The sequence below is a fragment of the Achromobacter sp. KK8 genome (genome assembly GCF_054188005.1).
This window is the reverse complement of the sequence record NZ_CM135178.1, coordinates 6006868-6230708: the sequence shown is the minus strand read 5'-3', so window position 1 is coordinate 6230708 and position 223841 is coordinate 6006868. Positions and strand designations below refer to the sequence as shown.

214 protein-coding genes, 5 tRNA genes and 2 pseudogenes (2 of these 221 only partly in view) are annotated in these 223841 nt (G+C 67.0%); 114 read left to right on the top strand and 107 right to left on the bottom strand.

Going from position 1 to position 223841, the window contains the following annotated elements; all coding sequences use genetic code 11:
• Positions 1–1257 carry the start of a DNA mismatch repair protein MutS gene (gene mutS / locus ACVN9Z_RS28630; protein WP_429927940.1) on the bottom strand. The gene continues 1416 nt to the left of window position 1, outside the view, so the window shows 1257 of its 2673 coding nt (coding positions 1–1257); its start codon is at positions 1255–1257; its stop codon lies beyond the left edge, outside the window.
• 169 nt (positions 1258–1426) lie between these two features.
• On the opposite strand from mutS, the gene ACVN9Z_RS28625 reads away from it, so the two are divergent.
• On the top strand, positions 1427–2716 hold the full coding sequence (locus ACVN9Z_RS28625; RefSeq protein ID WP_458212932.1) for a tyrosine-type recombinase/integrase: 1290 nt from the start codon (positions 1427–1429) through the stop codon (positions 2714–2716).
• On the opposite strand, the gene ACVN9Z_RS28620 is transcribed toward ACVN9Z_RS28625, so the two are convergent.
• Together ACVN9Z_RS28620 and ACVN9Z_RS28615 are read right to left on the bottom strand one after the other, a co-directional pair.
• A complete protein-coding gene (locus ACVN9Z_RS28620; RefSeq protein ID WP_082884045.1) occupies positions 2713–2961 on the bottom strand; it encodes a helix-turn-helix transcriptional regulator in 249 nt (82 codons plus the stop codon). The genes ACVN9Z_RS28625 and ACVN9Z_RS28620 overlap by 4 nt on opposite strands.
• A 182-nt stretch (positions 2962–3143) precedes the next feature.
• Positions 3144–5162, bottom strand: coding sequence for a DNA cytosine methyltransferase (locus ACVN9Z_RS28615; RefSeq protein ID WP_458212931.1), 2019 nt, complete (start codon positions 5160–5162; stop codon positions 3144–3146).
• 62 nt (positions 5163–5224) lie between these two features.
• On the opposite strand from ACVN9Z_RS28615, the gene ACVN9Z_RS28610 reads away from it, so the two are divergent.
• Positions 5225–5815: a hypothetical protein gene (locus tag ACVN9Z_RS28610; protein ID WP_458212930.1), complete on the top strand. Its 591-nt coding sequence runs from the start codon at positions 5225–5227 to the stop codon at positions 5813–5815.
• Positions 5816–5817: 2 nt separating this feature from the next.
• Here the strand turns inward: ACVN9Z_RS28610 and ACVN9Z_RS28605 are convergent, their stop codons facing one another.
• The 7 genes from ACVN9Z_RS28605 to ACVN9Z_RS28575 form a co-directional block, all read right to left on the bottom strand.
• Positions 5818–6039 (bottom strand): hypothetical protein, encoded by a 222-nt coding sequence (locus tag ACVN9Z_RS28605; protein ID WP_458212929.1) that lies wholly within the window; start codon positions 6037–6039, stop codon positions 5818–5820.
• Positions 6036–6827 (bottom strand): ParB/RepB/Spo0J family partition protein, encoded by a 792-nt coding sequence (locus tag ACVN9Z_RS28600; protein WP_458212928.1) that lies wholly within the window; start codon positions 6825–6827, stop codon positions 6036–6038. Before ACVN9Z_RS28600 ends, ACVN9Z_RS28605 begins: the two co-directional genes overlap by 4 nt.
• 36 nt (positions 6828–6863) lie before the next feature.
• On the bottom strand, positions 6864–7229 hold the full coding sequence (locus ACVN9Z_RS28595) for a hypothetical protein (RefSeq protein WP_458212927.1): 366 nt from the start codon (positions 7227–7229) through the stop codon (positions 6864–6866).
• Between the two features lie 82 nt (positions 7230–7311).
• Positions 7312–7626 (bottom strand): hypothetical protein, encoded by a 315-nt coding sequence (locus tag ACVN9Z_RS28590; protein ID WP_458212926.1) that lies wholly within the window; start codon positions 7624–7626, stop codon positions 7312–7314.
• Between the two features lie 16 nt (positions 7627–7642).
• Positions 7643–8542 (bottom strand): recombination-associated protein RdgC, encoded by a 900-nt coding sequence (locus ACVN9Z_RS28585; RefSeq protein ID WP_458212925.1) that lies wholly within the window; start codon positions 8540–8542, stop codon positions 7643–7645.
• 13 nt (positions 8543–8555) lie between these two features.
• A complete protein-coding gene (locus tag ACVN9Z_RS28580; protein ID WP_165596392.1) occupies positions 8556–8723 on the bottom strand; it encodes a hypothetical protein in 168 nt (55 codons plus the stop codon).
• A complete protein-coding gene (locus ACVN9Z_RS28575; protein WP_275301058.1) occupies positions 8720–8848 on the bottom strand; it encodes a hypothetical protein in 129 nt (42 codons plus the stop codon). Before ACVN9Z_RS28575 ends, ACVN9Z_RS28580 begins: the two co-directional genes overlap by 4 nt.
• Before the next feature lie 313 nt (positions 8849–9161).
• Between ACVN9Z_RS28575 and ACVN9Z_RS28570 the strand changes: the two genes are divergently transcribed.
• Positions 9162–9932, top strand: a complete 771-nt coding sequence (locus tag ACVN9Z_RS28570) for an AbiU2 domain-containing protein (RefSeq protein ID WP_238877099.1) — start codon at positions 9162–9164, stop codon at positions 9930–9932.
• 465 nt (positions 9933–10397) lie between these two features.
• Here the strand turns inward: ACVN9Z_RS28570 and ACVN9Z_RS28565 are convergent, their stop codons facing one another.
• Both ACVN9Z_RS28565 and ACVN9Z_RS28560 read right to left on the bottom strand, forming a co-directional pair.
• Positions 10398–11480, bottom strand: coding sequence for a LexA family transcriptional regulator (locus ACVN9Z_RS28565; RefSeq protein WP_238877100.1), 1083 nt, complete (start codon positions 11478–11480; stop codon positions 10398–10400).
• A gap of 447 nt (positions 11481–11927) precedes the next feature.
• Positions 11928–12251, bottom strand: coding sequence for a hypothetical protein (locus ACVN9Z_RS28560; protein ID WP_238877101.1), 324 nt, complete (start codon positions 12249–12251; stop codon positions 11928–11930).
• 47 nt (positions 12252–12298) lie between these two features.
• On the opposite strand from ACVN9Z_RS28560, the gene ACVN9Z_RS28555 reads away from it, so the two are divergent.
• From ACVN9Z_RS28555 to ACVN9Z_RS28395, 33 genes are all read left to right on the top strand, one after another.
• Positions 12299–12484 (top strand): NUDIX hydrolase, encoded by a 186-nt coding sequence (locus ACVN9Z_RS28555; protein WP_238877102.1) that lies wholly within the window; start codon positions 12299–12301, stop codon positions 12482–12484.
• Between the two features lie 80 nt (positions 12485–12564).
• Entirely contained in the window at positions 12565–13092 is a 528-nt protein-coding gene (locus tag ACVN9Z_RS28550) for a phage regulatory CII family protein (protein WP_060721558.1), read from the top strand.
• Complete coding sequence (locus tag ACVN9Z_RS28545; protein WP_238877103.1) at positions 13086–13391, top strand: hypothetical protein; 306 nt, start codon at positions 13086–13088, stop codon at positions 13389–13391. Before ACVN9Z_RS28550 ends, ACVN9Z_RS28545 begins: the two co-directional genes overlap by 7 nt.
• A complete protein-coding gene (locus tag ACVN9Z_RS28540; protein ID WP_068956669.1) occupies positions 13384–13689 on the top strand; it encodes a hypothetical protein in 306 nt (101 codons plus the stop codon). Before ACVN9Z_RS28545 ends, ACVN9Z_RS28540 begins: the two co-directional genes overlap by 8 nt.
• Before the next feature lie 89 nt (positions 13690–13778).
• The gene (locus ACVN9Z_RS28535) at positions 13779–14162 is read left to right on the top strand and encodes a nuclease domain-containing protein (RefSeq protein WP_458212924.1); all 384 of its coding nucleotides are present in this window, start codon (positions 13779–13781) and stop codon (positions 14160–14162) included.
• Positions 14159–15352 carry a replication protein gene (locus tag ACVN9Z_RS28530; RefSeq protein WP_458212923.1) on the top strand — a complete coding sequence of 398 codons (1194 nt, stop codon included), beginning with the start codon at positions 14159–14161 and terminating at the stop codon, positions 15350–15352. Before ACVN9Z_RS28535 ends, ACVN9Z_RS28530 begins: the two co-directional genes overlap by 4 nt.
• Positions 15349–16743, top strand: coding sequence for a replicative DNA helicase (dnaB, locus tag ACVN9Z_RS28525; protein ID WP_458212922.1), 1395 nt, complete (start codon positions 15349–15351; stop codon positions 16741–16743). The genes ACVN9Z_RS28530 and dnaB overlap by 4 nt, the downstream gene beginning before the upstream one ends.
• The gene (locus ACVN9Z_RS28520) at positions 16743–16934 is read left to right on the top strand and encodes a DUF7696 family protein (RefSeq protein ID WP_458212921.1); all 192 of its coding nucleotides are present in this window, start codon (positions 16743–16745) and stop codon (positions 16932–16934) included. Before dnaB ends, ACVN9Z_RS28520 begins: the two co-directional genes overlap by 1 nt.
• Complete coding sequence (locus tag ACVN9Z_RS28515; protein WP_458212920.1) at positions 16931–17371, top strand: VRR-NUC domain-containing protein; 441 nt, start codon at positions 16931–16933, stop codon at positions 17369–17371. Before ACVN9Z_RS28520 ends, ACVN9Z_RS28515 begins: the two co-directional genes overlap by 4 nt.
• A complete protein-coding gene (locus tag ACVN9Z_RS28510) occupies positions 17350–17946 on the top strand; it encodes a hypothetical protein (RefSeq protein WP_458212919.1) in 597 nt (198 codons plus the stop codon). The genes ACVN9Z_RS28515 and ACVN9Z_RS28510 overlap by 22 nt, the downstream gene beginning before the upstream one ends.
• 123 nt (positions 17947–18069) lie before the next feature.
• Positions 18070–18252, top strand: coding sequence for a hypothetical protein (locus ACVN9Z_RS28505; protein WP_458212918.1), 183 nt, complete (start codon positions 18070–18072; stop codon positions 18250–18252).
• Between the two features lie 88 nt (positions 18253–18340).
• Positions 18341–18415: transfer RNA gene (locus ACVN9Z_RS28500), tRNA-Gly, on the top strand.
• Positions 18416–18472: 57 nt separating this feature from the next.
• Entirely contained in the window at positions 18473–18859 is a 387-nt protein-coding gene (locus tag ACVN9Z_RS28495; protein ID WP_458212917.1) for an HNH endonuclease, read from the top strand.
• Between the two features lie 202 nt (positions 18860–19061).
• A complete protein-coding gene (locus ACVN9Z_RS28490) occupies positions 19062–19544 on the top strand; it encodes a phage terminase small subunit P27 family (protein ID WP_313036713.1) in 483 nt (160 codons plus the stop codon).
• Positions 19545–19547: 3 nt separating this feature from the next.
• Positions 19548–21272, top strand: coding sequence for a terminase large subunit (locus tag ACVN9Z_RS28485; protein WP_313036712.1), 1725 nt, complete (start codon positions 19548–19550; stop codon positions 21270–21272).
• 153 nt (positions 21273–21425) lie between these two features.
• Positions 21426–22643, top strand: a complete 1218-nt coding sequence (locus tag ACVN9Z_RS28480; RefSeq protein WP_241047409.1) for a phage portal protein — start codon at positions 21426–21428, stop codon at positions 22641–22643.
• A 9-nt stretch (positions 22644–22652) separates the two neighbouring features.
• Entirely contained in the window at positions 22653–23270 is a 618-nt protein-coding gene (locus tag ACVN9Z_RS28475; protein WP_060721547.1) for an HK97 family phage prohead protease, read from the top strand.
• Positions 23271–23282: 12 nt separating this feature from the next.
• On the top strand, positions 23283–24515 hold the full coding sequence (locus ACVN9Z_RS28470; protein ID WP_458212916.1) for a phage major capsid protein: 1233 nt from the start codon (positions 23283–23285) through the stop codon (positions 24513–24515).
• Positions 24516–24552: 37 nt separating this feature from the next.
• A complete protein-coding gene (locus ACVN9Z_RS28465; RefSeq protein ID WP_060721545.1) occupies positions 24553–24873 on the top strand; it encodes a head-tail connector protein in 321 nt (106 codons plus the stop codon).
• Positions 24874–24883: 10 nt separating this feature from the next.
• The gene (locus ACVN9Z_RS28460) at positions 24884–25222 is read left to right on the top strand and encodes a phage head closure protein (RefSeq protein ID WP_458212915.1); all 339 of its coding nucleotides are present in this window, start codon (positions 24884–24886) and stop codon (positions 25220–25222) included.
• The gene (locus ACVN9Z_RS28455) at positions 25219–25713 is read left to right on the top strand and encodes an HK97 gp10 family phage protein (RefSeq protein WP_458212914.1); all 495 of its coding nucleotides are present in this window, start codon (positions 25219–25221) and stop codon (positions 25711–25713) included. Before ACVN9Z_RS28460 ends, ACVN9Z_RS28455 begins: the two co-directional genes overlap by 4 nt.
• Positions 25706–26056, top strand: a complete 351-nt coding sequence (locus ACVN9Z_RS28450; RefSeq protein ID WP_458212913.1) for a DUF3168 domain-containing protein — start codon at positions 25706–25708, stop codon at positions 26054–26056. The genes ACVN9Z_RS28455 and ACVN9Z_RS28450 overlap by 8 nt, the downstream gene beginning before the upstream one ends.
• The gene (locus tag ACVN9Z_RS28445) at positions 26053–26490 is read left to right on the top strand and encodes a hypothetical protein (protein ID WP_458212912.1); all 438 of its coding nucleotides are present in this window, start codon (positions 26053–26055) and stop codon (positions 26488–26490) included. Before ACVN9Z_RS28450 ends, ACVN9Z_RS28445 begins: the two co-directional genes overlap by 4 nt.
• Positions 26491–26587: 97 nt before the next feature.
• Positions 26588–27235, top strand: coding sequence for a phage tail protein (locus ACVN9Z_RS28440; protein WP_054498345.1), 648 nt, complete (start codon positions 26588–26590; stop codon positions 27233–27235).
• Between the two features lie 90 nt (positions 27236–27325).
• Complete coding sequence (locus ACVN9Z_RS28435) at positions 27326–27643, top strand: phage tail assembly chaperone (RefSeq protein ID WP_241047417.1); 318 nt, start codon at positions 27326–27328, stop codon at positions 27641–27643.
• Entirely contained in the window at positions 27640–27951 is a 312-nt protein-coding gene (locus ACVN9Z_RS28430) for a DUF1799 domain-containing protein (protein ID WP_318658334.1), read from the top strand. The genes ACVN9Z_RS28435 and ACVN9Z_RS28430 overlap by 4 nt, the downstream gene beginning before the upstream one ends.
• Positions 27952–27986: 35 nt before the next feature.
• On the top strand, positions 27987–33590 hold the full coding sequence (locus ACVN9Z_RS28425) for a phage tail length tape measure family protein (RefSeq protein WP_458212911.1): 5604 nt from the start codon (positions 27987–27989) through the stop codon (positions 33588–33590).
• Entirely contained in the window at positions 33587–34477 is an 891-nt protein-coding gene (locus ACVN9Z_RS28420; RefSeq protein WP_458212910.1) for a hypothetical protein, read from the top strand. The genes ACVN9Z_RS28425 and ACVN9Z_RS28420 overlap by 4 nt, the downstream gene beginning before the upstream one ends.
• Before the next feature lies 1 nt (position 34478).
• Positions 34479–35912, top strand: coding sequence for a phage tail protein (locus tag ACVN9Z_RS28415; RefSeq protein WP_458212909.1), 1434 nt, complete (start codon positions 34479–34481; stop codon positions 35910–35912).
• 5 nt (positions 35913–35917) lie between these two features.
• A complete protein-coding gene (locus ACVN9Z_RS28410) occupies positions 35918–36331 on the top strand; it encodes a hypothetical protein (protein WP_458212908.1) in 414 nt (137 codons plus the stop codon).
• Positions 36332–36433: 102 nt separating this feature from the next.
• Positions 36434–36913, top strand: a complete 480-nt coding sequence (locus ACVN9Z_RS28405; RefSeq protein ID WP_458213529.1) for a hypothetical protein — start codon at positions 36434–36436, stop codon at positions 36911–36913.
• A 3-nt stretch (positions 36914–36916) separates the two neighbouring features.
• Positions 36917–37408 carry a hypothetical protein gene (locus tag ACVN9Z_RS28400; RefSeq protein ID WP_458212907.1) on the top strand — a complete coding sequence of 164 codons (492 nt, stop codon included), beginning with the start codon at positions 36917–36919 and terminating at the stop codon, positions 37406–37408.
• Between the two features lie 2 nt (positions 37409–37410).
• Positions 37411–37677, top strand: coding sequence for a hypothetical protein (locus tag ACVN9Z_RS28395; RefSeq protein ID WP_458212906.1), 267 nt, complete (start codon positions 37411–37413; stop codon positions 37675–37677).
• A 286-nt stretch (positions 37678–37963) separates the two neighbouring features.
• Here ACVN9Z_RS28395 and ACVN9Z_RS28390 read toward each other — a convergent pair whose 3' ends face one another.
• From ACVN9Z_RS28390 to ACVN9Z_RS28375, 4 genes are all read right to left on the bottom strand, one after another.
• Positions 37964–38539, bottom strand: a complete 576-nt coding sequence (locus ACVN9Z_RS28390; protein ID WP_458212905.1) for a hypothetical protein — start codon at positions 38537–38539, stop codon at positions 37964–37966.
• Positions 38536–39075 (bottom strand): type II toxin-antitoxin system HicB family antitoxin, encoded by a 540-nt coding sequence (locus tag ACVN9Z_RS28385; protein ID WP_458212904.1) that lies wholly within the window; start codon positions 39073–39075, stop codon positions 38536–38538. The genes ACVN9Z_RS28390 and ACVN9Z_RS28385 overlap by 4 nt, the downstream gene beginning before the upstream one ends.
• The gene (locus tag ACVN9Z_RS28380; protein ID WP_082884053.1) at positions 39072–39332 is read right to left on the bottom strand and encodes a type II toxin-antitoxin system HicA family toxin; all 261 of its coding nucleotides are present in this window, start codon (positions 39330–39332) and stop codon (positions 39072–39074) included. Before ACVN9Z_RS28380 ends, ACVN9Z_RS28385 begins: the two co-directional genes overlap by 4 nt.
• Before the next feature lie 276 nt (positions 39333–39608).
• Complete coding sequence (locus tag ACVN9Z_RS28375; protein WP_458212903.1) at positions 39609–39953, bottom strand: hypothetical protein; 345 nt, start codon at positions 39951–39953, stop codon at positions 39609–39611.
• A 64-nt stretch (positions 39954–40017) separates the two neighbouring features.
• On the opposite strand from ACVN9Z_RS28375, the gene ACVN9Z_RS28370 reads away from it, so the two are divergent.
• Positions 40018–40212 carry a hypothetical protein gene (locus ACVN9Z_RS28370; RefSeq protein WP_458212902.1) on the top strand — a complete coding sequence of 65 codons (195 nt, stop codon included), beginning with the start codon at positions 40018–40020 and terminating at the stop codon, positions 40210–40212.
• Here the strand turns inward: ACVN9Z_RS28370 and ACVN9Z_RS28365 are convergent.
• From ACVN9Z_RS28365 to ACVN9Z_RS28355, 3 genes are read right to left on the bottom strand one after another with little or no spacing between them, the layout of a single operon-like run.
• On the bottom strand, positions 40196–40888 hold the full coding sequence (locus ACVN9Z_RS28365; protein WP_458212901.1) for an SOS response-associated peptidase: 693 nt from the start codon (positions 40886–40888) through the stop codon (positions 40196–40198). The two genes, ACVN9Z_RS28370 and ACVN9Z_RS28365, sit on opposite strands and share 17 nt — an antisense overlap.
• 29 nt (positions 40889–40917) lie before the next feature.
• The gene (locus ACVN9Z_RS28360) at positions 40918–41481 is read right to left on the bottom strand and encodes a hypothetical protein (protein WP_458212900.1); all 564 of its coding nucleotides are present in this window, start codon (positions 41479–41481) and stop codon (positions 40918–40920) included.
• 2 nt (positions 41482–41483) lie between these two features.
• Complete coding sequence (locus ACVN9Z_RS28355) at positions 41484–42515, bottom strand: hypothetical protein (RefSeq protein WP_458212899.1); 1032 nt, start codon at positions 42513–42515, stop codon at positions 41484–41486.
• Positions 42516–43047: 532 nt separating this feature from the next.
• Between ACVN9Z_RS28355 and ACVN9Z_RS28350 the strand changes: the two genes are divergently transcribed.
• Positions 43048–44277 carry an FAD-dependent oxidoreductase gene (locus ACVN9Z_RS28350; protein WP_051429181.1) on the top strand — a complete coding sequence of 410 codons (1230 nt, stop codon included), beginning with the start codon at positions 43048–43050 and terminating at the stop codon, positions 44275–44277.
• Between the two features lie 70 nt (positions 44278–44347).
• Here ACVN9Z_RS28350 and ACVN9Z_RS28345 read toward each other — a convergent pair whose 3' ends face one another.
• The 4 genes from ACVN9Z_RS28345 to ACVN9Z_RS28330 all read right to left on the bottom strand — a co-directional run bounded on the left by ACVN9Z_RS28345 (position 44348) and on the right by ACVN9Z_RS28330 (position 46435).
• Positions 44348–44974, bottom strand: a complete 627-nt coding sequence (locus ACVN9Z_RS28345; protein WP_458212898.1) for a pyridoxamine 5'-phosphate oxidase family protein — start codon at positions 44972–44974, stop codon at positions 44348–44350.
• A 29-nt stretch (positions 44975–45003) separates the two neighbouring features.
• A complete protein-coding gene (locus ACVN9Z_RS28340; protein WP_020928919.1) occupies positions 45004–45525 on the bottom strand; it encodes a DUF4189 domain-containing protein in 522 nt (173 codons plus the stop codon).
• A gap of 107 nt (positions 45526–45632) precedes the next feature.
• Positions 45633–45929, bottom strand: coding sequence for a cupin domain-containing protein (locus ACVN9Z_RS28335; protein WP_458212897.1), 297 nt, complete (start codon positions 45927–45929; stop codon positions 45633–45635).
• 242 nt (positions 45930–46171) lie between these two features.
• Positions 46172–46435 carry a hypothetical protein gene (locus ACVN9Z_RS28330; protein ID WP_006386508.1) on the bottom strand — a complete coding sequence of 88 codons (264 nt, stop codon included), beginning with the start codon at positions 46433–46435 and terminating at the stop codon, positions 46172–46174.
• Positions 46436–46628: 193 nt separating this feature from the next.
• Between ACVN9Z_RS28330 and ACVN9Z_RS28325 the strand changes: the two genes are divergently transcribed.
• From ACVN9Z_RS28325 to ACVN9Z_RS28315, 3 genes are all read left to right on the top strand, one after another.
• A complete protein-coding gene (locus tag ACVN9Z_RS28325) occupies positions 46629–47537 on the top strand; it encodes an aldose epimerase family protein (protein WP_053497617.1) in 909 nt (302 codons plus the stop codon).
• A 77-nt stretch (positions 47538–47614) separates the two neighbouring features.
• Complete coding sequence (locus tag ACVN9Z_RS28320) at positions 47615–47971, top strand: hypothetical protein (protein ID WP_006386510.1); 357 nt, start codon at positions 47615–47617, stop codon at positions 47969–47971.
• A 133-nt stretch (positions 47972–48104) separates the two neighbouring features.
• On the top strand, positions 48105–48458 hold the full coding sequence (locus tag ACVN9Z_RS28315; RefSeq protein ID WP_006386511.1) for an antibiotic biosynthesis monooxygenase: 354 nt from the start codon (positions 48105–48107) through the stop codon (positions 48456–48458).
• Positions 48459–48474: 16 nt separating this feature from the next.
• On the opposite strand, the gene ACVN9Z_RS28310 is transcribed toward ACVN9Z_RS28315, so the two are convergent.
• From ACVN9Z_RS28310 to ACVN9Z_RS28300, 3 genes are all read right to left on the bottom strand, one after another.
• Positions 48475–48774, bottom strand: a complete 300-nt coding sequence (locus tag ACVN9Z_RS28310; RefSeq protein ID WP_223203218.1) for a hypothetical protein — start codon at positions 48772–48774, stop codon at positions 48475–48477.
• Between the two features lie 118 nt (positions 48775–48892).
• Positions 48893–49906 (bottom strand): zinc-binding alcohol dehydrogenase family protein, encoded by a 1014-nt coding sequence (locus ACVN9Z_RS28305; protein WP_024069881.1) that lies wholly within the window; start codon positions 49904–49906, stop codon positions 48893–48895.
• Positions 49907–49932: 26 nt separating this feature from the next.
• Entirely contained in the window at positions 49933–50727 is a 795-nt protein-coding gene (locus ACVN9Z_RS28300; RefSeq protein ID WP_238920645.1) for an SDR family NAD(P)-dependent oxidoreductase, read from the bottom strand.
• A 109-nt stretch (positions 50728–50836) separates the two neighbouring features.
• Here ACVN9Z_RS28300 and ACVN9Z_RS28295 point away from each other — a divergent pair, with 109 nt between their 5' ends.
• Positions 50837–51754: a LysR family transcriptional regulator gene (locus ACVN9Z_RS28295; protein WP_049053614.1), complete on the top strand. Its 918-nt coding sequence runs from the start codon at positions 50837–50839 to the stop codon at positions 51752–51754.
• 12 nt (positions 51755–51766) lie between these two features.
• Here ACVN9Z_RS28295 and ACVN9Z_RS28290 read toward each other — a convergent pair whose 3' ends face one another.
• Positions 51767–52270, bottom strand: a complete 504-nt coding sequence (locus ACVN9Z_RS28290; protein WP_038504164.1) for a DUF6496 domain-containing protein — start codon at positions 52268–52270, stop codon at positions 51767–51769.
• Between the two features lie 190 nt (positions 52271–52460).
• On the opposite strand from ACVN9Z_RS28290, the gene ACVN9Z_RS28285 reads away from it, so the two are divergent.
• The gene (locus ACVN9Z_RS28285) at positions 52461–52679 is read left to right on the top strand and encodes a dodecin (RefSeq protein WP_020928910.1); all 219 of its coding nucleotides are present in this window, start codon (positions 52461–52463) and stop codon (positions 52677–52679) included.
• 964 nt (positions 52680–53643) lie between these two features.
• On the opposite strand, the gene ACVN9Z_RS28280 is transcribed toward ACVN9Z_RS28285, so the two are convergent.
• Positions 53644–54198 (bottom strand): NADPH-dependent FMN reductase, encoded by a 555-nt coding sequence (locus ACVN9Z_RS28280; RefSeq protein WP_006386518.1) that lies wholly within the window; start codon positions 54196–54198, stop codon positions 53644–53646.
• Positions 54199–54333: 135 nt separating this feature from the next.
• Positions 54334–54711, bottom strand: coding sequence for an oxalurate catabolism protein HpxZ (gene hpxZ / locus ACVN9Z_RS28275; protein ID WP_054518014.1), 378 nt, complete (start codon positions 54709–54711; stop codon positions 54334–54336).
• Positions 54712–54919: 208 nt separating this feature from the next.
• Here hpxZ and ACVN9Z_RS28270 point away from each other — a divergent pair, with 208 nt between their 5' ends.
• Positions 54920–55465, top strand: a complete 546-nt coding sequence (locus ACVN9Z_RS28270) for an antibiotic biosynthesis monooxygenase (protein ID WP_024069877.1) — start codon at positions 54920–54922, stop codon at positions 55463–55465.
• Between the two features lie 26 nt (positions 55466–55491).
• Here ACVN9Z_RS28270 and ACVN9Z_RS28265 read toward each other — a convergent pair whose 3' ends face one another.
• From ACVN9Z_RS28265 to ACVN9Z_RS28240, 6 genes are all read right to left on the bottom strand, one after another.
• Positions 55492–56199, bottom strand: coding sequence for a GntR family transcriptional regulator (locus tag ACVN9Z_RS28265; protein WP_006386521.1), 708 nt, complete (start codon positions 56197–56199; stop codon positions 55492–55494).
• 20 nt (positions 56200–56219) lie between these two features.
• A complete protein-coding gene (locus tag ACVN9Z_RS28260; protein WP_458212896.1) occupies positions 56220–57608 on the bottom strand; it encodes an AtzE family amidohydrolase in 1389 nt (462 codons plus the stop codon).
• Positions 57605–57787, bottom strand: coding sequence for a DUF4089 domain-containing protein (locus ACVN9Z_RS28255; protein ID WP_006386524.1), 183 nt, complete (start codon positions 57785–57787; stop codon positions 57605–57607). Before ACVN9Z_RS28255 ends, ACVN9Z_RS28260 begins: the two co-directional genes overlap by 4 nt.
• A 28-nt stretch (positions 57788–57815) precedes the next feature.
• A complete protein-coding gene (locus ACVN9Z_RS28250) occupies positions 57816–58637 on the bottom strand; it encodes an ABC transporter ATP-binding protein (RefSeq protein WP_006386525.1) in 822 nt (273 codons plus the stop codon).
• Positions 58638–58639: 2 nt separating this feature from the next.
• Positions 58640–59431 carry an ABC transporter permease gene (locus ACVN9Z_RS28245; protein WP_026384433.1) on the bottom strand — a complete coding sequence of 264 codons (792 nt, stop codon included), beginning with the start codon at positions 59429–59431 and terminating at the stop codon, positions 58640–58642.
• A gap of 99 nt (positions 59432–59530) precedes the next feature.
• On the bottom strand, positions 59531–60538 hold the full coding sequence (locus ACVN9Z_RS28240; RefSeq protein ID WP_054441030.1) for an ABC transporter substrate-binding protein: 1008 nt from the start codon (positions 60536–60538) through the stop codon (positions 59531–59533).
• 280 nt (positions 60539–60818) lie between these two features.
• On the opposite strand from ACVN9Z_RS28240, the gene ACVN9Z_RS28235 reads away from it, so the two are divergent.
• The 8 genes from ACVN9Z_RS28235 to ACVN9Z_RS28200 all read left to right on the top strand — a co-directional run bounded on the left by ACVN9Z_RS28235 (position 60819) and on the right by ACVN9Z_RS28200 (position 70214).
• On the top strand, positions 60819–61730 hold the full coding sequence (locus ACVN9Z_RS28235) for a LysR family transcriptional regulator (RefSeq protein WP_035182522.1): 912 nt from the start codon (positions 60819–60821) through the stop codon (positions 61728–61730).
• 122 nt (positions 61731–61852) lie between these two features.
• Positions 61853–62521, top strand: coding sequence for a DUF4286 family protein (locus ACVN9Z_RS28230; RefSeq protein ID WP_006386529.1), 669 nt, complete (start codon positions 61853–61855; stop codon positions 62519–62521).
• 48 nt (positions 62522–62569) lie between these two features.
• On the top strand, positions 62570–63895 hold the full coding sequence (locus ACVN9Z_RS28225) for an MFS transporter (RefSeq protein ID WP_080969287.1): 1326 nt from the start codon (positions 62570–62572) through the stop codon (positions 63893–63895).
• A gap of 217 nt (positions 63896–64112) precedes the next feature.
• Complete coding sequence (locus ACVN9Z_RS28220; RefSeq protein ID WP_020928897.1) at positions 64113–65411, top strand: imelysin family protein; 1299 nt, start codon at positions 64113–64115, stop codon at positions 65409–65411.
• Positions 65408–66925 carry a di-heme oxidoreductase family protein gene (locus ACVN9Z_RS28215; RefSeq protein ID WP_458212895.1) on the top strand — a complete coding sequence of 506 codons (1518 nt, stop codon included), beginning with the start codon at positions 65408–65410 and terminating at the stop codon, positions 66923–66925. The genes ACVN9Z_RS28220 and ACVN9Z_RS28215 overlap by 4 nt, the downstream gene beginning before the upstream one ends.
• Positions 66925–68019 carry an imelysin family protein gene (locus ACVN9Z_RS28210; RefSeq protein WP_081004580.1) on the top strand — a complete coding sequence of 365 codons (1095 nt, stop codon included), beginning with the start codon at positions 66925–66927 and terminating at the stop codon, positions 68017–68019. The genes ACVN9Z_RS28215 and ACVN9Z_RS28210 overlap by 1 nt, the downstream gene beginning before the upstream one ends.
• Positions 68000–69220: a DUF1513 domain-containing protein gene (locus tag ACVN9Z_RS28205; protein WP_223308626.1), complete on the top strand. Its 1221-nt coding sequence runs from the start codon at positions 68000–68002 to the stop codon at positions 69218–69220. Before ACVN9Z_RS28210 ends, ACVN9Z_RS28205 begins: the two co-directional genes overlap by 20 nt.
• Before the next feature lie 145 nt (positions 69221–69365).
• Positions 69366–70214: a mechanosensitive ion channel family protein gene (locus tag ACVN9Z_RS28200; RefSeq protein ID WP_006386533.1), complete on the top strand. Its 849-nt coding sequence runs from the start codon at positions 69366–69368 to the stop codon at positions 70212–70214.
• 83 nt (positions 70215–70297) lie between these two features.
• Here ACVN9Z_RS28200 and ACVN9Z_RS28195 read toward each other — a convergent pair whose 3' ends face one another.
• Entirely contained in the window at positions 70298–71059 is a 762-nt protein-coding gene (locus ACVN9Z_RS28195; RefSeq protein ID WP_006386534.1) for an IclR family transcriptional regulator, read from the bottom strand.
• Positions 71060–71220: 161 nt separating this feature from the next.
• Here ACVN9Z_RS28195 and ACVN9Z_RS28190 point away from each other — a divergent pair, with 161 nt between their 5' ends.
• Complete coding sequence (locus ACVN9Z_RS28190) at positions 71221–72210, top strand: Bug family tripartite tricarboxylate transporter substrate binding protein (RefSeq protein WP_006386535.1); 990 nt, start codon at positions 71221–71223, stop codon at positions 72208–72210.
• Between the two features lie 69 nt (positions 72211–72279).
• On the opposite strand, the gene ACVN9Z_RS28185 is transcribed toward ACVN9Z_RS28190, so the two are convergent.
• Positions 72280–73071, bottom strand: coding sequence for an RNA methyltransferase (locus ACVN9Z_RS28185; protein WP_006386536.1), 792 nt, complete (start codon positions 73069–73071; stop codon positions 72280–72282).
• A gap of 119 nt (positions 73072–73190) precedes the next feature.
• On the opposite strand from ACVN9Z_RS28185, the gene ACVN9Z_RS28180 reads away from it, so the two are divergent.
• On the top strand, positions 73191–73976 hold the full coding sequence (locus ACVN9Z_RS28180) for an inositol monophosphatase family protein (RefSeq protein WP_006386537.1): 786 nt from the start codon (positions 73191–73193) through the stop codon (positions 73974–73976).
• A gap of 237 nt (positions 73977–74213) precedes the next feature.
• A complete protein-coding gene (locus ACVN9Z_RS28175; protein ID WP_232066930.1) occupies positions 74214–75380 on the top strand; it encodes a PDDEXK nuclease domain-containing protein in 1167 nt (388 codons plus the stop codon).
• 47 nt (positions 75381–75427) lie between these two features.
• Here ACVN9Z_RS28175 and ACVN9Z_RS28170 read toward each other — a convergent pair whose 3' ends face one another.
• From ACVN9Z_RS28170 to ACVN9Z_RS28140, 7 genes are read right to left on the bottom strand one after another with little or no spacing between them, the layout of a single operon-like run.
• A complete protein-coding gene (locus ACVN9Z_RS28170) occupies positions 75428–76438 on the bottom strand; it encodes an FAD:protein FMN transferase (RefSeq protein WP_458212894.1) in 1011 nt (336 codons plus the stop codon).
• A 36-nt stretch (positions 76439–76474) separates the two neighbouring features.
• The gene (locus ACVN9Z_RS28165) at positions 76475–76975 is read right to left on the bottom strand and encodes a nitrous oxide reductase accessory protein NosL (protein WP_006386540.1); all 501 of its coding nucleotides are present in this window, start codon (positions 76973–76975) and stop codon (positions 76475–76477) included.
• Entirely contained in the window at positions 76972–77802 is an 831-nt protein-coding gene (locus ACVN9Z_RS28160) for an ABC transporter permease (protein WP_020928889.1), read from the bottom strand. Before ACVN9Z_RS28160 ends, ACVN9Z_RS28165 begins: the two co-directional genes overlap by 4 nt.
• Positions 77799–78704, bottom strand: a complete 906-nt coding sequence (locus tag ACVN9Z_RS28155; RefSeq protein WP_054441043.1) for an ABC transporter ATP-binding protein — start codon at positions 78702–78704, stop codon at positions 77799–77801. The genes ACVN9Z_RS28160 and ACVN9Z_RS28155 overlap by 4 nt, the downstream gene beginning before the upstream one ends.
• Entirely contained in the window at positions 78701–80014 is a 1314-nt protein-coding gene (locus ACVN9Z_RS28150) for a nitrous oxide reductase family maturation protein NosD (protein WP_458212893.1), read from the bottom strand. The genes ACVN9Z_RS28155 and ACVN9Z_RS28150 overlap by 4 nt, the downstream gene beginning before the upstream one ends.
• A gap of 5 nt (positions 80015–80019) precedes the next feature.
• Entirely contained in the window at positions 80020–81936 is a 1917-nt protein-coding gene (nosZ, locus tag ACVN9Z_RS28145; protein WP_006386544.1) for a TAT-dependent nitrous-oxide reductase, read from the bottom strand.
• Positions 81937–81982: 46 nt separating this feature from the next.
• Positions 81983–84169: a 4Fe-4S binding protein gene (locus tag ACVN9Z_RS28140; RefSeq protein ID WP_458212892.1), complete on the bottom strand. Its 2187-nt coding sequence runs from the start codon at positions 84167–84169 to the stop codon at positions 81983–81985.
• Between the two features lie 418 nt (positions 84170–84587).
• On the opposite strand from ACVN9Z_RS28140, the gene azu reads away from it, so the two are divergent.
• The 3 genes from azu to ACVN9Z_RS28125 all read left to right on the top strand — a co-directional run bounded on the left by azu (position 84588) and on the right by ACVN9Z_RS28125 (position 87707).
• Positions 84588–85037: an azurin gene (azu, locus tag ACVN9Z_RS28135; protein WP_006386547.1), complete on the top strand. Its 450-nt coding sequence runs from the start codon at positions 84588–84590 to the stop codon at positions 85035–85037.
• A 189-nt stretch (positions 85038–85226) separates the two neighbouring features.
• Positions 85227–86810, top strand: a complete 1584-nt coding sequence (locus tag ACVN9Z_RS28130) for a TerC family protein (RefSeq protein WP_006386548.1) — start codon at positions 85227–85229, stop codon at positions 86808–86810.
• Positions 86811–86843: 33 nt separating this feature from the next.
• On the top strand, positions 86844–87707 hold the full coding sequence (locus ACVN9Z_RS28125) for an undecaprenyl-diphosphate phosphatase (RefSeq protein WP_006386549.1): 864 nt from the start codon (positions 86844–86846) through the stop codon (positions 87705–87707).
• Positions 87708–87817: 110 nt separating this feature from the next.
• Here ACVN9Z_RS28125 and ACVN9Z_RS28120 read toward each other — a convergent pair whose 3' ends face one another.
• From ACVN9Z_RS28120 to ACVN9Z_RS28110, 3 genes are all read right to left on the bottom strand, one after another.
• On the bottom strand, positions 87818–88591 hold the full coding sequence (locus ACVN9Z_RS28120; protein WP_006386550.1) for a UDP-2,3-diacylglucosamine diphosphatase: 774 nt from the start codon (positions 88589–88591) through the stop codon (positions 87818–87820).
• Positions 88584–89093 carry a peptidylprolyl isomerase gene (locus ACVN9Z_RS28115; protein WP_026382011.1) on the bottom strand — a complete coding sequence of 170 codons (510 nt, stop codon included), beginning with the start codon at positions 89091–89093 and terminating at the stop codon, positions 88584–88586. The genes ACVN9Z_RS28120 and ACVN9Z_RS28115 overlap by 8 nt, the downstream gene beginning before the upstream one ends.
• Positions 89094–89224: 131 nt before the next feature.
• The gene (locus ACVN9Z_RS28110; RefSeq protein WP_006386552.1) at positions 89225–89908 is read right to left on the bottom strand and encodes a tetratricopeptide repeat protein; all 684 of its coding nucleotides are present in this window, start codon (positions 89906–89908) and stop codon (positions 89225–89227) included.
• Positions 89909–90235: 327 nt separating this feature from the next.
• Here ACVN9Z_RS28110 and cysS point away from each other — a divergent pair, with 327 nt between their 5' ends.
• From cysS to ACVN9Z_RS28075, 7 genes and pseudogenes are all read left to right on the top strand, one after another.
• On the top strand, positions 90236–91747 hold the full coding sequence (gene cysS / locus ACVN9Z_RS28105; RefSeq protein WP_054444281.1) for a cysteine--tRNA ligase: 1512 nt from the start codon (positions 90236–90238) through the stop codon (positions 91745–91747).
• Positions 91748–91767: 20 nt separating this feature from the next.
• Entirely contained in the window at positions 91768–92412 is a 645-nt protein-coding gene (locus tag ACVN9Z_RS28100) for a DNA-3-methyladenine glycosylase family protein (RefSeq protein WP_269888767.1), read from the top strand.
• A gap of 36 nt (positions 92413–92448) precedes the next feature.
• Entirely contained in the window at positions 92449–93414 is a 966-nt protein-coding gene (locus ACVN9Z_RS28095; RefSeq protein ID WP_024069860.1) for an acetyl-CoA carboxylase carboxyltransferase subunit alpha, read from the top strand.
• A 145-nt stretch (positions 93415–93559) separates the two neighbouring features.
• Positions 93560–94558, top strand: coding sequence for a tRNA lysidine(34) synthetase TilS (tilS, locus tag ACVN9Z_RS28090; protein WP_371318265.1), 999 nt, complete (start codon positions 93560–93562; stop codon positions 94556–94558).
• A gap of 216 nt (positions 94559–94774) precedes the next feature.
• The gene (locus ACVN9Z_RS28085) at positions 94775–96040 is read left to right on the top strand and encodes an aspartate kinase (protein WP_006387677.1); all 1266 of its coding nucleotides are present in this window, start codon (positions 94775–94777) and stop codon (positions 96038–96040) included.
• A gap of 88 nt (positions 96041–96128) precedes the next feature.
• Positions 96129–96221: transfer RNA gene (locus ACVN9Z_RS28080), tRNA-Ser, on the top strand.
• 179 nt (positions 96222–96400) lie between these two features.
• Positions 96401–97117 (top strand): annotated as a pseudogene (locus ACVN9Z_RS28075) (phage portal protein); the annotation flags it as partial.
• An 81-nt stretch (positions 97118–97198) separates the two neighbouring features.
• On the opposite strand, the gene ACVN9Z_RS28070 reads toward ACVN9Z_RS28075, so the two are convergent.
• The 14 genes and pseudogenes from ACVN9Z_RS28070 to ACVN9Z_RS28005 form a co-directional block, all read right to left on the bottom strand.
• Complete coding sequence (locus ACVN9Z_RS28070; RefSeq protein ID WP_024069855.1) at positions 97199–97486, bottom strand: hypothetical protein; 288 nt, start codon at positions 97484–97486, stop codon at positions 97199–97201.
• 239 nt (positions 97487–97725) lie between these two features.
• On the bottom strand, positions 97726–99510 hold the full coding sequence (locus ACVN9Z_RS28065; RefSeq protein WP_054448782.1) for an NACHT domain-containing protein: 1785 nt from the start codon (positions 99508–99510) through the stop codon (positions 97726–97728).
• Between the two features lie 475 nt (positions 99511–99985).
• Entirely contained in the window at positions 99986–100219 is a 234-nt protein-coding gene (locus ACVN9Z_RS28060; RefSeq protein WP_054448781.1) for a hypothetical protein, read from the bottom strand.
• A gap of 22 nt (positions 100220–100241) precedes the next feature.
• A pseudogene (gene ccoG, locus ACVN9Z_RS28055) lies at positions 100242–101732 on the bottom strand (cytochrome c oxidase accessory protein CcoG).
• 10 nt (positions 101733–101742) lie between these two features.
• Positions 101743–102696 carry a cytochrome-c oxidase, cbb3-type subunit III gene (gene ccoP / locus ACVN9Z_RS28050; RefSeq protein ID WP_054473875.1) on the bottom strand — a complete coding sequence of 318 codons (954 nt, stop codon included), beginning with the start codon at positions 102694–102696 and terminating at the stop codon, positions 101743–101745.
• Positions 102693–102869, bottom strand: a complete 177-nt coding sequence (locus tag ACVN9Z_RS28045) for a cbb3-type cytochrome oxidase subunit 3 (protein ID WP_458213528.1) — start codon at positions 102867–102869, stop codon at positions 102693–102695. Before ACVN9Z_RS28045 ends, ccoP begins: the two co-directional genes overlap by 4 nt.
• Positions 102869–103594, bottom strand: coding sequence for a cytochrome-c oxidase, cbb3-type subunit II (gene ccoO, locus ACVN9Z_RS28040; RefSeq protein WP_054441695.1), 726 nt, complete (start codon positions 103592–103594; stop codon positions 102869–102871). The genes ACVN9Z_RS28045 and ccoO overlap by 1 nt, the downstream gene beginning before the upstream one ends.
• A 10-nt stretch (positions 103595–103604) precedes the next feature.
• A complete protein-coding gene (gene ccoN, locus ACVN9Z_RS28035) occupies positions 103605–105071 on the bottom strand; it encodes a cytochrome-c oxidase, cbb3-type subunit I (RefSeq protein WP_458212891.1) in 1467 nt (488 codons plus the stop codon).
• Between the two features lie 76 nt (positions 105072–105147).
• Complete coding sequence (gene ccoS / locus ACVN9Z_RS28030) at positions 105148–105309, bottom strand: cbb3-type cytochrome oxidase assembly protein CcoS (RefSeq protein WP_026382396.1); 162 nt, start codon at positions 105307–105309, stop codon at positions 105148–105150.
• Positions 105306–106280, bottom strand: coding sequence for a P-type ATPase (locus ACVN9Z_RS28025; protein WP_054518327.1), 975 nt, complete (start codon positions 106278–106280; stop codon positions 105306–105308). Before ACVN9Z_RS28025 ends, ccoS begins: the two co-directional genes overlap by 4 nt.
• Positions 106281–106333: 53 nt before the next feature.
• Positions 106334–107371 carry a c-type cytochrome gene (locus ACVN9Z_RS28020; protein ID WP_054516222.1) on the bottom strand — a complete coding sequence of 346 codons (1038 nt, stop codon included), beginning with the start codon at positions 107369–107371 and terminating at the stop codon, positions 106334–106336.
• Positions 107368–108093 carry a c-type cytochrome gene (locus tag ACVN9Z_RS28015; RefSeq protein ID WP_112957838.1) on the bottom strand — a complete coding sequence of 242 codons (726 nt, stop codon included), beginning with the start codon at positions 108091–108093 and terminating at the stop codon, positions 107368–107370. Before ACVN9Z_RS28015 ends, ACVN9Z_RS28020 begins: the two co-directional genes overlap by 4 nt.
• A 284-nt stretch (positions 108094–108377) precedes the next feature.
• Entirely contained in the window at positions 108378–108719 is a 342-nt protein-coding gene (locus ACVN9Z_RS28010; protein WP_024069848.1) for a hypothetical protein, read from the bottom strand.
• Positions 108720–108793: 74 nt separating this feature from the next.
• Positions 108794–109201 carry a hypothetical protein gene (locus ACVN9Z_RS28005; RefSeq protein ID WP_006387686.1) on the bottom strand — a complete coding sequence of 136 codons (408 nt, stop codon included), beginning with the start codon at positions 109199–109201 and terminating at the stop codon, positions 108794–108796.
• Between the two features lie 551 nt (positions 109202–109752).
• Here ACVN9Z_RS28005 and ACVN9Z_RS28000 point away from each other — a divergent pair.
• From ACVN9Z_RS28000 to ACVN9Z_RS27990, 3 genes are all read left to right on the top strand, one after another.
• Entirely contained in the window at positions 109753–112530 is a 2778-nt protein-coding gene (locus tag ACVN9Z_RS28000; RefSeq protein WP_458212890.1) for an ATP-binding protein, read from the top strand.
• Positions 112527–113801 carry an EAL domain-containing response regulator gene (locus tag ACVN9Z_RS27995; protein WP_458212889.1) on the top strand — a complete coding sequence of 425 codons (1275 nt, stop codon included), beginning with the start codon at positions 112527–112529 and terminating at the stop codon, positions 113799–113801. Before ACVN9Z_RS28000 ends, ACVN9Z_RS27995 begins: the two co-directional genes overlap by 4 nt.
• A 93-nt stretch (positions 113802–113894) precedes the next feature.
• Positions 113895–117131, top strand: a complete 3237-nt coding sequence (locus ACVN9Z_RS27990) for a hybrid sensor histidine kinase/response regulator (protein ID WP_233639680.1) — start codon at positions 113895–113897, stop codon at positions 117129–117131.
• A 22-nt stretch (positions 117132–117153) separates the two neighbouring features.
• On the opposite strand, the gene ACVN9Z_RS27985 is transcribed toward ACVN9Z_RS27990, so the two are convergent.
• The 4 genes from ACVN9Z_RS27985 to acpA form a co-directional block, all read right to left on the bottom strand.
• Positions 117154–120501: an autotransporter family protein gene (locus ACVN9Z_RS27985; protein ID WP_458212888.1), complete on the bottom strand. Its 3348-nt coding sequence runs from the start codon at positions 120499–120501 to the stop codon at positions 117154–117156.
• Between the two features lie 311 nt (positions 120502–120812).
• Positions 120813–121856 (bottom strand): tRNA 2-selenouridine(34) synthase MnmH, encoded by a 1044-nt coding sequence (mnmH, locus tag ACVN9Z_RS27980; protein WP_020928865.1) that lies wholly within the window; start codon positions 121854–121856, stop codon positions 120813–120815.
• 63 nt (positions 121857–121919) lie between these two features.
• Complete coding sequence (locus tag ACVN9Z_RS27975) at positions 121920–122537, bottom strand: NUDIX hydrolase (protein ID WP_006387693.1); 618 nt, start codon at positions 122535–122537, stop codon at positions 121920–121922.
• Between the two features lie 80 nt (positions 122538–122617).
• The gene (acpA, locus tag ACVN9Z_RS27970) at positions 122618–124360 is read right to left on the bottom strand and encodes an acid phosphatase (protein WP_035183231.1); all 1743 of its coding nucleotides are present in this window, start codon (positions 124358–124360) and stop codon (positions 122618–122620) included.
• Positions 124361–124567: 207 nt separating this feature from the next.
• On the opposite strand from acpA, the gene ACVN9Z_RS27965 reads away from it, so the two are divergent.
• Positions 124568–125200, top strand: a complete 633-nt coding sequence (locus ACVN9Z_RS27965) for a TetR/AcrR family transcriptional regulator (protein WP_026385058.1) — start codon at positions 124568–124570, stop codon at positions 125198–125200.
• Between the two features lie 25 nt (positions 125201–125225).
• On the opposite strand, the gene ACVN9Z_RS27960 is transcribed toward ACVN9Z_RS27965, so the two are convergent.
• Positions 125226–125915: an ABC transporter ATP-binding protein gene (locus ACVN9Z_RS27960; RefSeq protein WP_458212887.1), complete on the bottom strand. Its 690-nt coding sequence runs from the start codon at positions 125913–125915 to the stop codon at positions 125226–125228.
• 250 nt (positions 125916–126165) lie between these two features.
• Here ACVN9Z_RS27960 and ACVN9Z_RS27955 point away from each other — a divergent pair.
• Positions 126166–126242 (top strand) — tRNA-Arg (locus tag ACVN9Z_RS27955).
• A 105-nt stretch (positions 126243–126347) separates the two neighbouring features.
• Positions 126348–126424, top strand: a tRNA-Arg gene (locus tag ACVN9Z_RS27950).
• A 156-nt stretch (positions 126425–126580) separates the two neighbouring features.
• On the opposite strand, the gene ACVN9Z_RS27945 is transcribed toward ACVN9Z_RS27950, so the two are convergent.
• Positions 126581–126793, bottom strand: a complete 213-nt coding sequence (locus ACVN9Z_RS27945) for a DUF3079 domain-containing protein (RefSeq protein ID WP_006387697.1) — start codon at positions 126791–126793, stop codon at positions 126581–126583.
• Positions 126794–127103: 310 nt separating this feature from the next.
• On the opposite strand from ACVN9Z_RS27945, the gene ACVN9Z_RS27940 reads away from it, so the two are divergent.
• Positions 127104–127180: transfer RNA gene (locus ACVN9Z_RS27940), tRNA-Arg, on the top strand.
• Positions 127181–127456: 276 nt separating this feature from the next.
• On the opposite strand, the gene ACVN9Z_RS27935 is transcribed toward ACVN9Z_RS27940, so the two are convergent.
• Positions 127457–128053 carry a short chain dehydrogenase gene (locus tag ACVN9Z_RS27935; RefSeq protein WP_006387698.1) on the bottom strand — a complete coding sequence of 199 codons (597 nt, stop codon included), beginning with the start codon at positions 128051–128053 and terminating at the stop codon, positions 127457–127459.
• Positions 128054–128183: 130 nt separating this feature from the next.
• Between ACVN9Z_RS27935 and ACVN9Z_RS27930 the strand changes: the two genes are divergently transcribed.
• Complete coding sequence (locus tag ACVN9Z_RS27930; RefSeq protein WP_035183235.1) at positions 128184–129104, top strand: LysR family transcriptional regulator; 921 nt, start codon at positions 128184–128186, stop codon at positions 129102–129104.
• A gap of 36 nt (positions 129105–129140) precedes the next feature.
• Here ACVN9Z_RS27930 and ACVN9Z_RS27925 read toward each other — a convergent pair whose 3' ends face one another.
• Positions 129141–129368 carry a hypothetical protein gene (locus ACVN9Z_RS27925; protein WP_020928858.1) on the bottom strand — a complete coding sequence of 76 codons (228 nt, stop codon included), beginning with the start codon at positions 129366–129368 and terminating at the stop codon, positions 129141–129143.
• 111 nt (positions 129369–129479) lie between these two features.
• Complete coding sequence (locus ACVN9Z_RS27920; RefSeq protein WP_006387701.1) at positions 129480–130079, bottom strand: helix-turn-helix domain-containing protein; 600 nt, start codon at positions 130077–130079, stop codon at positions 129480–129482.
• A gap of 475 nt (positions 130080–130554) precedes the next feature.
• Between ACVN9Z_RS27920 and ACVN9Z_RS27915 the strand changes: the two genes are divergently transcribed.
• Positions 130555–130986, top strand: coding sequence for a hypothetical protein (locus tag ACVN9Z_RS27915; RefSeq protein ID WP_024069839.1), 432 nt, complete (start codon positions 130555–130557; stop codon positions 130984–130986).
• Between the two features lie 114 nt (positions 130987–131100).
• Here the strand turns inward: ACVN9Z_RS27915 and ACVN9Z_RS27910 are convergent, their stop codons facing one another.
• Positions 131101–131883 (bottom strand): SIR2 family NAD-dependent protein deacylase, encoded by a 783-nt coding sequence (locus ACVN9Z_RS27910; RefSeq protein WP_024069838.1) that lies wholly within the window; start codon positions 131881–131883, stop codon positions 131101–131103.
• A 197-nt stretch (positions 131884–132080) separates the two neighbouring features.
• On the opposite strand from ACVN9Z_RS27910, the gene ACVN9Z_RS27905 reads away from it, so the two are divergent.
• The 6 genes from ACVN9Z_RS27905 to ACVN9Z_RS27880 all read left to right on the top strand — a co-directional run bounded on the left by ACVN9Z_RS27905 (position 132081) and on the right by ACVN9Z_RS27880 (position 137219).
• Positions 132081–132707: a cysteine dioxygenase family protein gene (locus tag ACVN9Z_RS27905; protein ID WP_006387704.1), complete on the top strand. Its 627-nt coding sequence runs from the start codon at positions 132081–132083 to the stop codon at positions 132705–132707.
• 62 nt (positions 132708–132769) lie between these two features.
• Positions 132770–133534, top strand: coding sequence for an IclR family transcriptional regulator (locus tag ACVN9Z_RS27900; RefSeq protein ID WP_006387706.1), 765 nt, complete (start codon positions 132770–132772; stop codon positions 133532–133534).
• Between the two features lie 132 nt (positions 133535–133666).
• Positions 133667–134830: a CaiB/BaiF CoA transferase family protein gene (locus ACVN9Z_RS27895; RefSeq protein ID WP_458212886.1), complete on the top strand. Its 1164-nt coding sequence runs from the start codon at positions 133667–133669 to the stop codon at positions 134828–134830.
• Positions 134827–135549 carry an enoyl-CoA hydratase/isomerase family protein gene (locus ACVN9Z_RS27890; RefSeq protein ID WP_054507100.1) on the top strand — a complete coding sequence of 241 codons (723 nt, stop codon included), beginning with the start codon at positions 134827–134829 and terminating at the stop codon, positions 135547–135549. Before ACVN9Z_RS27895 ends, ACVN9Z_RS27890 begins: the two co-directional genes overlap by 4 nt.
• Before the next feature lie 52 nt (positions 135550–135601).
• Positions 135602–136456 (top strand): CoA transferase subunit A, encoded by an 855-nt coding sequence (locus ACVN9Z_RS27885; RefSeq protein ID WP_006387711.1) that lies wholly within the window; start codon positions 135602–135604, stop codon positions 136454–136456.
• On the top strand, positions 136449–137219 hold the full coding sequence (locus tag ACVN9Z_RS27880) for a CoA-transferase subunit beta (RefSeq protein ID WP_024069835.1): 771 nt from the start codon (positions 136449–136451) through the stop codon (positions 137217–137219). The genes ACVN9Z_RS27885 and ACVN9Z_RS27880 overlap by 8 nt, the downstream gene beginning before the upstream one ends.
• A 10-nt stretch (positions 137220–137229) precedes the next feature.
• Here ACVN9Z_RS27880 and ACVN9Z_RS27875 read toward each other — a convergent pair whose 3' ends face one another.
• The 6 genes from ACVN9Z_RS27875 to ACVN9Z_RS27850 form a co-directional block, all read right to left on the bottom strand.
• On the bottom strand, positions 137230–138123 hold the full coding sequence (locus tag ACVN9Z_RS27875; RefSeq protein WP_173010366.1) for a GntR family transcriptional regulator: 894 nt from the start codon (positions 138121–138123) through the stop codon (positions 137230–137232).
• 4 nt (positions 138124–138127) lie between these two features.
• Positions 138128–139180, bottom strand: a complete 1053-nt coding sequence (gene pdxA, locus ACVN9Z_RS27870) for a 4-hydroxythreonine-4-phosphate dehydrogenase PdxA (RefSeq protein ID WP_020928850.1) — start codon at positions 139178–139180, stop codon at positions 138128–138130.
• Positions 139177–140397 carry a D-threonate kinase gene (gene dtnK, locus ACVN9Z_RS27865; RefSeq protein WP_020928849.1) on the bottom strand — a complete coding sequence of 407 codons (1221 nt, stop codon included), beginning with the start codon at positions 140395–140397 and terminating at the stop codon, positions 139177–139179. Before dtnK ends, pdxA begins: the two co-directional genes overlap by 4 nt.
• Entirely contained in the window at positions 140394–141422 is a 1029-nt protein-coding gene (locus ACVN9Z_RS27860; protein ID WP_020928848.1) for a 2-keto-3-deoxygluconate permease, read from the bottom strand. Before ACVN9Z_RS27860 ends, dtnK begins: the two co-directional genes overlap by 4 nt.
• A gap of 150 nt (positions 141423–141572) precedes the next feature.
• A complete protein-coding gene (locus ACVN9Z_RS27855) occupies positions 141573–143426 on the bottom strand; it encodes an ABC transporter ATP-binding protein (RefSeq protein WP_006387714.1) in 1854 nt (617 codons plus the stop codon).
• A gap of 71 nt (positions 143427–143497) precedes the next feature.
• The gene (locus ACVN9Z_RS27850) at positions 143498–144013 is read right to left on the bottom strand and encodes a MarR family winged helix-turn-helix transcriptional regulator (protein ID WP_006387715.1); all 516 of its coding nucleotides are present in this window, start codon (positions 144011–144013) and stop codon (positions 143498–143500) included.
• A 141-nt stretch (positions 144014–144154) separates the two neighbouring features.
• Between ACVN9Z_RS27850 and ACVN9Z_RS27845 the strand changes: the two genes are divergently transcribed.
• Positions 144155–145117, top strand: coding sequence for a tripartite tricarboxylate transporter substrate-binding protein (locus ACVN9Z_RS27845; protein ID WP_371318090.1), 963 nt, complete (start codon positions 144155–144157; stop codon positions 145115–145117).
• 11 nt (positions 145118–145128) lie between these two features.
• Positions 145129–146697, top strand: a complete 1569-nt coding sequence (locus ACVN9Z_RS27840; protein ID WP_006387717.1) for a sulfatase-like hydrolase/transferase — start codon at positions 145129–145131, stop codon at positions 146695–146697.
• Between the two features lie 43 nt (positions 146698–146740).
• Here the strand turns inward: ACVN9Z_RS27840 and ACVN9Z_RS27835 are convergent, their stop codons facing one another.
• The 10 genes from ACVN9Z_RS27835 to ACVN9Z_RS27790 form a co-directional block, all read right to left on the bottom strand.
• Entirely contained in the window at positions 146741–148435 is a 1695-nt protein-coding gene (locus ACVN9Z_RS27835) for a long-chain-fatty-acid--CoA ligase (RefSeq protein ID WP_024069828.1), read from the bottom strand.
• A gap of 2 nt (positions 148436–148437) precedes the next feature.
• The gene (locus ACVN9Z_RS27830) at positions 148438–149034 is read right to left on the bottom strand and encodes a chalcone isomerase family protein (protein WP_026384905.1); all 597 of its coding nucleotides are present in this window, start codon (positions 149032–149034) and stop codon (positions 148438–148440) included.
• Positions 148995–149543, bottom strand: coding sequence for a DUF4442 domain-containing protein (locus ACVN9Z_RS27825; RefSeq protein WP_006387720.1), 549 nt, complete (start codon positions 149541–149543; stop codon positions 148995–148997). The genes ACVN9Z_RS27830 and ACVN9Z_RS27825 overlap by 40 nt, the downstream gene beginning before the upstream one ends.
• 18 nt (positions 149544–149561) lie before the next feature.
• Positions 149562–150761, bottom strand: a complete 1200-nt coding sequence (locus ACVN9Z_RS27820; RefSeq protein WP_006387721.1) for an acetyl-CoA C-acyltransferase — start codon at positions 150759–150761, stop codon at positions 149562–149564.
• A 136-nt stretch (positions 150762–150897) separates the two neighbouring features.
• Positions 150898–153288 carry a 3-hydroxyacyl-CoA dehydrogenase/enoyl-CoA hydratase family protein gene (locus ACVN9Z_RS27815; protein ID WP_024069826.1) on the bottom strand — a complete coding sequence of 797 codons (2391 nt, stop codon included), beginning with the start codon at positions 153286–153288 and terminating at the stop codon, positions 150898–150900.
• Positions 153289–153348: 60 nt separating this feature from the next.
• The gene (locus ACVN9Z_RS27810) at positions 153349–154659 is read right to left on the bottom strand and encodes an OmpP1/FadL family transporter (protein WP_024069825.1); all 1311 of its coding nucleotides are present in this window, start codon (positions 154657–154659) and stop codon (positions 153349–153351) included.
• Between the two features lie 98 nt (positions 154660–154757).
• Complete coding sequence (locus ACVN9Z_RS27805; RefSeq protein ID WP_054470576.1) at positions 154758–156692, bottom strand: 3-hydroxyacyl-CoA dehydrogenase NAD-binding domain-containing protein; 1935 nt, start codon at positions 156690–156692, stop codon at positions 154758–154760.
• Positions 156692–157981, bottom strand: a complete 1290-nt coding sequence (locus ACVN9Z_RS27800) for an acetyl-CoA C-acetyltransferase (protein ID WP_024069823.1) — start codon at positions 157979–157981, stop codon at positions 156692–156694. Before ACVN9Z_RS27800 ends, ACVN9Z_RS27805 begins: the two co-directional genes overlap by 1 nt.
• Positions 157982–158008: 27 nt before the next feature.
• A complete protein-coding gene (locus ACVN9Z_RS27795; protein ID WP_006387728.1) occupies positions 158009–160357 on the bottom strand; it encodes an acyl-CoA dehydrogenase in 2349 nt (782 codons plus the stop codon).
• 59 nt (positions 160358–160416) lie between these two features.
• The gene (locus ACVN9Z_RS27790) at positions 160417–161088 is read right to left on the bottom strand and encodes a TetR/AcrR family transcriptional regulator (protein WP_006387729.1); all 672 of its coding nucleotides are present in this window, start codon (positions 161086–161088) and stop codon (positions 160417–160419) included.
• A gap of 357 nt (positions 161089–161445) precedes the next feature.
• Between ACVN9Z_RS27790 and ACVN9Z_RS27785 the strand changes: the two genes are divergently transcribed.
• The 3 genes from ACVN9Z_RS27785 (at position 161446) to ACVN9Z_RS27775 (ending at position 165329) form a co-directional block, all read left to right on the top strand.
• Positions 161446–163047 carry a glucosamine inositolphosphorylceramide transferase family protein gene (locus ACVN9Z_RS27785; RefSeq protein WP_006387730.1) on the top strand — a complete coding sequence of 534 codons (1602 nt, stop codon included), beginning with the start codon at positions 161446–161448 and terminating at the stop codon, positions 163045–163047.
• A 564-nt stretch (positions 163048–163611) separates the two neighbouring features.
• Positions 163612–164358 (top strand): response regulator transcription factor, encoded by a 747-nt coding sequence (locus tag ACVN9Z_RS27780; RefSeq protein WP_026384896.1) that lies wholly within the window; start codon positions 163612–163614, stop codon positions 164356–164358.
• 308 nt (positions 164359–164666) lie between these two features.
• Positions 164667–165329, top strand: coding sequence for a response regulator transcription factor (locus tag ACVN9Z_RS27775; protein ID WP_020928834.1), 663 nt, complete (start codon positions 164667–164669; stop codon positions 165327–165329).
• Positions 165330–165341: 12 nt separating this feature from the next.
• Here the strand turns inward: ACVN9Z_RS27775 and ACVN9Z_RS27770 are convergent, their stop codons facing one another.
• The 13 genes from ACVN9Z_RS27770 to ACVN9Z_RS27710 all read right to left on the bottom strand — a co-directional run bounded on the left by ACVN9Z_RS27770 (position 165342) and on the right by ACVN9Z_RS27710 (position 178723).
• Positions 165342–166616, bottom strand: a complete 1275-nt coding sequence (locus ACVN9Z_RS27770) for a glycosyltransferase WbuB (protein ID WP_024069821.1) — start codon at positions 166614–166616, stop codon at positions 165342–165344.
• On the bottom strand, positions 166613–167173 hold the full coding sequence (locus tag ACVN9Z_RS27765) for a WcaF family extracellular polysaccharide biosynthesis acetyltransferase (RefSeq protein WP_458212885.1): 561 nt from the start codon (positions 167171–167173) through the stop codon (positions 166613–166615). Before ACVN9Z_RS27765 ends, ACVN9Z_RS27770 begins: the two co-directional genes overlap by 4 nt.
• Complete coding sequence (locus tag ACVN9Z_RS27760; protein WP_006387735.1) at positions 167170–168057, bottom strand: glycosyltransferase family 2 protein; 888 nt, start codon at positions 168055–168057, stop codon at positions 167170–167172. The genes ACVN9Z_RS27765 and ACVN9Z_RS27760 overlap by 4 nt, the downstream gene beginning before the upstream one ends.
• A 13-nt stretch (positions 168058–168070) precedes the next feature.
• Positions 168071–169201, bottom strand: a complete 1131-nt coding sequence (locus ACVN9Z_RS27755; protein ID WP_458212884.1) for a glycosyltransferase — start codon at positions 169199–169201, stop codon at positions 168071–168073.
• A complete protein-coding gene (locus ACVN9Z_RS27750; RefSeq protein ID WP_020928831.1) occupies positions 169194–170486 on the bottom strand; it encodes an O-antigen ligase family protein in 1293 nt (430 codons plus the stop codon). Before ACVN9Z_RS27750 ends, ACVN9Z_RS27755 begins: the two co-directional genes overlap by 8 nt.
• Positions 170487–170564: 78 nt before the next feature.
• Complete coding sequence (locus ACVN9Z_RS27745; protein ID WP_006387738.1) at positions 170565–171467, bottom strand: glycosyltransferase family 2 protein; 903 nt, start codon at positions 171465–171467, stop codon at positions 170565–170567.
• A gap of 20 nt (positions 171468–171487) precedes the next feature.
• On the bottom strand, positions 171488–172804 hold the full coding sequence (locus ACVN9Z_RS27740; RefSeq protein WP_006387739.1) for a lipopolysaccharide biosynthesis protein: 1317 nt from the start codon (positions 172802–172804) through the stop codon (positions 171488–171490).
• A 67-nt stretch (positions 172805–172871) separates the two neighbouring features.
• A complete protein-coding gene (locus ACVN9Z_RS27735; RefSeq protein WP_110135197.1) occupies positions 172872–173825 on the bottom strand; it encodes a GDP-L-fucose synthase family protein in 954 nt (317 codons plus the stop codon).
• Between the two features lie 6 nt (positions 173826–173831).
• Positions 173832–174941 carry a GDP-mannose 4,6-dehydratase gene (gmd, locus tag ACVN9Z_RS27730; RefSeq protein WP_006387741.1) on the bottom strand — a complete coding sequence of 370 codons (1110 nt, stop codon included), beginning with the start codon at positions 174939–174941 and terminating at the stop codon, positions 173832–173834.
• Positions 174942–174951: 10 nt separating this feature from the next.
• Positions 174952–175359 (bottom strand): VanZ family protein, encoded by a 408-nt coding sequence (locus ACVN9Z_RS27725; RefSeq protein ID WP_006387742.1) that lies wholly within the window; start codon positions 175357–175359, stop codon positions 174952–174954.
• Positions 175352–176782, bottom strand: a complete 1431-nt coding sequence (locus ACVN9Z_RS27720) for a mannose-1-phosphate guanylyltransferase/mannose-6-phosphate isomerase (RefSeq protein ID WP_024069820.1) — start codon at positions 176780–176782, stop codon at positions 175352–175354. The genes ACVN9Z_RS27725 and ACVN9Z_RS27720 overlap by 8 nt, the downstream gene beginning before the upstream one ends.
• Positions 176779–177240 (bottom strand): GDP-mannose mannosyl hydrolase, encoded by a 462-nt coding sequence (locus tag ACVN9Z_RS27715; RefSeq protein WP_197541492.1) that lies wholly within the window; start codon positions 177238–177240, stop codon positions 176779–176781. The genes ACVN9Z_RS27720 and ACVN9Z_RS27715 overlap by 4 nt, the downstream gene beginning before the upstream one ends.
• Positions 177241–177313: 73 nt before the next feature.
• Positions 177314–178723 carry an undecaprenyl-phosphate glucose phosphotransferase gene (locus ACVN9Z_RS27710; RefSeq protein WP_020928827.1) on the bottom strand — a complete coding sequence of 470 codons (1410 nt, stop codon included), beginning with the start codon at positions 178721–178723 and terminating at the stop codon, positions 177314–177316.
• Positions 178724–178970: 247 nt separating this feature from the next.
• Between ACVN9Z_RS27710 and ACVN9Z_RS27705 the strand changes: the two genes are divergently transcribed.
• The 7 genes from ACVN9Z_RS27705 (at position 178971) to ACVN9Z_RS27675 (ending at position 188698) form a co-directional block, all read left to right on the top strand.
• Positions 178971–180107 carry a polysaccharide biosynthesis/export family protein gene (locus ACVN9Z_RS27705; protein WP_006387746.1) on the top strand — a complete coding sequence of 379 codons (1137 nt, stop codon included), beginning with the start codon at positions 178971–178973 and terminating at the stop codon, positions 180105–180107.
• A gap of 105 nt (positions 180108–180212) precedes the next feature.
• On the top strand, positions 180213–182474 hold the full coding sequence (locus tag ACVN9Z_RS27700) for a GNVR domain-containing protein (protein WP_020928826.1): 2262 nt from the start codon (positions 180213–180215) through the stop codon (positions 182472–182474).
• 18 nt (positions 182475–182492) lie between these two features.
• Positions 182493–183896, top strand: a complete 1404-nt coding sequence (locus ACVN9Z_RS27695) for a phosphomannomutase/phosphoglucomutase (RefSeq protein ID WP_458212883.1) — start codon at positions 182493–182495, stop codon at positions 183894–183896.
• A gap of 13 nt (positions 183897–183909) precedes the next feature.
• A complete protein-coding gene (gene pgi / locus ACVN9Z_RS27690; RefSeq protein WP_054472781.1) occupies positions 183910–185583 on the top strand; it encodes a glucose-6-phosphate isomerase in 1674 nt (557 codons plus the stop codon).
• A gap of 12 nt (positions 185584–185595) precedes the next feature.
• On the top strand, positions 185596–186648 hold the full coding sequence (gene galE, locus ACVN9Z_RS27685; RefSeq protein ID WP_006387750.1) for a UDP-glucose 4-epimerase GalE: 1053 nt from the start codon (positions 185596–185598) through the stop codon (positions 186646–186648).
• A 183-nt stretch (positions 186649–186831) separates the two neighbouring features.
• Positions 186832–187779, top strand: a complete 948-nt coding sequence (epsC, locus tag ACVN9Z_RS27680) for a serine O-acetyltransferase EpsC (protein WP_006387751.1) — start codon at positions 186832–186834, stop codon at positions 187777–187779.
• A gap of 91 nt (positions 187780–187870) precedes the next feature.
• On the top strand, positions 187871–188698 hold the full coding sequence (locus ACVN9Z_RS27675) for an NAD-dependent protein deacetylase (protein ID WP_272559361.1): 828 nt from the start codon (positions 187871–187873) through the stop codon (positions 188696–188698).
• Positions 188699–188869: 171 nt separating this feature from the next.
• Here ACVN9Z_RS27675 and ACVN9Z_RS27670 read toward each other — a convergent pair whose 3' ends face one another.
• The 3 genes from ACVN9Z_RS27670 to gabT all read right to left on the bottom strand — a co-directional run bounded on the left by ACVN9Z_RS27670 (position 188870) and on the right by gabT (position 192778).
• Positions 188870–189724, bottom strand: coding sequence for an inositol monophosphatase family protein (locus ACVN9Z_RS27670; RefSeq protein WP_020928823.1), 855 nt, complete (start codon positions 189722–189724; stop codon positions 188870–188872).
• 198 nt (positions 189725–189922) lie between these two features.
• The gene (locus ACVN9Z_RS27665; RefSeq protein ID WP_006387754.1) at positions 189923–191392 is read right to left on the bottom strand and encodes an NAD-dependent succinate-semialdehyde dehydrogenase; all 1470 of its coding nucleotides are present in this window, start codon (positions 191390–191392) and stop codon (positions 189923–189925) included.
• Positions 191393–191515: 123 nt separating this feature from the next.
• Entirely contained in the window at positions 191516–192778 is a 1263-nt protein-coding gene (gabT, locus tag ACVN9Z_RS27660) for a 4-aminobutyrate--2-oxoglutarate transaminase (protein WP_458212882.1), read from the bottom strand.
• A gap of 95 nt (positions 192779–192873) precedes the next feature.
• Here gabT and pdxR point away from each other — a divergent pair, with 95 nt between their 5' ends.
• Entirely contained in the window at positions 192874–194403 is a 1530-nt protein-coding gene (pdxR, locus tag ACVN9Z_RS27655) for a MocR-like pyridoxine biosynthesis transcription factor PdxR (RefSeq protein WP_396027361.1), read from the top strand.
• Between the two features lie 102 nt (positions 194404–194505).
• Here pdxR and ACVN9Z_RS27650 read toward each other — a convergent pair whose 3' ends face one another.
• The gene (locus ACVN9Z_RS27650; RefSeq protein ID WP_054443831.1) at positions 194506–195417 is read right to left on the bottom strand and encodes a DUF72 domain-containing protein; all 912 of its coding nucleotides are present in this window, start codon (positions 195415–195417) and stop codon (positions 194506–194508) included.
• A 110-nt stretch (positions 195418–195527) separates the two neighbouring features.
• On the opposite strand from ACVN9Z_RS27650, the gene ACVN9Z_RS27645 reads away from it, so the two are divergent.
• From ACVN9Z_RS27645 to ACVN9Z_RS27615, 7 genes are all read left to right on the top strand, one after another.
• Positions 195528–197618: an ATP-dependent helicase gene (locus ACVN9Z_RS27645; RefSeq protein WP_458212881.1), complete on the top strand. Its 2091-nt coding sequence runs from the start codon at positions 195528–195530 to the stop codon at positions 197616–197618.
• A gap of 122 nt (positions 197619–197740) precedes the next feature.
• Complete coding sequence (locus tag ACVN9Z_RS27640) at positions 197741–198751, top strand: magnesium and cobalt transport protein CorA (RefSeq protein WP_006387759.1); 1011 nt, start codon at positions 197741–197743, stop codon at positions 198749–198751.
• Positions 198752–198853: 102 nt separating this feature from the next.
• Positions 198854–199519, top strand: a complete 666-nt coding sequence (locus ACVN9Z_RS27635) for a thermonuclease family protein (protein ID WP_155873781.1) — start codon at positions 198854–198856, stop codon at positions 199517–199519.
• A 139-nt stretch (positions 199520–199658) separates the two neighbouring features.
• On the top strand, positions 199659–201896 hold the full coding sequence (locus ACVN9Z_RS27630; RefSeq protein WP_155873779.1) for an ABC transporter substrate-binding protein: 2238 nt from the start codon (positions 199659–199661) through the stop codon (positions 201894–201896).
• Positions 201893–202870, top strand: a complete 978-nt coding sequence (locus tag ACVN9Z_RS27625) for an ABC transporter permease (protein WP_006387762.1) — start codon at positions 201893–201895, stop codon at positions 202868–202870. Before ACVN9Z_RS27630 ends, ACVN9Z_RS27625 begins: the two co-directional genes overlap by 4 nt.
• A gap of 5 nt (positions 202871–202875) precedes the next feature.
• Positions 202876–204384: an ABC transporter permease gene (locus ACVN9Z_RS27620; protein WP_024069812.1), complete on the top strand. Its 1509-nt coding sequence runs from the start codon at positions 202876–202878 to the stop codon at positions 204382–204384.
• On the top strand, positions 204381–206078 hold the full coding sequence (locus tag ACVN9Z_RS27615; RefSeq protein WP_458212880.1) for an ABC transporter ATP-binding protein: 1698 nt from the start codon (positions 204381–204383) through the stop codon (positions 206076–206078). Before ACVN9Z_RS27620 ends, ACVN9Z_RS27615 begins: the two co-directional genes overlap by 4 nt.
• A 55-nt stretch (positions 206079–206133) precedes the next feature.
• On the opposite strand, the gene ACVN9Z_RS27610 is transcribed toward ACVN9Z_RS27615, so the two are convergent.
• The 3 genes from ACVN9Z_RS27610 to ACVN9Z_RS27600 form a co-directional block, all read right to left on the bottom strand.
• Positions 206134–206673 (bottom strand): MarR family winged helix-turn-helix transcriptional regulator, encoded by a 540-nt coding sequence (locus ACVN9Z_RS27610; RefSeq protein ID WP_006387765.1) that lies wholly within the window; start codon positions 206671–206673, stop codon positions 206134–206136.
• Positions 206674–206701: 28 nt separating this feature from the next.
• On the bottom strand, positions 206702–208396 hold the full coding sequence (locus tag ACVN9Z_RS27605) for a collagen-like triple helix repeat-containing protein (RefSeq protein WP_054448474.1): 1695 nt from the start codon (positions 208394–208396) through the stop codon (positions 206702–206704).
• A 358-nt stretch (positions 208397–208754) separates the two neighbouring features.
• Positions 208755–210416, bottom strand: a complete 1662-nt coding sequence (locus ACVN9Z_RS27600; RefSeq protein WP_458213527.1) for a ShlB/FhaC/HecB family hemolysin secretion/activation protein — start codon at positions 210414–210416, stop codon at positions 208755–208757.
• A 541-nt stretch (positions 210417–210957) separates the two neighbouring features.
• On the opposite strand from ACVN9Z_RS27600, the gene ACVN9Z_RS27595 reads away from it, so the two are divergent.
• The 14 genes from ACVN9Z_RS27595 to ACVN9Z_RS27530 all read left to right on the top strand — a co-directional run.
• A complete protein-coding gene (locus ACVN9Z_RS27595) occupies positions 210958–211788 on the top strand; it encodes an MHYT domain-containing protein (RefSeq protein WP_054443947.1) in 831 nt (276 codons plus the stop codon).
• A gap of 145 nt (positions 211789–211933) precedes the next feature.
• Positions 211934–212110: a Flp family type IVb pilin gene (locus ACVN9Z_RS27590; RefSeq protein WP_006387769.1), complete on the top strand. Its 177-nt coding sequence runs from the start codon at positions 211934–211936 to the stop codon at positions 212108–212110.
• Positions 212111–212381: 271 nt separating this feature from the next.
• A complete protein-coding gene (locus ACVN9Z_RS27585; protein ID WP_233639206.1) occupies positions 212382–212849 on the top strand; it encodes an A24 family peptidase in 468 nt (155 codons plus the stop codon).
• Entirely contained in the window at positions 212816–213256 is a 441-nt protein-coding gene (locus ACVN9Z_RS27580) for a TadE/TadG family type IV pilus assembly protein (RefSeq protein WP_006387771.1), read from the top strand. The genes ACVN9Z_RS27585 and ACVN9Z_RS27580 overlap by 34 nt, the downstream gene beginning before the upstream one ends.
• 1 nt (position 213257) lies before the next feature.
• On the top strand, positions 213258–213749 hold the full coding sequence (locus ACVN9Z_RS27575; RefSeq protein ID WP_006387772.1) for a TadE/TadG family type IV pilus assembly protein: 492 nt from the start codon (positions 213258–213260) through the stop codon (positions 213747–213749).
• Positions 213746–214699 (top strand): Flp pilus assembly protein CpaB, encoded by a 954-nt coding sequence (gene cpaB / locus ACVN9Z_RS27570; RefSeq protein ID WP_054513884.1) that lies wholly within the window; start codon positions 213746–213748, stop codon positions 214697–214699. Before ACVN9Z_RS27575 ends, cpaB begins: the two co-directional genes overlap by 4 nt.
• Before the next feature lie 67 nt (positions 214700–214766).
• Positions 214767–216143 carry a type II and III secretion system protein family protein gene (locus tag ACVN9Z_RS27565; protein ID WP_020928805.1) on the top strand — a complete coding sequence of 459 codons (1377 nt, stop codon included), beginning with the start codon at positions 214767–214769 and terminating at the stop codon, positions 216141–216143.
• Positions 216140–217480 (top strand): MinD/ParA family protein, encoded by a 1341-nt coding sequence (locus ACVN9Z_RS27560; protein WP_026385120.1) that lies wholly within the window; start codon positions 216140–216142, stop codon positions 217478–217480. The genes ACVN9Z_RS27565 and ACVN9Z_RS27560 overlap by 4 nt, the downstream gene beginning before the upstream one ends.
• A gap of 20 nt (positions 217481–217500) precedes the next feature.
• Positions 217501–218856: a CpaF family protein gene (locus tag ACVN9Z_RS27555; RefSeq protein ID WP_006387776.1), complete on the top strand. Its 1356-nt coding sequence runs from the start codon at positions 217501–217503 to the stop codon at positions 218854–218856.
• Positions 218856–219785, top strand: a complete 930-nt coding sequence (locus ACVN9Z_RS27550) for a type II secretion system F family protein (RefSeq protein WP_020928803.1) — start codon at positions 218856–218858, stop codon at positions 219783–219785. The genes ACVN9Z_RS27555 and ACVN9Z_RS27550 overlap by 1 nt, the downstream gene beginning before the upstream one ends.
• Before the next feature lie 10 nt (positions 219786–219795).
• The gene (locus ACVN9Z_RS27545; protein ID WP_024069805.1) at positions 219796–220797 is read left to right on the top strand and encodes a type II secretion system F family protein; all 1002 of its coding nucleotides are present in this window, start codon (positions 219796–219798) and stop codon (positions 220795–220797) included.
• A gap of 11 nt (positions 220798–220808) precedes the next feature.
• Positions 220809–221687, top strand: a complete 879-nt coding sequence (locus ACVN9Z_RS27540) for a tetratricopeptide repeat protein (RefSeq protein WP_035183272.1) — start codon at positions 220809–220811, stop codon at positions 221685–221687.
• A gap of 22 nt (positions 221688–221709) precedes the next feature.
• Positions 221710–222159: a DUF3613 domain-containing protein gene (locus ACVN9Z_RS27535; RefSeq protein ID WP_020928800.1), complete on the top strand. Its 450-nt coding sequence runs from the start codon at positions 221710–221712 to the stop codon at positions 222157–222159.
• 32 nt (positions 222160–222191) lie between these two features.
• Positions 222192–223841, top strand: the 5' portion of a protein-coding gene (locus tag ACVN9Z_RS27530) for a pilus assembly protein TadG-related protein (RefSeq protein ID WP_458212879.1). It continues 450 nt past the right edge of the window; only the first 1650 of its 2100 coding nucleotides appear in the window; its start codon is at positions 222192–222194; the stop codon falls past the right edge of the window.

The window sequence follows — 223841 nt, the reverse complement described above, 5'->3', positions numbered from 1 at the left end:
GTCGTTCAGCCGCGGCGATGCGGCCATCGGCGCGACCAGGTCGCGCAGCGCCGGCAAGGCTTGCAGGGCGTCGCGCAGGCTGGCCAGTTCGCGCGGACGCACCGAGCGCAGCGCCAGCCGCGCGGCGATGCGTTCGATGTCGGGAAAGGCGTTGAGCGCGCCGCGCAGTGTCTCCAGCAGGCCGGCCGAGCCGAAGGTCTGTTCGACGTCCATGCGGCCGGCCAGCAGCGTCGAGATGGCCTGCTGGCGGGCCTGGGCCGGGGCGTTGTCGCGCAGCGGATGGTGCAGCCAGCGGCGCAGCAGGCGGCTGCCCATCGGCGTGCGGCAGCCGTCCAGCAGCGAGAACAGCGTGGGCGAATCCTCGCCCGACAGCGTCTGCGTCAGCTCCAGGTTGCGGCGCGTGACCGGATCGAGCAGCACGAACTGGCCGGGCCGCTCGGCCGACAGGCTCTGCACGTGCGCCAGCGCCTGCGACTGGGTGCGGGCGGCGTAGCGCAGCAGCGCGCCGGCGGCGCAGATGCCGGCCGGCATGTCTTCGATATCGAAGCCGGCCAGCGTGTCGGTCTTGAAATGCGCGAGCAGGTGCGCGCGGGCGCCGTCGCTTTCGAAGTGCCAGTCCGGCACGCGCGAACGGGCGCCTTCGAACGGAAAGTCGAATTCGGCGCTGTCGGCGCAGACGATTTCGGCCGGGGCGATGCGGTGCAGTTCGGATTCGAGCTGCGCCGGCGCGCATTCGGTGACGCGGAAGTCGCCGCTGGCCAGGTTCAGCCATGCGAGACCGGCGCGCGGCGCGCGCGCATTGCCGGTGACGAACACCGCGGCCAGCGCGCGGTCGGCCTTGGCCGGCAGCAGCGCGTCGTCGGTCAGCGTGCCGGGGGTGACGATGCGCACGATGCGGCGCTCGACCGGGCCCTTGGAGGCCGCGGGATCGCCGATCTGCTCGCAGATGGCGACGGACTCGCCCATCGCCACCAGCCGCGCCAGGTACTGCTCCATCGCGTGTACCGGCAACCCGGCCATGGGGATGGGCGTGCCGTTGGACGAGCCGCGCTTGGTCAGCGTCAGGTTGAGCAGGCGCGCGCCGCGTTCCGCGTCTTCATAGAACATTTCATAGAAGTCGCCCATGCGGTAGAACAGCAGCAATGGGCCGGCCTCCGCCTTCAGGCGGAGGTATTGCTGCATCATGGGGGTGTGGCCGGAAAGCTGATCGTCCATTTCAGCCTGTGATTTGGGCTTCTTGCCTTGTGCTACTTGCATTTCCACGGGGAAAGTTGGGTGAGTCGTGTTGCTTATATGGCCCAGCAACGCCCATCAAAACCTGCCAACACTTGCCGGTTTGGCGTAGGTTTTGGTTGGGTCGAATTGAGAAGTTACGCCGCTTGGGATAGGATTCTCGCAAAAGTTACGCCAGAGAATCCACTGCCCTATGCAATTCGACGCCCGCGCCGCCAAGCTGCTTGAACCAGGCCGACACCTTACCATTGATGGCTACCCCGGGCTGCGCCTGGAGGCTACCGCGACCACAAGAACCTGGATCTACCGATACAAGAGTCCGGTGAACGGCAAGATGCGCCAGAAGAAGCTGGGGCGCTGGCCAGCAATGTCAATTGCCGGTGCTGTGGTCGAGTGGGAAAAACTACGCCAGCAGCGCGAGGCAGGTGTCGACGTGGCGGTAGAAGCCAAGGAGCAGCGCCAGGCCGCCAAGGCGGCCGTCGTGGCGGCCCAGGAGAAGGCGAAGGGGGCGTTGACGGTGAAAGGCGCCTGCGACCTGTACCACGCCGGGCATATCAAGCAGCATCGGAGCCTGAAGGGGCAGGTTGAAATCGCGCGAACTTTCCGCACGATGTTGGGCCCGCTTGCCGACATGCCCGCTGAGTCCGTCACGCGGGCTGACGCTTTCGCTCTGATCGAATCGTTCGCCCACATCCCGGTGCAGGCTCAGATCCTGCGGCGTGAACTGGGAGCGGCCTGGGACTATTGCCACGACGCGGGCAAGCTGCCCGAGACTGTGCCGAACTGGTGGAGGGCGATCCTCCGGGGAAAGCTGAAATCGAAAGGGAAGGCGATCAACGGCAAGAAGAGTGGCGTCAAGAAGCGCGTGTTGTCGCCGACAGAGGCAGGGGAGTTGATCCCCTGGTTGCCTAACTTTTCGCGCGACGTGGAGGATTTCTTGACGCTATATCTCTGGACTTGCGCCAGAGGGGCCGAGATCGGAGCGATGGAGGCCGAGGAAATCTCGGAAGAAGCTGACGGTCTGTGGTGGACCGTGCCTAAAGAGAAAACGAAGAATGCGAAGCGCGCAGAGGCCACGGATTTCCGCGTCCCGCTGGTTGGCCGCGCCGAGCAGGTAGTCAGGCGTCGGAAAGCGGCTTACGGGAGCGGCTACCTGTTTCCGTCCTACGGAAAATCCGGCCGCTGGGAGCAAAAGTCGGTCCAGACGCGGGTTTACTACCACCAGCCCTATAGCGAAACGTCGCCGCACAGGAAGCGCGTCCGCTTGACGGTAACCCACTGGTCACCCCACGACTTGCGGCGCACGTCGCGCACGTTCCTGGCTTCGCTGGGGTGCCCGCGTGAGGTGGGCGAGGTGATATTGGGGCACATGCTGCCCGGCGTGGAAGGGGTATATAACCGGCACGCCTACGACAAGGAAAGGCGAGATTGGCTCGGCCGGCTGTCGACGTATCTGGAAGAGTTGGCTGCCGGTCGCGCCTAACTGGCTTCGACGGTCTTGGCCTTGCGGGCTCCGGTGTTCTTCGGGGGCAGCAGTTCGGAGCGAGGGCGGCTGAGCGCCCAGTCCATGATTTCTGAGTAAAGGTAGCCGACGCGCCGACCGGACAACTCACGGGGGGCGGGGAATTCTCCCTTGGTGACCATGCTTTGAATGGTCGATTCTGCGAGGGTGGTGATGGACGCCGCCGTGGGCAGGTCGACGTACACAGGCTCAATTCGAAGCTCCATGTTTCGTTTCTCCAACAGAGAACGGCGGCCGCTTTTCAGTGGACGCCGTTCATGTGGTCAGTAGATTGGGGTGAGCGGTTAGCGGTAGCCGCCGGGGCGCCTGGTGCGATGCGGAGACAGCACCAGGCCGGCGACGGCGCTGACAGCGAGCGCCGCCGCCAGGGCGAGTAGGTAAAGGGCGGTCATGCTGGAACCCTGTTCAGCTTGGCGTCTTGGCGGGACCAGGCGGCCATTTCGGGAAGGTTGGCGCGGACAAGGGCGGCCGCCAGCGGCGGGCACACGCTGTTTCCGCACATGCGCACCTGGGCATGCTTGGGCAGGCGCCGCCCGTTGATCACGGGTGCGATGACGTAGTTGGACGGGAAGCCTTGGGCCGCATAGAGTTCGTGCGGCTCAAGCATGCGCATACCAATGTCCGCGATCTGGTATTCCTGGCCTGCGACTGTGACCAAGCCCATGCGGTCCTTGGTGGGGATGGTGTGCATGGGCGCCTGAATGTTCTGATCCTGCCCGCCCTGACCGTAGTACTTCACCAGGAAGGCGCGGACCTCCCCAATGTGCGTGCCGCTGGCCGTGACCGTGGCGACGGGTTCGCCCGCGTCGCTGCCGGTGCATTCGCCGCGCATCTTGACCAGATTGGAGGTAACCACGCAGGTGTCAGCCTTGGCAGTGAGGGTCTGCGCCGGTTCCTCGATCCCGCGGGGGCGGCTTTGACCCGCTCGGCCGCCGCAGCCAACCAGTTGCGCCGTTACCAGGGCGTGGTGGTCCGCCGTCGTGACGGTGTGGCTGGGACCGTCCAGGGGCGCGCCTGCGCCGTCGTAGTGGCCGCCGTAGTGCTTCGCCATGAACGCACCGACAAGGGCGTGTTTGGTGCCCTGGGCCGTCACGGTGCCGAGGGGGCGGCCCAGGTCGAGCGATCGCGGCGCCTGGCCCGGGGCTTCGCCGTATCCCATCTGGACCAGTGTGGGCGCGACTACCGCGAAATGGCCGCCCTTGACCTCGGCGCACTGGGTGCGCAGCGGCTCGTCGGCCGGGAAGTTGCGCTGCGTCGAGCCGTTCGCGTGTTCCGTCAGGTAGGGCATCACCACATGGCTGTGGTTCTCGGTGGTAAGCGTGTTGAACGGGGACTCGACGGCCTTCGGCTTTGCCGAGTACTCGGGCCCACCGGCGCCGACCAAATAGGGGACCACCACGCCCATTGCGTTGCCGGTGCCGGGCCGTGCCTGCTGGCCGCCTGCGGTCACGGTGTGCAGCGGTTCGTTCAGCGTGGATCCGACAGCACCCGCGCGGAACTTCGTGACGTGGGGGACTGCAATGCCCGATCCGAGTTTGGCGGTCAGGGTGTGCATGGGCTCGGCGAGGTCTTGACCCCGGAAATCCTGCCCGCCGTGGTTGACCTTGACGATGAACGGATTGGCCGACTCCAGCACGTAGCGCCGAATGCCGCGCGCGATGCGCCGCAGCGTAGCTTCGGCAAGGGGCTTGGGGCGTTCGAAGATCGAGGGGCAGGGGATGGACCAGTCGATGCACTCGGCCGCCGTCTTCCAGGGCTTCAGGCGGCCGGCCTGGACCTCGGGCGAGTCCGGGGCGCCATGGGTCGGCGCCGGCCAGACGATGGGGTTTCCATCGCATCGGGCGATCATGAACAGGCGCTTTCGAATCGTTGGGGCGCCATAGTCGCAGGCCCGCAGCTCGCGCGTTTCGACGGCGTAGCCCTTCTCCTGCAGCTGATGCACGAAGGACCGGAACGTGGCGCCCTTGCGCTTCGGGCAGGGCTGTCCGTTGTCCAGCAGCGGGCCCCAGGTTTTGAACTCTTCGACGTTCTCCAGCATGATCACGCGGGGGCGCGCCCAGTGCGCCCAGCGCAGGACAACCCACGCCAGCCCCCGAATCCGCTTTTCACGGGGCTTGCCGCCCTTGGCCTTGCTGAAGTGCTTGCAGTCGGGCGAGAACCACGCCAAGCCCACGGGGCGGCTTTGGACAGCCTGGGCGGGGTGAACGTCCCACACAGACTCGCAGTAGTGCTTGGTCTGCGGGTGGTTCATCTGGTGGAGGGCGACCGCTTCAGGGTCGTGGTTGATGGCGATATCGACGCAGCGGCCGAGGGCCATTTCGATGCCAGTAGAGGCGCCACCGCCGCCGGCGAAGTTGTCGACGATGATTTCGTTGTTGATGTCCAGTACGAACTGGTCGCGGATCATGCGGGAACTCCTGGATGATGAGGTACGATCACCGTCGAAAAAAAAAGCGACGGAGGTGGGAAATGTTCAAGTTGGCGCTAGGGATGGTCAGCGCTGTATTCACGGGGCTGATGTGGGGAATCGTGATTGCTTCAGCCAACACTTCCGCGAAGTGGTGGGAGGCTGCCAGTGCTGTTGGTACGGTGGTAGCTGCCGTGGGAACGGCTGGCACACTGGGATTTTTGGTGTGGCAAAACTACCACCTTAGAAATGAACAAAAATTGCAGCGCCTAATGCAGGAATACGTCGACGCCGACAGCCTTATCCGCCACATGGTCCGATTGAGACGCATTGGAAATTGCGTAAATGGACCTGGTTTGGCCTCTCAATTGAGCGCCTTGGAAGAGCTTTGCGAGCAGATTGACTCTGCAAAATCGCGGGTCTCTGGACAGCCCGGCGCGGCGCTGTATTTGGATGGCCTTGAATGCGCTATCACAATGCGGGATGCGGCAAAACTAACAGAGAGGGATCTGACTTTGCCGAATTTGATTCACCACGTAGCCCATATTGATGCAGTAGCAAAAGAGCGCTGGTCACGCGCCGCTTCATGGAGAGGCGAAGTGAGCGCGAAAGTGCAAAAGCTGGGCGGTAGTATTCCTGGCGTGAACCTTTGAGCCTATAGAAGGCAAGAACCGTTATTCCGTCCTTTGCTCGCGGCTTCCACCGCGGCGTTGATTTCGCTGGCGTCCTGCTGCACCTCGTAGGTCTTGCCGTCGAAGGTGCGGACGTAAGAGCGGATGCCATGCCAGGCGCTGCTGGCGCCGGCCTGTTGAATGCTGGCGATGGCGTCGGCGGCCAGGTAGATAGCAGCGCCTCTGGAGTCGGTGACCTTGATCACGCTGCGGACTCTTCTTCTCCCAGAACCCAGCGCAGGGCGGCGGCATAGTCGCCCTGGGCCTGTTCCAGTGCGGCCTGGATCTGCTTCCGGGACTTCACGCGGGGGCGCTCGCCCATGACGGCTGCCTGCTGGCGGCTGCGTTGGTGAGGCGTGGCGCCTTTGCCCGCCGCCACCAGTTCGGCCACCTTGGCGCGTTGCTCTTCGGGGTTGAGCTTCGCCAGTGCCTTGGCGTGGGTCAGCGTTATCTGGCCGGTATCGGCCGCATCCTGAACGGCCTTGGTGCTGTCCAGCAGCGCCAGCGTGTTGCGCACGGTAATCTGGCTGCACGCGAAGATGGTGGCGAGTCGGGTTTCGCTGTATCCCCGGCCCACGAAGGCGGCCATCTTGCGAGCCTTGGTCATGGGTGGATCGTCGCGTCGAGCCTCGTTCATGGCGATCATCAGGTCGCTCATGGTTTCCAGCGTGCCGCGCTGTGCCACCCCGGGCACCAAGATGGGAGGCTCGCCGCGCTCGGCCAGTCGCCGGTTTGCCTCGATGGCGTGTCGCACCCGCTGGCGACCGTCGACCACCAGAACCTTGCCGGTTTCTGGATCCTTCCAGACCAAGACCGGCTCGCGGACCCCGAGAGCCATGATGTTCAGGACGATTGCCTCGTCCAGGGGCAGGTGGATGCGCTCGTCGTAGAGAGGATGGGCCGGATCGGTGATGATCGTGAGGGCGTCCGTCTCGAAGCTCAGGACGTTGGTTTTCCCGCTGGCGCCATAGGCTTCAACGCTGTTCTTTGCCATGTCGTTTCCGTAGTGGTCTGATGAAATTCGATTTCGCTATCGCGTATGGGGAACCCAGCCGATGATTTCGCGCTTGGTCGTTTTGCTGATCCGGGGCGCTCCGTGCTTATCCAGCACCGGGCCGCGACACATGACACGGAGGCGCGACGTACGCATGGTTTTGCTGGCGAGGCTGATGAAGTCCCGGGCGAACTGCGGGGCATCGAAGGGAGCGGACACCGCCACCGGCTTGCCTTTGGCAAGGAAATACTCCGCCTTGACTTTGATCCACTCGGCTTCGTCGGCCGGGGTCAGGCAGGCCCGGACCTCGGGGGCCATGCTTTCGAGGTATCTTTTCCAGGCCCGTTCAGCGGCTTTCTTCGCCAGCGGCTCGGTCATTCCGAAAACACAAAATGCACTCATGGGGAAATCTCCAGAAGTGAGGATGGGCCGGGCTGCCGGGCGGGGCGGCTGGCACCTTGGAAGGGTTGGATTAATGACCGCGCTAGATGTAGGCGCTGGCTGCTGCGCCCAGCCCAAGCAGCAGGGTCCACACGAACAGCTTCATGAGCGTCGTGCGGTACGGCGCGGGGTCTTCCTTGGGAGGGCGGTCTGGTAGGCCGGACATGGTTGCAACCACTATGCGCAACGCCACCATTTGGGCGACGGTCAAAGCAGGAAGGTCGAACAAGACCGGCATCGTCCAGGTCCAAACCTTGGCGGCGACAAAGGCGCTGTAGAAGAGAAGGACGAGAAAGCAACCGATGATGCCGACCAGATTCCACGCCGCGTCGCCGCGAGATTGAATGGGTGTGTTCATTACTGCTCCCTTCTTGTCAGATTTGCTTTTCGCCGCCGAGCGCGTCGACCAGTTCGGCCAGCAGCTTGGCGAGTTCGCCGGTCATGAGGGCCATGTCCGAATCGAATTTCTCATCGTCGTTGGTTACGACGGCGCCGCTACCTTCCTTCAGCACATCGAGCGGGGCGACATGCTTGATATCGAGGCTTTCGGTCAGGACGAACGAGATACGGTCAGCCCAGGTGAGGGCAAGCCGGGTGCATTGCTTGCCGGACTGGATATGTCGGCGGGCGTCGTCGGCGTCGATGGAGTGGCGCAGGTAGCGGACTGCTGCGCGGCTGGTGCCGGATGAGCGCAGTTCGGTGTCCTGGTCGATGCTGAAGTTCGACGGCGCCTCGTCCTCGGCCAGCCAGGTGGTCATGGCCGACGCGGGCGACTGGGCCACATACAGGTTTTCGAGCGGGAGCGGGTCCAGGCACTTGGCCAGCAGCCCGATCACCTCGTCAGCCTTGGACGCCGCCGCGGTGTCGATCACCAGCCAGCGGTTGAGCGGGTCAATCCATACGCGGGTGTCGCGGTACACGCTGAACGCCCGCGGCAGCAGTTCGTCAGTGACGCGCTCCTTGATTTCCTTCATCTGTTGGCGGCCCGGCTTGTAGCCCTGCTGGTCTTCGATTTCCTGGGCGCGGGCCTTGGCGACCTGGTTGATAACGCTGGTGGGCAGCAGCTTGCTTTCGGCGCGCAGGGTCAGCAGGATCTGGCCGCCGACGACATGGGCGAGGCGTCCATTCTCTCGGGGCGGAAACCAGCCGAGGGATTGCATTTCCAGGTTGTTGCCGGGCTTGAAGGCGTGGCGCTCCAGGGCGGCTTCCAGGTCATCGCCAAACAGCGACCAGGGGGCGGACAGGCGGTAAATCTTGAGGTTTCTAAACCACATGGGAAACTCCGGATTAGCCCTTGGCGGCGTAGGCGGTCTTGCCGTCGTCCTGGGCGGTTTGGGTGGATTCGTCGCGCTGCTGGCGTTCGCCGTAGCCCGAGACCAGCAAGGCGATGGCGATCAGGCAGAAAGCAGCATTAGTGAGCAGTTCGCGGTGCAGGCGCAGGAATTTGCGGGTCATTGCGGACTCCAGGGATCTGCCGCGACATAGCGGCGGATGAAGTAGTTGCAGATGGGGACCAGGGCCACCGCCACCAGGGCGAGCAGCGCCAAGCCCCACCAGAAGGCGGGGATAGTTGAGGTCATGGGGATTTGCGCGAATGCGCGGTGGTGAGGCTTCGGAGAGCAGGCCGGAAGGCCCGATCAGTTCACTTCCAGGATGAAAGTCACTTTTTGCGCCGGTGACGAAGCGGCGCCGGCCCGCTCTCCGAAGCCGCCCCGGCGTGCGGGGCATGGCTGGCGGTGCTACTTGCTAACGTCGCGACCGAAGTTGGCAACGTCGAGTAGTTCTTCCAGAAAGCGAATGAGGATGGCGAGCATAGGCGGGACTCTGTTAGGACGGAAGGGTTGCGGCGGCGACGAGCTATCATGCGTTCGACCTGACTCGTAGGCATCCGAAATGGACGATATCCAGCACCACATCGAACGGCTGAAAGAGATGGTGGACTTAGCTCGCCAGGAAATCGACCTAGCGGTGATGTTCCACGAGACGTGGCGCCCCTCGGCCTATGACGCCGATCTCCATGAGCGGATCGGTGAGTCATATGCAGGAAACGCGTTTCTCGTTATCCGGATGTCTCTGCGTCGCGAGCTACTACTCGCGCTCAATCGCATATGGGACACCAATAAAAAGTCGGTGAGAATGGGCTTGATTGCAGACCGTCTACGAGACAAGGGATTTTTCGAGGCTTTAGTCCAATACCGCACGCAGCGCCTCGGGCTTAGGTCCAGTTTTGCACCAGACGCGATCAGGGAAGCGCTCGCATCGAAGCGAGATAAGGTCTTGGCGTTGATCAACAAGTACAGCAAAGGAGGCGCGGCGACCCTGGTGCTGGAAAAACTGACGAGGGTGCGTCACGCGCATCTTGCTCATCGAGAATTGCCAACGGCACCCACCAGAGTTGACAAGATCAGTCGGCACGACGCAGAAAGTGAATCGGTTGAGTTGGCCACTGCCGAGGAAATTGAAGAGTTCTATCAAGATAGCCTTCAACTCATCAGCTTATTGCTGAGTTTGGTGCACGCGCACTCATACGACCTTTCGCAGGCTGCGAAGGTCTACCAGCATCATGCCAAGTTCTTCTGGGCTTCCGTGCGAGGTGAGCGAACGGAAGGGCATCCCGACTACCGCCCGCCAAGCCCCGCTGGTGACTACGCGCGCCAGTCTTAAGCATGAACGGCCCTGCGTTCAACGGAGGGGTATCTTTCGGCTTCGGTAAGCGCTGACTCGCAGCGCTTGCCGAAACCCGCTTTTCAGCGGACTCGGGTTGCCGGCATTCCATCCGGCGTGACCGTTGCTTGTCTTGGCCGTCTACGCCTCACCCTCTTGACCGTGGACCGCGCTATGGCGGGCTGGATACGGTGGGGACACCGCGCAGAGCTACGGCCATGCCCGTAGGTGCGATTGAGCCGGGGAACGCCCCACAGGCGGGGCGAGCAACATCGGCGGCGGATTGTTAAAGAGCGTTGCTTGCTGGCGTTGAGCCTATGACCGAAGTATTACCTAAATGGTAATAGTGGTCAAACCAAAAAGGTAACTTCTCCATTGAATTTTTTTACCAATTGGGTAAATTTGATAGAAATATGGACGAAAAAAAGCCGCCATATAGGCGGCGTGGGGGCGAAGACGGGGCTTCTACAGCAGACGTTCGTCTACACCGTTCCGGAGGTCATACGGTGACCAAAGGATGCGACCAACGATAGACACGTCTTGCCCATCATCCTTTTCCAGCGGGAAAGGTTCGTAGGCGGGGTTCAAGGACTTGGCCAGCAGCGTTCCGTCGCGCTCGCGCTGTATGCACTTCACGATCATCTTGCCGCCGTAGTTGATGGCGTAGACAGTGCGGGAGTCGATCAACCGAGTATCGGTGATCCGCTCTTCGTAGAACAGCATCGGGCCTTCATTCCGAATCACGGGCTCCATACTGTCTCCGTCCGCGTAAACGATCTTCATTCGCTCGATGGGCAGCCGGAATGATTCCAGAAATGACCGGCGCAGCAGGATTTGTCCTATCGCCGTTTCGTGATAGTTTTCAATGCCGAGTCGTCCGGCGGCCAGTCGTACATCAAGCTCGGGTACTGCGAGAAATTCTTGGTCGTTCGCCGAGTAGCCAGCGCGCGCCACATGACCGACATTCGCAATCCTGCTGATCCTTAGCCGCTGCTCTTCCCGCTCCGACTGGCGCGTGGTCTTTCCCCCCTCCCACGGCGCCGTGTCCATCCCCCCGATTCTCATACTAAACTCGTCCGGCACCTCGTCAAAGTCAACCAGCTTGCTCGGCGAGTGCATACGAGGCCGACCATTGACCGTTCTGCCTGGGGGCGGTTGTGCGACATCAATGCCCAGGCCCAACTGAGCGATCGCGAGAGCCAAAGCCCCTTCCAGCGCGTTGAGCTTGGCCGGGGGGAGTGCCCGGACGTCCGCTTCAGAAATCGAAGGGAAGGGCCACGCGGGGGCGTCGGCAACCCGCACAACTACCTCTCCCGGGTGCGCGTGGTCAGCATCCATCCAGTTGGCAGGATAGCCAAACGCTTCTTCCATCTTGCGGGCGGCGCGGTCGCCTATGTCCTTCTTGCCAGTCGCGTATCGGCTGACCAAGGAGGGCGTCGAGTATTCCAGGCGTGCCGCGGCATCGGTCTGATTGCCGCCGCATTTGTCCTCGATTGCGCGCGCAAAGTTCGCGCGCCGGATTTCTTTGATGGACTTCATGTAGGTCATTGGAACCGGGATTACCTTTTGGGTAAATAAACCGAATGGGTAATACAGGGCGTTGATCTATTACCAAAAAGGTAATAAGATCGCGGCTATGGACACCTCCGCCCCTCTGATTTCCTTCAAAGCCTTCTATCTCTCCCTGCCCGCAGGCGAGCGAGAAAGGTTTGCGAGACGCGCCGGCACTACCGTCGCCTACGTCGAAACGCATTTGCTCTATGCGCGCAAGGTTCCTCGCAAAGGGACGATGGACGGACTTTGGGGCGCCTGCCAAGAGTTCGGGGCGCCGTTCGGCCGAGGCGACTTGTTGGACTTCTTTTATGGCGGGTCGTGCACCCAACAGGAGCCACCCCATGCATAGCGCCAAACCTAATGCTCAATGCGCCGCTTTTGTCGCAGCGGTCGGGGTCGCGACGGTTCGTGTCGAAGCCGTAACCGCTGCGCTCAAGTCACTTACAGCTCTACGCCAAAGTCCCGCTCAATACATTCGCGAACGTCGGCAACAGCTTGGTTTCCCGGTGAGGGGCTGAACATGCTGTTGGCCATCGTTCGAATTGCCTCTTTCAGCTGCGGATCAAGGGCCACCTGGGTCGCAATCACCATGTTGATAGCCGCCAAGTTGGCGGAGTTCAGTTGGGTTTGCTCGCGCAGGTCATTAAGTGCTTGTGATGTGGCTTCCATGTACCGCAGCAATGCATCTTGCTCGGCGCTCAGGTCGCCGATGCCTTCTTCGTTCATGGCCGGTCCCTTTCGGAAATGGGTGATGTTGAGGAACACCAATCATATCCGGCTGGGGCTGGCCGCCCATTTTCAGGAGAGAGCACATGCATAGCTCCGATTTCTTGCCATTCGCATCGAGCCGCCAGTTCTCGGAGGCCGAAGTGGCGCGTGTGTTCGACGTACCGCTTCACTGGTTGGAGCCGCCGGCCAATTCGTTGCACGACCCGGAAGACACGACGACCCCGGCCGCGCCTGGCGCGATCCAGATAGGTCCGCTTGATGTGCCGTGATGTGTTCCATGTCGCACATCGTAGGGCGGGGGCATCTCCCCCGAAACCCTGATCGCACCTGGATTTCAAGGTAAGACCTGATGACCCATCGTTATACCCAGATTGACCCGCATGACGCGCTGTACATCAGCGTTCAGAAGACGCCCGGGGGCGTTGAAGAACTCGCCGCGTTCATGACGAACCGCCGCGGCGTGTCGATGCACGCGGAAACCCTGCGCCAGAAGCTGCGCAAGGTGAAGGGCCAATCCATGTCCCTGGACCTTTTCGAACTCGCCACCGAATGGATGCTGGAGAAGCAAGGCGGGGCGGACTATGCCCGGGATTGGCTGCTGGCCCTGGCGCTGCGTCACGGCGTGGCCGCCAACATCCTACCGCCGGCGCCGCATCACGCGAACGAGGTGGACGCTGCCCGCCAGAAGGTCATGGAAATGTCGCACCTCAACGGCGAGTTGTCGGCTGTGGCCATCGAGGCGTTGGCCGACGGTGCCATCTGCGCTGCTGACGCCTCGGCCATCGTGACCGAATGCCGCAAGATCGTGGAGAAAGCCCAGCGCCTGATGCGCAACGTCCAGCGGGCGGCAGACGACAAGGCGAGGGCGGGATGCTGACGCGTGGTGATTCGGGTCGCCCGGTGCGCGCAGTACGCGCGCCTGCGGCTGGCAAGGGGGCGGCGCTGTCTCGTGTTGCGGCCATGATGTGTGGCAACGCGAAATTCCAGCGGTGGGTTGTATCCCGCATCGGCGCCGCCCCGCAGGGCGTGAGCCCCAGCCAACATGCCGCCCAGTTTGTTCGGGATGTTTGCGGCATTACGAGCCGTGCCCAGCTGGATCACAGTGCCACGGCCGCCACCCTGTTTCATGAGGCGGTGCGCAAGCCGTTCATCGAGTGGAGCGGCCTCTATGCGTGACTGCCTGCACATGTTCAAGGGCTACCGCGTCCCGCCGGAGACGGTCGAGGCGGTGCGGCAGGCCATCATCGACACGCGGCGCCAGGTCGACGTGATCGCGTTGCGTGCCATGGTGGTGCCGGCGCTGGTAGCGGTAAGCCCGTGGCTGCGCGTCTCGCGCGAAGAAGCGGCTGTGGCCGCGGTGGAATCGTTCCTGTTCGACGCTGTGCGCGCGGGCCTGGTGAAACGCCATTCGAACGCCTGGACGTTTCCGCACTGGTGGCGCGTGAGGAAGCCGGAGGCGGCGGAATGTCGTTGAGCCGCAAGACGCCATTGCAGCAGAAGACGCCCATGAAGCGTGGTGCGCCCATGCGTAGGGGTTCGGCCTTGAAGTCGAGGGGAACGCGCATGCCCGCCCGTCGCAGCACGCCGCGTGCCACCAAGACCATGTATCGCAACCGGGCCCTGCTGGATCTGGCACGCGGCAAACCTTGCCTGCTCCAGATCCAGGACGTTTGCATCGGCGGCACGGAGACGACTGTGGCTTGCCATTCGAACCAGGCACGGCACGGCAAGGCCGGATGGCTGAAGGCACACGACTGGGCTGCAGCCTGGGGTTGCATCGCCTGCCACGCCTATATCGACCAGAACACCACTGGCGCGGCCTACGACGAGAAGGTGGCCTTGTGGGAAGCGGGGTTCGAGCGGACACGCCTGTCGCTGATCGTGTCGGGCCAGTGGCCCTTGGAGGCCGAGATTGGCTATCTCCAGGTTTACGGGGTGGCGGCATGAGCGCCGTGATACTGACCATGCCTACCGTCGTCACTCCAGCATCACCCCAGGTCGAGGACGGCTACACACGCATTTCCAACGAGTTGTTGGGGGCGCTGGTGCTTGCCGACCTGACCAAGCAGCAATGGGAAGTCCTTATGGCGGTGGTGCGCAAGACCTACGGGTTTAACAAGACCGAGGACGATATCGCGCTGTCGCAGCTTGCGGCGATGACGGCGGGCGACCGTAGCAACCTCAGCAAAGTGGTAATCAGCTTGGTGGATCGCCGCATCCTGATTCGTTCCAAGGGGCGCCACGGCCAGCTACTGGGCATCAACAAGGATTATGCACAGTGGGGGCTGAAGGCTGACCGTCTGGCCATCGTCCAGCAGCAATGGAAGCGGCCGGCCGGTTCGCCTGCTGTGGTAGCTCCTACCACAGCAGACACAGAAGGGTGTGGTAGCTCCTACCACAGAGGTGTGGTAAGTCCTACCACAGAGGTGTGGTACGGGTTACCACCACAAAAGACAACTCCAAAAGAAAACTCCAAAAGACAAAAAGATAAAACCCTCTGCGCTCCGCAAGCGGATCGCGGGGAGTCGGACGACGACGGCGCACGAGCAGACCAGCAAGGTCGGGCCGTGACTGCGCCGGAGGGCACGCGAGCAGGCCGCAATGGCCGGGCCGTGACCGTGCTGAACGCCGAGCAGCAGGAGCGGTTTGAGCGCTTCTACGCGGCCTATCCCCGCAAGCGTAGCCGCATCGCAGCGGAGAAGGCGTTTGCAAAGCTGAACCCTGATGACGCCTTGCTGGCTGAACTGCTGGCCGGTATCGAGCGCGCCAAGACGACGGAGCAGTGGCGCGACCCGACGAAGATCCCGCACCCCGCGTCCTGGCTGAACGCCGGGGCCTGGGAGGACGACATTGAGACCGCCTACGGCCCGCGTGAGCTTGAGGTAATCGATTCGTTCAACGAAACCCTGGGCGACTCCATGGGCCTTGTTGACCCAGCCGTCTACAGCGAGCGGCGGGCGGGCGCGATTCGAACGTTCCTGACCTTGTCCGAAAAACCCAGTTTCTGGACACGCTTTTTCCCATGGATCCGCGACAACTGCACGCTGCCCCCGTATGCCGGCTTCGAATGGCTGATGAAGCCCGAGACCGTGACCAGCCTGCGGGGCGGCCAATTCACGAAGGAGCAAGGGCGATGAGCGCCGAAACGGCTTTTCTCCCGCCGCACAACCTGAACGCCGAACAGGCGATCTTGGGCGGTCTGTTGCTGGACAACGACGCCTTCGACCGCTTGGGCGATCTGGAACCGGCGCATTTCTACCACCACGGCAACCGGACGATTTTCGAGGGGGCGCGCAGCCTGATCATGCGGGCACGTCCGGCCGATGTGGTCACGGTGCATGACTACCTGCTGACGATGGGGGCGGCCGAGACCATCGGGGGCCTGGAATACCTGAACAGCCTTGTCGAATCGACTCCGAGCCTTGCCAATGTCTCGCGCTACGCCGAAATAGTGCGGGAGGCCGCTTTGCTGCGGAAGCTGGCCGGCGCGGCTGATACGGTGCGGCAGATGGTCTTGGCACGGCAACAGCCGGCTGCCGAACTGCTGGACGCAGCGCAGGCGGAATTCAGCAAGCTTGCATCGGGGGCTGTACGCAATGAGCCGGTATCCATTTCCGACACCATGCTCGTTTTCCTGGACGACCTGGACGGGAGGGTGCAAGGTAAGGCGGCGCACCCCGGCATCCCGACTGGCATCAAGGATTTGGACGACAAGCTGAACGGCGGCCCCTGCCGTGGAGACGTTGTCGTGATCGGTGCGCGTCCTGGCATGGGCAAGTCGGCCTTTGCCGGGTCCATCGGTTGCAACAACGCCCAGGCGGGCTACTCGGTCATGTTCTGGTCTGGCGAAATGCCCGCCAAGCAGGTAACGGGGCGAGCGGTGGCGAACTGGGGGCGCGTGTCGGCCTCGAAGCTCAACGCTGTCAAGCCGCAACTGAGTACGGACGACTGGGGGCGCCTGACTCGTGCCGCACAGATCGCGGGTGATGCCAAGTTCTACGTGGACGACGAAGCCGGGTTGACGTTGCAATCCTTGGCGGCGAAGGTCCGCGCGGTCCATCGCAAGCATGGGCTGGACGTTCTGATCGTGGACTACATCCAGTTGATGGAAGGCAGCGAACAGAACCGCACGCTTCAGATCGAGGCGATTACCAAAGGGCTCAAGCGCCTGGCGAAGCAACTCAACATCGTGGTTTACGCGCTTTCGCAGTTCTCGCGGGATATCGAAAAGCGGGTCAACAAGCGCCCGATGCTCTCCGACCTTCGCGATGGTGGGTCTATCGAACAGGACGCCGATATTGCCATCGGTTTGTACCGGGAAGAACAGGACGACCCGGACACCGAATTCAAGGGCTATGCAGAGTTGTACGTCATGAAGCAGCGCAACGGGACGCTGGGCATGGTGCCGGCGGCATACCGTGGCGAGTACTTGAGATTCGAGGACTACACCGGCCCCAGTGTCACGAAGTCGGCTACACGAGGCAAGCGGGGGCGCCGCACCTTTGACGATGATCAGGAGCCATTCTGATGAGCAAGCGGATAGACACCAGCAGCGAAGAATGGCGCCGGCAGTGTGAGGCCCGCCATGTTCTTTCTCTGCCCTTCGATAAGAGGGTTCCTTATCTCAATTTCGTGGGGCGAAAGCGAGGCGTGCAAGCCCAACAGTACTTGGAAACAGAGGTCCGGCGTCAACACGCCAAAAGGAGAAAAGCAGCATGAGCAGATGGCCGCGCTACCAGCTGACGCAAGCCAAGGCAGGTGCCAAGGTGAGGCCGGCGATCAGCGAGGATGTTATCCAGGCCCAGGTCATCACATGGGCCAAACGACAAGTCAAGGTTTACCCCGAATTGGCGCGCCTGTTCCACGTTCCCAACGGAGGCCAGCGCCATGCGGCGGTCGCCGCGAAATTGCAGGGACAGGGCGTCAAACCTGGCGTGCCTGATCTGTGCCTGCCAGTGCCGCGCTTCGGTTGTCATGGGCTGTGGATTGAAATGAAGACACAGCATGGTCGGGTCAGCGCCCCGCAGAAGGACTGGATCGCGTTTCTTCGAAGTGCCGGCTACCGCGTCGAGGTCTGCCGCAGCTTTGACGAAGCGCGGGAAGTGCTGCTGGGCTACATAGATCCGAAAGTCACTTGTTCACCGGGGATCATCTGATGGGGTGGCTTCGATATTGGGAACGCGATGACCCGGCCAAGGTGCTGGAGCGAAAGCAGGATCAGCAGATCAGGCGCCGAGCCTGGGTGAACTGGAAAGAAATTCGAATCGACCCGTTCGGGGCGGTGTGGTTTGGCAAGGAGCAGGTTATGACGCGCGAAGAATCGGAACAAATCGAGGCGCTGGTGATGGTGTGGTTCAGGTGGACGAGGGCGTATCGGCCAAACCTGGGAGTCGGGAGCGTGTCGGTCTATGCCCGCGGTGTTTCGGAGCCGGTGACTACCGTTGACCCGGACGAAGTTGACGAAGTGCTAGATACTCGCCGCGCCGAACAGGTGGAGGTCTGCATTGACGCGCTGCGCTGGCAGTTACGTGCCGCTATCGGGGTCCATGCTGGCAATAAGGCGGCCGGCTCCCAGGTGTTTAGCAATCCCCGCCTGACGGCGGAACAGCAGCATGCCGCATATCAGGAGGCCAAGGCGGAGTTGTTGCCGGCGTTGCGTAAGCGCGGCCTGATTCGAGCCGAGCGGGGTGTCGCACAAAGGTCTTGCGGAATCACATCACCCGCTTTATAGTGCGGGTGTCGTGGAGTTTTGCGTCCACGAAAATAGAACCCGCCCTCGCGAAAGCCGGCGGGTTTTTTCATATTTGCAGGTTTCGGGCACAATCCCCATTCCACTGTCTTCGGAGTCATTGGAATGCCAAAAATTGTTCAGATTGCTGCGACAACAACTGACGGCGATAAGGTGCCGACGTTGTTTGCATTGGATGATGAGGGCCGCATGTGGCGTGCCCGAATTAATTCGCTGGGCAAACCCACCAAAGAATGGGTAGAGGTTCTGGGGCCAGATGTGGACCCCGGGGATAATTCCGACGATTAAGGTTTGCGCAGCCGTTGGGTGGCTTCGAATCTAAGGGCCACTTCAGATCACAATAGCCCCGCCGGGAAGCCGGCGGGGTTTTTCGTTTGCGGGCTTGGCCAAGCGGTCAGGCTGCGGTCTTCCAAGCCGCCTACGCGGGTTCGATCCCCCGTGGCCCGCTCCAGTATCGAATCGCCCCGCCTGGGATCCACGCGGGGCTTTGTCATTTTGAGGGCTCCGTGTGGCGAGGCGAACTCTACTTCCGTGCCGCCACCGCGGCTGTGCCGCGTTGATTCGCACACCTGGTTATTGCGAAAGGCACGCAGGCGAGGCGGTTGGCTGGAAGCCGGACCGCGAGCGAGGTAACCGGCATCAGCGCGGCTACGGCTCCGACTGGGACAGGCTTCGATTGCTGATCCTGAAGCGAGACCGCTACCTATGCCAGTGCGAGGAATGCAAGCGCACCGGCCGCGTGCTGCCGGCCACCGAAGTAGACCATCGAATACCGAAGGCCGAGGGCGGCACCGACGAGCCGCATAACCTGTGTGCGATCAATGTGGATTGCCACAAGCGCAAGACAGCCAAGGAAAGCGGCAGGGCGCGCGCAAGGGCGAAGCGGTGGCCCTGACTCTAGGGCGTTTCGGATCGTCGGCTGGCGGGCTGCTGCGGCGGTCTGTGGTACCGGCCGAGGCTCGATGGGAGGGGGGGGAGGGTCAATCTCTGGGCCGAAAGCCGCCAGTACCGCCCGTTCCGTCTTTTTTTTACGCCCGCGAAAAATGAAATTTAGCGGATAGCGCAATTTGCGCACTTTTTGACCAATGGAGTAGGCCATGCCAGGAGTTGCTGGGCGCTCCGGGCGCAAGCCGAAGCCGGCGGCAAAGAAGCTGGCGGCGGGCAATCCGGGAAAGCGTGCGATAAATAATGACGCGCCGTCATATGGCGAGATAACAAACATCTTCGCGCCTGAATGGTTGCAGGGACACGGGCGAGACCTGTGGGAACACCTGGCGCCGCTGTTGTGCCGGGAGAAAATTCTGCAGGCCACCGATATCCAGAACCTGGAAGCCTATTGCGCAGCCTATGGGCGGTTCCGCCGGGCTGAAGAGGACATCCAGAAGAATGGAATCGTGGTGGCCGGCTCGCAGGGCGGGCCGCTGAAGAACCCGGCGGCAACTGTTGCTAATGAAGCTTTGAAGCAGATGGCGACCTATGGCGCATTTCTCGGGCTCGACCCGTCCAGCCGGCAGCGCTTGCAGGGGCCGAAGAAGGCCGGCAAGGGGAATCCCTTCGCCGCGCTGCTGGGCGGAGGCTGATAGATGGCCGCGCCCCAGTATCCACGGGTGGCGCAGGCGCTGAAGTTCGCAAAGGACGTAGTGAAAGGCAAGGTTCCGGCCTGCCGCTACGTTGTCCTGGCGTGCCAGCGTCACCTTGATGACCTGGCCGCGAGCAAGTCGGCCAAGTATCCGTACCGATTCAATGCCGCAGAGGCAGAAAAAAAGCTCAATCTCATCGAACTGATGCCCCACACCAAGGGGGAATGGGCGTTCAAGCGGCAGCTTGTAACACTGGAGCCGTGGCAGAAGTTCGGCCTGGGCGTTACGTTCGGGTGGGTGAAGAAAAAAGGAGGTTTGCGCCGCTTTCGCGAGTCGTACTGGGAGGTGCCGCGCAAGAACGGTAAAAGCGTAATCGCCGCGGGTGTCGGAATCTCGATGTTCGTGGCCGATGACGAGTTCGGCGCCGAGGTGTACTCGGGCGCGACCACCGAAAAGCAGGCGTGGGAGGTTTTCCGGCCCGCTCGCTTGATGGTGCAGCGCTCGCCTATGCTCGTCGAGCATATGGGCATTGAGGTAAACGCCCAGGCGCTCGCAAGGCCGGAAGACGGCAGCCGATTTGAGCCAATCATCGGCAACCCGGGTGACGGCGCGTCGCCGTCCTGTTCAATCGTCGACGAATACCACGAACACGACAGCGCCGCCCTGTATGAAACCATGCTCACCGGCATGGGCGCCCGCCGCCACCCGCTGATGTTCATCATCACTACGGCCGGCGCGAACATCGAGGGCCCGTGCTACGACAAGCGCCGCGAAGTGATCGAGATGCTTGAGGGCCTGGTGCCCAACGATGAACTTTTCGGCTGGATCTGGACGCTGGATGAGGGGGACGACTGGACAGACCCCAAGGTCTTGGCGAAGGCGAACCCCAATATGGGGGTGTCGGTTTACGCTGATTACCTCATCAGCCAGCAGCAACGCGCGATCAAGCAGGCGCGGTTTACCAACACCTTCAAAACGAAGCACCTCAACCTCTGGGTGACCGCAAAGGCGGGCTATTTCAACCTTCAGCAATGGGAAGCATGCAAGGACGAAACCCTCACGCTGGAGCAATTCGAGGGGCAAAGCTGCTTTCTGGCGTTCGATCTGGCCCGCAAGTTGGATATGAACAGTATGGCGCGGGTTTTCTACCGCGATATTGATGGAAGGCGCCATTACTACTGTGTCGCGCCACGGTTCTGGGTGCCAGAGGACACGGTGAACGACACCGATAACAAGCGCATGGCGGAGCGCTTCCAGAAGTGGGTGAATACGGGGCATCTTCACACGTCCGAAGGGGCAGAAATCGACTATCGGGAGATTCTTGCCGAGGCCGAGGACGCCAACCGCCTAAACCCAGTTTTGGAATCTCCCATCGACCCGAGTGGGGCGACGAATCTGTCGCACCACTTGGATGACGAGGGCCTAACGCCCATTACGGTGGTGCAGAACTACACCAACATGAGCGATCCGATGAAGGAATTGGAGGCTGCAATTCAGTCGGGCCGATTCCATCACGACGGCAATCCGATCATGACCTGGTGCATCAGCAACGTCATCGGCAAGCACCTGCCGGGCAATGACGACGTGGTTCGACCCATCAAACAGGGCAACGATAACAAGATCGACGGCGCGGTGGCGCTGATCATGGCAATCGGCCGGGCAATGCTCGCTGAGCGTAATGGGTCCGTACTGGACCACTTGACCGACGACGACATTCTGGTGATGTGAAATGAAAAATCTGCTGATTGACGCAGCCGGCGTTGCTGGGCTGGGCTGTTTGGCGGCCGGGGTGTATGTCCAATATGGCACCGGGCCGTCGCTAATCGTGGGCGGCGCTTTGCTGCTGGCATTTGCTTTGCGGGCAGCGGCTGGGAGGCGCGGATGATCCTATCCTCACTATTTGAAGGCCGCAGCATCGAGAGCCCTTCTGTACCCTTGACGGGCCAGAACCTGCAAGAGTACCTGCACGGCGAGGGCAAGCGTATCTCGGTGACGCCCGAGGCCGCTTTGAGCCTGTCGGCGGTGTATGCCTGTCACTATGTGCTGTCGAGTAATGTGGCGCAGTTGCCGGCGGCTGTGCTGCGCAAGCAGGGTGAGAACATCAGTCTGGCCACGGACCATCCCGCATTCGACCTCATCCACGCCAAACCCAACGACTTTCAGACCAGCTACAAGTGGCGAGAGACCAAGCAACACCATGTGCTGGGCTGGGGCAACGGCTACACGCGCATCGTTCGTAGTCGATCAGGGGAATTGCGCAGCCTGGAGTTTTGTACGCCATGGACCACAACACTGATCAAGCCGGCCGGCCGCTGGATCTACAGCACGCAGGACGAAGACGGCACGCCCCTGGCCGTGCATCCGGACGATATGGTGCATGTCCGCGCCTTGGGCTCAACCGGGCGGCTGGGTAAGGGAATTATCCAGCAGCACGCGGAGATGCTGGGCCTTGGTCTGGCCGCACAGCGCTACGGCCGGGAGTTTTTCGAGGGAGGCGGCCGCCCAACTGGCATTTTGACGGTCAAGGGAGACCTGAAAACCGATTCCTGGAACCGGCTGCGGGACTTCTGGAGCAAGGCGGTTGCGCGCCTCATCCAGTCCGAGAACAAAACACTCCTGCTGCCTGCGGATCTGGACTACCGCGCGCTGACCATCCCCCCCGAGGCGGCCCAGTTCCTGGAGACGCGCAAGATGAACCGCACGGAAATTGCGGCCATCTACAACGTCCCCGCGGACATGATTAACGACCTGGAGCGCGCTACCAATTCGAACATTACCGAGCAGAGCATCCGCTTTGTGCGGTACTCGATGATGCCCTGGGCAGTGAACTGGGAGCAGGAACTTAACTGCAAGCTGTTCACCGCGGCAGAGCGGCGCGCCGGCTACTACGTGAAGCTCAACCTGGCGGGCCTGCTGCGCGGCACCCCCAAGGAACGGGCCGAGTTCTATCACTACGCCATCACCGATGGCTGGATGGACCGCAACGAAGTGCGCACCTTGGAAGACTTCAGCCCGCGTGACGGGTTGTCCGAAATGCTGGTCAGCGTCAACGCAAAGCCGGCGGCCGAAGTAGGCAAGGCGCCGGCCAATAGCCAATAGGGAAAAGCCATGAAAGACCTCGAAATGCGCACGCTGGGCAACCAGCCGTGCGAGCTGCGTATGTCCGCCGAAGGCGAGGTGGAGCGCCCGCAGATCACGGGCTACGCGGCTGTGTTCAACACCCGCAGCGCGTTGCTGTTCGGTTCCTTCGTCGAGGAAATCGCGCCGGGCGCGTTCGACGACGTGCTGGGCGACGACGTGCGAGCACTGTTCAACCACGATCCCAATTTCGTCCTCGGACGCACCCGCAGCAACACGCTGCGCCTTGAAATCGACTCGCGCGGCTTGGCCTACACGATCGACCCGCCCGATACGCAGACTGTCCGCGATCTGGTGTTGACCCCGCTCAAGCGTGGCGACGTGACGGGATCGAGTTTCGGGTTCCGCGTCGCGGCCGACGGTGACGAATGGCGCCGCGAGGGCGAAATCGTGGTGCGAACCATCCACAAGCTGGCCGAACTGCGCGACGTGTCGCCAGTGACGTATCCGGCTTATGGCGATAGCCATGCTGCCCAGCGCTCGCTGGATAGCTGGAAGAAGAAGGCCGAAGGCATCCAGGAACTGGCGGCCAAGGCTGTAAATGAGCGTCGCGCACGCGAACGCTTCCTCGAACTGATGTCAATCTGAACGGAGTCAACGATGACCCTTGCTGAACTGAAGAAAAAGCGTGCGCAAGTCGCCAGCGAAATGCGCACCTACCACGATGCCCAAGGCGAGAACGCCTGGGGCGACGAGCAGCGCACGAAGTGGGACGCCATGAAGGCCGACCTCAAGAAGCTGGACGAGCAGATCGGGCGCGAAGAGGAGCTGCGCGCCGACGAGCAGCGCTATGTCGACGACAACGCGTCCGCGCTGGCCGCTGCTGCCGCCACTGCCGCCGACAAGAAGAACCCCGAGGAACAGCGTTCCCAGGCGTTCGTGAAGTTCGTGCGTCATGGCGCCGGCGATCTGACGCCCGAAGAACGCAAGCTGCTGGCCGAAGTTCGCGCACAAGGCGTGTCCCCGGCCGAGAAGGGCGGCTATACCGTGCCGACGACCTTCTTGGCGAGGGTGGTCGAGTCGATGAAGCAGTACGGCGGCATCGCCAGTGTCGCGCAGATCCTGACCACGGACGGCGGCGGCCCGATCGAGTGGCCCACCAGCAATGGCACCGAGGACGAAGGCGAACTGATCGGCGAGAACACCGACGCCGGCGAAAAGGACGTGGAATTCGGCATGGACGCCCTGGGCGTGCACAAGCTGTCCTCCAAGGTCATTCGCATCTCCAACGAGCTGCTGGCCGACACCGGTATCGACATGGAAACCTTCCTCGCCGGGCGTATCGCTTCGCGTATCGGTCGCGCCGAATCCCGTCTGATCGTTATGGGAACGGGCACCGGCTCGCCCGCGCAGCCCAAGGGCCTGGCCGCATCCGCTGCCGTGGGCAAACAGACCGCCTCGGCCACCACCTTCACCTGGAAGGAAGTGAACGGCCTCATCCACTCGGTCGACCCCGCCTATCGCAACGCGCCGAAGTTCCGCCTGGCCTTCAACGACGCCACGCTGCAGATCCTGGAGGAAATGGAAGACGGCAACGGCCGCCCGCTGTGGATCCCGGGCCTGGACGCCGGCGCGCCGGCGCGGCTGATGAAGTACCAGTACGTCATCGACCAGGCCATCCCGGCGGTCGCGGCGGGCGCCAAGTTCATGTTCGCCGGCGACTTCGATCAGTTCATCCTGCGCCGTGTGCGCTACATGGTCCTCAAGCGCCTGGTGGAGCGTTACGCCGAGTACGACCAGACCGGCTTCCTGGCCTTCCATCGCTTCGGCTGCGTCTTGCAGGACACCGCCGCGATCAAGGCGCTGCAAGGCAAACCGGGCTCGGGTGGCTAATCGAGGGGCGGGCCGGGTAACCGGCCCGCGTAGCTAAATGCTGGAATTGTCCGATATCCGAAACCACCTGAATATCGACCCAGAGGACGTGGACGATTCGGTGCTGATGCGCTTTTCGGGGGCGGCGGTTCGTCGCTTCGAACACAAGACGGGACGCAAGCTCTTCCGGAAGGCGGAGGATCTTCCGGACCCTGCCCCATCAAATGCAGTTTTGCTGGATGCTGATATCGAATTGGCCTTGCTGTTATTGATTGGGCACTGGCAAGCAAACCGAGAGGCCGCCTCCGATCTATCGCTCGCGAGCATTCCCCAGGGATTTGACGAACTTGCGGACCCGTATCGCTGGTGGCCCGACTAAGGAATTGGCTATGTTCAAGGCAGGAAAGCGCAGTCGGCGCATCGAGATCCTGGAGCGCACGGGCGATAGGGATGCCGCCAATGACCTTGAGGATACTTGGCGGGTGGCTGGCAAGGCGTGGGCCTCGATCAAGTACGTATCTGGCATCACCGCGATCAAGGCGGGGGCGGAGCAGGAGATTGCTCAGGCGAGTATCCGCATTCCGTATCGCCGTTCGGTGCTCGCGGGAATGCGAGTTCGCCACGGGGATGATGTATACGAAGTTGATGCTGTGTTGCCGGACGAAGAGCGGCGCGAGCATACGGACCTTGTGTGTCGGAAGCTGACCGAACGCGAGGTGGCGGCATGAGGAAAGCCAAGCTATTCCGCGCAAACTCGGTTTCTTTCTCCATGGAGGGAGACATAGAGGCCCAGGTGGGCGCCTTCTTTGATCGAATCAAGGAAGAGGCCTTACGCCCGGCGGCGCACGCAATGGCCCTTGTCCTGTACGACGAAATCCGGCTGCGCGTGCCTCATCGTCTCGGCAAACTCCAGTCCGCCATTTATCGCTGGTTCGACGACAAGCGGTCGACGCCAGATCGGAAGACCTACCTGGTGGGCGTCAACGTCACGAAGGCGCCCCATTGGTGGCTGGTCGAATATGGGCATTGGCGGCGCCATGCCGTGGTCCAGTTGGATGATGGCGGATGGATCACGCTGAAGGACAAGCCTATCAGGCCGGTTGTCTTTGTCCCGGCCCAGTCCTACCTGCGGTCCTCGGTGGACGCCAAGCTCAAGGCTGCTGCGGAGGCCGGCCGCCGGCGGCTGGCCGAGAAGGTGCGGGAGATTCAGAATGGTTGAATCGTTGATGCTTCAGGCGCTGGCGCCAATCTTCGAAGGGCGGGTGTATCCCGACACTGCCGCCGGCGATACACCGATGCCTTTCGCCACGTTCCAGCAGGTCGGGGGCACATCCCCGGTGTTCATGGATGGTGCGCTGCCGGACAAGCAGAATGCTCGTATGCAGATCACCGTCTGGGCGAAGGGCAGGGCGCAGGCGTCGGAGCTTATCGCCAAGGTGCAGACGGCGTTGTGCGGCGCACCGTACTTCGGATTGCCTCAAGGGGCCCCCGTCTCGCTGCGGGACCAGGAAACCGGCTTTAAGGGCGCCATGCAGGACTTCAACATCTGGTACACGCCATGACGACTCCCATTGTTATCGCCGGTGCCAGCGTTGCTTTGAGTGCCGATGTTCCGCGAATCGTGGAACCGGGCGCGTTCGATTCGCTGGCGTTCATCCCCATTCGCGGCGTCCGGGTCGCTGGCTCGCTTGCGCTTCAGTACCAGACCGCCGCCTTCCATGCCCTGGGAAGCGCGGCTCCGTTCCAGCGCCGGGTGGCGCGGGCGCCCCAGACGTTGCAATTGGAGCTTTTGCGTCTGGTCGACCCAGGACAAGCCGCGCTGCGGCAGGCCGCGGGGCTGGATCGACCCTACAGCTACCGCATCACGCTGCCGAGGGTGGGAGCGCATTTCTTTGTTGCCCGCGCCTCAAGCCGTTCCCTTTCGGTCGGCAGCGCTGCTGACCTGGCCGGCGTGACGGTCACTCTTGAACTGGAAAGCCAGATCGTCGAGCCATAGCAGGCCGCCTTATCCATTTTGGTCGTCCGCCCTCTTTGGGCAAAACCTACAGCCCGCGATTGCGGGCATTTTTTCGTTCATTGCAAGGAGCCTAAACATGGCCGTTTCTCTGCCGAACGGTGTCATCCTGTCGCTTGCGACGGGTTACGCCAATTCGAAAACCATCACGGCGATTACCAACGCCAATCCCGCCGTCGCCTCCAGCGCGGCCCACGGCCTGGCCAACGGCGCCCTGGTCGAACTGAAGTCCGGCTGGCAAAAGCTGAACGAGCGCATCGTGCGCGTCGCCGACGCCGCCGCCGGCACGTTCGCGCTGGAAGGCATGAATACCCTCTCGCCGATCCAGTTCCCGGCCGGCACGGGCGGCGGTTCGGTCCGCGAAATCACCACTTTCACGCAGATTTCGCAGATCCTGGAAGTGTCCACGTCGGGCGGTGAAATGCAATTCGCCACCTACAGCTTCCTGGAAAACGACTTCGAAGCGCAGATCCCGACGCAGGCCAGCGCGCAGTCGCTGGCGATCACCATCGCCGACGATCCGACGCTGCCCGGCTACAAGGCGCTCCAGGCCGCCGCCGAACTGCGCGAAGTGCGCGCCCTGCGCGTCGCTTTCCCCAACGGCTCGGTGCTGCTCTACAACGGCTATGTGTCGTTCAACGAGACTCCGACCATGACCAAGGGCGAAGTGATGGGCGTGCAGGCTACGTTCTCGCTGCTGTCGCGGCCCGTTCGCTACGCCGCGTAATTTCAACGACCGGCCACCCGCCAGTCCACGGGCCGCCCAGGGACGGACGGCCCTTTTTTTCCCAATTCTCCATTCTCTTCGGAATCTCTCATGGCAAAGATCAAGTTCACCCTCGTTCCCAATCCGACCTTCAAGCACAAGGTGCCGATGCCTATCCCCGGCGGCGCGTTCGCGGATGTGGAGTTCACCTTCAAGCACCGCGGCAAGGAGGAATTCACCGAGTTCCTGGAGCGCGCCAAGGACATGGATGACACCGACCTGGTGCTGGCTATCGCCAGCGGCTGGGAACTGGAAGAGCCGTTCGACAAGGACAACGTGAGCAAGCTGGTCGAAAACTACGTCGGCGCGGCCCGCGCCATCTTCACGGCGTACATGGACGAAATCGTCAAGGCTCGGCTGGGAAACTGATCGCGCTGGGGGCGGCGCTCTACCGCCGGCCGCCAAATGCGAAGGAACTGGAGGCGTTCGGACTCACGGCCGAGGACGTAGAGGCGCCGCCAGTCGAAATATGGCCCGAGAACCAGCAGGCGTTCGAAATATTCGCCTCGCTGCGTACCCAGTGGCGCGTCAGCTTTGCCGGCGTCACCGGCCTGGACTATGGCGTTCTCTATCGCAGGCTTGACCGGCTGGGCCTATCTGCCGAGCGGTGCGACGAACTGGAAGACCAGATCCGCGTCCTTGAGGACGCAGCGATGCAGGAAATAAACCGCAAGTAGCCGCCTATGGGCGGCTTTTCTTTTTGGAATGTGTCATGACTGATGAACTGGCCAGAAGTGTTATCCGGGTCGATGGTGACGCGTCGGGGCTGACTGCGGCCATGGCCGAGGTGACACAGGAAACTGGCAAGGCGAAGAAGTCGCTCGCAGCCTTGGGGCGTGATGCGTCGCAAGGGATGACCAAGGCGGCCGAAGAGGGCACGCAGGCCGGCCGCAAGCTGGAGCGGGCCACGCAAAGCCTGGTGAACCAGATTGAGCGCCAGATTGCCGTGACGGGTGCCGGCGCACGCGGAACCGCCTCCTACTATGTGGAACTGGCAAAGCAGCGCGGCATCGACGCCAATCAGCTGAAGCCCTATCTGGACCAGCTGGAGGCCGTGACGCGCAAGCAGGCTGAGGCCAAGGCCGCGATCCAGGCCACCGCGCCGGCGGTCGAGCAAATGGGCATGTCGGCCAAGGCCACCGCTGCGGCCATGCGCGGGCTGCCTGCCCAGTTCACCGACATTATCGTGTCGTTGCAGGGCGGCCAGCGTCCCATGACGGTCCTGATGCAGCAGGGCGGCCAGTTGAAGGACATGTTTGGTGGCCTTGGCCCCGCAGCGCGAGCGATGGGCAGCTACATCGCCGGCTTGGTCAATCCGTTCACGCTGGCCGCCGGCGCGGTGGCCTTCCTGGGGGCGGCCTACCTGAAAGGGGTAGACGAATCCCAGGCATTTAGCCGGACCGTCATTCAAACGGGCGGGGTCGCGGGCGTGACGGCGGGTCAACTGCAGGACATGTCCCGCCGGGTGGGTGATGTGGTCGGCACGCAGGGTAAGGCGGCCGACGCGCTCAATCTCTTTGCCGGGTCGGCCAAGGTTGGCGCGGAGAACATGGAGCAATTCACCGCGGCGGCCGTGCGCTGGGAGAAGGCCACGGGCGCTGCCGTGGCGGATACCGTGCAAAACTTCATCGAGTTGGGGAAATCGCCGCTGGAAGCGGCCCTCAAGCTCAATGAGGGGATGAATTTTCTGACCGCGACGACGTATGAGCAGATCCGCGCGTTGGAACGTCAGGGGAAGACCGCCGAGGCGGCGAGCGTGGCCCAGCGTGCCTATGCTGATGCTCTCAACGACCGCGCGCCGAAGCTGTCCCAGAATCTCGGGCTGCTGGAGCGCGCCTGGAAGGGCGTGAGCGACACCGCCCGGGGCGCCTGGGACGCGATGCTCGATATCGGCCGCGCCGGCACGCTGGAAGAACGCATCGCCAAGCAGGCGGCGACCGTGCAGGCGCTGGAGGGCAAGCTACAGGCCCGGCTGGCGCGCGGTGGTGCCACCGGCAACATGGCTGATCTGATCAAGGCGGCCGCGACCGAACAGGAGCGGCTGGAGCGCGAGTATTTTGAGGCCCAGGGCAAGGCGCAGGCCGAGCGTGACCGCCGCAAGGCGCTCGATCAGGCCCAGTTCCGCGCAGACTATCTGGCCGACGACAGCCGCAATACGAAGCCGCAGCAGCGCCAGCGCGCCATCGAGAATGAGACGGCGGCGTTCCGTAAGGCGGTGAAGGGCCTGAAGGAAGGCACGGACGAGTATCGCGAGGTATACGCCGCCCATAAGGTCAAGCTGGCCGATATCGACAAGCAATTTGAGGATAAGGACGCGGGCAAGGGCCCGTCCGTTGCCGAGTCGGAAATTGCCCGCCTGCGTGCGCGGATCGCGGAAGAAAAGGCGCTCGCGGTCGAACTGGACCAGCGCGGCTTGCACACGAGCAAGCTGAACGAGTATGAGCGGCGCTCGGCCGAAATCGGCGAACAGCTCAAGGGCAACCTCAAATCTCAGGTGCGGGCCAGCCTGGAGCGTACTAAGGCGCTGGCGACCGAGGCGGGGGCGCTGATGCGGGCCAACGCGGAGACGAAGGCTTTCCAGGAATCCCGGGAGAAGTACTTCGCCAGCCTGGAGGATGGGGTATCCAAGATCTCCCAGGAGGCGCAAAGCGTTGAAGACCAGGTTGCCACCTATGGCATGAGCAAGGCCGCGCTGGAGCAACTGACCATTGCTCGCCTGGAGGAACGCAAGGCAGCGCTCCAAGGTTTCGATGGCTCCGAGCGGGAAGTCGAACTCATTGAGAAGGAAATCGACGCACGCAAGCGCCTGGGCGCCGCCATCCGTCAGAAGGACATCAAGGACGCTCAGAAAAAAACGACCGAAGATATGGCGCGTGACTGGGAGCGAACCGTTGATAAGTACGGCGACGTGTTCCGCCAGGGCTTCGCCGACATGTTGAACAACGGTAAGGACGGATGGAAGTCGTTCACGAAATCGCTCGTCACGACGTTCAAGACGACCGTCGCAGATCAGATCTATCGTATGTTCGCGCAGCCTTTCGTTGCGACCATCATCGGCAATCTGGCCGGTGTCATGGGTGGCAACGCTGGCGGGGGTGTATTGGGCGGCCTGGCCGGCGCCGGCGCGCAAGGCGCTGTCGGTGGTGGGTTGAGCCTGATGAACGCCCTCAGTGTGGCTCGCACGGCCTATAGCGCCCTGACCGGTGGCTTTACGGCAACGCTGGCTTCTGGCATCTCGTCCATCGGTAGCGCCATCGGGTCGTCGGCGGCGCAGCATTTCGCCCTGGGGATGACGGGCCAGGGGGCGAGCTTGGCCACGGGCCTTGCCGGCCCCACGACCGCCGGCAGTTCGGCCGCCGCCGCAGGTTCCATGATGGCGAGCGCAATCCCCGTGGCCGGCTGGATCGCCGCGGGAATGATGGTCAACCGCTCACTGTTCCGGGCAGGCTGGGACCCCGGCAATGGCACCATGGCGCCGATTGCCAAGTACAACCCCATCACCGGCCCGTCCCTGTGGACGGATAAGGCGCTACGCGCGGTAGGGGTGAGCGGGGAGTGGGCCTCCATGCTCTCGGGCTCGGCGATCATCGCCCGCGCCTTCGGTCGCGGCCCGAAGCAGTACGGCGATACCACCATGGTGGGCGATTTCAACTCGCTCGGCTTCAACGGGTACACCAGCACGCCTTGGAAGCAGAAGGGGGGATGGTTCCGCAGCAACCGCAACGGGACGCAGATTGGCGCGCTGGATAACGACTTTCTCAGCGATGTTGGCGCGGCTTTCGAGCAGATGAAGACGAACGCTGCTGGCCTTGCGGAAGCGGTCGGGGTATCGGCTTCGTCCCTTGCCACCTACAGCGATCAATTCCGGATCAAGTTGACCAAGGATCAGGAGGAAAACCAGAAGCTGTTGGACGAGGCGCTGGCGAACATCGGCGAGAACATGGTCCGCTCGCTGGTGCCGAACATCGCCGACTTTTCCAAGGAGAATGAGACAGCCTCGGCCACGTTGCAGCGCCTGGGGGCAAACCTGGGGGCGGCCAATCGGGCGCTCAAGCTGTTGGACCTGAAGCTGTACGACGTGTCGGTGTCCGGCGCGGCCACGGCCTCCAAGCTGGTGGATGCTTTCGGCAGCATTGACGCGATGAGCCAGGCGACGGCCCAGTATTACCAGCTTTACTACTCGGAGGCAGAACGGGCGAAGTTGAGCTTGGCCGATATGGCTGATTCGCTGAAGGGCGTCAATCTGGCCCTGCCGAATACCATGGAGGAACTGCGCGGGATGGTGTCGGCGCTCGATCTGACGACCGACGCCGGCCGAAAAGCCTACGTGGCGCTCCTGGCAATCGCGCCGGAGTTCGCCGCGGTCATGGAGGCCACGACGCGCCGGGGCCAGGAAGCCGCCAGCAAGTTGCTGGAGGCGTTCACTGGCCGCGGTGCGCTCGCGGGCGCCTTGGACGGGGCAGCGCTGAAGGCGTTGCTGCTGGCAGACTCGCTGACTCAGGTTGGCACGTCGACGGGGCAGATATCACGCCTCTTCCTGGAACTGGATTCGGGCTTGCTCGATTTCAGCGTCTCCAACACCCGTTTGGACAGCTCTCTTTCGGGAGCACAGGAAGCCAGTTTGTCGCTGGTAGAGCAGATGGAAGTGCTGCGCAGCACGGTAGGTGGCACGGTCATCGACTTTGCGGGCCTGGCCGGGGCGCTGGAAAAGGTGGACACCGATGTCTTCGTGGCGACCTTGACCGCTGCCTTCGAGCAGTTGGCCACCCGCATGCGGTCGCTGTTGGACAGCATCGCCAATGAGCGAATCGCGGTTCGCCAAGCTGCCCAGCAGGTGCTGGACCCGGGGGCTATGTCGCCCGAGGCGATCCGCAAGGGTATCCAGGAAATCGCCACTGCCTTGCCCAGCAACGCTGGCCTGGTGGCCGCCGGCGCCCAGTTGAACTACGCCGATTCGGTGCTGGCCCAGAAACTGAGCGCCCGAAATTCAGCGGAGCAGTCTTACAACTCGGTCAAGGCGTCCCACGATACCGCGACCGGCAATCTTGACGCGGCCCAGCAGCGAGCCAGCGACGCCCAGGCGTGGCTGGACAAGCTGAACTGGGATATCTACGCGCCCAAGACGGTGCCCTACAAGAAAAAGAACTGGAAGGAACTGGACGCGGCGCGATCGGTTGCCCAGGCGCAGCTTCCCGCCGCCCAGCAGGCGCTTGCACAGGCTCAAGCGGCGCTGGCAGCAGCCCAGGCCGCCGCGGCAGCGGCACCCAGCGCGGCAGAGGTGAGCCGGCTACAGGCCGCCTATGCCTCGGCTGTGACGGAGGCCGCCAGCGCGCAAGCCGTGGCGACAGAGGCGGCGAACAAGGCGCGCACCGAGCAGACGGCCTACGCGGATGCCTTGCAGAAGTTCGCCCTGGATGCCAGCAAGTCGGTGGGCAAGCTGGGCGAGCTTCGAGCGGAGACGTTGCGGTATTACGAAGCCCAGAAGGCGCTGGCGAACTTGCTCGCGGAGGGAGCCAAGGGGTTGCGCAAGACGGTGAAGGACTACCGCGTCAGCCAGTTGTCGCCGGAAGATCAGTTCGCCAATCTGCAAGCGGACTACGCCAAGGCGTATGCCAAGGCCATGGGGTCAGACGGAGAAGCGCTCGCCGGCTATGCCGACGAGTTGAACAACCTGATGCTCCCCATGCTGGAAGCAGCGAAGGGGGCGTTTTCTTCGGACGAGCAGTATCAGGCGTTCATCGCTACTGCCTTGGCTCGCGCCGAGGCGGTGGCGGGGCGCATGGATGCTGTGGCGCCGAAGGACTACCAGAAGGAAAGTCTGGACCTGCTGGCCGAGATCGACGCCAAGCTGCTGGAATTGGAGAAGTCCGCGTTGTCGGGCGACCAGGTGCTGGCCAACGCGATCAACGCTGCGCGCGATGCGACGGTGAACGGGCTGCGTCAGGTCGTCAACGCCTTGACTGGCCGTGCGGTCGCCGCGTTTGCCAAAGGTGGTTTCCACACTGGCGGCCTGCGGCTGGTCGGCGAGAACGGGCCGGAGTTGGAGGTTACCGGGCCGTCTCGGATCTTCAACGCCGACCAGACGCGCGCCATCCTGGCGGGTGGTGACGACAGCCAGATGCTGGTGCTGCTGAGGGCGCTCCTGCAAGAGCAACAGCGCCTGCGGGAAGAGGTCGAGAACTTGCGCATCGAAGCGCGGGCGACGGCCAGCAATACCGGCAAGACGGCGCGCCAGCTGGATCGCATCGAGTCCGATGGTCTAGTTGTCCGTCCGGACGGTGCGGAAGCCCTACGTGTGGAGGTTATGAACGCATGAAAGTGATCAAGCCGGTTTCCATTGGCCGCGATCAGTTGGTTTCGTCCAGCGTGCCTGAAGGCGACTACCCCGCCTATAGCCCCACCACTGATTACACGGTGGGGCAACGGGTGGTGTACGAGTCCAAGGTTTACGAGAGCGTCCAGACGCCGAACAAGGGCAACACGCCTGGGGCGGCGCCGCTGTATTGGGCACTGGCTGGACCTACCAACCGATGGGCGATGTTTGATAGCGAGGTCAGCACGCAGACAATTGGCGACAGTCCGTTGCGTGTGGTCGTACGGCCCGGCCTGATCAACAGCCTGGCGCTGTTGGAGCTCATAGGGACGAGGGTTCGTGTCATCGGGCGCGACGGTTTGGACGGGCCGATTCTCTACGACACCGAACGTGTACTGGAAGGGTCGATAGTGACCAACTGGTACGAGTACTTTTTCGAACCGTTCTCACCCCTGACGGAGCTTGTCCTTACCGACTTACCGGCCTATGGCAGCCTGCACCTGGACGTCTCCATATTCGCACCGCAGGCGCAAGCTGCATGCGGCGCGATGGTGTGCGGGACCGCCTATTTCATCGGCGAAGCGGAATACGGCGGCAGCGCCGGCATTGTCGACTACAGCCGCAAAGAAACGTCGGAGACCGGCGTGACGACGTTTCGCAAGCGCCGCTTCTCGCGCCGCATGTCGCAGCGTCTATGGCTCGAGGGAGCGCGCTTTGCGGCGGTCTATCGACTGCTGTCCGGCCTGCGCGCCACTCCCTGCGTTTGGATCGGCACGGACGCGGAGGGCTACGGCCCCTTGACGGTCTACGGCTTTTATCGGGACTTTTCCATCGATATCGCATATCCGATGGTGAAGTTCTGCAACCTCGAAATTGAAGGACTTACTTGATATGGCAATTACGAGCTTGCCTACCCCGCCCAGTCGAAGCGATCCGGAGAACTTCGCGGAACGTGCCGACGCTTTTATGGCGGCGCTGCCCCGGTTCGTCACCGAGGCCAACACGTTGCAAGAGCATGTGAATGAGGCGGCGGCGACGGTCGATCAGGACGCCACCGCAGCTGCACAAAGCCGGGATGCGGCTGCCGAAAGCAAGATCCAAGCGAGCCAATCCGCCGTGAGTGCGGATCTCTCGCGGCAGGCGGCAGCCCAGAAGGCGGGAGAGGCCGGCGCAAGCGCGCAGCTGGCGCAGCAGTGGGCCACGAAGATGGGCGCGCCAGTGGAGGGAGACGGCTTCTCGGCGAAGCACTATGCGCAACTGGCCGCTATCGGGGCAGGTCTCCCCGTCTACATGCCCGGCAGCGTGCCGTCGCAGAACGTGGGCCCGATCTACATCGCCGGCCAGGGTAATGCAGAGTGGGATGCGGCGACAGGGCGCTATCGTGTTCACTCCGATATCCCGGTGGGGGCGGTGGCTTGGTGGCCGCTGCGCTCGTCCATCCCGGCCGGCCAGATCCCTGCGGACGGTCAAACCATCTCGCGCGCGACCTTTCCCGACATTGCCGCTATGGTGGCGGCCGGTACGGTGCCGGTGGTGTCTGAAGCCGACTGGCTGGCCGACCCACTCAAGCGTGGCAGCTATACCTCTGGAGACGGCTCGACCACCATCCGGGTGCCGGACTTCAATGGGAAATCTGCGGGCGCGATTGGAGCGGTGTTCTTGCGTGGAGATGGTGCTCGCTCGGTCGAGACCAACGGACTAATCCAGCCGAGTCAGAACGCGAGCCATACTCACCCGAGCGCCAATGGATCATCTTTCGTGCTGGGGGGAAATTCGGGGGTAGCGGCGGCTTCGGTTGGCACCGGCAGCGCGGTATGGGGCGCGGCGGGTATCACAGGGACTTCCGGCGGTGACGAAGCTCGCCCCGTAAACGCTACCGGCGTCTGGACCATCCGGGCGTTCGGCGCTGTCACCAACCCGGGGGCGGCCGACGCCGCGCAGCTGGCGAGCGATTATGCAGCGCTCAACGCTGCGCTTCAAACGCAGCTCGCATTCACGATCATTTATCCCAATGGCGGGACCGAAGCTGCGCCGGCGTCCGTTGCGGTCAACACCAGGTACGTGCTGGCGAATCCGTTTCCCGGCTCCTATGTTATTTGCGAAGCCCAGCTGAAGTTCTCTGATGGGTGGTGTAGTACTGGCTGGTTTACCCAGCCGTCCGAGTCCTACGGAACACGCGCCAGCCAATTGGACCGCGGGAACATCATTGTGCGAACTGGGGTGCGTGGAATTACGGCAAGCCCCGACGGGGCTGGGCAAGCCACCGCCGGCACGTTGTTGAGTCCGGTGCAGAGTCGTGTACTGGTCTGGAAATGCAAGGGGTAGTTCACATGCACGTATACGCAATGGTTGGGGACGGCCTACAACAGGTTGGGGGCGAATGCCCCAGCGGTTGGATCGAGATGAAAGGTGAGCGGCCGGGAGACGGGTTCATTGCCGCGGAAGGCGGGGAATGGGTGGAAGTTCTTCCCGAAGTGCCCGCATCAGTTTCGCGTTACCAGGGGCGGGAAGCAATGCTCATGACCCGCTTTGCCAAGGAAGGAAGCCCCGGATGGACGTTGTTGGATGCGTTCGAAGAATTGTTGAATGAGTCGACCACCCCGGCGTACTACCGACGCGCCTGGGAACAGTTGCAGGTCTTCGAGCGGTCTAGTGCCATGCTCAACGCCTCGGCGGACGTGCTGGGGCTTTCTCAGGCCAGGCTGGATGATCTTTTTCGCTTGGCGGCCGCCTTGAAGGCATAACGTCAGGCAATCCACTAAATGTTGTGGGCCCGCTTCGGCGGGCTTTTTTTCGTTCATACGGGAGGGGCAATCATGCACACCGTCAACAGGAGCAGGGAAATTATGGAACCGAGTTCCACGGGGTTGGGCGGCTTGGCGGCCCTGAAGGGCCTGGAAGGTCTGGGAGGGCTGGCGGCGGTGAAGGTCGCCATGGCCTACGGTGTGCCGGCGGCAATCGCAGCGATGCTGGGGCTACTCATCATGCCCCCGCGTACCGGCCGCGAGTTCACGGTACGCACCATCTGCACGGTCGCATGTTCGTTCATGTTCGGCCCTGCGCTGGCCGGGGCGGTCATCGCCTGGAAGCCCGGGTTGATGGAGGCCATGACGTGGCTGGCGCAGCACGGCGCCGGCAGCGACGACGCGCTGCTGGCCAAGTTCTATGTGCTCGGGCCGAGCATGTTGCTGGCCGGCTTGCCGGCCTGGTGGGTGCTGGGTGCCTACATGCGCTGGATGGCGAGCATGCGGCAAAAGGGGCTTTTGCAATGGCTCGCCGAGGTACGGGCCAAGCTCCTGGGCCTGCGGTCGGGCGGGGAGGGCTGAGCCATGGATCTGAAGAAGATCATCGATACCGCCGTCAGCCCTGCGCTCGCGCTGCTGCCGACGAGCATGGACACGCCGGCGGCGCGCGTCATGCTGCTGGCGATTGGCCTGCAGGAAAGTCGCTTTCTGCACCGGCGCCAGATCGGCGGCCCCGCGCGGGGCTTCTGGCAATTCGAAAAGGGCACGCGGGCGAGCCGTGGCGGCGTGTGGGGCGTGTTCCTGCACGCGGCGAGCAAGGGCCACTTGGCGGCCTTGTGCAAGGCTCGCAGCGTGGCTTGTGACCCGGACGCGATCTATGCCGCGCTGGAGTATGACGACGTGCTGGCGGCCGGCGTTGCGCGGCTGCTGCTGTGGACCGATCCCAAGGCGCTGCCGGCCATTGGCGACGCTGACGCGGGATGGTCGCTGTATCTGCGCACCTGGCGGCCCGGAAAGCCGCATCCGAAAACCTGGCCGGCGCTGTATGCCCAGGCCATAGCCGCAGTGGCGGTCTGACCATGCCCGCATTCATGCAACGGATATGGGGCTACGTCGTCGCTGCTGCGGCGGCGGTTGTCGCGGTGGTGCTGGTCTACCTGCGCGGGCGCAGCGCAGGCCGTGCGGATGAGCGCCAGGAGCGTAACGACCGAATCAACGAACAGGCGGCGAAGGCCCGCCAGGAGGTGCGCAATGTGGAGGATGAAGTGGCCCGTATGGACGATGACGCTGTTTCTGATCGGCTCAAGTCTGGCTGGGTGCGCGGCCCCGGCCAGGGTGGGCGTTGAGTATTGCGACCATGCGCGGCCGATCTACTTCGATTCAACCGCGCAGGTTGACGCTACGCCGGCGCAGGTGCGGCGCCAGGTGCTGGAAGGCAATGAGACTTGGGCCGCGTTGTGTGGGAACTGATTCAGGATAAGCCGTGCAAGCAGGGTATCCTGTGAATCGGCGCATGCTGCTGCTCTACGCTGCCCGACTGTTGGTAAGGGGCAGCAAGAGGCCGGCTACGATCCATAAATCAAACAGCCCGCATCGCGGGCTGTTGGCTTCCTTCCACGGATGTGGTGAGAATTATTGCTTGGCGGGTTTGGCCTTCTTGGTGGGCGTGCGTCGACCTCGGGCCGGCGCTTGGGAAGTGGGCTTAATTTCTTCCTTGACCAAATTCACATTCGAGGGGGCGGACAGGGCGAGGTTCATCGCTGGCAACCCAGCCTGTCTAACAAGCCGCTCCAATTCGAACACGGCCGTCGGATAGATCTGGGCGATGCACTTTTTAGCGTAGCCCTCTTCCTCTGCGTCGAAATAAGCCTCAATAGCCTCGGGGGTATGGCCTTTATCACAACGGAAATAGCCGAGGCACGTGAGCGCAATGGTTACCAGTACCTCGTCCGTTTCCTGCGATTTGGCATTGGCATGCAATTTTAGAGTCAGGACGACATAGTTGTGCCCATTCGTAGGATGATCTACGCCTTGGATTGACCCTTCCGCTGTAAACGTGAGTTTCGACTTTGCCAGCGGCCGTGGCAAATTATTGTCCAATTCAGCACGGCGAATTCCCACGAAGGGAAAGATGATTTTCTCAAGCGGGGAGTCACAAATGGCGCGGGGGTCCGCCGTCGTAGGCTTGGAACTTACAGCAGATTTCATTGTGTGCTCGGCGTGTGCAGTGAAAGTTTAGTCCCATAAATTTTCTGGAACTGGTCGTCACCCGCGGGAGACTCGGACTTCCAAATGTTTGTCAAAGTCGCAATGGTGAATGCGGTGCTCTGAACGAGGCGTTCAGATAGGAGCGCGTCAAATTGACCGACCACATCTTCGTGCGACTTTACGTTCCCGCCGGAAAGAGGCGCGGAAAGTTTGCTTTCAACAGCCTCTTTAACGAAGTCGTTCAAGCTCTGTTGTCGCTCGCGAGCGGCGCGAGTCGCCCTTTTGTGCAGATCGGTCCCAACTCGTACGTTGAAGGACCCCTTGCAGGTTGAATCGGGTTCAACCCCGCGTTCTGCACAACTTTGAAGATAGGAATCGACGGCTTCCATAAATGCTGCGCGCAACTCGTCCACAGACGAGCCGTCATACAGCACCATGTCGTCGATAAATTCAATCTTTCCAAAGAGGCATTGATCTTCCTTGCTGTACTGAACGGATCCGAAGTAGCCGTTGTATTCCAAGAGATCGTTGTTCATATGAGCCTCTGCTCTTCCAAAAAATCTTTCAGGTTCCGAATGACGTAGCGCTTTACGATGCCGCTGGGATGCGGCTCATGGCAGTCAAACCGATACTCTCGCCCATTCGCTTGGCGGACAAAGTGCCGTCTAGAACCGTCGTTTTTATGCAACTCGAAACCGAATCCCTTCATGATCGAGAGGAGTTCTCTCCACTCGAAATCAGCGGGGGGAGGGAGCCTACATAGGCGTTCGATAGCCTTCGCGTTCTGAGACATGGATTATGAGAAAAAGTTGCAGGCGTGGCAACTGAATTTCAGTTGCAGGTGGGGCGGGCCAACTTTCGAGTTCCTGCACTTTACTTGCAGTTTTTGCTTTTGTTAACTGGGGGACGGGTCGTGGAGCTTGTAGAAGTCTCGCCGAACTGGAGATTTATCCAGTGTCGCTCCAGTTCTTGACGGGTAGGCTCAGATCAACCGGATAGGCGCGTGGGGTTCGCTACCCAGGCCTCATGGCCTGGCGCCGCTACAGCAGCTCGTCCTGCAGCTCGGCTGTCATTCTGTGACCCACTGCATCCACCACCCCTGGTAGTAGCGCACGCCGGCGATTTCCTCAAAGCCGACCACCATCATGCCGCGGTCTGACGCGAAGGTCAGGAGTTGGGGTTCCAGTAGATCGGGGATGGCGCTAGGAACTGTGGCGCCGAACTTCGCCAGCGCGTCCATGGTCATTCGCGGGACGTGCCGATTCAGGCCCTTATGAAGCATGGAGTACATCCGGACCGTGCCCACGACGGGCTGGCCTGGATCGTTGTCGCGGCGGCGTTCGCCGAGGTGGTGTGTGCGTAGAACGCTGCACTGGAATTGCACGGTCTGGTCTGAAAAATACTGTATGGACATACAGTGTAATCAAGCCTAGAATTCGCGCAATTCGGCCCCGATTTCGGCCGATGGGGGACGGAGCATGGCGGACGCGGCAGACTGGCAGCAGCGGGACGAGTACTACTGGGCAGGGCCTGGCGGGTGGACGATCTGCCGGGTGTTCGCGCAGAACCGGTGGCAGTACGAGGTGTGGGCGTCGAACGGCACGCGCCACGGTATGGAGCCGTCCCTAGCCGGCGCGATCACGCTCTACGACAAGGTCAAGCCGGCGGCGTAGTCGGCACAGGCTCGATGGCGTCGGGCAGTTGGTATTTCGAGTTCCCCACCTCCTGGCGCACTGGGTGCCATGTGAATGCCGTTTCCGGTAGGCCATGCTCCAGCAGCGCAAGCGCCTGGGCGGTGGGAAACTCCGGATCCATCCAGTGGATGGCCAGGTCGACCGGCAGCGCTACCGGCCGGCGGTCGTGTACGTCGACCATGCCGCCAGCGGCGTCGTTCGTGATGATGGCAAAGCCGTGGGCCTCGTCCTTGTCCGCGCCGGGGCGCCAGTTGCTCAGGGCCGCGAAGTAGAGCGGCGCGCCGTCTGTCGCGTGGATGAAATACGGTTGCTTCGGCGGCTTGGGTTCGTCGTTCAGCGCCTTCCATTCGTACCAGCCATCGGCCGGCACCAGAATTCGGCCGTGCCCCGTCAGCATCTTCCAAGGCCACTTGTTGCCGAGGATCTTGTCGAGCCTGGCGCAGTTCATGGCGTATTTCGAACCGCTGGGGCGCCAGGTCCACCACTGCCTATCAACCTCGAAGTCGCCGGCCAGGCGGTGCATGGTCAGCAGCCGCGTGCCTGGCGGGATGTTGTAGCGCGGGCCGGCCGGATCAGCAAAGACGCGGCGAGGGTTGGGAAAGATGCGCTCGACGTAATCGAGCGGGCCGGATTTCTGGACGATGCGACCGCACACGATGCTCTCTCAACGGAGGGGGGACGCCGTCAGGTCGAATAGCCGGCTAAGTGCTTATCCTGGTGATCGAGCGGCTTGGCCTTCGCATCGCTCCGTAGCTGTTGAAGATAGCGCGCCCGAGCTCGCTCCGCTGCCTGAGCGTGATGCATGGCGTCTCGGCTGGCCTCAATGTTCCCTAGAAGTAGCTTCGACTGAATGAGTCCGCCGAGCCAGAACCCACACGCTGCAAATATCAGATAGGCTAGCCATTCGCCGCTGTGCTTTGCGCCAGAAGGGAGCTTCACGAACTCGTTGGCTGCAAGCGCTGCAGCCGCCAGCAAGGCGTTCCATGTAATCGATCGAATGACCAGTTTTTTGAAGCCCGAGACTCTCGTTAAGACTAGATCTCTTTGACTTTGTCGGAGGTCATCCAGTTTCTCGAAAGAAGAAAGTCGACTATATGCTGTCGCCCAAAGGAGGGTCAAAGCACCGGCAATGGCAGCCAGCGCGGCGGTAGGAAGGCGTCCCGATGCCACGTCCATAGCGATATCAGGCGCCCACTTGTGGAGCGCCCAACACACTAAGAGGGCTACAGCGACGCCTAGCAATTTCATGACTAGTCTTCGACGTTGATCTGGCCGCTATGGATGAGACTTTCCAGCCACTTCGCCATTTCCTCGTACACCTCCGACTGCACCAATTGGCCATCAAAGCTGCCAATCGACTTGCGGACATGTATGTAGAAATCTTCGTTCCGCAGGGTACCTACGTTCTTGAGATTTGCATGAAATCTAAGGCCGTCCGCACCCTGTAATGCGTTCATGACGGATTTCATGAGCTTGTCGTTCGTCGTGCCCGCAGGAGCTCTGCCGCGCACGTTCATCTCGATTTTAACGCCTATGTCCGGGACATCGTCGAAATCTTTTGCCGTGATAGGCGCGTTTTGGGTGGTGGGAAGGAGGCCCTTGACGGCATCCCATCCCCGCCCCACGAAGCCCAATTTTGGCGTTGTTGCGGCGGGCGTGTCAACGCTCTCCACGCTCGTCGCCATGGCGGTTTCAACCGTGATCTTCTTGATTGGGGACTCCCTAAGTTTTCGCTTAGTTTCCTCGCTGATTTCGTCCCTCAGGTACACGGCTTGCTCGTCGCCCATTCCGCCTGCTGTCCGCAACAGCCAATTCAAATGATCTTGAAGATGGCGCGCTCGCAAGGACATCGACTGGATGACGACGACATGGTTGTCCCGAACAGCAAAGTGAAGGACTGTTTCGAGGTAGTGCTTACCTTCAGGCGGCGCGTGCTTCTCCACGTCCAGTTCGCCTACACGCTCACCTTCTTTAGCCTCGCGCTTCGTGGAGTCTATGACTAGATGATGTACTCCCGGGGTAAACATCACCAAGACGCCGAATTGGAAACCGCGCAATTCCCTTGGCGAGTTGATTAGGCGAACGAATCGTTGCACGACCGTAGGAACGTTGCCGGTTCCCATGTTTACGTCGCTTACTTCTTCGTGGCGTTGAGTGGCGTCCAGCTTGCTTAAAGCGGCGCTCAACAAATCTTGCAGTGTGGCCGGATTCTTATTTAAGAAAACTGCCTTCTTGTAATGAAGTTCCTTTTGCAGCAGTTTTCGTTTTGTCGCCGTTGCCATCGTATGTCCGGATTGTTGTAGTCCGGCAAAGTTAGCATATTTCCTTATGTAACTTCGAATATAGAGCCACCGCAGCGTAGCGTTTGGCGTAGCTTCTATAAATTTGCAGCCTTTCTCCCTATGAAATGCACCTTTGCATCATGGGGGTGTGGCCGGCGTGGGCCTCGGCGGCGGTGGTCTGTGTTGCGGAATTCATGCCCGTGATTGTATCGGGCCGGGGCGGGGTGGGGGAGGCAGGAAGCGGGGCCTTTGCGCCTGGACAGGAACGGAACCCCGCGCGGGTTCTACAGCAGAAAGGGCAGGAGCACGATTCCGTTGAAGAGAACGAAGAGGCCGAATACGCTCAAAGGAAACTCCTTGGGGAAAGTGTGCGGGCCGCCTAAACGGCCCCGCCGATTGCAGTCTGACACAAAGTAGACCGGTCCGTGGCGCCGTCCGGCAACCACGTTCCATCGCCGTATCGACGAGAATATCGCTCCGGAATCCGGTTGCAAGGCGGTGCGATATGCGAGTGTTGGTAGTGGGGGCAGGCATGGCCGGCCTGGCCTTGGCGCAGAAGCTCAAGGCGGCGGGCATCGATGTGGCGGTGTTCGAACGTGGTGGGGCGATGGCGGACAGCCTGGCGGGCTATGGAATCCTGATCGATGGCAATGGACAACGCGCGTTGCGGCATTGTTTGCCGGCCGCGGCGCTCGATGCGTTCGAACGGACCGCGGGCCGTGCGGGAACCGGGGTGTATTTCCTGGACCAGATGGCGCGTCGGCTGACGGCTTTCGAAGGCAGCGCGCCGGGGCAGGTGGCGCGCCGTTCCATCGAGCGCCTGGCCTTGCGGCGCATCCTGTCGACCGGCCTGGATGCGCCTGGCGGGCCGATACAGTGGGGGCGCACGTTCACCCATTACGAGAGGCTGGGGACGGACGGCCCGATCCGCGCCCACTTCGCCGACGGCAGCCATGCCGATGGCGACGTGCTGGTCGGGGCGGATGCCAGCAACTCGCGCGTGCGGACGCAGTATCTCGGCCAATTGCGACGCCTCGACCTGGGCATCACCAATCTGGTGGGCCGGGTTCCCTTGACGCCGCAGTTGCGGGACAGCCTGCCCGGGCACCTGACGGATGGCTCGGTCAACAATGTGGTGCCGCCCGGACCGGGCTGGATGTTTCTATCGGCGTGGCGGGCGGCCGCCGGACCCGGGCGGGCGGCGGACGGCATCGAAGACTATCTCGTCTGGGCCTATGCCGCCAAGCGCGCCAGCTTGCCAGGCGACGTGGAGGCGCTGCCGGGCGGGGCATTGCTGGAAATCGCCTTGCGGCGGATCGAGGGATGGTCGCCGATGCTGCGCTCGCTGTTGTCGCGCTCGGACCTGGACACCGTCAGCGCGGTGCCGATACGCAGCATGCCGAAGTTGCCGGCGTGGCAGCCGACCACCGTCACGTTGATGGGGGATGCCATCCACAATATGACGCCCATGGCCGGCATCGGGGCCAACACCGCGCTGCGGGACGCGGCATTGCTGGCGGACCGTTTGATCGAGGCCGCCGAAGGCGGCAAGTCGATTGCCAGCGCCATTGGCGCCTACGAAAGCGAGATGAGGGCGTACGCCAATCCCGCCGTGGCATTGTCCCGCCTCAATGCGGAGCGCGCCGTGAACGGCGGTGCGCTGTCGCGGCATCTATTCCGTGGTTTCCTGCGGACGGTTGAAGCCGTGCCGGCGCTCAAACGGAAGATGTTCGCGGACCTGGCCAAGAAGTACGACGGTTGAAGGCGCTGGCCCGACTGAACCGCCCGGCGCCGTTCACGATACGGATCGAGGGCGTGGCCCGGCGTTGCGATCAATACAACGTGCTGGCCACGCGCGCCGGCAGGTCGCGGTCGTAGGCCGCGCCGTCGAAGGTGCCGGCGCTCAGGTCGGAGAGCATGCGGCCGACGCTGGGCAGCGCCGTGCGCGGGATCTGGGTGGCGGGGTCCCACAGCCGCGAGCGCAGCAGGGCGCGCGAGCACTGGAAGTAGACGGTCTGCACGTCGACGATCAGGACCGAGCGCGGCTGCTTGCCGTCCATCTCGAAGCGTTGCAGCAGCGCCGGGTCGACGCTGATGCGCGCGCTGCCGTTCACGCGCAGCGTCTCGTTGACGCCGGGAACCAGGAACAGCAGCGCCACGCGCGGTTCGGCCAGGATGTTGCGCAGGCTGTCGATGCGGTTATTGCCGCGCCGGTCCGGCAGCAGCAAGGTCTTTTCATCCTCGACCACGACGAAACCGGCGGGATCGCCGCGCGGCGACACATCCAGGCCGTCGGGGCCGGAGGTGGCCAGCGCCACAAAGGGCGCGGCCTCGATGAAGGCGCGGTAGTGCGGATGGACGTGGTCCACTTCCTTCTTGAGCGAAGCTTCGCCCGGTTCGCCATACAGGGCTTGCAGGGCGGTGGCGTCGGTGACGAGGTGGGGGGTGTCCAAGGGCATGGCGAAGGCTCGGGGAAAGGGGCGGCGGGCTATTGCACCCGTACCGGCATGCTGCAATCGGAGAAGAATACCTCACAGGCGCCGCCGCTTTCCCGCTTGCACTCGGCGAGCGTCATATCCGTCGCGGCCTCGAGCGTGGGGGCGAACCGGGAGACGGCGATGCCGTTGCCCCAGACGATCACGCCGCATTGGTTGGCGTACGAGACCTGGACGCGGCAGTCGCCGCCGCCTTTTTTGGCGCAGGATGCCACGGAGTCGTCTTCGGCCTGTTGCCGGCTCTTTCTGCTGCCGGCCACGCCAACCTTGCCGGTGACGGCATCCATGGCGATGGCGCCCCAGCGTTGTTCCCAGCGGACCGGCGGCGGGGGCGGCGGCGCCTGGTAGCCGCCCGGCACCTGGTACAGCCCGGGAATCGGAATGCACTGGGCGGTGCCCACGGCGGCCATGGTGTAGCCATCGGGACAGCCTTGTTCGGCCGTTGCCGGACGCGTCACCGCCAGTCCGAGGGCCAGGGTTGCGAATACCACGATGTGAAGAGGAAGACGCTTCATGGACTGGCCTGTGGTGACCGACGCTGTCGGGATGCGCGGATACTAGCGATTCCGGCAGCCAGTGGCAATATGCGCGAGCGAAGTGGAGCGGGCCGGCCGCCGCGGCCTCAGCTACCGACCGGATCGACGATCATCAGCACGCCGTGGCTGCCCTCGGCGACGGCGTGCGGCACCCCGGCGGGCGCCAGGTACATGCTGCCGGCCGCGACCTCGATCGCCTCGCCCTTGACCGACAGGCGCAGCGCGCCGCTGATGACGATCAGGGCTTCGTTGTAGTCGTGCGTTTCGGCGGGGGAGGGCTGGCCGTCCATCCGCAGGATCTTGACGTTGCAGTCGCCCGCCTGGGCCAGCACGCGGGACTTCCAGGCGTCGGGCAGGCCGTTGGCGGCGTCGAGCAGGGGCATGGTGGGCTTGCCGGGCGCGTGCCTGGCGCGAGTGGAAGGCGTTCTCACGCCTTGGGGAGAGGGGGAAGGGACCGTTCAGGCTTCCTGGCCGTAGCCGAAGGGCCAGCGGCGGCGGGTGGGTTCGGGCTTGGCGGTGTCTTCTTGCATGTTTTTCTCCGTAGGGTGCATTCCGGGGGATTCTATTTCCCGAGATGTAACAGCATTGCAAGGGATCGTTAGCACTCTGTCGTCGCGGCGGCCCCCTAGTCGGGCGCGAACAGCGTGACCTGGCGTTCGAGCGCGTAGGTGGCGCGGTAGCTGGCGGGCGTGGCGCCGCGGTCGATCAGCAGCAGGCCCTCGCGTTCGGCGGTGGCCAGGACGTCGCGCAGCTTCTGGCCGCTTTCCAGGCCGGTGGCTTCCTGCAGCCGTTGCAGGGGCAGGTAGTCGCCGTTCTTGACGCCGCTCAGGCGCGTAAAGGCGCTGAGCCAGATGCTGCGGCTGGGCGGGGAATTGATCAGACTGGTCATGGGCAGGGGTCCCTTGCGGTCGGATTACTGTATGAATGAACAGTATATCCGAACGTCGGACCAATCCCCGGTAGAGTATGTCGCACGGGTTTGAGGCATGGGGCAACGCTGAGGCCGGCAGCGTTTGCCGGCTCCGGACCGCGCCATGCACAATGGCGTCTCGCGGCCGTTCGCAGAGCCGCGGGAGCGCCCGATGCCCGATGATTTGCCCTTCCCCGCCTCGCTGGATGCCAGTGAACGCGTGACCATCACCCACGGCCCCCATCGCGCCGAGTTCGCGCCCGGCGGGGGCGGACGCCTGACGCGCCTGTCGACCGAGGCGCACGACTGGATCGTGCCGCTGGCCGAGACGGATTGGCCGCCCGCGCAATGGCCGCGCGCCGGCTCGTATCCGCTGGCGCCGTACTCGAACCGGGTGCGCGATGGCGTGTTCACGTTCGAAGGCGCGCGCCACGTGCTGGCATCGTTGCCCGGACGGCCGCAGGCGATTCACGGCGCCGGCCTGTATCAACCCTGGCAGGTGCGCCATCTGGCCGATGACGCGGTCGACCTGGTGCTGCAACAGCCCGCCGGCGTGCTGGGCTGGCCGTGGCCGTATGAATGCGTGCAGCGCTATCGCTTGGATTCGCGCGGGCTGTCGTTGACGCTGTTGATGATCAACCATGGCGATGCGCCGATGCCGTTCGGTTGCGGCATCCATCCGTACTTCACCGCCACGCGCGTGGCGCTGCATGCGCGGCGCATCTGGCCGACCGACGCCGACGGCCTGCCCGGCGCCAGCCAGACCACCCACGTGCGGGAACTGGGCCAGTCGGCCGAGGGGTGCGATACCTACCTGTCGCAGTGGGGCGGCCGCGCCACGCTGCACTGGCCGGATGGACACGAACTGGCGCTGCACGCCGATCCGGCTTTCGCGCACCTGGTGGTCTACACGGCGCCGGGCGCCGATTTCCTGTGCGTGGAGCCGGTGACCAATGTCGCCGATGCCTTCAACCTGGCGGCGGCCGGCGAGACCCGCACAGGCCTGCAGGTGCTGGCGCCGGGCGGGCGTTTCAGCGCCTCGATGCTGCTGGCGTTGCAAACGCCGCGCGCGGCGCGTTGATGTCGCGCGATGCCGGCGCTGGCAACGGCCAGGGCCTGTCGGCGATAATCCGGCCAAACCAATCCAGGAGTCACTACGTGAAAAAGCTCAGCACCGAACAATTGCAGGCGGCCGCCGAAACGCTGCGCCGGGTGCAGGCCAGGCTGGCCCGTTCGGGCAACATGCCGCTGGAACCGACGATCTACGCCAGCGCCAAGGGCTTCCGGCGCAACGTGCCCGACTATGTCTGGTCGTGGCTGTCGGGCCTGCTGGCGCCGCACAAGAGCCTGTCGGCGTGGATGGATGCGCACCAGCCTGGTTGGCGCGAAGGCAAGATTCCGGCCGCCGTGGTGTATGCGCGCACCGAGAACGGCTGGTTCGATTGGCTGATCGCCGAGCTGGAAACCGAGATCAATGATCCGCACGCGCGCGCCCGGCGCGAAGGGCGCGCCTGATCCGGGCCAGGGACTGAGAAGGGAGGCTGCGCGATTGCGGACGGCATTGTCCGTAGTCTCGCGCCCGCCGGCCTCTTTTTCGCGGCGTCGCGCCGGGCCATAGTGTCGCCTGTCTTTCACCGCAGGAGCCGACATGGCCTTTCCCGTTACCGCCACCTTCAAGCCCGCGCCGGATGGCACGGTGTTCATCGTCAACGTGATTCATGCCCACCCGGGCCGGCAGGAGGACGCCTTCCAGGCGATCCAGGAGGTGGTGCATTACGTCGCGCGCACCAAGCCGGGTTTCCTGTGGAGCAACCTGGCCAAGAGCACGGACGGCAAGACCGTGGTGAACATCGAGGCGATCTCGGGGGCGGGAAAGGTCGACGAATTCTTTTCCGATCCGGTGTTCCTGGAGAAATTCCGCAAGCTCGATGCGGTATCGACCAGCGAATTCCATACTTACCAGGTCGATGACCTGGTGTTGCCCGGAATGCCCGCGGCCTGAGCAGGCCGGCGAGGTGTCAGGCCCGCGCCCGCGAGCGCGCGGCGCGCAGGCGCCGCGCCAGCAGCACCAGCAGTTCCTGCGCCGCGGCCACGAGCAAGGCGGCCAGGATCGAACCGAGCACCAGGGCGTCCCACAGGCGCGGCGGGCCGACCCGGAACTGGATGGTATCGAACACCAGCCCGGCGGTGATGCCGGCGACGATGACGGCCTTCCAGCCCTGCAGCGGCACCAGCCGCAGCATCAGCAGGGCGACCGCCACCATGCCCCAGAGCATCGGTTCCAGCGCTTGGTCGAACAGGTGAGAAATCAGAGCCAACTCCCGAAAGCGCGGCCACGGGCTGAAGGCCCGCGGCGCGCAGTCGAGGTTTTACCTCTTTCTTCCGACGAATGCGAGACACCCGTCCCAATTTTTTCGTCGGGACGGGCCGGGCGCCTCAGAAGCCTTCCAGCACCACCTTGCCGCGCGCCTTGCCGCTTTCGATGAAGGCGTGGGCGCGGCGCAGGTTTTCGGCGTTGATGCGGCCGTAGTGCTCGCCCAGCGTGGTGCGCAGGGTGCCGTTGTCGATCAGCCGCGCGGCCTGGTTCAGCAGTTCGTGCTGGGCGATCAGGTCGGGCGTGTTGTGCAGCGGCCGGGCGAACATGAATTCCCAGTGCAGCGAGGCCGACTTGCCCTTGAGCAGGCGCACGTCGATGGCGGAGGGGTCGTCGATCAGGGCGATCCTGCCTTGCGGCGCGATGGCTTCGGCCAGCTGCGCGAAGTGCTGGTCGGTCTGGGTCAGGCCCGCGATGAAGCCGACCTGCGGCAGGCCAATGCGCTTGAGTTCCTCGGCCAGCGGGCGGGTGTGGTCGATGACGTAATGGGCGCCCAGCTCGGTGACCCAGGCCTGGGTCTCGGGCCGGGAGGCGGTGCCGATGATGGTCAGGCCGGTCAGCTGGCGCGCCAACTGCACCAGGATCGAGCCGACGCCGCCGGCCGCGCCGACCACCAGCAGCGTGCCCTGGCTGGGCGCGGCGTTGTCCAGCACGCGCAGGCGGTCGAACAGCAGCTCCCAGGCGGTGATGGTGGTCAACGGCAGCGCGGCGGCCTGGGCGAAGTCCAGGCTCTGCGGCATGCGGCCGACGATGCGCTCGTCGACCACGTGCAGTTCGCTGTTGGCGCCGGGGCGGGTCAGGGCGCCCGCGTACCAGACGCGGTCGCCGGGCGCGAACAGGCTGGTCTTGGCGCCCACGGCGCGCACGATGCCGGCGGCGTCCCAGCCAATGATCTCGGGCTGGCCGTCCTTGGGCTTGCGGTTGGCGCGGATCTTCACGTCCACCGGGTTGACGGAGATGGCTTTGACTTCGACCAGCAGGTCGTGGTCGCCGGGAACGGGGTCGGGCGCGGTGATGTCCTGCAGCGATTGCGGATCGGTGGCGGGCAGGTTCTGGAAGTAGGCGATGGCTTTCATGGGGGATCTCGGAACGGGAAAAGGGATCAGGCGATGGTGCGGACCACGCCGCCGTCGACGCGCAGCGCGGCGCCGTTGGTGGCCGAGGACTGGCGCGAGCAGGTGTAGACGACCATGTTGGCGACTTCCTCCACCGTTGCCAGCCGGCGCAGCAGCGAGCTGGGACGATGCTGGGCGATGAAGTCGCGTTCCATCTGTTCTTGCGGCAGGCCTTGTTCCCTGGCCATTTCGGCGAAGAAGTCGACCACGCCTTCGGAGCGCGTCGGGCCGGGCAGCACGGCATTGACGGTGACGCCGCTGCCGGCCGTCAGTTCGGCCAGGCCGCGCGAGACGCCCAGCAGCGCCGTCTTGCTGACGCCGTAGTGGATCATTTCGGCCGGGATGTGCAGCGCCGATTCGCTGGAGATGAAGACGATGCGGCCCCAGTCGGCGGCCAGCATGCGCGGCAGGTAGTAGCGCGACAGGCGCACGCCGCTCATGACGTTGGTATCGAGCATGTAGCGCCAGTCGTCGTCGGTGATTTCGGTGAAGGACTTGGGCGCGAAGTAGCCGGCGTTGTTGACCAGGATGTCGACGTCGGGATGGGCGGCGCAGACCGAGGCGGCGCCGTCGGCGGTGGACAGGTCGGCCTGCACGGTGTGCACCTGGGCGCCCGGATGCCGGCGCGCGATGGCTTCGGCGGCCTGCTTGAGCTTGTCGGCGCTGCGGCCGTGCAGCACCACCTGGGCGCCGGCATCGGCCAGGCCCTGGGCGATGGCCAGGCCGATGCCGCCGGAAGAACCGGTGACCAGGGCTTTCTTGCCGTTGAGTTCGATTTTCATGGGGACTCCAATGCGGGTAGGGGGTGACGCCATGATTACCCAGTGGCGAACGATGAAAAACCGGCTAGCATCGGACTCAGTTTCAATAATTCTTTGAAAATGAGCCCCCATGGTTCGGTTGGAAGACTTGCGCATCTTTGTCGCCGCGGCGGATCACGGCGGTTTTTCGGCCGCCGCGCGCGAATTGGACTTGACGCCGGCGGTGGCCAGCGCCGCGCTCAAGCGGCTGGAACTGTCGCTGGACACCCGCCTGTTCGTGCGGTCCACGCGCAGCCTGCGGCTGACCGGCGACGGCGAGCGCTATCTGGAATACGCGCGCGCCGCGCTGTCGAGCCTGCAGGCCGGCCAGAGCGCGCTGGCGCGCGACAAGACGGCCATCTCCGGCACGCTTTCGGTGTCGATTCCGTCGGACCTGGGGCGCCATGTGCTGCTGCCCTGGCTGGACGAATTCCAGCAGCGCCATCCGCGCGTGAACTTCCAGGTACGCATCAGCGACCGCCTGGCCGACCTCTACCGGCAGCCGGTCGACATTGCGTTGCGCTACGGCACGCCCGGCGATTCCGGCCTGGTGGCGCTGCCGCTGGGCGAGCACAACCGCCGCGTGGTGTGCGCCGCGCCGGCCTATTTCGCGCGCCATGGCCTGCCGCAGACGCCGGCCGACCTGCGCCGCCACAACTGCCTGTGCTTCGTGCTGGGCGAATCCCTGCACGACCGCTGGGCCTTCGAGCACGAGGGCGGGGCGCTGACCGTGCCGGTCAAGGGCGACCGCGTCGGCGACGATGGCGACCTGGTGCGGCGCTGGGCGCTGGCCGGCTACGGCGTCGCGTACAAGTCGCGCTACGACGTGCTGGCCGACCTGCGCGCCGGCCGTCTGGTGCAGGCCCTGCCGGACTATACCGGCGAGCCGTCGCCGCTGTACCTGCTGTGCGTGCACCGCATGCTGCTGTCGCCCGCCGTCAAGCGGCTGCGCGAATTCCTGCAGGCGCGCCTGCGCGAATTCGAGGCGGGCGCCGGCGCGGCGCCATGACAGCCGCGCCGCTCAGTGATGCGCGGCGGCGCGGTTGGCGGCGCGGGTGCGCGCGGCTTTCTTGGCGGCGGCCGAGCGTCCCGCCGCGCCCTTGGTGGCGGCGGCCTTCTTCGCGGCGGCCGAGCGATCCGCCGCGGTGCGCCGTGACGCCGTCTTGGACGCGTGGCGCGACAGCGCGGACTTGGACGCGGGCCTGGCGCTTTCGCGCTTGAGGGCGCGCGTGGTGGCGCGGGCGCGCGTCGGCGATTTGGCGTGCCCGTCATGCGCGGCCTCGCTGTCCTGCTTGGCCTTGCGCCGGGTCGACGCGCTGGCCTTCTTGGGCGAGGGCAGGTCAACCCCAGCGCGGCGCGCCTTCGACAGACCGATGGCGATGGCCTGCTTGGTCGAGCGCACGCCGTGCTTGCCTTCGCGCACGTGGTCGATTTCCTCGCGCACGAATTCGCCCGCTTGGGTGGATGGGGACTTGCCTTGCTTCTTGTCGCGCGCGGCGCGTTGCAGCGTTTTCCGTTCAGGCATGACAACCTCCTGGCTTGCGTTTCAGAAGCGAGACCCGGGGACGCGGACGAGGCCGCGGCGACGGAACTCGTAACACCACTCTATGCCCTGCGCGGTATCCTGTGTGTTCGAATGGATTGCCGGTCGTAAGCGCCGGAGCCCCGCGCGCGACCGGCGATTCGCAACGCTTCCCCCTCAAAGGAGACAAGCCATGTCGAATCATGTCTACAAGCAGATCGAACTGGTGGGCTCGTCCACCAAGTCCACCGACGATGCGATCAGCAAGGCCATCGAACGCGCGTCCGAAACGCTGCGCCACCTGGATTGGTTCGAGGTCACCGAGGTGCGCGGCCACATCAAGGACGGCAAGGTGGCGCACTGGCAGGTCGGCCTGAAGATCGGCATGCGGCTGGAAGACGGCGAGGTCTAGCGGCACCGGTGCCGTCCAATCGCAGCGGCGTCGATGCCATTGGGACACGGCGCCTGCTTCTTTTTTGAGCGACGGCTGCAAGTGCTTGCCGGATAAGCTTTTTTTCAGCTTGTCATGAGACTGTTCAGAGGTTTGTCCACACTCGGTGGGGACAAGCCCGGGCGGTTCCCTCGGCTGGCTCGCGGTGGCGTGGCGGTGCCTCGCCGCGGCGTGCCGCTGGGCGAATATTGCGCGCCGGCCGCAAGGCCTTGGCGGCAAAGGGAATTTTGCGGCTGCGCGCAGGCTGTCCTCAGCCTTATCCACATTTCCCGGGGACAACCTGGCGCCTGGGCGAGTGCGTCTGGGCCTTTCTTGACCACCCCTTGCAGGTGCTTGATGTGCAAGGGAAAAGCCGAGCTGCCCTCATCCTGTCCTCATGCTTGTCCACAGAATGCTGGGACAAATGCACCGGTCGATGCGAAGCGTCCGCGGGCGTCCCGCAATCGCCCTTTGGACGGTGGATAAGTGCGCCAGGAATCGGCCAAACGATGGATTGCGCAGTTTTTGACCGGCGTCTGCAAGTGCTTGGCACGGCAGGCTTTTTCGCACCTGCCCCACAGCTGTCCTCAAGCTTCTCCACAGTTGGCGGGGATATCGTTGGCCCCCACGCGGCGCGCACTGCGTGCGCTTGCTGCCCCCCGAGGGGGCTGCCCGGCCTTCGGGCGGCCGGGCGGCCGGGCGGCCGGGCGGCTATTTTTTTGGGGCGGTGTTGGTGGGCGGGGGGCGCGCGAGGGGCGCGTGTTGGTGGCGGGAGGGCGCGAGGGGGCTTGTTACCTTCTGAGGTGAGGCGAAGGGAATTATTTGGGAGCGGGGCCGCTTTATCCGAAAAAAAAGCCCCCCGCTTGGCGGGGGGCGTGATCGCCCGGAGGTAGGCGGGCGATCGGTGCCGGGTGGGGAGGCGCCCCTGGCCCGGCATCGGCGGCAATCAGGGATTGAACTTCTTGATCCAGTCGACGTAGCGGTCGATCCAGCCTTGCAGGAACTTGCGCGTGCCCTCGTTGGTGATGGTGTACTGGTCGTCGATCAGGCCATCGGTGTATTGCAGGAAGACTTCCGGCGTGGTCAGCGCGATGGCGCCTTCGGCGGCCAGGATGTTGCGCAGGTGCTGCTGCATGAGCGCGGTGCCGGCGGCGCTGGGCGAGGCGCCGAGGATGCCCACGGCCTTGCCGGCCCATGAGTTCTGGCCCCACGGGCGGGTGCCCCAGTCGATCGCGTTCTTGATGGCGGCGGGCACCGAGCGGTTGTGCTCGGGCGAGACGAACAGGATGCCCTGGGCGTCGAGGATCTGCTGCTTGAGCTTGGCCGCGGGCGCGGGCAGGTTGTTTTCGTTGTCCTGGTTATACAGCGGCACGTCGCCCAGGCTGACGTAGTCGAACTTGAAGTCCGCGGGAACCAGTTTTTCCAGCGCGCGCGCCAGGCGCAGGTTGATCGATGCGGCGCGCAGGCTGCCGACGAAGACGGCGATCTTGTAGGTGCTCATGAGGCGGGGCTCCTGGGTCGGGGAAAGCCCAGTGTAGACCTGTCCTCATGACGGCTCAATGGCCGCGAATCAATATGGTTATGGGCGGTGTTGACTTGTGTCAGGGCGCATCCGCGCCGGCCGCCGCGGCCGCGTCTAGCCGCTCATGAGGCTGACGTGCGCCGAGACCACGCGCCAGCCCTGCGGCGTGCGCATCCAGGTCTGGCTCTGGCGGCCGACGCGGTCGCTGCCATCGCGCTGGAATTCGATGTTGGTGGTGGCGAAATCGCGGCCGTAGGTGGTGATCGCGGTGCGCAGCACGCGGCGCGCAAGGCCTTGCGGCGAGCGGCCCGCGCGAAAGGCGCGGATGGCGTCATAGCCATAGAGGTTCTCGGCGGCGCCATAGCGCAGCGTGTGCGGGCTGTTCCAAAACAACTCGTCCAGCACCTCGACCTGATTGCCGACCAGGGCGGCTTCATAGCGGGCAAAGGCCACGGTGACCTCGGCGACGACGTCGGGCAGGTTGATATCCATGTGAGGGGTCGGGCTCCGTGTTGATTGCACCGTCATGGTGCGTGATTCAGGGTAATCACCAATATAGGGTGTGTTGCGGTGCGCAAATCTCGCGGCCGGACGCGGCGATCGCCCTATGCGCGGGGAAATGATGCGGTGCAAGGCTGGCACGCCGCTTGCTAGGGTTTACACCACATAACACGCTGCGCGCCGCCCCAGGAGTTTCACCATGTCCAGTTCCGCCGTTTCCGCCCCGGTCACCATGTTGGTCACCCGGCACATCACGCCCGAACGCTACAGCGATTTCCTGTCCTGGATGCGCCAGGGCGAGATCCTCGCCGCCGGCTTTCCCGGTTTTCTCGGCTCGGGCGTGCTGCAACCGCCCGAGGGCGGCGACCAGTACCAGATCGTGCTGCGCTTCAACGACGAGGCCAGCCTCAATCGCTGGGAGCAATCGCTGCCGCGCCGCATGTGGCTCGAACGCGGCGCCGCGCTGGTGCGGGCCAGCCATGCGCGCCGCGTCAGCGGCATGGACAGCTGGTTCGGCCCGCAGGGCAACGCCGGCGCGCCGCCGCGCTGGAAGCAGGCCGTGAGCATCTGGCTGGCGTATTTTCCGGTGCTGCTGGCGTTCACCTTGCTGGTGAGCGAACACCTGAGCGCACTGCCGGTGTTCTGGCGCGCGCTGATCACCAGCGTGACGATGACGCCGGTGATGGTGTTTGTCTGCATTCCGTTCGTCACGCGCCGGCTGGAGCGCTGGCTGCGGCCGCACTGACGCGGCCGCGTATCGCGCCAGCGCCATCACGCCGCCTGCGCGCGGCGCGTGGCATACAGCCGGTGCAGCGTGATCTTGCGCACGGCGGCCTGGCTGTCGCCGATATGCGCCGCAAGCAAGGCCGTCGCGCGTTCGGCGTCGCGGGCCAGGATGGCACCGAGGATGGCGCCATGTTCGGCGTAGGTATGGGCGATACGGTCGGGCTGGGTGAAGTCCAGCCGCCGCACGATGCGGATGCGCTCGGTGGCGGCGCGGTGCACGCGCGCGATTTCAGGATTGCCGGCGGCGGCCACCAAGTCCGCATGGAAGCGCTCGTCCAGGTCCGCCAGCCACTCGCCATCGCCGGAATAATGGGCGCTGTCCACCAGCCACGTATCCGCCAGCGGCTGCAGCGCGCGCAGCGGATCGGGCACCTGGCCCGGCGCGCACAGCGCGCGCACCGCCGCGATCTCCAGCACGCTGCGCAGTTCATAGAAGTGATCGAGCGTGTCGAAGTCCAGCGGCTTGACCAGCCAGCCATTGCGCTGGCGCACCTCCAGGTAGCCCTCGCGTTCCAGGCGGAACAGGGCTTCGCGCACCGGCGTGCGGCTGACCCGCAGGCGGTCGGCGATTTCGGTCTCGGTGAAGCGGTCGCCCGGCGCCAGGCGGAAATCCAGGATGTCGCGCTTGAGCGTGCCGTACGCGGAGTCGGCCAGGCTGCGGGGCGTGTCGATGACGGCGAATGCGGAATCCATGGACGGCCTCGGTTGGCGGGTCAGGAGAGGGGACGAACGGTGGCAACGCCCGCCTGTTCCAGCCGCCGCGCGGCCAGCAGGCAATCGGCCTCGCGCCACGGCGCGGCGATCAATTGGACGCCCAGTGGCAGGTGCGCGTCGGCGCCGATGCCCGGCCAGGTGGGCGCGGCGCACACCGGCAGGCCAAGGCAGGAGATCGGCTGTGTCAGCAGGCCCATGCTGGCGCGCGCGGGCAGTGACTGGCCGGCCAGGGCCAGGGTCTCGGTGCCGATGGCGGTGGCGGGCACCGGCGTGGCCGGGGCGATCAGCACGTCGTAGCGCGCGAACAGCGCCATGGCTTCGCGGTAGACGCGGTGGCGCACCCGCTGGGCCTGCTGCACCCAGGCGGCAGGCACCAGGCTGCCGGCGACCAGGCGGTCGCGTGAATGGGGTTCGTAGTAGTCGTAGTGCGTGACCAGACGGCGGCGATGCAGCGCGCCGCCCTCGGCAGCCGTGATGACGAAGGCCGCGGCGCGCGCCTGTTCGGCGCTGGCCAGTTCGACGATCTCGGTGGCCGCGAGCGCGCGCGCGGCCAGTTGCACGGCCTGGCGCGCCTCGGGGCCGGCCCAGTGCGCGAAGTAGCCGCCCAGCACGGCCACGCGCAGCGGGCGGTCCGAGGACAGCTCCGCCAGCACGGGTTCGGCCGCGCGCTGGGCGCAGGCGGCATCGTCGGCATCCGGGCCTTGCAGCGCGTCGTAGGCCGCCGCCAGGCTGGCCGTGTCGGCCGCGAACGGACCCAGGTGGTCGAGGCTGCCGACGAAGGGGAACGAGCCGGTGCGCGGCAGGCGGCCGAAGGTCGGCTTCAGGCCGAACACGCCGCACAGCGAGGCCGGCACGCGGATCGAGCCGTTGGTGTCCGAGCCCAGCGTCAGCGGCACGAGGCCGCCGGCCACCGCGGCCGCGCTGCCGCCCGACGAGCCGCCGGCGATGCGGGCGGGGTCGTGCGGATTGCGGCTGGCGCCGTAGTGCGAGTTCTCGGTGGTGAAACCGTAGGCGTGTTCGTCCATGTTGAGCGCGCCCACCAGCACGGCGCCGGCCTTGTGCAGCCGCGCGACCAGCGCGGCGTCGCGTGGCGCGGGCGGGTTGGCGGCGTTGACGCGGCCCCCGGCCAGCGTCACCTCCTCGGCGGTGTCGAACAGGTTCTTGACCGCGTAGGGCACGCCGGCCAACGGCGGCAGGGTTTCGCCGCGGGCGCGGCGCGCGTCGATGGCGGCGGCTTCCTTGCGCGCCCGGCTTTCGGTGACGGCGGTGAAGCAGTTGTAGCGCGCATCGGCGGCGCGGATGCGGGCCAGCGTGGCTTCGAGCACCGCCGCCGCGCTGCGTTCGCCGGCGCGGATCTGCCGCGCCAGGTCGAGGACGGCGCCGTTCATGGACGGAACACCGCGGCTGATTCCAGCTCCACCGGCAAGGCCTCGTCGACGAAGGTCGAGGCGATGTCGTGGATGCGCGTGAATTGCCGCGCCACTTCGGCCGTGGCCGGTTCGCGCAGGGCGTAGCCGGCCAGCGCCAGCGCGCTGCGCACGTATTGGTCGATGGTTTCCTGGGTCATGGCGGACTCCCGTGAATGGCGTTGCGTGTCAGCGACGGACTTCGCGCTGGAAGATCTCCAGGCTCAGCTTCTTCATGCCGATGAAGCTGGGCTCGGACAGCGTCTCGACGGTGCGTGGGCGGGCGTCGCCGTAGTCCAGGATCTCGGCCACGCGGGTGGGGCGCTTGGTCAGCAGCAGCACCTGGTCGGCCAGGTACACGGCTTCCTCCAGGTCGTGCGACACCAGCAGCATGGTGGTGCCGGTCTGCATGAAGACTTCCTGCAGCTTTTCGCGGATGAACAGCGTCATCTCGAAGTCCAGCGCCGAAAACGGCTCGTCCAGGAACAGCACTTCCGGTCCCGGGGCCAGCGCGCGCATGATGGAGGCCGTCTGCTGCTGGCCGCCCGACAGTTCGTAGGGATAGCGCTTGAGGTCGAACTTGACGTCGAACGAGGCCACCAGCTCTTCCACGCGCGCGTCGACTTCGGCCTTGCCGCGGCCTTCCAGGCGCAGCGGGTAGGCGATGTTGTCGATGGTGCGCAGCCACGGGAACATGGCCTCGCGGTAGTTCTGGAAGACGTAGCCGATCTTGGTCTGGGCCAGCGACTTGCCGTCGAACAGGATCTCGCCGGCATCGATGGGGATGAGACCGGCGATCATGTTGATCAGCGTCGACTTGCCGCAGCCGTTGGGGCCGAACACCGAGACGATCTTGCCCTTGGGGATGTCGAGGTTGAAGTCCTCGTACAGCGGCCAGCCGGCGAAGTACTTGGTCAGGCCGCGGATGGTGATGTGGGTGCCGGCCGGGCCCGGCCGGAACGGCGCGGGCGTGGGGGCGGGGGCGATGACGGGGTTGATGACGGTGGACATGATTATCGGCCGCTCCAGTGGACCACGCGCTTTTCCAGCACCAGGAAAAGGATGTTGAGAACGTAGCCGAGCGCGCCGGCGGCCAGGATCGATGCATACATGTCGCGCACGTTCAGCACCTGCTGCGCATTGATGATGCGGTTGCCCAGCCCGCTGTCCGAGCCGATGAACATCTCGGCCACGATCACGATGACCAACGCCATCGACACGCCGCTGCGCAGGCCGACGAAGGTGGGTTGCAGGCTTTCCCAGATCAGCACGTCCTTGAAGATCTGCCAGCGCGAGGCGCCCATCACCCGCGCCGCCATCACGCGCTGCTTGCGCGCGTTGATGACGCCGTAGGCGCTGTTGAACAGGATCACCAGCACCGCGGCGAAGGCGGCGATGGCGATCTTGTTCATGTCGGTCACGCCGAAGATCATCAGGAACAGCGGGATCAGCGCCGACGACGGCGTCGAGCGGAAGAAGTCCACCAGGAATTCGACGCTGCGGTAGGCCTTTTCATTGCTGCCCAGCAGCACGCCCAGCGGCACGCCGATCACGCCGGCGATGACGAAGGCCTGCAGCGTGCGGCTGACCGAGGCCAGGAAATCGCCCAGCAGCGGGCCGCCGGCCATGCCCTTGGCCAGCGCCACCAGCGTGGCGCCGGGCGTGGGCAGCAGCACCGGGCTGACCAGTTGCAGGCGCACCACCAGGTCCCACACCACGTACAGCGCCAGCGGCCCGATCAGCGGCAGCAGGCGCGCGGCGGTCCAGGTGCGCGGCGGACGGGAGGCGGGCGCGGCGGCAGGCATGCCGGCGCGGGCGGTTTTGCCCGCCGTCGCGACGGCCGCGTGGCCGGCGCCGCCGGCCGGGGCCGCGCTGGCGCGGTTGGCGTTGATCGCGTCCATGGCTCAGCCCTTGTACAGCATCGAGGCCACGTCCACCTTCTGCGCGAAGATGCCCTTGTCGGCGAACAGGTCGAAGAATTTCTGGAAGTACTGGATGTCGCTGGGGGTGAACTCGTTGTAGAGCGTGTAGGCGGCCAGCGGCACGGCTTCGGTCATGGGACCTTCGATGGCGGTGTAGCCCTTCATGAAGGGGCGCGCCTCGTCGGGTTTGCTGCGGATCAGCTCGATGCCGCGGGCGTAGGCGGCGATGAATTTCCTGCTTTCCTCGGGATGCTTCTTCAGGAACGCGGTAGTCAGCGAGGCCGAGCCGCCGAACCACGGCGCCATCGGGTCGCCCAGCACGTATTTGGCGATCACGCCCGCTTCCAGGACGCGGGTGGTGCCATTCAAGCGCCCGACCGTGCCGGTGGGCTCGAGCGTGTAGCACGCGTCCAACTGGCCGGCGGCGACCGCGGCGACGTGCTGGCTGATCGCCAGCTCGACCACGGTCGCCCCGGTTGCGCCGGCGCGCTCCAGCACTGCTTTGGCCAGCGTGGCATTCTGGATGCCGGGTCCAGAACCGACCTTTTTCCCCTTGAGGTCTGCGATGGATTGGATGGGACTGTCTTTCGCGACAATGAACTCGTCCAGCACGTTCCTGGCGTTGCTGGGATTGGAGGCGAAAATCTTGAACAGGCCGGGCGAGGCGATCTCGCCGATGGCCAGGTTGGCCGAGCCGGTGCCGTTGGCGCTGCCGTCGGCGCGGCCCGCCAGCATGGCTTCCATGACCTGCTGCGCGCCGGCGAACTTGAGCGCCTCGACGTTCAGGCCGGCTTCCTTGAAGTAACCCTTTTCGATGGCGGCATAGAACGGCAGGCCGGCCGCGACCGGCCAGTAGCCGATGCGGATGACCGGGCCCGACTGCGCCCGCACCAGGGCCGGCGCGGCCAGCGTGGCGGCGCCCAGCGCGGCGCCTTGCATCAGCCGGCGGCGGGTGGCATTGAAAGCGAAGGGCGCGGGGCGGTCGGTCATGCGGGACTCCTGGTCGGAAAAGTGACGGGCGCTTGTAGACAAGCTTGCATACCAGTCATCAAGCAAGACCCGTGCCAACCGCCTTTTGCCCGGTTTTCGCGCCCCGCGGCGCCATCCGGGCGCGGCGCATGAACCATGCTGGTGCACGCGGCACCGCGAGAGGGCGTGCGTTGCATCATGGCGCGAGCGGCGCGCCAGGCGTTAGGATGTGAACAGGCCGGGGCCTGCCGCCCCGCCGTTCCTGAAAAGGGCGCGTCGCCAGGCGCGCCATGGCGTGGATATGAATACCCGTTTTGTCGAAGCATTCCTGTGGTCCGCCCGCCTGGGCAGTTTTCGCGCGGCCAGCGACCGCCTGCACATCACTCAGGCCGCGGTGGCCAACCGCATCGCCTCGCTCGAGGAGGACATCGGCGCGCGCCTGTTCGAGCGCGATGCCAAGGAGCTGCGGCTCACGGCGGTGGGCACGCGCCTGCTGGATTACGGCGAACGCCTGCTGCAGCTGCGCCAGCAGATCCTGTCGCTGGGCCGCACCGGCGACGAGGTGTTCGGGCTGGTGCGCATCGGCGCCATCGAGACGGTGGTGCACACCTGGCTGATCGGTTTCCTGACGAACCTGCGCTCGACCTATCCGGGCATCGAGGTGCAGCTGACCTCGGAGACCACCCGCGCCCTGCATCGTGGCCTGCGCGAAGGCACGCTCGATATTGCCTTCCAGACCGATCTGCTGACCGACACCGGCGTCATCAGCACGCCCTGCCTGCCGATGGAAATGGGCTGGGTGGGGCCGGCCGGCGATGAAGAGGCGCTGACGGTGCAGCAACTGCTGGGCGAACCGGTGCTGACCATGAGCCCCGGTTCGCAGCCGCATGAGGCATTGAAAGGGCTGTTCCGCGAAGCCGGGCTGCCCCTGGGCAAGGTGCACTGCGTCAGCTCGATCTCGGCGCTGGCGCGGCTGGTGCGCAGCGGCTTCGGCCGCGCGCTGGTGCCCTTGCCGCCGATCTACGAATACGTGGCGCGCGGCGAAGTGCAGATGATCCGCTGCGACGTGCCGGTGCCACCGCAACTGCTGGTGGTGAGCTACCTGGAAGGCGCCGGCTCGGACGCGATCCGGCTGGTGGCCGAACTGGCCTGCCGCGCGTCGGACCAATACACCGCGTCGGTTACGCCGCCAAAATTCGGATCCGCGCAATAGCGTTATCCCTAGGTCGGCGCTCAATAATTTTATTGCTGGCGCGAAAAATTACTCGTTTGTCGGGCATGGCCGCCTCGGCCGAAGATGAGTCCCTTCCGTTATCGCAGGGATTTCTTCGTTCCATGAGCCAAGCCACCACCCCGTCCACGCCCAACGGCATGCTATTCGTCGCCTGCGACGTCGATCCCGCTTTCGAGACCGATTTCAATCGCTGGTACGACCGCGAGCACGTCGAAGAACGCGTGCGCATCCCCGGCTTCCTGTCGGGCGCGCGCTATTTCTCGCTGTCCGGCGGCCGCAAGTACCTGGGGTTGTACCGCACGCAATCGCTGGGCGCCTTCACCACCGCGGACTACCGCGCCGCGTTCGAGCGCCAGACGCCGTGGTCCGTGACCAACCTGGACCGTATGCGCGATCCGATGCGGCGGGTGTGCGCGGTGCAGGCCGTGACCGGCTTCGGCAGCGGGAGCCACATCGCGGTGCTGCCGCTGGTGTTTGGCGGCGATGCCGAGGCGCTGCGGACGCGGGCGGCCGAGGCGGGCGCGGCGCTGGCCCGGGCCGATGGCTTCGTTCAGTCCTATCTGCTGGCGCCGGATGCCGCCCTGAGCGGTCCGTTGCCGCGCGAATCCACCGAAAACCGCCGCCTCGATCCGCTCTTCGTGATCGAGGCCAGCTCGGCGGATGTGGCCCAGGCCTTGGGCGAACAGGCGGCCGCGGCGTTCGGCACGCGCGGCGCCGACACCTGGCTGCTGGAGCTGGGCTGGAAGCTGGCCGCGGCCGACTTGCGTTGACGCGCGCCAAGCGCCGCAACGCCACACACACAGACATGGGGAACCACAATGGCTGAGAACACCTTGCACGCGCCCGCGTCCGCCCACGGCGGCGCGGCGCCCGACAACATGAAGATGAAGAAACTGGCGATGGCCAGTTCGGTCGGCACCACGCTGGAGTGGTACGACTTCACGATCTACAACCTGATGGCGGCGTTGGTGTTCAACGCCATCTTCTTCCCGTCGTTCGACCCGCTGACGGGCACCATCCTGGCGTTCTCGACCTATGCCGTGGGCTACGTCTCGCGGCCGCTGGGCGGTTTCGTCTTCGGCCACCTGGGCGACCGCCTGGGGCGCAAGTTCGTGCTGGTCGCCACCTTGGTCATCATGGGCGTGTCGACCGGGCTGATGGGCATGCTGCCCACCTACGGCACCTGGGGCGTGTGGGCGCCGGTGGCGCTGGTGGCATTGCGCTTCATCCAGGGCGTGGCGCTGGGCGGCGAGTGGGCCGGCGCGGTGCTGCTGTCGATGGAACACGGCAAGCCCGACCAGCGCGGCCGCAATGCGTCCTTCACGCAGGTCGGCCCGTCGTGCGGCACGCTGATCGGCACCGGCTTCATCGCGCTGATCTCGCTGTGGCTCACGCCCGAGGAATTCCAGGCCTGGGGCTGGCGCGTGCCGTTCGTGTCGAGCGTGGCGCTGGTGCTGTTCGGCCTGTGGCTGCGCCGCGGGGTCGAGGAAACGCCGGTGTTCCTGGAAATGGAACAGAAGCGCGAAACCGCCAACACCCCGATCAAGGAAGTGCTGGTGCAACACTGGCGCCAATTGCTGGTGGCCGGCGGCTCGCGCATCGGTTCGGACGTGCTGTACGCGCTGGTGGTGGTGTTCACGCTGACCTACGTGACCACCGTGCTGCACCTGTCGCGGCCGCTGGCGCTGGGCGCCACCATGCTGGGCGCGGCGCTCAATGCCATCGCCGTGCCGCTGTGCGGGCATTTGTCGGACAAGATCGGGCGCCGTCCCGTGTACGTGGCCGGCGCGGTGCTGGGCATGGTCTGGGCCTTCGTGTTCTTCACGCTGATGGACACCGCGCATCCGGTCGCGATCTGCGCGGCGGTGGTGGTGGGCCTGTTGATCCACGCGATGATGTACGGCCCGCAGGCCGCCTTCATCACCGAGCAGTTCCCGGGCCGGGTGCGCTACGCCGGGTCGTCGCTGGCCTACACGCTGGCCGGCATCGTCGGCGGAGGCTTCGCGCCGCTGATCATCGCCAGCCTGTTCAAGTCGTGGAGTTCGACCGTGGCGGTGTCGCTGTACGTGGCCGCCGCGCTGGTGGTGACCGCCGTGTCGGTGCTGGCCGCCAGGGAAACCGCCAAGGCGCCGTTGCAGCGTTGAGCATCCGGCCGGCCTGGCTGGCAGGAAGCCCGGGACCGCTCCCGGGCTTTTTTTCGTCCCCGGCCCGGTTTTGCTGGCTTTTTCCGTTCGGATAAACGTCAGGTATCTGACTTTTCGCTGAATAACAAACGAAAATTGTTTACACTCGCATCCACAAATTCAAGTGTGGACGGGGCCGCCGCGGGGTGGATTTCGTCCGAGTTACGGGAGAAAGTCGATGCGCAAGTTGTTGTTGGGGGCGGCGCTGGCCGTCGCGGCATTCGGGGGAACGGTTCATGCCGCCACGCAGCCCAAGGCCGTGGTGGCGAACTATTCAGACCTGGCGCTGGCGGGCTATCAAGACGCGCTGACCTCCGCCAAGACGCTGCGCGAGGCCATCAACGCCCTGGTCGCCAAGCCCAGCGCGGACACGCTCAAGGCCGCCCGCCAGGCCTGGCTGGACGCGCGCGTGCCGTACCAGCAGACCGAGGCGTTCCGCTTCGGCAACCCGATCGTCGACGACTGGGAAGGGCGCGTGAACGCCTGGCCGCTGGACGAAGGCCTGATCGACTACGTCGACGCCTCCTACGGCACCGAGAACGACGAGAACGCCTACTACGCGGTCAACGTCATCGCCAACTCCAAGATCTCGGTAGGCGGCAAGACCGTCGATGTCAGCGAGATCACGCCCAAGCTGCTGTCCGAAGTGCTGCACGAGGCCGACGGCAACGAGGCCAACGTCGCCACCGGCTACCACGCCATCGAATTCCTGCTGTGGGGCCAGGACCTGAACGGCACCGGCCCGGCGCCGGCCGACCGCAAGGGCACGCCGCAGGAGCGCCACTCGGGCAACCGCCCGCACACCGACTACGACGTCAAGCAATGCACCGGCGGCAACTGCGAGCGCCGCATCGCCTACCTGAAGGCCGTGACCGACCTGCTGGTGACCGACCTGGAAGAGATGGTCGGCAATTGGCAGAAGGACGGCGCCGCGCGCAAGGCCGTGGAAGAAGACCCCAAGGCCGGCCTGGTGGCGATGCTGACCGGCGTGGGCAGCCTGTCGTACGGCGAACTGGCCGGCGAGCGCATGAAGCTCGGCCTGATGCTGCACGATCCCGAGGAAGAGCACGACTGCTTCTCGGACAACACCCACAACTCGCATTTCTACAACCAGATCGGCATCCGCAACGTCTACCTGGGCGCGTACACCCGCGTCGATGGCAAGCAGGTGTCGGGCGCCAGCCTGTCGGAACTGGTCAAGGCGCGCGATCCCAAGCTGGACGCGGAAGTGCGCGCCAAGCTGGACGCCACCGTGGCCGCCATGCAGGCGATGAAGACCCGCGCCGAGACGGTCGAGACCTACGACCAGATGATCGCCGACGGCAACAAGGAAGGCAACGCCGTGGTGCAGGCCGCCATCGACCGCCTGGTCGACCAGACCCGCAGCCTGGAGCGCGTGATCGCGCTGCTGGACCTGGGCAAGGTCGCCATCGAAGGTTCCGACAGCCTGGACAAACCCGACGCCGTATTCAAGTGAAGCTCGTATTCGCCGCCGTACTGGCGGCGTCGGCCCATGCCGGCGCCGCCGCCGCTCCAACCGCGCCCGCCGGGCGCGACGACCTGAGCGCCGAAGACCTCAAGCGGGTCATCGCCATCACCGCGCCGACCCGTGATTTCTCCAAGGCCGAGACCTTCGAGACCATGCAGGCCGGCGCCGCCACCACCAACAAGCTCATCAACGCCGACATCTTCTCGCAGCCGTCGGCCAACATGAGCTTCGAGCGGCGCCAGGAATTCCAGGTCGGCAACGGCCTGTTCCGCAAGGACTGGGTGTCCGCGCCCGCCTCCACGCAGGCCTCCGACGGCCTCGGGCCGCTGTTCAACGCGCGTTCGTGCCAGGCCTGTCATACCAAGGACGGGCGCGGCTCGGTGCCGGGCTTCGATCCGCTGGAACGTCCCGACGCGGTGGCGCTGCTGCTGCGCCTGGCGGTGCCGGAGGGCCCCGACCGCGGCCATCCGCGGCTGGCGCCGGGCGAGATCGCGCTGCTGCCCGAGCCGGTCTACGGCGTGCAGCTGCAGAACTTCGCCGTGGCCGGCCTGCCGGCCGAAGGCCGCATGGAAATCGAATACACGCCGGTCACGGTCAAGCTCAACGGTGGCGAGACCGCGACGTTGATGAAGCCGGCCTACCGCATCGACAACCTGGGCTACGGTCCGATGCGCAAGGACACGCAGATCTCGCCGCGCCTGGCGCCGCCGATGATCGGCCTGGGTTTGCTGGAATCGATCCACCAGGCCGACATCCTGGCCAACATCGGCGCCGACAAGCGCGACGGCATCGTCGGCAAGGCCAACTGGGTGACCGACGCGCGCACCGGCCAGCGCGTGCTGGGCCGCTTCAACCTGAAGGCCGGGCAGCCCACGGTGGAGCAGCAGAGCGCCGCCGCGTTCTCCAACGACATGGGCCTGTCGACGCCGCTGTTCCCCAATCACCACGGCGACTGTACGCCGGCGCAACCCCAGTGCCTGAAGATGCCGCACGGCGCGCAGCCGCGTTTCGGCCCCGAGGAAGTGCCGGCCAAGCTGATGGACTTCGTCACCACCTATTCGACCAACCTGGCGGTGCCGCAGCGGCGCGACGCCGACGACGCCCGCGTGCTGGCCGGCAAGAAGCTGTTCTACGAGGCCAACTGCGTCGCCTGCCACGTGTCCAAATACGTCACCAGCCGCGATGCGAAACAGGCCGAGCACCGCTTCCAGCTGATCTGGCCGTACACCGACATGCTGGTGCATGACATGGGTGATGACCTGGCCGACGGCGTGTCCGACGGCTCGGCCAATGGCCGCGAATGGCGCACGCCGCCGCTGTGGGGTATCGGCCTGACCCGGACCGTCAATCCCAACGCCACCTGGCTGCACGACGGCCGCGCCCGCACGCTGCTGGAAGCAGTGTTGTGGCACGGCGGCGCCGGCCAGCCGGCGCGCGATCGCGTGGTGGCGATGACGCCCGAAGAACGCGCCGACCTGATCCGTTTCCTGGAGTCGCTGTAATGGCTATCTTCGTTGCACGCTGGCGCGCGCCGGCCCGCACCCTGGCCGCCGCGCTGGCGCTGGCCTGGCCGCTGGCCGCGGGCGCCGAACTGCCCGCCGACCTGGGCGAGCGCCTGGCGCAGGGCTACGCGCGGCCGGCGGCCGCCGGCATGGTCGCGGCTGCCACCGACCTGGAAGGCGCGCTGGGCCAGTGGTGCGGCAAGCCGGACGCGGACGGCGCCAAGCGCGTGGAAGCCGCCTTCGCCGGCCTGGCGCTGGCGTGGGCGCGGCTCGAACCATTGCGTTTCGGTCCGCTGGTGCAGGCCAATCGTTATGAACGCCTGGCATTCTGGCCCGATACCCGGGGCGTGATGCCCCGGCAGGTGCAGGCCTTGATCGCCGCGCAGGACGCCGAACTGCTCAAGCCGGGCGCGCTGGCGGGCCGCAGCGTGGCGGTGCAGGGCCTGCCGGCGCTGGAATTCGTGCTGTACGGCGAACCGGCAGCGCTCACGCAGACCGCCGCGCCGACCTTCGGCTACGCCTGCGGCTATGCCCGCGCCGTGTCGGCCAACATTGCCGCGATCTCGCGCGACGTGGCGCAGGCCTGGGAAGCCAAGGCCGAGTTCGGCCGCCAGTTTGCGCGGCCCCAGGCGGGCAATGACCTCTACCGCGATCCGCAGGAGGTGGCGGCCGAAGCCATGAAGGCGCTGTCCACCGGCCTGCAGTTCGCGCGCGACGTGAAGCTGTTGCCCGTGCTGGGCGATTCGGCCGGGAGCGCGCGGCCCAAGCGCGCCGCCTTCTGGCGCAGCGGCCTGTCCACGCGCACGCTGGCGGCCAGCCTGGATGGGCTGGCGGCGTTCTACACGGCGGGCGGCTATGCGCTGCCCAAGGGCGAGGACTGGATGCCGGGCGCGGTGCTGGGCGAGCTGGGCAACGCGGCGCGCGCGTTGCGCGAGGCGCCGGCGCCGCTGGAGCAGGCGCTGGCCGACGCGGAAGGGCGGCGCCTGCTGGGACTGGCGGCGCTGACGTTGAAGAACGCCAAAGCCATCGTCGACCAGGACCTGGCGCCGGCACTGGGCGTGACCATCGGCTTCAATGCGCTCGATGGCGATTGATCGAGCGCCGGCCGCGATGCCGGCCGATCCACGCGGGCGACCCGCGCCGCGCGTGGCGGATGGCGCGCCGGCGCGGCCCGCGCGGCGCGAATTCCTGGCATGGGGCGCCGCGGGCGCGCTGGGCGCCACGCTGGCCTGGCCCGGCGCGGCGCTGGCTACGGCGGCGCGCGATGACGCCGCGCTGTACCTGGCGGCGCGCCAGCGCGGCGGCCGCGACGAGGCGGTGGTCCTGGATGCGTCCGGGCAGGACCGCCGGGTGCTGCCAATGCCCGCGCGCGGCCACAGCTTCGCCATCGACGCGGCCGGCGGCCGCGCCGTGGTGTTCGGGCGCCAGCCGGGCTTTTTCGCCCTGGCCTTCGACCTGCGCGGCGAACGCGCGCCGCTCGAACTGCCGTTGCCGCAAGATCGCCATTTCTTCGGCCACGGCGCCTATTTCGATGGCGGCCGCCTGCTGGCCGCCACCGAAAACGATTTCGAAGGCGCGCGCGGCGTGCTCGGCATCTATGACGCCACGCCCGGCGGCGGCTACCGCCGCGTCGGCGAGTACGACAGCGGCGGCATCGGCCCGCACGAAGTCGTCCTGATGCCGGACGGCAGGACCTTGTGCGTGGCCAATGGCGGCATCCTGACCCACCCCGACTACGGCAAGCTCGAACTCAATCTCGATACCATGCGCCCGTCGCTGGCGTACCTGGACGCGGCCAGCGGCAGGTTGCTGGAAAAGGTGGAACTGGCGCCCGAATTGCATCGCCTGTCGATCCGCCACCTGGCGCTGGCGGCCGATGGCAGTGTGTGGTTCGGCTGCCAGTACATGGGACCGGCCGGCGACCGCCCGGCGCTGGTGGGCCGCCACCGGCGCGGCGCGCCGGCGCAACTGCACGCCGGACCGGCGGCCACGCTGCGCGAGATGCGCAATTACGTCGGTTCGGTGGCGGCGGACGCCGCCGGCGCGGTCATCGCCACCTCCAGCCCCGTGGGCGGCCGGGTGCTGTACTGGGACGCCGCCAGCGGGGCCTGCCTGGGCGAGACGCGGCTGGCCGACGGCTGCGGCGTGGCGCCGGCGCCGCGCGCCGGTTTCCTTGTCAGCAGCGGGTTGGGCGCCATGCTGCGCACCGATGCCGCGGGTGGCGAACAGCCGCTGCTGGCGCCGTCGCGCGAACGTTCCTGGGACAACCACTTCCGCAAGGTCGCCGGCGCCTGACCGCGCCGTTGCCGCCGCATATCCCTGCGGCTCAGCCAGCGCGCTTTACAAAGCCTGACATACCGGACACCCGCCGGCGCCCTTTCCGCATGACGCATCTGATACAGTTTTCGGCTGTCTTTTTTTGCATGAGGGAGCGACAACGATGGAAGACGCCTTGAAGGAATTCAATGCCTGGGCGCCCAGGCTGGTGGACCTGGGCATCAATCTGCTGGTGGCCTTGCTGATCCTGGTCATCGGCTGGTGGGTGTCGACGCTGCTGGGCCGCTGGGTGCGGCGCATCGCCACGCGCTCCAGCAAGATCGACCCGACCATCGTGCCGATGTTCTACAGCACCGTGGTATGGACGGTGCGCATCTTCACGCTGATCGCGGTGCTGGCGCGTTTCGGGGTGCAGACCGCCAGCCTGATCGCGGTGCTTGGCGCCGCCGGCCTGGCCGTCGGCCTGGCGCTGCAGGGCACGCTGCAGAACATCGCGGCCGGCATCATGCTGCTGATCCTGCGCCCGGTGCGTGCCGGCGAATACGTCGGTTTGAGCTCCGGCGCTGAAGGCACGGTCGAGGAAGTCGGCCTGTTCCTGACGCGCCTGATCCAGGTCGACGGCATCCACCTGACGCTGCCCAACAGCACCGTCTGGAACGCCACCATCACCAACTACAGCCGCAACAAGACCCGCCGCCTGGATATCCCGGTGCCGGTGCGCTATGGCGATGACCTGAACGCGGTGCTGACCAAGCTGCAGGACATCGTCGCGGCCAATCCGAACGCGCTGAAGGATCCGCAGCCGCTGGTGAAGGTGGTCGACTACAAGGAAAGCGGCGTGGTCGTGAACGTGCGGGTGTGGGCCGACGCCGCCAAGTACTGGGACCTGCGCTGGGGCCTGTACCAGGACATCCGCCTGTCGCTGGAGGCCGCGGGCTTCCAGGCGCCGATCCCGCTGCGCGAGATCCAGAACCCCAAGGCCAGCGAGCCCAAGGCTGGCGCCGCGGCCTGAGCGTATGGCCTGCAATGAAAAGGGCGTCCCGGCCGATGGCGGGACGCCCTTTTTCATGGCGCGGCGTGGACCGCGTGCCGGGCTCAGGCCTGCACCGCCAGCCGCGCCAGTTCGGCCTTGATCCAGCCGGCGATCTCGCGCTGGCGCTGGGCCGGCATGCGGTCGATGATGGCCGTGACGCTGACCGCCAGCAGCGGCGCGCCATGGTTGTCGAGCAGGGCGCAGCCCACGCCCAGCGCGCCACGCACGGCATGATTGCCCACCACCGAATAGCCGCGGGCGCGGGTGTTTTCGATCAGGCGGAACATCTCCTGCGGCGTCATGCCGCCGTATTCGTCCAGCCGGCTGGAGTTGCGTTCGACGATGCCGCGCGCGACGTCGTCGGGCAGTGCGGCCAGCAGCGCCATGCCGCCCGAGCCCACGCCCAGCGGCTGGCGCTTGCCGGCGTAGGTCGCCAGGATCTGCACCGGATAGCTGCCGATCTCGCGATGCAGGCTGATGGAGTCGTCTTCATCGCGCACCACCAGGAACACGGCGTCGCCGGTGCGGTCGGCCAGGCGCCGCAGCACCGGCAGCAGCTGGCGCACGCGCGGATCGCGCGAGCGGGTGTCGGGGTCCACCGCCAGCTGGGCGCGGTACTTCTTGGTGCCCGTCACCGGCAGCACCAGGCCCGCGTCGAGCAGGGCCGCCAGCAGGCGGTAGATGGTGGGACGCTGGATGCCCGTCAGGCGGGCGATATCGGTCACGCTGAGCCCATCGGGGCCCTGGTCCCGCAGGGCGGCCAGAACGGCCAATCCGCGCCGCAATGTGCGGGGGCCTGCGGCCGCGGCATCGCTGTCTTGCATGCAACTCTCTGAAAACTTGGGGGTTATGGCGCAATGGTCAAGGGAAAACCATAGTCCGTAGCGTGGACTCTACCTTGATGCTCCGCTCGTGTATAGATCAGAATGCAGCATCCAATAATTCGAATCGTCCATTTAATGGACAGTATCAGCACGGAGACTATATGAAGACCGGTCAAAAGCCTGGACTGCGGCGTCTTGCCGCCACGCTACTGGCTACCGCCGCAAGCGCTTTCGCCATGGGTTCCGCCCAGGCCGCCTATCCCGACAAACCTGTCCGCATCGTGGTCGGCTTTTCCGCCGGCGGCACCACCGACGTGATCGCCCGCATCATGGCCAAGGAGCTCACCGAGAGCCTGGGCCAGTCGTTCGTGGTCGAGAACAAGCCGGGCGCCGGCAGCAACATCGCCACCGACATGGTGCAGCGCGCCGCGCCGGACGGCTACACGCTGCTGTTCGTGGCCGTCACCAGCGCCATCAACCAGACGCTGTACAAGAACGTCACGTTCGACCTGACGAAGGACTTCACCCCGGTGGCGCTGGGCGCCAAGGTGCCGAACATTCTGGTGGTGAACCCGCAGGTGCCGGTCAAGACGGTGCAGGAACTGGTCGACTACGCCAAGAAGAACCCGGGCAAGCTGGCGTTTGCCTCGTCGGGCAGCGGCACCTCGATCCACATGGCCGGCGAGCTGTTCAAGATGAAGGCCGGCATCGACGTGCTACACGTGCCGTACAAGGGCAGCGCCCCGGCCATCACCGACCTGATCGGCGGCCAGGTGCAATTCATGTTCGACAACATGCCGTCGGCCTGGCCGCACGCGCAATCGGGCAAGCTGCGCGCGCTGGCGGTGACCACGTCGGACCGCTCCAAGAGCGCGCCGGACCTGCCCACCATGCAGGAATCGGGCTTCGCCGGCTTCGACGTATCGTCGTGGTTCGGCCTGATCGCGCCGGCCGGCACGCCGCCGGAAGTGGTCAACAAGCTCAACGCCGCCATGGTCAAGGCGCTGGACAAGCCGGAAGTGCAGACCAGCTTCGAAAAGCTGGGCGCCGTGGGCGTCAAGACCACGCCGGCCGAGTTCGGCCAGTTCATCAAGTCGGAAGTGGAAGGCTGGGCGCCGGTGGTCAAGGCGTCGGGCGCCAAGGTCGACTGAGCACGCGCTTCGTGCCGCGGCGGGCCAACCGCCGGCGGCCGATGACGGGGGACGGGCAGATGCCCGTCCCTATTTTTTTGGGCCGCCGTCGCGACGCGCCGCGGCCAGCATGGCGGTGCAGACGCCGCGCATCATGTCGACCTCGTCGCGCGTCAGGGCCACCCGGGAAAAAAGGTGCCGCATCCGCGGCAGCAATTTCTTGGGATGGGCCGGGTCCAGGAAGCGCACGCCCACCAGCGCTTCTTCCCAGTGCGCCAGGAAGGCCTGCACGGCTTCCCCGGAGGCTGGCTCGGCCCCGCGCGAGGGCGCTTGCGCGGTGGAGGCGGGCAGCAGGGCGGCGCCCTGGTCCACCAGCAGCGCGTAGCGCAGCTCCCAGGCCGCCAGCTGCAGCGCCTGGGCCACGTTCAGCGAGCTGTATTCGGGGTTGGCCGGGATATGGCAGATGCGGTGGCACAGCCCGATCTGGGCGTTGGTCAGGCCGGCCCGCTCGGTGCCCAGCACGATGGCCGCGCAACCTTCGGCGGTTTCCGCAAGGTGGGCGCAGGCCAGGTCGGCGGCCTGGCGGATGTCGCAGGGCGGGGGGCCCAGGTCGCGCACCCGGGCGGTCAGGGCGAACGCCAGGGTCACGGGCGCCAGCGCCTCTTCCAGGGTATCGTAGATGCGCGCGTTCTCCAGCACGTCCAGGGCGCCGCTGGCCAGGGCCACGGCCTCCGGCTGGCTGGTTACATCGGCGAATTTGGGCCCCACCAGCACCAGTTCCGAGAAGCCCATGGTCTTGATCGCGCGGGCCGCCGAACCGACGTTTCCGGGGTGGCTGGGGTTCACCATGATGAAGCGAACGCGTGAAAATGCTTGAGTCATTTAAAATGGCACGTTTGGCTTAGTGCCTTCCTGGTTTTTTGGGCCGGTTTCCCCCTGTCGGGGGCGGCGGATCCGGGGGGGTGGCTAGCGGCCTACCCACCGCATACGTACGGAATTTTATGCACCCGATGCTCAACATCGCCATCAAGGCGGCCCGGCGTGCCGGCACCATCATCAACCGTGCCAGCATGGATTTGGAACGACTCAGCGTGGCTCGCAAGGGGCCGCGCGATTATGTCACGGAAGTGGATCGCGCCGCCGAGGAGTCCATCGTCGAGACGCTGCGCGCCGCCTACCCGGACCATGCCGTCCTGGGCGAGGAATTCGGCTTGCAGGGCCCCGACCAGGCGGAATTCCAGTGGATCATCGATCCGCTGGACGGCACCACCAACTTCATCCACGGCCTGCCCAACTACGCCGTGTCGATCGCGCTGACCCAGCGCGGCCAGGTCACGCAGGCGGTCATCTATGACCCGTCGCGCAACGAACTGTTCACCGCCAGCCGTGGCAGCGGCACGTTCCTGAACGACCGCCGCGTGCGCGTCTCGGGCCGCACCCGCTACCACGAGGCCCTGCTGGGCGCGCACTGGCCCAACTCGGGCGACCTGGAACAAGGCTCGCAGCGTTTCCGCACCATGGCCGAAGGCAGCACCGGCGTGCGCCGCCTGGGCGCCACCGTGCTCGACCTGGCCTACGTCGCCTGCGGCCGCCTGGACGGCTTCTGCGGCGTGGGCCTGAAGCCCTGGGACCTGGCGGCCGGCAGCCTGATGGTGCTGGAAGCCGGCGGCCTGGTCGCCGACTTCGACGGCGAACAAGGCTGGATGGATTCGGGCAACGTGCTCGCCGCCAGCCCGAAGATCTTCACGCAGATGCTGTCGGCGCTGAATCCGACGCCGGCTGCCTGAGCGCGCTTCGTTGCCTCCCCAAAACCCGCCACCACGGCGGGTTTTTTGTTTGGGGTGATGCAGTTCGGTCATGTTTTGCGTCAGCGTCCCGGGTGGACTGATTGGTCACGGTGCGCGCGACCATGGCGCGGTTCATGCGCTATGGTCATGCCGCGAGTGATGTGGTGTGTCTGGCGCCGAACGAAGGGTCTACCGGTGACGAAGGCGCCTGCGTCTTCCTCACACGGAGATGATCGCATGACAGGAAAGACGTCGATGCGGCCGAGCCGGGCTGGCGTGTTGCCGGCCGGCTATGCCGGTATTCATGGCGATATCGTCGAACTGCTCGATAGCGCCCGCCGGAGCGCGGCGCGGCGGGTCAATGCATTGATGACGGCCAGTTACTGGGCGATCGGCCAACGGATCGTCGACGCCGAGCAGAAAGGCAGGCGACGGGCCGGCTACGGGGAACAGTTGATCCAACGGTTGTCCATTGACCTGACCGCGCGGTTCGGGCGCGGCTTCAGCGCCGACAACCTGGAGAACATGCGGGGGTTCTTCCTTGCCTATCCTCCATCTGCAATTTCCGAGACAGTGTCTCGGAAATTCGACGAAACGGGAATGGCCAGGATTTCCGAGACAGTGTCTCGGAAATTCGATCTATCCGATCTGGCCCAGGCATTCACGCTGCCTTGGTCGGCGTATGTGCGATTGCTGTCGGTCAAGGACAGCCAGGCTCGCCGGTTCTACGAGGCGCATGCGCTGCGTGGCGGCTGGAGCGTGCGCCAGCTCGACCGGCAGATCGAAAGCCAGTTCTACGAGCGCACTGCTTTGTCCAGGAACAAGGCCGCAGTGCTGGCGAAGGCAGCGCTGCCGATGCCTGGGGATAGCGTCACCGCGGACGATGCGATCAAGGACCCGTATGTGCTGGAGTTTCTCGATCTCAAGGACGAATACTCGGAATCCGATCTGGAAGCCGCCCTGACGCAGCGTCTGGAAGGCTTCCTGCTGGAGCTCGGGGAAGGCTTCACCTTCGTGGGGCGGCAGCGTCGATTGCGCATCGACCAGACGTGGTATCGCGTGGATCTGCTGCTGTTTCATCGCAGGCTGCGCTGCCTGGTCATCATCGATCTGAAACTCGGCAGCTTGACCCACGCGGATGTGGGTCAGATGCACATGTACTGCAACTATGCGAAAGCGCACTGGGCGCTTGCCGACGAGAATCCACCGGTGGGGCTGATCCTGTGCGCGGACAAGGGCCGTGCGCTGGCGCAGTATGCGTTGGACGGACTGCCAACCCAGGTGATGGCAGCCAACTACCGCACCGTCCTGCCGGACGCGGCGTTGCTGCAGCGGGAACTGGAGGCCACGCGCAGGCAGTTCGAGGCGCGCCAATCGAGCACCGCCCGCAAGGGAAAATCGTAGCCGCCGGTTCAGCGTTCCCCATCGGCAGGCGGTCGGTGCGCATTGCGTCACCCCTGGCCGCCCTGCGACACCAATCCCCCCTCGCGCGGCACGAACCACGCCCGCAGCCCCAGCTCGCGCACGATCGGCGCCGTGACCCGCAGCGGCATGTGCGAGAACGCGGTCGACAGGGCATCGGCCATGGCGGCGTTGGGCGCCATGACCGACACGCTCTGGTAGCGCGGCCGCGCGCTGCCGGTGCGGGGATCGAACAAGTGGGTGCAGCGGCCCGCCGCGTCGATGGCCGTGCCGTAGCCGCTCGATGTGGCCAGCGCCTGGTTGCGCACGGGCACCGAGGCCAGGATCCGCCGCGGCGCGCGCGGATCGGCCAGGCCGACCCGCCAGTCGCCGGGGGATGCGCGGCTGTCCAGCCCGCGGATCTCGCCCATGTCGACCAGCGCGCGATCCAGCCCGCCCTGCTTGAGCAGGCGCGTGATGCAATCGGTGATGTAGCCCTGGGCGATGCCGTTGAGCGTGATGCCCATTGCGGGCCGCCGCAGCTCGATGCGGCGGCTGTCCAGCGTCACTTCCCGGTACGACACGCGTGCCAGGGCCCGCGCCAGCTCGGCCTCGGACGGGCCCTGCGCGGGCGCCCCGGGGCGCGCGAAATGGCTGGCGTACAGCTGCCACAGCGGCTGCACGGTGGGATCGAAGGCGCCATCGGTCAGGCGGCTGTAGCGCAGGCTGTCGCCCAGCAGGCGCAGCAGGTCGGCGGGCGGATCGGCCAGGTAGCCCTGCCGGTTCAGCCGCGCCAGCGCGCTGTCGTCGCGATACAGGCTGAATATGCCTTCCAGGCGATGCAGTTCTGCCAGCGCCTGGTCGATCAGTTGCCGCGCGGCGCGCGGGTCGGGATGGTAGAGCCGCAGTTCGGCATCGGCGCCCAGCGCGACGCCTTGCCAGGTGGTGGGCGCGATCGCGGCGGACGCGCGGCGCAAGGACAGGGGGGCAAGCGCCAGCGCGGATGCGGCGGCGGCGATGCCGATGAAACGGCGGCGGCGTGGATTCATGGCGATGGACATGGCGGATGGGGGCGGCGGGGGCGTTCAAGGGCCGCGCTATTGGGCGAAGACATAGGCTTCCGGGACGTCGGCATAGGCCACGACGCGGCCGCCGTGCGCCTGCGCGAAGGCCTCGGCGCGGTCGCGCAGCGAGAACGGCATGGCGTCCTCGGCGCCCATGCCGCCAACGAAACGGCCTTCGATGACGTAGAACGCCTGGCGCGCGTCGATCCAGGCGGCCGGATCCGGCACGCCGTCGGCGCCGGCGGTGGCCATGTCGTTCACGTAGATCGCGGCGATCGCCTTGGGTTCCTCGGGCAGCAGCGTATAGGCGAAGACTTGCTTGATCGACGAGAACCAGACCGGCGCGGGCCGGCCCTTGATGAAGATCTGTCCTTTCGGACCCGTGTGATCGGCCAGCGCCATGCCGCAGTAATGGCCCACCGACTGCGACGAAACCGCTTGCGGCGGGGGCGGCGCGGCGGGCGCGGCGCCGTCGCCGCAGGCGGTCACGGCCAGCAGGGCGGCCAGGCCGAGGGAAAACAGCAGGGCTCTCATAGCGGTCGGTTCCTGAAAGACGCGGCGGCCAGCAGGAAGGGCAGGGCGATCCACAGCAGCAGCGCCGCCAGCAGCGCGGGCACGGGCAGGCTGGCCTGGTCGCTCACGCCCGCCATGCCGGCGTACAGCGAAATATTCTCGAAGCCCGTCAGGTTCAACAGGCGATAGACGTCGGAGGGATTGAGCAGCAGCAGCGCGTTGAGCAGGCCGGGGCTGACGTAGCGGCCCTGGTCGGCCGCCAGCAGGCCCAGCAGCGCCATGTCGTAGATCACCACGAAGAACAGCCATACGCCGACGGCGATGCCGGCGGCGGTGGCGCGCTCGCGCACCAGCGTGCTGATCAGGTAGCCCATGGCCAGGAAGCTGGCGCCCAGCAGCACGCTGGCCCCGATCAGCAGCGCGAACGGCTGCCAGGCGGCGGCGTCCAGGCCGCCGTAGGCCCATTGCAGCGCCAGGCCGGCCGAGCCGTAACCGGCGCCGGTGGCCAGCGCCAGGATCGCCAGGTGGCCGATGAACTTGCCCACCAGCACCTGCCAGCGCGACACGGGGTAGCTCAGCAGCAGGGCCATGGTGCCTCGGTCGACTTCGCCGACCACCGCGTCGTAGGCCAGCAGCATGGCGATGAGCGGCACCAGGAAGATCGACAGGCTCGACAGGCTGACCACGGTGACGGTCAGCGGGTCGGCCTTGACGGTGCCGGTCGGCGAACTGCCCAGCAGGCCCAGCGCCAGCGCCAGCGCGCCCAGCAGCAGCGCGGTGGCGAGCACCCAGCGATTGCGCAGGCCGTCGCGGATTTCCTTGCCGATGATGGTGCAGACGGCGTTCATATGTCTTCCCGTTCAAGCAGGTGGGCGTAGATGTCGTCCAGGCTTGGCGCCTGGATGTCGAGGTCGGCGATGGGCGCGGCGATGGCGCCGATGCCGCGGATGGCCTCGACCTTGTCGCGTTCCTGGCAGGCCAGTTCATAGCGGCAGGCGTCGAGGCGGCGCCAGGGCCGCGTCAGCAGCGTGCCGGATTGCGGCTCGGCCAGCGTCAGCCGGATGCGGATGGGCAGCCCGGTGTCGCGGCGCAGCGCCGACATGGCGCCGTCGGCGATCTTCCTGCCGGCCTTCATGACCACGATGCGGTCGGCGTGCCCCGCCAGTTCCGACAGGGCATGGGTGCTGAGCAGAATGGTGGCGCCGGCCGCGCGCAGTTCATGCACGATCTCGTAGAACATCAGGCGCGAGGCCGGGTCCAGCCCGGTGGTCGGTTCGTCGAACAGCAGCACGCGCGGCTCGCCCAGCAGCGCCTGCGCCAGCGCCAGGCGCTGCCGCATGCCCTTGGAATACCCGCCCACGCGACGATGGGCGGCGCCGGCGATGCCCACCTTCTCCAGCAGGGCCGGGTTGCCGGACAACGACCGGCGCTTGAGCCGGGCGTAGAAGGCCAGCGTTTCCACGCCGGTCAGCGAGGGATGCAGCGCGACGGTCTCCGGCAGGTAGCCGATGCGGTCGCGCAGGCGCGCGGCGGCGCGGCTGTGGGCGTCCTCGCCGAACAGCGTGACGCGCCCGTGGGTGGGCCGGATCAGCCCCAGCACCAGCTTGATCAGCGTGCTCTTGCCGGCGCCGTTGTGGCCGGCCAGCGCCACGCATTCGCCTTCGCGCAATTGCAGGTCGAGGCCGTCGATGGCGTGCTGCGCGCCATAGTGCTTGCTGACGCCGGCCAGCGTCACCAGGTCGGTCTTCATGGGGTCTCCTTGGCGCGGGCGGCGGCGGGCCGCGGCGGCGGCTGCATCAGCGGCGCGCTGTCGATGACGCCGCCGGGCAGGATGGCGGGAAATTGGGATTGGGCCCAGCGCACGATCGATATCGACGGGCTGTTCAGCAGGATGCGCGCCGCGGGCGCGCGCCACAGCAGCTGGTCGACCACATCGTTGGGCCGGTAGGCGGTGTCGGCGATGCCGTCGCCGTCCAGATCGAAGGCGGTGTTGTCGCTCCAGTAATTGCCGCGGCCGTTCACGGCCCAGTCGAGCGTGCGGGTGCCGACATACTTCACCTGGTTCTTGTTGTGCAGGAAAGCGTTGCCCGAAATCTGGTTGCCATCGGATCCGGCGGTGTAGTGCACGCCGATATCGCAGTTGGCGAAGTGGTTGTCCAGGAACGCATTGTTGTTGGCGTTGTAGATGAACACGCACTTGCCGGCGCCATCGACCGTGTTGCCGGTGATGCGCGACTGGTTGGCGTAGTTCAGCATCAGGCCCTGTTCGCGGCTGTCGCGCGCGACGTTGCCCTGCACCACCAGCCGGTGCGAATACATGATGGCGTAGGCGATGTCGTTGCCGGTCGAGACGTTGCCGCTGATCTCGCTGTCATTGGTGTACATGTAGTGGACCGCGTAGCGCAGGTCGTGGAAGTGGTTGCCGCTGAAGGTGTTCCGCCTGCTGGTGTTGACGAAGATGCCGTCGCGGCCCGCGGAGATGTCGTTGTCCAGGATCCGCGTGCCCGGCGTATTCCACAGGGTGAGGCCGTTGCCGCGTTCGGCCACGCGCAGTTCGCGGTTGCCGACGATGCGGTTGGCCCGTACCAGCGCGTCATGCGGCCCCCACACGTGCACGCCCACCAGGTTGTCGAGGATGTCGTTGTGCTCGATGCGGGCGCGGTGCGCGCCGCGGTCCAGGAACACGCCGGCGTCCATGTCCGACAGGCTCAGTCCGGAGCGGGTGATGGTCAGGTTGCGCAGCGTCACGTCCTCGGCCTTGATCCACAGCGTGCGCCCCTGGCGCGTGCCGGCGATGACGGCGGCGCGGTCGGGCGGGCCTTCCAGGGTCAGGGGCTTGTCGATGACGATGCCGCCGGTGTAGCTGCCGGGCGCCAGCGCCAGCACGTCGCCGGGCTGGGCGGCGGCCACCGCCGCCGCCAGGTCCGAGCCGGCGGCGACGGACACGTTGGCCGCGGCGGCGGGCGGCGCCCAGGCGGGCGCGCCTCCCAGCGCGGCCAGCGTGGCCAGCGCGGCGGCGGCCCTCCTGCCGCCCCGGGTCAGGTTAGCGAGGAAGGTCATGGGCGCTACGCGGTCTTCTTCGGCAGCACCACCAGCTGGCCGGACATTTCCATGTGCAGCGCGTGGCAGAACCATTGGCAGTAGTACCAATGCACGCCGGGGCGGTCCGCCGTGAAGGTGACCGACGCGGTGGCCTGCGGCGCGATCTCCATGGCGATGCCATGGCCTTCGAGCGTGAAGCCGTGGGTCAGGTCCTCGATCACTTCCATGTTCGTGACCACCACGGTGACTTCGTCGCCCTGGTTGACCTCGATCCGTTTGAGGCTGAACATCGGCGCCACCGCCATCATGTACACGCGCACCTTGTTGCCGTCGCGCACCACCTTGGCCGCGTCCTCCAGCGTCACGCCGTCCTTTTTGGCCATCTGGCGCGCGTCTTCCCACATGGGGTCGTCGCGCTTCCAGACGCTGACGGGGTGGACCTTGGAGCGGTGCACCAGGCACATGTCGTGCGGCTCGGCGAAGCTGGGGCCGTCGTGCACCAGCTTCATCGTGTCGCCGGAAATGTCGATGAGCTGGTCGTTCTCGGGCTTGAGCGGGCCGACGTTCAGGAAGCGGTCCTTCGAGAACTTGTTCAGCGACACCAGCCACTTTCCGTCGGCCTCGCGCGTCTCGCCCATGGTCGAATGGTTGTGGCCGGGCTGGTAGTGCACGTCCAGCTTCTGGATGATCGGGTCGACCTTCTCGCCCTTGTAGGCGCGCTTGGCCAGGTCGATGTTCCACTTGACCATCTGGCTGTCGATGAACAGCGTGGTGTAGGCGTTGCCGCGGCCGTCGAACGCGGTGTGCAGGGGGCCCAGGCCCAGCTGCGGTTCGGCCACCACGCAATCGCGCGGCTTGATCTTGTCGTCGAACAGATCGTCCAGCGTGCGCACGTCCAGCACGGTCACGGTGGGCGACAGCTTGCCGTTGAGCACCAGGTGGATGCCGTCGGGCGCGGCGTTGCAGCCGTGCGGCGAGTTCGGCACCGGGATGTAGCGGGTGTACTTGGAGCCGTGGCGGCCGTCGATCACCGGCACGCCGCCCATCATCTTGAAGTCGCCTTTCTTGACGGCTTCCTCGATGCGCTTGATGTTGAACACCACCACCCAGTCCTGCTCGTTGGCGGAGGCTTCCTCCACCGTCACGCCCTTCTCGGAGTTGTAGCAGGTCGAGAAGGAATACTTTCCCTGGTAGTCGGCGTCGCCATTGTCCAGGTTGCCGTCCACCAGCACCTGCCAGGCGACCTTCATGGTGTCGCCGTCCAGCGCGGTGTAGATCGCGAAGAAGTTCTTCTTGGGATCGTCGGTCACCTTGCCGTCGTTGGGCAGCGGGATGATGTGCTCGCCGTTGGCGAACACGTAGCCGGTGCGTGGATAGCGCTGCGGCCGCAGGCCGTGCACGCCCGACACGTTGGGCAGCTCGGTGATCTTGTCGGTCTTCATCACGTCCAGGCGGATGCGGGCGACGCGGTTGTTGGCCTTGTCGTTGATGAAGAGATAGCGGCCGTCGTAGGTGCGATCGGTGAACGACAGGTGCGGGTGGTGGGCGTCGCCGTTCAGGAATACGCCGCCCTTGTCCTTGAGGTATTCGCGGGTCTCGGGCGTCAGGCCTTCGGTGAGGATCTTGCGGCTTTCGTTGGTGCGGCCCCAGCCGGTGGCGCTGCAGTGGTTGAAGACCGGGATGCGCACCAGCTCGCGCATGGACGGCAGGCCCAGCACGCGCACTTCGCCCGACTGGCCGCTGGAGTTGAAGGCATAGTATTCGTCCAGCTCGCCCGGCGCCACGTGGCCGCTCTGGCCGGCGGCGCCGGCCTTGGCGTCCTTGCCGTGGGCGGTGGACAGCTGCGCGCCGCCCACCAGGCCGGCCGCGCCGGTGATGGCGGCGGTTCCCAGGAAGCTGCGACGGCTCAGGCCGGTTTTGTCGGGGTTCTTGTCGGACATGGTTAACTCCTCGATAGGAACGGCGTCTGGCGCCGCGGTACGGAAATCAGGGTTCGGAAGGGGCGGGCGCGTTCGGCCTGGGCGCGCGGTGCAGCACCACCTCCTGCACAGCCGGCTCGCTGTCGGCGGCGCGGCGCCGCTCGCGCTTGCCGTATTTCTGGATCAGGTGCGGGCACTTCTGCTTGTGGTGGTAGAGCATCTGGCAGTGCAGGCACTGGATGCACTCGTTGGGGTTGATCTCGCCCGTCGGCTCGATCGCCTGCACCGGGCATTCGTGGTTGCAGCGCTGGCAGGGGTTGCCGCAGTCGCGGTAGCGGCGCAGCCAGTTGAAGATGCGCAGCCGCGCCGGGATCGCCAACGCGGCGCCGAGCGGACAGAGATAGCGGCAGAAGAAGCGCTCGATGAACAGGCCCGCGGCCACCAGCGCCACCGCGAACACCACGAACGGCCAGTCGCGCAGGAAGCGCAGGATGATGGCGGTCTTGAACGGCTCGACCTCGGCCAGCCGCTCGGCCAGCGCCAGGTCGTACAGCGAGAAGCCGAACAGCACCAGGAAGATCACGTACTTCAGCGTCGACAGGCGCTGGTTGACGCCGTGGCGCACCGTGACCTGGCGCAGCCCCAGCCGCCTGGCGACGCGGTTGGCCAGTTCCTGCAGCGCGCCGAACGGACAGAGCCAGCCGCAGAACGCGCCGCGATTCCAGAACACCATGGAGATGGCGGTGGCGCACCACAGGATGAACACCAGCGGGTCCATCAGGAAGTAGTCCCAGCGGAAGTCGGTGCGCAGGGCCGAGAAGAACGTCAGCACGTTGACGATGGACAGCTGGGCCTGCCCGTACCAGCCGATCCAGAACAGCGCGAAGGCCAGGAACGCCAGGCGCAGCCGGTCGTGCAGCAGCGGCCGGCTGGTCAGCTGGTCCTGGAAGAAGAAGATGCCAACCAGCACCAGCAACGCCGCCGTCAGGATCGCCACCTGCACGGCCTTGCCGCGCCAGATCTGCCGCCACAGCGCGGGCGGCGCCTCATCCCGCGGCGCGACGGCGGCCGGCGCGTCCGGGCTTGCCAATGGGCTGGCCGCGGGGCTGGCCGTCGTGGTGGCGCGGGTATAGCGGGCCGGCAGTTCGTAGGGCAGGTCGAAGGTGACGAAGGCCTTGTCCGACACGCTCAGCACGCGCTGCACCATCAATTGCAGCCGCCACGGCTTGACCGGATCGAACGCCGCGTCCTCGGGCACCACGAACAGCGCCACTTCGCGCAGGGCCGGCGCGCCCTGCGCGACGACGTCGGCCAGGCGCTGGTGGTTGCGGTCGCGGAAACGGAAGCTGCCTTCGTTCTGGATGATCTCGATGCGGTCGAAGATGCCGCCGCGCACATAGCCCGAGCCCTTGAACGAATAGGCGCCGTTGCCCGCCACCAGGATGGCCTGCTGGCCCGGCTTGAGGCGTTCCTTCAGGCGTTGCCATTCCGCGTCGCCCAGCAGGCTGCGGCCGATGGACGGCACGCTGGCCAAGGCGACATACAGGTCGATGAACAGCGCGTCTTCGGCGGCTTCCTGTCCGCGTTCGGCGGCATCCTGGCGGCCGGACTCGCGGAATACGCGGTTCACGTCCTCGGGCGACAGGCGCAGGTTGCGCACCGCGCCGGCATCGAGCAGCGCCTGCCATGGCTCGACCGCGTCGCGCGACTCGTCGATCAGGCGCACCGGCGCCGCGACCGCCGGCACGACCGCCTGCGCGCCGGCCGCCGCGGCGCCGTCCACGCCGTAGGCGCGCGCCACCGCGATGGCCGAGCGCGTGATGCCGTCGCCGATCACCATGAGGGTGACGGTGGCGCCGCTGATGATGTCCACCGGCGGCGGCGCGCCGTGGCGCGGCGGGCTGTCGATGAAGTTCAGGCCGACGTAGCCCTGGATGAAGTGGTCGACCTTCGATTGCGGAATGCCGATCAGCACGATGGGCTCGTGGTGCTCGACCAGCCTGGCGCCGACGATGCGGCCGTTGTCCGCCAGCCCCACCAGCACGTCGATGGGCTTGCTGGAATAGCCGCGGGTGTTGACCACGTCGGAGGTCAGGTAGACGCGTCCCAGCGCACGCTCGCCGGCATAGGCGCGCGCCGTCATCGGCTTGCCTTCGGGCGGGCCGAGGCGATCGGCGCCGGGGAATATCTCGGCGATGGCAACGGTCTTCAGGAAGTCGGGCAGCCGCTGCGCCTGGGCGGCGTTCGCGGCCAACGCACAGCACAGCAGAACGATTGAAATGAAGATCCCGATGAGCGGCGGATACCCGTGGCGTGCTTCGCGATGCTTGCCGTGATTTGTTTCGCGATGCGCCCCGTAATGTGCCCCGCAATTCGCCCCGCAATGTGCCCCGTAATGTGCCGCCAGACTGCCGCGCATGCTTCGACTCTTTGTTGATGTAGGTTTGCAGCCATCCTACGAATCGGTGCCACGGCGCAGGTTGCGGTTTGTCAAGTTGCCACCGGTAATCAGTAATACCCCTATTGACCATAGGGATGTGCGCAGGTAAGCGCCGGCCGCTTGATGCGCGTCAAGCGGCCGGCGGCGGCGGCCCCCTAGACTGGTGCGCGGTGGCGTTGCGGGCGCAGTCCGGCAACGCACAGAGACACCATTCAGTCATCGGAGAAGATTCATGCTTGCCAAAACCACCCTGGCCATCCTGTTGTCGGCCGCCAGCCTGCCCGCGCTTGCCGCGCAATGCGAGGCCACCGTCGAAAGCAACGACGCCATGCAGTACAACGTCAAGGAAATCGTCGTCGACAAGAGCTGCAAGCAGTTCACCGTGCACCTGAAGCACGTCGGCAAAATGGCCAAGGTCGCCATGGGCCACAACCTGGTGCTGACCAAGGACGCCGACAAGCAGGCCGTGGCCACCGACGGCATGGGCGCCGGCCTGGCGCAGGACTACGTCAAGGCGGGCGATACCCGCGTCATCGCCCACACCAAGGTCATCGGCGGCGGCGAATCCGACTCCGTCACCTTCGACGTGTCCAAGATCGCCGCGGGCGAGAACTACGCCTATTTCTGCTCCTTCCCCGGCCACTGGGCCATGATGAAGGGCACGCTCAAGCTGGGCAGCTGAGCCCGTCCCGGGCGCGAACGCAAAAAAGCCGGCGGCCATCGCCGGCTTTTTTTGCGTGCGCCGGCGGTTTTCCCGCCTGCCGCAATGACGCCGGGCCGCCGGCCGTAGGCCATCCGCACGACCCGTGTCACCGGCGTGTCACGCGTTTTCCGGGTACGATTACCGGTCGTGTAACTTCTGGAGCTCCTGATGGAGTGGCTGCTGGACCCCGCTGCGTGGGTCGGCTTGCTTACCCTGGTCGTCCTTGAGATCGTCCTGGGAATCGATAACCTGATTTTCATCGCCATCCTGGCGGACAAGCTGCCCCCGTCGCAACGCGACCGCGCGCGCATCCTTGGCCTGAGCCTGGCGCTCGTCATGCGGCTCGGCCTGTTGTCGGTCATGTCGTGGCTGGTCACCCTGACCACCCCCCTGTTTTCGGTCGGGCCCCTGTCGCCATCGGGACGCGACCTGATTCTCATGGCCGGCGGTTTCTTCCTGCTGTTCAAGGGCACCATGGAGCTGCACGAGCGGCTGGAAGGCGGCCAGCACGGCGGCTCTTCCGGGCCGCGCGTGTACGCCAGCTTCTGGGTCATCGTGACGCAGATCGTGGTGCTGGACGCGGTGTTCTCGCTGGACTCGGTCATCACCGCGGTCGGCATGGTGGACCACCTGGCCATCATGATGATCGCCGTGGTTATCGCCATCGGCATCATGCTGCTGGCCTCCAAGCCGCTGACGCGCTTCGTCAACGCCCACCCGACGGTGGTGGTGCTGTGCCTGGGCTTCCTGCTGATGATCGGCTTCTCGCTGCTGGCGGAGGCCTTCGGCTTCAAGGTGCCCAAGGGCTACCTGTACGCCGCCATCGGCTTCTCGGTCGCGATCGAGGCCCTGAACCAGGTGGCGCGCCGCAACCTGCTCAAGCTGGACGCGCGCCGCCCCATGCGCGAACGCACGGCTTCGGCGGTGCTGCGCATGCTGGGCAAGCGTCCGCCGGCCGACGAGCCCGACCTGCCCAGCGCCGACGGCCCCGCCATCCCGGCCTTCGGCGTCGAAGAGCGCAACATGGTCAGCGGCGTGCTGACGCTGGCCGAACGCTCGATCCGCTCGATCATGACCCCGCGCACCGACGTGTCGTGGATCAACATCGACGACGACCCCGACACCATCCGGCGCCAGATCACCGAGGCGCCGCACAGTTTCTTCCCGGTCTGCCGCGGCTCGCTCGACGAGGTGCTGGGCATCGCCCGCGCCAAGGACCTGGTGGCCGACCTGATCACCGAGGGCCGGGTGCGCCGCAACCGCCTGCGCGACCCGATCATCGTGCACGAGGCCATCGGCATCCTGCGCCTGATGGACACCCTCAAGCGCTCGCGCGGCCAACTGGTGCTGGTGGCCGACGAGTTCGGCGCCATCGAGGGCCTGGTCACACCGATCGACGTGTTCGAGGCCATCGCCGGCGAATTCCCCGACGAGGACGAACTGCCCGATATCGTCGCCGACGGCCCCAACACCTGGAAGATCGACGGCGCGGCCGACCTGCACCACGTCGAGCAGGTGCTGGAAACCGAAGGCCTGGTCGACGAGGCGCAGGACTTCTCCACCCTGGCCGGCTACCTGCTGTCGCGCTTCGGCCACCTGCCCAAGCCGGGCGACGTCTGCGAGTACGAATTCCACCACGACCATTTCCGCTTCGAGGTGCTGGAAATGGACGGCCGCCGCATTGCCCTGGTGCGCGTCGAGAAGCGCGCGCCGGAGCCGCTGGACGAAGACGCCTCGCTGACCAATGACTAAGGCCGCCACCCCCTCAAAGGAACCCTTGCCATCGTGACCGACAACGCCCTCTATCTCATCAAGGCCTTCATCCTCGGCATCGTCGAGGGGCTGACCGAATTCATCCCGGTTTCCAGCACCGGCCACCTGATCCTGATCGGCGACTGGATCAACTTCGAGTCGAGCCAGGGCAAGGTGTTCGAGGTGGTGATCCAGCTGGGCTCGATCCTGGCGGTGATGTGGATTTTCCGCGCCCGGCTGCTGCAGCTGATCCGCGGCACCCTGACCGGCGTGCCGAGCGAGGTGGCCTTCACCCGCAACCTGCTGATCGCCTTCCTGCCGGCGGCGGTCATCGGCGCCATCTTCATCAAATCCATCAAGCAGGTGTTCTACCATCCCGCCGTGGTGGTGGTGACGCTGGTGCTGGGCGGCCTGATCATGCTGTACGTGGAGCGCCGCACCCGCCATACGCCGGGCGACCAGCCGGGCGCGGCCGACGATACCGCGTCGGACGAGCGCGCCACGGCCATGACGCTGGAGCAGATCAGCTGGAAGCAGGCGCTGGGCGTGGGCGTGGCGCAGTGCCTGGCCATGATCCCGGGCACCTCGCGTTCGGGCGCCACCATCATCGGCGGCATGATCGCCGGCATCCAGCGCAAGACGGCCACCGAGTTCTCGTTCTTCCTGGCCATGCCCACCATGCTGGGCGCGGCGGTGTACGACATGTACAAGAACATGGACCTGTTGACCCAGCACGACCTGTCGGGCATCGCCGTGGGCTTCGTGGCGGCCTTCCTCAGCGCCATGGTGGTGGTGCGCGCCGTGCTGCGTTTCGTGGCCAATCACACCTATCGCGTGTTCGCCTGGTACCGCATCGTCTTCGGCGGCATCGTGGCCGCCTGGATCTTCACCCGTTGATCCGCCGGCCGCGTTGGCGGCCAGGCAAGAGAAAGGGCCGCGTGATACGCGGCCCTTTCTCTTTGGTCGGCATTTCGAGGGCTGCAAGGCCCGCGCCGCGGCGCGCCAGCCTAGGCGGCGGCTTCCAGATCGTAGAACTGCAGGCCGTCGCGGTCGATGACCAGCCAGCCGCCGCGGGGCGGCGAGACGTGGTCACAGTCCCAATCGGGCAGCACCCAGCGCTCGCGCTTGCTGCCGTCGACCTCCAGCACGTGGCGGGCGGGACGGTGCGTGTGTCCGTGCACCATCAGTGCCACGCCGCTGTCGCGGAAGGCCTGCTCGACGGCGGCGGCGTTGACGTCCATGATTTCCATGGACTTGGACTGGTTGGCCATCTGGCTTTCGCCACGCGCCTGTTGCGCCATCGCCAGGCGCTCGGGGATGGTCTTGGCCAGGAACGCGGCCTGCCATTGCGGGTTGCGCACCATCTGGCGGAACTGCTGGTAGGCCGCGTCGTCGGTACAGAACTCGTCGCCGTGGGTCAGCAGCACATCGCCATAGTCGGTCTGCAGCAGTGCCGGCTCGGGCAGCAGCCGGGCGCCGACGGCGCCGGCCAGTTCTTCGCCGATCAGGAAATCGCGGTTGCCGCGGCCCAGCCACAGCGGGATGCGGCTGGCCGTGGTCCGCAGCGCGGTCAGTGCCGTGGCGAGCCACGGCGGCGCGGCGCGGATCACGTCGTCGCCGATCCAGGCGTCGAAGATGTCGCCCGGCAGCAGCAGGGCGGCGGCTTCTTCCTCGGCCGCCTGCAGGAAGGCCAGGAAGGCCTCCGCCGTGGCCGGCGTGGCCGGCCCCAGGTGCAGGTCGGACGCCAGCCAGACCGGGCCGGGCAGGGCGATCTTATTCAAGAACTTCGGCCTTCTCGATGATCACGTCTTCGTTCGGCACGTTCTGGTGGAAGCCCTTGTTGCCGGTCTTCACGCCCTTGATCTTGTCGACCACGTCGGTGCCTTCGGTGACGCTGCCGAACACGGCGTAGCCCCAGCCGTTCGGCGTGGGCGCGGTGAAGTTCAGGAAGTCGTTGTTCGAGACGTTGATGAAGAACTGGGCGGTGGCCGAGTGCGGGTCGCTGGTGCGGGCCATGGCCAGGGTGTACTTGTCGTTCTTCAGGCCGTTGTTGGCTTCGTTCTCGATCGGGGCATGGGTCTGCTTCTGCTTCATGCCGGGCTCGAAACCGCCGCCCTGGATCATGAAGCCGTCGATCACGCGATGGAACACCGTGCCGTTGTAGAAGCCTTCCTTGACGTAGGTCAGGAAGTTCTCGACGGTCTTGGGCGCCTTGGCGGCGTCCAGGGTGATGACCATGTCGCCTTGGTTGGTGTGAAGCTTGACGCGGGGATTGGTGCTCATGGCTTTTGTGCCTTCAGAGGTGGAGTTGGAGGGGGCGGCCGCGGGCGCGGCGCTGACGAGCGCCGGGGCAAACGCCAGCGCGAACGAGCACGCCGTCAGGCGCAGCAGGTGAAGAGGGGAGTAACGGGACGTCATTTGCGTTGCTTATCCTTCAGCATGGTTTCGACTTCGCGGGCCTTGTCCTGCATGCCGGGCACGCCTTCCTTGGCGGCCTGCTTGTAGGTGCGCAGGGCCTGCAGCAGTTGCAGGTCGCCCAGGTTGGCGCGGGCGGCGGCGTAGCCGGGGTCGGCGCGCAGGGCCATCTGCAGGGCGTCCTGCGCCTTTTCAAGTTCGCCCCGGCTGGCATATAGAGCCGCCAGGTTGTTCCAAGGTTCCGGCAGCTCGGGGAAGCGGGTCGTCATCTCGGTGTAGATGTCGACAGCCTCGGCCTTGCGGTCCAGCGCGGCCAGCGCGCGCGCATGCTGGAACATCAGCTGCACATCGGTGCCGCGCTGGTCCTTGATCTCGGCCTGGCGCTTTTCGATCATCGCCAGCGCCTCGGCGTTGTCGCCGCGGTTCAGCAGGCGTTCGATATGGGTGGTGATCTGCGAGGCGGACGGCTGCAGGCGGGTGTCCACGCTGGGCTGCATCGCCTTGAGCACGTTGGACAGGCCATCCCAGCCGCCCTCGGGCGGAATCGGGTCCAGGGTGGTGCGGCTGGCATTCGGGTTCTCGCCCGAGCCGCCGGCCATGGACTGGGCATGGGCGCCGGCGAGCGGCGACCCGGCCAGGGCCAGGGCGAGCAGGGTGACGCAAAAACGCGGCTTGATAGTCACGTGGGCATCCGTTAAAAGTCGTGGCCGGCCGGCGCTGACGCGCGCGGCCGGGCCGCTTGCTATACTTGACGACCGCCATTTTAGCCTTGGTTGAGTTTTTGGCTCGACAATAGGTGAAGCCAGTGGGTAAAACCAGCGGGTGCCCGTGGGTGGATGCCCCGTTTGGCAAACCCGCCGGGGAGGGGTTCCTGGATCCACGCGAACTGGATGACGCGAACCCGGGCATAGCCCGACCCCCCGGCCGGACGGCAAGCCTCGAAGGTATCGTCCTTCGGGCGCAACGTTTTCCGCGGCCGCCACGGAAAGAACAGGACCATCACAAGCGCCATGCTGCAAATCTACAACACGTTATCGCGTACCAAAGAACCGTTCAAACCGGCCCAGGCCGGCCAGGTGCGCATGTACGTGTGTGGCATGACCGTGTACGACTTCTGCCACCTGGGCCACGCCCGCATGCTGGTGTCGTTCGACGTGGTGCAGCGCTGGCTGCGCGCCAGCGGCCTGGCGGTCGATTACGTGCGCAACATCACCGACATCGACGACAAGATCATCCGCCGCGCGGTCGAGACCGGCCGCCGCATCGGCGAGGTCACCGAGTTCTACATTGCCGCCATGCACGCCGACGAGCGCGCGCTGGGCGTGGCCTCGCCCGACCGCGAGCCGCGCGCCACCCAGTACGTGGGCGAGATGCTGGACATCATCGGCAAGCTCGAACAGAAGGGCCTGGCCTACCAGGCCGACGATGGCGACGTGAACTACGCCGTGCGCGGCTTCGAGGGCTACGGCAAGCTGTCCGGCAAGACCCTCGACGACCTGCGCGCCGGCGAGCGCGTGGCGGTGGGCTCGGCCAAGCGCGACCCGCTCGACTTCGTGCTGTGGAAGTCGGCCAAGGAAGAAGAACCCGCCGACACCAAGTGGGAATCGCCCTATGGCCTGGGACGCCCGGGCTGGCACATCGAGTGCTCGGCCATGAGCAAGTCGCTGCTCGGCCTGCCGCTGGACATCCACGGCGGCGGCCCCGACCTGAAATTCCCGCACCACGAGAACGAGATCGCCCAGACCGAAGGCGCCTTCGGCGGCACGCTGGCCAACATCTGGATGCACTGCGGCCCGCTGATGGTCGATTCGGACAAGATGTCCAAGTCGCTCGGCAACTTCCGCACCATCCGCCAGACCATCGCCCAGGGCGAGCCGGCCGCCGACACGGCCGACTACCGCGTCAATGTGCGCGAGGCCGAGATGGTGCGCTTCTTCATTGTGCGCAACCACTACCGCAGCCCGCAGAACTACACGATGGATAATCTGATCGATGCGCAAAACGCGCTCGATCGCTTGTACCGCACGTTGCAAAATGTGCCCGCTGACAATCAGGGGATTGATTGGAATGAGCCGCAGGCGCAGGCCTTCAAGGCTGCGATGGACGACGATTTCAACAGTTCGGGCGCTGTGGCAGCGCTGTTTGAGTTAGCTTCCGTTGCCAATCGCACCGGCAGCAACCGCAGCTCGGGACAAATGAAGGCCTTAGGATCCCTGCTGGGTCTGTTGCAGCAAGATGCAGAGGTGTACTGGGATACTCCTACGCGCTATGTTTCCCGCGCATCCAATTTCGTCGTAGAGGTATTGGCTGATGCGACGCCAGACGACATTGCGCCGCTCCCCATGCCTGCCAACTTGGAACCGATGCCTAAGGCAGAGATCGAGGCGCGTATCGCAGCCCGCGCGGCCGCCAAGGCGGCGCGCGACTTCGCCCAGGCCGACCGCATCCGCGCCGAGTTGCGCGAGGCCGGCATCGAGCTCGACGACAAACCGGGCGGCCTGACGCAATGGCGTCGGGCGTGAACCCCCTGGATACGCCCGCCATGTCCCCCGTAGATACCGAGATTCCCAAGCCGGATTATTGGGAAGCCGCCGTCACCCACCTGATGCGGCGCGACCGCATCCTGAAAAAGATCATTCCCCAGCACCCCGAGGTCTGGCTGACGTCGCGCGGCACGCCGTTCGTGACACTGGCCCGCGCCATCATCGGCCAGCAGGTCTCGGCCAAGGCGGCCGACGCCGTCTGGGACAAGTTCCTGGAAGCCGCCGGCAAGCGTCCCACGCCGGTGGCGGTGCTGCGCGTCGGACTGGAAGGTCTGCGCGCGGCCGGCCTGTCGCAGCGCAAGGCCGAATACGTGCTGGATCTGGCGGTGCATTTCGGCGAACGCCGGGTGCACCCCGAGAAATGGGCGGCCATGGACGACGAGGCCGTCATTTCGGAATTGACCGCCATCCGCGGCATCGGACGCTGGACGGCGGAGATGTTTTTGATTTTCAATCTGCAGCGGCCCGATGTTCTGCCGCTGGATGATCCTGGGTTGCTCAAGGCAATCTCGCTACACTATTTCAGCGGCGAGCCTGTCTCGCGCTTCGAGGCTCGCGAAGTCTCGTTGGCGTGGCAACCCTGGCGTACCGTGGCAACCTGGTATCTGTGGCGCAGTCTGGAACCGACGCCGGTCCAATACTGACGCAATCCAGGTCGCCCATCTACGGAACCACACTACATGCGCAATACATTTCTGGAATTTGAACAGCCGCTCGCCGAGCTTGAGAACAAGATCGAGCAGCTGCGCTATGTGCAGGCCGATTCGGCGGTGGACATCTCCGACGAGATCGGACGTCTGCAGCAGAAGAGCCAGTCGCTGGCCAAGGAGATCTACGCCAAGCTCACGCCCTGGCAGACGGCGCTGGTCGCCCGCCACCCCCAGCGCCCCTACACGCTGGACTACGTGCGCGAGATCTTCACCGACTTCCACGAACTGCACGGCGACCGCATGTACGCCGACGACCAGTCCATCGTGGGCGGCCTGGCGCGCTTCAACGGCACGCCCTGCATGGTGATCGGCCACCAGAAGGGCCGCGACACCAAGGAACGCGCCGCGCGCAACTTCGGCATGCCGCGTCCGGAAGGCTACCGCAAGGCCCTGCGCCTGATGCGCCTGGCCGAGAAGTTCGGCATCCCCGTGTTCACCTTCGTCGACACCCCGGGCGCCTATCCCGGCATCGGCGCCGAGGAACGCGGCCAGTCCGAAGCCATCGGCCACAACCTGTATGCTATGGCCGAACTGAAGGTGCCGGTGATCGTCACCATCATCGGCGAAGGCGGCTCGGGCGGCGCGCTGGCGATCGCCGTGGGCAACGCCGTGCTGATGCTGCAGTACGCGACCTACGCGGTGATCTCGCCCGAAGGCTGCGCCTCGATCCTGTGGCGCAGCGCTGACAAGGCGCCCGAGGCCGCCGAGGCGCTGGCCATCATCGCCCCGCGCCTGAAGGACCTGGGCCTGGTCGACCGCGTCATCAACGAACCCGTGGGCGGCGCGCACCGCGATCCGCGCGTCATGGCGCGCCTGCTGCGCCGCGCGCTCGGCGACGCCCTGCGCCAGCTGCAGGGCATGACGCCCGAGCAGCTCGTGGAACAGCGCGTGCAACGCCTGCTGTCCTACGGCGCCTTCCAGGAAGTGCGCGCCTGAGCGAAGCGCGCGCGCCGGCCTTGGCCGGCGCCGCGGCCGCTTCCGGCCCGCGCCCGCCGCCATGACTTCCCCGTTCCCCGCGTCCGCCTCGACCTTCGCGGGGAACGCCTTTCCCCATCCCGTCTCGCCTGACCTGGCCGCGGCCCTGCGCCGCGCCCTGCATGCCCTGCCGCGACCGCCCGGGCGTTTCGCCGTGGCCGTCAGCGGCGGCGCCGACTCGGCCATGCTGGCGCTGCATGCGGCTGCGGTGGCGCGGGAGCAGGGGGGCGGCGTGGTGCTGTTGCATGTGCATCACGGCCTGCAGGCGGCCGCCGACGGCTGGCGCGACCGGGTCGAGGACCTGGCGGGCCTGCTGGCGGCGCCGCTGCGGCAGGCCCGCGTCGAGGTCGACGCGGCCGGCGGCAAGGGCATCGAGGCCGCTGCCCGCGACGCCCGCTACGCCGCGCTGGCGCGGCTGGCGCACGAGGAAGGCATCGGCCTGGTCCTGCTGGCGCACCATCGCAACGACCAGGCCGAGACCGTGCTGCTGCGCCTGTTGCGCGGCACCGGGCTGGCCGGCATGGCGGCCATGGCGCCGCTCAAATCGCGCGATGGATTGTCCTATCTGCGGCCGTGGCTGGATCAGGATCGGGCGACGATCCTGCGGGCCGCGCAGGCATTCGCCGACGCCACCGGCTGGCAGCCGGTGCAGGACCCGACCAACGCCGATCCCCGCTACACCCGCGCCGCGCTGCGCGAACTGCTGGCGCCGGTGCTGGATGCGCGCTGGCCCGGCTGGCGCGCCATCGTCGCCCGCCATGCGCGCCACATGGCCGAAGCCAACGAGATCCTGGACGAGGTGGCGCGCGCCGACTTCGCCGCGCTGGAGCCGGACGCCGATGGCGCCAGCTTTTCGCTGGCGGCCTGGCGCCGGTTGTCGCCGGCGCGCCAGGGCCACGTGCTGCGCCACTGGATGGGGCGGCAGGGCGCCCGCATGCCGACCGAGGCGCGCCTGAACGACCTGCTGCGCCAACTGCGCGGCCTGCACAGCCTGGGGCACGATCGCCAGTTGCGGGTCGAACAGGCCGGCCACGTGGTGCGCTGCCATCGCGGGCGGGTGTGGATCGAGCCGCGCCCGGATCCGCAAACGCCGGCGTCACGCTAGCGCAAAAGGTGGGGGCGCCCGGCGCCGGCAGGCGCCGCGCGCAGGGAAATCCGCGGCTGGCGCCGTCGAATTCTGGCCAAAACGACAGTTTTCCGGAAAAAACGACCGCTCTCTGGAAAGAAAATTCCATGGTCTGCGCAAATTTTTACCGTCGGGATAGAATATGAGGTTTTGCCCGCCCCCACTCTTGCGGCGGGTCCCCAGCCAGAGTACGAGATGTCCCTGATCGTTCATAAATATGGCGGTACTTCGATGGGCTCGGTCGAGCGCATCAGGAACGTGGCGCGACGCGTCGCGAAGTGGCACGCTGCCGGCCACCAGGTTGTCGTGGTGCCGTCGGCCATGGCAGGCGAAACCAATCGCCTGCTGGGCCTGGCGCGCGAGATTACGCCGCAGCCCGACGCGCGCGAGCTCGACATGATCGCCGCCACCGGCGAGCAGGCCAGCAGCGGCCTGTTGGCCATCGCGCTGCAGGCCGAAGGCGTCGCCGCCCGCAGCTACGCGGGTTGGCAGGTGCCGGTGCGCACCGATTCGTCGTTCACCAAGGCCCGCATCACCTCGATCGACGACGCCCGCATCCGCGCCGACCTCGACGCCGGCCGCGTGGTCATCGTCACCGGCTTCCAGGGCGTGGACCCGGACGGCCACATCACCACCCTGGGCCGCGGCGGCTCCGACACCTCGGCCGTGGCCGTGGCGGCGGCGCTCAAGGCCGACGAATGCCTGATCTACACCGATGTGGATGGCGTCTACACGACCGATCCGCGGGTGGTGCCCGAAGCGCGCCGCATGGCCGTCGTTTCCTTCGAGGAAATGCTGGAAATGGCCTCCCTGGGCTCCAAGGTCCTGCAGATCCGCTCGGTCGAATTCGCCGGCAAATACCGTGTGCCGACGCGGGTGCTGTCCTCGCTGACCGACCCGCTCATCCCGCTCGACGAAGAAATGTGTTCGGGCACGCTGATTACTTTTGAGGAAGACGAAAAAATGGAAGCCGCCGTTGTCTCCGGCATCGCCTTCAGCCGCGACGAAGCCAAAATCACCCTGCTGGGTGTTCCCGACAAACCCGGCATCGCCTTCTCGATCCTGGGCCCGGTCGCCGCCGCCAACATCGACGTCGACATGATCGTGCAGAACCAGTCCGTGGCCGGCACCACCGATTTCTCGTTCACCGTGAACCGCAACGAGTTCGCGCGCGCCGTCGACCTGCTCAAGCGCGAAGTCATCCCCGCCGTGGGCGCGCGCGAACTGTCGACCGACGAGAAGGTCGCCAAGGTCTCGATCGTCGGCATCGGCATGCGCTCGCACGTGGGCGTCGCCAGCCTGATGTTCCAGACCCTGTCGCAAGAGGGTATCAACATCCAGATGATCAGCACCAGCGAAATCAAGACCTCGGTGATCATCGACGACAAGTACATGGAACTGGGTGTGCGCGCCCTGCACAAGGCCTTCGGCCTGGACCAGGCGCCCGCCACCAAGCTCTGAACGGAACGGACGCGACACGTTTTTTTCCCGCCCGCGGCCCTGTTGCAGGCAACGGTGTAAAAAGTCGTGCTAGAATCTCGTTCTCTTCGGAGATGTGCCCGAGAGGCTGAAGGGGCTCCCCTGCTAAGGGAGTATGTGGCTAAAAACTGCATCGTGGGTTCGAATCCCACCATCTCCGCCAGATTTCCAGCCTGGCCTGCCAGGCTGGTAAGAAACCCGCAGAACGCAAGTTCTGCGGGTTTTTTCTTGGGCTCGCGCTAGATCTACTCGCCATATGTGGTGCGGCTTTATCGATGACACCCGCAACAAACGCTTGGAGTTCGATGTCGGTGCTACTGACTTGGCGCAGTCGCTCATGGCTTCGGCAACACCTACGCGGAGCGGCTGGACAGCATGACGGGCAAGCTGATCATGATGAAGCACGCGCTTGCGAAGTACACGCGGCGCGGCGTAGAGCCTGGCCGCTTCTTCTTTCTGCCCAGCTCCGGTCAGGAGCATGAATTCCGCGCCGGCACGGTGTGCCAGCTGATGCAGCCGGACATCAACCAGGAAATCTATGGCCTGCCCGAGTACCTGGCCGCGCTCAATGCTGCATGGTTGAACGAGTCGGCGACGTTGTTCCGGCGCAAGTACTACCACAACGGCAGTCATGCGGGATTCATCATGTACGTGACAGACTCGCTGCCGGACGGTGGCTATGTCGATGACATCCGTGAGGCGATGAAGAACTCGAAGGGGCCGGGCAACTTCCGCAACCTCTTTGTCTATGCGCCCGGCGGCAAGAAAGACGGCATGCAGATCATCCCGGTTAGCGAGGTGGCCGCGCGCGATGACTTTTTCAACATCAAGAACGTGTCGCGCGATGACGTACTCGCCGCGCACCGGGTGCCGCCGCAGCTCATGGGCCTGGTGCCGACGAACTCGGGCGGCTTCGGCACGCCGATATCGGCGGCGAAGGTGTTCGCGCGTAACGAGCTGGAGCCGCTGCAGGCCAAGTTCCTGGAAATCAATGACTGGCTGGGCGATGAGGTTGTGCGTTTCAAGCCTTACACGATCCCAGGAGAAGGCGACGAGTAGCGCCCGAGCCACAGACATAAGCCCCGCATCAGCGGGGTTTTTTTTTCGCCCGCGTCGCGCGGTGGTCTGCAGGCCTGGCCCTTACCGACGCTCGCCGCGCTTGCGCCCCTGTTTGACTGCCAGCGGCTCGGTCAGACAGGGTTCGCCCTGGATGTATTCCAGCAGGCCGGTGACTTGGTCAATCACATCCTGGCGATGGCGCAGGCTTGCCGCGTTTCGCATGCCGGCTTCCAAAGCGATCAGAACGCGCTGCAGGCGCCAGATTTCCCAGGCCATGGCGCAGGTCTCGGTGGTGGGGTTGCGGGCGTACAGCTCGCGTATGCGCGTCGCAGGCATGGGCGTAGGTGGGGGACGGTCGAGCAGGGTCATGATGGGCACCTCAAAGTACTGTATAAATATACAGTAATCCGACCCGTCACCACCTCTGGCGCGCAGTCTTCCCCCCTCCACGCCTGCCCGCTAAATCGGCAAGAAAAGACTCACCCCTGCGTCACCCTCTGCCACCAGGCTTTAAGCGCCTCTGTGGGCTGATTTGGGGCCTCGCCAGGCGACGCATTACGACGCAGCACAGACGCATGGAGAATGCGAACCCAGATAGACATCAGCGGTCAATTGCCGAAGAGAATGGAACTCAAGTCATTTTTCCGGGCTTCGATTTCGCGGGTACTTTCAGCCCGAGCCTTGTAAAGTGAGTTGGCTCGCTGCCGAAATCTGCGTAGGTAGTCAGAAAAAAAGGAGGGCTGTGCCCGAATGAAAGATGTTATTGACATCAGACGGCCGCCGTCCCCGTCAACGAATACGCGTTCTCTAGCGTCTTGAGACATGGCAATCATCGGATCGTCTGGGCTTGCAAACAGATGATCGGAAGTGAGGTTGTAGTAAGGGCAATCCGAGTTCAACACGAATATCCAGCGGAATTTCTCAGCATTGCGCGAATCGGCGATATATACGCCATGAAAAATATCCTTAAGCGCGCGTACTACGTTGGCCTTGCTGACCTTAGTACGACTTTCCTGCGCGTAGTCGATGAACATGAGTGACTCGTCGGCCCCCGGCAGAAACAAGTACTTTAGGTATCGGATTTGGTCAATGTGCTGGAGAAATGAAAGCTCCTGGATCCATTGCGAGAGCTTATTGCCGCGCATCTGTGCGTATATTTTTGCGACAACCTCTCCATCAGTCTGAGACCGTATAAAAGATGCTGCGAAAAATTCCTGTATCCCCCGATGGACAAACGCGGTCTTTAGACCGTCCCTGCTCATTAAGCACACGCCCTCTGTCAGTTCGGTGCGGAGCCCATCCGGCCCGAACTCTTTTTTTGTGAGCGTCGCACTTTTTCTGGCACAGGAATTGAACTGCGTGTCGCTCAGGGACACCCCATGGTCCTTGGATAGGAAGGTAAAAGTCTCGAAGACGTCTTGAAGCTCACTCGTGCTTAATGAGGTCGCCCTCTCCCTTACATAGGAGGGCTTCAATGCGTCGTGGTGCCAGGCTGCAACTTGAAAAAGTTGCAGGTAGAAGTCGTGAATGCTGGCGGGAATTCCGTTGCTCCGTTTAAAAAGAACCGCAAGCAGCGTTACCATCAATGGCGTGGTTAGCAAACCCTTGATACTAGTGGTCGTGTGTGCCAACTGAGAAAGCAGGCTTTCTCGCTGTTCTGCATCCCCTAAAACTCGTTCCAGGAAGGGCTTTAGATCCGCCTCGCCAAGCGGCATCAGTTCATATATGGAGAACCTTGGGATGGCATGAAGATGATTTGACAGGCTACCGCGTCGAGTCGAAATCACCCAACGCGTGGCTCGATACTCCACTGTAAGGCTATGAAGTTCTCCCTGAGTCCGGAGGGCAAACTCTCGCCTTACTTCATCGAATCCGTCCGCATATATGCTAAGAAAGCCCTCTTCCAACATGTACCTCACTGTGGGGAGGTCGATATCTCTGAAGCCCAGCAAGCAAAGCGCCTGCACAAGTAGGTCCAGAATGGTGGTGCTCTCATCGATCTTTCGAAGTTCGATGAACACAGGAATTTTTTTTCCCTCTTTGGCTTCCAACAAACAAATCCACCGCATCAGCATGGATTTGCCCTGTCCCATTGTGCCTGTGATAACCGCGTTCTTGAGCGATGCGACGTCGGCTGCAGTGCGTAGGCGGTTGACCTCAGTCGTTGCACTGTGGAGGATCGAGGAAGGATAGTAGAACGAGGACAACGACACGGGGGTATCGTGAAAAAGCGTCTGTACCGTGTCCAGCTGCTGGATACGTTCGAACAGGTCAGGGACTACCTTTGCCGCTTGGTATTGTCTGTACTTTTTGGCCCCATATGACGCCAGTTTTGCGCAAATCGCGTCAATCGTCTTATTTGCGACTCCCCCTGCAATGAGTGCTTCGATCATGCTTGATCCGTTCTCCACGTTTCCTGGCCTCGATGGCTGATTCATATGGCCCCGTGCGCGGTCCAACAGCGCAAGGGGGCAGCTTAGGAACCTAAAATTACAAGAAATTGATACATATTGTACGGCTTGTATGCCAGGTGATCGCCCGCGCATAGAGGCCTTGATCTCTAGGAGGCGCGTTCGGGCGTAATTAAGGCTTTGTCAGGGCATCGCCTGCTCGCAGCTAACACTGTATTTACGGGTATTTTTTCGGGTATTTATATTCCAATTTGATTTATTGTTGTGTTTTTTCAATGGGTTGTGATGATTGTTGTAATGACACCATCTCCACCAGATTTCCAGCCTGGCCTGCCAGGCTGGTAAGAAACCCGCAGAACGCAAGTTCCGCGGGTTTTTTCTTTGGCGTTCCTGTTCTTGGGCATCTTCGCAGATACCTCCGCACCCCAAGGCGCTGGCACGGCCCCGGCCCGAAGAACTACAAACTGTCCTGCGCCGGCGGCGAGGATGCCGCATCGACCTGCTCGATCACCAGCCCGCGCGTGACCACGCCTTCCTGGATCGGCTGGTTGCCGAAGTACGTAAAGGCCAGGTAGATCGTGATGGCGCAACCGACCACCGCCAGGAACGGCCCGGCCATCAGGAACCACGGCCAGGGTTCGCGGTACCAGGGCTTGGCCATCGGTGGCACGGCAACAGGGGCGGTATTCATCGTCGGCATCCTTGGTTCGGAATCACTCGGGGACATAAAAACTCGCGGCTTCGTCGGTTTCGACCGGCCGGTTCTCTTGATCGTGGGCGCGGGCCCGCAGCGTGATCGGGTGCGCGCCCGGCTCGGCCCCGGCCGGCGCGCGGATCACCATCGGCACCAGCTTGTTGGCCGCCGCCTCGACATCCACCACGTCCGACTCGCCCTGCCCGGCGCGCACCGCCAGTCCGGGCATGCCGTCGGCCGACAGCCGTAAACGCAGCGGCGAGTCCGAGGTGTTGATGATCTGCAGCCGATACACGTTCTCGATCATGCCGCCGGCCACCTCGCGCCCCAGCACGCCGCGATCGCGGATCACGTCCACCCGCAGCGGGTTGCGCAGCGTCAGCGACACCACGAATGCCACCGCCAGCCCCAGGATCAGCGTGCCGTAGATCAGCACGCGCGGGCGCAGCAGGTGCGAGCGCGCGCTCCGGGTCGACAGCCCTTCCAGCATCGCCCGCTCCGAGGTGTAGCGGATCAGCCCGGACGGGTACTGCATCTTGTCCATCACCTGCTCGCAGGCGTCGATACAGGCGCCGCAGCCGATGCACATGTATTGCAGCCCGTCGCGGATGTCGATGCCTGTCGGGCACACCTGCACGCACAGGCTGCAATCGACGCAGTCGCCCAGCCCCGCGGCCTTGTGGTCGACCTTGCGCGAACGGCCGCCGCGCGGATCGCCGCGACGCTTGTCGTAGGTCACCACGAAGGTGTCGGGATCGACCATCACGCTCTGGAAACGCGCGTACGGGCACATGTACTTGCACACCGACTCGCGCATGAAGCCGGCGTTGCCCCAGGTGGCGAAACCGTAGAACACCATCCAGAACCATTGCTACGGCCCCAGCTGCAGCGCGAACAGCTCGTGGCCCAGTTCGCGGATCGGCGCGAAGTAGCCGATGAAGGTCGAGCCGGTCCACCAGGCCAGCGCGATCCACAGGAAGTGCTTGGTGACCTTCAGGCGCGCCTTGCGCCAGGTCCAGGGCGACTCGTCCAGGCGGATGCGGGCGACGCGGTCGCCTTCGACCTTGCGCTCGATCCACATGAAGATCTCGGTGTAGACCGTCTGCGGACAGGCGTAGCCGCAGAACAACCGTCCGGCCACGGCGGTGAACAGGAACAGCGCTAGCGCCGAGATCACCAGCAGCACCGCCAGGTAGACCACGTCCTGGGGCCACAGCACCAGGCCGAACAGGTAGAACTTGCGCGCACCCAGGTCGAACAGCACGGCCTGGCGGCCGTTCCATTGCAGCCAGGGCAGGCCGTAGAAGATCAGCTGCGTGAGAAAGACGAAGGCAATGCGCCAGCGCGCGAAGATGCCGCTGACCGAGCGCGGATAGATCTTGCTGCGCACGCCGGCCAGGGTCTGCTCCAGCGTCTCCTGCCCGGGCCGGGGCGGCCGCACGTGCGGCCGCCAGGGTGGCGGGTCGCCGCCAGGCGAGCTGCTGACGCTTGCGGTTGACCCATCATCCATGGGGCGAGGCCTAGTCGGCCGGGCCGGCGGGCGCGGCCGGCTGCGCCTGCGCGTCGGGCTTGTTCGACAGGCCCCAGACCCAGGCCGTCAGGAGCTTGATCTGCACCGGCGTCAGGATGTCGCCGTGCGCCGGCATGTGATTTTCGCGGCCATCCAGGATGGTCTTGACGATGGACGCTTCCGAACTGCCGTAAAGCCAGACTTCGTCGGTCAGATTCGGCGCGCCCAGGACCTGGTTGCCCTTGCCATCGACACCGTGACAGGCAATGCAGTAGGTCTGATAGCCGCGCTGGCCACGCAATACCCGCTCCGGATCCGCGTCCAGCCCCGACAGCGACCGCACGTATTGCGCGATGTCGCCGGCAGCCTTGGGGGCGATGGCGGCTTTCCAGGCCGGCATCACGCCGACGCGGCCATAAGTGATGGTCTGCATGATGGTGTCGGGCGAGCCGCCATACAGCCAGTCCTTGTCGGCCAGATTGGGAAAGCTGGGCCCGCCCTTGGCGTCGGAGCCGTGGCATTGCGCGCAGGTGTTCAGGAACAGGCGCTGGCCGATCTCCCGGGCGCCCGCGTCCGCGGCGATCTGCGGCACCGTCATGGTCTCGAAGCGCGCATAGATCGGGCGCACGGCCTCGGCCATCCTGGCCTGCTGCCGCGCCACTTCGTCGGCGCTGCTGTAGCCCAGCAGGCCTTGGTATGTTCCCAGGCCCGGCATCAGGAACAGGTAGCCCAGCGCGACCGCGCACGCCAACAGGAACATCCAGGTCCACCAGCCAGGCACCGGGTTGTTCAGTTCGGTCAGGTCGCCATCCCAGACATGGCCGGTGTCGTCCGCCTGGCCGCCGGCCGGCTTGGCGCCGAGCCAGCGGCGTTGCGAGTACAGCAGCGTCACGCAGAACACCACGCCGCCGACCGCGACGATGGAGATGAAGTAGCCCCAGAAGCCGCTGACGAAATCGCTCATGGCTGATCCGCTCCGTCTTGTTGTGCCGGCCCGAATTCATCGGGCAGCGCGAACGGCAGCATCGCCGATTCGTTGTTGGCGCCCTGGCGGCCGCGCGAGCAGGCCCACCAGACGATGCCGAAAAAGGTTGCCATCGAGATGGCGGTGACGATTGCGCTCAAGTAAGCCATGATCAACCTCCCGTGGCCGCGGGTTGCGCGGCGGCAGCGGGCTGCGCCGCCTTCCTGGCTTCTTCGGCCTTCCGGGCTTCTTCGGCCTTCTTGGCCTGCTGCGCCTTGCGCACGCCCACGCCCAGTCCTTGCAGGTAGGCCACCAGCGCGTCCTCTTCGGTCTTGCCTTCGATGGCCTTGGGCGCGGCGGCGATCTCTTCGTCGGTATACGGCACGCCCAGGGCCCGCAGCGCGCGCATGCGCTGCTCGACGTTCTGGCCGGTGATCACCGTCTTTTCCAGCCAGGGATAGGCCGGCATGTTGGACTCGGGCACCACCAGGCGCGGGTTGCGAAGGTGGATGCGATGCCACTCGTCGGAGTAGCGTTCGCCCACGCGCGCCAGATCCGGGCCAGTGCGCTTGGAACCCCACAGGAAGGGATGGTCGTACATGGACTCCGCGGCCAGCGAGTAGGGGCCGTAACGTTGCACTTCGGCCGCCAATACACGAATCTGCTGCGAGTGGCAGCCCACACAGCCTTCGCGGATGTAGACGTCGCGCCCCATCAGGCGCAGCGGGCTGTAGGGTTCGACCCCCGCCACCGGCTGCGTGGTGCTGTGCTGGAAAAACAGCGGCACGATCTGCACCAGGCCGGCGAACGACACCACCAGGATGCTGGCGATGATCATCCAGCCGATGTTCTTTTCGAGCGTCTGGTGGGAGAAAAAACCTTGTTGCTTGTTGGCCATGATGTCCTCGTCAAGCGGTGGCCGGCGCGCCGACGGCGTGGGCGGTGTCCGGCGGAATGGCGGGGTTGACCGCCTTCGCGCCGCTCACCGTCTTCCACACGTTCCAGGCCATGATCCAGATACCCGACAAGTAGAGCGTGCCGCCCAACAGACGAATCAGGTAATACGGCACCCGCGTCTTGAGCTCTTCGACGAAGCTGTACACCAGCGTGCCGTCGGCCGCCGTGTCGCGCCACATCAGGCCCTGCTGCACCCCGGCGATCCACATCGCGGCGATGTACAGCACCACGCCGATGGTGGCGACCCAGAAGTGCAGTTCGATGGCCTTGACGCTGTGCATCTTTTCGCGGCCATACAGGCGCGGGATCAGGTAGTAGAGCGAGCCGAACGAGATCATCGCGACCCAGCCCAGCGCGCCCGAGTGCACGTGGCCGATGGTCCAGTCGGTGTAGTGCGACAGCGCGTTCACGGTGCGGATCGCCATCATCGAGCCTTCGAACGTGGCCATGCCGTAGAACGACAGCGCCGTCACCATGAACTTCAGGATCGGATCGGTGCGCAGCTTGTACCAGGCGCCCTGCAGCGTCATGATGCCGTTGATCATGCCGCCCCACGACGGCGCCAGCAGGATCAGCGAGAACGTCATGCCCAGCGACTGGGTCCAGTCGGGCAGCGAGGTGTACAGCAGGTGATGGGGACCGGCCCACATGTAGGTGAAGGCCAGCGCCCAGAAGTGGACGATCGACAGGCGATACGAATAGATGGGACGGCCGGCCTGCTTGGGCACGAAGTAGTACATCATGCCCAGGAAGCTGGTGGTCAGGAAGAAGCCCACCGCGTTGTGGCCGTACCACCACTGCACCATGGCATCCTGCACGCCGGCATAGGCGGAGTACGACTTCCACAGCGTCACCGGCATCTCGATGTTGTTGAAGATGTGCAGGATGGCGATGGTCAGGATGTACGAGCCGAAGAACCAGTTCGCCACGTAGATGTGCTTGGCGCGGCGCTTGACGATGGTGCCGAAGAACACGATGGCGTAGGCCACCCAGACCAGCGTGATCAGGATGTCGATGGGCCATTCGAGTTCGGCGTATTCCTTGCTGCTGGTGTAGCCCAGCGGCAGGGTGATGACGGCGCCGACGATGACGACCTGCCAGCCCCAGAACGTGAAGGCGGCCAGCCAGTCACAGAAAAGGCGGGCCTGACAGGTGCGCTGGACCACGTAGTACGAGGTCGCGAACAGCGCGCTGCCGCCGAAGGCGAAGATCACGGCGTTGGTGTGCAGCGGGCGCAGGCGGCCGTAGCTGAGCCAGGCGGTGTCGAAATTCAACTGAGGCCAGATCAGCTGCGCGGCGAGAAAAACACCCACGGTCATGCCGACGATGCCCCAGAACACGGTGATCAATGCGAACTGCCGGACGATACGGTAGTTGAAGGTGTCGGACTTGCTCGCGATGGCGGAGTAATGGTCCATTACCACCCCCTTTTTTTAAACAACAGCCTCAAGTTTCAATGATGAGGGTCGATATGAATATGGGATTCGATCCGAATCATCCGCGAACCGTCGGTCCGCTGTCGTCGTCGCGCAGGATGGCGGCGCCGGCGTTGTCAGTGTCGTCGTACTGGCCGCTGAATACCGCCCACCACAACGACACGCCGATGACCAGCACGAACAGCAGGGACAGCGGCAGCAGCAGGTAGAGAATGATCATGGGGCGGACCCCGGCGCTTCGGCGCATGCCAGATCAGCGGACCAATCGCGGCGGGCCCACCGCCACGCGTTGCATGCCACCGCCAACGACGACACCAGCATGGTGATCGCCGCCAGCCAGGGCGTGACCCAGCCAGCCAACGCCAGCGGCGTCACCAGCAGATGCCAGGCCAGCGCAGCGTGCAGGCTCTGGCGCGCCTTGCGCTGCGCCTGGGCCAGCAGCGTGTCCAGCGCCGCTTCGGACATCGACGGATGGGCCGCCAGCGCCGAATGGGCCGACGCCATGGCGGTGGGCACCGCCATCGACATGGCGCAGGGACAACTCATCACCAGCAGCGCCACCATGACGGGAAGGCTGCGGGTCGGATCGATATAGGCCCAGGCGGCCGCCGCGGCCAGCGCCAGCGCCACCTGCGCCATGACGAAGCGCGAGGCCAGCCGGTCTGCGCTGGCGCCCAGCAGCAGGCGCTGCGCCTCGACCCGGGCATGCCGTTGGCTGCCCGTCGGGCCGCCGAACGACTGCCGGGCGCACAGTTCCAGGTAGCGCGCAGTCAGCAGGAAGGCGACGAACATGGTGACCGAATCGAAGTACACCTCGCCGCGGCCCGTATAGGTGGCATGCACGCTGGGGACGAAGGCGGCGACGATACCCAGCGCCACCGGCACGTCCATGCCGGCGCGGCCCTGGCGCAGGTTGGCGCCGGCGTGGCGCCAGATCGGCCAGGCCGAATACAGCACCACCGGCAAGGTCAGGGCCAGGCTGGCCCAGTTCATCAGCACGATGGCCCAGTCCAGCGTTTCCAGGGCGTCCCTGGGGATGCCGTCATGGCGCAAGTAGCCGGGCCACGCAAGCATCATCACCTGCATCATCGCCAGCCACGCCAGCGACAGACGCAGCAACGCGTGCCGGCGCAGTCGCCGGTCGGCGTCGGACAGGCTCGGGGGCTGCGCGAAAATGGATCGGTGTCGCATGTGGTGGCGGTGCCGGCTGGGACTCCATCGTCAATGGCCGATGACATCCGGCCTCAGCGCCCGGTGCCCTGCGCCAGCCTGCCTCCGGACGGCGGCGCCTCGCTGCCAAGCAGGTGGCCATTGACTTCGAGGCCGTACAGCGAATCCTCGGAATCGTGGTATTTGGCGCGGGTCTTGGCCACGGACTCGGTGTAGCGCGGATCTTGCGGGCGTTCATGCGCATTCATGAAGTAGGCCACGTCCCAGGCTTCCTGGTCGCTCAGCAGGCCGCCGCGGCCCAACGGCATGTTGACCTTGATGAAGCCCGCGGCGTTCTTGAGCTGATGCATGCCGGCGCCCCAGTTGAAGGAATCGGGCCCCCACAAGGCCGGGAAGACCCAGTGTTCGCCATTCTTCTGACCCTGGCCTTCGTCGCCATGGCAGACGGCGCAGTTCCGGACGTAGACCTGGCTGCCCCGCAGGTAGTCGGCCTTCTGCGGCGGCGGCGCCAGCTTCGGATAGCCGTGGCCCTTGAGCGGCACGCCGGTGGGCGCCTTGTCGGCGAGCCAGAACATGTAGGTCTGCAGGGCGACCAGGACCGGATCGTCGGCCGCGGGTGGCTTGCCGTTCATGCTGAAACGGAAACAACCCTGCAGTCGTTCGGCGAGCGTATTGACGTGGCCGTTCTTGGCGCGATAGGCCGGATACATCACGTAGGCTGCCCACATGGGCGCGGCGTCGGGGCGGCGGCCGGCGTCCAGGTGGCAACTGGAGCAATTCAGGTTGTTGCCCGCGAACTGGGGAGCGTTCTGCGGCGTATGAAGGAAGATCTGCTCGCCCTGGCGCACGGTCTTGCCGAATGCCGTGTCCGGCAGCGAGGCGGCTGATGGCGGCGTGAAAGCGGGGCGGGTATCGGGCCGCGGCGCGGCGGCCGCAGGGCCAACGGTTGACGTCCGATCGGCGGGCGCATCGGCTGGCGGGCGAGGAAGGGCAGTCGTGGGAAACGTCGGGCGCGCGTTGCGAATCGCGGTGGCCAGGACAATCGCGCTGATGGCCAGCAGCGCAAGGACGGCAACCTGCAGCGGGCGCAGGCGGGAGGAGGGCGGGATCATGGCTTGGCCTTCGCGGCGGTGCCGGCTTGCGTGGCGAGCGGGTCGGCGGTCCTGGGCAGGCCGGCGTAGTAGGCGGACACCGCGGTGATCTCGGCGTCTGTCAGGCGCGTGGCGACCGCCGCCATCAAGCCCAGCGGGCCGGGCGGACGTTGGTTTTCACGCCAGAGGCGCAACTGTTCGGCGAGGTAGGCGGCGGGCTGGCCCGCCAGGCTTGGGAAATGATCGCCCACCCCGATGCCGCCGGGGCCGTGGCACTGGTTGCAGGCGGGTATGTTCCTGTCCCAGGCGCCACGAATGGCGAGCCAGGCGCCCACGTCGGCGGGTTTGGGAGACTGCAGCGCCGTGGCGGCCAGGCGGTCGGTGTCCAGGGGGGAGGGCAGCGCGGCGTAGAACCGCGCCACGGCCTCGCGTTGCGCCGGTTCCAGTGTCTTGGCGATGGTTGTCATGACGGGACTGACGCGCGAGCCGTTGGCGATGGCCTCAAGCTGTTCCTGCAGATAGGCCGCGCCAGCGCCTGCCAATCGGGGAAAGCCGGAGACCTGGTTGCCTTCTCCGTGGGCGCCGTGGCAGAGCATACAGGCGGGCGCGCCGTTGGCGCCCTGGGTGCTGATGAGCAGTGCGTCAGGCGCGCCATGAACCGTGCCGGGCACTACGGAAAACACACTGGCGAAGAAGATCGCCACGCTCGCCCATCGGGCGCCGGGCAGAAGGCGGGAGGACATGAGGAGGAACGCTGCCGAAGATTTTGGCTCGACTATATTTCCAAAGACGACGACATAGAACCGCTATGCACGAAAGGTAGGACACAAAGATCGCGTTCGCGCACGCGCCCGTCGCATCGCGACGATGCCGTCCGTCCTGTCCAGGCGCAAAAAACCCCGCGGAACGTGAGTCCTGCGGGGTTATGGCGGGCCTGCCGGTCGTCGGCCTCGCCTGCCTGCCTTGATCCGCGGCAGCCCTGGTTCGGGGCCTGGTGCGCGGCCTCGACCCTGCCGGGTCGGGCCGCCTACTTGATCTTGCTGCAGCGGAAGGCCTCGATGCCTTTTTCCACGTAATGCGGTTCGCGCGCGCAGGCCGCGCGCATGGCCTGGTTGGCCAGTGTCATGAGGTTGGCCGCATTGGTCATGGCTTCCAGTCCGTCCGGGCCGGGGCCGATCTTGTCGAAGCGTTCCTTGAACTCGGTGGCCTGCTTGCTGTAGGCGAAGGCGCGCATCACGTCGGCATAGGCGATGGCGCGCGAAATGTCGCCCGCGGTGGGTTTCTTTTCGGCGGCAAGGGCCGGCCCGGCCAGCAGGGTCAGGGCGAGCAGGGGAACGACTAGGGCGTGGGTGGCTTTCATGTTCATCATCAGGAAGTCTCTTGCGGGTTGTCCGAGGAGAGGCCGGCCGGCGGGGCGCTTGGGCGATCCGCGTGGCGCCGCCGTCACCACATCTTGCAGGTCGTGCCGTTGTTGACGAGTTCGCCGCCGACGACGATGCCCTTCTCGTCGACGTGCAGCATGGTGTAGCAGCTGGCGACGCCCGTGCGCCGCTGGTAGATGGTGCCGGTGTTGTTGCCGAAACCGTAGCTGACGCCGCCGGGCGGAGGCACGTAGAAGGTGCCGACGGCCTCGTCCCAGGAGACTTCGCCGGAGGTCTGCCACATGTAGACCAGTTGCCCGATCGGCAGGTCTTCGCTGGCATAGACGCGGTCGGGCACGCCCCAATCGGCCACGATGTCATTCACGGGCTTGCCCTTGTGACGCATCATCGCCACGTCCCAGGTGGTGCAGGCGCTCAGCACGGCGCCGCACAGGCAGGCCAGCAGGGCCTTGAAAAAACTGAATCGCACGTTTGTTTTCCTTGTTCAGATGCTCGACAGGTGCCCTACGCGCCGCATGATGCCAGCGCGTCGCGCCCATGGCGAGAGGGGGTGTGGCGCGCATTCCACATCCGCCGCCCGGTGCGCCGGATTGTTCCACCCATTTTCCCGGGGTTGCCACCGGGGAAGGTTCGGCAAAAGCGGGGGGCCGTCATAGGGCGAGGCGCGGGCGAAGGGGCGCTGGCCGGGCTGGCGATGCCGGTGGGCGATGGGCTGTTCTGAATTGATTTATTTGATTTTGTTACATGTAGCGAGCGAAAAACCACGGCGACGGGGCCGCGGGCCGGACCGGGCGGATCGCCAGGGGGGAGGCGATTGCGACGTGGCCCAGGGCGCTGGCGCGGCGGGCTTTCCCCGGGCCGAAACAAGGCGGGGCGGCGCGGCGCGTGCCGGGGGCGGGTCCTCTCCCACGCTTTGAGAATATTCTTGGCTTGGCCGCCAAAGCGGAAATCTATGATCGACGCATGATCTTGAATCCCCGTTCCCGGGAAGCATTGACGGCGGCGGCCCCAGGCCTGCCTATGCTTCTTCTGCACATGTTTGCCGTGGCGCTCGCGGCTTGCATCCTGGTGGGAACGGCGCTGTACGCCTATGGCGCGTTTACCGGCGAAGTCTCCAAATACCGCCGCCGCATGAACGCCGGCGCCTACAACGCGCAGCTGTATTTCGACCAGCGCGAGTCGCTGTTGCGTTCGGTGGCCGCCTCGGCGGTGCGCAACACCGACCGCATGTCGGTCGCCGATACTCCCCGGACCTTCGGCGCCACCGGCCAGATCAGCGTGGCGCCGCTGGTCGATGCCGGTGGCACCTATGAATGGGCGCTGATCCTGACGCCGCGCGACCGCGCCAACGTGGCGCAATTGCGCGCGCACGTCGTCTATGCCTCGCCCGCCAATGCCACGGTCACGCGCCTGTCGCTGCGGTCCGACGCCGGCGCCACGCCCATGTCCGACGCCACCGCGCGCTGGCTGGCGCAGGCGTTGCGGCTGCGCAGCGCGCAACCGGGGCCCGACGGCCGCAATCCGATCGTCTGGCTGCGCCCGCCCATGGACGAGGCCAATCGCCTATTCCTCTATACCCCGGCCGACGTCACCGGCGATGAACGCACCTGGATCGGACTCGAGGTCGGCGGCCTGGGCGCGGTCGTCGGCGAAACCGAATGCGCCAGCGGCGGCGCCGGCTATGCCCTGTACGACGGCAACGGCGCCATGGCGCTGCATGGCGGCACGCTGCCGCCGCGGGTCGAGGAAACGCCCGCCTACCTGTCGAGCGATTCGTTCCGGCTGCGCGGCGAAAGTTGGTGGCCGCAGACGCTGGTGCTGGTCAAGTCGGTCGGCGAGGCGGGCTGGCGGCTGGCGTACTACGTGCCCATCGGCGACCTGCTCGAAGATGGCGCCGTGGCGTTCTGGACCGCCGGCGCGGTGGCGGCGTTGCTGATCGTCATCGTGCTGCTGGCGGTGCGCCACATCCGCAACCGGTTGGTGAAACCCGCGCTGCGGCAGTACGAGGCCCTGGTCGACAGTGTGGCGCTGAACCGCAAGATCGTCGACGTGGCGCCGGTGGGGTTGTGCCTGCTGCGGCGCAAGGATGGCGAACTGCTGCTGTCGAACGCGGCGGCGCGGCAATGGCTTGGCGAACAGGACCACTGGCGCCAGGCCCTGCTGGGGGCCGGCATCGAAACCGGCGGCGGCGAATACACCCTCAAGGACGGCCGCAGCGCCTACGTGGCGTTCGCCGCCACCACCTATCAATCCGAGGACGTCGTGCTGTGCGGCATCAGCGACATCACCGCGCAGAAGAAGGTCGAGCATGCCTTGCGCCAGGCCAAGCTGGCCACCGATCGCGCCAGCGAATCCAAGGCCATGTTCTTTGCCACCATCAGCCACGAAATCCGCACGCCGCTGTACGGCATCCTGGGCACGCTGGAACTGCTGGCCCTGACCGGCCTGACCGGACAGCAGGAACAGTACCTGAACACCATCCAGCAGTCTTCGTCGACCCTGCTGCGCACCATCAACGGCACGCTCGACCTGTCGCGCATCGAGGCCGGCCATGAAGAGCTCGAAATCAGCGCCTTCTCGCCGGCGGACCTGGTCGAGCAGGTGGTGGCCAATTACGCGGCGCGCGCTCGCGCCAAGGGCCTGGACGTCTACGCCATCACCGAGGTCGGCATGCCGGCCTCGGCGCTGGGCGACTCGATCCGCATCCTGCAGATCCTCAACAACCTGGTCAGCAACGCCGTCAAGTTCACCGAAGCCGGACGGGTCGTGCTGCGCGCCAGCGCCACCGCCGAGGGGCCGGGACGCACGCATCTGCGCTTCCAGGTGGCCGATACCGGCCCCGGCATTTGTGAAACCCACCGCGCGCGGCTGTTCGAGCCTTATTTCCGCGCGCCCGCGGCGCAGGATTGCGATGTTGCCGGCACCGGCCTGGGGCTGACGATCTGCCGGCGCCTGTCCGACCTGATGGGCGGCTCGCTGTCGGTCGTCAGCGAGGAAGGCCTGGGGACCAGCATCCTGTTCTCGCTGACCCTGGACACCGACGAACAGGCGGCGGCGCCGCCTCTCACCCTGCAGCCACGACCGGTATACGTGGACGGCGCGGTGCCGGAGGTGGTCGACAACGTGCGCGGCTGGCTGGCCGCCTGCGGCGCCAACGCCTTGCCCTATCGCAGGCAGGCGGACGGCGTCGAACCCGATGGCGCGGTGCTGGTGCAGACCTGGCCGCCGGCGGTGCCCGAACCGCGCTGGAAACACCAGCGGGTGCGGGTGCTGGCGCCCGGCGCCGGCCAGGGCGCCTTCATGGCCGCCACCGGCGGCGCCGGCGTGGCCAGCGCATTCAACCCGGTCAGCATCTGCCGCGCCGTACAGATGGCGCAGGACGGCGTCGAACCCGGCGCGCTGGGGGCCGACGGCGCCAAACAGGGGCCGCTCGACCTGCGCATCCTGGTCGTCGAGGACAACGTCATCAACCAATTGATCCTGCGCGAGCAACTCGAGCATCTCGGATGCGCCGTGACGCTGGCCGGCAATGGCGAAGAGGCCCTGCAACGCTGGCGCGGCGAACGGTTCGACCTGGCCCTGACCGACCTGAACATGCCCGTGGTCAACGGCTACGAACTGGCGCGGGCGCTGCGCGAGGGCGGCTACGACGGCCCCCTCATCGGCCTGACTTCCAGTTCGGCCGCCGAGATCGCGCAGCGCGGAGTGGCCGCGGGCATGACCCAGGTGTTGTGCAAGCCCCTGCCCTTCATGGTCCTGGCCCAGACCCTGCACGGCATCGCAAAGGATATGAAGTGAAACAGCTCTCCGATTACAAAGTGCTTGTCCTGGACGACCACGCGTTGCAATGCCTGCATCTCAAGGACATGCTGCAACAGGCCGGCTTCGGGCATGTGGATACCGTCGAAAGCGCCGGCGCCGCGCTCGACCGCATCAGCGCCGAAGGCTACCACCTGGTGCTCATGGACATCAGCATGCCCGGCATGGACGGCGTGCAGTTCATCCATGAACTGGCGCGCCTGAACCTGCGGCCCATCCTTGCCGTCGTCACCGCTTGTTCGCGGCGCATGGCCAACAGCGTCGGGCTGATGGCCAAGGAAAACGGCTTCTCGATGCTCGGCACCTTCGTCAAACCCGTCACCGGCGAGCAGATCGCCAGCCTGGCGGACCGCCTGCGGCGTCGCGCGCCCGACGATGCCCAGGAGCCGCAGGCCCATCGCGGCGACACCGAAGGCCTGTTGGACCGGGCCAGTGTCGAATCCGCCTTGCGCGATGGCAGCATCCAGGCCTGGTTCCAGCCCAAGAAATCCCTGTCCTCCGGCACCATCGTCGGCGCCGAGGCGCTGGTGCGCTGGCGGCATCGCGGGCTGGGCCTGATGCTGCCGGGCTCGTTCCTGCGCACGCTGCGCGAGTACGGGCTGGACTACGAGCTGCTGACGCGCATGCTGGAAGACAGCCTGGCCGCCTATCGCATCTGGCGCCGGCGCGGCTTCCGCGTCCCGGTGTCGATCAACCTGCCGGTCAGCCTGCTGGATCGCCCGCAACTGCCCGACGAACTGCACCGCCTTGTCACCCATGGCGGCATTCCGGCCGAAGACGTAACATTCGAACTCCTGGAAGACGACATGACGGTGGCGCCCGGCAATTACTACATGGGCGCCAGCCGCTTGCGGCTGAAGGGATTCGGCTTGTCGCAGGATGATTTTGGCAAGGGCTATAGTTCGATGTACAGCCTCATCTCCACGCCGTTTACCGAACTGAAGATCGACCGCGCTTTCGTCCATGGGGCCACCAAGGACGAGGTCCGGGCGGCCGCGCTGGTGTCATCGGTGCAGCTCGGGCGGCAATTGGGGTTGCAGGTCACCGCCGAGGGGGTCGAGACCATGGAAGACCTGCAATTCCTGCGCCAGATCGGCTGCGATTGCGTGCAGGGCTTCCTGATCTCGGCAGCCGTCGACCTGGCGGCGTTCAACGAATTGCTGGACAACGAGCCCACGCCCGCCGAACTGGCGGGCGCCGTCCATGGCCAACCGGCGGCGCGCCGCCGCCACGGCGCCCGTGGGCACTGAAATCACCGGGCAGTCCGACCGCGGCCGCCAGAAGCCGGCCTGACGCTCTTTCGCTCCCCGTTCGACTCTCGTTCGTCCCCGCTCGATGCTCCTATGAAACTGGATACGCCGCTAATAAAAGTCATACGCGCTTCCCGTCGGTTGAACATCGCGCTGTTCGGCGTGCTGCCCCTGCTGCTGGTGCTCGGCGGGGTGCTGTATTGGGGCGCCCAGCGCATCCTGCAGCAGGAAGAGGAAAAGCTGCGCATCGACTTCTCCGTGCTGGTCGGCTATATCCACGCCCACGAGACCGTGTTGCAGAGCCTGCACGCCCAGGGCTTGAACCCCGATGGCCGGCGGCTGGTGACGGCCACGCCCGTCAGGGAAACGCCAGGCTTCGACCGGGCCGCCGGGGAGTTCTTCGACGGCCAGCACGCCATCGCCGCGATGCCGTTTTCGCTGTTGTGCCAGAGCCCCGATGCCTGCCCGGTGGTCGACGGCGTCTTCACCGGCATCGGCGGCTACCTGTCCGACTTCTATTCCACCCGCTGGGCCGCCTCGGTGTATCCGGCGGCGCCGCTGTTCATCATTTCGCCGAGCCAGCAGCTCAGCCTGAGCGTGCCGGCCATCTCCACGGTGTCCGGCTTCGAGCCATTGACGCGGCAGACCTTCCTGTCGGTGGTGGACGCGGTGGGGCGGGCGGCCGGCGGCGCCGATCCGGAAGACCGTTCCCATGGCGAGGGCCCGCGGGTCACCTGGCTGCGGGACGCCGACCTGCCCGACATGCTGATCGGCATGCTGCCGGTGACGCTGCCGCTGAACACCCGCGACGGCACCCTCACGGCGCGGCGCAGCGTCTATGCCGTGTCGCTGCTGAGCCGCGGCCGGGTCAGCATTTCAGAGCAGATCCTGCGCGAGCCGCTGTACGACCAGTTCTGGTTGCAGCACAAGGGCACCGGCGTACTCATCGGCGAGGGCGCGCCGCCCGCGGTCGGGCAGCCCGGCTTCCATTTCGGCGGCGACGGGCTGGTGCTGCGCATCGCCGATCGGACGGGCAGCTGGACCGGCTATTACAAGCTGAACTACGGCAGCTTCTTCCGCGCCAACATGTGGCTGCCGATCACGGTCCTGCTGATGCTCGGGCTCGGCCTGGCGGCGGGCGCGGTCTACCTGCTCTGGTACAACCGGCGCGTCATCCAGCCGGCTGAAATCGCCCACCTCGACATGGTCGAGAGCGAGGAGTTCAACCGCACCGTGCTCGATACCGCGCCGGTGGCGCTGTGCGTGCTGTCGCGGCTCGACGGCCGCGTGGTGTTCGGCAACGCGCTGGCCATCCAGTGGCTGGGCATCGCCGTGGGCGAGCAGCCGCGGGATTCGCCGGAAGCCAACAAGCTGCTGCGCCAGGTCCTGGGCGCCTCCAGGCCGGGCACCATCGAGACCTTCCGCACCCACGAGGGGCGGCCGCTGTTCGTGGCCTTTGCGCCCACGCGCTACAAGAAGCAGGACGTGGTGCTGTGTGCTTTCGCCGACATCAGCGCGCGCGCCGAAATGGAACACACGCTGGCGCAGGCCAAGCAACAGGCCGACCGCGCCAACGAGGCCAAGTCGACCTTCCTGGCCACCATGAGCCACGAAATCCGCACGCCCCTGTATGGCGTGCTCGGCACGCTCGAAGTGCTGTCGCTGACCCACCTGGACGACGAGCAGCGCCGGCATGTCGACCGCATTCAGGACTCGTCGGTGATCCTGCAGCAGTTGATCAGCGACATCCTCGACATCACCAAGATCGAGTCCGGCCAGCTGGGGCTCGAGATGGACGGCTTCGATCCGCGCGAGCTGGTGCAGCATTGCGTCGCCTCCTATGCCGGCATGGCCGAACAGAAGGGGCTGGTCATCTACAGCTGTATCGATACCTCGACGCCGGCGTGGGTGGTGGGCGACGGCGGCCGTATCCGGCAGATACTCAACAACCTGGTCAACAACGCCATCAAGTTCACCGATTCCGGCCATGTGGTGGCGCGGCTGCGCGCCGAGGTCCTGCCGGACGGCCGCGCCCGCCTGCATTTCCAGGTGGTCGACAGTGGCGTCGGCATCAGCGCCGAAAACCAGGTCTGCCTGTTCGAGCCGTTCTACCAGATCGATAGCGGATCGCACCTGGTGCGAGGCGCGGGCATCGGTCTGTCGATCTGCGCGCGCCTGGCCGAATTGATGGGGAGTACGATCCAAGTGACCAGTGAATTGGGATTGGGCAGCAGTTTTTCGATCGCCATCGACCTGGATACGGCCGAGCCTCCGCCCGGGCCGTCGCCGCGGTTGGACGGATTGCGCGTCTACGTGCGCAGCGCGCGCAAGGAGCTGAGCGAGAACATCTGCCAGTGGCTGGCCTATTGGGGCGCGCAGGCCAGCGTCGCGCCGGCGGTCATCGCGCGCGACGAGGACAGCGACGGCGTGCTGGTCGACGTGCACATCGTCGGCGATGCGGCGGCGCCGACCGAATGGCGGGGGCCGGTGGTCTCGGCCGGCGGCCGCGACGTGCGCGGCACCGCGCTGTACCGCGCCGACCGCCACTACCTGTCCAGCATCGGCTTCGCGCTCGAGCGATGGGCGCGCGGCGATACCGATACCGCCAAGGACACGGCGACGCCTCACTACGCGCCATTGAACCTGCGTATCCTGGTGGCCGAGGACAACCCGATCAACCAGGTGACGATGTGCGATCAGCTGGAGCAACTGGGTTGCCAGGTGACGCTGGCGCCGGATGGCGCCGAGGCGCTGGCGCAATGGAACATCGAGCCGTTCGACGTGGTGCTGACCGACGTCAACATGCCTCGCATGAACGGCTACGAACTGGCCGGCGCGTTGCGCGCGCAGGGCGTGACCGTGCCCATCATCGGCGTCACGGCCAATGCGCTCAAGGACGAAGAGGCCCGCTGCAAGGCGGCGGGCATGAGCAACTGGCTGGTCAAGCCGATCAAGCTGAGCCTGCTGTGGAGCCAGCTGCGCGCCGTTCGCGGCGAGCCGGCGGCGCCCCGGACGACGGCCGGCGCGGCCGAGGCCGCGAGCCCGCGCGCCGCGCCGCCCATCGTCGGCAAGTACCGCGAGGTGTTCCTGGAAACCATGACCCAGGACCTCGCGCGCATGGAACAGGCCGAGGCCGATGGCAACGCGCGCGACCTGCGCGCCGTGCTGCATCGCATGCGCGGCGGATTCGCCGCGGTGCAGGCGATGGATCTGTACCAGCAGGCCGAAAGCGCCGAGGACCGGTTGGTGGTCGATGGCCTGAACGACGCGGTGAGGGCGTTGCTGACCGCCCTGGCGGTATCGCTCAGGCAGACCCTGGCCGAACTCTGACGTCGGCCGCCCCGGCACGCGGTCACCAGCGATAGCTGACATTCAACATGCCGCCATAGCCGTGCTGGCTGTGGCTGCCCGTCTGGCCAAAGAGGTGGCCGGACACCTGCACCGCCTTGCCCACCCGGCCCTCCGCGCCCACCTTCAGCTCGAGGGCGTTGCGCGAGGGTTGGGCCTGCAGCGTGGTGCTGCCCATGCGCACGGTCGGATCGTCGCTGCGGTGCAGCCAGTTGGTCTCCAGGAACGGGCGAACGCTGCTCTTGCCCGGCCGCGGCGTGACCTGCGGATAGAGCCGCACGCCGACGCGCGACTGCCAGCTGCCGTTGTCGCCGCTGCGCATGCGGGTGCCTTGCAGCGTGGCGTCCTGGGCGCGGTAGCGGCTGTAGACCAGTTGCGCGTTCGGTTCGATCACCAGGGCTTCCAGCGCCGACCCGGCGGCGAAGGGCTTGAGGGCATAGCCGCCTTCGAGCGAGGCGCTCCAGACGTTCGAGCGGTAGCGCACCGACCCGAGTTCGCTGCTGACCTGGTTGGTGTAGCGGCCGTACTGGATCCATGTGTCGGCGTAGGCGCCCAGGCGGGTGAGGTCGTTGGCATAGAAGGTGCCGTAGACGCCACCGGCATAGCCGGAAACCTTGCCGCGGGCGCGGGCATGGGTCGACTGCGTGGCGCCCGGCAGCATCAGGGTCGATACCGAACGCGAGCGCGCGTCGCCATAACCGCCCATCAGGCCCGCATAGAGGGCGCCTTCCCGGCCCAGCGGCGCCTTCAGCAGGTCGCCGCCCAGTTGCACCATCGCGCTGTCGGTGTCGACGTCGACACGCCCCTCGGACATGCGCAGGCCGCTGTCATGGCGGCCCTGCACGCGCGCCCACAGGCCGCGGCCATGGCGGGCGTCGGCGTCGCCGTCGGCATAGGCTGGCACGCGGTCATGCAGGCTGTGGGTGAAGAGCCGGGTGGCGGCGAGCCGGTTGCCGGCATAGGCGCCACTTTCGGGCGAGACGTTCTTGAAGCCGGGACCGCCCGGCAGAACGGGGTCCGGCGGGGTCACCGGACCGGTCGGATCGCCGGGGTCGGTCGGGTTGATCGGATCGACCGGATCGGGCGGCGTCACTGGCGGCGTGTAGTCGGAGGTCAGGTACCAGTCGGGCGCCACGGCACCGTTGCCGCCGCGCACCAGGCTGTAGTCATAGCCGTTGAGCGACACGGTACGGGCGCTGGCGCGGTAGCCGGTGGAGCCACTGTCCAGGTGGAACGCATCCGCCGTGGTGGTGCCGCCGTTGATGGTTTCGACCACGCGAATGCCATAGGTGGTCTGGCCGCCGCTGCCGCCGGCGTTGACGATGCGCAGCGCGGTATTGCCGGACGTTGTGCCGCCGTCGATCACCAGCTTGTCGGTGGGCGAGGCGTCATCCCCCAATTGTGTGTTGAGCACCAGTGTGCCGCCGCCCACGTAATTGTTGACGGTCAGGGTCTTGAAGCCGGCGCCGCCCGCCGGGGCCGCGAAAGCGACGGTGCCGGCGTTGGACAGCGTGGCCAGGCTGGAATCGCCGCGCACGATCCAGGTGCTGGTGCCATCCAGCGTCAGGCCGTTGATGCGGCCCGTGCCGCGCTGCACCAGGGCGCCGTTCAGCGTCGAGCCGTTCGCCAGCGACACGTCCACCGTGCCGCTGTCGGCCAGCACGTCGCCCGTGAGCCGGGCGTTGGTGGCGTCGAGCGTGACCTGTTCGCTTTCGATGACGGTGGATACCCCGCCGCTGGTTACGGTCACCGCGCGCGAGTGCAGCAGCACGCCGCTGCCGACATCGCCGCCGGCGCGCGCGGTGATATCCGAGTCGGAGACCAGGAAAGTATGGCCGCCGCCCGAGGCGAGCAGGCCAACGCCGTCCTGGGTGTCGATGCGGCTGCCATTGCGCAGCGTGACGGTGTTGCTGACACCGGCGGCGGTGACGTAGCTCCAGATGCCATGGGCGCCCGCGCCGGCCAGCGTGAAGCCGGTGTTGTCCAGCGTGACCGCCGCGCGGTTGCTGACCGACAGGCCGGTCGCGTTGGCGCCGCTGGTGCTGACCTGGGTGTTGCGCGCCGACAGGCTGACGCCGGAGCCGCTGGCGAACAGACCATAGGCGCTGGCGCCCTCGGTGGTCACACTGGCGTCCAGCAGTTCGATGGCGGCGCCGCTGGCGCGCGCCAGCACCCCGACCGCGCCGTCGCCACGGGTCTTGACGTTGACCTTGGTGGCCTTGATGGTGGCGGAGCTGCCGTATTCGCGGGATACATACAGGCCGTGGGCATTGGCATCGCGGGTCGTGACGTTGCCGTCGACCAGCGAGACCTGGCCCGCGCGGTTGTCCACGCCCACATGGGACGAGGTGAGATCAAAGCCGGTGGCCGTGAACGAGGTGCCGGTGGACGGCAGCCAGACGCCGGTGCCGTAGTAGCCCAGCGCCGAGATCGAAACGTTCTCGACCGCCGCGGAGGTATCCTTGGCGTTGATGTTGATGCCATAGCCAAAGTCGCCGGTGGACGTCAGGGTGGCGTTGCGGATGTCGACGCTGGACGCGGCGCCGGTGCCCGAGCTGAGCATCACCGCCGAGCCGCCGGCGGTCAGGCTGCCGCCGTCCATCACGAAGCGGCCGCCCTCGAGCCGCGCACCGACGCCGGCGCCCACGTTGATCTCGGTGCCGTACACGGACACCAGGGCATTGGCGCCGCGCACGCTGATGCCGTCGCCGTAATTGCCCGTGGTCGTGATCTTGCCGCCATGCAAGGTGATGCTGGCGCCGTTTTCGGCATAGGCGCCGCCGGCGTTGTACGCGGCGGTGGAGAGGACCACGTCGCGGGCGACGATGACCGAGCCGGCGCCCTCGGCGCTCAGGCCGCGGCTGCCGCTATTGGTGGTGGTGATGGTGCCGCCGTCCAGTTCGATGCGGCCGCCGGACTGCGCGTAGGCGCCGTGAGAATACGTGCCCTGGGTGCTGACGTCGCTGCCGCTCACGCTGACCACGCTGCCGGCGCCGCTGGCGGCCAGGGCATGCGCGCCCTGGCCGTCGCCCAGCGTCTTGATGGCGCTGTCCGACAGCGTCACCTTGCCGCCGGCGCTGGCGCGCACGCCGATGGTGCTGCGGGCGGAGGCCGATCCGGCCGTGACGGTGATGCCGGCGCCACGCACCGTGTTGCCGGCCACCGCGACATCGATGGCGGCGCCGGCGCCGGCATAGGTGGCGGTGTCGCCGTCGCCGAGCATCAGCTGCGTCGCGCCGGCGGCGTCGTTGACCAGCACCTGGCCGCGTTCGGCGGCGTCGGCCGAGCCGGCAAGGGCGGGCAGCGTGAGGGCAAGCAACCCGAGCATGATGGGGTTGAGGGGACAGTGCATAGGGGCTCCTTGGCCCTTGGCCTTGGCAACCCCATACACTTTTATCGATCAGATCCGGGCCCCGGACGAAACGGCGGCCACTGAAGCGTACTGGTGCGTATCGGACAAAGGCGATGACGTGGCAGTAGCGTCCATGGTGCGTTTCGGAAGCGCGCAGAAAAATAAGACGATTCTTAGAAGCGCTGTATAGATTGGAAGGAGAAGTAATGAATTGAAAACGGGCGCGGAAAGGCCGCATTTCCCGGCGGAAAAATGCGGCCTTTAAGAAAATTCTTGACTCCGCCGAAGCGGATTTCAGGTAGGAAAATGCGTCAGCCCAGCGCCGCCAACAGCGCGCGCGCCTGCGCCACGAGATCGCTGTCGTTGGGACGGAACACCACTTGCAGCGCCTGGGGCAGGCGCGTGAAATGGGCGTGGCTGCTGCGGGCATAGGCCGGGTCGTAGTGTTTGTCGATCAACTCGCGCGCCAGGTCGGCGTCGCGGCCTTCGTCGACCATGCGCAGCCAGCCGCCGATGGTGTCGCGGCTGTGCAGGCCGACCAGGCGTTGCAACTGCGACTTGAACGCGGCGGGGTCGTCCAGCAGTTGCGCATAGTCCTGCCGCAGGAAGGCGGCGCGGTCTTCGGGGCTGGCAGAGACCGCGACGCAGGCGCCCTGGTGCATGGCGGCCAGCAGCGCGGCGGGCAGCGCCACCGCGCCGATCTTGCGGCTTTCGGCTTCGACGAATACCGGCCCCGAGGCGTCCAGCTCGCGCAGGCGCGCCGCCAGCAGCGTGTCGAAGCGTTTTTGCGTCGGTTGCGGCACGCCCGGCCGCGCGCCCAGCAGCGAGCCCCGGTGCGCGGCCAGCGCCTCCAGGTCCAGCGTCTGCGCGCCAGCCTGTTGCAGCGCGTTGAGCAGGCGCGTCTTGCCGCTGCCGGTGGGGCCGGTCAGCACCACGAAGCGCAGGCCGGCGGGCAGCGCGTCCAGCGCTTCCAGCGTGGCGCGGCGGTAGGTCTTGTAGCCGCCATCGAGTTGGCGCGCGCGCCAGCCGATCATGTTGAACATCACCGTCATCGAGCCCGAGCGCTTGCCGCCGCGCCAGCAGTAGATGAGCGGGCGCCAACCTTGCGTCCGGTCGGCGAAGGTGGTGTCGAGGTGGCGGGCGATGTTGCGCGCCGCCAGCGCGGCCCCCAGGCGCGTGGCTTCGAAGGGCGATTGCCGGTACAGCGTGCCGACGCGGGCGCGCTCCTCGTTGCTGAATACCGGGGCGTTCAGCGCGCCGGGGATGTGGTCGTCGGCATACTCGAGTGGCGTGCGCACATCGATGATGTCGTCGAACTCATCTCGTCTGTCCAGGCCGACAAGCAGGTGTTTCAAGGCGGGAAGATCCAGGGAAGAAGAGCGAATTCTCGCACGCCGCCGGGGGACCTGCCGGACTCGCTAGTCCAGGAACACCCGGTCGGGCCGCGCCATGAAGGCGAAGGCGCGTTCGATATCCTGCGCGGCGACCCGGTCGCGGCACAAGTGCGGCAGTCGGTCCGGCGCGAAATAGGCGGCGTCGGCGGTTTCCGGTCCCGGGGCGGGAGCGCCGTCGTCCAGCCGCTGGCACAGGAAATACAGCTTGTAGAAGTCGCGCACGTCGGGGGCGAAGGGCCCCTTGGCCTTGTGCCGCACGCCGTACAGGGCGCTGGCGCGCACCTTCAGGCCGGCTTCCTCCATGACTTCCTTTTCGGCGTTTTCGGCGGCGGAATAGCCGATCTCGGCAAAGCCGCCCGGCAATGTCCAGCGGCCGTTGTTGCGTTCCTGCACCAGCAGGATGCGGCCGTCGCGGATGACGGCGGCGCGCACGTCGACCTTGGGCGTGGGATAGGCGCGGGCGTCGGGGGACAACTGGGCGATGCGCTCGACTGGAGCCGTGGCCAGGCGCGCCAGCATGCCGTTGGCGATGTCCAGGGTCTCCTGCAAGCGCTCGCGTTCGTAGCCGTCGTCGCAATAGGCCAGGCCGGTGCAGGCGATGGCCTGCAGGCGCTTGGCTTTGGCGAACCAGAAGTCTTCCATGGCGGAGCATCCTCGCGTTGGCGGGGCGACGCGATTGCGCCCCTCCGAGGAAGATTCTAAGCCGTATCGGCGCGCGACGTTCAGGCGTTGAAGGCCAACGCGTTGGTCAGGTCGCCCATGGGCTGCTGGCCACGCGCTTTCATGGCGTCGTCGCGGGCTTTCAGGCCATCGAGGGTGGGCAGGTCGAACAGCCGCGCGGCCAGGCGCAGGATCGAGCCGGTATCGTAGATGGTGTGGTCCACGGTGCCTTTGCGGGCGAAGGGCGAGACCACCAGCGCGGGAACGCGGGTGCCAGGGCCCCAGCGGTCGCCCGCCGGCGGCGCGACATGGTCCCACCAGCCGCCGTTCTCGTCCACGGTGATGACCACCACCATGTTCTCCCATTGGGCGCTCTTGCGCAGGCTGTCGACGATGTGGGCGATGTGCCGGTCGCCCGAATCCACGTCGGCATAGCCGGCGTGCATGTTCAGGTTGCCTTGCGGCTTGTAGAACGTCAGCGGCGGCAGCTTGCCGGCTTCGGCATCGGCCAGGAACCGGTTGGTCGACGCCAGATCGCCCAGGCCGCCATCGCGCAGGTGCGCGGCGCGGGCTGCGGTGCCGGGGCCGGTGCTCTTGAAGTAATTGAAGGGCTGGTGGTGCGCCTGGAAATTGGGCGACGACGGAAAGCCGGAATTGGCGGTCGAGTCGACCGCCGCCTGCCAGCCGCCCGCATACCAGGCCCAGTCCAGGCCCTTGGCGTCCATCAGGTCGCCGATGTTGGGGTGTTCCTGCGGCACCATGGTCTGTGGGCTGGTGGCGTCGGCCAGTTCCGGATGCGCGGCGTCGCGCGAGAACGACGGCCAGTAGGGCGGGGCCATGGTGTTGACGCCATAGCCGTCCGGCGTCAGCGCGCTGGCGCCGAATTGCGGGATGCCGGTGAGGGCGCTGGCCGGCGAAGCGGGCTTGGGCTGCAGGCGCGGATCGGCCGGATCGCTGCTTTGCAATTGCGCGATCTGGGTGCTGGCGACCGAGGCGGCGGCGTTCGGATAGAACGGCGGACGACCGGCGATCAGGTACTGGTGGTTCAGGAACGAGCCGCCGAAGGCGCCCTGGAAAAAGTTGTCGCACAGCACGAATTCCTGCGCCAGCTTCCACAGGCGCAGGTTGTACGCGGAGTCGCCATAGTGGCCCATGACCAGCGCGCCCGAGTCGGCCCAGGCCACGAAGCGGTCGTTCTTGCCGCCGTTGATCTGCATCTGGTTCTGGTAGAACACATGCCACAGGTCGCGCGTGACCACGCCCTGCGGCAGCGGCTCGCCCTGCGGACCGCGCAGGTCGAACGGCGCGTTGGGCAGGTTGTTCATGTAGGGCGCGTTCTCGGCCACCTGATAGGCAACATGGTTGGCCTGCTGCGAGGTCGGCACCATGCCGCCCCACACGGGCGGCAGCACCGGCAGCGGCGTGCCGTCGCGATCGTTCTGCGTGTAGTCCGCGGCGGTCAGCGCCGACAGCGGTTTTTCCACGCCGGGGAAGTTGGCGAAAAGGTTGTTGAAGCTGCGATTCTCCGCGAAGATCACCACCAGCGTCTTGACGTTCTTGCGCAATTGCGCCGTCACGTCGACCGGCGCGGGGGCGGTGGGAGGCGTGTTGTCGTTGCCGTCGTCATCGTCGTCGCTGGAGCAGCCTGCCAGGGCGCCCATCGCGGCGGCGCTGGCGCCGAGCGCCGCGATGCCGGTCAGGAAGCCGCGGCGGGTGGCCCGGGCGGGGGCATTGGCATCCTGGGAATCGGCGGCGGTCGGTGTCGCGGCGGCCGGCGTGGCCGCGCGCTTTTCTTTTTCAGACATGTTGTAGACCTTGCGGTGTGGGCGGCGCCCTGTCATTGCGCCACGGGTCGCCGGATGACAGCCGGCTTGAAATGGGTTTGCAGGCCGGTAGGCTAGAGACCGCAGGTTCTATCGATGTGACCGTCCGCTGTCAGAAAGCTGTACGCTGGGGAGGCTGGCGCAAAATTCCCTTAGACTGGCGCCATGGATGAAATCCGAGTGAAAGCAATGACCGATCACACCGCAGACGACTCCGCGCACAGAACGGCGCCGTCCCGCACCAAGCCCGCGGAAGTGCGCCTGGACGAATTGATGGGCGCCGCGCAGGCGCTGTTCCTGGAAAAGGGTGTCGAGGCCACCACCATCAGCGAGATCACCGAGGCGGCTGGCGTGGCCAAGGGCACGTTCTACGTGTACTTCCCGTCCAAGCAGGAAATGCTGGTGGCGCTGGGTGAACGGTATGTGCGGGAGTTCGTCGAGCGGCTCGAACGCGCGGTCGCCGCCTGCGCCGAGGACGACTGGGAGGGGCGGCTGCGCGCCTGGATACATGCCAATGTGTCGATGTACCTGCGCACCTATCGCGTGCACGATATCGTCTTCACGCATCCGCACCATCATGCGCGCGAGGGTCATACGGAAAACCAGGTGGTCACGCAGTTGCAGGGAATCCTGCGGGCCGGCGCGCAGGCCGGCGCCTGGCGTCTCGACAATCCGCGCATGATGGCGTTGCTGATCTATGCCGGCGTGCATTGCGCGACCGACGATGCGATCCTGTCGCGCCAATCCGATGCCACCGATTTCGCCCGCGGCATCGCCGATGCCTATCTGCGCATGCTGGGCGCGCGGACCGATTCCGAGTAGCCGCCGGCGTCGCGTGAAGCGGGGTTCATGCGGACGACAACAGCGTGGCGTCCAGGTCGCCAGCCTGGACCTGCTGGTGCAATTGCGCGGGCGTGCCCTTGGCGACCAGGCGGCCGTGGTCCAGCACGAGCACGCGGTCGGCCACCTGCAGCGCGGCGGCGGCATCGGTCATGGCGATGACGGCGCGGATGCCCAGTTCGCTTGCCGCATGCTTGAGCAGGGCGGCGATGCGCGCCTGGCACGAGGCGGCCGGCGGGCCTTCGGGTTCGTCCATCAAGATCACGTCCGGCTTGCGGACCAGGGCCAGCGCCAGTAGCAGGCGCTGGCGGGCTGCCGCATCCAGCCGTTCCACCAGCAGGCCGGCGGCGTGCGCCAGGTCGGCTTGCCGCAAGCAGGCGTCGACCGCCTGGATCTCTTCGGTCCCGAGCGCCCAGCGCCCGCCTTGCTTGTGCGCCAAAAGCAAGGCCTCGAACACGCGCAGCGAAGGTACTGTCACGGGTGGCGCTGCTGCCAGGATGATGCGCGCGCCGCTCTCGCCGTCGGCCATGTCGCGCGCCAGCCGGCCCAGCAAGCCCGTCTTGCCGGACGCCGCCGGCCCCAGCACCACGGTGAGCATGCCGATCGGCAACGGGCCGGGGCGCAAGGGACCCAGCCCGGGCGGTGGCACGGGGCACGGCACGGGCGACGAAGCGGAGTGGGGGAAGGGAGCGATCATGGCGGTAGCGGGGCAAGCGGCGCGCCGATGTCGACGCGCGGTCCGAGACAGACTATAGATAATGACTGACCGCCAGTCAATGATAATGAGAGGTGTTTTCAAACAGCGCGGGGGATGTCACGCCCCTTGCCACCGGCAAGGCCATGTTTGGTATGAGCACGCTCGCGGGCGGCATGCCGTGCAGGCGATCGCGGCACGCAACTTGCGCGGTTTGCGAAACAACGCTATGATTCAAGGCTTGCTTTTTCAAGCGCCCGTAGCTCAGCTGGATAGAGTACCTGGCTACGAACCAGGGGGTCGTAGGTTCGAATCCTGCCGGGCGCGCCATTGAAAATGCAGGACAGCAGTAAAAAGCAATGCAAAAAAAGCAGTGCAAAAAACCTGCAGTGCGAGCGTGAAATTATTCTGATATAATTTTGCCTCTTTGCCGGAGCGCCCGTAGCTCAGCTGGATAGAGTACCTGGCTACGAACCAGGGGGTCGTAGGTTCGAATCCTGCCGGGCGCGCCAAAGTAAAAACGAAAGGCCTTTGATTTTTTAATCGAAGGCCTTTTTGTTTTTCCGGCGACGCCTTGTGTGGCGTGGCGAGGTGTGGGTGTGGGGAAACGAGGCGGCGTGAAGTGAAGCCGCCGGGCGGGGAAGGCCTTGAAACACCTCGCGGCGGGTTCAGCCCGCGGTGGTGGCCGCGACGGTTTTTTCCTCGCTGTCTTCCAGGTCCCAGTTGCCAACCGTGTACCAGTCGTCGCCCAGCAGTTCCGCCGGATGCATGGTGCGATCGGAACCGTTGCCACAGGCCAGCGCGTCGGTCGGGCAATAGCGGTCACAGCCCCAGCAGATGCGTTCGGGGTGCTTGGGATGCAACGGAAATTTCTTGGCCATGCTGATGTCTCCATCCAGGCTGCCGGAGGGCGCGCGACAAGTTCGGGCTCGCCCGGTTTCTTCCGGGGTGCCGCGGATTCGCTGCCGCGCATTGATGGCTTCAGCGTAGCGCCGTTGGTCCGTGCGGGGATTGATCTGGCGCAAGGCGTGTGGGAGCGTGCCGGACTGGGTCCATGCTGTCCGGCGCATCGGTCCCCGGGTCCGAGGGACGCCGCTCCCGAATGTCGCTCCCGTGTTGCCTCAGAACCCGGCACGGGCGGGCCGATTTGCCGAGCTCAGCCGCTTCATGTTATAAACACGCCTCTTTAGCGCGCCCGTAGCTCAGCTGGATAGAGTACCTGGCTACGAACCAGGGGGTCGTAGGTTCGAATCCTGCCGGGCGCGCCACCTCATTTCACGCAGCGCCACTGCACGCTCTTCATTGCACCAGGCAGTGAGTTTGAGACCAGTGGCGGGACCAACGGTTGATGCAGCGCTGAGACCAGCGGTTGATGCAGCGCTGGGAAAGCACAGCGCGAACAGCACTGGAAAAGGCCTGGCGGTCACTCGCCAGGCCTTTGTCATTGTGGGCGCGCGGGCGGCTTCGCCGCATGGACCTGACCAGCGCCCGGACCCATCTGCCGGCGCAGGCCCTCTTTGAATCCCTGCGCTGGCGGCACGGCGTTACCAGACGCGGTAGGTGCGGCCGGTCTGCGCGCCTTCCACGCTGCGGCTGTAGGCCAGCGCCACGCGTTGCGCCGGCGCGGCTTCGAAGCCGGCGAAGTAAGGGCCGTAGCCCTCCCATGATTCTCGCAGCACGGTCGGACTGACCGAGTTGATGCGCGCGTTGCGCAATTCCACGGCCGCGCCGCGCACGAAGCCGTCGATGGCCGAATTGACGGCCGAGGCGTTGGCGCCGAAGCGGATGGGTTCGTCGCTGACGATGCCGCTGGTCAGCGTGATGGAGCCGCCCTGGTTCAGGTAGTGCTGGCCGATCAGCGCCAGGTCGACCTGGCCCAACAGCTTGTCATGCAGGCCGATCCTGAACTGGTCCGCGGTCATCTCGGCCAGCGGGCCGAAGTGCAGCGTGCCGGCGGTGGAAACGATGGCGTCGACCTTGCCCACGCGCTCGAACAGCTCGCGGATGCTGTCGCTGCGCGTGATGTCGACCTGGTATTGGCCTTGCGTCTTGCCCACGGCGATGATCTCGTGGCGTTGGCCGAGTTCCTGGGCGACGGCGCGGCCGATGGTGCCGCTGGCGCCGATAAGTGCGATTTTCATGGGGATTCCTGGTATGCGGGTTTTGGGGGCGCGGACGGGGTGCCGGCGCATGCAAGCATTCTGCGGATTCCATTCCTGTGGAAAAATCCACGAATGGTTGGAACTCTTCATACCCAGGGTGCGTAATTCAATGGATCGTCTGCTCAGCATGGAGATCTTCGTGGCGGTGGTCGAGCTTGGCAGCCTGACCGCCGCGGCCGCGCGCCACGAGATGTCCGCGGCCATGGCGGCCAAGCACATCAAGGGTCTGGAGACGCGGCTGGGACTGCGCCTGATGAATCGCACCACGCGGCGCCAGAGCCTGACCGAGGCGGGGCAGGCGTATTACTCGCGCTGCAAGGCGATCCTGGCCGACATCCGCGAGGCCGAGCAGGGCGCCGAGGCATTGCGAGTCGCGCCGCGCGGCAATCTGCGGATCACGTCCACGGTGTCGTTCGGCTCGTTCGCGCTGGCGCCGGCGATTGCCGACTACCTGAATCTCTACCCCGACGTCAGTGTGGAGCTGGCGTTGAGCGACGCCGTCGAGGACCTGGTCGCGTCCCGCTACGACCTGGCGGTGCGCATTGGCGAGCCGCGTGATTCCGGCCTGGTGGCGCGCCCGATCGGCACCTACCAGATGATCATCTGCGCCGCGCCGGCCTACCTGGCGCGCCATGGCACGCCCGAAGCGCCCGCCGACCTGGCGCGCCATCAGTGCCTGGACTTTTCCTATTGGAGCCGCCGCACCGGCTGGCGCCTGGGCGGGCCGGAAGGCGCGGATGCCGACTTTCCGCCCACCAGCCGTTTCATCGCGAACAACGGGCAGGCGCTCAGGCAGGCGGCGCTGGCCGGATTCGGCATCGTGCTGCAACCTGAACTGCTGCTGGCCGAGGACGTGCGCGCCGGTCGGCTGGTGCCGATCCTGCAGTCCTATTGGCCGGCGGCGCGGCCGGTGACGCTGCTCTATCCGAAAGACAGGCAGGCGCTGCCCAAGCTCACCACGTTCGTGGAGTTCGTCGTGGCGCGCTTCACAGGCGGCGCGAAACGGCGTCAGGGCCCGGCGGGCCGGTGACGCCGTCAGCCGCCGCGCGGGCGGAGGGAAGGACGGTCAGGCGCGTCGTCGGTCCACCGCCGTGAGCGACAGGCCGGTCTTGAGCAGTTGATAGGCCTGTCCGCCCAGCCAGGCGACTTTCTCGCCCGAGCTGGTGCGGCAGACACAGTGGGTCTTGGGGTCGAAGCGTGATGTGCCCAGCGCGGAATAGGCGTCAGGGTCCGACACGAATCGCTCGATGCGATACAGCGTGCCGTCCGGGGCCGTGGCCAGTACATCGGTCAATCGTCTTGCGGTTCCGAGCATTTTTGATACCTCCCCATGCGCGGGCCGTTCTTGCGCGGCGCCAAAGTTGTTCGAACATTATTCATTGGCCCAGGCGGTTGCCGCCAGGCGTCAATGAAAATGTCCTCCTAACGATGAATCATCGAGCTGGTCGGGCGATACGCCCAGGGCTTCCGAAATGCGGTCCAGGATGATCTGGCGGGGCCGCGGGCGGGGCCTTTCCAATTCGATGTAGATGGAGTGGTCCACGCCAAGCCGGGCAGCCATATCAGTGGTGCTGATATTGAGGTGCTCACGCCAGGCGCGTATCAGGCTCCAATCGTTGCCGGTTTTTAGACTTGCTACAGCAGATGGTACGACGTTTTCCCGCGCCGCGTGCGGTTGGCGCGCGGTGGCGGGGCGGACGTCCCGCAGGGTGTTGCGGGCCTTCGCATTCTTGCGGGCTTCGGCCATGGGCGGCGCGGCGCCGGATTCGGCGGTGAAGATCGCGCCGCCATTGAGCTGGCGGTAGCGATTTTCGCCGATCCAGGCCAGCGCCTCGCCGTTGTCGAGCATGCATTCGCAATCCAGGTGGTAATTGCTGGGAATGCTCTCGAGCTTGGCGATGGTTTCCGTGGTCGTGGCGTGCCGCACCACGCGATGCAGGACACCGTCTGGCGAGCGCACGAACACGTCGGGAAGTCTCCAGGAAAACGGAATGATGATCTCCATGGCTGCACTGGTTCGCTACCACTGTATCCCTCTGCGTGCGCGATGGAATTTGGGGTTTCCCCTGCATCGCGGACGTTCGTTCATGGTAGTCCCGATCCACTCAAAACATCTTCACAAATCTTCACGTCGCCATCGGCTTTGAATGGCCGCAAGCCCGCAAGATGAGGGATTCGAGGCCAGAGTCGGCGTAATGGTTTTTGTTGTGACGGGCGCTTTGCGGGAGGCATCGGCCGCGCCCCGCGGTCGCGCGATGGCGTGGGGCGCGGCGGGGCTTGCCTGCTGCCTGCACGTGCTGGTGGCCTGCCTGTTGTGGCGGGCCGCCGATGATCGGCGCCCCGCGCCCGGGCGCGGAGACGATTTTTTCGTGACGTTGTTGCCCCCGCCCGCCACCGCGCCCACGGCGCGTCCCACCTACGCCGACGGGCCGCCGCAAGCGAGGCCCGCGGAGCCATCGCCGCCAGCCCCGCGGCCATCCATGCCCGCGCCGCCAGCGGTGGCCGCGCCGGCGCGATCGGACGCTGCCGGCGCGGCGCCGCAAGGGCTGTCGCCGGCAGGCTCCAGGCCGGCGCCGCATGCCGCGCCGGCCGGCGCATCGCCGCGGCAACGGGCGTCACCGCCGCGCGATGCCGGGCCTTCGCCCTCGTCGGCGTCCGCGCCGCCCGCCGCCGCGCCCGCGCATGATTTTCGCTGGCGCGCCGAAGATGCGGCGGCCCTGGGCGCGCCGCGCGCGCGCGGCCAGGCGCGGGTGGACCTGGCGCCCAAGGCGCCGGCCGAACCGTCCGCGCTGGCCAAGGGCATTGCGCAAAGCGCGCGGCCGCCTTGCCGGCAAGCGCATGCGCACCTGGGATTGCTTGCGGTCCCGTTCCTGCTGGCCGACACGGTGCGCGACGGCGGCTGCAAATGGTGAAGGTCAAGACCGGGTGAGGGTCAAGACAGGGCGAAGGCGGGGCAGGCAACGCCGTGGGCGACGCCTTGCGATACGCGAGAAGAAGACGGCGCGCGTGGGAGCGCCTTGAGGCCTTCAGAAGCCGGCGGCGGCCAGCAGCCGTGGCAGGACCTGGGCGGCCGCGCCGCGCAGGTTGAAATCGGCATGCGCGTCCAGCGGCGTGGCCTGCGGATTGACCTGCACCACGGTCGCGCCGGCGCGCGACGCGCGCAGCGGCAGTTCGGCGGCGGGGTAGACCATGGCCGATGTGCCGATGCTCAGGAACAGGTCGCATTGGCTGGCGGCCTCGCGCGCCGCGAGCCAGGCGTCGGCGGGCAGGCTTTCGCCGAACCAGACCACCCCGGGACGTACCGCCGCCCCGCACCGCGCGCAGGCTGGCGGGACGATGGCGCGGCCGGTTTCCGGTTCGTCGCCGCGGCCCGTGGCCGCGGCCGCGAATTCGGCGGGTTCGCCGCAGGCGGCGCAGCGCGGTGCGTGCAGGCTGCCATGCAGATGGACCACGCCCTGGCTGCCGGCGCGTTCATGCAGGTTGTCGACGTTCTGGGTGATCAGCGTCAGCGCGGGCATGCGCCGCGCCAGCGCCGCGATGGCGTGATGGGCCGCGTTCGGTTCGGCGCGCGCCACCTGCGCCCGGCGCCACTCGTACCAGCCCCAGACCAGGTCCGGCTGCGCCGCGAATGCCTCGGGCGTGGCCAGGGCCTGCGCGTCAAAGCGCGACCAGAGGCCGGTCAGGGGATCGCGGAATGTGGCGATGCCGCTTTCGGCCGACACGCCGGCGCCGGTGAAGACGGTCACGCGCGAGGCGCGCGCCAAGGTGTCGGCCAGCGCGGGCGGAATGGGAGGATTGACGATTGCCATGCCGTGCGGCCGGTAATGAGAGAGTCCGCTACGCTGCACGCGCGGGCCCGCGTCTGTCAAGCGCGGCGTGGGAGGCCGCCTGGAGGCGGGGCGGCGGCCATTGCGGCGATCATCCCAAATCATGGATACTGGAAACCCCAATTGGGATGCCAAACCGACCTGCCCCCACGGGGGCGTGTCCGACCCGGAGATACGCAATGCCCGACGCCCTTGCCGGCCTGGACCGGCTGCGCCATTTCATCGCCACCGCCACCCGCCTGGCCACGCCCGCCGGCCTGGCGCAGTCGCCCGAACTGCAGGCCGCGTTCGCGGCGCTGATCGCGCACGACGACTGGCTGCCTGAAGCCTGTACGGCGCCGCATCCCCAGTACTACCAGCAATACCTGCTGCATTGCGATCCGCTGGAGCGTTTCTCCCTGGTCAGCTTCGTCTGGGGGCCGGGCCAGCAGACGCCGGTGCATGATCACGAGGTCTGGGGCTATGTCGGCATGCTGCGTGGCGCCGAGGTGAACCAGCGCTATGCGCGCGATGCCGATGGCCGGATGGCGCCGCAGGGAGCGCCGCAAACGCTGCGTCCCGGCGACGTCGAATGCCTGTCGCCGCAGGCGGGCGATATCCACCGGGTGTCCAACGCCTTCGACGACAAGGTGTCCATCAGCGTGCACATGTATGGCGGCAATATCGGCGCCGTGTCGCGCCACGTCTATGACCCGGCCACGGGCCAGGCCAAGCCGTTCGTCTCGGGCTATTCGGCGGCCAGCGTGCCGAACCTGTGGGACCGCTCCGCGGCAGTGCGGGCGGCCCTGCCGGCGGGGCCCGCCTGAGACCTGTTCGCGGCGCGCGGCCCGTGCTATGTTCGCGTCCTAAATAATGGGAAACCCAGGAAATGGACAAGACATTGCTCAAGGGGCTGATGGTGCTGGAGGCGGTCACCGACGTCGACGATCCGCCGCGCACCATCGATGCGCTGGCCGCGCGCGTGGGGCTGACGCGCAGCAACACCCATCGCACGCTGCAGACGCTGATCCATGCCGGCTACGTCATCAAGGACGAGGATGGCGGCGGTTATCGCGGCGCGGTGCGCTTGTTCGAGCTCGCCGCGCGGCAGCTCGGCCAGCTGGACCTGCGCAAGCTGGCGGCGCCATTCATGCGCACGCTGGCCGACCAGACCGGCGAGACCGTGCACCTGTCCGTGCTGGATGGCCTGGATGTGGTCTACGTCGACAAGATCGACAGTCCGCAGCCGATCCGCGCCTATTCGATGGTGGGCGGACGCGCGCCGGCCTACGCGGTGGCCACCGGCAAGGCGCTGCTGGCCTACCAGGCGGACGGATATGTGGAACGCTACGCCGACAAGCTGCTGCGGCATACGCCCGCCACCATCGTGTCGATGCCGTTGTTGAAGGACGAACTGCGCAAGGTGGCGCGCGCGGGTTATGCGGTCAATCGCGGCGAATGGCGGGAAGGCGTGGGCGGGCTGGCCGTGGCCCTGTTCAACAGCCTGGACCAGCCGGTGGCGGCGGTGGGCATTTCCGGACCGCTGGATCGCCTGAGTGCGGCCCGCATGAAGCAGCTGGCGCCGGACGTCGCCGCGTGCGCGCAGGCAATCTCGCGGGGCATGGGTTACCGACGCGGCTTCCTGGGGGAATGACGCCTCGGGGCCGGACCGTCAGGGAGATCAAGAAAATCCTATTTAATAGGATTTGAATTTCAATTAATGGTTTACCGGGCATTCTGCCCGGTGCTATGCTGGGCGCCGGATTCGTATAACGAGAGGTCGTCCATGACTCCTGGCTCGGCGTTGGCCGGCATTACCGTGCTCGAGATCTGCAACGTGGCGGCGGGGCCGTTCTGCGGCATGTTGCTGGCGGACATGGGCGCCGATGTGATCAAGCTGGAAAACCCGGATGGGGGCGACACGCTGCGCAGCTGGCCGCCCTTGAGCCAGGGCTACAGCGAGAACTTCGCCTCGCTCAACCGCAACAAGCGCTCGGTCACGCTGAACCTGAAGGACCCGGCCGACCTGGCGCTGGCGCGCGAGCTGGCCGCCGGCGTGGACGTGCTGATCGAGAACAACCGGCCCGGCGTGATGGATCGCCTGGGATTGGGCTACGCGGCGCTGCGCGAAGCCAATCCACGCCTGGTGTATTGCTCGATCTCGGCCTATGGCCAGTCCGGTCCGCGCGCGCAGGAAGGCGGCTTCGACCTCACCATCCAGGCCATGAGCGGCCTGATGAGCGTCACCGGCGAGGCCGGCGGCGAACCGGTCAAGTGCGGCGTGCCGGTGGCCGACTTCTCGGCCGGCCTGTATGGCGCCTTCGCCATCGTGTCGGCGCTGCGCGCCGCGCAGGCCTGCGGCCAGGGCACGCACATCGACGTGCCGATGCTGGGCGCCACGCTGGGCATCGCGGCGCTGCAGACCTCGGAGTTCTTCGGCAGCGGGCGCGACCCGGTCAAGCTCGGTTCGGCCCACCCGCGCAACGCGCCCTACCAGGCGTTCCGTTGCAAGGACGGCTATTTCGGCATGGCGGCGGGCAACAACGCCTTGTGGAAGGGCGTGTGCGCGACGGTGGGCCGCGAGGACCTGCTGGCCGACCCGCGCTTTACCGACACCAGCGCGCGCGCCCGCAACCAGGACGCGCTGCGCGAGATCCTGGAAGCGATCTTCGCGGACGCTGACGCGCCGACGTGGCTGGCGCGCTTTCGCGCTGCCGGGGTGCCGTGCGCGCCCATCAACACCTATTCCGAAGTGCTGGCGGACCCGCAGGTCGAGCACATGGGCTGGGTGCAACCGCTGGAACTGCCGAACGGCGTGCGCACGCGCACCTTCGGCCTGCCGGTGCGCTTCGATGGCCAGACCACCGCGCTGCGCCGCCCGCCGCCGGCGCTGGGCGAGCACAACGACGCGGTGCTGGAGCCGCTGCGCAACAAGGGGAAGGGCGCATGAGCGCGGCGCTGCGGGTCGAGCGGCATGGCTCGGCGCAGGTATTGACGCTGGCGCGGCCCGAGAAGATGAACGCGTTGTCGGCCGGGCTGGTCGAGGCCCTGATCGCGGCGGTGGACGCCGCGCCGGCGCAGGGCGCGGACGTCATCGTGCTGCGCGGCGAGGGCCGCAATTTCAGCGCGGGTTTCGATTTCGGCGATTGGGAAGCGCAGAGCGAGGGCGACCTGCTGCTGCGCTTCGTGCGCATCGAGACGCTGTTGCAGCGCGTGGCGGCCTCGCCCTGCCTGACGGTCGGGCTGGCGCACGGCCGCAACTTCGGCGCCGGCGTCGACCTGTTCGGCGCCTGCAAGTGGCGCGTCGCCGCGCCGGACGCGAGCTTTCGCATGCCGGGCCTGAAGTTCGGGCTGGTGTTGGGCACGCGCCGCTTTGCCGCCCTGGTGGGCGCCGAGCGGGCCCGCGCCATCCTGGAGCAGGCCAGCGTGTTCGACGCGGCCCAGGCCCACCGCGACGGCTTCGTCAGCCACCTGGCGGCGCCCGACTCGTGGCCCGGAATCGAGCGCCAGGCGGGTGAAGCCGCGGGCGCCCTCGCCGGCGCCAGCCGCGCGCAGCTGTACGGGGCGCTGTCGGCCGAGCAGCCCGATACGGACCTGGCGCGGCTGGTGCGGTCGGCCGCCGAACCGGGATTGAAGGCGCGGGTGGCGGCCTACCTGCAGGCGCGCTGAGCGCGCCGGCCCGGCTTCTTTTGGTGTGAACAGGCCCTGGCGAGGAGACGGCATGGGTTCGGGATTCAATCAGGCACACAAGCAGCGCTCGCTGGCCGAACTGGCCGCGCTGGTGCCGGACGGCGCGTCGATCGCCCTGGGCGGCAGCTTCCTGCACCGGGGGCCGTTCGCCTTCGTGCGCGAACTGGTCCGCCAAGGGCGGCGCAACCTGGAACTGGTCAAACAGTCGCCGGGCTATGACGTCGACATCCTTTGCCGCGCCGGCGCGCTGCGGCGCGTGCGCGCGGGCATCGTGGCGATGGAAGGCAACTTCGGCCTGGCGCCGTGGTACCGCAAGGCCATCGAGCGCGGCGAGGTCGAGCTGGAGGAGCACGCCTGCGCCAGCCTGACGGCGGGCCTGCGGGCCGCCGCCTATGGCGTGCCGTTCCAGCCCTGTGGCGGCCTGCACGGCAGCGACCTGCCGGCGCTGAACGGCTGGCACTGCCTGGACGATCCCTATGGCAGCGGCGAGCGCACCTGGGTGATCCCGGCGGTGCGGCCGGACTTTGCCGTGATCCAGGCCTCGGAAGTGGATGCGCGCGGCAATGTGCGGGTGCACGGCACGGCGCACTGGGACCGCATCATGTCGCGCGCCGCCGGCAGCGTGCTGGTGGTGGCCGAGAAGCGGGTGGACAGCGCCGTGTTCGAGGCGCAGCCCGAAGCCACGCTGGTGCCGTATTTCATGGTGCAGGCGTACACGGTGCTGCCGCGCTCGGCCTGGCCCGGCTCATGCTGGCCGGACTATGCCATCGACTATCCGGCGGTGCAGGCCTACATGGACAAGGACGGCGACCTGGCGGCGCACCTGGCCTCGGCGCCGGAAATGCGGGCCCAGGCGCGGACGCACGCGGGAGAGGCGAATGGCTGAGCAATGGTCGGGGTTTTCGTACATCGTCACCAATCTGGCGCGCTTCATCCGGCCCGACGAGATCACCTTCAGCGGCGTGAATTCGACCTTGCCGATGCTGGCCTGCCTGCTGGCCAAGCGCGCCTACGACTGGGACTACGTCTACATCAACGTGGCCGGCGGGGTCGATCCGCGGCCCTCGCATATCCCCTTGTCCAGTTCCGATCCCGTGCTGGCCGAGCACAGCGCGTCGATCTTCGCCAACGAGGATTTCTACGACCTGTGCACGCGCGGCCGCATGGATCTGGCGTTCCTGGGCGCGGCCCAGATCGATGGCGCGGGCCGCGCCAACAATTCCTGCATCGGCGACTGGCACGCGCCCAAGGTGCGCCTGCCCGGAGGGGGCGGCGGCGCGGTGATGACGCCGACGGCGCGGCGTTGCTGCACCTGGCGTACCGAGCATTCGCGCCGGGTGTTCGTCGACAGGCTGGACTTCGTGACCTCGGGCGGCGGATTCGCCGGCGTGGCGACGCCGATCGCGGTGTTCGTCAGGCGCAACGGCCGGCTGGCGCTGCAGTCCTGGCACCCCGAATCCAGCCTGGAGGAAGTGCGCGAGCGCACGGCGTTCGACTTCGACGCGCAGGGCGCCGGCCCGACGCCGCCGCCGACGCAGGCGGAGCGGCGCGCCTTGCGCGAACTGGATGCGGATGGACGCTTCGAGCGCGACGCGGCGGTGACGTTGCGTCCCGACGCGCCCGCCGACAAGGGGGTTGGCGCCCGCTAGCCGCCAGGAGCTAGGAGCCGGCGCGCAGGCGCGCCAGTTCCGCCGAGAGTTCGGCCACCAGCGCCTGGGCGCGCGCCAGCGGATCGTGGCTGTCGGCCGCCGCCTCGATGCCGGCCACGGCTGCGTCGCGCAGGCGCGGCTGCACGCTTTCGTGGCCGACGCTGACGTCGACGTCGAACACCAGCTGTTCGGCGCGATGCCAGGTGCTGAACCATTCCAGCGGCTTGCCATGCTGGTCCATGCCCTGGCCTTCCAGCATCAGCAGCGGCGTGCCGGTGTCGGTCTGCAGCAGCGCGGCCAAGGCGGCATCGGCGGCCACCGCGCGGATCTGGTTGCGGCCGGCGCCGGGATGCAGGCCGAAACGCCGCGTCAGCACGCCATGCAGCGAGGCATCGGCCAGGTCGTCGGCGCGCAGGCCGGGGACGGCGGCGGCGGGTAGCCACGTGCGCACATAGGCCAACGGCGCATCGGCCACGTGTCGCAGCCGTTCCAGCAGCAGCAGATCGGCGGTGCCGAAGAACTCGATCACGGCCTTGGGCGCTTCGCCCGGCGCCAGGCCCAGCACGCGTGTCTTGAGCGCCACGCCGGACTGCGCGAACTGTTCGTAAAGGCCGGTGGAACGCTGCACCAGGCGGCGATGCTCGCGCGGCGTGGCGACGACCGCGGGCCGTCCCGCCTCGCGCTGGATCAGCCCTTCCGCCGCCAGCGCCGACAAGGCCTGGCGCACCACGCTGCGGGCCACGCCGAAGCGTTCGCACAAGGCGGCTTCGCTGGGCAGCAGCGCGCCGGCGCCGAGCTTGCGGGTGCGGATGTAGCCGCGCAGCAGCGCCGCCACCTGGGCGTGCAGCGGCACGTCGCCGGAACGGTCCAGCGCGGGCAAATCTTCAGCGTTGGCGGGCGCCATGCAATCAACCTCCTGTTTGAGCCCGCGCAGTTTCCCATACATGCGTCCAGCCGGGGGCCAGATGCGCGGCGCGCTCGGCGGCCAGGATCAGACTGTCTTCGCGGGCGATGCCCTGGCCCGCGATGTCGAACGCGGTGCCGTGATCGACCGACACGCGCACCACCGGCAGGCCGACGGTGATGTTAACGCCGTCGTCGCCATAGACGGCCTTGAAGGGGGCGTGGCCCTGGTCGTGGTAACAGGCGATCACGAACTGCCACTTGCCGCGCACCGCCTGCGGGAACAGCGCGTCGGCCGGGATCGGGCCGGCGGCCAGGATGCCGGCGGCGTTGGCCTCGGCCACGGCGGGCGCCAGGATGTCGGCGTCCTCGGTGCCGAAGATGCCGTTTTCGCCGGCGTGCGGGTTCAGGCCCGACACCGCCACCGGGCGGTCGCCGCGGCCCAGGGCCTTGGCGAACGAGCCGGCCAGACGCAGCACCGCGCGCATGCGCGCCGGGGTCAGGTCCGCGATGGCCTGGCGCAGCGACACGTGGGTAGTGGCGTGGAAGATGTAGAGGTCGCCGGCGGACAGCACCAGCGAGAAGGTCTTGACGCCGAATTCGTGCGCCAGCAATTCGGTGTGGCCGGGCCATTTGTGGCCGGCGGCGTGCATGGCGGCCTTGTTGAGAGGGGCGGTGACGATGCCGTCGACCTCGCCGGCGCGCGCCAGGGCGCAGGCGGTGGTGACGAATCGCACCGAGCCGTCGCCAGCGTCGGCGCTGATCTCGCCCAGCTTGACGTGGCCCAGCGACGGGCCGGCCTGCAGCACTTCGATGGTGCCGGGCGTGTTGGTGGCGTCGGCGGGGCGCTCGACGCGGCGCACGATGGCGGGATCGCCGCCGAGGCTGCGTACCGCGTTGGCCATCACGTCGACATCGCCGATCACGACCAGGCGCGCCTTCTGGCGCAGTTCGTCATGGCCCATCAGCATCTTGGCCGTGATCTCCGGCCCGATGCCGGCCACGTCGCCGAGGGTGACGGCCAAGAGCGGCAGCTTGGGGGCGGGGGTTTGTGTCATCGCTTGAATCTCCTGTCGCGGATCGCGCGCACGGCGCGAACCAGTACGTCTTCGGCGCCAAAGCCGCCGGCCTTGGTCACCACGGGCAGGCCGTCGGCCGTGCCTCCGGTCAGCGTGCCCAGGGGCACGCCGCCCATCACTTCATCCACCAGGGCAATGCCGCTGGCGCCCAGCGCCAGCAGCACCTGGCGCGCGCCGTCGCCGCCGGTGGCGACCACGCCGGCGGCGCGCGAGGCGCCGATGGCCTGCGCGGCCAGCGTGCCCAGGCGCTGCGCCACGGTGTCGGAATCGAGTCCTTCGCGCTGGCCGGCCGGGGCCAGCAACAGCAGGGTGCCGGCGGCGTCGGCGCCGTCCTGCGCGTGGGCGCGCAGCAGCGGTTCGCACCAGGTGCGCCAGGCGGCGTCATCGGCCAGGTCCGCCAGTTGCGGCGCCCAGGTGCGCGCGCCGGCGGCTTGCAGCGCGGCGGCCTGCGCGCGCGCGGCGCTGTGCTGCGAGGTCACCACCACGACCACCGGGGCGGTCTGGTCGGCGCCGGCCCAGACACGGGCCAGCGGCACCGCCAGGCCGCCGGCGCCCACCGGCAGGGCGCGCGGCCCCAGGATGCCGATGGCGCGGGCCAGGCGTTCCAGGTCGGCGTCGTCGCGGGCGTCGACCACCACCGTGGCGCCGGCCTGCGCGATGCGCGCGGCCAGCGATTCGGGCGATTCACCCGCCTTGGCCGCGACGTGGGCGCAGCCCAGCAGGGTCGGGATATGGCTTTCGGTCACGGGCGTGACCGGGTCGGTGGCGGCCGACGTGGCGGTGACGGGTTGGCCGCCGACCATCAGCACGCCGTCTTCCACGGTGCGGCCGGTGGCGGGGAACGCCGGGCACACCACCGCGATGGCATCCGCGCCCCAGGCCTCGCGCGCCGCGTCGATCTCGGCCTTGAAGGCGCCGCGCAGCGTCGAGTCCACTTTCTTGTACAGGCGCGAGACGCCGGCGGCGCGCAGCCGCTCGACGTTGCGCCGGATCACCGCGCCCGCCTGCGCGGCGGGCAGGGCGCGGCTGTGGGTGGTGACCGCCAGCACGTCGACGTCGTCGGCGGCCGGCGCGGCCAGCGCCTCGTGCGCGCCGTCGATCGACAGACGGGTGGTCCAGCCGGCCCGCACGAATTGCACGGCGGTGTCGCCGGAGCCGGTCAGGTCGTCGGCGACGATGGCGATGGCGGGATTCAAAGGGCCTCCCCGCGCGCCTCGCGGTAGCCGCCGGCCGCCGCGTCGTCGGCGGCATCCTCGGACTTGAGTTCACCGGCGCGCTTGAGGAAGTACGAGGCCAGTACCGGCGCCAGGATCGAACTGATCAGCACACAGGCGGCGACCTGCGCGGTGGCGGTCGAGACGTATTGCTGGAAGTTGGGGTCGGCGGCCGCGACCACGGCGGGCGTGGCGATGGCGTTGCCGGCGGTGGTGCCGGCCGCGAAGCCCAGGCCGCTCTTGCCGCCGCGGCGCAGGATCAGGCGATAGCCCAGGTAGACCAGGCCGCCGGTGATCGGGCTGATGATCAGGCCGAGGATCAGGCCGGTGACGCCGCCATTGACGACCGCGCCCAGGTTGATGCCGGTGCCCAGCGCGAAGGCGAAGAACGGGATGACGATGTTGGGCACGGGCTTGAGCACGTCGCGCCATTTGGGATCGAGGTTGCCGACCAGCACGCCCAGCAGGAACGGCACCAGCGCCGCCACCAGGGCGATCATGGGGATGTCGGCCAGGCCCGAGGCGCCCAGGAACAGCAGGCTGAAGAAGGGGCCGTCGTTGACCGCGCTGGCGACGTAGGCGCCACGGTCGCGGGCGTCGCCGTACTGGCCGGTGTAGGCCAGCCACAGGCCGCCGTTGCTGTTGTCGAAGGCGGCCAGCATGGCCAGGATCGACACGCCCAGCACGCCGTCCAGGCCGACGTAGCTGCCCAGGATGATGATGAGGGTGGCCGGAACCAGCGTCTTCATCAGCAGGATGGTGCCGGCGGTGGCCAGGATCGGGCCGCCGGTGCGCGCATTGACGTGGGTGCCGGTGGCGAAGATCAGCAGCGCGATCAGCGGCAGGGCGCTGTTCTTGAACAGGGCGGTGGTGAAGCCGCCGATGGCCAGCGCGTCGGGCGCGAAGGTGCCGAGCAGCGAACCCAGGATCAGCGGTACCAGCATCAGGCCGCCAGGGATTTTCTGCATCGTGCCAAAGAAGGGCGAACGGGTGGTTGCGGTCGTCACAATCGGAGTCTCCAGGGGGATTTTCTCGCGGCGCAGACGTTCATGCGTGCGTCTGTCAGGGGGTTGAAAGCCGCCAGTGTACACCTGTACGTACAGCATGTACGTACAGGGTCTTCCCGTGTGGCGCCAGCGCGACGTCCGCCCGCCGGCTCAGTCCAGCCCGACGAACCCCCCCGTCTGGTGGCTCCACAGCCGCGCGTACAGCCCGCCCTGGGCGATCAGGCTGGCATGGGTGCCGGATTCGACGATGCGCCCGCCGTCCAGCACGACCAGCCGGTCCATGCGGGCGATGGTGGACAGGCGGTGCGCGATGGCGATGACGGTCTTGCCTCGCATCAGCGCCTCCAGGCTTTCCTGGATCGCGGCCTCGACCTCGGAATCGAGCGCCGAGGTGGCTTCGTCCAGGATCAGGATGGGCGCGTCCTTGAGCAGCACGCGGGCGATGGCGATGCGCTGGCGCTGGCCGCCCGACAGCTTGACGCCGCGCTCGCCGACGTGGGCGTCCAGGCCGCGGCGGCCGTCGCCGTCGACCAGCGCGTCGATGAATTCGGCGGCGCGAGCGCGGTCGATGGCGTCGCGCAACTGCGCCTCGCTGGCGTCGGGCCGGCCGTACAGCAGGTTGTCGCGGATCGAGCGGTGCAGCAGCGAGGTGTCCTGGGTGACCACGCCGATCTGCGAACGCAGGCTTTCCTGGGTGACGCCGGCGATGTCCTGGCCGTCGATCAGGATGCGCCCGCCTTCCAGGTCGTACAGCCGCAGCAGCACGTTGACCAGGGTCGACTTGCCGGCGCCCGACGGGCCGATCAGGCCGATTTTCTCGCCGGCGCGCACGGTCAGGTCCAGGTGCGGGATGATCTGGCGGCCGCTGCCGTAGTGGAACGACATGTCCTCGAAGCGCACCTCGCCCTGCGTGATGCGCAAGGGCACGGCGTCGGGCCGGTCGAGCACCTGGCGTGGCTGCGAGATGGTGGCCAGGCCGTCCTGCACGATGCCGACGTTTTCCGAGATGCCGTTCACTTCCCACATGATCCAGGCGGACATGTTGTTGATGCGGATCACCAGGCCCAGCGCCAGCGTGATTGCGCCCAGGCTGATGCTGCCGATGCTCCACAGCCACAGCGCCAGGCCGGCGGTGCTGGCGATCAGGATGCCGTTGAGCGTGTTGATGGACACGTCCATGGCGGTGATGACGCGGGTCGACAGGCGCTGCTTTTCGGTCTGCTCGGTCATGGCCTGGCGCGCGTAGTCTTCTTCGCGGCGGGCGTGGGCGAACAGCTTGAGCGTGGAGATGTTGGTGTAGCCGTCGACGATGCGGCCCATCAGCCTGGAGCGCGCCTCCGAGGCGATGACGGCGCGCGACTGCATGCGCGGCACGAAGTACGCCAGCATGCCGCAGTAGATGGCGATCCACAGCACCAGCGGAATCACCAGGCGCCAGTCGGCCTCGGCGAACAGGTACAGCGCGCTGGCGGCGTACAGGATCACGTGCCACAGCGCGTCCACCGACTGCACCGCCGAATCGCGCAGCGAATTGCCGGTCTGCAGCACGCGGTTGGCGACGCGGCCGGCGAAGTCGTTGTGGAAGAACGCCAGGCCCTGGTTCAGCACGTAGCGGTGGTTCTGCCAGCGCACCAGCGTGGTCAGGCTGGGCGAGATGGTCTGGTGCGACAGCAGGTCGTGCGCGGCGATCGACAGCGGCCGCAGCACCATCACCACGAACGCCATCCACACCAGCGTGTAGGCGTGCTCGCGGAAGAAGTCGGCCGGCGCGGTGTTCTGCGCCATGTCGACCAGGTCGGCCAGGAAGCTGAACAGCGCCACTTCCACCAGCGCGCCCGCCAGGCCCACCAGCAGCAGGATGGCGAAGATCGGCCAGACCTGCCACAGGTAATAGGCGTAGAAGCGCAGCACGCGTCCCGGCGGGGTGATGTCGGGGGCGTCGCGGAACGGGTCGATCAGGTTTTCGAAGTAGCGAAAGACGGGGTTCGATTTTGCGCCGGGCATGGCAGGTCCGTAGAAGGAGGCCGCCCAAGCGTATCAGGGTAACCCCTTAAAAATAAAGGGGCTGGGTGCCGTCATCCGTATTGCGCGCGCCGCGTTCCGCCTTCGCGCCGGCTCGCCTTGTCGGTGATGAGGTTGTCCTGCGCCATGCGCTGGCCTCGCCCGGCGATACGGGTCAGCAGGTCGCGCAGCAGGGCGATCTCGGCGGCGTCCAGGTCCTGCACCAGCAGGTCGTTCAGGCGCAGGACCTCCGGCAGCAGGGCGCGGTAGCGGTCCAGGCCCTCGGCGGTGGCCTCGATGCGCACCACGCGCCGGTCGGCGCTGTCGGGCAGGCGCCGCAGCCAGCCCTTTTCACACAGCGAACCCAGGGTGCGAGAGGTGCGGGCCAGGTCGAGCTTGGCGGCGGCCGCCAGTTCGGCCGAGGTCATGATGCCGCCCTCGATCGCACAGGCCAGCAGGCGCCATTCGCGCCGGGTGATGCCGAAACGGCCTTCGCACAGGCGCACGAAAACGGGGTTGGACTGCGCCCAGGCCTGGTACAGCTGGTACATCAGCATCCCGGCCAGGGGGTGTTCGACGGGGTGGGTCATATCGTTATGGCAAGTACTGGATTAGATCAAGCAATCTTCGCGGCGCTACAGTCGTCTCGCCTATCCAGGCCCAGGCCCGGCAAGCACAAACATAACCGACAGCGGGCCGTTGTCACCAGGGAGACTAGCGTGCGTAATTGGATATCCCGCGTCGCATTCGCGGCGCTTGCGGCGGCTTCGGCCGCGCCGGCCTGTGCCCAGCAGGCGCCGCTGGACGGCGCCTTGACCATCGTGGTGGGCTATCCGCCGGGCGGCAGTTCCGACCGCGTCGCGCGGCTGGTGGCCGACCGCCTGAAGGACCGGCTCGGCGTGACGGTGGTGGTCGAGAACAAGACCGGCGCCGGAGGCCGCATCGCGGCCCAGGGCCTGCATGCGCTGGCCGCGCGCCAGAACGTGCTGATGCTGGCCAATCCGGCGGTAATGGTGGTGGCGCCGCTGGTCTATGCCGAGCCGGGCTACGATGCCCGCCGCGATTTCCAGCCGGTGTCGCTGGTCAGCCGCTACAAGTTCGCGCTGGCGGTGGCGGCCAATTCGCCGATCCACGATGTGGCCGGATTGCGCCAGTGGCTGCGCGACCACCCGCGCCAGTTCACGGTGGGCGTGCCCGCCACCGGCAGCCTGCCGCATTTCTTCGCGTTGATGCTGGGCCGCGAGCTCAAGCAGGAACCCGAGGTGGTGGGCTATCGCGGTTCGGCGCCGCTGATTTCCGAGCTCATCGGCGGCATCCTGCCGCAGGCCGTCGACACCCTGGACACGCTGTTGCCGCAACACCGCGCCGGCAAGATCCGCATCCTGGCGACCTCGGGCGAGGCGCGCGCCCCGGAGCTGGCCGACGTGCCCACCTTCCGCGAGGCCGGCGTGGACCTGGCGGCCGATGGCTGGAATGCCTTCTTCGCCTCGTCCGCGATGGCGCCGGCCAAGGCCGTCCGGCTGGGCGAGGATATCGCCGCCGTGATGCGCGAGCCCGCCATGCAGCAGGCGGTGCGCGACTCGTACCTGGAGCCGGTGGCGGCCGATGCGGCGGCCACCGGACGCGACCTGGATGCCTACCGGGCCCAATGGGAACCGGTGGTGAAGGCCTCCGGCTTCACCGCGACGCAATAGGGCGGGCGACGATGAGTACCGTGCAGAATGTGCTGTTCATCATGGCCGACCAGCTGCGGGCGGACCACCTGAGCTGCTATGGCCATCCCTATTTGCGGACGCCCAGCCTGGACGCGCTGGCCGCGCGCGGCGCGCGCTTCGACCGCGCCTTCGTCAATTCCGGCGTGTGCGGCCCGTCGCGCATGAGCTATTACACGGGGCGCTATCCCTCGCGCCACGGCGCCACCTGGAACCGGGTGCCGCTGTCGGTCAACGAGATCACGCTGGGCGAATACCTGGCGGGGCAGGGGCGCGACCTGGCGCTGGCGGGCAAGACCCACGTCATTCCCGACCGCGCCGGCATGGAGCGCCTGTCGATCGACGGCGGCTCAGAGCTGGGCGCGCTGCTGTCGCGCGGCGGCTTCATCGAGGTCGACCGCTACGACGGCCACCACGAGCCGGGCAAGGAAAGCGGCTACCCCGCCTTCCTGCGCAGCCAGGGCTACGACAGCGCCGACCCCTGGACCGACTACGTCATCGCCGGCGTCGACGCGCGCGGCCAGGTGGTCAGCGGCTGGAACATGCGCAACGCGCACCTGCCGTCGCGCGTGGCCGAGCCGCACTCCGAAACCGCCTACATGACCGACCAGGCGCTGCGCTTCATGCAGCAGCGCGGCGGCCAGCCCTGGGTGCTGCACCTGAGCTACGTCAAGCCGCACTGGCCCTACATGGCGCCGGCGCCCTACCACCAGCGCTACACGGCCGACCAATGCCTGCCGGTGCGGCGCAATCGCGAGGAACTGGCCGGCGCGCATCCGGTGGTGGCGGCCTATCGCCAGCACGAGGAAAGCGTCAGCTTCTCGACCGACGAGTGCGTGCGCGTGGTGCGCCCGGCCTACCAGGGCCTGATCCGCCAGCTCGACGACCACCTGGGGCGGCTGTTCGACTACATGGAAGGCGCGGGCCTGATGCGTAATACGCTCATCGTGTTCACGGCGGACCATGGCGATTTCCTGGGCGACCATTGGCTGGGCGAGAAGGAACTGTTCTACGACACCGTGCAACGGGTGCCCTTCATCGTCATGGACCCGTCGGCGGCGGCCGACGCCACCCGCGGCCAGGCGCTGGCGGACATGGTGGAAAGCGTGGACCTGGTGCCCACGGTGCTGCGCGCGCTGGAGGCGCCGCGGCCCTGGCACCGGCTGGAAGGGCGCGAATTGCAGACCGTGCTGCACGGCCGCGGCGCGGACGAGCCGTGGCGCGACTGCGTGTTCTCGGAGCTGGACTACAGTTTCCGCCAGGCCCGCATCCTGCGCGGCAAGACCCCGCAGAACGCGCGCGCCTGGTCGGTGCGCACCGACCGCTGGCGCTACGTGTACTGGCTGGACGAGCCCGAGCAGTTGTATGACCTGCAGGCCGATCCCGACGAGTTCCAGGACCTGGGCGCCAGCGCAGCGCATGCGCCGGTGCGGGCGCAGCTGCGCGAGCGCCTGCTGGACTGGATGCTGCGTGGCAAGCGCCGCACCACCATGAGCGACGCGGCGGTCGAGCAGGGCACCAATGCGCACAAGCGCGCCGGGGTGTTCTTCGGGCAGTGGTGAGCGGGCAGGGGCGGCGGCGCCCGCCGCCGCGCCCGGGCCGGCGTCAGGCGCCGGCCGTATCCTTGTGCGGCGCGTCGGCCGTGGCCGGCTTGAGTTCGCGCCGCAGGATCTTGCCGACGTTGGTGCGCGGCAGGTCGTCGCGGAACTCGATGTAGCGCGGCACCTTGTAGCCGGTGAGCTGGGTGCGGCAATGCGCGATCAGCGTTTCGGCGTCCAGGTTCGGATCCTTGCGGATCACGTACAGCTTGACCGCCTCGCCCGAGCGTTCGTCGGGCACGCCGATGGCCGCCACTTCGCGCACGCCGGGATGCAGCGCCGCGGCATCCTCGACCTCGTTGGGATAGACGTTGAAGCCGGACACCAGGATCATGTCCTTCTTGCGGTCGACCAGGAAAACGTAGCCGGTTTCGTCGACGTAGCCGATGTCGCCGGTGCGCAGGTAGCCATCGGGCGTCATCACCAGCGCGGTCTCGTCGGGCCGGTTCCAGTAGCCCTGCGTCACCTGGGGGCCGCGCACGCAGATCTCGCCGCGTTCGCCCACGCCCAGTTCGCGTCCGTCATCGTCGCGGATCGACAGGTCGGTCGATGGCACCGGCAGGCCGATGGAGCCGGTGAAGGCCTTGACGTCGAGCGGGTTGATGGTCACCGCCGGCGAGGTCTCGGTCAGGCCATAGGCCTGCGCCAGCGAGCGGCCGGTGACGGCCAGCCAGCGCTCGGCCACGGCGCGCTGCACCGCCATGCCGCCGCCCATGGTCAGCCGCAGGCGCGAGAAATCCAGTTTGGCGAAGTCGGGATGGTTGAGCAGGGCGTTGAACAGTGTGTTGACGCCGGTGAAGGCGCTGAAGGGCACCTTGGCCATCTCCTTGATCAGCCCGGGGATGTCGCGCGGATTGATGATGAGGAGGTTGCTGGCGCCGATCTTCATGAAGGCCAGGCAGTTCGCCGTGAGCGCGAAGATATGGTAGAGCGGCAACGCCGTGACGATGCATTCCTCGCCATCCTTGACCAGCGGCTTGATCCAGGCGTGGGCCTGGGTGACGTTGGCGGCCAGGTTGCGGTGGGTCAGCATGGCGGCCTTGGCCACGCCGGTGGTGCCGCCGGTGTATTGCAGGCAGGCCAGGTCGTCCTGGGTCAGCGCGACTTCCTCGAAGGGCGCGTCGCGGCCGGCCCGCAGCGCCTGGCCCAGGCGCAGGGCGCCGGGGATCGACCAGGCCGGCACCATGCGCTTGACGCGCCGTACCACGAAGTCCACCAGGCGGCCCTTGAGCGGACTGAGCAGTTCGCCGATCGAGGTCACCAGCACCTTTTCGACGGGTGTGTTGGGCAACGCCTTCTGCAGCGTGGCGGCGAAGTTGTCGGCCACCACGATGGCGCGCGCGCCGGCGTCGGCCAGCTGGTGCTCCAGTTCGTGGGCGGTGTACAGCGGGTTGCAGTTGACCACGACGCAGCCGGCGCGCAGCGTGCCGAACAGGCAGACCGGATATTGCAGCAGGTTGGGCATCATCAGCGCCACCCGGTCGCCCTTGCGCAGGCCGTTGGCGTGCAGCCAGGCGGCGAAGTCGCGCGTCAGGCGGTCGAGTTCGGCGTAGGTCATGGTCTTGCCCATGCTCAGGTACGCGGGCTTGTCCGCGAACCGCCGGCAGCTGTCACGCGCGATCGAGACCAGCGTGGTGGCGCTGTCGAGCTCGATGTCCCTGGGCACGCCCGCGGGGTAGCTCTTTTGCCAGATTCGTTCCATCTTTACGGGGCTCCCAACAGGGCTTTTTTCAGGGAGGATTGCGCCGGATTGTCGCCCAGCCAGACACGCAGCAGCGCGCGGCCGAAGGCGGGGTCGTCGATGCGCCCGCGCTGCCTGCCGTTGTCGGTGATCGTCACGCCGCGGGCATCGAAGTCCAGGTCGATCACGTCGCCTTCGCGGGCCGAGCCGATCTCGGCCATCAGGGCGGACAGGCGCGCGGCGGACGGTTGCAGGGCGGCGAGTTCCTGTTTGGACGTATTGTCGCGCAATCCTTCCTGCAGCGCCGCGTCCAGGCTCTTGCTGTCGACATCGCGCAAGAGTTGCAGGCGCATGCGGCGCGGCGCGTTGCTGTTGATCAAGGCCGCGGCGTCCTGGCTTTTGGCGCCGGCATACAGCGCCGCCACGTAGACCTTGACGACGAACTTGGTGCGCAGGCCGGCGCCGTTCAGCACCAGCGCCTGGCCGCCTTCGGACAACTGCGCGGGGACGCGCACGCCGGCCACTTCCACGTCGGCGGCCAGCGCGGGGGCGGCCGCCAGGCAGGCGGCCAGGACCAGGCTCAGGGCGGCGGCGCGCCCTCCGGGGATGATGTCACGCATGGGTCTCCTCCAGTGGTTTTCTGCTTGTAGTACTTCTTGTCGGCGATGTAGATCGTGCGTTCCACGACGGCGTAGACGACGCCGTCCTTGTCTTTCAATTCCACGGTGTAGGTCCGGGTGGTCTCGTGGTCGCGCGCAAGGATCTTGCGTATGTCCGCGATTTCTCCCGGCGGCAGCCGGAAGTCCACATACAGCGTGGTATAGGCGGGCTTGCGGTAGCGGATGGATGCCGCCTTGTCCCACACGATGTGGTCCGCGCCCAGCGCCGCCATCAGCATGGTGGGATGGGCGCCGTCGGTCACCGCGAACAGCGAGCCGCCGTACATCGAGCCCACGATGTTGCGCGTGCGCCGCAGCAGGGGCAGCTTGATGCGGATGTGCTGGAAATCGTGCGACACGTGCAGCACCCGGCCGCCGGTGGCGCGGAACGCCGGATGCAGGTTGAATCCCACCCGCATCAGGCGCGCGCGCCAGGCCGGCGACAGGCGTTTGAACCAATAGGGCTTCACCGCTTTACATCGCCTCGGTCACATGGCCTCGAACAGGCCGGCCGCGCCCATGCCGGTGCCGATGCACATCGTCACCATGCCGTACTTGCCGCCGGTGCGGCGCAGGCCGTGCATCAGCGTGGCGGTGCGGATCGCGCCGGTCGCGCCCAGCGGGTGGCCCAGCGCGATGGCGCCGCCCAGCGGGTTGATCTTGGATGGATCGAGCTTGAGTTCGCGGATCACCGCCAGCGACTGCGCGGCGAAGGCCTCGTTCAGTTCGATCCAGTCCAGGTCGTCCTGGGCGATGCCGGCGCGCGCCAGCACCTTGGGGATGGCGGCCATGGGGCCGATGCCCATGATTTCCGGCGGCACGCCGGCCACCGAGTAGCTGACGAAGCGCGCCATCGGGCTGAGGTTGAACTCGCGCAGCACGCGCTCGGACACCAGCACCACGGCGGCGGCGCCGTCCGACATCTGCGAGCTGTTGCCGGCGGTGACGCTGCCGCGCGCGGCGAACACGGGCTTGAGCCGCGCCAGTCCCTCGGCGCTGCTGTCGGGGCGCGGGCCTTCATCGACCTCGACCAGGCGGCGGGTTTCGCGCACGTCGCCCTTGGAGCCGCCGGGCAGGCGCGTCACCACCTCGAACGGCGTGGTCTCGGCGCGGAAGTGGCCGGCGGCGATGGCGGCGTTGGCCTTCTGCTGCGAGGCCAGCGCGAAGGCGTCCTGGTCTTCGCGCGACACCTTCCATTGCTCGGCCACTTTCTCGCCGGTCAGGCCCATGCCGAAGGCCATGCCGACGTTCTCGGGATGCGAGAAGATGGCCGGGTTGAGCGACACCTTGTTGCCCATGATCTGCGGCATGGCGCTCATGGACTCGGTGCCCGAGCCGATCATGATGTCGACCTCGCCGCTGCGGATGCGGGCGGCGGCGTCGGCCACCGCTTGCAGGCCCGACGCGCAGAAGCGGTTGACGGTGACGCCGGCCACGCTTTGCGGCAGGCCGGCCAGCAACAGCCCGATGCGCGCCACGTTCATGCCCTGTTCGGCTTCCGGCATGGCGCAGCCGGTGATGACGTCGTCGATGCGCGCCGGATCCAGCCACGGCGTCTGCTTCAACACGCCCTGCAGCGCCGCCGCCAGCATGTCGTCGGGCCGGGTGGTGGCATACACCCCATTGCGCTTGCCCACCGGCAGCCGCGTCGCCGCAACGATGTAAGCCTCTTGAATCTGCTTGCTCATATCATTTCCTCGTATCCATAACGATCACCCTACGCCCGCCACGGCCCCCCACAAGCGGGGCCGCGCGGATCCGGCTTTGCCGGTCCGCCACCGGCGCCCCCTGGGGGGAAGCGCCGCAGGCGCTTCGGGGGGGGAGTCAGTTCCGCAATGGCTTGCCCGTGTCGAGCGTGTGTCGGATGCGGGCCTGGGTCTCGGGCGTGCGCAGCAGCGCCACGAACTCCTTGCGTTCGACCGCCAGCAGCCATTCCTCGTCGACCTTGGCGCCGGTCTCGACCTCGCCGCCGCAAAGCGCGACGGCGGCGCTGCGGGCCACGCGGTAATCGTGGGCGCTGATCATGCCGCCTTCGCGCATGTTGACCAGCACCATCTCGAAGTTGGCGATGCCGTTGCGGCCGGCCACGGGCACGTCCTGCAGGCGCGGCGGCGGCGCGTAGCCGGCGGTGGCGGCGGCGCGCGCCTGGCCGATGGCCACGAACAGCAGCTCGCCCGGATGGAACAGCACGATGTCCTGCTCGCGCGCGAAGCCCAGGTCCACGGCCTCGATGGCGCTCTTGGCGACCCGCGCCATGGCGATGGTCTGGAACACCGGTTGCAGGAACGGGAACACCTCGCCGGGCGTGGCCGTCTTCGCCGCCAGCGCCGCGGCGCGGCCGGCGAATTCCTTGCTGCCGCCGCCGGCCGGGATCAGGCCGACGCCAGCCTCGACCAGGCCGATGTAGCTTTCCAGCGCCAGCACGCGGTGCGAGGCATGCATCAGGAATTCGCAGCCGCCGCCCAGTGCCATGCCCTGCACGGCCGCCACGGTGGGGATCTGCGCGTACTTGAAGGCCTGCGAGGTGCGCTGGAACTTCTCGACGGTGGCTTCCAGCATGTCCCATTGGCCGGCGGCGCAGGCTTCGGACACCTGCTGCAGGTTGGCGCCCACGGCGAACGGGGCGTCATGCCAGATCACCAGGCCATCGAACTCGCGCTCGGCGCGCGCCACGGCCTGCAGGATGCCTTCCAGCACCTCGGCGCCCAGCGTGTGGTTCTTGGACGTGACCGACAGGATGGCGATGCCGGCGTCGACCTCGGGCAGGTTCCACAGGCGCACGCCTTCGTTTTCCCACACCGTGGTGCCGCGGTCGTCGGGGCCTTCGCCGAACACGCGCTCGGGGAACAGCTGGCGCCGGTAGACCGGCAGCGCCGAGCGCGGGTGCAGCTTGCCGCTGCGCGCCGAATACGAGCCGGCGGGCGTGTGCACGCCCTGGCGGTCCGGTTCCAGGGCCCAGGCCGGCAGCGGCGCGTCGCTCATGGCGCGGCCGGCGGCAATGTCCTCGGCCACGGCGCGGGCGATGGCCTGCCAGCCGGCGGCCTGCCAGGTCTCGAACGGGCCCTGGGCCCAGCCGAAGCCCCAGCGCATGGCCAGGTCCAGGTCGCGGGCGTTGTCGGCCACCTGGCCGAGCTGCGCCGCGCTGTAGTGGAAGATGTCGCGGAACAGGCTCCACAGGAACTGGGCCTGCGGATGGTCGCTGGCGCGCAGCGCGGCGAAGCGCCTGGCCGGATCGCGTTCCTTGAGCAGGGCGGCGACCTCGTCGGCCAGCTTGCCGGCGCTGGGGCGGTAGTCCTGCGCCTGCAGGTCCAGTACCTGGATTTCGCGGCCGGCCTTGCGGTAGACGCCGGCGCCGCTCTTCTGGCCCAGGGCGCCCTTGGCGATCAGGGCCGACAGCCAGGCGGGCAGCGTGAAATAGCGGTGCCAGGGATCGTCAGGCAGGTTCTTGTCCATGGTGCCGACCACGTGGGCCAGCGTGTCCAGGCCGACCACGTCGGCGGTGCGGTAGGTGGCGCTCTTGGGGCGGCCGATCCTGGGGCCGGTGAGGGCGTCGACCTCGTCAAAGCCCAGCCCCAGACGCTGGGTGTGGTGCATGGCGGCCAGGATCGAGAACACGCCGATGCGGTTGGCCACGAAGTTGGGCGTGTCGAGCGCGCGGATCACGCCCTTGCCCAGGGTGGAGGTCAGCCAGGTCTCGAGCTGGTCCAGCACCGGCGCCTGGGTGTGCGCGGTGGCGATGATTTCCACCAGGCGCATGTAGCGCGGCGGATTGAAGAAATGGATGCCGCAGAAGCGGTCGCGCAGCGCGGCCGGCAGGGCGTTGGCCAGCGCGTCGATCGACAGGCCGGAGGTATTGGAGGCGATGATGGCGCCGGGCGCGACGTGCGGCGCGATGCGCTCGTACAGCGCCGTCTTCCAGTCCATGCGCTCGGCGATGGCTTCGATGATCAGGTCGCAGCCGCGCAGCTGTTCGATATGGTCGTCGTAGTTGGCCGGGGTGATCAGGGCCAGGCGCGAGGCGCTGGCCAGCGGCGCGGGCTCGAGCTTCTTCAGGCCGGCCAGCGCCTTCTTGACGATGCCGTTGCGGTCGCCTTCGGGCGCCGCAAGGTCGAACAGCGTGACGGGCACGCCGGCGTTGGCCAGGTGGGCGGCGATCTGCGCGCCCATGACGCCGGCACCCAGCACGGCGACGTGTTTGACGACGAACTTGCTCAAGGAAGTCTCCTGAAAATGCGGGCGGAAGACGGGACCGGCCCGTCATCCGCCCCGGCAGGGCTAGAAGCGGGACGACAGCTGCAGGCCGAAGATGTGGCCGCTGCTGTCATAGGTGCCCGCGACGCGGCCCTTCGTCAGCGCGTTGCCGGACGTGGTGTCGATATCCGTCTTGCGCAGGTACAGATAGGTATAGCCCAGGTCGAGCGTGGTGCTCTTGGTGGCCTGCCACTGCACGCCCGTCGAGAACCAGTAGCGGTCGTTGTCGGGCAGCGAGGTGGGCCGGTCCTCGGCCTTGTGGACCGGCGATTGATCGTAGGCCAGGCCGAACTTCCACTTCCAGTCCGGCGCGAACTTGTAGGTCGTGCCCACGGCGATGCGCCAGGTGTCGCGGAAGTTCAGCGGCAGGTCGTCATCGCGCGCGCCGGTGCCGGAGTTGCGGATCTTCAGGTCGGGGATGCTGCTCCAGCCGGTCCACGAGATGTCGCCCAGCAGTTCCCACTTCTCGTTGAGCTGATGGGTGGCGCTCAGGATCAGCGTATCGGGCAGGTCGACCGAGGCCTTGGCGTCGAACGAGACCGACTGGCCGGTGGGGCCGATGTGGTCGATATCGGTGTCGCCCTTGGCGGTGTGCTTGATCTTGGAACGGTACGACAGGCCGATGCGAGTGTCTTCGGTGGGTTGCAGCATGAAGCCCACGTTCCAGCCCCAGGCATCGCCCTTCAGGTTGAGGTCGGCGTCGCCGTTGGTGAAGACCGTGCGGCCGCCGGGCAGGGCCACGGGCACCACGGTCTTCTTCTTGTAGTTGGCGTCGATGTGCTGCCAGTTCACGCCGAAGCCCATCGAGAATTTCTCGTTGACCTTGTAGGCGATCGAGGGATTGATGTTGATCGTCTTGATCTCGAACTTGTTCGAGTGGTATTGGCCGGCCCAGCCGTCGTCGTATTCGGTCATGAGGCCGAACGGCGCGCCGATGCCCAGGCCGATGAACCACTTTTCGCTCAGCTGCCACGAGCCGTAGAGGTTGGGCACGACCCCCAGGTTGCCGGCGTCGCCGCCGTCGCCGCCGGTGGGGCGGGTGCCGCCCAGCGCGGTGGGATTGCGGCTGTCACCGTTGTCCGAGAACTTGAACGACGGCTTGATCAGGTTGACGCCGCCCGAGACATTGATGCCGGGCAGGTAGGTCATGCCTGCGGGGTTGTAGTAGATGATGCTGGCGTTTTCCGGATTTGCCGCCGAGCCCGCATAAGCGTTGCCCAGGCCGCTGGCATTCTGCTCCAGGAGCTGAAAGCCGGCGCCGTGGGCGGCGCTGGTGGCGCCCAGGCCGACCACAATGGCGGACAGGGTGCTCAGGGACAATGAACGTCTGCTCATGGTACTGCCTCCTCGATGTTGGATATGTGTGTCTCTATGGCACTGCCGGTCTCGTCGGCCCGGTCTAATCTCTCGGCATACGCCGGTTCTCTACTGCGCTACGCACTGCGACTGCTCTGGTAATGCAGGGGTCCGCCCGTGAACGGCGCGAACCCGGTCCCGAAAATCACGCCGGCGTCGGCCAGGTCGGCATCGGCCACCACGCCGGCCTCGACCCGCTCGCGGGTGGCGTCCACCAAGGGCTGGATCAGGCGTTCGGCCAGGCCGGCCGGCGCGCGGGCGGCGCCCTGGCCGTCCTTTACCGGTTTGCCGTCGCGCCAGGTGTAGAAGCCGCGGCCGCTCTTCTTGCCCAGGTCGCCGCGCGCCAGCTTCTCGGCCAGGCAGCGCGGCGGCTCGGCGCCGCCGGCCAGTTCCTGGCCCGCCGCGCGGGCGATGTCCAGGCCGACGGTGTCGGCCAGTTCCAGCGGCCCCATGGGCATGCCGAACGCCACCATGGCCGCGTCCACGGCGGCGGGCGACACGCCTTCGTCGACGCTGCGCATGGCCTGCAGCATGTAGGGCGCCAGCACGGCGTTGACCAGGAAGCCGGGCGCGCTGCGCACCGGCAGGGCCAGCTTGCCGATCTGGCCGACGAAGGCGCTGGCGCGCGCCAGCGTGTCGGCGGCGGTGCCGTCCGCATGCACCACTTCCACCAGCGGCATCTTGGCCACGGGGTTGAAGAAGTGGATGCCGACCAGCCGCTCGGGCCGCGCCAGGCCGGCGCCCAGCGTTTCCAGCGACAGGCTGGAGGTGTTGGTGGCCAGCAGCGCGTCGGCCTTCATGCGCGGCTCCAGCGACTGGTACAAGCCGCGCTTGGCCTCGGGGCTCTCGCTGATGGCCTCGATCACCACGTCGGCCAGCGGCACGCCGCCGCCGGCGGGATCGGGCACCAGCCGGTCGAAGGCGGCGCGGGCCGCGCGGCGGTCCTTCAGGCGGCGCGAGAACAGGGCCGCGGCGCGTTTGATGGCGGGCGCGATGCGGGTCATGTCCTGGTCCTGCAGTGTCACGGTCAGGCCCTTGAGCGCGCACCAGGCGGCGATGTCGCCGCCCATCACGCCGGCGCCGACCACGTGCACGTGGCGCACCGGGGCGATGCCGGCCTGGCGGCCGTTGGCCTTCAGGCGTTCCTGCAGCCGGAACACGCGCAGCAGGTTGCGGGCGGTGTCCGAAGCGATGATGGTGTCGATCAGCGCGGGCGCCTGCAAGGCGTTGCCGCCGTGCTTTTCCCAGAGTTCGATGATGGCCGGCGCGGCCGGGTAGTGGCCCAGCGGGTCCTTGGCGGCGACCTGCTTGCGGGCGCGGTTGGCGGCCACCGCCTTGAGCGGCCAGCGGTTCAGCCAGGCGCCCAGGCCGCGCGCGCGCCGCGGCGGCTTGCCCGACAGCACCATGCCGCGCGCCGCCGCCTGCAGCAGGCGGGTCGGCACGCGCGCATCCACCAGGCCCAGCGCCGCCGCGCGGCGCGCATCGGCGCCGCGGCCGGTCAGCATCATGTCGAGCGCGGCCGGCGCGCCGATCACGGCGGGCAGGCGCAGCATGCCGCCCCAGCCGGGGAAGATGCCCAGCATGACTTCCGGCAGCGCCAGCGAGGCGCCGGGCGCGTCTTCCACCAGGCGGTAGCGGCAGGCCAGCGCCAGCTCCAGGCCGCCGCCCAGGCAGTGGCCCTGGATCAGCGCCAGCGTCGGGTAGCGCACCGCCGCCAGGCGGTTGAACAGGTTCCAGCCACGCGCCACCAGGGCGCGGCCCTGCTCCGGCGTGTTCAGTTCGGCGAATTCATTGACGTCGGCGCCGACGATGAAGCCGGTGGCCTTGCCGGAACGGATCACCAGGCCCTTGGGCGGCTGGGCGTCGAGCGCGTCCAGCACCGTCGCCAGTTCCGCCATGGTGTCGGCCGACAGGGCGTTGACGGCGCTGCCGGCGCGGTCGAACGTCAGCCACGCCAGGCCGTCGGGGTCGCGCTCCAGGCGCCAGTGCGAGAGCGTCTCCAGCGCGTTCATTAGCGGTTCTCCAAGGTTTCGACCAGCATCGCGCCACCCAGGCCGCCGCCGATGCAGATGGCGGCCATGCCGCGCCGCGCGCCGCGGCGCTTGAGCGCCTCCAGCAGGTGCAGCACGATGCGGGCGCCCGAGGCGCCGACTGGATGGCCGATGGCGATGGCGCCGCCGTCCACGTTCAGGCGGGCCGGGTCGAGCGCGCCCCACGCCGGCGTGCCGAAGTGTTCCTGGCAATAGGCCTCGTCCTGCCAGGCGGCCAGGCAGCCTAGCACCTGCGCGGCGAAGGCTTCGTTGATCTCCCACAAGTCCAGGTCATTCAGGCCCAGGCCGTGGCGTTGCAGGATCGGCGTGGCGGCATGCACCGGCCCCAGGCCCATCATGGCCGGATCCAGGCCGGCCCACTGGCTGTCGACGATGCGGCCCAGCGGTCGCAGGTTCCAGCGCCGCACCGCTTCCTCGGAGGCCAGCACCAGCATCGCGGCGCCGTCGGTGACCTGCGAGCTGTTGCCGGCGGTGATGTTGCCCCAGGGCTTGTCGAACACCGGCTTGAGCCTGGCCAGCTTTTCGGGCGTGGAGTCCTCGCGCACGCCGTCGTCGTCCGGGTACAGCTTGCCCTGGGTGTCGATCAGCGGCGTGATCTCGGCGAAGGCGCCGTTGGCGCGCCCGGCCAGCGCGCGCGCGTGGCTCTGCGCCGAATAGGCGTCCATGGCCTGGCGGCTGATGCCGAAGCGGGTGGCGACGTTCTCGGCGGTCTGGCCCATGGACAAGCCCACCACGGGGTCGGTCAGGCCCTTGAGCAGGCCGATCACCGGCGCCAGGTGGCGCAGGCGCAGCCGGCCGAGCGTGGCGAGCCTGGCGCCGATGCCGCGGGCCGCGTACCAGCTGGCCAGCCAGCGCACCATGTCGTCCGAGAACAGCACCGGCGCGTGCGACAGGGCGTCGGTGCCGCCGGCCAGCACCAGCTGCGAGCGGCCGGTCTGGATGTTGGCGATGGCGGAATCCAGGGCCTGCATGCCGGACGCGCAGTTGCGCATCACCGTCCAGCCCGGCACCTTGTTGCCGCAACCCAGGCGCAGGGCGATCACGCGGCCGATGTTGACTTCGTCGGCCGAGGGCGCGGCGCAGCCCACGATGACCTCGTCCAGGTCCGTGGGCGCATAGGGCTGGCGCAACAACAGGCCGCGTCCGGCCTGCACCGCCAGGTCGCCGGCCGCGAATGGGCCGGGGCCCGAGCGCGCTTTCAGGAAAGGGGTGCGGGCGCCGTCGACCACGTATACCGGTTTGAATGCCATCCGATCTCCTTGGTGTGAGGACGGGCCTCAGGCCGCCTTGCGTTCGGCCACGGGCTTGACCGCGCCGGTGATGCCGAGATCAAAAGGGAAATCATCCACTTTCACCACGGTGTCGCGCAAGGTATTCCGGCGCTTGACCACCGCATATTCTTCGGCGGTGATGCCGCCGGCGGCAAAGACGGCGTCGGCCAGGTCGCGCACGTTGGCCTGCGGGTTGCCTTCGAGCGCGCCGCTTTTCTCGAATTCGCGTATCTTCGATTCGATCGGTTCGGCTTCGAGCGTGGCGGCCAGCGCCTGTTCGATCGCGCCGACCGGTTCGTCGGCGGTCGCGGGCAGGTGGCAGCCGGCGGTCAGGCGGTCGCGGGTCGCGCCGGGGTTGATGAGCAATCGCGCCACGTCCTGGCCCAGCTGATCGGACGGCAGCGACTGCGGCCGGCCCCAGGGGAAGACGATGCGGCGCAGGCTCCACGCCACCAGGCGGTTGGGATAGTTTTCCAGCACGCCGTCGATGGCGTCCTGCAGGCGGAACAGCGCATCCTGCACCGACCAGTGCACCAGCGGCGCGTCGGCGCTCTGGCGGCCTTCGTCCTCGAAGCGCTTGAGCGCGGCGCTGGCCAGGTACATCTGCGACAGGATGTCGCCCAGGCGCGCCGACAGGCGCTCGCGGCGCTTGAGGCTGCCGCCCAGCACCAGCATCGAAGTGTCGGCCAGCAGCGCGAAGGCGGCCGAATAGCGGCTCAGCAACTGGTAGTAGCGCTTCATTTCGGGCGCGACGTCGGCGTCGATGCCGACGAAGCGGCCGCCGGTCAGGGCGGTGCCCAGCGCGCGCAGCTTGTTGCGCGCGACAAAGCCGACGTGGCCCCAGAAGGCGCGGTCGAAATCATCCAGCCCCTGCCTGCGGTCGGGCGACTGCGCCGCGCGCATCTCGGCCAGCACGTAGGGATGGCAGCGGATCGCGCCCTGGCCGAAGATGATCAGGCTGCGGGTCAGGATGTTGGCGCCTTCCACGGTGATGCCGATGGGGATCTGCTGGTAGGCGCGGCCCAGGAAGTTGGACGGCCCCAGGCAGATGCCCTTGCCGCCGATCACGTCCATGCCGTCGTTGACGACCTGGCGCGCGCGTTCGGTGACGTGGTACTTGACGATGGCCGACACCACCGAGGGCTTCTCGCCCAGGTCGACGGCGCCGGCGGTCATGCTGCGCGCGGCGTCCATCATGTAGGTGTGGCCGCCGATGCGGGCCAGCGCTTCCTCGACCCCCTCGAACTTGCCGACCGGGGTGCGGAACTGGCTGCGCACGCGGGCGTAGCCGCCGACCGCGCGGGCCGTCAGCTTGGACATGCCGGTGTTGGACGACGGCAGCGAGATCGAGCGGCCGGCCGCCAGGCATTCCATCAGCATGCGCCAGCCCTGGCCGGCCATGGCCGGGCCGCCGATGATGAAGTCCAGCGGCATGAACACGTCCTGGCCGCGGGTCGGGCCGTTCATGAACATGGCGTTCAGCGGGAAGTGGCGGCGGCCGGTGTCCACGCCCGGATGGTCGTGCGGCACCAGCGCGCAGGTGATGCCGATGTCCTTCCTGCCGCCCAGCAGGCCGTCCGGGTCGTACAGGCGGAAGGCCAGGCCCAGCAGCGTGCAGACCGGCGCCAGCGTGATGTAGCGCTTGTCCCAGCTGACGCGCATGCCGATCACTTCGCGGCCCTGCCATTCGCCCTTGCAGACGATGCCGCTGTCGGGGATGGCGGCGGCATCGGAACCGGCCCAGGGGCTGGTCAGCGCGAAGGCCGGCACTTCCTCGCCGCGCGCCAGGCGCGGCAGGTAGTGGTTCTTCTGTTCCTCGGTGCCGTAGTGCAGCAGCAGCTCGGCGGGGCCGAGCGAGTTGGGCACCATCACCGACACCGCCAGCGCCGACGAGCGCGTCGACAGCTTGGTCACGATCTCGGAGTGGGCATAGGCCGAGAAGGCCAGGCCGCCGTATTCCTTGGGGATGATCATGCCCAGGAAGCCGCTGCGCTTGAGATAGTCCCAGACTTCGGCGGGCAGGTCGAAGCGTTCCTGCGTGATGTTCCAGTCGTTGACCATGCGGCAGGCCTCTTCGGCCTGGTGGTCGAGGAAATGCTGTTCCTCGTCGGTCAGGCGCGGGCGCGGATAGGCCAGCATGCGCTTCCAGTCGGGGCGGCCGCGGAACAGCTCGCCTTCCCACCACACCGTGCCGGCCTCGAGCGCGTCGCGCTCGGTGTCCGACATCTGCGGCAGCACCTTGCGGTAGAGATTGAAGATCGGCGCCGACAGCAAGGCCCGCCTGACCGGGCGCACGCCCAGCAGGACGACGGCCAGCAGCGCGATGACGACCAGCGCGACGATGACTGCGTTCATTTCCTTGTCTCCTTTCTCGATATCTTCTGGAACCGCCGCACCGCGCTGACCCCTGGGGCCTAAGTGGCGGGATGCTGCGGCAGGGGAGCGCGCAGGCCGCCGAGCAGGAAGCTCATCAGGCGGGGCAGCAGCAGCTCGGGGTTGTCGGGTTGCTCGGCTTCGTCCAGCGTCCAGCCGGTCACCGAGCGCAGCAGGTCGGTGCCGATGATGGCGTAGGAGGTGGCGCCCAGCATGAACTGGAAACGCCACACGATCTCGGCGCGCGGCACGTCGGGCAGGGCGGCGAAGAAGGCATTGCGGTAGCGCTCGAGCACGTCGGCGTATTCCTCGGCGAACAGCGCGCGGATGAAGCCGGCCGGGTCGGTCATGGTGCGCTCGAGCAGCGGCAGGAAAGTGCTGCCGGCCTGCTCCGGATCGGCCGCCAGGCGCAGCAGCGTGCCGAAGAAGGCGTCGACGATCTGCGACGGCTTGAGCGGTTTGCCCTGGGCCTGGGCTTCAAGTTCGTCGAGCAGGCGCAGCCGTTCGCGGTTCAGGACTTCCAGGCGGCGCTTGAGCACGGCCTGCACCAGCGACTCCTTGGAGCCGAAGTGATAGTTGACCGATGCCAGGTTGACGCCGGCCGCGCCGGTGATCTGTCGCATGGACGTGCCGTCGTGGCCCTGCTGCGCGAACAGCGCTTCGGCGGTGTCGAGGATCGATTCGCGGGTGCTGGAGGATCTGAGTTCTTGCATTAGGTTGAATTCAAACGTTCGTTTGAAAGGAGTATGCGCGCCCCGGTGCCGGCAGGCGATAGTGGTTATCCCTAGCTGGTGCGCCTGAATCCCGAGGCGGCCCGGACGACCCGCCTCGTTCCTTTGCACGAGAGGCCGTTCCGTTGGCCGAGGACGGGCGCCGGGCCTCGCCCAAACGGCACTGCGCCGTTTGTCCTCGGACGAGCGCCCTAGGTTGAAAGCCGTCTGGAAGACCTCGCCGAAACGCCGCAGTATCAGCGCGAGGACTTGAGAGCGTTGCACCGTGGATGCGGCTGGCGAGCCCGATCGCCGTTCCGGTGGCGCAGGCCAGATCGCCCTGACACAGGAGCAGGAGAAATGACGACCTACAGAGTGGGGCTGTTGGTGGACGGGACCGACCAGCCCGGCTGGATCCACGACATGGCTGAGTGGCTCGCGCGCAGCCAGGATTTCGATTTCTCGGCCTTGCTGGTATTGGAAAAGGCGACCACCGGTCCCGCGCCGCGCCTGAGCGCCAAGGCGCTGTTCGGCACCTTGTCGCGGCTCGAGTCGCGGCTGCTGCCCGTCCGGCAACGGCAGATGCTGGCCTGCCACGACATGCGCGACGGCTTGCCGCCGTCAACGGCGTTGCTGACCCTGCCGGCCGATCCCGACGACGGCGGACGCGATGACGGCGTGGCCGCGCTCGGCCTGGACCTGGTGATCATGCTGGGCGGCCTGCCATCGCTGCGCGCCCGCATGGCCGACTGGGCGCGGCTGGGGGTATGGCAGCTGAGCTATTCCGATATCGCCGTGTCCACCAGCCGCTATGCGGGATTCTGGGAGGTCTACCAGCGCGCGGACCACACCACGGTGAAACTGTGGCGCATGGGGGCCAGCGCCGAGGAGGACGCGTTGCTGGACCAGCGCAGCTTCAATACCGAAGTGTTCTGGCTCAAGAACCAGACCCGCGCCTTCAGCCTGGGCAACTTCATGATCTACGACGCCTTGCAGGCGTTGGCGCGGGCGCGGCCGGGCGCCGCGCCGCCGGGCATGCAGATCATGAGCGGCGAACGCCGCGACGATCCGGCCGAATGGGACAGCGCCGCCTACATCGCGCGCCAGGCCTGGTTAATGGGCGATTTGATTGTGCGGCGCGTCATGAAACGCAATGTGCGCTGGCGCATTGGTATGTTTCCCTCGACCCGGCAGCAGGCGGTGATTTCCGAAGCGATGGTATTGCAGCCACCGAAGGGCCGATTTTTCGCGGATCCCTTCGTATATACCAAGGACAAGAATCCATATATATTTTTCGAGGATTACGATTTCAATTCCCGCAAGGGCACGATTTCGGTCGCGACCTACTCGGACGGGGCTTTCCGGCTTTTGGGGACGGCTTTGAATCTGCCCTACCATTTATCGTTTCCGTATATTTTTGAATACGATGGCGTGACCTACATGGTTCCGGAAACCTGCGGAAATCGCAGCATAGAATTATGGAAATGCACCGATTTTCCGTTGAAATGGGAGTTGGACTTAACCTTGATGACGAATATTTCCGCCGTCGATACCATTATTTTCAAGCGCGGAGAATACTGGTGGCTGTTAACCAATATCGATCGCACGGACGGCCAGAGCCATTGCGACGAATTGTTCGCCTTTTTCGCCGACTCGCCGCGGTCCAGCCATTGGACGCCGCACGCCTGCAACCCCATCGTGCGCAACCCCATGCGGGCCCGCAACGCGGGAATCGTTGTCTCGCCTGGCGGAGAGGTGATCCGCTGCGCCCAGTACCAAGGCTTCTGCCACTACGGCAAGGGCGTCTCGCTGAACCGGATCGAAGAGCTGTCGCCGTCCACCTACGTCGAGACGGATGGCGAAATCCATTACGCCAGCTTTTTGAGAAAACGCCATGCTTCAATGCACCATTGGCACCACCAGGGCGGTCATACGGTATTCGACTTCGCCTATATGGAGTAAATGACGGCGTGATGGGCGAAAATAAAAGTGTTACCTATATTTCGATTGCGATGGCGATGTCCGGGCTTAATGTGTCAGCGGAAACATATCGACAAGCCTGCCGGCGAATTCCACCTCTTCCCGCCGTTCCCGCGGTCCGCGGCGATGGCGCCTGCCGGCGCCGCGCGCCGGCCTGAGCGCGGCGTCCCGGCGGGGCCTTTGCCCGGCGGCACAGAGGGCGGGGCGCCGTGGTCTGCCCGGGAATCTCGGTAAAAACCCTAGCGGATGAAAGGATGATGGCGGTTCCTCATCCTGATTTACGAGGGTGATTAAGGCTAACGAATGATTTCTGTTTTTGTCGGATTATATCGCCTGCAAGCGTCTTGATTTTGCCAATTTCGAACCATAAGATGGGTTCATGCCATCCGTTATGTTGGCTACGAAAGTCTCCCAGCCCAAATGGCCCGGTGCAGCGTCATTAGATATTCCGGGATATTGCGGACCACCCCCGCGAGGGCTGGAAAAAAATAGTCTTCAGCACAGCGAAGATCCCTTCTAGGCCTGTTGAACAACCGGGAGGACACCATGGCCAAGATGGTCCTGATTGAAGCCCATCCGCTCTTGCGGCTGGGGTTATGGCAGATTCTGAGCAAGTTGGACGATGTGTGGGAAATCGAGGGGATGGGGTTGGCCGATGTTTCCAAGGCCAACGGCGCGCATGCGGGCGCCGATCTGTTGATCTACGGCCTGCCCGTGGACAGCGAGGAAGCCTGGAGCACCTTGCATGAAATCCAGCGCGAACTCAGCCCGAAGCGCATTCTGCTGTTGACCGATGTCATGCCGTTGCCGATGCCGGTGCAGGGCTTGCCCGGCGCCAGCGTCTACGGCTGCCTGATGAAAACGGCATCGGTGGAAATCCTGGAAGCGGCGATCCGCCTGGTCATGGCGGGCGGCCAGTGCTTTCCAAGCGAACAGGCCTTGCAGTCGCCTTCGCAGGCGGCGTGCGCCTTGCCGGCGCGCGATGTCGACGAGGGCGCCAAGGGCACCATGCCGGTCAGCGCCGGCGCTCAGCTGCTGCAGATCACGCCGCGCCAGTACGAAGTGCTGGTGCTGCTGGCACGGGGCTATCCGATCAAGACGGTCAGCCGCATGCTCAATATCTCGGTCGCAACGGCCAAGACGCATGCCTGCACGCTGTACCAGCGCCTGCACGTCAAGAACAAGGGCGAAGCCGTGTACGCGGCCCTGCAACGCGGCGCCACGCTGGAATGGCACGAGCCCAACGGCCGCGAAGTCGACGCGGGCCAGCTTTACGGGCGCAAGCTGGGATAGGGGCCTGGCGGGCCGGCCCCGCCATCCCGCCTAGGGCGTAGATCCTGCAGCATCGGCGGTCGCCGTGCCGCAGCATTCCTCCTCCAATCATCCTCCTGAACGAGATTCAGCGAACGTAGCCGCTGATAGCATGGGTCGTGTCCGCAAGCATGGATCGAAATGGCGAATCACAATGCCCGCCCTGACGATGCCGCGCGGCGGACGAGATTCCCGTGAGCCTGGCGACGCGCTGGAACCAGCGTCGCAGCCGTGCGCAGCCCGGCCATGGGAACCGTGTCTGGGCCCTGCGTCACAAGGTTCCCCCCGGGATGACAACCGTTCTAATCGAAGACTACGCTCTGCTTCGTGTCGCCATCCAGCATGTGCTGGAGCGGGTACGGAACGCCGAGGACATTCTGGCGATCTCGCCAGCCCATCTTGTGAACATGCCCGGTTCGATCAACCGGCCGGTGGAATTGCTGGTAATCGGCTGCAGCGGCGTGGCCGAACCCGACATCGGCCTGCTGTCGCAGGCCATGGCGCTATTCATGCCGCGCCTGGTGCTGGCCCTGTACTCGGTGCTGGACCAGAGCGTGATGGCGGCCTGCGCCCGCGCGGGAGTGGCCGGCTATCTGCCCAAGGCTTCCAGCCCCGACGCGCTGGCCGCCGCGGTCAGCCTGGTGCTGGCGGGAGGCGAGTGCTATCCGCAACCCACCGCGCGCCCGCTGGCGACCGCGCATGCGCCGCTGCAGGAACTGCGCGAGCTGACCCAGCGGCAGGAAGAGATCCTGCAATTGCTGGTGCAGGGCAAGACCATGCGCGAAATTGGCCAGCAGGTGGGGATTTCCGTGGCCACCGTGAAGAGCCACGCGCGCACGCTGTACTGGAAACTGAATGCGCGCAACCAGGCCGAGGCGGCCTACATCGCGGTACAGATGGGCCTGGTGCGCGGCAACGACGCGGCGGCGGGCAAGCGCGACGACACGCCGTAGCGGGCCGCGGCTTCAGCGGCCGGCGTCGCGGCGCGCGCCATCGGCCGCTTGCGGCGCGGGCGCCGCGCGGGGGCCGATGACCGCGGCGAATTCGCGTTCGGCGGCCACCAGCACCGCGTCCACGTGCAGGTGATCGAGCGCATGGCGGCGGGCCGCGGCGCCCAGCGTTTCGCGGACCTGGGCATTGCCGGCCAGCTTGCGCACCGCCTCGGCCATGGCCACGGCGTCCTCCGGCGGCGTCACCAGGCCGCAGTGCGCCACCACCCCCGCCAGCTCGGTGCCGCGCGCCGCGCCGCATACCACCGGACGGCCGCTGGCCAGCATGCCGGTGAGCTTGGACGGCATCACCAGGTCCGCCGCGCCGGCGCGTTGCGGCAGCAGATGGATGTCGGCGGTGTTCAGCAGCGCCGCCAGGCGCTCGGCGGGTTGCAGGTCCAGGAAGCGCACCCGCGCCAGTCCCTGGCACTGCGCCTGCAGCGGCGCCCGCGCCGGGCCCTGGCCGCAGAAGACGAACCAGAGGCGTTCGTCGCCTTCCAGCAGGCGGGCCACCTGCGCCAAGGTCTCCAGGCCCTGCTTGCCACCCATGTTGCCGGAATACAGCGCCACCACCGCATCGGCCGGGATGCCGAGTTCGGCGCGCAGGTCGCCGGCGCGGTCCGGCGCGATGGCGTGGACATCGATCCAGTTGGGCAGCAGCACCGCCTTGTCCGGTTCGACGCCCTTGTACAAGGCAAGGTCGAGCATGCGCCCCGAAATGGTCGACACGCGATCGAAGCGCCGCATCAGCCAACGTTCCGCGCGCCGCACGGCGGCGCGCAGCCAGGCGCCCTTGAGCAGCCCCAGGTCGAAGGCGGCGTCGACCTCGTAGTCCTGGATGTGCAGCCAGGCGCGCGCCCCGCACAGGCGCGCGGCGAGCCAGGCGGCCGGCGCGCAGAACAGGGCCGGCTCGACCACCAGGATCAGGTCGGGCCGGCCGGCGGCCGCGCGCAACAGCGACGGCAGGCTGGAAAGGGCGAAGCTGGCCAGGTGCAGCAGGCGTTTGGCGCCGCCGGGCCGGGCCGGCACCCACAGGGGCGCGCGCCTGACCGTGACGCCGGCGCGGGTTTCCTTGCGGTAGCGGCCCGCGCGGTAGCCGTCATGCACGCGCCATTGCGGATAGTAGGGCGGCGCCGTGACCACGCTGACGTCATGGCCGCGGGCCGCCAGCCACTCGGCCAGTTCGGCGCTGTATTTGCCGATGCCGGTCAGTTCCGGCGCGTAGTTGATGCCGTACAGGAGGATTTTCATGCCGGCGGCGCCACGCGCGGTTTGACGGGGCGGCAGGGGTTGCCCAGGCACACCATGGCGGGCGGCAGGCTGCGGAATACCGAGCTGCGCGCGCCCACCACGGCCTCGCGGCCCACTGTGACGCCCGGGCCGACGAACACGTCGGTCGCGACCCAGGCGCCGTCCTCGATGCGCACGGCGCGCTCGCGCAGCGGAAAATCCGGTCGCGCCGCGTCGTGGTCGGCCGCGCACAGGTAGCTGCGCTGCGATACCACCGCGTGCGCGCCGACATGGATGGGGCCCAGGCTGTAGAGCACCGCGTCGTCGCCGATCCAGGCGTAGTCGCCGATGTCCACTTTCCAGGGATAGGTCACGGTGGCGCTGGGCCGTATCAGCACCTTGCGGCCGATCTGCGCGCCGAAGCAGCGCAGCAGCCAGCGCCGGAAGCCATAGGCGACCTGCGGCGACCAGCGGAACAGCGTGCCCTGCACCAGCCACCACAGTTGCACCGTGAGCGCGGACCGGCCGCGCTGGCCGGGCGCCAGGGAAAAACGGTCGAGCCGCTGCAGCGCGCTCATTTGGCGGCTCCGGGCAGGGCATCGCCTTGCGAGTCTGCGGCGGCGGCGCGCCGCGCCTGCTGGATTTCCTCGGTCTTGATACGGATCTGCCAGTAGTACATGGCGCGCGCCACGGCGTAGTCGAAACCGGCGCGGCCATCGAGAAAGCCCAGGCGCAGCAGGTAGGAATGCAGGAACGACACCGGCGCCTTGAACGGCATGGCCTGGAACAGGCGCTTGAGCAGCGCCCGCGCGCCCACGTTGGCCTCGCGCGGATCGTTCATCAGGCCCTTTGTCCGCAGATTGGCTTCCCAGTCAGAGTAGCGGTTGTGCTTGTCGAAGTAGTGGTAGAGCGAATCATGGTCGTTGTGCACCATGCGCGCCCGCAGCGCGAAGGTCTCGCCCTGCACCTGGGGCTGGTAGTGGCCCTCGACCTCCCACATGTGGGCCACGTCCAGGTCGTCGTAGTCCAGGAAGCGCGAGCGCTCGCGCGCCAGCAGCGCCAGCTTGTAGACGCGATGGCCGTGGCGCAGCTTGCGGCCGCAGAAGACGTAGTCGAACGGCACGAAGGCGCCGCCGGCGCCGGCCGCAAAGCGCGGCAGCGTGGCGCGGATCTCCGCGGCCAGTTCGGGCGTCATCTCTTCGTCGGCGTCCACGTACAGCACCACCGGATGCGTGAAGGGCAGCTGTTCCAGGCACCATTGCTTTTTCTTGGGGTATTTGCCGTTCCACTGGAAATGGCTGATCCTGGCGCCCAGCGCGGTGGCCAGGGCGCAGGTGGCGTCGGTGCTGTCGGAGTCGACCACGAAGACTTCGTCGAAGTCGGCCAGCGCCTTCAGGCACTTGACGATGTTGCGTTCTTCGTTCTTGGTCATGACGACCACGGATACCGGTATCTTGGACATAATGCTTTCCTGTTCAGGACGCGCCGCGCTGCATCAGCGGCTGGAACAGCTCGATGACGTCGCGGCAATGCCGATCTAGTGAAAAGGCGTCGGCGCGGCCGGGGCCGTCGGCCGCCAGCCTGGCGCGCATGTCGCCGTCGTAAGCCAGGCGGCGCACCGCCGCGGCCAGGGCCGCCGCGTCGCCCACCGGCACCAGCAGCCCGTAGCGGCCGGAATCGAGGATCTCGGCCGGCCCGTGCGGACAATCTGTGGAAATGACCGGAATGCCCAGGCACAGGGCCTCCACCAGCACATTGCCGAAACTCTCGCGCACCGAGGTCAGGGCGAAGGCGCCGGCGCCGGCGATCACCGGAAACGGATTGTCGATGTGGCCGGCCAGGGTCACCGGGCTGCGCGAGGGGCGCGCGTCGATGCGCCGTTGCAGGGCGGCATGTTCCGAGCCTTCGCCCAGGATGGTGAAGCGGATGCCGGGATCGTCCAGCAACGCGGCCGCGTCGATCAGGGTCGCGTAGTCCTTGACCGCCTCCAGCCGACCGACCGCGACGACGTGATACGGCGCCGCGTCGGATGCCGGAGCCGGCCGCGCCGCGCCCTGCTCGCGCACGTCGTCCAGCGGCACGCCGTTGTAGATGGTGCGCACCTTGCCGCGCAGCGGCGGGAACATGCTGACCAGGTCTTCCTTGACCCCGCGCGAAACGCCGACGACGGCGTCATGGCGGCGATAGGTCTGGCTCACCAGAAAGCACTTCAGGCGCCGCATGCGCGAGGCGCCATAGTGGATCGCCGGGCTGCTGTGCTCGAAGGCGACGGTGGCGAAGTTGCCGCGCAGGATCTTCCTGGCCAGCACCACCAGCATGTTGCACAGCAGGCCGTGCGAGCAGACGATGGCCGGCCGCTCGCGGCGGATCTGCGCCAGCAGCCGCGCAAACGCCAGCGGCAGCATCAGCCGCAGCGAGGCGGGCGACTCCACCACGGGCAGCGCCCGCGTCACGCGCGGGTTGGCGACCGGATATTCGCGGTTGCGCGAGCGCAGCAGGAACAGCGAGGCGTCGACGCCGCGTTCGGGCAAGGCGTCGGCGATGAAGGCGACGCATCTTCCGACGCCGCCGTGCAGGTCGGGCGCGACAAACAGGACATCAGGCATGGGGCATTACTCGCGGTGGAGCCCGGCGCGCGGCGACCGGGCGTTGGCTGGAGGCCGCGGCCGCGGGCCGGGGCACGGGCAGCGCCCGGGCATTGCGTATCAACGACAGGCAGTAGCACAGCAGAAAGCCGGTAAAGGCGGTCTTGGGCGCGTAGGCCAGGCCGCCGGAGAGCGAGTCGACGAAGATATAGATCGGCGCGGTGGCCAGCAGGTAGCGGCGATGCAGCTCCAGCCCCGGGTGCGCGTAGCGCCGGAACAGCGAAAGCAGCAGGATCAGCAGCGGCGGCAGCATGATCATCACGGTGCCGACGATGCCGAACTTCATCAGGTAGAAGGCCCAGGAGTTGTGCGCGAACGTGCTGAGTTCGAAGCCGTTCTCGCCCATCACCCAGCTGCGAAAGCCGGCGCCCTTGCCGAACACCGGGCTCTCGGCGAAGGAATCCATCTGGCCCTGCATTTCCTGGATGCGGGCGCCGTAGCTGGAGTCCTCGTCCAGGCGCTCGACGCTGAAGACGCGGTTGGTCAGTACGTCCAGGTAGCCGATGCTGGCGAACACCAGGATGCCGGCGACCGCCGCCGGGGCGAAGATCAGCACCACCCGGCGGCGCACCTCGGAACCCGAGGCCAGCATCACCGCCATCAGCACCGCCACCATCAGCTGCAGGTATTGGCTGCGGTTCAGCGAGAACACCAGCGCCAGCAGCATGTAGACGGTGAGCGCATAGGCCTTGGGCCCGGACACGTTGAGGGTCTTGCGGAAGTACAGCAGCGACACCACGCCGAACGGAATCGCCCATACCCCCAGCCGGACGTTGCGCAACGGGTTGGCGACGCTGAAGCCCTGCAACTGTTCCAGCAGCATCAGGGTGGCGACCGCCAGGCAGGCCGCCACGATGTACTTCTGCAACACGGCGTAGGCGGCGGGCCCGTCGATGTCCTTGTAGCAAAGGAACGGCGTGCACAGGAAATAGAACACGATGCGCAGGTCGCGCGCGACGTCGCCGGTCTCGATGCCCGGATGGTGCAGCGACACCAGCACCAGGTAGATCACCGACAGCACCTGCAGGCCCAGCAGCATGCCGAGCGCGCCGCGCGGCAGGGCATAGGCGGCGGGGTCCGCCAGCCGCAGCGCCTTGACCACCAGGATGGCCACGAACAGCAGGTCGAAGGGCGACAGCTTGAAACTGCCCACGCCCAGGATGAAATGGTCGTCGTTCAGCGCCAGCGCGGTGAACGCGAACAGGCCCAGCAGGTGCAGCGTGGAAAGGCGGCGGTGCGGATGCATGACGGCTCCATGGCGGGGAAGGGGCTGGGTCGGGGATGTCGCGGGCTTGGGCGAGGCTCCTTTCAGTGCCAACGGGCCCTAGTGCGCGGCCCAGTCGTCGCGCCCGAACAGCTTGATCGCCAGTTTCTCCACCAGGTAGGACAGGTCGCCCTGGCGCGCATGCGCCGCCACCTGCGAGGCGCGGCACGACAGGCCGTACAGCTTGCCCATGCCCGGCTCGGTGCGGCGGATGCGGTCGACGATCTGTTCGCGTTCCTCCAGCAGCACGTCCTGCATCAGCGCGGTCTTGGTCTCGTCGTGGGCGGTGTAGACGCCCATGGCGTCGGGCACGATCAGGTTCCTGCCTTCGCGCAGCAGCCGGCTCCACAATTCCAGGTCCATGCAGTAGCGCATGCTCTCCTGCAGCAGGCCGTGCTTGCGCAGCAGGTCGCGGCGGAAGATGGCCGACTGGTTCGGGATCGAGGCCTTGACCACGGTCAGCGTGCCGCGGTTGACCGGGGTGTAGTGGATCTTGCGGAAGATGCGGTTGTCGGCATCGGCCACGAACAGGTTGCCGCTGACGATCGGCGCCCGGCCGCGGGCCGCCGCCGCGCCCAGCTTGCGCAGCGCGCCGGGATAGTACAGGTCGTCGGAGTTCTGCCAGCCGACGTAGTCGCCGGTGGCGCGCTCGAAGCCCTTGTTGATGGCATGCGATTGGCCGCGGTCCGGCATGCTTTCCCAATAGGTCAGGTGGCGTTCGTACTTGCGGATGATGTCGACGCTGCCATCGGTCGAGCCGCCGTCGATGATGATGTACTCCAGCCGCGGATAGCCCTGGTTCAGCACCGAGATGATGGTCCGCTCCAGGAAGCGGGCCTGGTTGTACGAGGGGGTCACGATGGTCAGCTTGGGCAGCAGGCCAGCGGCAATGGGGGCGGGCGGGCGCAACTCGCGCACGAAATCGATGAGCTGGCGCGAGTATTCGGTGTGACGCTTGCGCATATAAGACCTCAACATGGTGGCTACCGGGTGGCCGCAGGCAGGGCGCCGGGGTAGTCTGGCCGGGATTGACGGATGGCGAGCGCCACGCCGGCCAGCGTGATCGCCGCGTAGGCCATGCGGCCCCAGGCCGCGGCATGCTCGCCCGCCGCCTGCACCAGGGCGGCCATGATGCACAGCATGGCCAGGCCGCCCAGGCCGTTGAGAATCGCCACGGCGCGGGAGTTCCCCAGCCCGAGCAGCGAAAAATGGGCCGCGGCGTTCAGTGACAGCAGCCCCGAGGCCGCGATCAGCAGCCGGAAGGTGCCCAGGTGTCCGTCGGCCAGGGCGTGGCCCAGCAGCAGGTCCAGCAGGGGCCGGCTGACCGCCAGCACCGCGACCGTGGCGCCGGCCGACAGCGCCAGGTTCCACAGCATCAGGCGGCGGATTTCCTCTTCGGCCGCGCCCGGATGCGGCGGCGCGGCGGACAGGCGGCTGACGCGCGGCATGGCTTTCTGGAAAATCGCCACGGACGCCGTGTGGATCATCTGGCCGACCTGCACGCCGACGGTGTAGATGGCCAGCGCGGCGGGTCCCATCAGGCTGCCCACCAGCACCCGGTCGACCGAGCCGAAGGCCAGCGCGCTCAGGCTGTTGAGCCAGGACCAGCGCGAGAAGCGGAAGGCGTCCAGCATCGCGCCGCGGTCGCGCACCGGCCGCACCAGCACGTGGCCATAGCGGCGCGCGAACACCCGCATCTTGACCGACCCGGCCAGCAGCAGGCCGGCGGCCTGGGCCAGGCCGGTCCAGGTGGGCGAGGCGGTGAGCCAGGCGGCGACGCAGGCCAGTCCCATGGTGCCGCTGCGGCTGAAGACTTCGCACAGCGCGGTGGCGCGGAAATCCTCGCGGCCCTTCAGGCAGCCGGACATCAACTGGTCGTACTGCTGGGTCAGGTAGACCGCCAGCGCCGGCATCGCCAGCAGCGTCACCGCCACGCCGCCGAAGGTGGCGGCGGGCCAGCCCCAGCGCACCGCCAGCCACAGCAATGCCGCCGCCAGCGTTACCACGCCGAGCGCGCAGCCGATCAGCGACATGGCCACGCCGGCCGCGCGGTAGGCGCCGCCCGGCTCGTGCATGCGTTCGGACACCAGCTTGGTGGCGGTGACGGCGGCGCCCAGGTTGGCGGCATTGCCGAAGCCGGCCAGCGCGATGATCATCGAGTACTGGCCGAAACCCACCGTGCCCAGCTGGCGGAACAGGATGGGCAGCGCCACCAGCGCCGCGACCGGGCCGATGCCGTATTCCACCAGCCCCCAGAACGAGGCATTGCCGGCGACGTGCTTTCTGATGAGTCGGTACATCGGAATGCCTGTTCTCGATAGGCGTGGTTAGGGCCTGTTCACACTGAAAGGAGCCTCGCACAGGCCGTCAGGCCACGGGCAGCGGTTGGCGCGCCTGCTCGCGCAGGAAGTGGCCGTAGGCCAGCGTCACGCCATGGATCAGCGATATCTCCGGTTTCCAGCCCAGCTCGCGCACCCGTGACGAATCCATCAGCTTGCGCGGCGTGCCGTCGGGCTTGCTCGCGTCGTAGTCCACGCGGCCCTGGTAGCCCACTACCTGCGCCACCACCCGGGCCAGCTCGGCGATCGACAGGTCCTCGCCGGCGCCGATGTTGTAGATGCCCTCGGCGGCGGGCGTTTCCATCAGCATCACGCAGGCCCGCGCCAGGTCGTCCACGTACAGGAACTCGCGCAGCGGCTTGCCGCTGCCCCACAGGGTGACGCTGTCCTGGCCGGCCTCGCGGCCTTCATGGAACTTGCGGATCAGGGCCGGCAGCACATGGCTGCTGTGCAGGTCGTAGTTGTCGTGCGGCCCGTACAGATTGGTCGGCATGGCGCAGATGAAGCGCGCGCCGTACTGGCGCTGGTAGGCTTCGCACAGCTTCAATCCGGCGATCTTGGCGATGGCGTAGGGCTCGTTGGTGGCTTCCAGCGGCCCAGTCAGCAGCGCGTCCTCGCGGATCGGCTGCGGCGCCTCGCGCGGATAGATGCAGGACGAACCCAGGAACAGCAGCTTGCGCACGCCGGCCGCGTAGGCGGCGCGGATCACGTTGCACTGGATCATCAGGTTGCGGTACAGGAAATCCACCGGATGGTTCTGGTTGGCCAGGATGCCGCCGACCTTGGCGGCGGCCAGGTACACCACGTCGACCGGCGTGGTCGAGAAGAAGCGGTGCACCTGGTTCTGGTTTTCCAGGTCCAGTTCGCTGTGGCTGCGCGTGATGATGTCGCGGTAGCCGCGCTCCTGCAGCTCGCGCACCAGGGCGGCGCCCACCATGCCGCGATGGCCCGCCACGAACACGCGTTGGTCCAGGTTGCTCATGGCGGACTACTCCTTGTAGGCGTAGATTTCGTAGCCGTTCTGTTCCACCAGCGCATCGCGCCGGGCGTCCTTCAGGTCGCTTTCCACCATTTCCTTGACCAGCTGGGCGAAACTGGTGCGCGGCGACCAGCCGAGCTTTTCGCGCGCCTTGGTCGGATCGCCCAGCAGGGTCTCGACCTCGGTGGGGCGGAAGTAGCGCGGGTCGACCCGCACGATGACCTGGCCCGGCTTGATGTCGTGCACCGGGCTGAACAGCACCGTGGCGGTTTCCTCCAGGCCTTCGCCCTCCCACGCCAGCAGGATGCCCAGCTCGCGCGCCGCCGTATTGATGAATTCACGCACGCTGTATTGCATGCCGGTGGCGATGACGTAGTCCTCCGGCGTGTCCTGCTGCAGCATCAGCCACTGCATTTCGACGTAGTCGCGCGCATGGCCCCAGTCGCGTAGCGCCGACAGGTTGCCCAGGTACAGGCATTCCTGCAGGCCGAGCACGATGCGCGCCAGGCCGCGGGTGATCTTGCGCGTCACGAAGGTTTCGCCGCGTTTGGGGGATTCGTGGTTGAACAGGATGCCGTTGCAGGCATACATGCCGTAGGCCTCGCGGTAGTTCACGCTGATCCAGTAGGCGTACAGCTTGGCGGCGGCGTAGGGGCTGCGCGGATAGAACGGCGTGGTTTCCTTCTGCGGGGTTTCCTGCACCAGGCCGTACAGCTCCGAGGTCGAGGCCTGGTAGAAGCGCGCCTTGTCCTCCAGCTTGAGGATGCGGATGGCTTCCAGCAGGCGCAGGGTGCCCAGGCCGTCGGCGTTGGCGGTGTACTCCGGCTCTTCGAACGACACCCCGACGTGGCTCTGCGCCGCCAGGTTGTAGATCTCGTCGGGCTGGACCGATTGCACGATGCGGATGAGGCTGCACGAGTCCGTCATGTCGCCGTGGTGCAGCACGAAGTTGCGCGGCTGGTCATGCGGATCCTGGTACAGGTGGTCGATGCGCGCGGTGTTGAACAGCGACGCGCGCCGCTTGATGCCGTGGACTTCATAGCCCTTGGCCAGCAGGAACTCGGCCAGGTAAGCGCCGTCCTGGCCGGTGACGCCGGTAATCAGTGCCCGTTTTGGCATGGTTTTATCCTTAAGACTTAGTCACTGCACGAAAGGAGCCGAAGGCTGCGGAACCGATGTTCAACGAGATTACTGTCGCACCCGCCGCAGAGATATCGGCCAAAAGGTCTAAGAGTTCGGCCTGTCGATAGGCAAAAAAGGATTGGATTCCTTCATCCAGCGCGCCCAGGGCGGATACGGCCAGCAGCGCCGTCAGGCCCGGCCGCCGCTGCACCGAGAGGTAGACCAGCACCGTCAGGAAGGCGTAGGCCGCCAGGTGCAGGCGCTTGTCGCCGAAGGCGTCGGACATCTCGGCGGCCAGGCCCGGCAGGTTGCCCACCGTCACCAGCGTGGCGAAGAACAGCGCCGCCAGCGGCAGGCAGATCCGCGCCAGGCCCGGCCGCCAGAAGGATGAGGCCGCGCGCCGGGGCTCAGACACGGCCGTACATGTCCTGGAAGCGGACGATGTCGTCCTCGCCCAGATAGGCGCCGGATTGCACCTCGATGATCTCCAGCGGGATCTTGCCGGGGTTCTCCAGGCTGTGGACCTCGCCCAGCGGGATGTAGGTCGACTGGTTTTCGGTCAGGAGGTACTGCTTGTCGCCGTTGTAGATGCGCGCCGTGCCCGACACCACCACCCAGTGCTCGGCGCGGTGGTGGTGCATCTGCGACGACAGGCGCGCGCCCGGCTTCACCGTGATGCGCTTGACCTGGTAGCGCGGGCCCTGGCCGACCGAGTCGTACGAGCCCCACGGGCGCTGCACCTCGCGGTGGTGGTTCAGTTCGCTGCGGTGCTGCACCTTGAAGGCCTCCACCAGCCGCTTGACGTCCTGCGAGCGCGTCTTGTGGGCGACCAGCACGGCGTCGGCCGTTTCGATCACCACGATGTCGTCCAGCCCCACCGAGGCCACCAGCCGGCTGGTCGAATGGATGAGGCAGTTGCGCGAGTCCTCGACCATCACGTCGCCGGTGGTGGAATTGCCCTCGGCGGTCTTGCGGGCGATGCCCCAGACCGCGTCCCAGGCGCCGACGTCGCTCCACGGCGCGGCCAGCGGAATCACCACCGCGCTGTCGGTGCGTTCCATGATGGCGTAGTCCATCGAGTCGCTCGGGCAGGCCTCGAAGGCCGGGCCGTCCAGTTGGAACAGCGCGTTTTCGCCATGGCCCGCGGCCACCGCCGCCCGGACCTGTTCGAGGATGCGCGGCGCCAGCCGTTCCAGTTCGGCCAGGAAGACCGAGGCCTGGAAGGCGAACATGCCGCTGTTCCAGTAGTAGCTGCCGTCCTCGATGAAGCGCTGCGCCACTTCGGGCGAGGGCTTTTCGACGAACCGGCGCACCTTGCGGGCGGGCGTCATGGCGCCGGGTTCGGCCGCCTGGATGTAGCCGTAGCCGCTCAGTGGCGCGGTCGGGGTGATGCCGAAGGTCACCAGCGCGCCCTGGCGGGCGGCCTGGTAGGCCTGGGCGAAGGCCGCCGCCAGCACCGGGCCATCCTCCAGCACATGGTCGGAAGGCATGATGAGCATGACCGGATCCTCGCCGTCGCGCATCGCCCGCAGCGTGGCCGCGGCGATGGCGGGCGCGGTATTGCGCGCATACGGCTCCAGCACGATTTCGGCGTCGTGGATGTCCAGTTCCAGGGCCTGCTCGGCGGCGATGTAGCGGTGGGCGTCGTTGCAGACCAGCATGGGGCGCGCCTGGGCGCCGGCGGACCCCAGCCGCAGCAGGGTGTTCTGCAGCAGGCTGCGGTCATCGGTCAAACGGATGAACTGCTTGGGCAGCAGCTCGCGCGACAGCGGCCACAGGCGCGAGCCGGACCCGCCGCAGAGAATGACGGCCCGATACGGAGGATGAGGATTGGTCATGGCGCTGACTCCTTGAAGTAGGCCTGGGTGTAGGGGTGCGCGCCCGGATCGGCGGCGATGGCCGCCGCGGGCTGCCAGCGGTAGCGGCGGTGCTGGCCCAGCGGCAGGCTGGCGGTGTCCAGCGTGAGTTCCGCCTCATAGGCGAGGACGATGTAATGGGTGGAGCGGCCGGCCTCGCCGGCAAAATTGGTGCCATAGAAGTGTTCGTACACGCCCCGGGGGCGCCAGGCCTGCGGCGGCAGCGTCAGGCCCAGTTCCTCGCGGACGATGCGTTGCAGCGCGCGCGGCAGCGTCTCGTTCTTGCGGATGCGGCCGCCCGGCACGAACCACGAACCCTGCGCCGGCGGATTGCTGCGCAAGCCGGTCAGGTAGCGGCCTTCGGCATCGCGCAGCAGCAAGTCGATGGACACCAGCGGCAGCATCTCCACCGCGCGGCGGAAATCGCTCTCGGCCAGCAGGCCGGGCGGCTGGGTCGCCGGCGCGGGCGCGCAGCGGGCGCGTGGCGGGGCGAAAGGGGGCCAGCCCAGCGGTTCAGTAGACATTTCGCCCCGTCCATCCGGATACCGCCGTGCGGGCGATGATCATCAGGTCCATCCGGAACGTCCAGTGCTGGATGTAGTAGATGTCATGCTCGACGCGGTCGCTCATCTTGCGCAGCGTATCGGTCTGGCCGCGCAGGCCATTGACCTGGGCCCAGCCGGTGATGCCGGGCTTGACCCGGTGGCGCATCATGTAGCGCTGCACCAGGTCCTTGTACAGTTCGTTGTGCTCCAGCGCGTGCGGGCGCGGCCCGACCACCGACATGTCGCCGCGCAGCACGTTCAGGAATTGCGGCAACTCGTCCAGGCTGGTGCGGCGCAGGAAGCCGCCGATGCGGGTGACGCGCGCATCGTCGCGGGTGGCCTGCGTGACCACGCCGTGCTCCTGGTGCACGGTCATGGTGCGGAACTTGTAGACATGGAAGACCTTGCCGTCCACGCCCAGGCGCGGCTGGGTGAACAGCACCGGGCCGCGCGAGGTCAGCTTGACCAGGCAGGCGATGGTCAGCATCAGCGGCGACAGGCCCACCAGCGCGCACAGCGCGAAGGCGCGGTCGAACGCTTCCTTGGCCAGGCCGCGCACGCCGGCGGCGGGCAGGCTGTTGAGCTGGATCGCGGGCAGGCCGAGGAATTCCCCGATGCGATGGCCCAGCAGCTGGATCGACATCACGTCGGGAATCCAGCGGATGTCCACCAGGTCGTTGCGCAGGTGATAGAGCACTTCGCGCAATTCCTGGCCGGCCTCCATCGGCAGCACGATCCAGACCTCGCGCACATTGTGTTCGCGCACGAAGCCGTGCAGGGCATCCAGCTCGTGCAGCCGGCGCACTTGCGGCGGCAGGTTTTCGTGGGGCTCGGCATAGATGCCGGCGACTTCGTAGCCGGCCTCGCGATAGCGTTCCACGCGGCGCCACAGATCGTGGCCGAGCGCGCCGAAGCCGACCAGCAGCACGCGCTTGCGGTCCAGGCCGCGGTCGCGCGCCGCGCCCAGCACCGCGTAGGCCGCCAGGCGCACGCCGGCCAGCGCCAGGGCGGCGCAGCCGAACCAGGTCGCGGCCCACAGGCGCGATACCGACGCGCTCTGGTGCATGAGGAAACTCACCAGGATGCCAAGCGCGAACACCAGCGCCCATGCCGCCAGGCTGCGCACGACCAGGTCCATCAGCCGGCGACCGCGCCATGACACGTACAGACTGAACGCCGGGAACAGGGCGATGACGCCCAGCCCGCAGAGATAGATCAGGAACAGGTGGATCTGCGGCGGATCGATCATCGCCTCGTCCGAGAACTTCAGCTCGGTCACGGCCAGGCCGCAGATGATGACGATCGCCGCATCCAGCAGGCGGTACAGATAGCTGGATCGGCTCGATCTCGCCGACGTGTCCGTAAGGGACGGGTCCATCGCGTACTCCTTTGTTCGGGGAGTCGCCCTGCGGCCGCGGGGAAAACAGCGGTGCACCGCCGCAAAGCATGTGGCTACCGTCGAAATCTTATTGAGTGCCCGGCGTACCCGAAACCTCCAAACGATGTAGGAGAAGGCTTAGGGCATCCGTCGAATGTGCGGGGGCGTGAAAAGAGAGTGGAATGTCGCAACCCGTTACGCATCGGGCTCCTTTCCAAGCAACGAAGTCATTCACTGTGGATCCGCCATGACGACATTTTTCGGAACGTTGAGCCGAGCCATCGCTGCCATCGCGCTCGTGTCCTCGCTGGGCGCTTGCGCCCTTTCTCCCGGCATGACCTTCAATTCCAAGCATCTCGTCGATCCGCTGGATCCGAATTCCGTGGCCGAGATCAAGGAAATCACGCCTTCGCTGGTGCTTGCCGATCACCGCGCCCGCCAGGCGCTGCTGGACAATGATGGCGTTTCGCGCCTGGTCGACAAGACCGAGCCCTATCGCATCGGCCCCGGGGACATCCTTTCGATCGTGGTCTGGGACCACCCCGAACTCGTACTTCCGACGCAAACCTACGCCATCGGCACCGGGGTGACCGAACTAGCCTTCGGGGATACCGCCTCGGGCATTCCGGGCTATACGGTCTCATCCTCTGGATACATCCAATTTCCCTATACGGGATTGCTGAAAGTGGCGGGGTTGACGGAACTGCAGGCGCGCAATCTCATAGTGAATAGTTCAGGCAAGTACATCCAGGATCCGCAGATCACGGTGCGGGTGCTGGGTTACCGCAGCAAGCGAGTCTACGTCGAGGGCGAGGTGAAAACGCCGGGCACCGTCGCGATCAACGACATCCCCATGACCCTGCTGGAAGCGATCAATCGCGCGGGCGGCATCCTGCCCACCGGCGATCGCAGCAGTGTCTATGTGATCCGCGACGGCAGGAAGACGCGCGTCAACCTGCCCGCCTTGATCGAGCGTGGCCAGGACCTGAACCAGGTGATGCTGAAGTCGGGCGACATCGTCCGGGTGACGCCGCGCGACGAAAGCAAGATTTTCGTGACGGGCGAAGTGACCACGCCCGCCGCGATAACGATGCGGGATGGAAGGCTGACGTTGAACGAAGCGCTGGGCGAGGCGGGAGGCCCCAACCAGTTGACCGCGGACTCGTCACAGGTGTTTGTGGTGCGCAGTACCGAGCAGGCGACGCCGCTGGTGTTCCATCTGAACGCGGCTTCGCCGCAGGCATACGCGGTGGCGGAGAAGTTCGAGTTGCAACCCAAGGACGTCGTCTTCGTGGACACGGCGGCGCTGGTGCGGTGGAACCGCTTCATCAGCAACCTGTTCCCGAGCGCGCAAACGGTGCAGACCGTGCATTCAATCAAGTAATCGACCCTCGGAACCCGCCTCGCGCCGCTGGACGCGCGCGGCGGGTCCCGGCCCACGCCTTTGGGGGCGTCGCGACCGCGGCGGCGCCTATTCTTGGAGAGCTGCATGTCGTTGCCTATCGAATCGTTCGAGCCCTCCGTCCCGGCTCGCCAGCAGGAAACCCCGCTGTCCTCGCATGTGGACGCCATTTTCTCCAATCGTTGGCTGATCATCGCCATCACGCTTATCGCGCTGCTGGGCGCGGTCACCTACGTCATGGTGACGCCTTCGGTCTATTCGGCCGACATCATCGTCCAGGTGGAGGAGGAGATGCCGCAAGGCCAGAGCCGCAGCCTGCTGGGCGACGTCTCGGCCATCTTCGACACCAAGGCCGAGACCTCGGGCGAAATGGAAGTGCTGCGTTCGCGCATGGTGGTGGGACCCGCCGTCGACAAGTTCATGCTGTACATCCACGCCAAGCCGCGCTATTTCCCGGTGGTCGGCGAGTGGCTGGCGCGGCGCTACGAAAGCCTGCCGTATCCATCGGGCCTGCCGCGCGGCGGCTATGCCTGGGGCGGCGAAACCATCCAGGTATCGCAGCTGGACGTGCCCAACGAATGGCTGGGCAAGCCCTTTCGCATCACCACCCTGGGTGAGGGCGCCTATACCCTGAGCGACAAGATCACCGGCGCCACGTTCAAGGGCACGGTTGGCAAGCCCGAACATTTCCTGCTGCCTGGCGGCGGCGCGCTGGACGTGCACATCGATGCGCTCAGCGGCCGGCCCGGCACCGAGTTCACCGTGTCGCGCACCTCGCGCCTGGCGGCGATCGAGGACGTGCAGTCGCGCCTGGGAATCTTCGAGCGTGGCCGCACCTCGGGCGTGATCGGCGTGACGCTGGAAGGCAACGATCCGGCGCTGACCACCGCGGTGCTGAACCAGATCGGCCAGGAATACGTGCAGCAGAACGTCAACCGCAAGTCGGCGCAGGCCGAGAAGTCGCTGGCGTTCCTGGACGAGCAGTTGCCGCAGCTCAAGCGCGAGCTGGACGCGGCCGAGACCAAGTACAACTCGCTGCGCAACAAGCGCGGCACCATCGACCTGAGCGAAGAGGCCAAGCTGATCCTGGCGCAGTCGGTCGACGCCCAGACCAAGGTGATGGAGCTGCGCGCGCGGCGCCAGGACATGATCACGCGGTTCGCGCCGACCCATCCCAGCATCATCGCGATCGATCGGCAGATCGCCTCGCTGACCGGCGACGTCAACCGCATCGGCAACAACATCAAGCAATTGCCCGATCTGGAGCAGGACGTGGTGCGGCTGGTGCGCGACGTGCGCGTCAACACCGAGCTGTACACCGGGCTGCTCAACAACGCGCAGCAGCTGCGCCTGATCCGCGCGGGCAAGGTCGGCAACGTGCGCATCCTCGATGCGGCGGTGCAGCCGGACAAGCCGGTGCGTCCCAAGGCCGCCATCATCATCGCCGTGGCCACGGCCATCGGCCTCATCTTCGGCCTGCTGTGCGCGTTCGTGCGCAATGCGCTGTTCGGCGGCCTGTCCGAGCCCGACGACGTCGAGCGCTACACCGGCCTGCCGGTGCTGGCCGCGATTCCGCACAGCGACCTGCAGGACAAGCTGTGGCGCCGCAGCCGGCGCAAGAACGCGACGGTGCCGGCGCTGCTGGCGCAGAGCCAGAGCACCGCGCCGCCGATCGAGAGCCTGCGGTCGTTCCGCAATGTGTTGCAGGCCTCGCTGCAGCAGTCCACCAACAACATGGTCATGTTCACCGGGCCGGTGGCCGGCGTGGGTAAATCGTTCCTGTCGGCCAACTTCGCCTTCATCCAGGGCGGGGTCGGCAAGCGGGTGCTGCTGATCGACGCCGATTTCCGCAAGGGCCAGTTGAACCGCTATTTCGGCGTGCCCAAGGAAGACGGCCTGTTCGAGGTGCTGTCCGGCACGCTGCCGCTGGAGCGGGTGCGCAAGCACAGCGTTTCCGAGGGCGTGGACTTCATCGCCACCGGCGCGGTCAGTTTCGATCCGTCGGAACTGCTGGCCTCGCCGATCTTCGGCCAGACCCTGCGTGAACTGGCCAGCCAGTACGACATGGTCATCCTGGACACCGCGCCGGTGCTGTCCTCGCCCGACGCGGCGGTGGTCGGCACCCACGCGGCCGCGGTCATGGTGGTGGTGCGCTCCGGCATGAACACCGTGGGCGAGATCCGCGAGACCGCCAAGCGCCTGATCCAGGCTGGCGCGCCGGTCGATGGGGTGCTGTTCAACGGCCTGAAGCTGATGCCCGAGCGTTTCGGCTTCCGCTCCAAATACGGCGGCTATCGCTACTCGCGGGCCGCCTACTACGGTGATTTCAAGCAGAACGGCCCCAAGTAACCTCCGCGGAGAACTGGCATGCATGGAACGTTTGGCTGGGAAACCCCGCAGATCCTGGATGCGGTCTTCAAGGCATACGACATACGCGGCACCGTGCCCGATGAAATCGACGCGCGCTTCGCCCACAGCCTGGGCATGGCGGCGGGCGCGCGGGCGCTGGAGCTGGGCGCGCGCGCCATGGTGGTCGGACGCGACGGTCGCCTGAGCAGCGTGGAGCTGGCGGCGGCGCTGCAGGCCGGGCTGCGCTCGGCCGGGCTGCACGTCATCGACATCGGCATGGCGACCACGCCCATGGTGTACTTCGCCACCCGCCTGATGGATACCGGCGCGGGCATCGCCGTCACCGGCAGCCACAACCCGCCGACCCACAACGGCTTCAAGATCGTGCTGGACGGCGCCTCGCTGTATGGCGAGGGCATCACCGCGCTGCGCGACGCGATGCGCCTGCCGATCGAATCGGCCAGCGTCGCCGGCGGCCGCACGCAGATGCAGATCCAGCCATGCTACGCGGCGCGGCTGGTCGGCGACATCCGCATGGCGCGGCCGATGAAGATCGCCATCGATTGCGGTAGCGGCGTGGCTGGCGCGGTGGCGCCCTCGTTGTTCCGCGCGCTGGGCTGCGAGGTCACGGAATTGTTCTGCGAGGTGGACGGGTCCTTTCCCGGACATCATCCGGACCCGGCCGATCCGCAGAACCTGCAGGACCTGATCTATTGCCTGCGCTACTCGGATTGCGAAGTGGGGCTGGCGTTCGACGGCGACGGCGACCGGCTGGGCGTGGTCACCAAGTCGGGCCAGATCATCTGGCCCGACCGGCAACTGATCCTGTTCGCGCGCGACGTGCTGGCGCGCAATCCGGGCGCGGAGATCCTCTACGACGTCAAGTGCAGCCGCCATGTGGCGCGCGCCATCGTCGAGGCCGGCGGCAAGGCCACCATGTGGAAGACGGGACACTCGCTGATCAAGGCCAAGATGCGCGAGACCGGCGCGCTGCTGGCCGGCGAAATGAGCGGCCACGTGTTTTTCAAGGAACGCTGGTATGGCTTTGACGACGGCATCTACGCCGCCGCGCGGCTGCTGGAGATCCTGTCGGCCGCGCCCAATCCCTCGGCGCTGCTGGAGAGCCTGCCGCAATCCTGCGCCACCCCGGAAATCAAGCTGGAAACCACCGAAGGCGAACAGTTCGAACTGGTGACGGCCTTGCGCGAAGGCGGGACGTTTCCCGGCGCGCTGTCCATCAACGACCTGGATGGGGTGCGTGTCGACTACGCCGACGGCTTCGGCCTGGCGCGGCCGTCCAACACCACGCCGACGGTGGTGCTGCGTTTCGAAGGAGACTCCGTGGCCGCCCTGGCCCGTATCGAGGAGGACTTCCGCAATGCGTTCCGGCGCGTTGCGCCTCATATCCGTTTACCGTTCTAAGGAGCATCACGCGATGGGAAAGGCGAATTTTGCGAGAGAGGCCCGGGCCGGGACCGAGGTGGACAGCCTGGCCGCCAGCCCCGAATGGCAGGCGTTCGCGCAGGCGGCGCACGGCGCCGCGCTCGACGCGGCGGCGCTGAAGGTGATCGAGGCGGCCGGCCTGTGCGTGGACCTGACCATGCAGCGGCAGTCCGCCGCGCTGGACATGGCCGCCGCGGCCCTGCTGCGCGCCCGCGGACTGGACGCGGCGCGGCAGGCATTGTTCGCCGGCGGGCCGGTCAACTGGACCGAAGGCAAGCCGGCCTGGCACACCGCGCTGCGGGCCGGCCGCACGCGCGAACAGCCGGACGGGCAGGACCAGGATTCGGTGTGCGAGTACTCGCGCATGGCGGATTTCGTGCGGCGCATCGACCAGACCGCCGATTTTTCCTCGGTATTGCACGTGGGCATCGGCGGCAGCGACTGGGGGCCGCGCCTGGCGATCCAGGCCTTCGGCGGCCCGGGGCAGCGGCGCCAGATCCGTTTCGTCTCCAACATCGACGGCCACGCCTTCCATGACGCGGTGGCCGGGCTGGACCCGCGCCGCTGCCTGGTGGTGGTGTCGTCCAAGTCCTTCACCACCGCCGAAACGCTGCACAACGCCCGCGCCGCCATTGCCTGGCTCAAGCAGGGCGGGGTGGCCGACCCGTCCACGCACCTGGCGGCGGTCACCGCCAACGTGCCGGCCGCGCGCGCCCTGGGCGTGCCGTCGAGCCAGGTGTTCCACATGTGCGATTGGGTCGGCGGGCGCTATTCCGTGTGGTCGGTGGCGGGCCTGTCGATCGCCCTGACCGTGGGGGTCGACGTGCTGATCGGCATGCGCGCCGGCGCCGAAGCCATGGACCAGCATTTCCAGCAGGCGCCCCTGGCGGCCAATGCGCCGGTGCAGCTGGCGCTGGCCGGACTGGTCAATTGCAGCGTGCTGGGCCACGGTTCGCTCAACATCGCCGCCTACAGCGCGCGCTTGCTGCACCTGGTGACCTATCTGCAGCAGCTGGAAATGGAATCGCTGGGCAAGCGCGTCGGCGGCGATGGCGCCGAGATCGACGTGCCCACCGCGCCGATCATCTGGGGCATGCCGGGCACCGACGGCCAGCACACCTTCTTCCAGTGGCTGCACCAGAGCGCGCAGGGCGCGCCGGTCGATTTCATCGCCAGCCTGCAGGGCCATCCGGACAGTCCCGACGCCCATCGCATGCTGCTGGCCAACTGCCTGGCGCAGCGCCAGGCGCTGCTGCGCGGCAAGAGCCTGGAACAGGCGCTGCTGGATGTGGCCCAGGTCGATGATCCCGACAAGGCCTTGAGCCTGGCGCACCACATGGTGCATCCGGGCGGGCGGCCCTCGACCCTGATCGTGCTGCGCCAGCTCGATCCGCGCGGCTTGGGCGCGTTGTTGGCGCTGTATGAGCACAAAGTGTTCGTGCAGAGCGTGGTATGGGGCGTCAACCCCTTCGACCAGTGGGGCGTGGAACTGGGCAAGCGGCTGGCCACCGGCATCGAGCGCGAGCTGGCGGTGCCGGTGTCGGCCGGCGTGGTCGACTGGGGCCACGACGCGTCCACCTCGTACTGGATCGACCGCTACCGCGGCCACGCCCAGGCGCCGCGCCCGCGCCATGCCTGGGTGCCGGGCGTGGCGGCGCATCTTTGAACGGAGAGCGGCATGACGGACATGCGCGTGCTGGTCACCGGCGGCGCCGGCTACATCGGCGCCCACACCCTGGTGGCGATGCTGGCGGCGGGCCAGCGGCCGCTGGTGCTGGACAACTTCAGCAACGGCAGCCCGGAGGCGGTGCGGCGGGTCGAGCGCCTGTGCGGCGCGTCGATCCCGCTGGTCGAGGGCGATATCCGCCAGACCGGGCTGGTGCAGGCGCTGCTGGCGCGCGAGGCGCGGCGCGGCGATCCGGTGCGGGCGGTGCTGCACCTGGCCGGCTGCAAGGCGGTCGGCGAATCGGTGGCCGATCCGCTCAAGTACTACGACAACAACGTGTCCGGCTCGGTGGCGCTGTTGCGCGCCATGCGCGAGGAGGGCGTGACGCGGCTGGTGTTCAGCTCGTCGGCCACCGTCTATGGCGAGCCGCGCGCGCTGCCGTTCACCGAGGCGCATCCGCTGGCGCCGGCCAACCCCTACGGCCGCAGCAAGCTGATGGTCGAACAGATGCTGCGCGACCTGTGCGCCGCCGAGCCGGCGTTCGGCGCGGTGACGCTGCGCTACTTCAACCCGATCGGCGCCCATCCCAGCGGCCAGATCGGCGAAAGCCCGCGCGACGTGCCCAACAACCTGTTTCCCTACATCACCCAGGTGGCGGTGGGGCGCCAGCCGTTCCTGAACGTGTTCGGCGATGACTACGCCACCGAGGACGGCACCGGCGTGCGCGATTACCTGCACGTCATGGACCTGGCGCAGGGCCACGTGCAGGCGCTGGCCTATGCCGCCGATCACGCGGGCTTCGTGGCGGTCAACCTGGGCACGGGGCAGGGCACCAGCGTGCTGGAACTGGTGCGCGCCTTCGAGCGGGTCAGCCAGCGCCGCATCCCGTTGCGCAAGGCGCCGCGCCGGGCCGGCGACATCGAGCGGATGTGGGCGGATCCCGCGCTGGCGGCGTCGCTGCTGGGCTGGCGCAGCACCCGCGGGGTCGAGGCCATGTGCGCCGATGGCTGGCGCTGGCAGCAGGGCAACCCGCACGGCTACGAGGGCGAGCCGCCCGCGCCATAACCCCAACGGCGTGTCGGATGGGTTCCGCGAAGCGGGCCGAGCGGTTACAGTTGACGGAAATATTGCGAAGCAGCATCGCCGCGCGGCCCCGCCGTCACGCGCGATGCACCGTCACCGAGGCACTGTCATGCTCGATTCCCTTCCGTCCGCCGGCCCGGCCGGCATCCTGCCGGGGCTGTTCCAATGAGCGGCCCGGCCTACCTTCCCACCGCCCACTGGAACCTGGACAGCATCGTCTCGGGCCTGCGCCAGGCGCGCGTGGCCTGGCGCGGCCCGCGCGGCCGCCTGCGCGAAGACGCCGGCCTGCGTGAGTTCCCGTCGCAGGAAGCCCTGCGCCAGATCATCAAGGACCTCTGTGGCGCCTTGTTCCCCATGCGGCTGGGGCCCATCGACCTGCGCGAGGAGGTCGAGGACTTCTACGTCGGCCACACCATCGGCGCGGCGCTCGATGCGCTGCTGCACCAGGTCAACCTGGAACTGCAATACGTCGGCCGCGACGATCCGGCGCAGCAGGCCGTTTCGCAGCAGCGCGCCATCGACATCGTGCGCCAGTTCGGCGCCGAATTGCCGCGGGTGCGCGCCGCGCTCGACCTGGACGTGACCGCCGCCTACCAGGGCGACCCGGCCGCGCACAGCGTCGACGAGGTGCTGCTGTGCTATCCGGGCGTGGCGGCCATGATCCACCACCGCCTGGCCAACGTGCTGTACCGCCTGGGCGTGCCGATGCTGGCCCGCATCGTGGCCGAGATCGCCCACGCCGACACCGGCATCGACATCCACCCGGGCGCCACCATCGGCCGCAGCTTCTTCATCGACCACGGCACCGGCGTGGTGATCGGCGAAACCGCCATCATCGGCGACCGCGTGCGGCTCTACCAGATGGTCACGCTGGGCGCCAAGCGCTTCCCGCCTGGCGAGAACGGCGAACTCAAGAAAGGCCTGGCGCGCCACCCGCTGATCGAAGATGATGTCGTCATCTACGCGGGCGCCACCATCCTGGGGCGCGTCACCATCGGCAAGGGCTCGACCATCGGCGGCAACGTCTGGCTTACGCGCAGCGTGCCGCCGGGCAGCAACGTCACCCAGGCCAGCCTGGTCAGCGACATGCCGGACTGCGGCCTGGGCGGCTGAGACGGCGTCCGCGTTTCGGCTGGGCGGCCCTGGCGCCGCCCGCTTCTCGCCCGGGCGGCGCTGGCGTCCGGGATTCGCTACGGGAGCCTGGATGGACACACGTGTTTCGGATCTGGCCGCGCTGCGCGGCTTCGTCGACCGCCACCCGCGGCTGTTCGTGCTGACCGGGGCGGGCGTCAGCACCGATTCCGGCATCCCCGACTACCGTGACACCGACGGCGAATGGAAGCGTTCGCCGCCGATGACGCTGCAGACCTTCATGGGCGGCGAATACGCGCGCGCCCGCTACTGGGCCCGCAGCATGGTCGGTTGGCGCCGCTTCGGCCAGGTGCAGCCCAACGCCTCGCACCGCGCGCTGGCGCAATTGCAGCAGCGCGGCCGGGTGTCGATCCTGGTGACGCAGAATGTCGACGGGCTGCATGAAGCCGCGGGCAGCCGCGACGTGGTCGACCTGCATGGCCGGCTCGACCAGGTGCGCTGCATGAACTGCGACTGGCGCGGCCATCGCGATGGCTGGCAGCAAACGCTGCACCAGCGCAACCCCGGCTGGATCGCCTTCGAGGCCGACGACGCGCCCGATGGCGATGCCGACCTGGATGGCGTGGACTTCGCTTCGTTCCAGGTGCCGCCCTGTCCGGTCTGCGGGGGCGTCGTCAAGCCCGACGTGGTGTTCTTCGGCGAAACCGTGCCGCGCGAGCGGGTCGACCGGGCCAACGCCGGCCTGATGGCGGCCGACGCGGTGCTGGTGGTGGGCTCGTCGCTGATGGTCTATTCGGGCTACCGCTTCGTCACGGCGGCCTCGCGCAACGGCATGCCGATCGCCGCCATCAACCTGGGCCGCACGCGGGCCGACAACCTGTTGACGCTGAAGGTCGAGCTGCCCAGCGCCATGGCCCTGGAGGCGCTGACAGCCCCCTAGAAGGGGACGGGGTGGCGGCCGGTTTTTGACCGGTTTAACCAAGTACCCGCCCTGTAAGGATTTTTTTGCGCCGTTACAGACCTTTCCATAGGGTTGTCCACAGATACTGTGGATAATTCCTAGGGATTACCCCGATTTTGCAAGGATTTCCCGGTGTGTTGGCGGGGATTGTCAAGCCTCGGCGTCGGCAATCGCATCGCCCAGCAGCGCCTTGCGCGCGGCATGCCAGCTGCCCGCGTCGGGGGCGTACAGCAGCCCGCCGCTGCGGTGGGTGGGCTTGTAGGGCGAGCCGTCGAAGCGCGCCGCGTAGCCGCCGGCCTCGCGGTGCAGCAGCCAGCCGGCCGCGTGGTCCCAGGCAGTCAGCTGGTTGTACAGCGCGACGTGGCTGTGGCCGGCCGCCAGCATGCGGTATTCGTGGGCGGCGCAGCGCAGGCTGGCGGTGCTGCCCAGGCGCGACAGGTTGCCGTTGACGGTGGTGCGCAGCGGCTCGGGCAGGGCGCCAGTCGAGATCAGGCCGTCCATGTCCTCGGGCGGCGCGGGGCTGGCCACGGCCAGCGGCGCCTGCTTGCCGCTCTCGTACTCCATCCAGGCGCCTTCGCCGCGCACGGCCAGCGCGCTGTCGCGGTTGACCGGGTCGTAGATCACGCCGGCGATCACGTCGCCGCGATGGCAGGCCGCGATCATCATGCCGAACAGCGGCAGGCCGGCAACGTAGTTGCGGGTGCCGTCGATGGGATCGATCAGGAACGCCAGGTCGGCGTCGACCAGCATGTTCAGCAGGGCCGGATTGCGGGTCGAGGCTTCCTCGCCGATCAGCACCGCGCCCGGGTGCAGCCTGGCCAGGCGCGCGGCGATCAGGCGCTCGGCGGCCTCGTCGGCATCGGTGACCAGGTCGCGCGGCGAGCTCTTGTCGCGCACGCTGCCCTCGGGCAGGTTGCGAAAACGCGGCATGACCTCCGCCTGCGCGGCCTCGGCCAAAATGCCGGCCAGCTTGCGGGTGTCCTCACGGGTAAAAGTTCTGCTCATGGTCGCTCGTCCAGGGAACGCGCAAATCTATCACGCCTGGGCGGCATTTGATCGCGATTTATAACCGCATGAACTCAAAGGGGATTTTGTACCTGTGCAGGAGTTATCTGCCAGGTTGTCCACAATTCCTGGGGATAAACGGGACCGGAGCCCCGTTTATCGCCCCCCGGGCGGGCGCCCGGGGGAGGCAGGACGCGCTCAGGCGCCCAGGTCGACGCAGAGGTACTTGATCTCGAGGTATTCCTCGATGCCGTACTTGGAGCCTTCGCGGCCCAGGCCGGACTGCTTGACGCCGCCGAAGGGGCCGACTTCGTTGGAGATCAGGCCGGTGTTGATGCCGACGATGCCGTACTCCAGCGCCTCGGACACGCGCCAGATGCGGGCGTAGTCGCGGGTGAAGAAGTAGGCGGCCAGGCCGAAGATGGTGTCGTTGGCCATGCCGATGACTTCTTCCTCGGACTCGAAGCGGAACAGCGGCGCCACCGGGCCGAAGGTTTCCTCGGTCGCGAAGCGCATCGACTGGGTCACGTCGCGCACCACGGTGGGCTCGAAGAACGTGCCGCCCAGCGCATGCGGCTTGCCGCCGGCGATGACCTTGGCGCCGTGCGCGGTGGCGTCGGCGATGTGTTCCTGCACCTTCTCGATGGCGTTGGTATCGATCAGCGGACCTTGCGTCACGCCGTCCTCGAAGCCGTCGCCGACCTTCATGGCGTTGACCTTGGCCACCAGGCGCTTGGCGATTTCCTCGTACACGCCGGCCTGCACGTAGATGCGGTTGGCGCAGACGCAGGTCTGGCCGGCGTTGCGGTACTTCGAGGCCAGAATGCCGTCGACCGCGCGGTCCAGGTCGGCGTCGTCGAACACGATGAAGGGCGCGTTGCCCCCCAGTTCCAGCGACAGCTTCTTGATGGTGGGGGCGCATTGCTCCATCAGCGTGCGGCCGACTTCGGTCGAACCGGTGAAGCTCAGCTTGCGCACCACGTCGCTTTCGCACAGCGCCGCGCCGATCTCGCGCGAGCTGCCGGTGATGACGTGGAACACGCCGGCCGGCACGCCGGCCTCTTCGGCCAGCACCGCCAGCGCCAGCGCGGTCAGCGGCGTCTGCTGGGCGGGCTTGACCACCATGGTGCAGCCGGCGGCCAGGGCCGGGCCGACCTTGCGGGTGATCATGGCGGCGGGGAAGTTCCACGGTGTGATGGCGGCGGTGACGCCGATCGGCTGCTTGAGCGCCAGCAGGCGCTGGCCGGCCTTGGGGCTTTGCAGCACGTCGCCGTCGATGCGCTTGGCTTCCTCGGCGAACCATTCCAGGAACGAGGCGGCGTAGGCGATTTCGCCGGCGGCCTCGGTCACGGGCTTGCCCTGTTCCGAGGTCATGATGGCGGCCAGGTCCTGCTGGTTCTGCATCATCAGCTGGGCCCACTTCAGCAGGATCGCGGCGCGTTCCTTGCCGGTCTTGGCGCTCCAGGCGGGCAGGGCGGCCTCGGCGCTGGCGATGGCCTGTTCGGCTTCCTTGCGGCCCAGCTTGGGCACCGACACGATGGTCTTGCCGGTGGAAGGATTGTCCACGGGGATGGACGGGCCGTTGCCGGCGGATACCCACTTGCCGTCGATGTAGCAGGCGTCGCGCAGCAGTTCCGGGCGCGACAGGGGATGGGTCAATGACGTCATTGCAATAGTCTCCTCTATAGGAACGCGGCCGCCGGGGAGGAACTGACGCGGGCGCAGCGGAAATCCGCTACGCCCGCAATCGCCGTGCCCGACGGCCGCAAAACCGGATGATCGGATTGGCGCTTAGGCGGCCAGCGACTCGGCCAGGATGTCCAGCGCGCGGTCGAACTGGGCGTCGGGAATGGTCAAGGGGTACAGGAAGCGCAGGACGTTGCCGTACACGCCGCAGCTTAGCAAGATCAGGCCTTGCGCGATGGCGCGGGCCTGCACCTTCTTGACCGCCTCGGCATCGGGCTTGCCGTTGGCGTCGTTCAGTTCCAGCGCCACCATCGAACCCAGGCCGCGCACGTCGGCGATGCCCAGCACCTTGGCGCGCAGGCCCTCGAGGCGGGCGCGCAGCTTGTCGCCCAGTTGCACCGCGCGTTCGCACAGCTTTTCCTCGGCGATCACGTCCAGCACGGCGTGGGCCGCGGCCACCGCCAGCGGGTTGCCGGCGTAGGTGCCGCCCAGGCCGCCGGCGGCCGGGCCGTCCATGACGTCGGCGCGGCCGACCACGCCCGAGATCGGGAAGCCGCCGCCCAGGCTCTTGGCCATGGTGATCAGGTCGGCCTGCACCGAATGGTGCTCCATGGCGAACAGCTTGCCGGTGCGGCCGAAGCCGGTCTGCACTTCGTCGGCGATCAGCAGGATGCCGTGCTCGTCGCAGATCTTGCGCAGCGCCGTCATCAGTTCGGGCGGGGTGATGTTGAAGCCGCCTTCGCCCTGCACCGGTTCGATGATGATCGCGGCGACGCGCTTGGGATCGATGTCGACCTTGAACAGCAGGTCCAGCGCCTTGAGCGAGTCGGCCACGGTGATGGACTGGGTGCCGTTGGGGAACGGCACGTGGTAGATGTCGCCTGGCATCGGGCCGAACGACAGCTTGTAGGGGGCGACCTTGCCGGTCAGCGCCATGCCCAGCATGGTGCGGCCGTGGAACGAGCCCGAGAAGGCGATGACGCCCGAACGGCCGGTGGCCGAGCGCGCGATCTTGACGGCGTTTTCGACGGCTTCGACGCCGGTGGTGAAGAAGGCCGACTTCTTCAGGCCGTCGATCGGGGCCAGGCGGTTGATGCGCTCGGCTAGCGACACATAGCCTTCGTACGGCACGATCTGGTAGGCCGTGTGGGTGAAGTTGTCGAGCTGGGCGCTGACGGCGGCCTTGATCTTGGGGTGCAGGTGGCCGGTGTTCAGCACCGCGATGCCGCCCGCGAAATCGATGTATTCCTTGCCGTCGGCATCCCACAGCGTGGCGTTCTCGGCGCGCACGGCGTAGAAATCACACATGACGCCGACGCCGCGCGGCGTGGCCAGGGAACGGCGGGTATTCAGGTCCTGATTCTTCATCTCAGCCTCGGATGGCAAGTGGGCGGTAAAGCCTTACTTTAATGCTACTATGGCCCCATTGGTGGGAACCACTTTTATAAATCAGGTAGAACCAATTGCGGTCCATCGTTGGAGACTTGCTGCAACTGCGCCTGGCCGATGCCGCCGGCGGGCCGATGAACAAGCGCCTGTACCACGGCATCCGCGAAGCCATCCTGGATGGATCCATCGCCGCCGACTCGCGCCTGCCCGCCTCGCGCGACCTGGCCGCCGAACTCGGCATCGCCCGCAATACCGTGGTGCACGTCTATGGCCAGTTGCTGGCCGAAGGCTACACCCGCAGCCTGCAGGGCAACGGCACCTTCGTCAATGCCTCGCAGCCCGACTCCTATCTGGCCAGCGGCCGCCAGTCGCGCCGCGCGCCGGTGCCGCAACCGCGTCCGGCGCTGTCGGCGCGCGGCGCCGCCATCGTCGACGGCGTGTCGGCCTCGCCCTACCAGTGGGGCGCCTTCATGCCGGGCGTGCCCGACCTGACCGAATTTCCGCACAAGAAGTTCGGCCGCATCTTTTCCGCGCTGTGGCGCAACCCCACCCCCGACCTGCTCACCTACGCCTATGGCGGCGGCCTGCCGGCCCTGCGCGAGGCGCTGGCGCAGCACCTGGCGCTGACGCGCTCGATCGACTGCGATCCCGACCAGATCCTCATCACCGAAGGCTCGCACCAGGCCATCGACCTGGCCACCCGCATCCTGGGCGAGGCGGGCGAGACCGCCTGGGTCGAGGACCCGGGCTACTGGGGCGCGCGCACGGTGCTGCAGGCCAACGGCCTGCACACGGTGCACCTGCCGGTGGACGAGGAAGGCATGCGGCTGCCGGACGCCGACCTGGCGCCTGGCATGGCGCCGCCGCGCTTCATCTTCGTGACCCCGTCGCACCAATATCCGCTGGGGCCGGTGATGTCGCTGGCGCGGCGCCGGCAGTTGCTGGCGGTGGCGCGGCGCCATGGCAGCTGGATCATCGAGGACGACTACGACAGCGAATTTCGCTTCTCGGGCCGGCCGATCGCCTCGCTGCTGGGGCTGGAGCCGGACGCGCCCGTGATCTACATGGGCACCTTCAGCAAGACGCTGTACCCGGGGCTGCGGGTCGGCTACCTGGTGCTGCCCAAGACCTTGACCGCGGCGTTCCAGGCGGCCCACGCCGAGCTCTACCGCGAAGGCCACCTGATGACGCACGCGGCGCTGGCCACCTTCATCGCCGAGGGCCACTACGCCGCCCACATCCGCCGCATGCGCATGTTGTACGGGCGGCGCCGCGCCATGCTGGTCAACCTGGTCGAACGGCGCCTGGGGCCCGACTGGCTGCACCGCGACGCCAGCCTGGCCGGCCTGCACCTGGTGCTGACGCTGCCGCCGCACCTGGACGACCTGCGGGTGGTCGAGGTGGCGCGGCGCAAGGGCGTGCTGACGCGCGCGCTGTCGCGCTACTACGTCGGCGCCGAAGGCCGCCGGCCCGGCCTGCTGCTGGGCTATGCCTGCGTGCCGGAGCACGACATCGCGCGCAAGTTCGAGGTGCTGCTGGAAAGCCTGGCCGAAGTGGCGCGCATGACGCCCGCGGCGCCCGCGCTGGTGGCGCAGCCGGCCTGACTGCCGGCGTTGAAGGCCGGCGGCGCCGCACGGGCCTTGAAAGCCGGTGGCGGGCTGCCGGCGCTTGCAGCCTGCGCGCCGCGACCAAACGGCGCGAGGGCCTCAGCCCAGGCGGTCCTGTCCGCCGCCCAGCGCCGCCGCGAAGGCCGCGGCGTTGCGCATGCCCTGGTCCTCGAAGTTGGTGTTGAACACCGCATGCGCCTGCGCGCTCCGTTGCGCCAGTTCCTGGAAGCGGCGCGCCAGTTCGGCCAGCTCGGCCTCCGAATACTCATATTGGAAGCGCCCTGACGAGGCGGCGCCGCCGGCGTTCCAGGTGGCGACGTTGCGGCCATGCAGCCGCAGCAGCGTCAGCTCGGGGTGGGTGCATTCCCACACGGCCGGCACGCTGTTGTCGAAGCCCTGCGGCGCGTCCACCACGGTGTGCACCAGGCCCAGCTCGCGCTCGAGCGCCAGCGTTGCAGCCGTGGCCTCGGAGGAGTCGAACCAGCTGCGGTGGCGGAATTCGACCGACAGCAGGTGCTCCGGCAGGCGCCGCGCGCATTCGGCCACCAGCGCCTCGCCGCGCGCCCCGCGCCGCAGCCAGGGCGGGAACTGGAAGTGCACCGCGCCCAGCTTGCCGGCCATGCGCAAGGGTTCCAGCGCCAGCGTGTAGCGGCGCCAGAGTTCATCGCGCAGGTCGTCCGGCATGGCGTGGTGGTAGATGACCGGCTCGGGCCAGTCGGCCAGCTCGCGGCGGATGTCGGCGGGCAGGGCCGCCAGCGGCGTCTGGTGGCCGGTGAAAAGGCGGTAGGCCTTGATGTTGAAGACGAAATCGTCGGGCGTGCGCTGCGCCCACAGGTAGGCGGTCTCGGCGCTGGGCAGGGCGTAGTAGCTGGAATCGACCTCGGCCAGCCCGAAGCGGGTGGCGTAGAAGCGCAGCCGCGACTGGGCGTCGTGCGCCTCGCGCGGGTAGAAGCGGCCGCACGCCAGCAGCGTGGGGTCGGTCCAGGAAGCGGTGCCGGCAAGCAGGCGCATGGGGAAAACGGCGGTAGCGGGAGCGGGGGGCGATGCGGTTATGATACCTGGATATATCCCCAGGTATCGGGCCGCGCCGACCGCGCCCGCCGCCGACCATTCCACGCCCCATGTCCGACCAGAATTCCGCCCACCCGTCCAGCCGTCCCGATCCCCTGGCCGACCTCAACCCCGCCCAGCGCGAGGCCGCCGAATTCGGCGTCGGCGGCGCGGGCGACGACGGCCCGCTGCTGGTGATCGCCGGCGCCGGCTCGGGCAAGACCAACACCCTGGCGCACCGCGTCGCCCACCTGATCCTGAACGGCGCCGATCCGCAGCGCATGCTGCTGTTGACCTTCTCGCGCCGCGCCGCCCAGGAAATGGAGCGCCGCGTCGGCAGCGTGCTGCAGCGGGTCATGAACCTGCGCGGCACCCAGCAGGCGCCGTCGCTGCCGTGGGCCGGCACCTTCCACGCCATCGGCGCGCGCCTGCTGCGCGACTGCGCCCAGCGCATCGGCCTGTCCGAGGCCTTCACCATCCACGACCGCGGCGACGCCGAGGACCTGATGGGCATGGTGCGGCACGAGCTCGGCCTGTCCGCCACCAAGTCGCGCTTTCCGCTCAAGGGCACCTGCCTGGCGATCTACTCGCGCGTGGTCAACAGCCAGACGCCGGTGGCCGACGTGCTGCACGGCACCTTCCCGTGGTGCGCGCAATGGGAGGACGAGCTCAAGAACCTGTTCCGCGCCTACGTCGCCGCCAAGCAGGACCAGCAGGTGCTCGACTACGACGACCTGCTGCTGTACTGGGCCGAGATGATGGGCGACGCGGCCATCGCCGCCGACGTCGGCGCCTGCTTCGACCACGTGCTGGTGGACGAATACCAGGACACCAACCGCCTGCAGGCCGCCATCCTGCTGGCCATGAAACCCGACGGCCGCGGCCTGACCGTGGTGGGCGACGACGCCCAGTCGATCTATTCGTTCCGCGCCGCCACGGTGCGCAACATCCTCGATTTCCCGGCCCAGTTCCCGCAGCCGGCCCGCGTCATCACGCTGGACCGCAACTACCGCTCGACCCAGCCCATCCTGAACGCCTCCAACGCCGTCATCGGCCTGGCCGCCGAACGCTACGCCAAGGATCTCTGGAGCGACCGGCAGTCGTCGCAGTTGCCCGAGCTGGTCACCGTCAGCGACGAGGCCGGCCAGGCCCGCTGGGTGGCCGACCAGGTGCTGGCGCAGCGCGAGGGCGGCGCCACGCTCAAGTCGCAGGCGGCGCTGTTCCGCACCTCCAGCCACAGCGCCGCGCTCGAACTGGAGCTGACCCGCCGCAACATCCCCTTCGTCAAGTTCGGCGGCCTGCGCTTTCTGGAAGCGGCGCACGTCAAGGACCTGCTGTCGCTGCTGCGCTGGGCCGAAAACCCGCGCGGGCGCATGGCGGGGTTCCGCGTTGCGCAACTGCTGCCCGGCATCGGTCCGGCCACCGCCGCCAAGCTGATGGACGCCATGACGCAATCGGCCGAACCGCTGCGCGCGCTGCGCGAATTCAAGCCGGGGGCGGCGGCGCAGGCCGAGTGGGGCGCGTTCGCCGACACCTACGCGGCGCTGGCCGACCCAAGCCTGCGCTGGCCGGCCGACGTCGACCTGGCGCTGCGCTGGTACGCCGGCCAGCTTGAACGGCTGTACGACGATGCGCGGGTGCGCAAGACCGACCTGGACCAGCTGGCGCGCATCGCCGCCGGCTACCCGTCGCGCGAGCGCTTCCTGACCGAGCTGACGCTGGATCCGCCCGACGCCACCAGCGACGAATCCGGCGCGCCATCGCGCGACGAGGACTACATGATCCTGTCCACCATCCACTCGGCCAAGGGCCAGGAATGGAAGGCGGTCTATGTGCTGAACGTGGTCGACGGCTGTATCCCGTCCGACATGAGCACCGGCAGCGCCGAAGAGATCGAGGAAGAAAGGCGTCTGCTGTACGTGGCCATGACGCGCGCCAAGGAACGCCTGCAGCTGATCGTGCCGCAGCGCTTCTACGTGCACCAGCAGACCGGCATGGGCGACCGCCACGTCTACGGCTCGCGCACCCGCTACATCACCAACGCCATGCTGCCGCTGTTCGACCACCTGCCCAAGCCGCCCGACCTGCCCGCGCGCGAGGCCAAGGCGCCGCAGGCGCCGAGCGTGGACGTGGCCAGGCGCGTGCGCAACCTGTTCGCGTAGGGCGCGTTCGCCGGGGCGTGGACCCCGCGCGGACGCCGCCGCGCGGCGGCGCCGGTGGGCTATCATCGGCCGATACGTTGGATACGCTGCACCCGCAGGGCTCGCATCGCCAAAGGATGTCTATGTCTACCGAAGCAACCGCCGCCGTCGCCGCGCCGCCCCAGGGCGAAGTCGTGGCCTCCATCGCCTATGTGAATGGCCGGCGCGACCACGAGGTGCCCATCGAGGAGGTGGGCAGGCACGTCGATCCCAAGCACGGCATGGTGTGGATCGGCCTGCGCAATCCCAGCCCCGAACGGCTTGCCGACGTCGTCAACCAACTGGGCGCCTGCGACAAGAACATGGAAGAAATGCTGGAGTCGCACCGCCGGCCCAAGATCATCGACTACGGCAACATGGTGCTGATCGTCGCCATCACCGTCGAGGTCGAGGCCGAGCGCCCCATCTTCGGTGAAACCCAGTTCCTGATCGGCGAAGGCTTCCTGGTCACCGTGCGGCGCGGCGCCACCGCCGGCCACAGCCCCTTGCGCGAACGGCTGGAGGCCTCGCCCGACCTGCTCAAGCGCGGCAGCGACTACGTCGCCTCCGAACTGCTGGACTGGCTGGTGGACCGCTACGTGGCGGCGGCCGGCAAGATCGAGTCGGTGGTCGAGGGCGCCGAGCAGAAGCTGCTGATCCGCGGCGCCAAGGACTCCGACATCCGCAGGCTGTACCGCCAGCGCCGCGACCTCCTGCGCATCCACACCGTGGTGTCGCCGCTGGCCGAGATCTGCCGCCGCCTGGCGCGGGTCGAGATGTCGGCGGTCGATGAACACGCGCGGCCGTATTTCGGCGAGGTGGCCGACCGCGTGCTGCGGGTTGACGAACTGTTCAATTCGCTGCGCGAGTCGCTGGCCTTCGCCTTCGAAGCCAGCCTGATGATCGGCCAGGCCGCGCAGAACGACACCACCCGCAAGCTGGCGTCATGGGCCGCCATCCTGGCCGTGCCCACCGCCATCGCCGGCATCTACGGCATGAACTTCAAGTTCATGCCCGAACTGGATTCGCCGTTCGGCTATCCGGTCACGCTGGGCGTGATCGTGTCGGTCTGTTCGCTGCTGTACTGGCGCTTTCGCAAGTCGGGCTGGCTGTAGCGCGGCGGACGGCGGCGCCGTGCCGGCGGCGACACACTGGCGCGCGCGGCGCCGGCCCGGCTGTGGCAAACTGCCTGCGTTTCTGATTCCGGAGCCCGGCTCGTGCGCGGCAAATCCCCCTTCGGCGGCAGCAAGCTGACCGCCCTCGTCGTCGCCCTGATCCTGGCCGCGGCCGGCGCCCTCGTCAACTGGCTGCAGCCTGCCCGGCAGGGGGGCGAGCGGCCGGCCGAACGACCCGCCGCCAGCGCGCCCGCGCCGCGCGGCAAGCCCGGCGCGGCCCTGGCCGGCGACGTTCCCGCCGGCAGCTATACCCTGACCGGCATGATCGTCAACGTCGGCGACGGCGACACCGTGACGCTGCGCGCGCCCGACGGCCAGCGCCGCATCCGCATGGACAGCATCGACGCGCCGGAAGAGGGCCATGGCAACGACCAGCCCGGCCAGCCCTACGCCGAGGCCGCGCGCCAGCACCTGGCCGGCCTGGTGGCCGGCAAGACCCTGACCGCCCAGTGCTACCAGAAGGACCAGTACGGCCGCGACGTCTGCGCGCTGATCCTGGACGACGGCCGCTCGGCCAACCGGCTGCAGGTCGAGGCCGGCTACGCCTGGGCCTACACCGCGCGCCAGGGCGACTACCTCAACGACAAGGCCATGCCCGAGTTGCAGCGCCAGGCCAAGGCGGCCGGCCGCGGCCTGTGGGCCGGCAAGGATCCGATGCAGCCCTGGAAGTGGCGCTACGACTGCTGGCGCCAGCGCCAGTGCGGCTGATTGGCGCTGGCCGGCGGGGGTAATCCGTCCTGGTGTGTGTGGAGAGCCGCCTGCGCAAGTTCCCTAGGGGGATGCCAGGGTACTGGGGCGGATATACCTTTGCTATCCTCTGTCGCACTGAATAGAAGGAAAGGTTTCCATGCGTGCTTTGATGCGGCTCTGGGCGGCGTCCATGATGCTGTTGCTGGCGTTGGCGGGCTGCTCCCGGGACGGCAGTCCCATCAACAGCCCCTATCCGTCCGGCGCCGAAGGCCGGAACACCCTGTATTCCGCCTTCGTCAAGCGCTCGCCCAAGTACCTGGACCCGGCCAGCTCTTATTCCGGCGATGAAACCCCTTATACCTACAGCATCTATGAGACGCTGTACGGCTACCACTACCTCAAGCGGCCCTACGAACTGATCCCGCGCGCCGCGGCCTCGATCGACCCGCCGGTCTACCTGGACGCGCAGGGCAAGGTGCTGCCGGCCGATGCGCCGGGCGAGCAGATCGCCCAGAGCATCTACGACATCAGGATCAAGCCCGGCATGCGTTTCGCGCCGCACCCGGCCTTCGCCCGCAAGACCGACGGCAGCTACGACTACTTCCCGATCGCGCCCGAGGACCTGGCCGACAAGTTCGCCATTCCCGACTTTCCGCGCACCGGCACCCGCGAACTCACCGCCGACGACTACGTCTACGCCTTCCGCCGCCTGGCCAGCCCGCGCGTGGTGTCGCCGATCTATTCGCTGATGGCCGAATACGTGAGCGGCCTGAAGGAATATGGCGACCGCCTGCGCGAGCGTGACAAGGCGCTGCGCCGCGACCTTCCCGGCGGCGGTGGCGCGTCGTGGCTGGACCTGCGCGAGCCGGACGGCTTCACCGGCGTGCAGGCGCTCGACCCGCACACGCTGCGCATCCGCGTCAACGGCAAGTACCCGCAGTTCAAGTACTGGCTGGCCATGACCTTCACGGCGCCCGTGCCCTGGGAGGCCGACCGCTTCTACAACCAGCCCGGCATGGCCGAGCACGACCTGTCGCTCAACACCTGGCCGGTCGGCACCGGCCCCTACATGCTGGCCGAGTCGCTGCAGAACCGCCGCCACGTGCTGGCGCGCAACCCCAACTTCCACGGCGAACCCTATCCCTGCGAAGGCGAGCCGGGCGATCGCGCCGCCGGCCTGCTGGCCGATTGCGGCAAGCCCACGCCCTTCATCGACCGCGCCGTGTTCAGCGTCGAGAAGGAAGCCATTCCGCTGACCGGCAAGTTCATGCAGGGCTACTACGACGTGCCGCAGATCGAGCGCGGCGAGTACGGCGTGGCCATGCTGGTGGCCGCTGGCGACAGCCAGGACAAGGCGCGCAAGTACGCCGAGCACGGCATCCGCCTGCCCACCACGGTCGAGACCGCCAACTGGTACATGGGCTTCAACTGGCTCGACCCGGTGGTGGGCAAGGGCGACACGCCCGAGCAGGCCGAGAAGAACCGCAAGCTGCGCCAGGCCATCAGCATCGCCTTCGACTGGGAAGAATACGTGGCGGTGTTCGAGAACAGCCAGGCCTCGGTGGCCTACGGCCCGGTGCCGCCCGGCGTGCTGGGCTACCGCGAACCGCCCGAGGGCGTGAACCCGGTGGTCTACGACCTGGTCGACGGCAAGCCGGTGCGCAAATCCATCGAGACGGCGCGCAAGCTGCTGGCCGAGGCCGGCTACCCCGACGGCCGCAACGCCGTCACCGGCGCGCCGCTGGTGCTGTACTACGACTCCATGACGGGCGGCGGCTCCAACCCGCAGTTCGACTGGATGCGGCGGCAGATGGCCAAGATCGGCGTGCAGATGGACGTGCGCTCGACCGACTACAACCGCTTCCAGGACAAGATGCGGCGCGGGTCGGCGCAGATCTTCCTGTGGGGCTGGAACGCCGACTATCCCGACGCCGAGAACTTCCTGTTCCTGCTCTACGGCCCCAACGCCAAGGCCAAGGGCGGCGGCGAGAACGCCGCCAACTACGACAGCCCCGAATACGACAGGCTGTTCGAGCAGATGAAGTTCCTGGACGATGGCCCCGAAAAGGAAGCGCTGATCCAGCGCATGGTCGCCATCGTGCAGCGCGACGCGCCCTGGATGTTCGGCTACTTCCCGATGTCGGGCGGCGCCTACCAGCAATGGGTCGGCAACGCCAAGCCCACCCAGATGGTGCGCAACACGCTGCAGTACATGAAGATCGATCCCGCCCTGCGCGAGCGCAAGATCGATGAATGGAATTCCCCCATCTGGTGGCCGGTGGGCCTGTTCGTGCTGCTGATCGCGCTGGCGATCTGGCCGTCCTACGTGGCGCTCAAGCGGCGCGAACGGCAGACCGCCTTCGCCCAGGCTTCCCGCAAGGAGCATCAATCATGATCGGCTACGTCATCCGCCGGCTGCTGTACGGCGTGCTGATTCTGATCGGCGTGAACCTCTTCACCTTCATCCTGTTCTTCGCGGTCAACACGCCCGACGACATGGCGCGCCTGGCCATCGGCGGCCAGCGCGTCAGCCAGGACGCGGTCGAGAAATGGAAGGTCGAGCACGGCTACGACAAGCCGCTGTTCTACAACGCCCAGGCCAAGGGTTCGGCGCAACTGACCGACACCGTGTTCTACCAGCGCTCGGTGCCGCTGCTGGCGATGGACTTCGGCGCCTCCGACGGCGGCCGCGACATTGGCCGCGAGATCCAGACGCGCATGGGGCCGAGCCTGGCGCTGGCGGTGCCGACCTTCTTCCTGGGGCTGTTCGCCAGCATCGTGTTTTCACTGACGCTGGTGTACTTCCGCGCCACCCGGCTGGACTTCTGGGGCGTGGTGGTGTGCGTCATCCTGCTGTCGATCTCCAGCCTGTTCTACATCATCGCCGGGCAGTGGATGTTCGCCAAGCTGCTGCGGCTGGTGCCGTTCTCGGGCTTCGAGGGCGGCCTGGACATGATCAAGTTCCTGGCGCTGCCGGTGCTGGTGGCGATCGTCTCGCGCCTGGGCCCCGAGGCGCGCTTCTACCGCACCCTGTTCCTGGAGGAAATCGGCAAGGACTACGTGCGCACCGCCCGCGCCAAGGGGCTGGCCGAGCGCGTGGTGCTGTTTCGCCACGTGCTGCGCAACGCCATGCTGCCGATCCTGACCAGCACCGTGGCCGCCTTGCCGCTGCTGTTCATGGGCAGCCTGATCGCCGAGTCCTTCTTCGGCATCCCGGGCCTGGGCAGCTACACCATCGACGCCATCAACGCGCAGGACTTCTCCATCGTGCGCGCCATGGTGTTCCTGGGGGCGTCGCTGTACATCGTCGGGCTGATCCTGGCCGACATTTCCTACACGCTGGCTGACCCCCGCGTCCGATTCGAGTAGCCGCCATGCCCAAGTTCGTATTCCTCTGGACCGACATTGCGCTGTGGCTCATGGTGCTGGGCGCGCTGGCCTACGCCTGGCGGGTGCGGCGCAGCCCGAACCTGCGTTCGACCTGGGCGCGGGTGGCGCGCGACACGCCGGCCATGTGCTCGGCGGTGGTGCTGGCGGCGTTCGCGCTGGTCGGCCTGCTCGATTCCGTCCATTACCGGCCGCAGCTGCCGCCCGCGCCGGGCGCGGCCGCCGACGCCGCGCCGGTCTACGCGCCGGCGGTCAAGTCGGCGCTGGACGGCCTGTTGCGCGGCAGCGTGCTGACCCAGCCCGAGAAGACCTATTCCAGTCCGCTGGCGGTGCGCCAGTTCACCAAGGAAACCCTGCTGGTCGACGACAAGCCGGTGCGCGATTTTCCGCGCCTGCGGGCGGCCGGCACGCACCTGGCGGACCCCGACCGCGACCACCTGGGCGACGTCTACTACCGGCTGGGCCTGGGCCTGGCGGCGGGGCTGGCGGTGGCGCTGATCGGCGCCGGCCTGCTGTTCGCCTGCCTGGCGCGGCGCGGCGGCGCGTCGGCGGCGGCCGAGGCCCTATTGGGCGGGCGCGCCGAGGTGCCGTGGCGCGCCATGGCCATCACCTTCACCCTGCTGTGCCTGGTGGCGGGGGCGCTGGCCGGGCTGTCCAGCGGCTACCACGCCCTGGGCACCGACCGCATCGGCAACGACGTGCTGTGGCAGGCGCTCAAGAGCATCCGCACCGCGCTCGTCATCGGCAGCCTGACCACGCTCGCGATGCTGCCGCCGGCCATCGTCTTCGGCATCGCGGCGGGCTACTTCAAGGGCAGGATCGACGACGCCATCCAGTATCTCTACACCACCATCACCTCGATCCCGGGCGTGCTGCTGGTGGCGGCCTGCGCGCTGATGATGCAGGTGTACATCGACAACCACGCCGAGCTGTTCGACACCTCCGCGGCGCGCGCCGACCTGCGCCTGTTCCTGTTGTGCATGATCCTCGGCTTCACCGGCTGGGCCGGGCTGTGCCGCTTGCTGCGCGCCGAAACGCTCAAGCTGCGCGAGCTGGAATACGTGCAGGCCGCGCGCGCCTTCGGCGTATCGCACTGGCGCATCATGACGCGCCACCTGCTGCCCAATGTCGCGCACCTGGTGCTGATCACCGTGGTGCTGGAATTCTCCGGCCTGGTGCTGTACGAGGCGGTGCTGTCCTATCTGGGCATCGGCGTCGATCCCAGCATGAATTCGTTCGGCTCGATGATCGACGGCGCCCGCCTGGAAATGTCGCGCGACCCGATGATCTGGTGGAACCTGATGACCGCGTTTCTTTTCATGCTGGCCCTGGTGCTGGCCGCCAACCTGTTCGCCGACGCGGTGCGCGACGCCTTCGATCCGCGCACCCGCCGCTACAAGCCGGGCCGCCTGCCGGGCATGGGTTGGTTCGGCCGCCGTCCGGGCGCCGCGCTGGCGGCCGATGCCCGCGCCACCAAATCCGGAGACGCGCCATGAGCCAGCAGGATAACCGCCAGGACACGCCCCTGCTGGCCGTGCGCGGGCTGGACGTCGACATCGCCGGCGACAGCGGCATGACGCACGCGGTCAAGCGCCTGCAGCTGGCCATCTCGCAGCGCGAGACCTTCGCCCTGGTGGGCGAGTCCGGCTGCGGCAAGAGCATGACGGCGCTGGCGCTGTTGCGCCTGCTGCCGGACGCCGGGCACATCGTCGGCGGCCAGATCGACCTGGATGGCGAAGACCTCAACCGCCTGCCCGAGAGCGCCATGCGCGGCGTGCGCGGCGGCCGCATCGGCATCATCTTCCAGGAACCGTCCACCAGCCTGAACCCCGTCATGCGGGTCGGCGACCAGATCATCGAGACGCTGGCGGCGCACACGCCGCTGCGCGGCGCCGCGGCGCGCGCCCGCGCCATCGACTGGCTGCGGCGGGTCGGCATCCCGGAGCCCGAGCGGCGCGTGGACGATTATCCATTTCAGTTCTCCGGCGGCCAGAAGCAGCGCGTCATGATCGCCATCGCGCTGGCGGCGGAACCCCTGCTGCTGATCGCCGACGAGCCCACCACCGCGCTGGACGTCACCGTGCAGGCGCAGGTGCTGGACCTGCTGGCGGGCATCCAGCGCGAGATCGGCATGGCGGTGCTGCTCATCACCCATGACCTGGCGGTGGTGCGTAACGTGGCTCATCACGTGGCCCTGATGCGCGGCGGCGAAATCGTCGAAAGCGCCAGCGCCGAGGAATTCTTCCGCGCGCCCAAGCATCCCTACGCGCGCCAGTTGTTCGACGCCATTCCCACCTTTGAAAAGCGCGGCGTGCCTCTCAGCCAGGCCGGCCGCGCGGCCCAGGCGCGGGACGCGGCCCGCAAGCGGCCGCGCGAGCCGGGCGTGGTGCTGGACGTGCAGGACCTGAAGGTCCATTATCCGGTGCGCAAGGGCCCGCTGCGGCGCGTGGCCTCGTGGGTCAAGGCGGTCGACGGCGTGACGTTCACGCTGCGTGCCGGCGAAACCCTGGCGTTGCTGGGCGAGTCCGGTTGCGGCAAGACCACCACCGGCAAGGCGCTGCTGCGCCTGATCGACGGCGCCCGTATCTCGGGCCGCGCCATGCTGCAGGGGCAGGACCTGCTGACCGCCGACCGCGCCCGCTTGCAGCGGCTGCGCCAGGACATCCAGATCGTGTTCCAGGACCCGTACGCATCGCTCGATCCGCGCATGCGGGTCGGCGACATCCTCGACGAAGGCCTGGAGTCGCTGCGCCGCGGCATGGGCGCGCGCGAGCGACGCGACCGCGCCGTCCGCCTGGTCGAGCGCGTCGGCCTGCCGGCCAACACGCTGGCGCGCTATCCGCACGAGTTCTCCGGCGGCCAGCGCCAGCGCATCGCCATCGCCCGGGCCCTGGCGGTCGAACCCAAGGTGCTGATCTGCGACGAGCCGACCTCGGCGCTGGACGTCTCGGTGCAGGCGCAGATCCTCGACCTGCTGCGCGAGCTGCAGGACGAGCTGGGCATCGCCTACCTGTTCATCACCCACAATTTCGGCGTGGTCGAGTACCTGGCCGACCGCATCGCGGTCATGGACGGCGGCCGCATCGTCGAGTTGGGCGAGGCCGACGCGGTGCTGCACGCGCCGCGCCAGGACATGACGCGCCGCCTGCTCGACGCGGTGCCGCGGCTGCAATTCGGCGCGCCCGAATGAAAACCGCGCCCCGATCCTGGCGGATCGGGGCGCGGCATGCGCGCGCCTGGGCGGCTCAGTCGTGGGCGTTGCGGGTTTCGAGCCAGACCAGTGTGTCGTGCCGCAGGGCGCGGACACATTGCGCCAGGAAGGCATGCACCACTTCCAGCTCGCCGGCGTCGTAGCGCCGGGCCATCAACACCACCGCCTCGGCCACCCACTGGCGTTCCTGGGCCAGTTGCTGGCATTGCTCCTCGACCGGCCGGATCACGATCATGCGGCGATCCAGCGGATGGCGGCCGCGTTGCACATAGCCGGCCGCCTCCAGGCGGTTGATCAAGGCGGTGGCGCCGCCGGAGCTGATGCCCATCAGCTGGGCCAGTTGCCCGGTGGGCAGGGCATCGAACTCCATCACCAGTTCCAGCGCTTTCAGATCCGCCAGGGGGATACCCAGTTTCTCCGCCAGGGCCGACTGGCACGCCGCGTTGTACACGGCGAACTGCCGGCCCAGCATCAGGGCGATATCGTCAAGCATTCCGGGACGCAGGTCACTATTGCGGGATTCAGGCATCACGGTCACATGCTCGTGGTGGACGATGGTTTCTTGTTGCAGCATGGCGTCGCTCCCTCACGGATCCCGTCGATTACTTCTTGGCGGTCAGGCCGCCGAGCAGGCCGCCCAGCAAGCCGCCGTTGGTGGTGCCTCCGGTGCTGGCGCTGCCGCTGACGCCGGCCGTCACGCCGCCCAGCAGGCCGCCGAGCAGGCCGCCGTTGCTGGCCGTGCCCGTGGCGCCGCCACCGGCGCTGGCGCCCGCGCCCGCGCTGGCCGTCGCGCCGCCCGTCAGGCCGCCCAGCAAGCCGCCCAGCAGGCCCCCGTTGGCGCCCGTGGCGCCGCCGGCCGTGCCGCCGGTGGCGCCGGTCACGCCGCCCAGCAAGCCGCCCAGCAGGCCGCCGTTGGCGCCCGCGGCGCCGCCGGCCGTGCCACCGGTGGCGCCGGTCACGCCGCCCAGCAGGCCGCCCAGCAAGCCGCCGTTGGCCGCGCCGCCCGTGGCCCCGCCCAGGTTGCCGGTCACGCCGCCGAGCAGGCCGGTCACCGGAGCCAGCAGGCCGCCGTTACCGCCCGCCGCGCCGCCGGTCACGCCACCCAGGATGCCGGTGATCGGGCTGAGCAGGCCGCCGTTGTTGCCGCCCACCGCGCCGCCCAGGCCCAGGCCACTGGTCAGGGAGGCGACCGCGCCGGTGGCATTGGCCAGCGTGTTGCCGAGCGGGTTGGTGTTGCCGGGCGTGGCATTCAACAGGCCGCCGGCACTGCTGACCGCGCCGCCCAGGCCTTGCAGCACGCCATTCAAACCGGCCACGTTGCCGCCGGGCAATTGCGTGCCCAGGTTGCTGACGGTGCCGCCCAGGGTGTTGAGCAGGCCGGCGACCGGCGCGCCCAGCTTGGTGGTGGCGCCCACTTGCTGGGTCAGGCCGACCACCGTGCCGGCCAGGGGGCTGGCCGTCGGGTCGAGCGCCGCGCCGATGCCCCCGAGGGTCGGTTGCAGGCCCAGCGGCAACACGTTGTCGACGGTCTTGCCGACGTTGCCGAGGGCCGGTTCGAGCAAAGGCTTGGACGGTCCGCCCAGCACGCCGCCGGTCACGCCGCCGACCAATTGGGTCACGGGGTTCAGCAGGCCGCCCTGGCCGGACAGGCCGGCGGTCAGGGCGCCCACCGCGTTGGTGGCATTGCCCAGCACCGTGGTCAGCGGTTGCGGATTCTTGGGATCGGCATTGAGCAGGCCGCCGGTGCTGGCGACCGTCTTGCCCAGGCCTTCGACCAGGCCGCCGACGCCGCTGCTCAGGCCGCCGGGCAGCCCGGTGCCCTTGACCGTGGTGCCCAGGTCCTGCACCAGTCCGCCGACCTGCTTGACGGTGCCGTCGACCGGTTGGCCCAGGCCGGTGGTGGCGCCGATCTCCTGAGTCAGGCCGACCACCGTATCGACCACCGGCTTGACGGTGGGATCCAGCGCCTTGCCGACGCCGCCCAGCGTGGTGCCCAGATTCAACGGCAGCGTATTGTCGACGGCGCCGCCGGTATTGCCGAGCGTGGTCTGCAGCAAGCCGGTCGTGACCGGATCGGTCGGGTTGTTCGGATTATTGGGGTTATTAGGGTTATTGGGATTGCTGGGGTTATTCGGACCGCCGGGATTGGTGGGAATATTCGTGCCGGGCAGGGAAGCCGAACTCTTGTGGCCACCACCACCGCCGCCGCATGCGGCCAGCGCGCTCATCAGAGCGGCCGCCATGACGGTGGAGGTCAGAATACGTTGTACGCGCTGCGTTTCAATCTTGGCATTCATGGCGAGCTCCTGTGGGGGAAGTGTCAGGCGTCGAAACTGCCCGATACATCCCTACATGCATAAACCGTGCCAATATTTTCCGAATGCCGTCCGGCAACGTGGCGGGGTATTTTTCTTTCCTTAAAAAATCCTTTTAAATCAATGTGTTATTTGTATATTAGAGGGTTTGTACCAATGTTTTGAATCCCCCATTTTTACGATCACGCCTGACCTGCGAATGTTACGCCGAAGGGGGTAACAGCCGTTACGTTACGGGCCACGTTACGTAACGCGGTGTATGGAACAGGCCAAAAAAAACGCCTGTCGAAACAGGCGTGGTGGCGGGCGGGTATATGGACCCCCAGGTATGGATGCCCAATCAGAATGCGTCGTAATACAGCGAGTAATTGGCGTTGAAGCGCAGGTCGCGGTCGTTGTTCACCGTCGCCGAACCGATAGGCTTGGCCACATTGAAATCGAACAGGTAGTACTTGTCGTCGGTAAAGCGCAGCCCCAGCGCCACCGAGGAGAGGTGACGCTGATTCAATTGCTGCAAGCCTGAATTGTTGTACCAGGTGCGCGCATAGTCGATCAGCGCGTAAGGCTGCACATTCGTCAGATATTCCCAGCCGATGCCGAAGCGGCGATTGACTTCGGCGGAAACCCCCACGCCCTTGTCGCCACTTTGCTCGCCTTGCGGATAGCCCATCGCGTAGCGCCAGCTGCCGTACGACACTTGCTCCGACGACGGCAGGATGTTGCTGGAATACTGGGCCGCGCCGGACAGGGTCAGGCCGAACTGGGCTGGCAGGGCGAAGGTCTGCTTGGCGTTCAGGTTGTAGCGCGTGAAATCCAGGTCGAGGACGGGAACGGCGGAATAGCCATAGTTGGTGCTGATCTCCTTCTTCGCGCCGGCCGCGTCGAAGCCCTTGGCCACGCCCAGCGTCACGTCGGTCGTCATGGATTCCGACACCTGGATATAGCGCATTTCGAGGTTGGCGGCGCGCACCTGCGAATCCTGCTGCAGCCAGCGATCGGAATTCTTGGCTTCGTAGCGATCCTTGGAGTTGGCGGCGTAGACGCCCAGCGTGCCGGTCAGCGAACGGGTGTTGTTCAACAGGAACGGATAGCTGACGCCGATGCCGATGCGGTCGTTCTTGACCCGACGATTGAAGCCCAGGTACTCGATCGCCTCGTCCTCGGGCCGCGCGTCATAGTGATAGCCGTCCACCTTGACGGCCAGGCCGTCGTTGCCCAGCGGCACGCGGATCTCGCCGGACACGTATTTGACGTCGTCGGTATTGAACGGGATCGACGCCGTCAGCTTGACCTGCTCGCCCAGCGGCGTGAGGCTGTTGGTGGCGGCGTTCACCAGGGGTTGCATGCCGGTGCCCAGGTCGGCCACGCCGCCGGTCAGGCTGACCGGCTGACGCGAGGCGGCCAGCACCAGTTCGGTGGCGCCGTCGGCGCGCCGCGGCAGGTCCAGCGAAGGCGTGAACTTCACGCCCGGCACGGTCCGCATCAGGTTCAGCACGCGCTCCAGCGTGGCCTGCTTCAGCGGTTTCTCCTGCTTGAGCGGCTCGGCCAACGATTCCAGCCGGTCCTGGGCGTTGCCGATATCGCCTTCGATGCGCACCGTGCCGATATAGCCTTCGACCACGGTGACGACCACCAGCCCGTTGGCGAAGCTCTGGTTCTGGACCAGCGCGAACGACAGCGGATAGCCGCGGTCGCGGTACAACTGCGTGATCTTGTCGACCTGCTGCACCAGTTCGCCCAGGCTGATCTCCTTGCCCGAGAGCGGCGCGAGCAGGGCGGAGACCTCCTCGAACGGCATTTCGTGCACGCCCGTGACATCGAAATGCCGGGGCACGATGCGTTGCGCCAGCCGCGCCTGCAGCGCCAGTTGTTCCGGCGTGGCGGCCTGTACCACCGGGGGAGGCTGGGTGGCGCCGGGCGGCCGTTCGATCTGCGGCATGGCATCGACCGGATTGCCGCGCAAGGGGCCGTCGGCCCGCGCCGCGCCGACGGTGGCCAGCATGCAGAAAAGGGCAAGGGAAAGCGGACTTGCGGGAAGCGTACGTCTCATGCCTGGTGGTCTCTCGTTTGCCGCTGACGCCGTTTAAACAGGCCGAAGATAAATACCTGAATAAGGGCGTGACTGAATGGGGCCGCTTTATAAGGAGTTAAACCGTGCGCGTCGTTCAGGCGGTATGTTGCCAGCGCGGCAAGCCAATGACAAATTATTTCATTGTGACTGGCCGGAAACGTGGATATAACAACAGCGCGCAATGAAAGGCAATCCGGACGGCGCCTGATCGAGGGTTTTCCGGGGTATTTGAAAATGAAGCTGGCTAATTTCCGGGTATTCGTTACAAGTAAGCTGTCGCAGCATTGCGAATACTGGTATAAACCCTGATGTGTATTAATTGTTAATAGATAAGACTATATAAACGTTTCAAAACACATCGGGTTTACAGGCTTTCGGGAGTCCGCAAGATGGACCAGGATGACCGCCACAGAATCGTCGTATGCCGGCCCGCGAGATGCGTCTGCCGGCGGCCGGCTCACAGGGGCCGCGCATGAACCCGGGCGATATCGTTCCGCTGTCGTTCCATGCCGGGCTGGCGGCGCTGTCGTTCCTGATCGCGGTCCTCGGCTCCTACGTCGCCTTGCTGGCCGCGGTGGGCATCCGGGCGGAAACGCGGGACGGCGAGATCCGCATCGGTTACATCATCATCGGCGCGCTGGCGATGGGCGGGGTGGGTATCTGGAGCATGCATTTCATCGGCATGCAGGCGCAGCAGCTGCCGTTCGAGGTGGGTTACCAGACGGGATTGACGGCGCTCAGTTTCCTGGTGGCCGCCGGTTTTTCCGGCTGGGCCTTCTGGTATGTCGGCCGCGACCGTTTCACATTTATGCGCTGCCTGGTGGGCGGCCTGGCCGCCGGTCTCGGCGTGGCGGCCATGCATTATGTGGGCATCAGCGCCATGCGCATGCCGGCGGTATTCATGTGGAATCTGCCGATGGTGGTTTTATCGGTGCTCATAGCGGTTATTGCCGCGTCAGCCGCACTGTGGCTGGCCTTCAACACGCAGAATGAGTTTCAGCGCGCCGCCGCGGCCATTTTGATGGCGGTGGCGGTGTGCGGCATGCATTACACGGGCGTGGCGGCCGGCACGGTGGTCTGCACCACGCCGCGCGAATTCTCCAGCATGCAGATCGGCGGGGTGATGCTGCCGTATATCGCGTTCGCGCTGTCGGCGGTCATGCTGCTGGTGATGCGTTGGCATTTGCAGCGGGCCTCGCGCCGTTTCCGCGCGCGCCTTGCGCAACGTATCGATTCGATCATTGAATCGGCGCCGGCGGTGGAGGGGGGCAGGGCGCCCGGCTCCACGCTGGGGCCGGGTTGAGGGTGAGTCAAGGGCCTTTGCGGCCTGAGTACCCCGGAAGCGCGCGGGCGTGGAACATGCCAGCGCGCCGGTTGCACCGGGTTTAGGGGGCCAGCGCCGCCCCGCGGCATGGCTCGATTATCAAGCGAGACCTCAGGAGCTCGACATGAAAGCGAAACTTGCGCAGTTCTGGAACGAAGAAGAAGGCATCACCGCCCTGGAATACGGCCTGATCGCGGGCACCATCGCGGTGGCGCTGGTAGCGGCTTTGGCGACATTCACGGGCGCGCTCGGCGACCTGTTCACGTCGCTGCAAGCAAAGCTGGCCGCCGCGTCCACGTGAGGCCGAAGGCCCCGGCCGATCCGACGGGCCTGGTCCCAGCCAGGCATGCGCGGAAGGCCGGGTCCCCGCCCCGCCTGGCGCGGAGCTGATGTTGGCAACACTTCCCGCGCGACGATTTCGGGCGGTTGTGGATTGACGGCGTTGCGCGCATCGGCTCCCGGAGGCCGCGCGACCATGTATTGCCGCATTGAAACCGAAACCGTCGGAAGGTCCTGCCTTGTATCCAGGGGAAGTGCTGTGGTGGCTGTTGTTCGCATGCTGGAATCTGGTGTTGATATACACCGATCTGCGCTATCGCCGCGTACCCAACACGCTTATCGTCGCGGGCTTCGCGGGACAGGCGCTGTGGCTGCTGGCGGCATGGCTGGCGCCGGCATGGGGGTATCCGCCGCGCTGGGCCGGCTGGCCCATGGCATTGGCCGGATTCGCGCTGGCCTTGCCGTTCTTTCCGCTCTGGAGCCGGCGCCTGATGGGCGCGGGCGACGTCAAGGCGATCGCCATCCTCGGATTGCTGGCGGGCTTCGCGCCGCTGGTGATGACGTTGGTGGCCGCCAGCCTGCTGGCCGGCCTGCATGCCTTGTCGTACCTGTTTCTTTCCCGAAGCCGGGCGCTGCCGCTTCGGGCCCGCCAGACGCCGTACGGCGCCTATCTGGGCGTTGCCGCGCTCAGCGTGGCGCTTATTCCCTTGAATTCGGCCTGGTATTCGTGGTGTTTTTCCTGGTGTTCTACGCGATCCTGACGTACGCACTGGTCTTCACCGCCCAGCATTCAGTCACCCTGGCGGCGCAGGACGGCGCCCGCAAGGTCCTGCAGTGGCAGCCGGGCGCCGCGTCCCTTGCAGTGCGCGCCAATGCCGGCCGCGATACGGCGCTGGATCGTTCGGGCTGGATCACCGCCATGTCCTCGGCCGCGGTGGCGGTGGCGGTGTGCGGCCCCGGCGGCACGCTCAGCAGCACCGGCGGGGGCACCTGCAGCGGCTTGCCGTTGAGCGCCGACCAGATCGAAGTCACGGTCAGCTACCCCTATGGCGCCAACCCGCTGATCCCCAATCTGCCGTTGCTGGCCCAGGCCCTGATGCCGCCTTCGAGTGTGTTGACGGCCCGCGCCACGGTCCACCTGGGCAATGCGCTGGACGGGAGCAATTGACATGGACAGGCACCGCGATCCCGATGAGCCCCGCGGCCGCCGGCGTGTCCAACGCGGCATCGCCACGCTCGAGTTTTCGCTGACGGTGACCATGCTGCTGATGTTCGTCTGCGCCGTGGTCGGCTATGGCGTGCTGTTCTGGATGCAGCAGCAATTGGCATCTGCCGCGTCCGAAGGCGCGCGCGCGGCGGTCCATGCGCGCTTTGCCGGCCAGGCGGACGTGCCGACCGTGGCCTGTGCGGCGGCGATGAGCGTGTTCGGCGCCGGATCGGCGGTGGCATGCTCGACCACCAATGCGCAATGTTCCTGGGAGGGGGCGGAGGGCAAGACGGCGACGTGCGCCACGGTCACCATGGCTTTCAAGGTGGACGACTGGCCGGTGCTGTCGACCTTCCAGGCCCTGATTGCCATGTTGCCCGGGACGGACAAGAACTGGATTCCGACCCGCCTGTCATCGAAGGCCATCGTGCAAATTTCGCAAGGGACACCATGAGCAGTCTGAGCAAGATCATCGCGGGTGTATTGCTGGCGGCGGGCCTGGTGCTGGCATTCGTGGCGTGGCGCCTGGCCTCGCAGCCTTCCCCCCCGCCACCGGCCCCGGCCAGCCCGGTCGCCACTCAGGCGAGCGCGCCGGCCGAGCCGCCGGCCAAGCGCTATCCGGTGGTGGTGGCTGCCGCCGCGATCCCGGCCGGCACCCGCATCGATGGCGCCAGGATGCTCAAGGTGGACCAATGGCAGGTGGCGCTGTCGGGCAGCTACAGCTCGCCCGCGCCGCTGCAGGGCGCCTATGCCCGCGTCGATATCGCCGCGGGCGATCCGCTGTTGCCCAGCATGCTGGCGCAGGGCCTGGGCCGCCAGCTCAAGCCGGGCGAACGCGCGGTGGCGATCGCGGTGGACGAAGTGGTGGGCGGCGGCAACCGCATCGCGCCGGGGGACCTGGTGGACGTGTTCTTCCTGCTGGAGAAGGGCGTCGAGATCCAGGCCGGACAGGCCCGGCTGCTGCAGTCGCGGGTGCGCGTGCTGGCCTATGGCACGGCGTCGGTGGACGGCCCCGAGGACAAAGGCACGCTGCCGGGCCCGCCGGGCCAGCCGGCCAGGACCGCGGTGCTGGCGGTGCCGGTCGAGCAGGTCAGCGAGTTGCTGTTGGCGGGCCGCTCCGGCCGCCTGCAACTGGCCTTGCGCCCGGTCGGCGATGACGGCGGGCCCGATACCCAGTTGTTCGCGCAGCGCGGCGCCGTGCTGCCGCCGCGGCCGGACCTGACACCCGAGCAGCGCGCCTTGCTGCAGAGCGGCCCGAACCGCGCCTACGCCGGCGAAAGCCTGGCGCAGCTCGAGGGCACGACGCAGGCGGCCAAGCCCGCGGCGGTCCGCGCCACCGGCGGTGGCGGCGGGCGCAGCGTCGAAATATTGCGAGGAGACAAATCCGAGCGCGTGCGCTATTGAAACGTGGCTGCGCGTGGCCAGGTGCCGCCCGCGGCTGGACCTAACCTGTCAAACCAGATCCAGCACAATGATGAGATTTCAGCGCACCACCCTGATCTGCGTCCTGTCGGCCGCAGCGGCAATGACCTGCGGCGCGGCCAGCCTGGCGCAGACCGCCCCCGCGGCGGGCGCCAGCGCGCCGGCCCGCGACATCGCGGTTGCCGTCAAGGGCCAACAGGCGCTCATGCTGGACGGCGCGCCGGTCCGCATCGCCATCGGCGATCCGGACGTCGCCGACGTCAAGGTGCTGGCGGCCTCGGGCAAGCGGCAGGCGTCGGTGCTGCTGTATGGCAAGAAGGCCGGCACCACCCAATTGCAGATCTGGACCGGCGCCAACGCCGCGCCGCAGGTCTGGACCGTGCGGGTGGCGGGCAACGTGCAGCAGGTCATGGCCGGACGGGGTGTCGCCGGCGGCGCCAACGTCGACGTGGCGGGCGAGCGCGCGGTGGTGTCGGGCCAGGCCGAATCGCCGTTGACGCACCAGGCCTCGGTGGCGGCGGCCGGCGCGGCGGTGGGCGACAAGAACGTGGTCGACGTATCGACCGCCGGCACCGGCGGCGTGGTGCAGGTGGAAGTCAAGGTGGTCGAGGTGTCGCGTTCGGTGATGAAGCAGGCCGGCATCAGTTTCGCCGGCCGCAGCGGCCCGTGGGGCAGTACCAATTCGATCACCCCGGACGGCTTCCCGGCGCCGCTCGGATTCAACAAGGGAGCGGCCCTGGCCTCGGGCTTTTCGCTGTTCTACGACTCCAATGACTTCAGCGCCCGCCTGCGCCTGCTGCAGAACAATGGCATGGCGCGCGTGCTGGCCGAGCCGACGCTGGTCGCCTTGACAGGCCAGAGCGCCAGCTTCCTGGCGGGCGGCGAGCTGCCGATTCCCGAGGCCGGCGGCCTGGGCACCACCACGGTGACGTTCAAGCCGTTCGGCATCGGCCTGACGGTGACGCCCACGGTGCTGTCGCGCGAGCGGATCGCGTTGAAGGTGGCGCCGGAAGCCAGCGAGCTGGACTACAGCAACGCCATCGCGGTGTCCAACGGCACCAATTCGACCACGCTGATCCCGGCCCTGCGCACGCGTCGCGCCGACACCACGGTCGAGTTGGGCGATGGCGAAAGCTTCGTGGTCAGCGGCCTGGTGTCGCGCCAGACCAGGGCGCTGGTCAACAAAGTGCCGATGCTGGGCGACCTGCCCATCATCGGCTCGTTTTTCCGCAGCGTCGATTACACCCAGGAGGATACCGAGCTGGTCATCGTGGTGACGCCGCGCCTGGTGCGGCCCATTGCGCGCGGCGTGACGTTGCCGTTGCCGGGGGCCAAACAGGAAGCGGCCGATACCGCGTTCAACGCTTGGGGCTATTACCTGATGGGCCCTGTCGGCGGGCAGCAAATGCCGGGTTTCTCACGGTGAGCGATATGAAGACACATGCCAGGGAGTGGGTTGGCTTGCAGAACGGCAACCGGTTTCTATTTTGTTCCAAGGGCGACGGCGTCGCCGCGCAGCTCGGGCAGGCGCTGGGCGACATGGGCCTGCTGACCCAGGAAGTGCCCGGCGTCGAAGAACTGGGCAGGCGCCTGGCCGAGATCGAACCCCAGGTGGTGTTCCTGGATTTCACCTTGAGCGAGGACGAGCCGGGCAAGCTGTTCAAGTCGGCCGAACTGGCGCGCCTGCTGGCCCGCATCGCGCCGGCGATTCCGCGGGTCGCGGTCGGCCTGCTGAGCCAGCCGGAAGGCGCCATCGCGGCCCTGCGTGCCGGCGTCAGCGATTTCGTCGACCCGACCGTGGCGCCGCAGGAGGTCAAGGACGTGGTGCAGCGGCTGCTGGACGTGCCGGCCAGCGGCGGCCGCATGGATGGCTCGCGCCGCAGCGTGCTGCTGCTGGGCGCGCGCCCGGGCGTGGGCACCAGTACCCTGGCGGTGCACCTGGCCGGCATGGTGCAGGACCGGCTCAAGCAGCAGCACCTGGCGCGCGCCGCGGCGGCGGGCGCCAAGGCCGCCAAGCCCGCGGCCGACGCCGGCAGCCATCTGCCGCTGAGCAGCCGGGTGGCCCTGATGGATCTGGGCTGGCCGGTGGGCGACTGCCAGCTGTACCTGAACATCGGCGGCGACTTCGACTTCGCCGAGGCCGCGCGCAACCTGCGGCGGCTCGACTCGACCTTGCTGGGTTCGGCCATGTCGCATACCCCCAACGGCCTGAGCGTGCTGGCGCTGCCGCGCGACCTGGGCCAGATGCGCGACGTGTCGCAATCGGATTCGCTGCTGGTGTTCGAGCGCATGCGCCAGCATTTCGGCGTGGTGGTGGCCGATTCGGGCGGCTTCACCAATCCCGAATTCGTGGCCGGCCTGGCGCGCGCCTCGCAGCAGAACTGGATCGTCACCGACCAGAGCGTGGGCGCGCTGGTGTCGCTGGCCGGGCTGCTGCAAGAGCTGGAGCAACTGCACGTGGAGCGGCGCAGCCTGGGCCTGATCGTCAACCGCTACGACGAGCGCTACGGCATGACGGCGCAGCAGATCGCCGAGCGCTTCCAGCTGGAGCTGGTCGGCACGCTGCCGGATCGCACGCTGGCGCTGATGGTGTGTACCAACCAGGGGCACTTGCTGCACGAGGAGGCCGAGCGCGACATCTACGTGCGCGCGGTGCAGGCGCTGGCCGAGAAGCTGAGCGCGGAAGAAAACACCCCCGGCGGCCGCGCGAGCTGGCTGGCCACCTGGCTGCCTGGCGTGCATCGCCGCATGGTGGTCGAGTAACGGACGGCGGCGGAAGCGACATGATCATGACAGCGACCATAGAATTCGGCGGCGATGGCGACAAGGGCTTCACATCGTCCAACCGCTTCCAGGAAGTGAAGACGGCGGCCTACGAGCACCTGCTCTCGCGCATCGAGGAGCTGGGCGCGGAGTTCGGCCGCTGGGCGCGTTCGGCGATCCAGGAATTCGTCGACATCGAGGTGGCCAGCTTCGTGCGCCTGCGCCGCGTGCCGATCAACGAAGGCGAGATGCGGCAGATCGCCGAGGCCCTGACCAAGGAATTGGCCGGCCTGGGGCCGCTGGAGGACCTGCTGGCCGACCCCGCGGTCGAGGACATCCTGATCAACGGCTACGACAACGTGTTCGTGTCGCGCCGCGGCGTGCTGGCGCGCGAGACGCTGCGCTTCACCGACAACCAGCACGTGCTGCGCATCGTGCGCCGCATCCTGGCGCCGATCGGCCGCCGGCTGGACGAGTCTAGTCCCATGGTGGACGCGCGCCTGCCCGACGGCGGCCGCCTGAACGTGGTGATCGAACCGCTGGCCGTGGACGGCCCGATGGTGTCGATCCGGAAATTCCGCCAGGACCCGCTCAAGCCGGCCGACCTGCTGACGCTGGGCACCTTCGACGAGGAAATCTACCGCCTGCTGAACGAGGCGGTGAAGAACCGCTGCAACATCCTGGTGTCCGGCGGCACCAGCTCGGGCAAGACTTCGCTCTTGAACGCGCTGGCCTTCTTCATCCCCGAGACCGAGCGCGTGGTGACGGTGGAGGACACCGCCGAACTGTCGCTGAACCACCCGCATGTGGTGCGGCTGGAATCGCGCCAGGGCGGCTTCGACGGCAGCGGCGCGGTCAGCATCCGCGAGCTGATCCGCAACAGCCTGCGGATGCGTCCCGACCGCGTGGTGGTGGGCGAGGTGCGCGGCGCCGAGGTCATGGACATGCTGCAGGCCATGAACACCGGCCACGAAGGCTCCATGGCCACGATCCACGCCAACTCGCCGCGCGAATGCCTGTACCGGATCGAGATGCTGGCGGGCTTCGCCGGCTTCCAGGGCAGCGAGGACAGCCTGCGGCGCCAGATCGCCAGCGCGCTCGACTTCATCGTGCAGATCGGCCGCCTGTCCAACGGCAAGCGCCGGGTGCTGTCGGTGACCGAGGTAACCGGCATGGGCGACAACGTGATCTCGACCCAGGAACTGTACCGCCACGAAGCCTTCGCCACGCCCGAGGGCGAGGAGAAGGACCGCTGGAACTGGCTCGGCATCCATCCGCACACCCCCAAGCTGGCCAGGCTGCGCAATGAACAGCGGCCTGTCGACAACGCGCCGCCCGAACCCGACGGCGGCGGCTTCTGGAGCAGGAGACGCTGATGCTGCAAGCCGGGGTGGTCGCGGGTCTGGCGCTGGTGCTGGCCTTGGCGGCGGTGCTGCTGTGGCGCCACGCCAACAGCGGCCAGCGGCGGGCCGCCAGTTCCGCGTTCCTGGAAGACCAGTTGCGGCGCAGCCGCGGCGCGCCGGTGAGCGACAAGATGCCTTTCGCGCAGGGTTCGCGCGCCCTGCGCAGCGGCTTTTCGCGCTGGGACATGCTGCTGCTGCAGGGCGGCGTGCGCCAGAGCCCGGCCTTCTACGCCAGGCTGGCGCTGCCGATCCTGGCCGGCGCGCTGCTGGCCTGGACGTTGCTGGGCTGGCTGTCCGGGCTGGTGACGCTGGTGCTGCTGGCGGTGTTCGCCTATTTCCTGCTATGGCTGCGCGCCGACCGGCGCCAACGCCGGCGGGTGTCGCAACTGCCGGCTTTCCTGGACAACATCGTGCGCCTGGTCACCATCGGCAACAGCATGGCGGCGGCCTTCCAGACCGCGGCGGCCAGCACCGACGAGCCGCTGCGCGAAGTGGTCGAGACCGCGGCCGCGCTGAGCCGCTCGGCCAAGGAACTGGACGCCGCGCTGGTGCAGGTTTCGCGCCAGTACGACATGAAGGAGCTCTACATGGTGGCGGCGGTGGTCTCGGTGGCGCTGCGCTTTGGCGGCCGCAGCGACCAGGTGCTCGAACGCATGGCGGCGTTCATGCGCGATATCGGGCAGGCGCGCGCCGAACTGTCGGCCAGCTCGGCCGAGATCCGGCTGTCGGCCTGGATCCTGGCGCTGCTGCCGCTGGGCATCGCCGGCTTCATCATGGTGGCCAACAATGACCTCTTCATGGGCCTGTGGGTCGACCCGCTGGGCTTCAAGATGCTGCTGACGGCGGTCTGCCTGCAGGTGGCCGGCTCGTACATCCTGTATCGCATGGCCAAGGCCATCTGAGGGCGCTCCCATGCAAGCGATCCAATCCTGGAATGTCTCGACCGTGCTGGCGGTGGCGCTGATGCTGGTCGCCGCCGCCATGCTGATCCTGGGCCTGAGCCTGGCGCGGCGCCTGCGCGGGCAGGACCGCAGCCGCCAGGTGGTGGACCAGGCCCTGGCCACGCGCGAGGGCCGCGTCCCGGCTTTGGCCGCCGCGCCGGCCGACGGCGCGCAGGGCGGACGCCTGGCGGCGGCCACGCGCGCCGCCGACTCGTTCGGCAAGCGCCTGAGCGAAGGCCGTTTCGCCGAGGCCCTGCTGGCTGGCGAGGACCGCAAGCTGGTGGACCTGGCGGGCTACGAGAACCCGGGCACGGCGCGGCTGCGCTTCATCGTGGCGCGCTTCACGCTGGCGCTGCTGCTGCCGGCGGCGGCGGTGGCGCTGGACCTGGGGCGCGGCATCGGCGGCTCGTCGCTGGGCCTGTTCGTGGCGGCGTTCTTCGGTTTCGCCATCGGCTACATGCTGCCCAAGTGGTTCGTGCGCAGGCGCGTGTCGCGGCGCCGGCGGCAGGCGGCCAACGAACTGCCGCTGCTGATCGACCTGCTGCGGCTGCTGCAGGGGGTGGGCCTGTCGATCGACCAGAGCCTGCAGGTGTTGATCAAGGAATTCGCCCAGGTGTTGCCGGTGCTGGCCTACGAGCTGCGGCTGGCGTCCGAACTGTATGTGCGCGGCCGCACCCGCGAGCAGTCGCTGGCGCGGCTGGCGGCGGGGTTCGACAACGACGACCTGTCGGCCATCTGCCGCCTGATCGCCCAGGTCGACCAGCACGGCGGCGCGGTGCAGGAACCGTTGAACCGTTTCGGCGAACGGCTGCGCGAGAAGCGCCGCCTCGAATTGAAGGAAAAGGTGGGCAAGACCACCGTCAAGATGACGGCGGTGATGATCGTGACCCTGCTGCCGGCATTGTTGATCGTGACCGGCGGCGCGGGCTTCGTGGCGGTATTGCGCGGCTTGTCGCGCATGGGGGGCATGTGATGGCGGGCGGCATGGGAAGGGCGCGTGGCAGCGCGCGGCGCGCGGGGCGTTGGATGCTGGTGGCGGCGCTGGCCGCGGGGACGGGGACGTTGGCGGGTTGCCAGACCAACAACGCCGAGACCGCCTGGCAGCTGATCCAGCAACAGCAGCAGGAGCAGGCGCTGATGCGCCAGCGCGAGGACGAGGCGGAGAACCGGCGCAAGCCGGCCGAGCCGGAAATGATGCTGTCCATGATCGCCGAATCGCAGCGCCAGGAGCGTTATTTCGCTTCGCTGGCATACATCGACGCGTTCCAGCAGAAGTTCGGCAACGATCCGCGCATCGCGGTGCTGCGCGCCGAAGCGCTGCGCCAGACCGGGCAGACCGCGTCGAGCGAACAGGCGTACCGCGCCTTGATCGGCACCGCGCAGGCGGCCGAGGGCTGGCACGGGCTCGGGCTGATCGCCGGTTCGCGCGGCCAGTTCGACCAGGCGGCCGATTATTTCGCGCGCGCCGCCAAGCTGTCGCCGATGGACCCGCGCATCCTGGGCGACCTGGGCTATGCGCGCCTGCGGGCCGGCGATCCGGCCGGCGCCCGCGTGCCGCTCGGCCAGGCCGCCGAACTGGCGCCGGACAGCGGCAAGGTGCTGGCCAACCTGGCCTTGCTGTTGCTGGTGGAAGGCGAACCGGCGCGGGCGCAGCAAGTCATGGACCGGGCCAAGCTCGGCGACGAGGCGCGCAGCCAGGTGCTGCGCCTGGCATCCGAGATCCGCAGCCAGGCGGCGGCGCCGGTGGCGGCCGCGCCGGCGGCCGATGCCGCGTCCACCCGCGTATCGCGCGGCGACAGTTTCGTGATGCCCGTCATGAGCCCCTTGATGGACAGGCTGGGCAACGGCCCGATCATGCGCTAGCGCGCTCTCAGGAACCACAACCATGTCCCGAACCCTTTTCCTCGCTCCGTTCTCCCTCGCGCTGGCCCTGGCGGCGGCCATGCCCGCGACCGGCCGCGCGCAATCGAACGCTCCCCTGACCGGCGCCATGAGCGGCGGCGGCGTGGCCCAGGCCACCCCGGTGCCCGCCACGGCGCCCACGGCCGCGCCGGCCGCGGCCGCGCAGATGCCGGCGCGGCCGGTGGTGCAGCAGGTGCAGACGCCGATGCCGCAGGCGGCTCCCCAGGCTGCCCCCGCCGAACCGGCGCCCGAGGCCTTTGGCGACATCACGCGCGGCCTGCTGGCCGCCCAGGCCGATGGCCGCCGCGCGGGCGCGGCGCTGCCGGTGCTGGGCGCGGTCTCCACCGCCGCCTGGAACCGCTACGTGAACAGCTTCACCCGGCCGATTCCCGAGTGGTTCACCAAGCGGGTGGAAACGGAAAACACCAACTGAGGCCGGTCCCACCGAATCCCGGAGCCGCGATCATGCCAGCCCATTCACGTCCTGCGTTTCCCGTGCGACAGCGTGGCAGCATGACCGTGGCCATCGTTTTCGCCGTCATCGTCGGCCTGGTGCTGCTGGGCGTGGCCCAGCTGGGCTATGCCTATTACATGAAGCGCGAGATACAAAAGGCCTCGGACCTGGCCGCGCTGTCGGCGGTGCAGGTGCTGGGCCTGGGCGCGCCGGCCGATTGCGCGCGGGCCCAGCAGGCCGGCAGGACGGCGGTGCTGGCCAACGTGCCCGCAATCCTCGACACGTTTTCCGCGGACGACGTCACCGTCGAATGCAAGGTGTGGGACAGCACGCGCGCCGACGCCAGCGGCATGTACGTGTTCGACCCGGCCGCCGGGCAGACGCCGAACGCGCTGCGCATCACGGTCAACAAGACTCTGAGCAGCCTGCTGCCGGACATCGTCGTCGACGGCGCGCCGGTCCGGGTGGTCTCGGTGGCGGTCAGCACGCGGCCGGTGGCCGTGTTCACGGTCGGCTCGCGCCTGGTGCGCCTGCAGAAGGGCGGCCTGCTGTCGCAGCTGCTGGCCACCGTCGGCGCCACGCCGGCGCAGCTGGACATTCTTGACGCCGCCGGCCTGGCGAGCGTCAACATCACGCCGTCCGGCCTGCTGGAAGCGCTGGGCCTGCCGGTGTCGGTGGCCACCGGCGTCGGCACGCCGGCGCAACTGGCCGCGCTCAACAACCTGACGCTGGGCCAGCTGTTGCAGGCCACGCTGACGGTCATGAACAAGGCCGGCGACACCGCCGGCGCCAGCCTCGGGCTGCTGACCAACGCCATCAACGTGGTGCTGAACGTGATGCCGGTGAACCTGCCGGTCAAGCTGTTCGGCGATGGCGGCGTGCTGGACCTGAATGTGGTCAGCGGCGACATCAACTCCGCGCTGCAGGCCAACATCAACGCGCTCAACGTGCTGGAGACGGCGCTGGTCATCGCCAATGGACAGAACCTGGTGAACCTCGGCCTGAACGTGCCGTTGCTGGGGGTGCAGTCGCAGGTGCGTATCGTCGAGCCGCCGTCCATCGGCGTGGGCGGCGTCGGCGCGCAGGCCACCAGCGCCGGCATCCGGGTCTATCTGCGCGCCAACACCAGCAACATTCCGCTGGTCGGCCCCTTGTTGGCCAACACGCTCGGCACCAAGATCGACCTGCCCATCATCATCGACGTGGCGCAGTCCACCGGCACCGTCTCCAAGCTGTGCCAGGCGCCGCTGACCGAGTCGCAGGCCACCATCGACGTGACTTCGTCCGTCGCCAGCATCTGCCTGGGGCGCTTTCCGGGCATGACCTCGGCGGTCGACAACGTGCAGGCCAATTTCCTGTCCATCACCAACAGCTGCCAGCCCAGTTCGTTCGCGGCGATCCAGCGTCACCAGGTGCTGAACGTGCTCGGCATCCTGCCGCTGACCAGCAAGGTCACGCTGCCGGTGTTCAACTCGGCCGCGCCCGTGTCGGTGACGCTGACCGAACCGCCGTCGCCCAATTCCACCGCCACCATCAACGCCACCTCGATCAATCTCGGAGCGCTGGCCTCGAACCTGGCCGACGCCGTGGTCGGCGGCATCCTCGGCGACCTGATCGGCACCGGCACGCCGCTCACGCCGGCGCAGCGCACCTCGCTGGCC

Coding starts and splice junctions, on each gene's coding strand:
- ACVN9Z_RS28625 (WP_458212932.1), top strand. CDS start 1,427: ATGCAATTCGACGCCCGCGCCGCCAAGCTGCTTGAACCAGGCCGACAC.
- ACVN9Z_RS28620 (WP_082884045.1), bottom strand. CDS start 2,961: ATGGAGCTTCGAATTGAGCCTGTGTACGTCGACCTGCCCACGGCGGCG.
- ACVN9Z_RS28615 (WP_458212931.1), bottom strand. CDS start 5,162: ATGATCCGCGACCAGTTCGTACTGGACATCAACAACGAAATCATCGTC.
- ACVN9Z_RS28610 (WP_458212930.1), top strand. CDS start 5,225: ATGTTCAAGTTGGCGCTAGGGATGGTCAGCGCTGTATTCACGGGGCTG.
- ACVN9Z_RS28600 (WP_458212928.1), bottom strand. CDS start 6,827: ATGGCAAAGAACAGCGTTGAAGCCTATGGCGCCAGCGGGAAAACCAAC.
- ACVN9Z_RS28595 (WP_458212927.1), bottom strand. CDS start 7,229: ATGAGTGCATTTTGTGTTTTCGGAATGACCGAGCCGCTGGCGAAGAAA.
- ACVN9Z_RS28590 (WP_458212926.1), bottom strand. CDS start 7,626: ATGAACACACCCATTCAATCTCGCGGCGACGCGGCGTGGAATCTGGTC.
- ACVN9Z_RS28585 (WP_458212925.1), bottom strand. CDS start 8,542: ATGTGGTTTAGAAACCTCAAGATTTACCGCCTGTCCGCCCCCTGGTCG.
- ACVN9Z_RS28580 (WP_165596392.1), bottom strand. CDS start 8,723: ATGACCCGCAAATTCCTGCGCCTGCACCGCGAACTGCTCACTAATGCT.
- ACVN9Z_RS28575 (WP_275301058.1), bottom strand. CDS start 8,848: ATGACCTCAACTATCCCCGCCTTCTGGTGGGGCTTGGCGCTGCTCGCC.
- ACVN9Z_RS28570 (WP_238877099.1), top strand. CDS start 9,162: ATGGACGATATCCAGCACCACATCGAACGGCTGAAAGAGATGGTGGAC.
- ACVN9Z_RS28565 (WP_238877100.1), bottom strand. CDS start 11,480: ATGACCTACATGAAGTCCATCAAAGAAATCCGGCGCGCGAACTTTGCG.
- ACVN9Z_RS28555 (WP_238877102.1), top strand. CDS start 12,299: ATGCATAGCTCCGATTTCTTGCCATTCGCATCGAGCCGCCAGTTCTCG.
- ACVN9Z_RS28550 (WP_060721558.1), top strand. CDS start 12,565: ATGACCCATCGTTATACCCAGATTGACCCGCATGACGCGCTGTACATC.
- ACVN9Z_RS28545 (WP_238877103.1), top strand. CDS start 13,086: ATGCTGACGCGTGGTGATTCGGGTCGCCCGGTGCGCGCAGTACGCGCG.
- ACVN9Z_RS28540 (WP_068956669.1), top strand. CDS start 13,384: ATGCGTGACTGCCTGCACATGTTCAAGGGCTACCGCGTCCCGCCGGAG.
- ACVN9Z_RS28535 (WP_458212924.1), top strand. CDS start 13,779: ATGCCCGCCCGTCGCAGCACGCCGCGTGCCACCAAGACCATGTATCGC.
- ACVN9Z_RS28530 (WP_458212923.1), top strand. CDS start 14,159: ATGAGCGCCGTGATACTGACCATGCCTACCGTCGTCACTCCAGCATCA.
- dnaB (WP_458212922.1), top strand. CDS start 15,349: ATGAGCGCCGAAACGGCTTTTCTCCCGCCGCACAACCTGAACGCCGAA.
- ACVN9Z_RS28520 (WP_458212921.1), top strand. CDS start 16,743: ATGAGCAAGCGGATAGACACCAGCAGCGAAGAATGGCGCCGGCAGTGT.
- ACVN9Z_RS28515 (WP_458212920.1), top strand. CDS start 16,931: ATGAGCAGATGGCCGCGCTACCAGCTGACGCAAGCCAAGGCAGGTGCC.
- ACVN9Z_RS28505 (WP_458212918.1), top strand. CDS start 18,070: ATGCCAAAAATTGTTCAGATTGCTGCGACAACAACTGACGGCGATAAG.
- ACVN9Z_RS28490 (WP_313036713.1), top strand. CDS start 19,062: ATGCCAGGAGTTGCTGGGCGCTCCGGGCGCAAGCCGAAGCCGGCGGCA.
- ACVN9Z_RS28485 (WP_313036712.1), top strand. CDS start 19,548: ATGGCCGCGCCCCAGTATCCACGGGTGGCGCAGGCGCTGAAGTTCGCA.
- ACVN9Z_RS28480 (WP_241047409.1), top strand. CDS start 21,426: ATGATCCTATCCTCACTATTTGAAGGCCGCAGCATCGAGAGCCCTTCT.
- ACVN9Z_RS28475 (WP_060721547.1), top strand. CDS start 22,653: ATGAAAGACCTCGAAATGCGCACGCTGGGCAACCAGCCGTGCGAGCTG.
- ACVN9Z_RS28470 (WP_458212916.1), top strand. CDS start 23,283: ATGACCCTTGCTGAACTGAAGAAAAAGCGTGCGCAAGTCGCCAGCGAA.
- ACVN9Z_RS28465 (WP_060721545.1), top strand. CDS start 24,553: ATGCTGGAATTGTCCGATATCCGAAACCACCTGAATATCGACCCAGAG.
- ACVN9Z_RS28460 (WP_458212915.1), top strand. CDS start 24,884: ATGTTCAAGGCAGGAAAGCGCAGTCGGCGCATCGAGATCCTGGAGCGC.
- ACVN9Z_RS28455 (WP_458212914.1), top strand. CDS start 25,219: ATGAGGAAAGCCAAGCTATTCCGCGCAAACTCGGTTTCTTTCTCCATG.
- ACVN9Z_RS28450 (WP_458212913.1), top strand. CDS start 25,706: ATGGTTGAATCGTTGATGCTTCAGGCGCTGGCGCCAATCTTCGAAGGG.
- ACVN9Z_RS28445 (WP_458212912.1), top strand. CDS start 26,053: ATGACGACTCCCATTGTTATCGCCGGTGCCAGCGTTGCTTTGAGTGCC.
- ACVN9Z_RS28440 (WP_054498345.1), top strand. CDS start 26,588: ATGGCCGTTTCTCTGCCGAACGGTGTCATCCTGTCGCTTGCGACGGGT.
- ACVN9Z_RS28435 (WP_241047417.1), top strand. CDS start 27,326: ATGGCAAAGATCAAGTTCACCCTCGTTCCCAATCCGACCTTCAAGCAC.
- ACVN9Z_RS28425 (WP_458212911.1), top strand. CDS start 27,987: ATGACTGATGAACTGGCCAGAAGTGTTATCCGGGTCGATGGTGACGCG.
- ACVN9Z_RS28420 (WP_458212910.1), top strand. CDS start 33,587: ATGAAAGTGATCAAGCCGGTTTCCATTGGCCGCGATCAGTTGGTTTCG.
- ACVN9Z_RS28415 (WP_458212909.1), top strand. CDS start 34,479: ATGGCAATTACGAGCTTGCCTACCCCGCCCAGTCGAAGCGATCCGGAG.
- ACVN9Z_RS28410 (WP_458212908.1), top strand. CDS start 35,918: ATGCACGTATACGCAATGGTTGGGGACGGCCTACAACAGGTTGGGGGC.
- ACVN9Z_RS28405 (WP_458213529.1), top strand. CDS start 36,434: ATGGAACCGAGTTCCACGGGGTTGGGCGGCTTGGCGGCCCTGAAGGGC.
- ACVN9Z_RS28400 (WP_458212907.1), top strand. CDS start 36,917: ATGGATCTGAAGAAGATCATCGATACCGCCGTCAGCCCTGCGCTCGCG.
- ACVN9Z_RS28395 (WP_458212906.1), top strand. CDS start 37,411: ATGCCCGCATTCATGCAACGGATATGGGGCTACGTCGTCGCTGCTGCG.
- ACVN9Z_RS28390 (WP_458212905.1), bottom strand. CDS start 38,539: ATGAAATCTGCTGTAAGTTCCAAGCCTACGACGGCGGACCCCCGCGCC.
- ACVN9Z_RS28385 (WP_458212904.1), bottom strand. CDS start 39,075: ATGAACAACGATCTCTTGGAATACAACGGCTACTTCGGATCCGTTCAG.
- ACVN9Z_RS28380 (WP_082884053.1), bottom strand. CDS start 39,332: ATGTCTCAGAACGCGAAGGCTATCGAACGCCTATGTAGGCTCCCTCCC.
- ACVN9Z_RS28375 (WP_458212903.1), bottom strand. CDS start 39,953: ATGTCCATACAGTATTTTTCAGACCAGACCGTGCAATTCCAGTGCAGC.
- ACVN9Z_RS28370 (WP_458212902.1), top strand. CDS start 40,018: ATGGCGGACGCGGCAGACTGGCAGCAGCGGGACGAGTACTACTGGGCA.
- ACVN9Z_RS28360 (WP_458212900.1), bottom strand. CDS start 41,481: ATGAAATTGCTAGGCGTCGCTGTAGCCCTCTTAGTGTGTTGGGCGCTC.
- ACVN9Z_RS28355 (WP_458212899.1), bottom strand. CDS start 42,515: ATGGCAACGGCGACAAAACGAAAACTGCTGCAAAAGGAACTTCATTAC.
- ACVN9Z_RS28350 (WP_051429181.1), top strand. CDS start 43,048: ATGGCCGGCCTGGCCTTGGCGCAGAAGCTCAAGGCGGCGGGCATCGAT.
- ACVN9Z_RS28345 (WP_458212898.1), bottom strand. CDS start 44,974: ATGCCCTTGGACACCCCCCACCTCGTCACCGACGCCACCGCCCTGCAA.
- ACVN9Z_RS28340 (WP_020928919.1), bottom strand. CDS start 45,525: ATGAAGCGTCTTCCTCTTCACATCGTGGTATTCGCAACCCTGGCCCTC.
- ACVN9Z_RS28335 (WP_458212897.1), bottom strand. CDS start 45,929: ATGCCCCTGCTCGACGCCGCCAACGGCCTGCCCGACGCCTGGAAGTCC.
- ACVN9Z_RS28330 (WP_006386508.1), bottom strand. CDS start 46,435: ATGACCAGTCTGATCAATTCCCCGCCCAGCCGCAGCATCTGGCTCAGC.
- ACVN9Z_RS28325 (WP_053497617.1), top strand. CDS start 46,629: ATGCCCGATGATTTGCCCTTCCCCGCCTCGCTGGATGCCAGTGAACGC.
- ACVN9Z_RS28315 (WP_006386511.1), top strand. CDS start 48,105: ATGGCCTTTCCCGTTACCGCCACCTTCAAGCCCGCGCCGGATGGCACG.
- ACVN9Z_RS28305 (WP_024069881.1), bottom strand. CDS start 49,906: ATGAAAGCCATCGCCTACTTCCAGAACCTGCCCGCCACCGATCCGCAA.
- ACVN9Z_RS28300 (WP_238920645.1), bottom strand. CDS start 50,727: ATGAAAATCGAACTCAACGGCAAGAAAGCCCTGGTCACCGGTTCTTCC.
- ACVN9Z_RS28295 (WP_049053614.1), top strand. CDS start 50,837: ATGGTTCGGTTGGAAGACTTGCGCATCTTTGTCGCCGCGGCGGATCAC.
- ACVN9Z_RS28290 (WP_038504164.1), bottom strand. CDS start 52,270: ATGCCTGAACGGAAAACGCTGCAACGCGCCGCGCGCGACAAGAAGCAA.
- ACVN9Z_RS28285 (WP_020928910.1), top strand. CDS start 52,461: ATGTCGAATCATGTCTACAAGCAGATCGAACTGGTGGGCTCGTCCACC.
- ACVN9Z_RS28280 (WP_006386518.1), bottom strand. CDS start 54,198: ATGAGCACCTACAAGATCGCCGTCTTCGTCGGCAGCCTGCGCGCCGCA.
- hpxZ (WP_054518014.1), bottom strand. CDS start 54,711: ATGGATATCAACCTGCCCGACGTCGTCGCCGAGGTCACCGTGGCCTTT.
- ACVN9Z_RS28270 (WP_024069877.1), top strand. CDS start 54,920: ATGTCCAGTTCCGCCGTTTCCGCCCCGGTCACCATGTTGGTCACCCGG.
- ACVN9Z_RS28265 (WP_006386521.1), bottom strand. CDS start 56,199: ATGGATTCCGCATTCGCCGTCATCGACACGCCCCGCAGCCTGGCCGAC.
- ACVN9Z_RS28260 (WP_458212896.1), bottom strand. CDS start 57,608: ATGAACGGCGCCGTCCTCGACCTGGCGCGGCAGATCCGCGCCGGCGAA.
- ACVN9Z_RS28255 (WP_006386524.1), bottom strand. CDS start 57,787: ATGACCCAGGAAACCATCGACCAATACGTGCGCAGCGCGCTGGCGCTG.
- ACVN9Z_RS28250 (WP_006386525.1), bottom strand. CDS start 58,637: ATGTCCACCGTCATCAACCCCGTCATCGCCCCCGCCCCCACGCCCGCG.
- ACVN9Z_RS28245 (WP_026384433.1), bottom strand. CDS start 59,431: ATGCCTGCCGCCGCGCCCGCCTCCCGTCCGCCGCGCACCTGGACCGCC.
- ACVN9Z_RS28240 (WP_054441030.1), bottom strand. CDS start 60,538: ATGACCGACCGCCCCGCGCCCTTCGCTTTCAATGCCACCCGCCGCCGG.
- ACVN9Z_RS28235 (WP_035182522.1), top strand. CDS start 60,819: ATGAATACCCGTTTTGTCGAAGCATTCCTGTGGTCCGCCCGCCTGGGC.
- ACVN9Z_RS28230 (WP_006386529.1), top strand. CDS start 61,853: ATGAGCCAAGCCACCACCCCGTCCACGCCCAACGGCATGCTATTCGTC.
- ACVN9Z_RS28225 (WP_080969287.1), top strand. CDS start 62,570: ATGGCTGAGAACACCTTGCACGCGCCCGCGTCCGCCCACGGCGGCGCG.
- ACVN9Z_RS28220 (WP_020928897.1), top strand. CDS start 64,113: ATGCGCAAGTTGTTGTTGGGGGCGGCGCTGGCCGTCGCGGCATTCGGG.
- ACVN9Z_RS28210 (WP_081004580.1), top strand. CDS start 66,925: ATGGCTATCTTCGTTGCACGCTGGCGCGCGCCGGCCCGCACCCTGGCC.
- ACVN9Z_RS28205 (WP_223308626.1), top strand. CDS start 68,000: ATGCGCTCGATGGCGATTGATCGAGCGCCGGCCGCGATGCCGGCCGAT.
- ACVN9Z_RS28200 (WP_006386533.1), top strand. CDS start 69,366: ATGGAAGACGCCTTGAAGGAATTCAATGCCTGGGCGCCCAGGCTGGTG.
- ACVN9Z_RS28195 (WP_006386534.1), bottom strand. CDS start 71,059: ATGCAAGACAGCGATGCCGCGGCCGCAGGCCCCCGCACATTGCGGCGC.
- ACVN9Z_RS28190 (WP_006386535.1), top strand. CDS start 71,221: ATGAAGACCGGTCAAAAGCCTGGACTGCGGCGTCTTGCCGCCACGCTA.
- ACVN9Z_RS28185 (WP_006386536.1), bottom strand. CDS start 73,071: ATGACTCAAGCATTTTCACGCGTTCGCTTCATCATGGTGAACCCCAGC.
- ACVN9Z_RS28180 (WP_006386537.1), top strand. CDS start 73,191: ATGCACCCGATGCTCAACATCGCCATCAAGGCGGCCCGGCGTGCCGGC.
- ACVN9Z_RS28175 (WP_232066930.1), top strand. CDS start 74,214: ATGACAGGAAAGACGTCGATGCGGCCGAGCCGGGCTGGCGTGTTGCCG.
- ACVN9Z_RS28170 (WP_458212894.1), bottom strand. CDS start 76,438: ATGTCCATCGCCATGAATCCACGCCGCCGCCGTTTCATCGGCATCGCC.
- ACVN9Z_RS28165 (WP_006386540.1), bottom strand. CDS start 76,975: ATGAGAGCCCTGCTGTTTTCCCTCGGCCTGGCCGCCCTGCTGGCCGTG.
- ACVN9Z_RS28160 (WP_020928889.1), bottom strand. CDS start 77,802: ATGAACGCCGTCTGCACCATCATCGGCAAGGAAATCCGCGACGGCCTG.
- ACVN9Z_RS28155 (WP_054441043.1), bottom strand. CDS start 78,704: ATGAAGACCGACCTGGTGACGCTGGCCGGCGTCAGCAAGCACTATGGC.
- ACVN9Z_RS28150 (WP_458212893.1), bottom strand. CDS start 80,014: ATGACCTTCCTCGCTAACCTGACCCGGGGCGGCAGGAGGGCCGCCGCC.
- nosZ (WP_006386544.1), bottom strand. CDS start 81,936: ATGTCCGACAAGAACCCCGACAAAACCGGCCTGAGCCGTCGCAGCTTC.
- azu (WP_006386547.1), top strand. CDS start 84,588: ATGCTTGCCAAAACCACCCTGGCCATCCTGTTGTCGGCCGCCAGCCTG.
- ACVN9Z_RS28130 (WP_006386548.1), top strand. CDS start 85,227: ATGGAGTGGCTGCTGGACCCCGCTGCGTGGGTCGGCTTGCTTACCCTG.
- ACVN9Z_RS28115 (WP_026382011.1), bottom strand. CDS start 89,093: ATGAGCACCAATCCCCGCGTCAAGCTTCACACCAACCAAGGCGACATG.
- cysS (WP_054444281.1), top strand. CDS start 90,236: ATGCTGCAAATCTACAACACGTTATCGCGTACCAAAGAACCGTTCAAA.
- ACVN9Z_RS28100 (WP_269888767.1), top strand. CDS start 91,768: ATGTCCCCCGTAGATACCGAGATTCCCAAGCCGGATTATTGGGAAGCC.
- ACVN9Z_RS28095 (WP_024069860.1), top strand. CDS start 92,449: ATGCGCAATACATTTCTGGAATTTGAACAGCCGCTCGCCGAGCTTGAG.
- ACVN9Z_RS28085 (WP_006387677.1), top strand. CDS start 94,775: ATGTCCCTGATCGTTCATAAATATGGCGGTACTTCGATGGGCTCGGTC.
- ACVN9Z_RS28070 (WP_024069855.1), bottom strand. CDS start 97,486: ATGACCCTGCTCGACCGTCCCCCACCTACGCCCATGCCTGCGACGCGC.
- ACVN9Z_RS28065 (WP_054448782.1), bottom strand. CDS start 99,510: ATGATCGAAGCACTCATTGCAGGGGGAGTCGCAAATAAGACGATTGAC.
- ACVN9Z_RS28060 (WP_054448781.1), bottom strand. CDS start 100,219: ATGAATACCGCCCCTGTTGCCGTGCCACCGATGGCCAAGCCCTGGTAC.
- ccoP (WP_054473875.1), bottom strand. CDS start 102,696: ATGAGCGATTTCGTCAGCGGCTTCTGGGGCTACTTCATCTCCATCGTC.
- ccoO (WP_054441695.1), bottom strand. CDS start 103,594: ATGGCCAACAAGCAACAAGGTTTTTTCTCCCACCAGACGCTCGAAAAG.
- ccoN (WP_458212891.1), bottom strand. CDS start 105,071: ATGGACCATTACTCCGCCATCGCGAGCAAGTCCGACACCTTCAACTAC.
- ccoS (WP_026382396.1), bottom strand. CDS start 105,309: ATGATCATTCTCTACCTGCTGCTGCCGCTGTCCCTGCTGTTCGTGCTG.
- ACVN9Z_RS28025 (WP_054518327.1), bottom strand. CDS start 106,280: ATGCGACACCGATCCATTTTCGCGCAGCCCCCGAGCCTGTCCGACGCC.
- ACVN9Z_RS28020 (WP_054516222.1), bottom strand. CDS start 107,371: ATGATCCCGCCCTCCTCCCGCCTGCGCCCGCTGCAGGTTGCCGTCCTT.
- ACVN9Z_RS28015 (WP_112957838.1), bottom strand. CDS start 108,093: ATGTCCTCCCGCCTTCTGCCCGGCGCCCGATGGGCGAGCGTGGCGATC.
- ACVN9Z_RS28010 (WP_024069848.1), bottom strand. CDS start 108,719: ATGATGAACATGAAAGCCACCCACGCCCTAGTCGTTCCCCTGCTCGCC.
- ACVN9Z_RS28000 (WP_458212890.1), top strand. CDS start 109,753: ATGCTTCTTCTGCACATGTTTGCCGTGGCGCTCGCGGCTTGCATCCTG.
- ACVN9Z_RS27990 (WP_233639680.1), top strand. CDS start 113,895: ATGAAACTGGATACGCCGCTAATAAAAGTCATACGCGCTTCCCGTCGG.
- ACVN9Z_RS27985 (WP_458212888.1), bottom strand. CDS start 120,501: ATGCACTGTCCCCTCAACCCCATCATGCTCGGGTTGCTTGCCCTCACG.
- ACVN9Z_RS27975 (WP_006387693.1), bottom strand. CDS start 122,537: ATGGAAGACTTCTGGTTCGCCAAAGCCAAGCGCCTGCAGGCCATCGCC.
- acpA (WP_035183231.1), bottom strand. CDS start 124,360: ATGTCTGAAAAAGAAAAGCGCGCGGCCACGCCGGCCGCCGCGACACCG.
- ACVN9Z_RS27965 (WP_026385058.1), top strand. CDS start 124,568: ATGACCGATCACACCGCAGACGACTCCGCGCACAGAACGGCGCCGTCC.
- ACVN9Z_RS27960 (WP_458212887.1), bottom strand. CDS start 125,915: ATGATCGCTCCCTTCCCCCACTCCGCTTCGTCGCCCGTGCCGTGCCCC.
- ACVN9Z_RS27945 (WP_006387697.1), bottom strand. CDS start 126,793: ATGGCCAAGAAATTTCCGTTGCATCCCAAGCACCCCGAACGCATCTGC.
- ACVN9Z_RS27935 (WP_006387698.1), bottom strand. CDS start 128,053: ATGAAAATCGCACTTATCGGCGCCAGCGGCACCATCGGCCGCGCCGTC.
- ACVN9Z_RS27930 (WP_035183235.1), top strand. CDS start 128,184: ATGGATCGTCTGCTCAGCATGGAGATCTTCGTGGCGGTGGTCGAGCTT.
- ACVN9Z_RS27920 (WP_006387701.1), bottom strand. CDS start 130,079: ATGGAGATCATCATTCCGTTTTCCTGGAGACTTCCCGACGTGTTCGTG.
- ACVN9Z_RS27915 (WP_024069839.1), top strand. CDS start 130,555: ATGCCCGCGCCGCCAGCGGTGGCCGCGCCGGCGCGATCGGACGCTGCC.
- ACVN9Z_RS27910 (WP_024069838.1), bottom strand. CDS start 131,883: ATGGCAATCGTCAATCCTCCCATTCCGCCCGCGCTGGCCGACACCTTG.
- ACVN9Z_RS27905 (WP_006387704.1), top strand. CDS start 132,081: ATGCCCGACGCCCTTGCCGGCCTGGACCGGCTGCGCCATTTCATCGCC.
- ACVN9Z_RS27900 (WP_006387706.1), top strand. CDS start 132,770: ATGGACAAGACATTGCTCAAGGGGCTGATGGTGCTGGAGGCGGTCACC.
- ACVN9Z_RS27895 (WP_458212886.1), top strand. CDS start 133,667: ATGACTCCTGGCTCGGCGTTGGCCGGCATTACCGTGCTCGAGATCTGC.
- ACVN9Z_RS27890 (WP_054507100.1), top strand. CDS start 134,827: ATGAGCGCGGCGCTGCGGGTCGAGCGGCATGGCTCGGCGCAGGTATTG.
- ACVN9Z_RS27885 (WP_006387711.1), top strand. CDS start 135,602: ATGGGTTCGGGATTCAATCAGGCACACAAGCAGCGCTCGCTGGCCGAA.
- ACVN9Z_RS27880 (WP_024069835.1), top strand. CDS start 136,449: ATGGCTGAGCAATGGTCGGGGTTTTCGTACATCGTCACCAATCTGGCG.
- ACVN9Z_RS27875 (WP_173010366.1), bottom strand. CDS start 138,123: ATGGCGCCCGCCAACGCTGAAGATTTGCCCGCGCTGGACCGTTCCGGC.
- pdxA (WP_020928850.1), bottom strand. CDS start 139,180: ATGACACAAACCCCCGCCCCCAAGCTGCCGCTCTTGGCCGTCACCCTC.
- ACVN9Z_RS27855 (WP_006387714.1), bottom strand. CDS start 143,426: ATGCCCGGCGCAAAATCGAACCCCGTCTTTCGCTACTTCGAAAACCTG.
- ACVN9Z_RS27850 (WP_006387715.1), bottom strand. CDS start 144,013: ATGACCCACCCCGTCGAACACCCCCTGGCCGGGATGCTGATGTACCAG.
- ACVN9Z_RS27840 (WP_006387717.1), top strand. CDS start 145,129: ATGAGTACCGTGCAGAATGTGCTGTTCATCATGGCCGACCAGCTGCGG.
- ACVN9Z_RS27835 (WP_024069828.1), bottom strand. CDS start 148,435: ATGGAACGAATCTGGCAAAAGAGCTACCCCGCGGGCGTGCCCAGGGAC.
- ACVN9Z_RS27830 (WP_026384905.1), bottom strand. CDS start 149,034: ATGCGTGACATCATCCCCGGAGGGCGCGCCGCCGCCCTGAGCCTGGTC.
- ACVN9Z_RS27820 (WP_006387721.1), bottom strand. CDS start 150,761: ATGAGCAAGCAGATTCAAGAGGCTTACATCGTTGCGGCGACGCGGCTG.
- ACVN9Z_RS27810 (WP_024069825.1), bottom strand. CDS start 154,659: ATGAGCAGACGTTCATTGTCCCTGAGCACCCTGTCCGCCATTGTGGTC.
- ACVN9Z_RS27805 (WP_054470576.1), bottom strand. CDS start 156,692: ATGAACGCGCTGGAGACGCTCTCGCACTGGCGCCTGGAGCGCGACCCC.
- ACVN9Z_RS27800 (WP_024069823.1), bottom strand. CDS start 157,981: ATGGCATTCAAACCGGTATACGTGGTCGACGGCGCCCGCACCCCTTTC.
- ACVN9Z_RS27795 (WP_006387728.1), bottom strand. CDS start 160,357: ATGAACGCAGTCATCGTCGCGCTGGTCGTCATCGCGCTGCTGGCCGTC.
- ACVN9Z_RS27790 (WP_006387729.1), bottom strand. CDS start 161,088: ATGCAAGAACTCAGATCCTCCAGCACCCGCGAATCGATCCTCGACACC.
- ACVN9Z_RS27785 (WP_006387730.1), top strand. CDS start 161,446: ATGACGACCTACAGAGTGGGGCTGTTGGTGGACGGGACCGACCAGCCC.
- ACVN9Z_RS27780 (WP_026384896.1), top strand. CDS start 163,612: ATGGCCAAGATGGTCCTGATTGAAGCCCATCCGCTCTTGCGGCTGGGG.
- ACVN9Z_RS27775 (WP_020928834.1), top strand. CDS start 164,667: ATGACAACCGTTCTAATCGAAGACTACGCTCTGCTTCGTGTCGCCATC.
- ACVN9Z_RS27770 (WP_024069821.1), bottom strand. CDS start 166,616: ATGAAAATCCTCCTGTACGGCATCAACTACGCGCCGGAACTGACCGGC.
- ACVN9Z_RS27765 (WP_458212885.1), bottom strand. CDS start 167,173: ATGAGCGCGCTGCAGCGGCTCGACCGTTTTTCCCTGGCGCCCGGCCAG.
- ACVN9Z_RS27760 (WP_006387735.1), bottom strand. CDS start 168,057: ATGTCCAAGATACCGGTATCCGTGGTCGTCATGACCAAGAACGAAGAA.
- ACVN9Z_RS27755 (WP_458212884.1), bottom strand. CDS start 169,201: ATGCCTGATGTCCTGTTTGTCGCGCCCGACCTGCACGGCGGCGTCGGA.
- ACVN9Z_RS27750 (WP_020928831.1), bottom strand. CDS start 170,486: ATGCATCCGCACCGCCGCCTTTCCACGCTGCACCTGCTGGGCCTGTTC.
- ACVN9Z_RS27745 (WP_006387738.1), bottom strand. CDS start 171,467: ATGCGCAAGCGTCACACCGAATACTCGCGCCAGCTCATCGATTTCGTG.
- ACVN9Z_RS27740 (WP_006387739.1), bottom strand. CDS start 172,804: ATGTACCGACTCATCAGAAAGCACGTCGCCGGCAATGCCTCGTTCTGG.
- ACVN9Z_RS27735 (WP_110135197.1), bottom strand. CDS start 173,825: ATGAGCAACCTGGACCAACGCGTGTTCGTGGCGGGCCATCGCGGCATG.
- gmd (WP_006387741.1), bottom strand. CDS start 174,941: ATGCCAAAACGGGCACTGATTACCGGCGTCACCGGCCAGGACGGCGCT.
- ACVN9Z_RS27720 (WP_024069820.1), bottom strand. CDS start 176,782: ATGACCAATCCTCATCCTCCGTATCGGGCCGTCATTCTCTGCGGCGGG.
- ACVN9Z_RS27710 (WP_020928827.1), bottom strand. CDS start 178,723: ATGGACCCGTCCCTTACGGACACGTCGGCGAGATCGAGCCGATCCAGC.
- ACVN9Z_RS27705 (WP_006387746.1), top strand. CDS start 178,971: ATGACGACATTTTTCGGAACGTTGAGCCGAGCCATCGCTGCCATCGCG.
- ACVN9Z_RS27700 (WP_020928826.1), top strand. CDS start 180,213: ATGTCGTTGCCTATCGAATCGTTCGAGCCCTCCGTCCCGGCTCGCCAG.
- ACVN9Z_RS27695 (WP_458212883.1), top strand. CDS start 182,493: ATGCATGGAACGTTTGGCTGGGAAACCCCGCAGATCCTGGATGCGGTC.
- pgi (WP_054472781.1), top strand. CDS start 183,910: ATGGGAAAGGCGAATTTTGCGAGAGAGGCCCGGGCCGGGACCGAGGTG.
- galE (WP_006387750.1), top strand. CDS start 185,596: ATGACGGACATGCGCGTGCTGGTCACCGGCGGCGCCGGCTACATCGGC.
- epsC (WP_006387751.1), top strand. CDS start 186,832: ATGAGCGGCCCGGCCTACCTTCCCACCGCCCACTGGAACCTGGACAGC.
- ACVN9Z_RS27675 (WP_272559361.1), top strand. CDS start 187,871: ATGGACACACGTGTTTCGGATCTGGCCGCGCTGCGCGGCTTCGTCGAC.
- ACVN9Z_RS27670 (WP_020928823.1), bottom strand. CDS start 189,724: ATGAGCAGAACTTTTACCCGTGAGGACACCCGCAAGCTGGCCGGCATT.
- ACVN9Z_RS27665 (WP_006387754.1), bottom strand. CDS start 191,392: ATGACGTCATTGACCCATCCCCTGTCGCGCCCGGAACTGCTGCGCGAC.
- gabT (WP_458212882.1), bottom strand. CDS start 192,778: ATGAAGAATCAGGACCTGAATACCCGCCGTTCCCTGGCCACGCCGCGC.
- ACVN9Z_RS27650 (WP_054443831.1), bottom strand. CDS start 195,417: ATGCGCCTGCTTGCCGGCACCGCTTCCTGGACCGACCCCACGCTGCTG.
- ACVN9Z_RS27645 (WP_458212881.1), top strand. CDS start 195,528: ATGTCCGACCAGAATTCCGCCCACCCGTCCAGCCGTCCCGATCCCCTG.
- ACVN9Z_RS27640 (WP_006387759.1), top strand. CDS start 197,741: ATGTCTACCGAAGCAACCGCCGCCGTCGCCGCGCCGCCCCAGGGCGAA.
- ACVN9Z_RS27630 (WP_155873779.1), top strand. CDS start 199,659: ATGCGTGCTTTGATGCGGCTCTGGGCGGCGTCCATGATGCTGTTGCTG.
- ACVN9Z_RS27625 (WP_006387762.1), top strand. CDS start 201,893: ATGATCGGCTACGTCATCCGCCGGCTGCTGTACGGCGTGCTGATTCTG.
- ACVN9Z_RS27620 (WP_024069812.1), top strand. CDS start 202,876: ATGCCCAAGTTCGTATTCCTCTGGACCGACATTGCGCTGTGGCTCATG.
- ACVN9Z_RS27615 (WP_458212880.1), top strand. CDS start 204,381: ATGAGCCAGCAGGATAACCGCCAGGACACGCCCCTGCTGGCCGTGCGC.
- ACVN9Z_RS27610 (WP_006387765.1), bottom strand. CDS start 206,673: ATGCTGCAACAAGAAACCATCGTCCACCACGAGCATGTGACCGTGATG.
- ACVN9Z_RS27605 (WP_054448474.1), bottom strand. CDS start 208,396: ATGAATGCCAAGATTGAAACGCAGCGCGTACAACGTATTCTGACCTCC.
- ACVN9Z_RS27600 (WP_458213527.1), bottom strand. CDS start 210,416: ATGCTGGCCACCGTCGGCGCGGCGCGGGCCGACGGCCCCTTGCGCGGC.
- ACVN9Z_RS27595 (WP_054443947.1), top strand. CDS start 210,958: ATGAACCCGGGCGATATCGTTCCGCTGTCGTTCCATGCCGGGCTGGCG.
- ACVN9Z_RS27590 (WP_006387769.1), top strand. CDS start 211,934: ATGAAAGCGAAACTTGCGCAGTTCTGGAACGAAGAAGAAGGCATCACC.
- ACVN9Z_RS27575 (WP_006387772.1), top strand. CDS start 213,258: ATGGACAGGCACCGCGATCCCGATGAGCCCCGCGGCCGCCGGCGTGTC.
- cpaB (WP_054513884.1), top strand. CDS start 213,746: ATGAGCAGTCTGAGCAAGATCATCGCGGGTGTATTGCTGGCGGCGGGC.
- ACVN9Z_RS27565 (WP_020928805.1), top strand. CDS start 214,767: ATGATGAGATTTCAGCGCACCACCCTGATCTGCGTCCTGTCGGCCGCA.
- ACVN9Z_RS27555 (WP_006387776.1), top strand. CDS start 217,501: ATGATCATGACAGCGACCATAGAATTCGGCGGCGATGGCGACAAGGGC.
- ACVN9Z_RS27550 (WP_020928803.1), top strand. CDS start 218,856: ATGCTGCAAGCCGGGGTGGTCGCGGGTCTGGCGCTGGTGCTGGCCTTG.
- ACVN9Z_RS27545 (WP_024069805.1), top strand. CDS start 219,796: ATGCAAGCGATCCAATCCTGGAATGTCTCGACCGTGCTGGCGGTGGCG.
- ACVN9Z_RS27540 (WP_035183272.1), top strand. CDS start 220,809: ATGGGAAGGGCGCGTGGCAGCGCGCGGCGCGCGGGGCGTTGGATGCTG.
- ACVN9Z_RS27535 (WP_020928800.1), top strand. CDS start 221,710: ATGTCCCGAACCCTTTTCCTCGCTCCGTTCTCCCTCGCGCTGGCCCTG.